Here is a 206,332-nt window from a genome sequence, read left to right as displayed (position 1 = left end):
GCCCCAGCCTCGGCGAAGATACCGACCGTGTCCTGAAACAATATCTCGGCTTCGACGATGCCAAAATCCAATACCTCAGACAAATCGGCGCTATATAGAAGGTTTTTCGAAGAAGACCACGCCATATCGTACAATAGATGGACAAAAAGCGGCCCCGGGAGGGTGCCGCTTTTTGTTCGTTCGCGCAGGTTGTGGCTGCCTGCTATATGGCCTTGAACCGCGGGATATAAACGCCGTCACCAATGTCATCCCACCAAAGCCGGACTTGCATGCCGATATGAATTGAATCAGTCTCGGTTACGTTGCTGATAAAGCGGATACCCGGCAGTTCAGGAAAAGTCACAATGGCGACGATATAGGGCAGTTGATCGCTGACAGCCGGATGGCTGGCATGATGGATACGTGTGAAGCTGAATATTTCGCCAATTTCAGGCGCCTCCTGCCAGTGAACATGCGTTGAGCGGCATTTAGGGCAAACGGGGGTTGGTGGGTGCCGCAGGGTGTGACAGTCGTTGCAGGACTGGAATGCCAGACGGCGGTTCGAACATGCCTCCCAGAATCCGGCATCGTCCATATTTGGTTCCGGTCTTGGCATGGTTTCAGGAAATAAAGACATTACACCCTCCCTAAGATAAGTCCGCCCGACGGGGCCACGCCGAGCCCGCCGGTTACAAGGCAGGTCTGGGCATCTTTTACCTGTGATGTTGATTGACCACGCAGTTGACGCACCCCTTCATTGATGAGATTGACGCCATGGACATAAGCTTCCGAGAGCTGGCCGCCGGACGTGTTGATCGGCAGTTTGCCGCCTTCCCAGCGGATATTGCCCTCTTCGACGAAGGCGCCGCTTTCCCCTTGTCCGCAAAAGCCGAAATCTTCGAGTGCCATCAGCACCAGCCCGGAAAAGTGATCATAGAATTGCGCAACGTCGATATCGCCCGGTGTGAGGCCTGCCTTTGCAAAAAGTGTGCGGGCATTCTGTTTATTGTTTGTAGAACAGTAATCTTCATCGGGCATGTTGTGTGAACCGAGAGGGCCGGTCCCCCAACCCGGGCCGCTGCCATGGGCGGATGCCAGAACCTCAACCACTGGGCCGGGGAGGTCCCGCGCGCGTTCCCGGGTTGTAATCACAACAGCGGCGGCGCCGTCGGTTTCAAGGCAACAGTCATAAAGGCGCAAGGGCTCGGCGATCCAGCGAGAGGATAAATACTGGTCGAGATTGAGCTCTCTCCCTCCCATCACTGCGCGGGGGTTGCGGTTTGCATTTGCCCGTCCGGACAAGGCAATCTCCGCCAGATGCAATTCTGTAATCGGATAGTCATGCATGAACCGCTGAATGAGGGGGGCGAGCATCTGGGCGGGGGCAAAAAAGCCAAACGGGCTGACAAAATTTCCATGCGTCCGCCCCTGGCCAAACTTTCCAAATCGTCGCGTTTGCCCCTGACAGAGGCCGCGATAAACAACGATGGTTTCGGCATGACCCGCCTCTATCGCGGCGCAGGCCTGAGCAACGGCGCCGGTCGAGCCGCCGCCACCGCCGCCCCATACCATGGATGTCCAGCGTACCACCGGAACGCCGAGAGCCACCTGCATCAGCATTGCTTCGTTTGAATCATTTGAAAAAGAAGCAAAGCCATCAATGTCTTCTGGATCGAGATTGGCATCGCGCACCGCGGCAAGGATGGCTTCGGCGGTTACCTGAAACTGGCTGCAGTCCGTTATCCCGCCCCATCGTGTGAACTCGCTCTCGCCGATCCCGACGATACAAGGTTTTTTCGTCGCGCTGGTCATGAATTGCAAACTCCTCCCGGATATTATTCTTATCAATTATTTATAATATAGACATATTAGATATCTCAAATCAACAAATTTTGTAAATCCAGTGAGTGTCTGCATCCGGGCGCTGTAACGGGATTGTGTCATTGGAGTTGGTACGGGTAGGCCTCATTGATGCAGTCGGCAGGAGCCTGGATACGCCGTCGATCATATTGCCCGGGGTGAATTGCCGTTTTGCGTTCGCTATGTGCTAAATTTGCTTGTTGTTCTTGAACTCTGTCACGCTAATCTGGAGTTGGATGTGACTGCGCCATGAGGCGTCAGATAGAGAATATCATTAATTCAGCAAAAGGAACCCGCGTTGATTATGTCAACAGTCGCTGACTATTTATGGCGGAATATCAGTAATCTGGGCGTCAAGACGGTGTTCGGATTGCCGGGGATTACAACCTTGCCGGCGATGGAGGCCATGAGACGGATCGGCGCGCCGGAATTCGTCGTGACGCGGCATGAACAATGTGCAGGCCATATGGCGGATGCCGCGGCCAGGCTCGGTACGAAGCCGGGCGTTTTACTTGTCGACCTTGGTCCCGGACTTGCCAATACGCTGACGGCCGCGCTCGCGGCAATGCGGGATTCGTCGCCCTTGCTGATCATTGCCGGACAGGAACATCAGTCGCTGATTGGCCGGGAAGTCTGGCATGAAATGCCGGAAATTGCCGTGTTTTCGCCGATGTTGAAATATTGCGAGCGAGTTGAGAGCGCCGATGCATTTCCGCGCCTTCTTGACCGGGCTCTGCGTTTTGCGCTGTCGGGACGGCCGGGGCCGGTCCTGTTGAGTGTGCCAAAAAATCTTTGGGATCAGGATATCCGCGCGCCTTTGAAACCCTTTGCCGAAGCCTTCCTGCCGGAACCGGCGGAGGCTGCTATCGACGCCGTTATCGGGCGATTGATGGAATGCGCGCGGCCTGTTGTCGTTGTGGGCGGCGGCGGCCGGCGCCCGGATGCCCGGGAGGCCATCCGGCAGATGTGTGAGCGGTGGGAGATGCCGGTCGTAACCTCGCCAAACGGGCGGGGCGTTCTGCCGGAAGACCATTCGCTTTGTCTGGGGCATGCGGGCCGGTTCGGGCAAACCCATGCGAGTGAGACATTACGCGAGGCCGATCTTGTCCTGTCGCTCGGTTGCCGGCTGGATGATCTGACGACACATGACTGGTCCCTGCTGAGCCTACAGCAGACGATCATTCAAGTGGATGTCGAAGCGGCGATGATTGCCCAGAACTGGCAGGTAGATCTGGCGATCGTAAGTGATGCCGGGGCCTTCTCGCGAAAGATGACAGAGAAGTATCAAAAGCCCTCCTCCGTCTTCTGGGATCTCCGTTCGCGAGCGCGCGACAGGCTCGATAAACGGAATGAATTTTATGCCATTCATGACACAGAGGCGGTCAAGCCGCAGGCGGTGATGAAGGCGCTTGAAACTACGGCATCGGATCATCACACCATTGTTATGGGGGGCGGACGGTTCCAGCAGTTTGCGGGAGAATGGCTGGTGCGGCAGCCGGAGAATTTCTTTTATGCGGCGAACTCCGGCACGGTCGGGTTTGCCCTTTCCGCGGCGATCGGTGCCGCAACGACATCGCCGGACCGGCAGGTTATTTGCATTCTCGGGGATGGGGATTTCACCATGCATTGCCAGGAACTGGAAACCGCGGTTCGTATCGGGGCGAATGTTAAGGTGGTCATTCTCAACGATTTTGCCTTCGGCGCCATGAAAGCCCGTCAGAAAGTCAGCTATGGAACGGAATATGGCAACGCGGATTTTGCGGCGCTTGCAAAATCATTCGGCGCGGAGGGGTGGCGAATTACAAAAGGGACGGAAATTGATGAAACAGTCGGTCGGTTGCTTGAGGCGACAGGTCCGGCGGTGATTGACGTTCATATTGATCTTGAGGAAAACAGATCTCTGCTATTCGGCCATGACATTGGCCAGAAAGAAAAGACGGCGATCCGTTAGATCGAATACGCGCCGGTTAATTTTTCTTCCGCGAGGGTCAGGAACTCCTTGGCTGCGACCGGAAGCAATCTTTCAGAGAGAACGCAGAGGTCAATCGTGCCCCCCGTCAGGGCGGCGGATCGTATCGGCCGGGCGATCAGCTCGCCATTTTCGAGTTCCTTTCTGACAGCGTAAGTATGAAGCAGCGAGATTCCATCCCTGTTTTTTGCGAAAGCACGTAAAGCCTCGATTGAGTTGGTTTCGAGCGTCGGCACCATGGGAACCTTGGATTCCCTGCATGCCTGATCAATCAGATTGCGAATGCCGAACGTTGTGACGGGAATGGCGATGGGACATTTTGCAATCTCTCTCAACTCAAACTGTTCGACCGTGCTGAGTTTATATGACGGGGCCATAATTGCCATGACCGGATCTTTAATTCGCAGCCGATATTCTATTTTATCGAGGGCGGGCGCATTAAATGCCAGTCCGATATCCGCCGTCCCGGACAGGAGCTGTGTCGTCACATCCGCTGCGCTGGCAACAAGCAGTTGAAAGTTGATTTCGGGATATTCCTGCCGAAAGGCGGACACGAGCGGCGATAAAAAAGAACCGATCATGCCTTCGATGGCGGCAATTCTCACGGTACCACGCTTCATGTTGCGGAGTTGCTGTATTTCCGATCCAAGCCGGCGCAGGGCCAGCAGGCTGTCGACAACATATTCGCTGTATATCTCACCCGCCGCCGTCAGCTTCATGCCCCGTGGCAGGCGCTCAAAAAGAACTTCGCCAACCTCTGCCTCCAGCTTTGAAATCTGCCGACTGATGGCCGATGAGGCGACATTCAGATTGTCACCCGCTTCCCGGATTGATCCGGTCCGGGCGACTTCGTGAAAATACCGCAGGACGGTAAGATGCTGCGCATCTCTCGCCTTCGGCATCAGTGACGGGAGGTCTCGATCCATGGGAGTTTATTTACATCCATTCTGTATCGACCGGATTCAGGCATATCGTTGCCAAATTGGCAATAGATTGTTCCATATTATGTACTTGTTGGCAATGATATAAATATGGTTGACTATTTTCAATGTTAATCAAGGCGCTTCAAGCTCGGGGCAGGGTATATGCAATCTTCATCGGACTTTTTGATATTCGACAAGGTAACGAAAGTTTTCGAAAGTCCGGATGGAGGATCGGTCACCGCGCTTGATAATTTTTCTCTAAATGTCGCTGACGGAGAGTTCGTTACGGTCGTTGGGCCCTCCGGATGCGGGAAATCCACATTGCTTAATCTTGTTGTCGGCCTGGATAAGCCGTCGTCGGGTCAGATTCTGATTAATGGCAAACCTGCATGGCAACAGCTTCTGAATATCGGCTATGTCACGCAGGAAGATAACCTGTATCCGTGGCGCACCTTGCGGGAGAATGTCGAATTCCCTCTTGAAATAAGGGGAATGGCGAAATCAGAACGCAGAAAACGAAGCGAAGAACTGCTGCAAAGAGTTGGGCTTGCCGGGTTTGAAAACCGCTATGCGCATCAGCTTTCGGGCGGGATGCGTCAGCGCGGCAATATCGTCCGTGCGTTGTCGTTCGATCCGGGGTTGATCATCATGGATGAGCCTTTTGGTCCTCTTGATGCGCAAACGCGGATTGTGCTGCAGCAACAGCTGCTGGATTTGTGGTTGCAGGACAAGAAGACCGTGATCTTCATTACCCATGATTTGCAGGAAGCCATCGCGCTTGGGGACAGGGTTGTTGTCATGACCGCGCGTCCGGGCAGGATACGCTCCGTCTATGACATCAAGCTGTCCCGGCCCAGAGATCTGCATCACCTTCATGATGATCCTGAATTTCGCACGGCGCTGTCGGATTTATGGGATGAACTGGCGGATGAGGTTTCGGCTGCCAATGCGATGGGGAGATAAGGTTATGTTGGATGCCGGAAAATCCGAACAGCAAATTAAATCCGCAGCCAAAGGCAAGCGGGCATTCGACACGACCCTGATCTGGCAATTGGCCATTCTGGTGGTTTTGCTCGGCTCTTGGGAAATTCTATCGGGACGCCTGTTTGATTCCTTCTGGGTATCCAAGCCAAGCCTGATCATCGGCTATATATACAACTGGTTCGTCAATGGTGACTTCTTCCGGCATCTGAATGCCACGATGACGGAGATAATCGTCGGCTATTCAATCGGGGCGGCCCTTGGCCTTGCTCTGGGGCTGCCAATCGGGCGGATGGAGAAAACGGCAAAAATACTCGATCCCTTCCTGCTCGCCCTGAACGGGATTCCGCGCGTTGCGTTGGCGCCCCTGTTCGTGATCTGGTTCGGCATTGGGATTACGCCGAAAATTGTCCTGGTTTTCACCCTGGTGTTTTTCGTTGTCTTTTATAATTCCTATGCCGGTGTGCGTTCTGTCGAACGACGTTATGTTGACCTTGCATGGGTGATGGGCGCAAGATCTTTCAGCCTTTTTACAAAGGTCATTTTACCGGCGGCCATGCCCTATATCATTCTCGGCCTCAAACTCTCCATTCCCTATGCCGTCATCGGGGCGATCATTGGGGAGTTTATTGCTTCAAGTGAAGGGCTTGGCCACAAAATCCAATTGGAAACAAGCGTTTACAATACAACAGGGACGATGGGCGGCATTGTTGTCCTGATGATCCTGGTTGTCTTTTTGAATTCCCTACTGGCATGGATTGAACGTCGCGCCCTGGCATGGCGGCCGCCGTCGCGTTCAGGGGATGCCGGGGGTCAGGGACTCTGATCCGACATCCGGGCAATCGTACGTAAGCGCAGAAATTGAAATCTGGACCCGACCACAGCTTGAACAGGAGACGAATATGGCGAAGATACAGGGCATTCCCCGCAGATCATTTTTGACAGGAACCGCCGCCACACTGGCGCTGGCGGGAACCATGAGATTTAACCGCACGGCTTTTGCGGCGACCACCCTGCAAAAAATCACGGTGACGCAGGCCGTTACCTCTCTCGCGTTTATCCAGAATTATCTGGCGCGGGAACTGGGCTATTTCAAAGATGAAGGTCTGGATGTCGAAATTGTCGTGACGAACGGCGGCGGCCCGGATGTGCAGGCCGTTATCTCCGGCGATGCGGCCTTTACGATTAATGACGGCGCGCAGGTGCTGCCGGCATTCGTGCGGGGGCTGGACATGAGATGTATCATGGCGACGCTTGACAAAAATCTCATCAATGTCTCCATGGAGAAAGAAACCGCTGAGCGTTTGGGACTAACGCCCGATAGTCCGATCGAGGATAAGCTCGCCGGTCTGAAAGGGCTTAAAATCGGTATTACCCGGCCGGGGTCGTTGACCTGGCAGCTTGCGCGCTTCAATCTGGCGAAGGCGGGGCTCAATCCGGATACGGATGCGACGATTGTCGGCCTTGGCGGCGGCCCGGCTGTCGCTGCGGCGCTTGAGAATAAAGATGTGGACGCCATTTATATTTCCGTTCCGCTCGGCGAGCGTGTCGTCCATGCCGGGAAGGCAATCACCCTGATAGACAACTCCAGCGGTCAGGACCCGAACCTGCCGTCTTTCATGATGGAAGGTTTGTGGACAACGCCGGAATATATGAAGGGAAACCCGGAAACCTGTCAGGCGATGGTGAATGCCCTGCGCAAGGCGTCCCGCTTTGTGCTTGAAAATGATCCGAAGACAATCAGCGAGCCATTGAAACCCGTGTTCGGTGCGTTGGGAGACGAGGTTCTGGAAATCGGCGCCGGGATGGTGAAGGAGGCGGTTTCCGCATCAGGACAGTTTTCAGAGGAAACCCTCGACGTGACGCAAAATGTGCTTCTGCTGAATAAGTCGATTGCGGGCAGTGTGGCATTGGACGATGTGTTCGACGGACAGTTTCTGAAATCATGAGACACCCTCGACGGATCGGCCTGATTGGATTTGGGGCAATAGCGAAAGTTGTCATGGATGTTGTTGACCAACATTCACGCAATACAATTATTGCTGCCGTTCTGGTCAGGCCGGGCGCAGCTTCCATAAACAGCCTGCCGACTGGTTGCCAGGTCGTGGACAAGGTCGAAGACCTTATCGCGCTGGCGCCTGACGGCATTTATGAATGTGCGGGGCATGACGCCGTTCGGCAGTATGGGGCGATGGTTCTCACTGCCGGGGTGGCTTTCTCCATTGTCTCCGTCGGTGTTCTTGCCGATGCCCATTTGAGGGCGTCTTTATATGAAAAAGCCGCCAAAAGCGGTGCCAGAATCTCCATCATTACGGGCGCGATAGCAGGGGTTGAGGCCCTGTCGGCCGCGCGTTTTTCGGGGCTTCAGAGTGTCGAACATACGGTCATCAAACCTCCGGAGGCATGGAAAGGCACACCGGGCGAGCTATTCCTTAAGACCGCCCGACATGGGGAGCCCACGGTTCTGTATGATGGATCTGCGGAAGGGGCGGTCAAGCGATATCCGAAGAATGCCAATGTTATCGCAACGATTGCCCTGGCCGGTCTTGGCTTTGAAAACACGCGGGCGATCCTGATTTCAGATCCGACAACCTCCTCAAATGTGCACTCTCTGAAGGCATTGGGTGATTTTGGCAACCTGTCTGTCGAGATTGCGGGCAACTCATTGCCCGATAATCCAAAAACGTCGATGCTGGCCGCCTATAGCGTGGCCCGGTCCATCATTCTCCGTAGCGGCGAAATCATCATCTGACCGCATCGGCAACTCCCGTAAAGCTGCCAATACTGTTTCTGCCTTTCAAAACAATCCCCCGATGGACCGCCACCGCCAATTCATTTTATATTACGGCCTGAAATAACCGGATTGAGGAAGGGGGAGCCTATGGGCCCGACATCGAACAGCTATATCTCGCAGCGTATAAAGCTTCATTATGCGGACTGGGGGAACCCGGATGCGCCGCCGCTGCTGCTTATACATGGCGGGCGGGATCATTGCCGGAACTGGGACTGGGTGGCGGAAGAGCTGCGGCATGACTGGCATGTCATTGCGCCGGATTTGCGCGGGCATGGTGATAGTGGCTGGTCAACGGATGGCAATTACAGTGTCCAAAGTTATGTGTATGACATTGCACAGCTTATCCATCAAAAGGAGCTGAGCCCGGTAACGATTGTCTCGCATTCCATGGGGGGAAATGTGGCGATCCGGTATACTGGGCTTTACCCAGATAATGTCAGGAAGCTTGTGGCGATTGAAGGTCTCGGGGCGTCTCCAAAAATGATCATCGAAGCGCAGGCGCAACCGGTCGCCAAGCGCTGGCGCGACTGGATTGACCAGAAACGCGCCGCCAGCGCCCGGACGCATCGCCGCTATGCCACGTTTGAAGACGCGCTGGCGCGCATGAAGGCGGAAAACAAGCACCTGTCTGACGCGCAGGCTCTGCATCTCACAACGCATGCGGTCAATCAGAATGAAGACGGTACGTTCAGCTGGAAGTTCGATAATTACATGCGCGTCTGGAGCCCCTTCGATATCAGCCCCGAAGAAGCTCATCAATTGTGGGGGGATATCACCTGCCCGACAATGCTGTGTTATGGCAAGGATAGCTGGGCGTCAAACCCGATGGATGACGGGCGTATAAAATATTTTAAAAATGCGATTGTGAAAAATTATGAAAATGCGGGCCATTGGCTGCACCATGACCAATTTGACAGATTTATCGCAGATTTGAGAGAGTTTTTGTAAATTTTAAAAATGGTGCCCAGGGGCGGTGACGAACCACCGATCGCGGATTTGCAGCCTGGGCGGTGTTTAGGGTCAGGACCCATTACGTTGCACAATTCTGTCTCCGAAAACGGCGAAGCGCAGAATGAAGCAAAGTAATGGGTCTGGCCCTGTATCCTGTTTGACGGTAGCCACATCATAATGCCCGAGATCTGTTTTGTGGCTTCCTGCCCGCTCAGGAAAAGATCTAAGCCGCCTGAATGTCTCTGAGGAAAGTTTCAATGTCTTTCTTTAAGTCATGAGATAAGCGATCCAGAGATTCCGAGGCGGAAAGAACCTGCCCCGCCGCGGCCCCGGTTTCCTGAGATTTCTTGGAAACCAGTTCGATTTTTTCAGAAACTTCATTCGTTCCCACAGAAGCTTCCTGAACATTCCTGGAGATTTCATTGGTTGCAGCCGATTGTTCTTCCACGGCGGAAGAAATCCCCGCAGTCGTGGTCCGTATTGACTGGATAACTTTTCCGATTTTTTCAATCGCACTTACAGTTCCATCGGTGGAAGATTGCATTTCACTGATTTGCAGCGAAATTTCTTCTGTAGCTTTCGCCGTCTGGTTGGCGAGGCTCTTTACTTCACTCGCAACGACCGCAAACCCTTTTCCTGCTTCGCCTGCGCGGGCGGCCTCAATTGTTGCGTTCAGCGCCAGTAGATTTGTTTGTCCGGCGATATCATTGATGAGACTTATTACTTCGCCAATTTTCTTGGCGGAAATGGCTAATTCGTTGACTGTTTGACTGGTGCTCTCCGCCTCTCTAACTGCACTTTCAGAAATTTCGGCCGCTTGCGTGGTTTGTCTGCCAATCTCACCTATAGATGATGTTAGTTCTTCTGCGGCAGAGGCGACAGTTTGTGTATTGGTCGAAGCTTGATTCGCCGCTGCGGCGACTGCGGTTGATAAGGTGTTTGTTCCGTCCGCATTATCCACCAGGCTGTTGGCGGTTGTCTGCAATTCAGTGGCGGCACCAGTTAGTGTCGCTAAAAGCTCAGTGATTTTTGTTTCAAAAGAATTCGTAAGAGCGGAGATCTGTTCAGTCTTTCGCTTTTGCGCCTCGGCCTCTGTCCGTTCTCTATCTCGCTCTTTTTCAAGACGAGCTTCTTCCTCTTTTTGCCGCTCAATAGTGCGCTGATGTTCTAATTCTTGGGCCTTTGCCTGCTCCGCTCTCAGCTTGTCACTCTCGATCAACTTCAATCTGAAGTCTTCCAAAGCCCGGTTCATTTTGCCGACTTCATCGGATTTATCGAGGCCGGGGATCTCCAAATCCAGATTTCCATTGGCAATTTCAAGCATGCATTTCTGCAGTTGCGTAAGCGGAGACAAAACCCGTCTGACAATCAGCCAGCCGGCAACCATCAGTGTGATGACGAGGAGCCCCAGCACGGAGTATGTAATAAGGTTCCAGAAACTTGTGGCGTCTTCGGCCTTTCTGATCACCGATTCCGTACGATTTCCGAGAGCGACAAAAAAGTCGTCAATGGGTTTCATGATCTGAGATTTATATTCGTGGTAATCTTTTGAATGTAACAGTATAGCTGCGCGATCCAGATCTTCTTCCGTCGGGGGTCTCTTAACGGTATATTCCCCGTTTTCTCCCTTGAATACTCCTTCAACGGCATTCATGGCTTCAACTTCAAGGCCAACGAGGCCATCTGATTTGGCGTTGGCCTGTTCAAGCAACTTGAACTCATTTTCCGTGAAACCGGCGTCTTTCATAAGTTGCATCAGAGAAATTGTCTGTCCGGAACCACGGGGTTGAGTATTCCCGCCAGCAACAAAATCCCAATAAATTCTGTGGTAATCGAGGGGACGTGGCTTTTCACCGTTGCGGATACTAACAATATCCTGATATTGCTGTTTGAAGGACGGTTCGCCCGTTACCACAAACACCCGTCCCAGACGCGTTAGATCATCAGAGCTTTGCCGCATCTCATCAGCCAGCAAATAGCTGTCATACTGACTTTTATAACTTTCCGAGATGTCTTTTCCTTTTAAGGAAAGTTGCGTAAAAGCGGCAACCAGCATTGCCATAACGACAACACTGAGACCTGCTATTAATAAAAAAGTGTTCTTTATGGATATGTTCATAATATTTTTGCTCTTTAAAAATCGATTTTTAATATACAAATAGAGCTAATATTCGTTAACATATTGTATATGGAGTTTCATTTTTTGGGGCGCGGCGCGTTTGTTCGGCCAGATGATAGCCTTGGGGTAATATGGATCGCGGGAATGGAAATAGATACATTTCCATATACCGCCAATCCGTGAGTTTGGGTCGCAAAGCAAATACTAGAGTCGGCCTTACAGCAGCCAGGTGTTATCGAACCAACCTCATACCCAATGCACAATTGTTTTCAGATATTGCAATAACAAAGCAAATGCTGGTGTGGGTGGAAGATTAAGCCTCTATATAACTCCGCTATTTCTTAATTCTGTAATCCGACTTTCGCTTAGCCCGAGGGATTTATAAACTTCGTGAGTGTCCTGTCCATGCCGCGGTCCGGTGCTGGATACAGAGCCGGGCATATTGGCATATTTCGGGGTGACGGCTTGCATGGCAACGGGCCCGAGTTCCGGATCTTCGACCTTGATAATGGCATCACGGGCCTTGAACTGCTCGGAATTGAAGATGTCCTCTATCGAGAATACGGGACCGCCCGCAACGCCGCCCGCCTTCATTTCTTCCAGCGCTTCGTTCTGCGTACGATCCGCAAACCAAGCGGCGACGATTTTATCGAGTTCTTCTGAATGCACCACTCTGTTGCGGTTCGTTGAAAACCTGGGGTCGGTAATCAGTTCAGGCCGCCCCATTGTCCGGGCGAAATTTTCAAAAATCGATTGGGCCGAGGCGCTTAAGGATATCCATTTGCCATCTTTGGAGCGGTAAATGTTGCTCGGGCCGGCATACTGGCTGCGGTTGCCGGATCTTTCCCGGATCTCGCCAAGCTGATCATATTCGATCGGCAGGAATTCCAGCAGCCGAAACATGGATTCCACGAGGGACAAATCGATAATTTCACCGGGTGCGTCCGGATTTTTCGCCTTATGCCAACAGGCAATAATGATCCCAAGGGCACCAAAAATGCCAGTCGTCGCATCAGCGATGGGAAAGCCGATATGCATGGGCCCGCTTTCCGGGTAGCCGCAGAGATAGGTGAAGCCGGAGAAAGCTTCTGCAACGCGTGCAAAGCCGGGGTCTGTCGCATTGGGGCCTGTTTGTCCGTATCCGGATACACGAAGAATAATAAGGCCTGGATGGCGCGCCTGAAGAATCTCCGGGGAGAGACCATATTTTTCCAATGTGCCGGGCCTGAAATTTTCTACCAGCACATCAAAATTACCAATGACGTCGAGAAGCAACTCCCGGCCCTGAGGCTTGCGAATGTCGAGCGTTATGCCCTTCTTATTCCGGTTTGTGACCTTCCACCAAAGCGGCTTGCCGTCCTTGTGCGGTGGCAGGTCGCGCAAGGGGTCCTCCTGATCCGGCAGCTCGACCTTGATAACATCGGCACCGAAGTCGGCCAAAAGGCTTGACGCCATCGGTGCGGCCAGCATGGTGGCAAGGTCCAGTATTTTTAGGCCGGAAAGGAGTTGTGGCTTTTCGTTCACTTTTTTTCCTATCTGTTGATGGAGTCATATTCTTCGCCGATGAGTTTCGCGGCCTTTAATGCAGCGGGCGCGCATTTGTGCCGGTAGCTTTTGTTGTACCTGCTGCGAGGCATTGCGATTGCAATTGCTGCTATTACTTCACCTTCTCTGTCGTATACGGGCGCGGCAACACCAGAGGCTTCTTCCGCCCATTCTCCTTGTGCGGTGCCCCATCCGTTTTCTTTGATGTGTTCCAGCCGGCCTAGAAGCACGTCTTTTGTCAGGCTATATTTCCTGGCTATTGGATCGGTCTCAATGAATTCAAAGAGTGACTCTCGTTCCTCCTCAGTCATGCCTGAAACGAGGCAGGCCCCTGATCCGCTCAGATAGACGCGATTGCGTCGCCCAACTTCCATGACATATCGAACCGGCTGCAGGCTGGCCTCTGTTGCGATAACAACACGATCCCACCCTTCCCGGACGAGGATGGTTGCTGTTTCGCCGGTTTCCTCCCGCGCGACACGCAGATGCTTCCTGGAGATTTCTGCAAGGCCATCCCGATTGAGCATTGCATCGACCAGCGCCAGGCAACCAAAGGAAAGGGAATAGCGATCACTCGCTGGATCCTGAACGAGCAATCCTTCATATGCCAGAGTTCTGGCGAGGCGGAATGTGGTGACCTTGTTGAGTTTCAGCTCCTCGGTCAACTCCTTGAGAGACATGTCTCTGCTGCCACCTTTAAAGGCCCTTAGAACAGTGACTGCACGGCTGACCGTTTGCAGATACTGTGTCGGATATGTCTTTGCCGCTTTCACAGCGATGCCTCCCGCATTTTTTAAAACCCGTTGACGTCGTCCGATAACGTCATTGGTCATGTTGACCAATGTTTCTTGACTATACTACCCATTTCAAGATATTGTTTCAATATAAGATATTTCATTACATATAATGAAACAACAAGGCAAGACAACTTTCGTCTAAGCTTTTGTTTTGGGAGGAGGAGATATGAATATTTTTAGTAAAATACTGTCTGGCGCTGTGCTGTTGCTGGCTCTTAATGCGCCGGTAGTGCATGCAGATGATGCACCGATCAACATTCCATCCGGTCCATTCGGAACAGGTAGTAATGCGTTGAGCGGCGCGATGGAGCAGATTTCCAAAAGCACAGATGCAAAGATCAAGCTCGTTGCAGCGGAAAGCCCGGGGCTGGTTTTCAATCTGAAACAGTTGAAAGCGGATCCGGGTACCAAGCCGGAGACAGTTACGCCCTATACGTCCGGACTTGCCTATCTTGCAGAGAACGGTCTTAAACCATTCAACGAAGAAACACCGGCGCCAAAGTTGCTGGCAACTTATCTGCTGGGATCTGTCTGGCTGGCAACATTGGATGAGAATATCAAAGAACCAAAAGATTTGATTGGGAAGCGTGTTGGCCTTGGCCGCCCGCCGCAAATTCTCTGGACAATTGAACCCGAGCTGATCATCAAGCATGGCTGGGGCCTGGAAGGGCAGATCGATATTGAATATCTTGGAACCAAGCAAGCTGCACAAGCCTTGCTGGACGGGACCGTGGATGCGGCGATTATCGGCGGATATGCAGATCCGATTAACAAGACTTTCAGCGCGAGCCCGCAAACCCTGACTGTTATTGGCAGCGGAAAAGCCCTTTATCACATTCCTTGGGGAGAAGAGGCTATCGAGAAAACCATTGCGGCAGGTGTCGGTATTAACAAGATAACAATCCCGAAGGATGCAATCGCTGGCATTACATCAGATATGCCGAGTTTCTTTGATGCGATCGCCTGGGGGGCCTATCCGGAAATGCCGGAAGAAACCGCCTATGAAATCACAAAGATGATTATCGAGAATGTCAGTGCGTTTAAGGAGTATCATGCCTTGGGGAAACTGATGTCAAAGGAATCGCTTGTCTATGGTGTCGATCCTTCCACGATTCATCCGGGCGCGCTGCGCGCATATAAAGAAGCCGGTCTGAAATAAACTAACAGGAAACAATACCTCCCCGTCGCTACTTGTCGACGGGGAGGGCTAGCGCAATCTGGGGGAATCCTTCATGGATAAAGGGTTTGATCGTGTGATCAGTGTTACGGTCTATGTTGTTGCCTTGGCAATGGTTGCCTATCATATGCTGAGTGCCTATGGCATTCTGCTGGGAAGCATTGAGCATCAGACGGTTCATCTGGCCTTTATCTTTGGATTGACCTTTCTTGTTGTTGTCCGGTCTGCGGCCAGTCCGATCAAACGCCTGGTTTATCTGGGCTTTCTGGCATGCGGTCTGCTCGTGACGGCATATGTCTATATTAATCTGGACACTTTGGAGCAGAATGTAGGGTTCCCTACACCGACGGACATTGCCGTTGGTATTCTCATGATCGTTCTCGCGTTTGAGGGGACACGTCAGGCCTGGGGATGGATTCTGCCTATCGTTGCCTTTGTATTTGTTGCCTATTTCCTTTTCGGGCACTATCTCGGCGGTCCGCTTTATCACCGGCAATTCTCCTTGGGATTTGTCATCTCTTATCTGTCGATCGGCTTTTCCGGGATATATGGGACATTTCTGTCGATCTCGGCGAACCAGATTTTTCTTTTCGTTGTTTTTGGCAGCATGATGGGGCTGCTGCGTATCAATGATTTTCTCTATGAACTCGGCAAGCTCGTTGGGCGTCGCGTAGCGGGTGGACCGGGGCAGACTGCGGTTGTCTCGAGTTCTCTGATTGGCATGGTTTCCGGCGCCGCGGTTGCGAATGTTGCGATTACCGGCGCCTTTACGATCCCCTATATGAAGCGGGCTGGATATTCCGCTCCCCTGGCCGGCGCGATCGAGGCGACGGCCTCAACAGGTGGTCAGCTTATGCCCCCCGTTATGGGGGCGGCGGCGTTCCTGATGGCATTCTTTGTTGGAGTCCCATACACGGATATCATGATCGCAGGTCTCATTCCGGCGATCCTGTTCTATGTTGGGGTGATGCTTTCGGTGCAATTTGCCTCCAGAGCGGCGGGTATCAAGGCGCCGCTTGAGACACCGGACTGGTCTGTCGTCCGGCGTGGCATTCCGATGTTCGTTATTCCGGTCGGTGTCCTCACCGGGTTGCTGCTGCTCCGTTTCAGCCCATCGCATGCGGCATTCTGGGCAATTTGCACCGTCGTTGTGTTGAGTTTCTTCCGCTCTGGCGGACGCCCCAAAGCCTCCGAATTTCTTGAGGCGATTACAGAGGGTGCCATTGTTGGTGCGCAGATAGGCGTTTCACTATGTCTTGTCGGCCTTATTTCACAGACGCTGATTACCACTGGCCTTGGCGGTAAGATAGCAGGTCTTGTTGAACTATTCAGTGCAGGAAACATTGTGATAGGACTGCTGCTGACCATGATTGTTTCTCTCATTCTTGGATGTGGCGTTCCCCCTGTGGCAGCCTATAGCCTGGTCGCACTTGTTGCCATTCCCACCATTGTGAAGATGGGTGTACCGGTTATGGCGGCGCATTTCTTCTGCTTTTATTTCGCAATCATTTCTGCCGTAACTCCGCCGGTCGCTATGGGTGCTCTTGCGGCCTCGGCTATCGCCCGCGCCAACTATTTTTCAACCGCAATGAAGGCATTCAGGCTTTCTCTTGCGGGCTTTATTATTCCATTCTTTATCGTCTTCAATCCGGCCATGATGATGCAAAGCACCGATCTGGTTAACGGTGCAATGTCGATCATTGCCATACTGATCATTCTGTCCGTTGGGGCGGCCCTGCTTTATGGCGTAGGTGCTATTCGGTTTAGTGCAAGAGACTGGTTATTTGGAATTATCGCAGTCGGAGCGAGTATCGCCTATGCCCTCTGCCGGAGCATTTTTTCGACAGAGATTGAATTTGCACTGTTCTTAACCGGGGTGCTATTTGCCGTACTTTTGACTTTCTCACAGCTCCGACAAAAGCGTGAAGCTGAATCCAGCCTTATCACAGAGTAGGTGATATTCATTTGTGAAGGCGATCGCTCTGAGTTCGTGTGAGCAATTTCAATCAGGCCAACAGCAGACAGCTCTGCCGTTAATTTTTCGTAGTCTTAAAGAAATGGTGCCCAGGGGCGGATTCGAACCACCGACACGCGGATTTTCAGTCCGCTGCTCTACCAACTGAGCTACCTGGGCATCCTGCGCATTTCGCGCCGCCAATCGGGCGAGGAAGCTGGGTTATAAAAGAAATATTCCGGGCTGTCCAGAGGCTGTTGACGCAAAAATGCAGAAAAGCATCAAGCCTCTGATCCTGAGTGATTTTTCGTCATAAACAGAGGCCTTTCCAGCTCAGTTCCGGCTCAGCCCATATCCTCCTCATCGGCAGGAGAGGCCGTCTCGCCGGGGATCACATACGCCTCGTTAAACCATTTTCCAAGGTCCACCTGCTTGCATCTGGCCGAGCAGAAGGGGCGGTATTTTAGAACGGCGGGTTTTCCGCACTGGGGGCAGGATTTTGCCGGGATATCAATTTCTGTCACGGGTTCAACCTAGCTGATAATCAAAGGCTGCCATCGTCCCGTTTGTCTCAATGACAAGGGGGCGGGCCAGTTCTGTTTCAAAGCGAGTCTGCTGTTTTTGCAGTAACAATGCAAGGCCGGTCCCCGCCCGCACTTTCAATTCAGCGCATCGCGTGTAGCGAGCCTCCCGTTCAAGGGCGCGGAACAACTCCGCCAGCCGGGCACTATCGGATTTGCGCAGGCCATTCCCGTCACAAGCCGGACAGGGAACATACAGCAGGTCACGAAGAGGGGGCCGTTCCCGCTGGCGGGTGATCTGCATGAGACCCAGCTCAGTCATCCCGATCACCCGGCTTGCCACAGGATCGGCGTCCAGTCGGGATTGTAGGGATGCGGTCAGTTTTGCGACATCGCCTTTACCGCTCATCTGAATAAAATCAATGATAAGGATGCCACTGATATTGCGAAGCCTGATCTGGCGACAGATTTCTTCCGCAGCCTCTAGATTAACCGCAAGGGCGGCGGAATGCGTGCCCGAGGCCATTGTCTGCGCGGCCGAATTGACATCAATCACCGTCAGCGCCTCTGTTGGTTCAATGACGATATTTGCACCGGAGGGAAGGGAAATTCGGGTCTGCTGGGCCTTCTCAATCTCGGCCTCGACGCCCATGGCCTCGAACAGCGGGGCCTGATCCTGCCAGAGAGAAACAATGCCGTCAAAATCCGCTGCGTGGCGCGTTAGGAAGCGCCTGACGCCTGCCAGCGCAGAGACATTGTTGACGATGATCTGGCAGCCGGGCAATAGATTTTTTTGCAGCAGAACGGAAAGTGGGGAGGGCAGCGGGCCGACCGGACCGGGCTTTTTCATGCCATGGCTGGCGGTCCTGACCGTTTTCCAATCGGACTGAAGGCGCGTCAGCTCCGCTAATATCTGACTATCCGCCGCATGAGCGGCTGCCGTGCGGACAGTCAGCCCCACGCCTTGCGCCGCCTCTGACAGCAGCTTTGACAGATGCGCCTGCCATTCTGGATTGCGCAATTGTTTCGCGAAAGTAAGGCCATGCCCTTCAGGCCGCAGAACCAGATATCTGCCGGTAAGTTCAAACCGGTTACCCAGCTGAACGCCTTTATCGCCTTTCGGGTCTTTCCGTATCTGAAGAAGCAGTCTTTCCCCTTCCTGAACGGTCGCCGCAATTCCGGATGCCTTTTTAGTCAGGTCGGCAAGTTGAAGAAAGCCGCTCTCCCCGCCGCCGATGTCAACAAAGGCGATATTCATGTCCGGCAGGATCTTGGCAATGCGGCCAAGATAAAAGGCGCCTGTACGGGAAACATTGCCCGGCCGTTCAATATGTATTTCCAGAAGGGTTTCGTCTTGCAGAAGGGCGGCCCGTGTCTCAATCGGCCCTTCTTCAATCAGCAGGGAAAGGCTCATGCCCGAAGGTCCGTCCACAACGGAAAGCCGTTCCCTTTCAGCATATTGGCGACTTCGAAGAGCGGCAGCCCGACGACATTGCTGTAGGAGCCCTGTATCTGCCGGACAAAGGCGGCGGCAAGGCCCTGTATGGCGTATCCGCCCGCTTTCCCCTGCCATTCACCGGAGTTGAGGTAAAGACGAATTTCCGACTGATCGAGCGGTTTGAAAATCACCGCCGTTGAGATCGTGCGGGAGATAACCTTGCCAGTCGGGGTGATCAGGGTGACGCCGGTATGCACCTGATGGCGGCGGCCGGACAGCAGGGAGAGAAAGCGGGCGGCGTCGTCTTCACTTGCCGCCTTGCCAAGGGCGCGCCGACCAACGGCAACCACAGTATCGGCGGACAGTAGAAAATGCCCTACATGCCGTGAGGCAACCGCCATCGCTTTCTGGCGTGCAAGCCGACCAGCCAGATCGCGCGGCAATTCAATTTTCAGCGGGGTCTCGTCAATATCAGCCGGATCAACCGCATCCGGTCGGATGCCGATTTGGGCGAGCAGGTCCAGCCGCCGGGGAGAGGCCGACGCCAGAATAAACAGGGGATTGGAATAAAGGGGCAGGGTGATGCTGGTATTCTCGGTCGCGGATGTGGCCGCAGCCTTCCTATAAGTGGCGTGATCACCCATGGGCGATGGCCTTATTTGTAGCGGAAGGTGATGCGGCCTTTGGTCAGGTCATAAGGAGTCATTTCGACAGTGACCTTGTCACCTGCCAAAACGCGAATGCGGTGTTTGCGCATTTTGCCGGCTGTGTGCGCCAACACCTCGTGGTCGTTTTCAAGGACGACGCGAAACATGGCATTCGGCAGCAGTTCCGTTACAGTTCCTTCAAATTCAAGCAGTTCTTCTTTTGCCATAAAATCCTGTTCCAATTATTGCGGATGCTGCAAAATAAAGGCCAGCATTGGGAAAAAGCAAGTGTTTCCTTTAGAAAAAGTGAAAGAAAAAGGAAAAGAGGGACGAATTCTGGCGAAGACGCCACAAATTTGTGTCTTCTTGACTTAAACTCTCGGCGCCGGTGCCGTTCTAAACCTTGCCTTTATTTTCTCATAAAGGTCGTCACGCACGTGACGATAGGCATTCAGCCGCATTTCCCGGTTTCCCTCCGTCCCCGATGGATCAATTATATTCCATAGTTCCGTATCCGTCGCGGTCGCGCGTGTCATATCCTCGGCTTTATGATGAGCTTCGACGGAGAGAGAGATAATCATGTCAAAAGAGTTGTCCGCCAGATCGTCAAAATTTTTGGCAACATGTTTGGAGGCATCAAGGCCGATTTCATCCAGAACCTCAACCGCAAAAGGATCCACATCCTTCGCCATGACACCGGCGCTGTCCACATAGACGGCATGGCCATAGAGGCTTTTCATGATATTTTCCGCCATGACGGACCGGATACTGTTATGCGTACAGGCAAAAAGAACGCTTCCCGGCAGTTTATCGCTGTAGGGAAGTTCGCTCATCGGCGCCCGATATCTGTGGCTTGGCGATGGATATGAATGTCTCGCGCGGACGGCACATTCAGCCCCTTATGTGGAGGATGCACATCAGGGTGAACAGGCGGCGGGCCGTATCGAAATCGGTTTCCACCTTGTCTTTCAGCCGTTCCTTCAGAAGTTCAGAGCCCTCATTGTGGAGCCCGCGGCGGCCCATGTCGATAGCTTCGATCTTGGAGGGCGAGCCGGTCTTGATGGCGTCGAAATAGCTTTCACAGACGTGGAAATAATCTTTGATAATACGCCGAAAGGAAATGACGGGAAGCGGCACACGGGCAAGGCCGGTTTCGTCATTCTCGCTGCGAATATCAAAAATCAGCCGATTATCCTCAATGCTGAGGTGAAGCGAATAGGGGCCGCCATTCTCATGGCCATTTACGGCAAAATGGTTCTGCTCCAATATATCGAAAATGGCGACTTTCCGCTCATGCTCGATATCCGCATTGCGGCGAACGACGGATTTCTCATCCAGCGCGATTTTCGCGATATATTGTGTGCCCGCCATCCTTTCGGCTCCTTCACACTGTCGTCATTTAATTCATCCGTATGGAAACGGAAAGCGCATGGGCATCCAAACCTTCGGATTCAGCAAGCGCAAGGGCCGCCGGTCCCACCCGCCGCAGGCTCTCCGCATTCAGCTTCATCAGCGACGTCCGCTTGACAAAGTCGAGGGTTGAAAGGCCCGATGAAAAGCGTGCTGTCCGCGATGTTGGCAGAACATGGTTGGGCCCGGCCACATAATCGCCAATCGCCTCGGGGCTATACCGGCCAAGGAAGATGGCCCCGGCGTGGCGGATGTCGGCCGCAAGCGCCTCCGGATCATCGACGCAGAGCTCCAGATGCTCGGGCGCGATGCGGTCGACGAGATGGGGCGCGTCCGCCATATCCTGCACAATAATGACCGCGCCATATGTCTCCCAGCTTGTCCGGGCGATTTCGGCACGTTTGAGGGTTTTGAGATGGGTCTCGATTGCGGCTTCCACATTGCGGGCGAAGGCGGCGTCATCGGTAATCAGAATGCTTTGCGCGACCGGGTCATGTTCCGCCTGGCTCAACAGATCGGCGGCGATCCAGGCTGGATCATTGCGATTGTCGGCGACGACCAGAATTTCGGAAGGGCCCGCGATCATGTCGATGCCGACGGTGCCGAACACCTGCTTTTTTGCGCTGGCGACAAAGGCGTTTCCGGGCCCGACGATCTTGTCGACGGGGGCAATGGTTTCGGTGCCGAACGCGAGGGCGGCAATCGCCTGCGCCCCGCCGATGCGATAGATCTCATCAACGCCGCAAAGATCGGCGGCGGCGAGCACCAGCGGATTAAAGGCGCCGTCCGGCATCGGAACGACCATCACGAGGCGGGAGGCGCCCGCGACCTTCGCCGGGATTGCATTCATCAGGACGGACGACGGATAGGTCGCCCGGCCCCCCGGCACATATAGGCCGACATTCTCGATAGCCGTCCAGCGATAGCCCAGCGATACGCCATCCGCATCTTCATAAAAGGCATCTTCGGGAAACTGTTTGCGGTGATAATCCTCGATCCGCCGGGCGGCGATTTTCAGCGCGTCCAATGTATCCGGCTCGCACGTTTTGATCGCCGCCTGAATTTCATCATCCGTCAGGCGCAGCTTGTCCGCGCTGTCCAGCGTCAGGCGATCAAACTTCGCTGTATAATCAAGGAGGGCCGCATCGCCATTTTTGCGGACATTCTCCAGAATATCGGCAGCGATGGCATCGACATTCCTGTCTTCCTCGCGCTTCTGATCGAGCAGGGCGTCAAAGGCGGCGGCGAAGGCGGCATCACGGTTATCGAGCCTAAGCGGCATTGACCACCCCCCGGAATTTCTCGATCCAGCCGTTCAGCTCGACAGAGCGGGTTTTGAGCGCCGCCCGGTTGACAACAAGACGGGAGGTGATATCGAGGATTTTCTCCACCTCGACCAGGCCATTGGCTTCCAATGTCGCCCCGGTCGAGACAAGATCGACGATGCGGCGGCACAGGCCAAGGCCCGGCGCGAGCTCCATCGCGCCGGAGAGCTTGATGCATTCCGCCTGAATGCCCGCTTCGGCAAAGAATTTATGCGTCAGGTTCGGATATTTGGTGGCGATCCGGATATGGCTCCACCGGCTGGGATCGCGATCTTCCTCCAGATCCTTCGGCTGGGCGACCGCGATATGGCAGTGCCCGATATCCAGATCCACCGGGGCGTATATCTCCGGATAATTGAATTCCAGCAGAACATCATTTCCGGCAACGCCGAGCTGGGCAGCGCCAAAGGCGACAAAGGTGGCCACATCGAAGGAGCGGACGCGGATGATGGAAATATGCGGGTGGTTGGTCCGGAATTGCAGCAGGCGGCTCGCCGGATCGTCAAACGCGGGTTCGGGCTCAATGCCGACGGCGCGGATCAAGGGCATCACTTCCTTCAGAATCCGGCCTTTCGGCAGGGCTATGACCAACTCTTCACTCGATGGCACGCGGTAGCTCCATTCTCTATCTATTCTGCGGCGCGGTGGGGGTATCGTCATGCGACGGCTTCTTGTCCGTCTCCCACGCCTCCCCCGTGTCCGTCAGGGTTACATTGACACATTCCGCCGAAATCCGCAGCGTACCGCCACCCGCGAAGTTAAGGGTTATTTCCGTTTCCAGATCATTTCCGACATGCGTTGACAGGCTCAGCAATTCAAGAACTTCTGTCGGCTTTTGCCGGGAAATCCCCGTAGTCCGTACACTCGTCACATCCCCGATATAAAGTCCGGACCGGATGCGGTGCCACGGTCCGCCGCTCCTGTCCGCCGCGGTGGCATCTTCCCATTTGAAACGCGAGCCGATAAGGGCGAAGGCGCGAGCGGATTTCAGGTAGCTCATCTCTCCGGCGCTGGTAATCAGCCCCTCCGTCGCGGCGGAGAGGATTTCAACTTCATCGGCTTCGACTGCTATCAGCTTCAATGGATCGGGCATCGGCTGTCCTGTTGTTCGTTTCCTCAGCTTGTGTGAATGCGTTCTATATCCGCCCCACAGGCTGCCAGTTTTTCCTCGAGACGCTCATAACCGCGATCAAGGTGATAGACACGATTGATAATGGTTTCTCCCTCGGCTGCCAAGCCCGCAAGCACAAGAGAGACCGATGCGCGCAAATCTGTTGCCATAACCGGCGCACCAACCAGCCGCTTCACCCCCCGCACCAGGGCGGAGTGTCCATGGACGGTGATATTGGCGCCAAGCCGGGCGAGTTCGGGCACATGCATGAACCGATTTTCGAAGATGGTTTCGGTAATCATCGCCGCGCCATCGGCCAGCGTCATCAGGGCCATGAACTGGGCCTGCATATCCGTGGGATAGCCGGGGTAGGGCAAGGTCATGATATCAACGCCGTGAACGGTTGGGCCGTCGCGGGAGATGATAAAGCCGTTTTCCGTTTCCTCGATGTCCGCGCCCGCTTCTTCAAGGGCATCAAGAACGGAGCGGATGAGGCTCGCGTGGGTGTTGGTGAGCTCGATTTTCCCGCCCGTAATCACGGCGGCAATGGCATAGGTGCCGGTTTCAATCCGGTCCGGCATCACGCGATAGCTAGTCCCGTGCAGACGATCAACGCCGTTGATGACAAGGCGGCTGGTGCCTTCGCCGGTGATGTCGGCCCCCATGGCGCGCAGAAGGTGAACCAGATCGGTGATCTCCGGCTCTTTCGCGGCATTTTCCAGCACAGTTGTGCCTTTGGCGAGAGAGGCGGCCATGAGCAGATTTTCCGTTGCCCCAACGGAAACGGTTTCAAAACGGATGTCCGCGCCGGTCAGGCCATCGGGTGCCTCGGCCTCCATATAGCCACCGGTGATGGTGATTTTTGCCCCCATCTCTTCCAGGGCGCTGATATGCAGGTTCATCGGCCGGGTGCCAATGGCGCAGCCGCCGGGGAGGGACACCCGCGCCTTGCCGATGCGCGCCAGCAACGGGCCCATGACAAGGGCGCCCGCGCGCATCTTGCGGACGATGTCATAGGGGGCTTCGGTGTTGGTGATATTCTTTGCGTTGATGGAGAGGGAGCGGCCGTCGCAGCCACCGCCGTTGGCGCTTTCCCCATTCATCACGGCAATCGCCCCGTGATGACAGAGAAGGGTAATCAGCGTCGAGATATCGGCCACATGCGGCAGGTTTGAGAGGGTAAGGGTGTCTTCCGTAAGCAGGCTGGCAACCATGAGCGGCAGGGCCGAATTTTTCGCGCCGCTGATCTCGATTTTACCGTTAAGCGGTTTGCCGCCCTTGATGCGAATGCTGTCCATATCGAATACTCTGTCTCAGTCTGGCTGATAGCGGATAATAACCGGGGAGGGTCCCCCATGATATCCGGCCATGAAATTTTGTCGAAAGAGCGGCTTTTATCCCATTTTGCCTGAGAAGGGAAAGCTTTTGGCGCATCTCTGTCATATTGGTCGTGCTTTGGGCCGTGAACGGTTCGACATGTATTTACAGTCTTGGCAGCGTCACCCCTTCCTGCCTCATATACTTCCCTGCCCGGTCCTTGTAAGACACCTCGCATGGCTCGTTCCCTTTCAGAAACAGGAACTGGCAGGCCCCTTCATTGGCATAGATTTTTGCAGGTAGCGGAGTTGTATTGGAAAATTCCAGTGTGACGTGGCCTTCCCATTCGGGCTCCAGTGGTGTGACATTGACAATGATGCCGCAACGCGCATAGGTGGATTTGCCAAGGCAAATCACGAGAACATCGCGGGGGATGCGGAAATATTCGACCGTCCGGGCCAGCACGAAAGAGTTCGGCGGAATGACGCAGACATCGGTCTTGCGGTCAACAAAGCTGGTGCTGGAGAAGGCTTTCGGGTCGACAGTCGCCGAATCGATATTGGTGAAAATCTTGAATTCATCGGAAACCCGGGCGTCATAGCCATAGGACGACAGACCATAGGAGATGATGCCCTCCCGCTTTTGGCTCTCGACAAAGGGTTCTATCATACCCGTGTCACGGGCCGTCTGCCTGATCCATTTATCGGACAATATTGCCATAAATCGTTATCTCCGCTCAAACCACTGATTTTGACCGGCATACTACAGTTTGTGGCGGAGAGGGCCAAGGCCAAAAGACGATTTATCCACCCCCGAGCCGGTCACGGTTCTTGATGGGCGCNGGCGCGGCTTCNCCGCGNNTGCGTTGCAGNNCCTTNCGCTTGNGNAAATTGGCGCGCAACTCGGCCGCNAGCCGTTCCGNNTTTTCAGCCTGCTGCNGTTTCTTTGTGTCTTTATCCGTCATCCTNTCCAGCCGNCCGNNGGNCTATTCACATCCTGAATGTCATTATGCCACGTTTNNCAGAAAGACAATGAATATAAAAAGAGGGGCATGNCGCCCCTCTTTTCATGCCGNCTGTTTACGGATCTTTTAGCTGATGACAGCTCCGTCCTTTCGGGTNACGGCAATNACGGCGGACCGGGGAACGGATTGTCCGCCTTCGGGGAAGTGGCTATCGCCNTTTTCGCCGGGATGCTGNACGCCNATGAAAACCGTGCGGTTATCCGGGCTCCAGGTNATNCCGGTGATTTCNCATTCCTTCGGGCCAACCAGGAANCGNNTGATTTCNCCNGTTGACGGNTNGCCGANCAGCATCTGGTTGTTGCCCATCCCGGCGAAATCATCNTTGTTGGAGTAGCTGCCGTCNGTCTGGATCCAGAGNTTGCCGCGTTTATCNAAGGCNAGCCCGTCCGGTGAATTGAACATATTGTCNNNNGTNANATTNGCNGANCCGGCATAGGCATCGNCNTGNACTGTCGGNTTNCCGGCGACGACGAACAGATCCCAGNTNAAANNTTCAGCCGTATGATCNTCATTNGCCGGNCGCCAGCGGACAATCTGGCCATAGTTGTTCTTGGCGCGNGGNTTGGGNCCATCNACCGGCATGGCNTCNCCGCCNGCNTTGGTTTTGTCGATGCCGCGGTTCTTGTTATTGGTGAGGGCNAGATAGGCTTCGGCCCGGTTCGGGTTGACGNCNACCCATTCCGGACGGTCCATCGTGGTTGCGCCAACCGCNGANGCCGCCTGACGGGTCAGGATACTGATTTCCGCCTGCGACGCCATCCCCGTTGTTTCGGGCGTCAGCGGAACCCATTTNCCGGTGCNNTNATCGCTGAATTTTGCGACATAAAGCGTGCCGTCATCCAGCAGGTCGCGATTATTGCCCCCTTCGACATATTTGCCNGNNCTGACAAAGCGNTAGAGAAATTCGCCGCGCTCGTCATCGCCGAGATAAACAACCACATGGCCGTTATTCGCCACGNCAAGNTCCGCATTTTCATGCTTGAAACGNCCGAGCGCGGTGCGTTTCTTNGGCGTGGANTTCGGATCGGCCGGGTCAATTTCNACGATATAGCCGAATCGGTTGGGNTCGGTCGGGTGNTTGCTGATGTCGAAGCGTTCATCGGCGCGTATCCAGGCATAGCCCCAGTCCTTGTTNCCGACGCCATAGCGTTTCAGCTCGGCGGAGNGGGNGTAATTCTCATCGCTGCNGGAGAANTAGCCGTTGAAATTTTCCTCGCAGGTCAGATAGGTGCCCCAGGGAGTATGACCNTTGCCGCAGTTGTTCCAGGTNCCGAGGGCGAGNANGCCNTCNGGNTCNGCCGCNGTTTTCATCAAAGCATGNCCNCGGGCCGGACCGGTGATTTCCATCGGGCTGCTGGCNGTCAGGCGGCGGTTNTANGGGCTGTCCCTGACAATCTGCCACTTNCCGTTTTCCTGCCGGAGTTCGGAAACGGTGANGCCATGCGCGGCCATGCCCTTGCGCACNTCATCGTCGGTTTCCGGAGCCTTGCTGTCGCGNTTGCCATANATGATTTTGAGATTCACATATTCNTTNTTGGCGACGAGGACCGTTTTGCCGTCAATATCGAACAGGGTCATGCCNTCCGTATTGTCNCCNACCGCCAGNANNTGGCTGGCNTCNGTGCCGCGCGTNGCCTGATCNAATGCCTGGCTGTTGGACCAGAGCGGATCGCCCCACATGGTCACCACATGCCAGTCGAAGCCNTCCGGCACGGTGATGGTATCNAGGGCATTGGCGGCAACCGGCTTGAAATCGACGCCGGTTGCGGCGGCGCTGGGCAGGCTGCGCAGCGACGTGGTNCCGAGAAGCAGGGCGGCGGCGCCGAACTTNGCNCTCTGGCCGAGGAAGCGGCGGCGGGAGAGNANGGTNTCGGATATTCTCTGGAAGTCGGTCGCTTCCGGACGCGGGTTGTTCATTTCGTCGAATTCATCNAAGGACGGGCGGTCAAATTCTTTTGCGGACATGTAGGGGCTCCTGCAATTGCTGTGTTTCGCTCGGTTCCATTTCAAGAACCAAGTGTGAGCACCGTCTTACGGGCCGGGCATTGCAGTTTTTGGTCAGTTTGATGACGGGATGGATAAACCCCGTCAAGATACCGGCCCCGTCCGGTCCCGTCTGTGTTCGCAATAGAGTGTGACAGAGAATTTCCGGAAGGAAACAGGTAAAATCAGGGCTGGCAATAAACGGAGATATAGAGGGGATATTGTGCCGTTAATTTTTTGTCGCCTGCCGTCCTGTGTCGTGCCGGTTTGTCGCGTCAATAATTTCAACAAACTCTTTGACATGGCAGCAAATCCCTATATATTCCGCCGCGCATCGACCCATATTGCCGCCGTAGCTCAGGGGTAGAGCACTCCCTTGGTAAGGGAGAGGCCGGTGGTTCAAATCCACCCGGCGGCACCATTTCCCCTAAAATGCAGTATGATTTTTTCGCCAGCTCCCCAGGAAGCTTGCGCATTTTTGCATCTCGCGTCATGTTAGCGCAAAGGCCCTTTTCCGGTGAGACCTAATGAGAAAATATATCGTTCCGTTGCTGTTTTTGGCGGGTGCCGGGCTGATCGGCTGGGTTGCTTATGATTATTCGGCCAGCGGATCAGAGGTTGCCCGCTTTGAACTGCATGGAACCGAAGGCAGCGGCCGTCTGGTTACGCTGGATCCGTCCATGAACCCGATGCGCGCGGTGTTGACGGTTTCCTATGACATCGAACTGATGGAAGAGAACAACCGGGCCTTTGACTACAGCGTGATCATGGTCGGGCCGGGCGGAATGCAGACATTCACAGCCGAAGGGCAGCAGCGCGACAAACGCGAAGACAGAACGCCCGAATATGCATCAAAAACATCGGAACAGGTCATCAAGACATTTGATATTCCGGCGCCCGGCGACTATCTGCTGGATTGGCGGATCATGCCGGAAAAAGCACAGGTAACGGCGCAGGCGATCTCGCTTCGCCGGAATGTCACGCCGCTGCGGGTTCCTTTTCTGATCGCGGGCGGGGCCTGTATCCTTCTCGCCTTTCTATTTCTACTGCGCAGCCGGAAACGGCGAAGCTGACGGTTCACTATGAATGAGGCATTGTGATGAGTGATGAAAAACCCGGATACCGGCTTCTGACCGGGGAGGATACCCATGAATTTTGCGTGCGGGTGAGCAAGGCGCTGGCGGAAGGCTATGTGCTGTATGGCTCTCCGGCGGCAACATTCGATCCCAATACCAACCGCATGCTGGTGGCGCAGGCCGTTGTCCGGCCGGACTTTCCAAAAGGAAACTGACCGATGCTGATCGAGGCGGGACCCCTCGGGCTTTTCGTGCTCTCGGCGCTGGCGCTTAACCTGACGCCGGGGCCGGACATGCTGTTCACGACGGCAAGCGGCCTCAAGCAGGGGCCGCGGGCGGGAATTGTCGCGGCGCTCGGCATCTCGACCGGGTCGATGGTGCATATCCTGCTGGCGATCATCGGCGTCACGGCAATTTTCAAGACGTCGGAGCTGGCCTTTGATGTCCTCCGCTTTGCCGGGGCGGGCTATCTGCTGTGGATCGGCATCCGCAGTTTTTCGGAGCGGGCGGGCGATCTCAGCCGCCCGCATGTAAAACCCGCGTCGATGCTGACCGTGTTCCGCCGGGGGATGCTGACCAATATTTTCAATCCGAAAGTGGCGCTCTTCTTCATTGCCTTCCTGCCGCAGTTTGTGTCGGTCAATTCCGGCTCCATCGCGTTGCAGATCCTGATCCTCGGCCTGCTGTTCAATCTGACGGGCCTTTTGTGCAACGGCGCGGTCGGGCTGTTTTCGGGTGGCGCGGGGCGGCTCTTGTTGCAGCGGCCGACGGCGGCGAAATGGATTTCGCGCATCTCCGGCACGATCTTTATCGGCCTGGCCATCCGGCTGGCCCTGACGGAACGGGCCTGAGGGGCACTCGGCGGCGGGGAACTTGCGAGCCAAAAGAAACCGCCCCCGGCGATGACCGGAGGCGGCGGATGGAACAGCGCGTCGGATCGCTCAGGCGGGTACGTCCGGGTTCATGCTGTAGGTGCCGACATAGACCCCCGTTGCCAGGACATGCCCCTCCATGGCGGCAAGGGCTTCGCCGCCGCCAAATTTACCGGAAAGGCCGAGGCTTTCCACATCCAGCGCATACACCGTGAAATGATAGTGATGGACGATGCTGTCATTCCAGGGCGGGCAGGGGCCGTCATACTGGCCATATTCGCCGCCCATATCCGCATCGCCTGCGAACCAGTCCGTATAGTTGTTGAGGCCGGAGACGCCGAAGTCATTCTTGCCGATGGGCTTGCCTTTCGCGGTTATCCCGTCGCTCGCCGCGCCTTCCGCAAGGCTGGTGACGCTCGCGGGGATATCCACCTGAACCCAGTGGTAGAAATCAACACGCGGCAGGCTGGCGGGGACCGTCTTGCCCTCCTGATTGACATCTTCCCCGCTGGAGGGCACATCCGGATCATGGCAGATGATGGCAAATGACTTGGTGCCAGCGGGGGCGCCGGACCAGCTCATCGCCGGGCTCTTGTTATCGCTGAGCGCAACATGCCCTTCGCTTGCGGGAACGCCGAAGGCGAATTTTCCCGGTATCTTGCCGCCGTTTTCCCAACCGTCGATCTTAATTTTCAATGTGGCTGTCATATGATCCTTCCCGTTATCATTTTATCTGGCGGGCGATCTTAACAAAGCCCTTGCGGCAGGTAAATGGCTGTGACCCCGGAGGCCGGGCTAGGGGCGAAAAGAAAAACTGACCGGACCTCTCAGGCCTTCAAGCTGCGGTTCGATCCAGTTGATCCAGTGGCAGAGGGCCGGGCGGGTCTCACGCGGGTCGATGATGTCATGGACGCTGAAGCTTTCGGCACGGGGCAGGGGCGATTGCTGCGCCGCCAGCTTTTCTTCCAGCTCCGCACGGAGTTTTTCAGGCTCCTCCGCCGCCTCGATCTGCCGCCGGTAGGCGACGGCAACACCGCCTTCCACCGGAAGCGGGCCCATCTCGGCGCTTGGCCAGGCGAGGACATAACCGTTCTCGCTGTAATGGGCGGCGGCGGCGACGCCGAATGATTTCTTCACAACCACCGTCGCCCAGGGCACGACGGACATGACGGCGGCGGCCACGGCGGAGGTGCCGTATTTGATCGTCCCCTCCTTTTCTGATTCCGGGCCGATCATGAAGCCCGGCTCATCGGTGAAATTGACGATGGGCAGGTGAAAGGTATCGCACAGCTCGATAAAGCGCCGGACTTTCTGGGCCGCCTTCGCGCCCATGGCGCCCGCATAATATTTGCTGTCATTGGCGATGACGCCGATACTACGCCCGTCCAGCCGGGCAAAGGCGGTGATCAGGCCGGGGCCGAAATGACGCCCCATCTCGAAAACGCTGCCCTGATCGACGACCAGCCCCACCAGCTTGCGCATGTCGAAAATCTGGCGGCGGTTTTTGGGCACGATATGGATCAGCTCCTCCGCCATCTGGTCGGTCGGGTCATCGCTGGCGGCGCGCGGCGCCAATTCCCAGACATTGCCGGGAAGATAGCTCAGAAACTGGCGGATCTGGCGGAAGGCATCCGCCTCATCCGTCGCGATATTGGCGGCGACGGCGTTGCGGCTGTGGACCGCCGCGCCGCCCAGCTCCTCCTTGGTGATTTTGATATTGAGCGCGCGCTCCACCAGCGCCGGTCCGGCAATCAGTAGCTGCGCCGTATCGCGGGTCATGACGGAAAAATGCGAGGCCGCGAAACGTGCGGCGGGAAACCCGGCGACGGGCCCCAGCGCCGCGGAGGCAACGGGCACTTCCCCCAGCAGCCGGGCAATGGACAGAAAGCGCGGCTTTTCATAGGCCGGATTGCCGACGGTGCCGCTGCCCTTGCCCTTCGCGACACTGCCGCCGCCGCCCTCCAGCATCCTGACGAGGGGGACTTTATATTGCGACGCCAGCTCCTCCGCGAAGATGCTCTTGCGCAGCCCCGCCGCATTGGGAGAGCCGCCCTTCAGGGTAAAATCCTCCCCGCCCACCGCGACACGGCGGCCATTGATGAGGCCAAGGCCGGTGATGTAGTTGGCGGGGGAAAAGCTTGTCAGCCTGCCGCTTTCATCCCGTTCCGCCGCACCGGCAATGCGCCCCTGCTCCTGAAAACTGCCGGGATCGAGAAGACCGTCAATGCGTTCGCGGATGGTCAGGCGGCCTTTGTCATGCTGGGCGCGGATCGCCTCGGCGCCGCCCTGGGCGCGGGCGGCCTTGCGCATTTCCTGTATTTCCTGAACTTCCTTTTCCCAGCTCATGCTTTTCTCTCCAGCGATTTTCATTGGCCGGAGTATAGCGGCTGGATAGGCGGGGAGATAGGGCGGATCGCCGGAAAATGGCCGTCCGATGCAGCCGGGCGGGAAGTTCGGGACAGGCGGGTTGCGCGAGGGGATTGGACGGTTGACCAGGGAGCTTTCGCGGGTGATCAGGTGGTTGACTAGGAAACTATTGTCAGTATTCCAGTAGTTGACCAGGAAACTTTCCCTGCATCCGGATAGTTGACTAGTAAACTATCCTCAACATCCAAGTAGTTGACTAGTAAACTTTCTTCAGAGGTCGGATAGTTGACTAGTAAACTTTCTAAAGGGTCATGTTGGGGGTGATGTGGGGGCGCTCAACATCCGCCTCAGGAGCCTTGCGCGCAGGATCGTGCGGCTTCATGCCATCCATAATCTGCTTGTTGACGGTGACCAGCGGGCTGACCTCCGCTTCGCCTTTCATGGCCTTGAGGCTGTAACGTCCAACCCAGAGTGCAATGGAAAGAAGCCGACCCCGCAAGTCATCAGGGAGCTTGTTATCCTCGGAGAGAAGATCCGTCTGCAAGGTCAGCCAGAGTCGCCGGTTGTTGGCGACGGCGCGGATCCTTGCCATGGTATCTTCATCCCTGTCGGCCTCTTCCATAGCGCGAGTGAATATTGCGAAAGCCCGATATTCCGTCAGCCGGGGGGATTCCGTATTCTGGTTGGCTTTTTGGTAGGCAGCTACAGACATCGTTATCTCATTCGACTTTTATAGCAGAGTTTCTTATCACCGAATTGTCCTATGATACTCTTACTAAATCCCTAACAGGTGATTATTTAAACAACTGCAGGATGGACTGCGGACGGGCGTTGGCGATGGACAGGGACTGAATGCCGAGCTGTTCCTTCGTTTGCAGGGCCTGCATTTCGGCGCTGGCTTCCGCAAGGTTGGCGTCCACAAGAATGCCGAGGCCTTCCTTCAGCTTGTCCGTCAGAAGCTGGCTGAATTCCGCCTGACGATCCAGACGGTTGGCGGCCGTACCAAGGGTGGTCAGAACGTTGCCAACCATTGTTTCCGCCGCTTCGAGAGCGGTGAGAGAGGCCGCCGGGTCCGTCAGGTCAAGCGTGCCAAGACCCAGTGTCGCCAGGCGGAGATCCTGAATGTTGATCGTCTGCGAGACTCCGCCAAGGCCGGTCAGAACTTCAAGATCCGGGCTGACGCCGTCAATCAGGTTCACGCCGTTGAAGACTGTGGAGTTCACGGTCGTTGTGATATCGGCCAGCAGGGAATCAACTTCTTCCTGCAGGACGGCGGTGTCCAGACCATCATTGAAGGCCTGTGTGACTTTCTGGTTGATGTCGATCAGGATGTTGGAAATCTTGAGGGCGCCGGCATTGGCCATGGCAACCGTGGCCTGGCCGAAGGTGAGCGCCTCTTCAATGGCGTCCATGGCGGCAATATCGCCACGCATCGCCTGTGAAATGGTGAAGGATGCCGGATTGTCTTTCGGTTCGGCGACCTTGAGGCCGGTCTCCACCTGACGCTGCGTCTGGCCGAGGGCAGACTGGGTGGTGGTCAGGGTGCGTAATGCCGCCATCGCCGTTGCGTTGGTGTTGATAGAAAAAGCAGCCATTTTGTTTCTCCTGTAGATTTGCGCGTTACCGTTGAACGCAATTCACTCACCGCTACAGAAGCAAAAGGCATGCCAATTCGTATAAACGCCGGAAAACTGCGATTTTCCGCGTAAGGGATATGGAAAGGGAGGGTCGGGAGAGGGGCGCCGCAAAGCGGCAGTAGGAAATTTTTTCTTGAACGGGACACTTATTTCCCCGTAAGGGGCAATATTAACCGGGTATGGTTAATCTGTCAGACGAACAGGTCAACCTGAATCGGCTGGGGGCCAACAAAACCGCCGTCGGTGGAAATCGGCTGGAACAGCGACAGGATGGGATTGGCCGCCGGATCCGTATTGTTCATTTCCGTATAGACGAGGAACCGCTGGATCATCTTCTCGATCTTTTCCGGATCCTTGAAGTCGTCGATATTGATCTGTTTTTCGAGGCGATCACGCTGCTGCGAAAATTCGAGCGACTGGAAGCTCTCCGGCAGGCCGAGCCCGACACGGACGACATGCATCAGCGTCTTGTCGGCCATGATCTGGCCCAGGGATTCAACATTGCCCGCCATGCGTTTGAAATAGAGCGCCTCGCGCACCCCATCGGCTTTTTCCCCTTCGAATTTCTCGAACTCGTTGGTTTTGTACCCGGCCAGGATGGCGTTGACATTCGCTTCCTTCTGGAAGAAGTCCGGATCGGAATTGAGGCCATGGAGCGCATTCGCCAGCTTGGTCCAGCGGGGTTCCACCAGCCGGTTGACCAGGCTGTCCTTATCCGTCGGGTCTTCGGTCAGGATTTTTTTGACCATCGCCGGTTTGTCAATTTCACTTTCAAGCTGGAAAGCGGAGAGCACCATGTTAAGCACGGTGCGGTTCTTCATCAGGTCATCGACGGATTTGATCTCGCCGATTTTTTCCTTGAAGGTGGCAAGATCGCGCGACACCGTAGGCTGTGCCTCGAATGACTTCATATGCGCATCCTTCTGGTTGTTGGCCAGCTTGTACCAGAGGAGCGAACTGTTGGACGATACCTGCATCACATTTCCCGGTGAAAAGTAATTCCGTCCATATTAGTACAGAATTGATGAACAGGAGGTTAACGGAAAAGACGGCCCCGAAAGGCCGTCTCTCCAATAGGGTACTGATCTTAGCGGAACAGGGCCAGGATCGACTGCGGTGCCGCGTTGGCAATGCTGAGCGACTGGATGTTGAGCTGTTCCTTGGTCTGGATGGCCTGCAGTTCAGCCGCTACTTCCGCCATGTCGGCATCGACGAGAACGCCAAGGCCTTCCTTCATGGTGTCGGTCAGCAGCGTGGTGAATTCCGCCTGGTCATCAAGACGGCTGGAGAAGGTACCAATGCTGGTCAGAGCCGCGCCAACTGTCGTGATGGCGGCATCGATCGTGGCGATGTGCGTATCGAGGTTGGCGGTATCCGTGGCATCGACCGTGTTAAGCGCAAGGCCCGTGGTGGAGGTCAGGTCAACATTCGTGAAGGAAACCTGATCCGTTGCGCCAAGGCCTGTCGGAACGTTGAGCGTTGCGGCCGTTGCCGTCAGCAGATTAACGCCGTTAAAGGCGGATGTGCTGGTGATCGTGTCGATCTGGGCGAGAGTCGCGTCGATCTGACCCTGGATAACGGCACCGTCGAGACCTTCGTTCTTGGCCTGGGTTGCCAGCTGCTTCAAAGAGGTCAGCTGATTGGAGATTTCCGTTGCCGCAGCCATTGCCATGCCGATGGTAGCCTGACCGAAGGCAATGCCTTCAGACACAGAGTTCAGAGCGCCGATGTCGGCACGCATACCCTGGGCGATAACGAAAGTGGCAGGGGCGTCCTTTGCGCTGTTGACGCGCAGGCCTGTTTCAAGCTGGGACTGGACACTGGCAAGATTCTTCTGCGTAGATGTGAGAGTACGCAGAGCAGCCATGGAACTGGAGTTCGTGTTAATAGAAGCCATAATCTTATTCCTCATTTCTAGAGTTGTCGCCTCCGCGACGGTGCAGCTCGTTTTGAGCCCCGGTCTACTTCGAAACCGTGAGACGACTATCGCTGTCATTTCCTAATAAAAGCTTAATGGAAGGCCGCTTTGCGGGGGGAGAATGGATTTTATTTTACAAAAGACGGGGTAGGGTTTCGTAAGCTACCGAAAAATAAGGAATATTTTTTCAAAGGCTGCGTCAGAAAAAATTTATCTGCGGGCCATAAAAAGCGGCGGGCCGGCAAATTGCCGGCCCTCACCTGGATTTGAGTGAACGGAATCATGACGGCAGATGCCTGCGCCGGCGGGATTATTCCGCAGATTCGGCGTTTGTTGTTTTAAAATATTTCTGCAACAGCTTGAGGGCGGCGTAATAGTTCCGTTCACCGACCAGCCCGACCAGTTCGAAAACCAGATTACGCTCCGTGATATCGGCGGTGGACAGAAAGGCAATCTGGGCCGCGTTCTGAAAGCTTTTATAATGGGCATCGTGACTATCCGGTTCGATATACATGAGCTGGATAAACAGATATACATTTTGCAGGGGGTTTTTGGCATCTTCGGGCAGCAGGATATCCCGCTCCCGCATGACGGATGCGTCATTTTCCAGGGAAAAATGCATCGCCTTGGGGCTGGTATTGGTAATAACTGCGCCGTTGATCACAATTTTCTCGCCAGCGGGAATACGAAACTTTAACGCCATCACCCGTCTCCATGTTGGGTCTTTCGGCACACTATAGCAACTGTTTGCCGATGTGCAAAAGCATTGTCCCGCAAAGGGGCGGCATCGGCCTTCAGGATGTTTTTTGCCGGGAAATAAACTCTGGTCATGGTAGGGGCCGGGACGATATGATATGTGCATTCCGGGGGCGACCATGCGCCCACCTGATCATTGTTGAGGGTACCAATGCCAAAAAATATCGGCTCGCTGATTGTAAAGCTTCTGCTGGCGTCGTTTCTTGTTGGCTGGGGGCTGACTTTTTTTGACATCACGCCGCTCGACCTGCTGAAAGACCTGACCGGGACAATCGGGCAGATTTATTCCATGGCGCTGGAAACCTTCCGCTGGGCGGCGGATTATATCCTGCTCGGTGCGGTGATTGTCGTTCCGATCGCGGCGATTGTCGGGGGGCTCAATTATCTGCAGCGCAAAGGCCGCCGCAAAATGTCCTCCTCCTCCTCCTCTACCTCCTCAAAATCGGAAGAGTAGCGTCACCGACGAATGCGCGACCATAAAAAAAGCCGACCCTTAAGGTCGGCTTTTCCGTTTCGATATTGCGGTTACGCCTGCCAGGTATGTCCCTGACGGAGCAGGGCGTCCAGCGAGGGAGCTTCCGCGCCTCTCAAGGAGGTGATTTTGCTTTCAATCCCTTCTTCATAGGTCGGGGCCGGATCGCAATAGATAACGCCGAGAGCGACCGGCAACTCGTGCCCGTCCATTTCCGCGAGCAGCGTGGCGAGGCTGCGGTTCGTCTCATCATGGACGAGAATATCTTCTTCCGTGACGCCATTTTCGCCAACCGTGACAGCTTCCAAGGTCAGCGTTTTGACATTCAGCCGGATGCCCTTGTTCTTGTCCGCCCCGAACAGCAGCGGTTTGCCATGTTCCACATGGATTTGCTTTTCCGAGGCAACATCCCGGGCCAGAACATCATCGAACACACCATCGTTATAGACGATGCAATTTTGCAGGATTTCGATGAGCGAGGTGCCCTTGTGGGCATGGGCGCGTTTGAAAATCTCGGGCAGGGTCTTTTGCGTGTCAAATCCCCGCGCGGCAAAACGGGCGCCCGCGCCAAGAGTGAAGACAAGCGGCTTGAGCGGCGCATCCACAGACCCGTCCGGAGAAGACGGTGTGCGCAGGCCAACGGCGGATGTCGGCGAATATTGCCCCTTGGTCAGGCCGTAAATCTCGTTATTGCAGAGCAGGATTTGCATATTCACGTTGCGCCGCAGCACATGAAGCATGTGATTGCCGCCGATGCTGAACCCGTCGCCATCGCCGGTCACCAGCCAGACATCCAGCTCCGGATTGGCGATCTTGATGCCGGTTGCAAATGCCGGGGCCCGGCCATGGATCGTATGAAAGCCATAGGTCGACATGTAATAGGGGAAACGGGACGAGCAGCCGATGCCCGACACGAACACATATTTTTCCTTCGGGGTGTCAAGATCGGGAAGCGTCCGCTGCACGGCCTTCAGAATGGCGTAGTCACCACAGCCGGGGCACCAGCGCACTTCCTGATCGGAGGCGAAGTCGGTCGGTTTCAGCTTGTCTTTCGTTACGGCAACATTCATGTCAATTCTCCAGCGCCGCGTCGATGGCGCGTTCAATTTCCGCAATCTTGAACGGTTGACCGGTCACTTTGGTCAGGGGTTGCACATCAATCAGATACTGATCGCGCAGCAGGGTTTTGAGCTGGCCATCATTCATTTCAGGAACAATGACCTTTTTGAAACCACGCAACAGATCACCAAAATTGCGGGGCAGCGGCCAGATATGACGCAGATGGATATGCGAAACCTTCTTGCCTTCCTGCAGCTTGTTGTCCACGGCCCGGCTGATCGGGCCATAGGTTGATCCCCAGCCGACAATGGCCAGATCGCCGCCTTCTTCGCCATTCTCCACCCGCTGTTCAGGGATGTCATTGGCGATATTGAGGATCTTGTTCCGCCGGAAATCGGTCATTCGCTGGTGATTGGCCGGTTCATAGGAAATATTTCCCGACCCATCCTGCTTTTCAATACCGCCGATACGATGCTCAAGCCCCGGCGTTCCGGGAATTGCCCAGGACCGGGCCAGCGTCTCCGGATCGCGATTGAACGGTGCGAAACCTTCGGCGTTGTCGGCAAACTTCACGGGGAATTTTTCCCGGTCCGCAACGGTCGGAATGAGCCAGGGTTCGGCCGCATTGCCGATATAGCCATCGGTCAGCAGCATGACCGGCGTCATATATTTCGTGGCAAGGCGGCAGGCCTCTATCGCGACATCGAAACAGTCGGAGGGGCCGTGCGCCGCGAGAACGACCAGCGGGGCATCGCCATTGCGGCCATAGACCGCCTGATAGAGGTCGGACTGTTCGGTTTTTGTCGGCATACCCGTTGAGGGGCCTGCCCGCTGCGAATTGACAATCACGAGGGGCAGCTCGGTCGAGATGGCAAGGCCGATAGCTTCGCCTTTCAGGGCAATCCCCGGACCGGACGACGACGTGATACCGAGCGCCCCGGCGTAGGACGCCCCGATGGCGGAGCAGACAGCGGCAATTTCATCTTCGGCCTGGAATGTTTTCACGCCGAACTGTTTCATTTTCGCCAGCGCATGCAGCACGGGGGAGGCCGGCGTAATCGGGTAAGAGCCGAAGAAAATCTTCAGATTGGCCAGCTCAGCCCCGGCGACGAGACCCCAGGCGAGCGCCTCTCCGCCGGTGACCGTGCGATAGAGACCATGCGGCATCTGGGCGGCGGGAATGGCATAAAGATGGCTGATGCCACTGATTTCCGACGCTTCGCCATAGACATGCCCGGCATTCAGCGCGGCAATATTGGCATCGGCGATTTCAGGGCGCTTGGCGAACTTCCGGCGTAGCCAGTCAATGGTGTCGCCGCGGTCGCGGCCATAAATCCAGTAGACAAGTCCCAGAACCCAGAAGTTTTTGCACCGCAGGCCTTCTTTCTGGGACAGGCCAAATTCCTTGACCGATTCGAGCGTCAGCTTCGTGATGTCGATATCGACAACGCTATAGGCTTCAAGCGAGCTGTCTTCCAGCGGATTGCTGAGATATCCGGCTTTCTTGAGATTGCGATCATTGAATGTGCCGCCATCGACGATGATCATCCCGCCGGTTTTGAGGCGGGCAAGATTGACCATCAGGGCTGCGGGATTGAGCGCGACAAGCACATCGGGATCATCCCCGGCGGTTTCGATCCGGCGGGACCCGAAGTTGATCTGGAAGGCGGAGACACCGAAAGTGGTGCCGACCGGCGCCCGGATTTCTGCGGGAAAGTCGGGGAAGGTGGCCAGATCGTTTCCGGCGAGGGCCGTCGTATCGGTAAAGCGGCTGCCGGTAATCTGGATGCCATCCCCGGAATCACCGGCAAAACGGATGACTACAGAAGAAACCTCTTGCCGGGCGACGGTTGAGACTTCGGTCTTGAGCTTTGGTTCGTTCAACTTTCCTACTCGCCTTGCGCTGTCGGGGAATGGCACAGTCGCGATCCCCGCGGACAGATATTAGTTTAGCCTTATTTTACAACAGCAATCAACGGAGGACATTCCCGATTATCCTGCCGGATGCTGTTTTTTTGTGCGATCCATAAATCACGGCATTGCGCAGAGCCTGTCCTGATTGCGATCACAATATCTGATGTAGATATAGTTTTTTTTCGATGAAACGCAATATAATTTTCTGTGAAATGGTGTAAAATATTTTATTAACAGAAATTATATGTGAATTAGTCGGGGTGGATTGGCGGCATCAGGCCATCCTTCATGATGCGGACAAAAAAGGCGCCGATCTGGGCGGGGGTCTGTCCGCCGGGGCGGTACCAGCTGCTGGACCAGTTGAGCGACCCCAGCAGGCTGAGCCGCAGCAGCCCCTTGTCGATATCCTGTTCAAGCGGCAGATCTTCGATGAGATCCATGAACAGCTTGTCATAACGGTCACGAATTTCGATCAGTCGGCTGCGCAGCGTCGGGGCGGTGCGGGAAATATCGGCGCACAGCAAAATGGAAAAATTATTGCCGCTGAACAGGGTGTTCATATGCGCGACGGCCGCTGCGGTCAGCCTCTCCCACGGGTCCTCGACATGTTCGATGGCCTCCAGAACCGCGTTGCTGATCAACCGCCTGCCTTCTTCATAGGTGGCGATGATCAATTCATCCTTGGAGGAAAAATGATAATACATGGACCCGGCAAGCATGCCGGCTTCCTTGGCAATATCGCGCATGGAGGTGGCGTCATACCCCCGTTGATTGAAAAGATGAGCCGCCGCCGCCATAAGTTCCTGACGGCGGTTGTCACTGCGATGAAGGTTTTCTTCGCGTGAGGGTGGATTTTCTGCCACGGCCCGATCCTGACAAACGGTTGCAATGGCCTCTGTTATGCCTCCTCAAAGCGGGGGCGGCAACTTTATTTTTCCAGCAGCTTGCGCAGGCGTTCAATCATTTCACCGGTTTCGTCACTGGCGCCGCGGATGAGATTGATCACTTGTTCCGTCAACGGCAGATCGGTGGACAGCGCCGCGATGGTTGTGGCCTGGACGACGGGTGTGTATATCCTGCGGATCAGGGCGGCGGGGAGAAGGCCGTTTTCCTCCCGGCCGATATCCTGCAAATGGATATCTTCCAGCAGCGCCGTTGATCGGTGGCCGGTCAGCGTTTCCGCCTCGACAATGACGACGCCTTTGTTGATATAAAGATCATTGATGATGAACTTTGCGGTCGGTCCTGTCATTTCCGGGGCGAAAGTTCCGCCCTGTTCGGCGGTGACAGCCTGCTCGATCCGGTGACGCAGAGCCCGGAGATTGTCGCCATTTTGCAGGATTTCATAGGTGATTTCCGGCGACTTGATCTCCATCCGCTTGATGACAATAACCTCCGTGCTGATGGTTTGCGGGTCGATCAGCATCTCAATATACGGAGCGAGAAAGGCGGGTTCCGCCTTGAACTCCGGCGGGCTGCTGACGGACAGGCCGAGCAGAATGGTTTCGCCGCTGGAGGATGAATAATCGGCTTCTTCGAGAGTTACCGCCGTGCCGGTTATTGCGGTGCCATATTTCTCAATGCTGCCGGTGATAACGGAGCCAATTGACAGATATACCGTCGCGATAGCAATGCATATAATCGCGACAATCCCGATTATGATGAATGAGAAAACGCGTCTCATCAGGAGATAACCCTTTCCAAACCCAGAACCGGCGCACAATACGATGCGCCCCGACAGCTCGCAAGGCTATTGTCGCGCGGCATGTTAAGCGGGAGCGAAGAAAAACGCCCGCCTTTCCGGGCGGGCGTTTCGGTGTAACCGATGGGGCATCACGCGGGCGCGATTGCTTTCCATCGTTTTTGATAATAGAGCGCCAGCAGGATGCCGCCGCCCGCCGTGATGAGGCCAAAGAGCGCCAATTGCCAGTCGCTGAACGGGATGAGATCACTCCCGCCCGGTGTGGCGAAGGCCAGGCCGCCAATCAGGATCAGCGCCCGCGCCAGCCACCCCATGACCGGATGACGGTGCAGGTTGCCAACCCAGACGAGGTAACCCTGCAACGCACTCGCGATCAGGAGGACGCCGACCAGCGCATTGGCGAGAACGACAGCCGTCCGGCTCAGCTCCCCATGGAAGATAAACGCCGGATCCAGCACAAAGAAGAAGGGGATGAAGTAAATAATTGATCCCAGCCGCATTGCTTCAAACCCCGTGCGCATGGGGCTGGCGCCGGCAATGGATGCCGCCGCAAAGGCGCCAAGGGCAACCGGCGGCGTGATGAAGGATACCATCCCCCAGTAGAGAATGAAGAGATGCACCGACATCGGATCCAGCCCGCCTTGAACGAGCGCGGGCGCAAGAACAATGGCGAGAAAGATATAGGCGGCCGTCACGGTCATGCCGATGCCCATGATGAAGCTGGTAATCGCGCCCATCAGGAGGAGGAGCAGGATATCGCCCCCGGCAAGGTAAACCAGGTCATTGACCAATGTGCCCGCCATGCCCGTAATGGACAGGGCCCCGACGATCAGGCCAACACCGACAAGAATGGCGGCAATTTCTGCCAGAAGTTTGCCGGAGGCAACAACGAATTCCCAGAACTCCTTCATTCCCCAACGGGTTTTCGAGAAAATCTGGTTGATCGCGATCAGCAGCGCCGTTGCATAGAAAGGCGCCAGAACCTCCTGCTGGAGATAGACCAGCATGACAATCAGCAGAATAAAGACGGCGATGAAATGCCATCCTTCTTTCAGGGTGTCGGAAAGCTTCGGCAACTGCTCCCGCGGGATGCCCGGCATGTTGTTGCGCGCCGCATATGAATCGATCTGGATAAACAGCGCCAGATAATAAAGGACAGACGGAATAATCGCCGCCACGGCGATGGTGATATAGGGCGTACTCAGGAAGACCGCCATGATAAAGGCGGTCGAACCCATGATCGGCGGCATCAGAACCCCGCCGGTCGAGGCGCAGGCTTCCACCCCCGCCGCGTAGGATGGCCGGAAGCCGGTTTTCCGCATGGCCGGAATGGTCATGACGCCGGTTGTGATAACGTTGGAAATCACGCTGCCGCTCATCGAGCCCATGAGGCCGGATGAAAAGATGGCCACCTTTGCCGGTCCGCCCCGGACATGGCCGAGTGCGGCAAACGCCAGATCAATGAAAAACTTGCCGCCGCCGGTCTGGGTCAGGGCAACGCCGAAGATCAGGAAGCCGATCACGAGATTGGCGAGGGCCCGCAGGGGAATGCCCAGCATGCTTTCCGCACTGAAGACATGATAGGCGATGGTATCAGACAGCGAACTGCTGAGGCCGGAGATCGGGCCCGGCATCACGGAGGCATATAGCGGATAGAGGGAAATCAGGACGACAATGACGAACAGCGCCGTCCCCCCGGCTCTGCGTGTTGCTTCCAGCACGAGCAGCCACAGCAGAAAGCCAAGAATGACCATGTAATCGGGCGCGCCCATTTCCCAGCCATTATCAATGATCTGTTCCGCATTGCCGAAAAAGTAAAGTGCAAGGCAGAACATGGCCAGGGCCAGCAACATATCATACCACGGCACCTTATCCAGTGACGCTTTTGACGATGCCGGGAAGATCAGAAAAACAAGCGGGACTAGCAGCCCGACAAGCGCATATTGATACTCCGTATCGAGCCAGGCATAGCCAACAAAAAATCTCAGATTGAAGAGATGATTGATGGCCAGCAACACAACAAGAATTGTGACGATGATCATTAACCATCGCCACAATGTGGAAAGGTGACGGTGGCGGGCCAGTTGTGGCGCCGCCGTTGCCGTTTCTTCCGTTTTTATGTCATTCATGAAAGTGATCTTTTATCGGAATGTCGGGTCCATCCCCGCCGCTTCCAATGCGGCCGCCCGCACTTTCATCCATTCCGCCTGGTAGGCATCGCCTTCCAGATCCTTGCCTTTCATGGTTGCCCAGGCATCCGCAAGGATGTCCTGACGCTTCAGCAGCATGTTGTTATGCTCTTCCATTTCATCGGTCCAGATGCCTTCATCTTTCCAGAATTTGACAGCCGCCGCATGATAGGGCACTGCCCATTTGAAGGTCTGCCGTTCAAGGGCCCAGCCCTTCATGGCGGGAAGCGCATCTTTATAGGAATCGTAATTCGTGAAGATCGCCTTGACCATTGAATAGACCAGATCCGGATCCTGATCATTCTGGGTTATCAGGATCGGATAGGGATATGCCCCGCCTTCCATCGGCGTTTCCTTGGTGATGTTTCCGGTGCCGAGAGTGACGTTATGCGGGACGATATAGGGGGCGACCTTTTGCAGCCGTTCCCAGCCTTCCTTGTCATCCGCCGGGGTGGGCAACCAGTAAATGCCGCGCGGAGACGCCTCGATCTTTTTTGCGGGGCCCGTTACGGTTGAGCCGAAAGCGGCAACCACCTGACCGGTTTCCAGCCCTTGCCATGCGGCGTTGTATCCGCCGTATTCCACAACCTCCACATCATCAAAGGTGAGATCAGCGAACGCAAGATAGGCTTTCATGGCGATGGTCACCGCCGGCGCCCCCCGGACAACGGCAACAGGTTTGCCCTTCAGATCCTTGAGTTGCTTGATACCCGACTCAACCGTTGTCGCGACGTTAAGGCCGGCATCCGCCGTCGAGGAGATCAATACCTGAACCCGTTGCGGGCCCCAATTCGGATTGGCGAATTCAAAAACCCCTTCGGACGCATAGAATGTGCCGGCGCCATTGGCGACGAACTGAACCTTGCCGGAGCGGAGCGGCTCCATCCTGGAAATATCATTCTTTCCCGGAATAACACGGATATCGACGCCATACTTGTCTTTCAGCGCCTTGCCGATGGCGACCGACTGGTTGTAGCCGGTTGTCCCGGTATTATAGGCTGTCCAGGCAAGGACATCCGGAAGTTTTACATCTTCGGCAAGTGCAGAAGATGACATTGCCATCGCGGCAGCGAATGCTGCCGTGCAGAGTTTTAAGCCCATTCTCATAGTTTCCTCCCTTTGAGAACCCGGTATGGTTTATTATTTAGTTATTTATGTAATCCATTGTGAAGGCCGGGTTTTCGTTCTGCAAGTTTTTTTCTGGAAAATCTAATAATATTCTGAATTGTGGGAAGGCGAAATTTTATCATTTATTGCGTGTCCGCACATAATTTTGATGCCCTGTTTCCTGGCGGGCGCGCCGTGTCGGCATCCGGCGGAAAGATTTCATTTCCTGCAATTGCGGCGGCATTGCATATCTGATAACAGAAGTTGTATTTAGAGAAAATGCAAGGCGTTCAACCGCCCCGGCCCGGCAGAAAGTGATCCGATACACTGGCTTTCATCGGGGCGAGAGATTATCTAGTTGATACAAAACACAATATAAGGAAAGAAGATGGCTCTGGATAATGAGACCTTTGAACTGATGAAAGATTCTGTCACGCGCTTTGTGCGTGACCGGTTGGTGCCAGCCGAAGATACGGTTGAGCAGACCAATGAGGTGCCGGAAGAAATTATTCAGGAAATGCGCGACCTGGGCCTGTTTGGCCTGTCGATCCCGGAAGAATATGGCGGGCTTGGTCTCAACATGGAGCAGGAATGCGAGGTTATCCATGAACTCTGCAAGGCGTCGCTGACGTTCCGCTCCGTCATCGGTACGACTGTCGGTATCGGCAGCCAGGGGCTTGTCATGACGGGCACCGAAGAACAGAAGAAGCAGTATCTGCCGCGTCTTGCATCGGGTGAGATCATGTCCTCCTTCTGCCTGACGGAGCCGGATGCCGGATCTGATGCCGCGTCCTTGCGCACCGTCGCCATCAAGGACGGCGATGACTATGTTCTGAATGGCACCAAGCGCTTTATCACGAATGCGCTGCGCGCCGGGATGCTGACGGTAATGGCGCGCACCAATCCGGATAAAAAAGGGGCGTCCGGGATTTCCGCTTTCCTCGTCGATCCGAAGACGCCGGGAGTGACCATCGCCAAGGCGGACGAGAAAATGGGTCAGCGCGGCACCAAGACCAGCGACATTATCTTTGAGGATGCCCGTGTTCCGGCGTCGGCCTTGCTGGGCGGGGCCGAGGGACAGGGCTTTTATACGGCCATGAAAGTGCTGGACCGCGGCCGGTTGCATCTCAGCTCCGTTTCCACCGGCATTTCCGAACGCATCATCGCGGAGGCTCTCTCCTATGCGGCAGAGCGGAAACAGTTCGGGACGCCGATCGGGGAATTCCAGCTCGTCCAGGCCATGCTGGCTGACAGTCAGGCCGAATTATTCGCCGGACAGGCTATGACGTTGGATGCGGCGAAGAAATATGATAGAAAAGAAGAGATTGCGATGCTCGCCGCCTGTTGCAAGATGTTCACGACAGAGGCGGCTGGCCGAATTGCTGATCGCGCCGTGCAGATTCATGGCGGATCGGGTTACATGGCGGAATATAAGGTCGAGCGGTTCTATCGCGATGTCCGGCTGCTCCGTCTTTATGAAGGAACAACCCAGATTCAGCAGCTGGTTATTGCCCGCAATATGCTGAAATCGCTGGCAAACTAAACGATAAAGGAAGAAAAGGGAGGTTGATATGGGTGTAGACATGCTGGTGCCGAGCCTGAAGGGCAAGGTCAGTGACGAAGAATGGGAAATGCGGGTCAATCTGGCGGCCTGNTACCAGCTCGTTGCGCATTATGGAATGAGCGATCTGATCTTCACTCATATCTCCGCCCGCGTNCCGGGGACGGAGAATCACTTCCTGATCAACCCNTACGGCCTGTTCTTTGANGANATTACGGCGTCAAGCCTGATNAAGGTCGATATTGATGGCAATATCCAGCAGGAGACGCCCTTCAAGATCAATCCGGCCGGTTACACCATNCACAGCGCCATTCATGCCGCGCGCCATGATCTGCATTGTGTGCTGCATACGCATACAACGGCCGGNATGGCGGTNGCGGCGCAGAAGCATGGCCTGCTNCCNATCAGCCAGCATTCCATGATGTTTTACGGGCGTCTTGCCTATCATGGCTATGAAGGCATNGCCCTTGATCTGGACGAGCGGGAACGNCTGGTCCGTGATATGGGGGANAACATTGCCATGATCCTGCGCAANCANGGGCTTCTGACGGTCGGCACGACAGTGCCGGANGCGTTCCGCCGGATTTTCTATCTTGAAAAATCATGCGAGTCGCAAGTCAAGGCCATGGCNGGNGATGCGGAGCTGATCATCCCGTCCCGCGAAGTCTGTGANCATGCGGCNTCCCAATTCAAGATCAGCGCGTCGCAATCGGGGCTGGAATGGCCGGGCCTGCTGCGTATTCTGGATCGCAAGGGAAGCCATTATCGCGACTGATCCNTGATCNTTCANCTCGNTGAANGATNTNAGCGCCGGAANCCCTCACGCGGTTTCCGGCGNTTTTTCTTTGGTGGTCTTGGATTCGCTTGCCCGGCTGTAGACCAGCAAGGCGACGATAATNATCACNGCCAGNGTGATATAGAGAACACGGTAGGCTTCCATTGGNGCGGTTCCATCTTCTTTCACAAAATGGCCGACNATAAAGCCGCCAAGTGACTGCAGCATGAAAACCCCGAGCATCACCGCCGTATTCAGCGTCGCAACGCCGCGNCCCAGCANATGTTCGGGGAAGATGGANCGGCCATGGGACATGATCAGCACCCCATAGCTGCCGAAAAAGCAAAANAGGAATAACAGGGTTGCAACCTGCCAGACGGGCAGAACCGGCAGGGTNCCGAGAGCGATCAGGAGCAGGATGGTNGTGCCNGCCGCCAGAATAACCAGCGGCTTGCGGCGCCGGACAANCCCGTCGAGGCAGCCATAGAAGAAATTCCCGAATATCACGCCAAGGGTCATCCACAGCAGNATATTGCCGCGCGCGGTCAGGTCGAGCCCNTAAATNTCCCGCAGNTAATTNCTGCCCCACANNCCGANNATNGCCATGATCACGCCATAGATCACCAGATTGAGGGAAAANAGNTACTGGAACTGCCGGTTNCGGACAATTTCNAGNACACCGCCNANGGCTTCGCGCAGGGTTTCGGCNTTGCGGTCATGAAANGCATGCCCCTTNGGCGCATCGCGGATGATCAGATAGCCGAACAGCAGGGAAATGACGCTGATCAGGCTGGCGATCCAGAATACATCNCGCCAGCCNATCATATCNGTNAGGATGGCGGTTGGCGTTGTCGCNAGGATGTTGCCGACGCCGCCCATGGCCACNATNAGCGAGACNTAAAAGGCAAAGCGTTCCGCCGACAGCCACCGCGATATAATGACGAGGGAGCCCATCAGGACAGGCGCNCAGCCCGCGCCGATAATGAANCGACTGCCGGCNAGTTCCATGAAANCTNGTGGCGAGNGCAAANCCGNCCGCTCCGANATTGGCGACCAGCATCAGCGNAAAGATGGTTTTCCGCGGNCCGTAGCGATCCAGAAANATNCCGACCGGCACCTGCATNAGGGCNAAGGCNATAAAGAAGCTNCCGCCGATAAGACCAAGTTCTTCGGGGGTCAGNCCCATCTCGTCCATCATATTGGGNGCNATGACGGCAATGGCCGAACGGAAGAAATTNCTNGCCACATAGACGATCGACAGGGTGAAGATGATCCTGAGCGCGTTCGAGGTTTCGCTTGTCATCGGGGGAGCCATTCATTTTGTTTTNCAACACTGCTAACAGCTTCTGTATCTTCCGTCAATTAAGCTGGAGAGAGGGCTTTGCACGCGCGATGCTTGCGGTTATGCTTATGCAAAACAAAAACTGCGGGAGGCAAGCATGACAAGATGGGTGAACCGGCCGGAAGGCTCGAACTGGGGGGATTTTGGCGCGGATGACCAGATCGGCCGTCTCAATCTGATTACGCCGGAAAAGATCCGCGCGGCGGCAGCAGAGGTGAAGACGGGGGAACGGTTCTGCCTCAGCCTGCCGCTTGATCTGCCGGGCGGCAATCTGCTGAACCCACGGCGGTTTCCCCCCGAACTTGTGCCGACAAAACGGTCAGGCGGCCGGGCGAATATGAATTACAAGGTGTCACAGGACGATCCCAACTTTGTCGATGTGATCTGTGACGATCTGGTGATCCTGCATACGCAATATTCCTCGCAATGGGACAGTCTGGCACATGTCGGGCAGGAGTTTGATGCCGATGGCGATGGCAAGGCGGAAATCGTCTATTACAACGGATATCGCGGCGGAGAACATGTGTGCGGTCCCGAAGATGCGGGTGGAAGCCGCGCGAACGCGCTTGGAATCGAGAATATGGCCGCTGCCGGAGTGCAGGGGCGCGGTGTCATGATTGATCTGGAGGGCGCTTTCGGGCGAGAGAAAACAATCGTCGGCTATGATGATCTGATGAAAGTCATGGAAAAGGACGGGGTGATCGTCGAAGAAGGAGATATGGTCTGTCTGCATACCGGTTTTGCGCAGATGATCATGGAAATGGCCGGAAACCCTGATGAGAAAGCATTGCATAATTCCTGCGCGGCGCTGGATGGGCGCGATGGGAAACTGCTCAACTGGATCACCGACAGCGGGCTGTCCCTGCTGATTGCGGATAACTATGCGGTTGAGGCCTATCCGTCCCGCCCGGGGGATGGCTGCTGCGCCTTTCTGCCCCTCCATGAACATTGCCTGTTCAAACTCGGCATTCATCTGGGCGAACTCTGGCATCTGACGCCGCTGAATAGCTGGCTTAAAAAGCAGGGACGGTCCCGTTTTCTGCTGACGGCACCGCCGATGCGTCTGCCGGGTGCGGTCGGCTCTCCGGCAAATGCAGTTGCCACTGTCTGAGAGGATATCCGGCAGGCTATTGCATCGCGCGTTCGATACCATATGTTATCATTGAGCCTTGTCGGGCAGCGGGTTTTCTGCTAGCTGACGGTGATCTTTTCAATGCCCTTTTGCGGAGGGGCGGGAGCGTGTAGATGTTCATCCAGACCCTGCCACATGAGAATGAAGACAGGATGAAGTTCATGCCGGGACGTCAGGTGCTGGCGTCGGGTTCCGTTCTGCTTGACGATGCGGAGGAGGCGCGCGTTCGCTCGCCGCTGGCCAAACGTCTGTTTGACATTCCGGGGATCAGGGCCGTTGAACTGGGCGAGGATTACGTCACGATCATCAAGCAGCCGGATGCGGAACAGAAAATCCTTTGGATACAGTTGAAGCCGATGGTTCTGGCTGCCATCATGGATCATTACATGAGCGGGATGCCGGTGCTGAACGGTGATACGCCGAAGACCAGCGGCAGCTATTCCGAGGATGATCAGAAGATTGTCGATGCCATTGTCGAGCTTGTCTCAACCCGCGTGCAGCCGCAGCTTGCCCAAGATGGCGGCGATGTCGCCTTTAAATCCTATGACCCGTCGGAAGGGCTTGTCACCCTTGAAATGGATAGCAGGGGGCTGTCAACCCCGGCGTTTGGCACCCAGATCAAGATTGAGAATACCCTCAAACACCACGTTCCGGAAGTAAAGCGCGTCCGGTTTGAACGGATGATTGACGAGGCGGCGGCAGAGACGACGGACCGGCCGGGGCTGCAAACGGATGAAGCCGAACGGATCCAGGTTCTTCTGGAAACCCGGATCAATCCGGCAATTGCGGCCCATGGCGGTTATATCAGCCTGATTGATGTACAGGGGGATACCGCCTATGTGGAAATGGCCGGTGGATGCCAGGGCTGCGGCATGGCGGATGCAACATTGAAACAGGGGATCGAGGTGGAAATCAAATCCGCGGTTCCAACGATTGAACGCGTCCTGGATGTCACCGATCATGCCGGTGGTACAAATCCTTATTATTCAGGATATTGAATAACGTCAATCGATGGCTTCAATCGCCTTGATGACAAAACCGCGATCGGCGCTGTATTTGCGACGCATCTTTTCCCATGCCTGTTCTATACTGACAGCATAAACATCGAAATAGTGCGTATCGGCCCAGCTGTCGGAAAGGTCCTTGTGATGTTCCCCTTCCTGGAGGGCGGCCAGTACTTCCTCATTGTAAATGGCCGCTTCAAATTTCAGTTGCATTTTTTATCTCGAAATATGGTTATTTATGGCGGCATATTTGCACAGCTATCCTTAAAAAAAGGTTATCTGGCATAGCTGACCGTCGGTTCATTCTGCACCGGAAAATTGACTGAGTTGGCAATGAAGCATTCCTGATGCGCCTCATGATGCAGCCTTGTTGCCCGCTCCAGGTCGCTGCCCTCACGGATTATCACGACCGGCTTCAGAAGAACTTCCGTAAACCGCATGACGCCATCGACAAAATCCATCTTGCCATAGGCATTATCAAAATACCCGGTAACGACGATATTCTTACGGGCGCAGAGAGCGAGGTAACTCAGCATATGACAGGCCGCGAGGGAGGCGATAAGCATATCTTCGGGGTTAAATCGGGTATCCGTGCCGAGAAAAGCGGTCGCTGCGGTTCCGGCAAGCACCGGGCGACCGGGAATAGAAACTTCATAATCGCGGGAATAGCTTCTGTAATCCGTCGTCGGGCCGTCGCTTGCACCGGTCCAGTCGAGACGGGCGATAAATTCATGGGGGTGTCGCATCTTCTCTCCCTCCGGATCCCCTTCACATTATCGGCATGCGGGGCAGAGCGCATTGCCTTGCCCGGCTCTGGCGAGTATGTCATTTTTCAAGACAATCTCATTCACGGCCAGCGCAGGCAAGAAGGTATTTCGTAAATCCGATGTTTGATGCAGCAATCCGGCAGATTATTGATCCGCCCCTGAATGCCACGGGCCGGAAAATGGCGAAGCTGGGCATTCCGGCGAATGCCGTCACGCTGACCGGCTTTGGAATTGGGCTGCTGGTCATTCCGCTTCTCGCATCGGAATATTACCTGTCGGCCCTTTTTATCATTCTGGTCAATCGCCTTGGTGACGGGCTGGACGGCGCCGTTGCGCGGCAGTCCCGGCTGACTGATTTTGGCGGCTATCTGGATATCATCTGCGATTTTATCTTTTACGCGGCCGTTGTCTTTGGCTTTGCTCTTGCCCAGCCGGAAAAAGCACTGGCGGCCGCATTTCTCATCTTCAGCTTTATGGGAACGGGGTCGACGTTCCTGGCTTACGCCATTCTGGCGGAACGGCACGGCATTTCAACAGCGATCCGCGGCCGCAAATCGCTTTACTATCTTGGTGGCCTGACGGAGGGAACGGAGACCATCGCCGCCTTCTGCCTGATGTGCGTCCTGCCGGAATATTTTGTGGAAATTGCAGTTATTTTCGGGGTTCTTTGCTGGGTCACGACGCTCACACGCATCTATGCCGCATGGGCAGCTTTTGGCAAGGGGCGCTGATCGGCTATTGTCCGTCGGGCCCGGGCCGTTATACTGTGTCGATATAAGAATGAAAAAGGGGGAGGCCGGAATGAACAGATGGCAGATCGGAGATGTCACGATCACCCGCGTCGTCGAGGTGGAGGCAACCGGCGGTACGCGTTTTATCCTGCCGCAGGCGACGCCGGAAGCGGTTGCGCCGCTGGACTGGATGGTACCGCATTTCGCAACCGCGGAAGGCCGCCTGATCATGAGCATTCATGCCCTGATCATTGACACGGGTTCGCGGAGGATCATCGTCGATACCTGCCTCGGCAATGACAAGGAGCGGAAAATCCCCGCCTGGAACATGTTGCAGACGAGTTTTCTCGCGGATCTGGAAGCGGCCGGTTATCCACGCGAAACTATTGATACGGTGTTGTGCACCCATCTGCATGTGGACCATGTTGGTTGGAACACGATGTTGGTGGATGGTGAATGGGTGCCGACTTTCCCCAACGCACGCTACTATTTCGGGGAGACCGAATGGAATCACTGGCGCGCGGTTCCGCAAGAGGAGTTTGGCGATGTCGTTGGCGATTCCGTGCAGCCGATTGTCGATGCAGGGCTTGCCGATCTTGTCGCCATGGATCACAAGGTTTGTGATGAAGTCAGCCTTTTCCCATCCCCCGGTCACACGCCCGGCCATGTCTGTGTGCGCATTCTATCAAAGGGGGAGGAAGCGGTCATTACCGGCGATAGCATGCATCACCCCTGCCAGATTGCGCATCCGGAATGGTCCAGTTCGGCCGATACGGACAAGGAGGCATCACGCCGCACGCGGGAGGATTTCCTCGCAAAATATGGCGATAGCGAAACATTGATCATCGGGACCCATTTCGCTGCTCCGACAGCGGGTCACCTGAAAAAAGACGAACAGGGGGCCTACTGGCTGAAAATCTGACGGTGCAGATCTGATCCGGGGCGCAAAACTGGATAAGGAAAAAAACACATGAAACTATATGACTTCCCCGGGCCGCCCAGCCCACGCCGCGTCCGTATTTTTCTTGCGGAAAAAGGTGTTGAGCTGGAAACAGTGAACGTCAATATCCGTGAAGGCGCCCAGTTCGCAGATGATTTCAAGAAGATGAACCCGCATTGCACCGTCCCGGTTCTGGAACTGGACGACGGTAGTTATATTTCTTCTATTGATGCCATCAACCGTTATCTGGAAGAAAAATTTCCTGAACCGCCTCTGTTCGGCCGGAACATGGAAGAGCGCGCGCATATCAATGACTGGTGTCATTACATCAATGTGAACGGTTTTATGGCGGTGGCGGAGTCGCTGCGTAATTCGGCGCCGTTCATGGTTGGCCGCGCCATTACAGGCCCGCGCAATATTGAACAGATACCGGCGCTGGCAGAACGGGGCCGCGAGCGGGTTCTCTATTTCTTCGAAGATTTGAACGCGCATCTTGAAGGCCGCGACTTCATGGTTGGTGACAGCTATTCCGTCGCGGATATCGGCGCGCTGGTCGTTGTCGATTTTGCAACCGGGATGGGCCGCATTGCCATGCCGGACGGGCTGGATCATCTGAAAAAATGGCACGCGGCTGTTTCCGCAAGACCAAGTGCAGCGGCCGGGAAATAATCCTCTTTATCAATACAGCATCAGGGGGCCGAATCTAGTCTCTATTTCCTGATGGGTGGGCGGTCGCTTCGGGCAATAGCCTTGAAGCGCATCGCCCATCGCTTTTATGTGCGCTGGCGTTGTCCCGCAGCATCCGCCGATAATCCGCGCACCGGCATCGGCGGCAAGTCGTGCATAGTCTCCCATCATATCCGGAGTTGTCGGGTATGAAAGCATGCTTTTCTTTATTTCCGGCAGGCCGCAATTCGCCTTGATCGTGAGGGTATCTCCCGTATTCGACTGCTTGCCGAATTCCAGCAGATGCAGAAGCGCCTCCCCGGGTCCGTTGCCGCAATTGCTGCCCCAGGCGGTGGGAGGAGGGGTTGCCGCGTGACAGATGGGCGGCAGGTCGGCCGGAATGAGGGGTTCACGGCCTTTCCCGCCGCCATGAAAGGACAGAGTGGCGATAACCGGAAGGCCCGTCGATTGCGCGGCGGCAAGGGCGGCTTGCAGCTCCACCCTGTCGGAGAAGGTTTCGAGCCAGAGAAGATCGACGCCTCCTTCCGCCAGCGCCTCCGCCTGCTGCCTGAAAAGACGTACCGCTTCATCAGGCTGCATTGCGCCGGTTGGGGTTATCTCGCATCCAAGCGGGCCGATGCTGCCCGCAACGATCATCTCTCTTTGCGCTGTCTTCGCAACGGATCTGGCAAGATGGGCCGCGGCGATGTTAAGAGTGCGCACATCCCCCGCCTTGTTGTGCCGTTGCAGGCGGCAGGCATTGGCGCCGAAACTGTTCGTCAGCAGGATGTCCGCGCCCGCCTCCACAAATTGCTGATGCAGATCGGTAATTTTCCGAGGCGCGCTTAAATTCCAGAATTCCGCCGCGTCCCCCGGTTTCAGGCCAACGGGAAACAGATTGGTCGCCATCGCCCCGTCCGCCAGCAGGATCGATTTCCGATCCAGCAGGCTCTGCAGCCTGTTTGTCATCGCTCACTCATTTAAGATGGTAGAGGGCATATGGTCTCCACTCTACCACAAGAACAGGTCTCAGCCAGAGGCGGCGGATGTATCAGTATCCGTATCGTCTGTCGGCTTTTTGCGGGTCGCGGGTTTTTTGCGTGGCGCCGGTTTGCTCTCCGGTTTTTCTTCCGGTGTCTCGGCGACAATGATTACATCATCTGCCGGTGTTGTCCCATCGGGACGGGGTGTTTCCGGCGGCCATGGTCCGACCGGGAAAGGTTTTTCGTCGCTGTGGTAGGACATATAGGCGACAATCTGCCGGTTATACTCGGCGAAGGAACTGCCAAACGCCTGCAATTGCCCGAACGGCTCGCCGCTCAGCAGCGTCTTGATAAATTGTACGACGGAAATTGCGAAGAGGACAAAATTGGCGAACCAATATATGACCCCGTAAAGGATCAGATAAATTAATCTTGTCCAAGTCGTATTTGATTTGACGTGGTTTTTGACATCGTCTGTCATATGTCGCACCCCTTGCAAGTTGTCTGTGCTTCACAGGCAACAATCCGCCCGCCGCTTCGTTAAAGCCAGCGTCGAACCTCAGCCTTCTAATCTAGATATTCCTTACCGGGGTTATCTTCAAGATGGGCTTCTTCTTTCATGATCACGTAAAAGTGTATGACAGGGCCAGGAATGCACGCATCGGCATACTCGGATTTTAACATCTATCCGCTTTCATATTCCGGCGAACGGCCCTTCGTCTTCACACTCCCATCAGTGTGGGACATTGTCTGCCAGAAAACCGATGGCCGCCTGCACGCCACCCTCTCCATGCGGAACACCAAGCGCGCGGAAGCTCATTTCAAGCGTTCCCAATGTTCCCAGCATCATGGGAGCGTTCAGATGCCCCATATGGGCGATGCGCAAGGCCTTGCCGCTCAGGACCGCGATCCCGAGCCCGATCACCAAGCCGCATTTTTCAAGACAATAATCATGAATGGCGGGAATCAGATCGCCATTGCGAAGGAGTACGGTGGTAACGGAGTTTGCCCGCTGCTCCGGTGCGGGAATGTTGAAAGACAGCTCCCCGGCTTCCGACCATTTGCTGACGGCGGCGCGGGTAGCGCCCGCCAGTAGCCGATGACGTTCGAATATGGCTTCGAGGCCTTCGCTACGGATCATATCGAATGATTTCTGCAGCCCGAACAGGTGGTGCACAGGCGGCGTCCCGGCATAGCTGCGGTAATGTTCGCTTGCCTGACGGGCGGTCCAGTCCCAGTAGGCTGTACGCAGATTGGCCGACTTGTGACATTCGAGCGCTTTGTCGCCGGCGACAACGAAGCTGACGCCGGGAGACATCATCAGGCCTTTCTGGCAGGCGGCAACGGTCACATCAACGCCCCAGTCATCCATGCGATAATCCATCGTGCCGAGAGAGGCGATGGTGTCCACCATGAAGAGAGCCCCGTGACCCGCATTGTCAATGGCCCGCCGCAGGGCGGAGATATCATTCATCACGCTGGAAGCGGTATCGACCTGCACCACCAGAACCGCTTTTATCTCGCCCTTGGTATCCGCCCTGAGACGGGCTTCGAGCAGGGCCGGATCAACCGCCTCATGATAGGTGCCGGGCAACACTTCGATATTAAGGCCAAGCATATTCCCGGCATCCCCCCAGCCTACGGCGAAGGAACCGCTTTCCAGCACGAGAACCTTGTCTCCCCGGCTCAGGACATTCGTAAGCGCCGCTTCCCAGGCGCCATGGCCATTGGCGATATATATAAAGGGCGTGCCAGAGGACCGGGTGATCATTTTCAGATCTTCCTTCAGCCGGTTTGTGATGTCGACCAGTTCACCTTTGCGGATGTCCACTGCGGGGCGATGCATGGCGGACAGCACTGCGTCCGGGACGGTGGTGGGACCCGGAATGCTCAAAAACTGGCGGCCGTTGCTGACACTCATGGCGTTACTTTCCTGATCTGAATTCCCAATTAAGGGGTAAGTTTATTCGCTTTTAATCGGCGGGCAATGGCAAATTTTCAGGGCCCCAGACATTCAGTTTATCCGGCTGCCTTGCCGTTCCCTGCCGGTCCGCTCCGTCCAGACCATAACGAGGATCGCGAGCAGCCCGAGAAGTGAAAGACTGACGGTCATGGGGATCAGCGTGCCGTTGAAAAGTTGCGCAATCACGGTGCCAAGACCCATCGACATGAAGGTCGTAAGCGATCCAATAACCGCGGCGGCAACTCCGGCAATATGGCCGAGGGGTTCCATCGCCAGCGCGTTGAAATTGCCAAACAGAATGCCGAAGCAAAAAAAGACGCCGGTCAGAAACACTACCAGGGACCAGAAGGGCGGGATCCCACCCCAGTAAAGGGTGAAGAGGGTGTACAGAATGGAAAAGGCCGTCAGCCCGGTAAGGGAGATCGAGGAAAGCCGGTACATTCCAAAGCGGACGACAAGGCGGGCGTTCAGAAAGGAGGAAATGCCGAGCGCAAGGGCAAGCGCACCAAAATAAACCGCAAACATATCGCCGACCTTGTAGACATCCTGAAAGATCTGCTGCGATATGGTGAGATATCCGAGAAAGGCGCTGAAAATCAGACCGGCAACAAGCGTGTAGCCGAAGGCGCTGCGGGTTTTGAAAACCTCTTGAACGGCGCGCCAGATGCGGCTGAGCGAAAGCGGAACACGCCGTTCGGGCGGCAATGTTTCCTGTTGCCGCAATCCGAACCAGACCAGCGTGGCGACCCCGAGAAGGAACAGCGCGAGAAAAATGATCCGCCAGTCGGCAACGAACAGGATAAGCTGGCCGAGCGATGGCGCCAGAACAGGCACCAGAATGAAAACCGTCATTACCAGCGAGACGAACCGCGCCATCTGGCGCCCTTCATACTGGTCGCGGATCAGGGCGAGAGAGACAATTCTCGGGGAGGCAACGCCAATTCCCTGCAAAAACCGGCCGATCAGCATCATGGTAAAATTGCTGGCAAAGACGGACAGCAGGCAGCCGGCAAGAAACAGGCCGAAACCGAAATATATAACAGGCTTTCGCCCGGTACTGTCGGAGATGGGGCCATAGAAAAGCTGCCCGATGGCAAGGCCGAGAAACAGTGCGGCGATAATATACTGACGATCATTCGGATTGGCCGCCCGCAAATCCGTACTGATTTCGGAAAGGGCCGGAAGCATGACGTCAATGGACAACGCGACCATTGATATCATGAGGGCGAGCAGGACGACCTGCTCGGCAAATCCGGGCTTTCCGGAGGGCGCGCTGTTTTCGTTACTCATCATTCCGGCTTTATGGTTTTTCAGGATCGCGGGGAACATGGCTTTCGGCCTGCGCGGCAGGCGGATCGCTCAATATGACGCGTATTATAGCCGACTTTTCCTAAGTCTGAATAGACTGTTTTTCATCAAACAGAATCTGGGATTTGGAAAATAAGCTGCCTTCGGGTAACCGGTGTGTTTTTCCATTTCCTAATACACGAATAGTAGTTAATCTCTTTCCATGCTGGTGGGAGTTTCCGGTTCAATATAACCAATAACAGGGAAGCGGCATGACTGGGGAAAATCAAATGCGGCCGCAAAGCGGCCTGAATGCGCTTCTGGCGCGCACGCCTTTCTTTTACGGCTGGGCTGTTGTGGCCATCATCTTCATTACAATGGGCATTGGCGTCAATGTACGAACGGCCTACTCATTGTTGTTTCCGGCTATTCTCAATGAATTCGGCTGGGACCGGGCGACAACGGCGGCGGCATTTTCCATTGGCTTTGTCGTTGGCGCGCTGCTCGCGCCCGTCATTGGCAAACTCCTTGAATTTATTGCGCCGCGTTTCATGATTTCGGCGTCGGCCATTCTGGTCAGTCTCGGGCTGGTGCTGTCCACGTTTGCAACCGAACCCTGGCATCTCTATCTGACACTGGGGATCCTTGTGGTCGGATCGGGGATCGTCATGACCTATGTTGGGCATTCCATGTTCCTGCCGAACTGGTTCCAGCGACGACGCGGACTCGCCGTCGGCATTGCTTTCTCGGGCGTTGGCATCGGCGCCATCATTCTGATGCCGATCATACAGGAGACGATCAGCGCCAATGGCTGGCGGGAAGCCTGCTGGCTGATGGCGGGTCTGCTGATGATCATCGTGCTGCCGCTCAATTTCTTTTTGCAGCGCAAGCAGCCATCCGATATCGGATTGCATCCTGACGGCGATTCCGCTCCCGGCGAGGCACAGACCGCCGCACAGCAGGCCGCCGCAGATCCGGTTGTTGATCATGGTTGGGTCAATACCGACTGGACATTGCCCAAAGCCGTGAAAACCGGCTGTTTCTGGTGGCTGGCGCTGGCCTGTGCCAGCGGTCTCTATGTCTGGTACGCTGTCCAGATTCACCAGACAAAATATCTGATTGAAATCGGTTTTTCGGATATTGCGGCGGCATCCGCCCTCGGACTTGTCGGGCTTGCCGGTGTGATCGGCCAGATCTATCTCGGCAATCTTTCTGACAAGGTCGGCCGGGAATGGGTCTGGACACTCTCCATGGCGGGATTTATTTTAAGTTGCATCCTGTTACTGGTCATGGAAAATGTACCGAGCGCCGTCATGATGTATGCCATGGTGATCCTGCAAGGTGGCTTGGGATATGGCGTGGCAACCGTTTTCGGCGCGATGCCGGCCGATCTGTTCCAGGGCCGGGGCTATGGCCTGATATTCGGGGTGGTCAGTACGCTGGCTCTTTTCGGTGGGGCAATCGGCCCATGGCTGACAGGCTTCTTTTATGATCAGGCAGGCAATTATCATCTGGCCTTTTATGTCATACTAGGCATGTCTGTGCTGTCGATTTTGTCCGTCTGGCTGGCGGCGCCGCGCAAGAAACGTCTCGTTGCCGGACAGGCCAGAAAACGGGCGATGATGCTTATGGCGGCGGAAAACAGGTAATGATGCGGTTAGGGTAGGGAATGGTTGAAAAGAGAAAGATTGCCGTTGTCACTGGCGCGGGCGCGGGCATTGGCCGGGCCGTTACGCTGAAACTTCTGAAAAGCGGATACAAAGTCGCACTCGCCGGGCGAAACCGCAAAACGCTTCAGGAAACGCTGGACCTCGCCGGGCCCGGCGCCGATCATGGTCTCGTGGTGCCGACGGATGTCTCAGATTCGAAGGCGGTCGATGCTCTGTTCAACATGGTGAAGGAGAAATTCGGTCGGCTCGATCTCTTGTTCAATAATGCCGGAGTTGGCGCCCCGCCAGTACCCGTGGATGAGCTTGCCATTGACGTTTGGCAGAATGTTGTGAATACCAATCTGAATGGCGCCTTCTATTGCGCGCGGGCAGCCTTCGGGATGATGCGACACCAGTCGCCCATGGGCGGGCGGATCATCAATAACGGTTCCATTTCAGCGCATGTTCCGCGGCCCTTCAGTATTGCATATACGGCCACCAAACACGCAGTCACCGGTATTACCCGGACCTTGTCACTGGACGGACGAGCCTATAACATTGCCGTTGGCCAGATTGATATCGGCAATGCGGCGACCCCCATGACAAAGGCCATGCAGCAGGGGGTGTTGCAGGCCAATCTGTCGGTTGCCGCTGAGCCGGTGATGGATGTGGAGAATGTCGCCTCTGCCGTTCTTTACATGGATGGCCTGTCACTGGACGCGAATGTTCAGTTCATGACCATCATGGCGACAAATATGCCCTATATCGGCAGGGGATGAGCGGGGTTTGAAATTTGCAAAAGAGTACCTATATCTGGAACAATCGTTCCAAAATAGCGTATGAAAGGTTAGTCCAATGTCCAGGATTCGTGAAGTCAGCCGTGTTATCCTCTCGCAGGTAGCCTCCGACGGTGCTGGCGTAAAGCTGCGCCGTTCCATCGGCGGCAGTCAGATAGCGGATCTGGACCCTTTTCTGCTGCTGGATAATTTCGGTACTGAAAACCCGGACGAATATATCGCCGGCTTTCCCTGGCATCCGCACCGCGGGTTTGAAACCGTGACCTATATGATCGATGGCCTGATGCGCCATAAGGATTCAATGGGTTCGGAAGGTGTTCTTGGCCCCGGCAGCGTGCAATGGATGACCGCCGGTCACGGCATCATCCATTCGGAAATGCCGGAGCAGGAGGAAGGCCGTATGAGCGGGTTTCAGCTCTGGGTCAATCTGCCGGCGAAAGACAAGATGTGCGCTCCCCGGTATCAGAATATCGATCCGGAGAATGTACCGTCGGTCAAACTCGATGGTGTCGATCTTCGCATTATTGCCGGGTCTGTCGAAGGACCTGACGGTGTTGTTTCGGGGCCGGTGACCGGTGTTGCGACGGATCCCGTCTATCTTGACGTGACCCTTGCGCCGGGTGGCAGCTTTGAACATGCCATCCCCGAAGGACATACGGCTTTCGTCTATGTTTTTGACGGAACCGTCGCGGTCAGCGGCAAGGAAGTGGAACAGCATCATCTGGCCATTCTTTCCGACGGCAATCATGTGAGGCTGACCAGCGACAAGGGTGGGCGCGCCATTCTGGTTGCCGGGAGACCGCTTGGTGAACCGGTTGCCCGTTATGGCCCGTTCGTCATGAATACGCCTGCGGAAATCCAGAAGGCTGTCCGTGACTTTCAGACAGGCAACTTTTTGATGCACTGACAATATGAACCGGGGATGGCATGCGCTTTCCCCGGTTTTGTTGTCATAACGAAAAATAACAAACAGGGATAACAGTATGACCGTTGAAATTTCTTCCCCAATCCGGCTCGCCTGTGGCGTGTCGGTCAAAAACCGTATTGCAAAAGCGCCGATGACAGAGGGGCTGGCCGACCCAATGAACCGGGCGACGGATCGGCATGTTCGCCTTTATCGCAAATGGGCGGAAGGGGGCGCCGGTATTCTGGTGACCGGAAATGTTCAGGTGGATCGCCGGTATCTGGAGCGGCCGGGCAATGTTGTGGTTGACCGGAATGGGGGCCTTGAAGAGCTTCGTGCTTTTGCGGCGGCGGGGACCGTCAACAATACGCTTCTTTTTATGCAGATCAGCCATGCCGGAAGACAAACGCCGGTGCGGGTGAACCCGCATCCCGTGGCGCCCTCCGATATTGGCCTGGCGTTGCCGGGTAACGCCTTTGGCGTGCCGCGCGCCCTGGAGCATGAGGAGATTGAGGATATCATCCGCCGCTTTATCCATGTGGCGGAAGTTGCAAAGGAAACCGGCTTTTCCGGTGTGCAGCTACATGCGGCGCATGGTTATCTGATCTCGGAATTTCTGTCGCCGCTTGCCAATCGGCGGACGGATCAATGGGGTGGAAGCCTTGAAAACCGGGCGCGGCTGTTGCGCCGGATTGTGCAGGGTGTCCGTGCGGCCATGGGACCCGCGTATCCGATTTCGGTAAAGCTCAATTCATCTGATTTCCAGAAGGGCGGGTTTGATCTGGAAGACTGTTTGCAGGTGGTCAAATGGCTGGAGGAGGACAGCGTTGATCTGCTTGAAGTTTCCGGCGGCAATTATGAAAACCCGGCCATGATGATCGGTACGCGGGGAAAAGATGAAATTCGCGACAGCACCATCGCGCGGGAGGCCTATTTCCTTGAATATGCCAAAAGCATCCGAGCAGCGACGACGATCCCGCTGATGGTGACGGGCGGGTTTCGCAGTCGGGCCGTCATGGATGCAGCCTTGCAGAGTGGGGCGGTGGATATTATCGGCATTGGCCGACCTATGTGTGTCGATCCCGATGCGCCGAACCATCTGCTCTCTTCAGCGGAGGCGAGTGCGGTTGCCTATGAGCAGAATATCTCTCCTTCCAAGGCGGCACTGGGATGGTTTTGCCTGAATATCATTCGCCTTGCCGATGGGAAAGAACCAGACCGGGAGATGAGCGGGATGGACGCGATCACGGCCTATCTCGCAAATGAGGAGGCAACGGCGGCAGCGCTTGAGGATTATAATATAAATTAACCGGTTAATTTATATTGCTTGGATATCCTAAATTACCACCTGATGACATCATGCGGCGTCCCCTTTTACGGGGACGTCGCGTCATTGATTTGCAGTGACCTATTTTCGCCGCATGATTTCCCGCTCAACCGCTTCAAGACGGTCCTTGCCGAAATACATTTCATCGCCAACGAAAAAAGTTGGTGCGCCGAAGCAGCCCCGTTCGGCGGAGCTGCTGGTGTTGGCGATCAGCTTGTCTTTCACCGACTGTTCCTGTATCCGCTCCAGTATATGCGCGCCGTTGAGCCCCGCCGCATCGAGGGTTTCAATGATGACGGCGGGGTTGTCCATCTTTTTGCCGTCTTCCCACATGGCGGTCAGCATGGCGTCCACATATGCAGGCGCATAGCCTTCTTCCTCCGCCACGATGGCGCCGCGCATCATCTGCACGGTATTGACAGGGAAATGCGGGTTCATCCGGAATTTTGCGAGGCCGTGCTCCTTTATGAAGCGCTGCATTTCAAGGCGCATATATGCCATCTTGTGCGGAATGTCCGCGAACTGCTGGATCGGCGAGATATTGTTGGTCAGCTTAAAAACGCCGCCCAGAAGAATCGGGAAATAGGTGAATGAAACGCCAGTGCGCTTTTCAATGCCGGGAATGACCTTGTGCGCCAGATAACAGTTGGGGCTTCCAAAATCGTAGTGATATTCAACTTTCAACGTTCCCTCCCTCATATGTCAGCTATGCGTCTCTCGCGCTCCAATCGGCTGCGTCTCAACTCCCTGTGAGATATATAGGTAGCCGATCCAATAATCACAGCGCCGCCGATCAGAACGAAAGGATCGAGCGGATCTCCAAACAACAGAATGCCGAGGATCGTGGCCCAGATCAATTGCAGGAAATTGAGCGGCTGGGTCAGCGTGATGGGGGCCGCCTGAAGGGCCCGTGTCATTGTATAATGGCCAAGCGTGGCGACCACTGCCGCGAGCGCGAGCCACAGGAACTGTTCCAAAGTCGGTGTTTGCCATTGAATAATGGTGGCCGGGATGAGCGTGATCGTGCAACCGACAGACAGCATTCCAACGATGATGGTCGAGCTTTGCGTTTCCGTCAGCTTTTTGGCGATGACAAAGGACGCGGCAAAAAGCGGCGCCGCACAAAGCTGAGCGATCTGGCCCAGATTAATGTCCTGAAAACCGGGCCGGAGAATGATCAAAGTTCCAAGAATGCCGCAGAGCACGCCAAGTATACGCGGTAGCTGTAGCCGTTCCCCGAGGAAAAGCGCGGCGCCGATGGTGATAAAAATAGGAGAGACGTAACCGATAGCCGTCACCTCGGCCATGGGTATATGCGCCATGGCGTAAAACCACAGGGCAACGCCAATGCCGTGAAACAGCCCCCGCAGCAGGAACAATCCGGTATCTTTTCGACTGACATATCCTGGCCAATTTTTGATAACCATTGGCAGGATAATCAGGGTGCCAAGGAAATAGCGTAGAAACGCGGACTCCGCTGCGGGGAGCGCCCCGCCGAGATAGCGAACAATCCCGTTCATGGCGACGAACAGGAAAGTCGTCAGAATCATCCAGGATATCCCCTGCAGGGTCGTGCTGTTCTTAAGGGAATCAGAAATTGTCACCTGCGTGCCTTTTCTTATCATTATTAGGACGCCATGTTGACGACCCTGGCCCGATTTCAACTGTATTATTTCAAAGCATTCTAAATCGCGCCTCCGGCTTTGACCACATTATTTAATGTTGTTGAGAATTTACACGGATTTGTCCCCTTCCGGAGACTTGATTTATGGAGCGGAATAGGCGCGGTCAGATCAATTCATCAATATTCCCCGGTGCGCCTCCTTCCCCCAGAGCTCTTCAACTCGTGCGTCCCGGCCACAGCTAAAGCGGTAGTATTTATAACGGATAGGGTTTTTGTTGTAATAGTCCTGATGGTAATCTTCAGCCGGGTAGAATGTCGTCGCGTGCCGGATTGCTGTTACGACAGTGTGGGGGAGCTTCCCGGACTGTTCCAGCGTCACTTTCGATTGGGTTGCAATGTCATTTTGTGCATCGGATATTGTGAAAATAGCTGTTTTATAGCTTTCACCCCGGTCGCAGAACTGGCCGCCGTCATCAGTGGGATCGACGCTTCGCCAGAATATGTCCAGCAGCTTGTCATAAGAAATGGTGGCGGGATCAAAAGTGATTTTTACCGCTTCAATATATCCGGTCCCGCCTGCGGATACTTGCTTGTAGGTGGGGTTGGGCGTCTCTCCGCCGATATATCCGGATACCGTTGATACAACGCCTGGGACATGATCGAAGTCAGATTCCACACACCAGAAACACCCACCTGCGAGGATGGCTGTTTCCTCCGCCGCGTAGCTTTGTGAAGACGGCAGGAAAGCCGCCAAAAGAAACAGCATTGCCGTGAATGTGGTTGATAAAGCGGGAAATAATGCCTGTCGCATAGAGGGGATCCATCTAAATGTTGCAGATATAGGGAATTGTGGTGCAGCGGAGACGGAAAGGCCAGCCGATAAAATCGAAATTCCATCACAATGCCGTAGAAGCCCTCCCCGTTGCTCGTGACGGGAGAGGGACCTCCCCCCGGATGTATTTGGTTTTTATAACCTCTTGTTAATTTTTCTTCGCTAATAGTCGGTTATGAAGACAACCATCGGGAGTTTCGGTTACTATGTTCGGGATAATAAAAAAACAGTGGTTCAAGGGTTTAAAGGCGTCCGCCTCCGGCAAAAAACCGGTTTCCGGTGACGCGAAATTTGGCATCGGTCCCCGTCTGATCGCCTCATTCTCGATCGTTGCCGTCCTGACGGTTGCCATCTCCGTTGTGAGTTGGTTCAGCCTTGACAGGCTGACGGCGGCAGAGAAAGATCTGATAGAACAGAAGCTCCCGGCAATCACGCTGGCCCTCAATCTCGCCAATGAAACCACAGCGCTTACTGCTGCAACGCCGCAGCTTAGTGGCGCGATGAGCGAGGCGGAACGCCTCCAGAGCTATAAGCGTATTACAGTCGCCGCCAACCAGGCGACTGAACGGCTTGATGCGCTGCGTCAGTATATGGATGACAACACCTCTTTGCAGGAAATCAGCAACGGGCTGGTTCAGATTCAGGACAGCCTGACCCGGTTGAATGATCAGGTGGATACGCGCCTTAAGCTTGCCGCGCGTCTTGAGACGGTTACACCGAAGCTGGAAGAAGCCCGTGAAGTTCTCGATACAGGGCTGACTCCATTTTTGCTTCCGCTGCGGTTGCGGATGATCCAGAATTCCGACCAGTGGAGCGATACGCTGACTACGGCGCTCGAACAGGCCGCCAATGGCGTTAAGCCTGAATATAATACGTCCAGCCTGTCGACAGAAGCAATGAGTGTTCTGTCCTTGCAGGAAGATGTTTTCACATTCAAGAGCAGCGGGTTCCAGATGCTCAATCTGCTGGCCGCAGGCGCACAGGCGACGACGATAGAGGGGGTGCGTGATTTCGAAGCCGTTTTCCTTGCCTCCATCTCCACCATGGGTGGGCCGCTAAGTTCCATTGAAGAACAGACCGGTGCCGACAAATCCAAACAACTGTCCAGCCTGTTTCAGGAGTTTCTTGAAATGGGTGTGAAGGATAACAGCGATACATCCGTCAATGTTTTCCAGACACGTGTGCAGGAGCTTGAGGCGGCGCTGGCGGCCGATAAGATCGTCGATGAAAGCCAGTTTCTGGCTGGCGCCCTTGTGCAGAATGTTCATACCTTCACATCGGAAGTACAGGGGTCATTTGCCACCGCGACGGCTGCTAATCAGCAGTTGGCCGATACGACGAAAATTACGCTTATCATCTGTGCAGTGAGCGCCTTGCTGGTGACCATTCTCATCGGGTTGTTCTATATACGCCGGAATATCATCCGGAGGCTGCTATTGCTCGTCGCGTCTGCGGATCGCCTGTCACAGGGGGATCTGAATGCCGAAATTTATCGGGACGGCAGGGACGAGATTGCCCGGATGGGTCGCGCGCTGGTCGGCTTCCGGGATACGGCGCGGGATGCTGAAAAGGCACGCAACGAAGCCGAAGAAGAACGGCGCAAGCGCGAAGAGGAAAAGAGCCGCAGTGAAGCGGAACAGCGGGAAACGGAGCGGGCGGCCCGGGAAGAGCGCGAGCGTCTGGCCCGTGAAGCGAATGAAACCAAGGAGCAGGAGCGTAACCAGCTGGCGGATACCTTTGAAGGCAGCGTCAAGCATCTCGTCGAGAAATTTGCCGCCGCGGCTGCGGAAATGTCAAAAATGTCGAAATCCATGTCCGTATCGGCGGATGACACGGCCGGGCGCACCACGACGGTTGCCTCCGCCTCGGATCTTGCGACTTCCAGTGTGAATGCCGTTGCAACCGCGACGGAAGAGCTGACGGCTTCTATTAGTGAAATCAGCCGTCAGGTCAGCGATGCCGCCTCCATTGCCGGCGAGGCCGTGTCGGAAGCCGAGAGGACAAATATGATGGTGACGTCGCTGAACGAGGCGGCGTCCCGGATTGGCGCAGTGGTTGATCTGATCAACAACATTGCCGGACAGACCAATCTCCTCGCTCTGAACGCCACGATCGAGGCCGCCCGGGCGGGTGATGCCGGCAAGGGCTTTGCGGTTGTCGCCAGCGAGGTTAAGAATCTTGCTGCCCAGACGGCGCGGGCAACGGAAGAAATTTCCGAACAGATCAAGGCCGTTCAGGAAGAGACGGGCAATGCGGTTGGCGCGATTGGCGGAATTACCCAGACTATCGGCAAAATCAACAGCATCGCGACCATGATCTCCGCGGCGGTGGAAGAGCAGGGGGCAGCGACCGACGAGATTTCACGTAGCGTCCGTCAGGCGGCGGACGGCGCGCAGGAAGTGTCGCAGAATATCAATCTGGTGAAAGATGCCGCTGTGTCCACCGGGGAAACCGCCCAGGAAGTACAAGGTGTCTCCAATGAACTCGCAAAAGAGGTAATGGATCTTGATCGGGAGGTTGAAGGCTTCCTGAAAAAGATACGCGCAAAATAAGTAATCAGGTAATTTATATTATTACTTGTTTATGCTTATATAAGTTTAATGGGCCGCTTTACTATTTGATATGCGAATATTTCTTAGTAAAGCGGCCCATTGTAAATGATTGAAAATCAAACGGTTTAAAGCCGGGGCGATAAATTTTCCTCTAGCCAAACAAAAAAATATCAGGCACAGTTACCCGCAAATAACGAATAAAGAACGTTTTTAACTGGGAGGGTGGACGCCTAGGCGTCCGGAAGCGTTTCATATGTCGTGTGATATGCATCTGGAAGCGTATGCATCCATAAGCTGTGATTGGAAAAAAATTTAAACCTTGAAACATCTGCGGATGTTTCGGCGTCAAATGCCCTTATGAGTGTCCGGGATGTCAGTGTGCATTTCGGCGGCATTGTCGCCCTTGATGGCGTCTCATTTGATATTGCTCCAGGCCAGATCGTCGGATTGATCGGGCCGAATGGGGCGGGAAAGACGACGCTTTTCAACTGTATCAGCCGACTTTATAACGTCAATTTCGGGGATATCCTGTTCTGCGGGGAATCAATCCTGAAAAGTCCGGTCCATAAAATGAGCTCAATCGGGATTGGCCGGACGTTTCAGAATCTTGCCCTGTTTTCCAACCTGAGCGTTCTCGACAATATCATGATTGGCGGGCATTCAACGGCAAAGTCGGACTATCTCAGCAATGCCCTGCATCTACCCTGGACCCGGCGGGAAGAGCGGGAGTTGCGGCGCCGGGCATTGGAAATGCTGCGTTTCATGGAGTTGGAAGATACCGCGCTTCATCGCATCGGGGATCTGTCCTTTGGTATCCAGAAACGGCTGGAGGTTGCCCGGGCGTTGCTCGGGCGGCCGAAACTCCTGCTGATGGACGAACCGGCGGGCGGCCTCAACCACAATGAACTTTCCCTGCTTGTCGATACGATCCGCCGGATCCGGGATGAATTCGGCACCACGGTCCTGCTGGTGGAACATCATATGGGGCTGGTGATGGAAGTGTCCGAAAAGGTCATCGCCCTCAATTTCGGACGAAAGCTTGCCGAAGGGGCGCCAGCGGACATTCAGCGTCATCCCGATGTGATTGAGGCTTATCTGGGGACGGGCAAAAAATGAGTCATTTACTTGAGGTAAAAGGGCTGCATGCCTCCTATGGGCCGACAAATGTACTAAACGGGCTGGATTTCAGCCTGGAAAAAGGCGGCGTGACGACCATTCTGGGCGCCAATGGCGCCGGCAAAACCACAACTTTGCGGGCGATCAGCGGCATGGTGACCCGGAGCGGGGAAATCAAGCTGGAAGAAACAGATATCGGCGCTATGGCGACAGCGGATATTACCCGGCAGGGGATAGCGCATGTACCGGAGGGGCGCGGCACCTTCGTCCGCATGTCGACGGAGGATAATCTCAATCTTGGCGCCTATAGCCGGAATGACAAGGCTGGAATTGCTGAAGATATCGAGCGGGTATACAGCTATTTTCCGATTTTGAAGCAACGGCGGACCCAGCAGGCGGGAACGCTGAGCGGCGGGGAAGCGCAGATGCTGGCCGTTGGTCGGGCGCTGATGCTGCGGCCGCGGCTGTTGCTGCTGGACGAGCCCTCTTTCGGCCTGGCGCCGCTGATTGTCCAGGAACTGTTCGCCATCCTCAAACGGATCAATGTCGAGGAAGGGGTGAGCATGCTGCTGGTCGAGCAGAACGCGGCGCTGGCGCTTGAGATGGCGGATCATGCCTATCTTCTGGAAACCGGAAATATTGTCATTTCGGGAACCTCGCAGTCCATTCTGGAAAATGAGACCGTTCGCCGGTCCTACTTAGGATATTAGGAAACATTCCCATGGATCTATTTCTGCAACAGATACTGACCGGGATTGCGAATGGCGCAATTTATGCCTGCCTGGCGCTCGCGGTTGTGATGATCTATCAGGCAATCGATCATTTCAACTTCGCGCAGGGCGAAATGGCAATGTTCAGCACCTATATCTGCTGGTCATTGATTGCGGCGGGTGTCCCATACTGGGCCGCCTTTTTTATTACGATTATTGTCTCGTTCCTGGGCGGTTTGGCGATTGAGCGGATTATCATCAAACCGCTGCATCATGCGCCGGTGCTGAGCCATATCGTTGTCTTCATCGGGCTTATCGCGATTTTTAACAGTACGGCGGGCGCCATCTGGGATCATACCATCAAGACGTTCCCCTCGCCCTTTCCAAGTGGTTCTTTCGGGGGTCTGATCGGGCTGCATGAAGTCGGGATGTTTTTTGTGACGCTGATCCTGCTGCTGGCAATCTTCAGCTTTTTCAAATTCACGCGGGTCGGCATGGCGATGCAGGCGGCGGCGGCCAACCCGGTATCGGCGGAGCTGGTGGGCATCCGTGTCGCGTGGATGCTGGCGCTGGGATGGGGGCTGGCGGCGGCCATCGGGGCTGTCGCGGGCATGATGATTGCGCCGATTGTCTTTCTTGATCCCAACATGATGCTCGGCATTTTGCTCTATGGCTTCGCGGCGGCAATTGTCGGCGGCATTTCAAGCCCGGGCGGCGCCGTTGCAGGCGGCTTTCTGGTTGGCATCATCGAAAATCTGGCGGGCACCTATATTCCGGCGATTGGCAGCGAACTGAAGCTGACGGTTGCGCTGGTCCTGATCGTGACCGTCCTTTTGTTCAAGCCCAATGGCTTGTTCGGTAAAACCATTGTGACAAGGGTGTAATGACATGGCTGATGATGCAGAGGTGAAAATGGATCCGCGGCTGACTGTCGGCGCCAGAATACCGATCAAATGGGTTACGCTTTTCGTCGTGATCGGCGTGATTTTGCCATTTTTTATGGACGGCTATACAACCTTTCAGGCCACCTTGGTCATGATTTATGCGATTGCGATTCTGGGTCTCAACCTGCTGACCGGCTTTAACGGACAGTTTTCGCTGGGCCATAGCGCCTTTTACGCCATCGGGGCCTATACGGCGGCCATTTTGTATTTTCATTATGGCTGGCCGGTGTATGCGACCATTCCAGTTGGCGGTATTGTCTGCTTCGTGGCGGGGTTCCTATTCGGACTGCCGGCGCTGCGTCTTGAAGGGCTTTATCTGGCGCTTGCCACCTTCGCGCTCGGGATTGCCATTCCGCAGATTTTGAAATCCTCGCATCTGGAGGAATTGACTGGTGGTGTGCAGGGGCTTGACGTCTTTCGTCCTGCGGTTCCGGAAATGCTGCCACTGACCATGGATCAGTGGTGGTATCTGATTGTCTTTGTGATCATGCTGTTCATGTTCTGGGTTGCCTGGAACCTGATTAACAGCCGCACTGGCCGGGCGATGATGGCCATTCGCGACAATTCAATCGCCGCGAAATCCATGGGAGTGAGCACCTCTCTCTATAAATCGCTCACCTTCGGGGTCAGTGCCTTTTATACAGGGGTTGCCGGGTCCCTGTCGGCAATTATCATAGAATTTGTTGCGCCGGACAGCTTTACCTTCCAGCTTTCCATCCTGCTGTTTATCGGCATGGTGGTTGGCGGCACGGGATCCATCTGGGGGGCCCTGTTCGGCGGCCTCTTTATTCTGATCATTCCGAATTTTGCGGAAGAAATTTCTACGGGTCTTTCCTACGCGATTTTCGGCATTATCCTTATTCTCATTATATATGTCATGCCCTCGGGATTTACCGGACTGGTCAATCTCATAAGAACAAAAATAAGGGGCAGGATCGGGACAACGGGTTGAGTGATTTGTGTAGCCCTCGTCTTCCACAAGGGATCAATACTAACAGGAGGAACAATATGAATACCGGGAGAAAAATAGCGATTACTTTCGCTGCCGTTGCCGCAATGGGCATGGCAGCGACCACGGCAATGGCCGAAAAGATGTATGGACCGGGCGTCACCGATACCAGCATCAAGATTGGTAACACCATGCCCTATAGCGGCCCTGCGGCGGCCTATAGCCAGATTGGCAAATCAATCAACGCCTATTTCAACAAGATCAACAAGGAGAATGGCGGCGTCAATGGTCGCAAGATCGAATTTATTTCGCTCGATGACGGCTACAGCCCGCCAAAAACAAAGGAACAGACCCGTAAGCTGGTCGAGCAGGACGAAGTTCTTCTCGTCTTTCAGGGGCTGGGAACGCCAACTCAGTCTGCGGTTCATGCCTATATGAACCAGAAAAAGGTTCCGCAGCTTTTTGTCGCAACGGGCGCGACGAAGTGGGGCGATCCCGAAAACTATCCCTGGACCATGGGGTGGCAGCCCAGCTACCAGACGGAAGGGCAGCTATTTGGTACCTATGTTCTCAAAAATGTGAAGGATCCGAAAATCGCGATTCTGTATCAGAATGATGACTATGGCAAAGACTATGTAAAGGGCATGAAGGATGTTCTTGGGGACAAGGCATCTGAACTGATTGTCGCGGAAGAAAGCTACGAAGTGACCGACCCGACGATCAATTCCCAGATTATCAAGCTGAAAGACAGCGGGGCGAATGTTTTCTTCAATGTTGCCACGCCGAAGTTTGCCGCTCAGGCAATCAAGAAGATTTACGAACTGAACTGGAAGCCGGTGCATTTGAACAATTCGGTTTCGAACTCCGTCGGTGCCGTTTACAAGCCCGCAGGTCTTGAAGAATCAAAGGGAATTATTTCCTTGCAGTACTTCCAGGATGTCACGGATCCCAGCATCTATGATACGGAGCCTTACAAGAAATGGAAGAAGTTCATGGAGGAATATTATCCGGATGGCGATCAGTCCAGCTCCTTCACGGCCTATGGCTATCTTGTCGCCCAGACGATGGAGCAGGTGCTGAAGCAGGCCGGTGATAACCTGACCCGCGAGAATGTCATGAAGGAAGCCGCCAATCTGGACCTGGAACTGGATATGATGCTGCCCGGCGTCAAGATTCAGACAGGCCCTGACGATTACTTCCCGATTGAGGCGATGATGCCAATTGCCTTCGACGGTGAGAAGTTCGTTCCGGTCGGAGAAGTTGTCTCAGTCAACTAATTAGTTGTACTTTTACAACAAAGCCGGGAGTTTCAGGCTCCCGGCTTTTTTTATGTTGTTATCTCAGGCGCGCGGGTTGAGGACAACACGCCCCTTCACTTTACCGGCCTTCAGATCGTTCAGGGCGCTGTTTGCGGCGTCCAGCGGCCTCACTTCATAGGGAATGGGGGCAATCTTTCCGGACTGAACCAGCGCCATCAGTTCATGCATTTCCTCAAGGGTTCCGACATAGGAGCCCTGAATAGTGCGCATCATCAGGGGCAGCATGGCAGTGGAAAGCGGCATCGAGTCCCCATAAAGCCCAACCGTGATCATATGGCCGCCCTTGCGCAGGCTGTTGAAACCGAAGAGAGCGGTTGTCGGCGCACCGACGAAATCTATGGCGCCTGCCGCGCCGCCGCCGGTCATTTCCTGAAGCTCGGCAAGGGCCGCTTGTGGATCGCTGTTATCAAGCGTGGCATGGGCGCCGGACTGCCGGGCAATGGCGCGTTTCGTCGCATCGACATCGGCGACGATAATTTTCGCCTTGACGACGCTGGATGCGAAATGCACGGCCGACAGGCCAACGCCGCCCGCGCCGATCAGCAGCAGGTGATCCTCTGCCTTCAGATGGGACAGCTTTTTGAGGGCGCTATAGGCCGTCAGGCCGGAGCAGGCATAGGTGCAGGCAAGCTCGGTCGGGATGCCGTCATAGGGGATCAGATATTTCGGATGCGGGGCAATGACTTCATCCGCATAGCCGCCGTTATATCGGGTGCCGACGGTCTGCGGGGACATGCAGAGCAGTTCGTCCCCCGCCTTGCAGACAGCGCATTTTCGGCATCCAATCCAGGGAAAAACAATGCGTTTATCGCCAATTTCGACACCGGTTGCCTCGGGGCCGAGGGCGGCGACTTCGCCAACGACTTCATGCCCCAGTGTGAAGGGAAGCGACATGCGTTGCAAAAGGTCCATTTTCTGACCTTGCCCGAGATCAAAATACCCTTCCCAGATATGCAGATCACTATGGCAGACGCCACAGGCCGTGACCTTCAGCAGGACTTCTGTGCCCTTTGGTTCCGGCGTTGGATAATCCCGCCCCTCCAGCGGTTCGCCAAAATGGATAATTTGTTGGCAATGCATGTTTTTTCCTCCCTTGTTATCATGAATTGACGCAAGGGACATGCTATCCTGATTAGGGGATTTCGGCTACAAATTCGACTGCCGGGTATATAATTATTTTGGCATGTGCCGTATTTTGGATTCAGGATTGCAAACGTGGTGAGAAGATGTAGTGCCCGTCCTCGATGCCGGTAAAAAAATCCTTTACCGCCGGATGCGAGACGGGTATGCCGCTGTCATCGAGCAGAAGGTTTTGTTCCGAAACATAGGCTTCATAGGTGGTTTGCGCGTTTTCGGCAAACAGATGGTAAAAGGGCTGATCCTTTTTCGGTCGCACTTCTTCGGGAATGGATTCCCACCATTCCTCACTGTTGTTAAAGGTCGGGTCAACGTCAAAAATCACGCCCCGGAAGGGATAAATCCGGTGCTTGACGATTTGCCCGATGGCGAATTTTGCGGCTCTGACCTGTGAAACTTTGTCCATAAGTCTTGATAATAATGCAGATTACGCCGTGGGCAAGCCCCGATCAGCGTAATCCGGCCAGGTTCCCGCTGCAGAAGAAGCCAATCAGACGATGCGGCTGGTTTTATTTCCCCAATAACGGTCGCGGAGCAGGCGTTTATACAGCTTGCCCGTCGGCAATCGCGGAAGCTGTTCTTCAAAGTCAAAGGATCGCGGGCATTTCTGCGGTGACAGATGCGACCGGCAGAAAGCATCAAGCTCAGCCGCCAGCTCTGCATCGGGGGAATGTGCCGGCATTGGCTGGATAACGGCTTTGACCTCTTCCCCAAAATCCTCGTTGGGCACCCCGAAAACAGCGGCGTCAGCCACTTTCGGATGGGTGATCAGGAGATTTTCACATTCCTGCGGATAAATATTGACGCCGCCCGAGACAATCATGAAGGTCGCCCGGTCGGTGAGATAGAGGTAGCCATCTTCATCAATATAGCCCATGTCGCCAACCGTGCTCATGGTGCCATCTGGGGAAAGCGCTTCTTTCGTCCGTTCCGGATCATTGAAATATTCAAATTCCGTCGCCGTCTTGAACCAGACAGTGCCCGATACGCCGAGCGGGCAGGGGTTCATTTCCTCATCCAGAATATGCAAATCGCCCAGCAGGACCTTGCCGACCGAACCGGGATGGGCGAGCCATTCCTCACTGTTGCTGGCGGTGAAGCCGAGCCCTTCCGTCGCGCCGTAATATTCATGAATGATGGGGCCCCACCAGTTGATCATGTCATGCTTTACCTGAACCGGGCAGGGCGCCGCCGCGTGGATTGCAACCTCGAGAGAGGATATATCGGCCTGCTTGCGAATTTCCTCGGGGAGTTTGAGCATGCGCGAAAACATGGTCGGGACGAGTTGGCTATGGGTCACCCGGTATTTCTCGACGAGGCGTAGATATTCCTCCGGGTCGAAACGCTCCATGATAATCACAGTGCCACCAAAACGAATGACAAAGTTGACGGCGGCCTGCGGGGCGGAATGATAAAGCGGCGCGGGAGAGAGATAGATCATATCCTCCCGATACAGCCACAGTTTTTGCAGGAAGGTATAGAGGGGGATCTGATCCAGCGGATGCGCATCGGGCATGGGGCGCAGAATACCCTTTGGCTTGCCCGTCGTGCCCGAAGAATACAGCATTGAGAGGCCCAGCCGTTCATTTTCAAGCGGGGTTGACGGGCAGTCACGGGTTGCGTCCTGAAGGCTGGTGAAGCGATCATCACTGTCATCATCAACGACAATCGCCAGCTTCACATCAGGACATTGTTTCAGGGCGTCGCGAGCCACATTTTTCTTGGCCCTGGAGGTAATCAGAATCTTGGATTCGCTATTGTTGAGGATATAGGCAAGCTCGTCGGCCGTCAGGTAGGAGTTAATACAGGTATAATAGAGTCCTGCCCGTTCTCCGGCGGCGCAGCTTTCCATATACCAGGCGTTATTTTCCATGAAGATGGCATAATGATCCCGCTGTTTCAGTCCTTCACGTTGCAGCAGATGGGCCAGCCTGTTCACTCGCGCTTCATAGTCGCGGTAGGTGACAGCTTCTCCCGTTGAGGCCATGATAAAGGCCGGCCGATCGGGATTTTCTGTTGCATATTTCCCTGGATACATTCTGATTTCCTCCCATTACCCTTCCTTTTATTAGGAAGTTGTTTAATGAGGATAGGGGGCGGAAAATGTAACTGCAACAATTTTTGTGGCGGCTTTTTTATCGCAAACAGGGCGAAAGGATAAAACCGGCCCGGCGTCGGAGACGGACCGGGCGCGAGGTGGTTTTTGGTGGATCAGCGTTTAGCCGAATTTCGCCGCTGATCTGCTTGTGAAGTGCAAAAAATCCTGCAAGAGCTTGTCATCCGGAATAAGCGCTACATCGGGATGACAGGGGATATTCACCAGCCGGGCAAAAATATCCGCGCATACGGGTGTCGGTGCAAGCGGCTGATAATATTTGGAAAAAGTCAGATACTTGGTCGTATGTACCTTTTCTTCGGGAATGGTGTCCGCGCTGCAAAAGGGCAGGCTTGTCGCCGGAATCTTGATGTTAAAATCATACAGGGGTTTGAGACCGGCCTGTGCCGCAATTCCTATGATCCGTTCTGTCTGTTCCTGATAGCCCGGTTTCCAGATATGGCAATGGTCAAGCCGTTCAATCTGGAAGGCGCAGGCAATGTCGGAAACCTTGCCATTGTTGATCCATTGTGGCCGCTCCGCCTCGGTCAGCGGACTGTAGCTCAGCAGATTGTAAACCGCTTCTGCTTCGTCCTTCGGGCTTAAAATAAGCCCTCCTTCACCTGAGCCATAGGGCTTGGTGTGATGCAGGCTGAAGCTCTGGTAAGGCCAGTCGGGCAACCGCTCACTCAATCCGGCGGCATTGTCAATCAACATGAATTTGCCCGATTTTGTGGCAAAGTCGATAAAGGGGCTGAAATCGGGCCAGGCGCCGAACGGGTTTGTCACAACAAAGCCGTCGAAACTGTCCGGATCGAGAGCGGCGAGGATGCCTACATCGAGAATTCCCTGCTCGGTGCAATCAATAAATTGCATGCCAGAGAAATAGCCGCGCCCCAGATTGCTGAAGCTGAAGGAACTGCCGATCCAGCGAATGGGCCTGCCGAACTTGATGTCAAGAAGGCGGGCGAGGGCCTCAAGCCCGATACCGCCATTGGCGCAGGGCTGAAGACTGCGGGACGCAGGAACATTCATATGATCCTGATATTTCTCCGCGAGCATGTGATAAAGCGGACCCCGATTGGCCCACATGTTGGACTCAATGCAATGTTCCAGCAATGCGGCGATATAAGTCATATCGGGGCGCTTGCTTTCCACAAAAGGCATCTTGCCCTTATTGCTGGACTGTCTCTCCGTCATCATTGTTTCAAGCGTTAATGCTTCCATCTGGGACCGTTATAGATGCAGTGAAAATAACGAAAAAGTCTGAATATTTACTTAGCAACTCACCAAGATCAGAGCAAAAAGTGATAATTTTTATACAAATTACCGCTTTTTACGCGGCACATACAACTTGAGCGGGGATTTTCGCGTTCAATCAGCGTAATACTGGTAAAAAATACGCAATGAGCAGAAATATCATCGTCCTGAAGCGCCCTTATAGCCTATCCTCTCACGAAAGGAGTCGTCAATATGGAAATCGCGGGTGGTCAGGGCGGGAAGCCAGAAATGTCGCCTGGAAGCGGATTGGACAAGGGAAGGGGCGTGGGTGCGGGGGATCTGTTCCTGCTCGGCGCGGTCTTTGCCTGGGGCATAAATTTTCCGCTTGCGAAGATTGCGCTGGATTATATGGACCCCTTCGTCTTTTCCGCCACCCGCTATCTGATTGCGCCGCTGGCATTGTTTTCCCTGCTGTGGTTTCGCAACATGCCCATTGCCATAACAAGGCGCGAAGCCTTAATGCTTGCCTGGATCGGCTTGCTCGGCATCACTCTGTTTCAGGGCGGCTGGGCCTATGGCCTCAACCTTACCTCGGCCTCGAAAGCCTCTGTTCTGGTCTCGACATCGCCGATATTCGGGGCGTTGATTTCGGCTATGCTCGGCAACAGACCCGGATGGAAAGGCTGGCTTGGCATTCTACTGGCTTTTGTCGGTGTCGTACTCGTGATTAACAACAGCCTGACGGAACTCACCATTGGGGCCGGGTCATTTACGGGCGATCTTATGATCATGGGAGGCGCTTGTGCCTGGGCAGTTTATACCATTGTCTCCGGCCCGATGATCATGAGGCGCGGACCGTTGCTGGTGACGGCCTGGGCGATGCTGTTCGGCGCCGGCATTCTGACTGTCATCGGCCTGCCCAGCATTATGGCGCAGGACTGGCGTGCTATCACCGGTGTTGGCTGGGCGGCCTGGGCTTCAACAACAGTCTTCGGCGCGGCCCTTGCCTTTGTCTGGTACTGCGCCGGTATCCTGCGCCTCGGTGTGACCAAAGGGATGGTTTACAGCTTTTTCGTGCCCGTTATAGCAATCTTGTGTTCGGTCCTGATCTTGGGGGAAAGCATCTCACTGGTGCAGATCATCGGGGCGGTGGTGATTCTGCTCGGCGTGCTTCTGACGCGGGCGGATTGAACGGGACATTGATCTTAATCCAGCGTTCGAGCGCCTGAACTCTCTCCGGCGTCTGGCCGATCCCAAGTTTGCTGCGCCGCCAGAGGATATCCTCCGCTGTCCGCGCCCATTCATGAGAGATCAGGTAACGCACCTCGATCTCGCGCAGGCCGTTTCCGAAATCTTCACCGAGATCGGCATCAGCCGCAGCATTGCCGAGGAGGTCATAAAGGCGTGTGCCATAGGCGCGGGCAAGGCGATGCAGTTGGGCGGCTGCGATGAACGGATAGCGTGCTTGCAGCCGATCCACGAGTTGTTGAAATCCCTGCATCGGGAAATCGCCGCCCGGCAGCGGCGCATCAATGGTCCAGGTGTCACCTTTTTGCCCGAGCCTTTCCTGGGCCTTTTCCATGACCGCTTCGGCGAGGCGGCGATAGGTTGTGATTTTACCGCCGAAGATATTGAGAAAGGCCAGGTCGTCTTCACCGCCATGCCAGTGCAGCAGATAATCCCGTGTTGCCTCCTGTGCTTTACTCGCGCCGTCATCGACAAGCGGGCGCACTGCCGCGTAATCCCATATGACATCGCTTTCCTGGACAGGAGTTTTCAGATATTCGCTCGCTGCCCGGCAGAGATAGGCAATTTCCTCTGGTGTGATTTTCACCTTGCCAGGATCGCCGTCATAGTCCCTGTCCGTTGTGCCAATCAGCGTATATTCTCCTTCATACGGAATGACAAAGACGATCCGGTCATCGGCATTCTGGAACATATAGCATCGGTCATGGTCATAAAGCTTCTGGACAACGATATGGCTGCCCTGCACAAGACGGATATTGTGAGAAGCAGCCGTATGGGTCGCCATGTTGATGATCTGATCGACCCACGGTCCGGCGGCATTGATGACCATCCGGGCCGTCCGGACCCGGGTTGTATGGCGGACCATATCCTGAAGCGTGATCCGCCAAACCTTGCCTGACTGCTCTATGCCGATACATTTCATGCGTGGTTCAATCAGGGCGCCCCGCCCTGCCGCATCCATGGCGTTCAGAACCACCAGCCGGGAATCATTCACCCAACAGTCGGAATATTCAAAGGCTTTTCGATAGGTTTCCTTAAGGGACGTTCCTGGCAAGGCCTGCCGTAGATTAAGGGTAGTGGTCGACGGGAGTTTTCGTCGCCCGCCCATATGATCATATAGGAACAGGCCAAGACGCAGCAGCCAAGCGGGGCGCAGCCCCTTGTGATGGGGCAGAACAAAGCGGAGCGGCCAGATGATATGCGGCGCATTGGCCCAGAGAATTTCCCGCTCTTTGAGGGCCTTGCGGACCAGCAGAAAATCGAAATGCTCAAGATAGCGCAAGCCACCATGGATAAGCTTTGTCGAGCCTGAGGATGTACCGCTGGCAATATCTCCCATTTCGCAGAGAGCGACTGTATAGCCACGCCCGACCGCATCACGCGCTATGCCGCAGCCGTTTATTCCGCCGCCGATAATATACAGGTCGAAATCTGCGCTCAAAATTTCCTCTTTCATGAATTGATCATGTTTTCTGATCGTCCCCAGAATATTAAATTCTATATGAAACTTTCATTGTTGTTATTCGCCATGATCGCGGCTGAGCGTCCGGCGCACGGCGTCCTGCCAACTGGCGTAGGCCCCGTCCCGTTCAGGGCCGGAAAGGGCGGGGGTAAATCGCTTGTCGCATTGCCAGCTTTTGGCAAAGTCCTCAATCGGGGGATAGAACCCCGTCTGCATTCCAGCAAGATAGGCAGCGCCGAGCGCGGTGGTTTCGCTTGAAGCCGGTCGGTCGACCGGGGCTCCCAATAAATCCGCGAGGCGCTGCATGGTCCATTCGGAGGTGGCCATACCGCCATCCACCCGCAGCACGGTTTCATAGCTTTTGTTAAAATCGGCCCGCATGGCGTTCAACAGATCGCGTGTCTGGAAGCAGACGCTTTCCAGGGCCGCGCGGGCGAGTTCTCTCGGGCCTGTCGCGCGGGTCAGGCCATAGATGGCCCCCCGGCAATCAGCATCCCAATAGGGCGCGCCAATGCCAACGAAGGCGGGCACCATGATAACATGCTGTTCCGGGTCGGCATCTTTTGCAAGCTCGCCCGATTGCGCCGCATTGTCGATAATGCCAAGCCCGTCGCGCAGCCACTGCACCGCGGCTCCTGCTACAAAAATTGAGCCTTCCAATGCATATACCGGTTTGCCGTTCAGCTGATAGGCGATTGTCGTCAGCAGTTTGTTATTGGAGATAACCGGCTCATCGCCCGTATTCAGCAGGGCGAAGCAGCCGGTGCCATAGGTCGATTTCATCATGCCGGGGGACAAACAGGCCTGCCCCACTGTCGCGGCCTGCTGATCTCCGGCAATGGCGGCAATGCGGGCGGTGCCACCGAAAAGGTGGGGGGCTGTCTCGCCGAAATCCGCCGCGCAATCGCGCACTTCCGGAAGCAGGGATCTGGGAATATTGAGGATTTCCAGAAGTTCATCGGACCATTCCCCGCGATGAATATCATAGACCAGCGTCCGGCTTGCATTCGTTGCGTCTGTTGCATGTATGTTGCCGCCAGTCAAACGCCAGAGGAGGAAGCTGTCAATGGTTCCGAAGGCAAGTTTTCCGGCCTCCGCCTTTGCCCGCGCACCCTCCACATTATTCAGGATCCAGTTTATTTTCGTACCGGAGAAATAGGGATCGAGCAGTAACCCGGTCCGTTTGGTGAACAGCTTTTCAAGACCGGTTTCCTTCAGCTTGTTGCAAAAACCGGCCGTTCTCCGGTCCTGCCAGACAATAGCATTGTAAATCGGTTTGCCGCCCTCCCGGTCCCAGATGACGGTTGTCTCACGTTGATTTGTAATTCCAATTCCGGCGATGTCACGGATGCCGATGCCCGCTTTCTTGAGGGCTTCCTTTGCAGTTGAGAGGCTGGTTGCCCAAATTTCCTCAGGGTCATGCTCGACCCAGCCGGAGGAGGGGAAATACTGCCTGAACTCCTGCTGCCCGATGGCGACAGGTCGGTATTCCCTGTCAAAAACGATTGCCCGGCTTGATGTCGTCCCCTGATCAAGGGCGAGAATATATCCGCTCATCCTGTTCCCTGCCCATCATGATTGGCTTGCCTCTGTCCGGAAGTTTGGCATGCATGGGTCGGATGCGCCAGTCCGATTTCCGGGCCGATCAGGGCAATAGGGTTTCAAACAAAACGACCCCGGCGGCCGTATTTGAGATGGGAATATGATAATTGCGGGAAAGTTCCCGGATGTTGTCACCCAGCGCGCCGCGCATGATCAGCCACATGATCATTTCCACACCCTGCGAACCGACCTTTTCGGCCAGCTCGTAGTTGGTGAATTGCAACAGCCATTCCGGATCATCTTTCAGGCGGCCCAGGAATTCCATGTCAAATTCTCTGTTGATATGCCCGGCTCGTTCCCCATCCAGCTGATGCGACAGCCCGCCGGTACCAAGGATCACCACATCCAGATCTTCCTCATAACTTGCAACGGCGCGACCGATCGCCTCTCCAAGACGCAGGCAGCGTCTTGCGGTGGGGAAGGGGTATTGCACAACATTGACACAGAGCGGGATGACTTTCACCTGATCGCGGAGCGCCTGTTGCGGCCACATCAGGGACATCGGCACGGTAAAGCCGTGATCGACCTGCATTTCCTGGCACATGGTGATGTCAAATTCATCATGCACAAGGCTGTCGATCAGGTGCCAGGAGAAGTCAGGGTCGCCCTTGAAGGGATCAAGTGGTTTAAGCCCCCATCCCTCATCAGCATTCTGATATTCGGCGGCGGCGCCAATGGCGAACGTCGGCATGGCGTCGAGAAAGAAATTGAGCCCGTGATCATTATAGACGAGGATTGCAACATCTGGTTTTTTCTCCTCCATCCATTGCCAGACCGGTTCATACCCTTTGAAAAAAGGCTTCCAGTAGGGCTCGCCCTGAAGTTTTTGCTCGATCGCATTGCCGATGGCGGGAACATGGGAGCTGCCCACCCCGCCAATTAATCTTGCCATGTCATTTCTCCCCGGCGGCCAGCAGCTTCGCGCGGAATTCTTCCAGAGTCACACCAGCCTGTTGTGCGCCAATATCTTGCATGTTCAGGCCAAAAATACCGGTCAGCTTGGCGAGGTAATAAATATTTCCGCCAAGATTGAGAAGCTTCAGGACGTCACGCTCCCTGACCGCTGCCCGCTGATCATCTGTCAGCCCATAGCGTTTGCAATAGGCTTCTTCGTCCTGCAAGAAGGCTTCCCTGTTCGCAGCCTCATTAAAAGAGAAGCACATCTTGTTCAGCTGATAGCCTTTGACAGCCTGATGGCCATCGAAAATGATGGTTCCCGGTATGGGTTTCCTGCCTTTCAGGCTTTGCATCGGATATCCCTCCCTTTATGAAATCTGTTCTTCCGGCCAGTATAGCCGCATCGGGTTATCGATGAGTAATTTCTGTTGTGCCGCCGCGGTTACTGCGATGCGGGGAATGACATCCACCAGAATGCCTTCATCCGGGACATGGGATTTCATATTCGGATGCGGCCAGTCGGTGCCCCAGAGGACACGGTCCGGAAAGTGTTCCACCAGCGTCCGGCCAAAGGCAATCACATCGTCATAGGGTGGGCCCGCCACCGTCAGGCGTTCCGGGCAACTGACCTTGGTCCATATATTTTCATTCTCTGACAGCAGGCTGAGGAACCGTTGGAAATCGGGATGATCGACGCCCTTTGTGACATCCGGCCGCCCCATATGATCCACCACAACGGTTGTCGGAAGCTGTTTTAGAAAAGGTGTGAGGTCTTCAAGGTCCGGCGCTTCAAAATAAACAACGATATGCCAGCCGAGTTTGGCGATACGTTCGGAAATTCCAAGGAATATTTCCTTGGGGGTGGCATCTACCAGCCTTTTCACAAAATTAAAGCGCACGGCGCGCACTCCGGCCGCATCCATTGCGGCAAGCGCCTCGTCCGTGACGTCAGCCCCGACCACCGCAACGCCGCGCGCGAGGCCATGCGATGATTTCAGCGCATCGACAAGCGCGTCATTATTCCGGCCATGGCAGGAGGCCTGAACAATGACATTACGCGAAAAACCGAGATAGTCACGGAGGGCGAATAGCTTCTCTTTTGGGGCATCGCAAGGAGTGTATTTTCGTTCCGGCGCATAAGGAAACATGTCGGCAGGGCCAAAAACATGGCAATGGGCATCGACCGCGCCGGCTGGCGCCTTGAACTTAGGCTTTGACGGGTTCGGGTGAAAGGGAAGGTAATCAGGATCCATTGTATTCTCTCGTTCTTTATCGGCCGAAAACCACGCCGTCAAAAAGTTTGCGGGCCGTCCGCAGGATGGCGGCACTCATCACCTCTCCCTTGTCATTCATGTCGAGGACGACGGTTGTCTCCCCAATCGGATGTTCGATTTGCAGGGATTTTTGACGACCTTCGGGAATGACGGCGAGGTCCGAGGCGGGGGAGCCTTCAAGTGCGGCAGCGGTCGCCACCGTCACCGCGCCCAGCACGCCGATGGAGGCGTGGCAACGATGTGGGATAAAGGTCCGGGTGGAAATGGCGCCACCGTTCATCGGGCCGCTTACCATGCACATTTTGGGCACTGTCTTGTTCGTGACATCGCCCAGATTCATCATTGGCCCGGCTTGCAGGCGGATGGATTCCAGGCGCTTTTTTAAGGGCTCATTCGCCTCCAGCTCTTCGCGTGTTTCACGGCCCGTAATCCCCATATCCGTGGCGCGCATGATCACTGAAGGCATCCCGTTATCGATCATTGTTACCTCAACGCCATCAATCACATCGCAAGCGTTTCCGGTTGGCAGAAGCGCGCCGCAGGTGGAGCCAGCGGTTTCCGTAAAGGTAATCGGGATGGGCGCGGCGGCCCCCGGAACGCCGTCTATCGTTGCCTCACCTCTATAGGATACGGCTCCGTTCGGTGTCGGGACACGGGCAATGGCGGTCTGGCCTGTATTCTCCATATAGATCGTTACGTCGGTCTCCTCTCCCTTGATGGGAACCAGGCCGCGCTCGATTGCGAAGGGCCCAATACCGGCCAGGATATTGCCGCAATTTTGCGAATCCGAGACAATGGCCTGATCGACGACGACCTGAAGAAAAAGGTAATCCACATCAACACCCTCGCGGGCCGAGGGGCGGATCACTGCAACTTTGGAGGTGAGCGGATCGGCGCCGCCCATGCCGTCGATCTGTCGCGGATCGGGTGAACCCATGACCTGCAACAGAAAGGCGTCCCGCGTCGCCTTGTCCGGGGGCAGGTCACTTTCCAGGAAATATCCACCTTTCGAGGTGCCGCCCCGCATCCACATGCAGGGCGCGCTAGACATATTTGAGGCCCTTTTCCTTGAGACGCTCCCGCATTTTGTACATGTCGAGGCCAAGCTCTCCGGCGGCAAGCCGTTTACGCTTTTCCTCTTCATTCTTGAGACGCGCTTCCGCCTTATCGGCGATGTCGGCCGCTTCCTCTCGGCGGACGACGCAGACCCCGTCATCATCCGCGACGATCACGTCACCGGGATTGACAAGTTCGCCGGCGCAGACGACGGGGATATTGACCGAACCGAGAGTTTCCTTCACGGTTCCCTGTGCAGATATGGCTTTTGACCAGACGGGAAATTTCATCGCGGTCAGATTGCGGATATCACGCACGCCCGCATCAATCACCAGACCGACACCGCCACGCGCCTGCATGGAAGTGGCCAGCAGATCGCCGAAATAACCGGCGTCGGAGGGGGATGTCGGCGCAAGAACGAGAATGTCGCCGGGTTTCACCTGCTCGATTGCGACATGGACCATCCAGTTGTCAGCAGGCGGAGCGGAGATGGTAACGGCAGAAGCGGCAACTGATGCGCCAGAATAAATCGGCCGCATGTAGGCCGCGAGTAGGCCCTTGCGCCCCTGCGCCTCATGAACGGTAGCTACGCCGCAGGCCGCAAGACGTTTTATAATCGTGGCATCCGCCCGCTCGATATTCTGGACAACGATACCCATCAGAGTTCATCCACGGTGCGCGGATAGATGGACTGGAACCCTTCCGCATAGCGCGCCGGGCGACCGCCGGCCTGCCCGCCGGAATTGCGACGGAAATGATTGCCCCGGTTTTCCGCAACATTGGTGTAGTAATCCCACAGATGCTCCTGCCCCTGCATGCATTCGATGGCGGCGCGCTTTTTATCCCAGACCGAAGTGATATCCAGAAAAACATCCGGCTTCCATCCCATCTGCTCCGTTTGGTGTGGCTCGAACAGGTAAAGCTGCGGCGCTCCTAAAACCTTCTGCCCCGGATTATGGCCCCAGGCCTGCGCGATCATCCGGCATTCCATGGCCAGCGTGGTGGCGAAGCTGTGATCCGTATTGTAAGGATCATACTGCGAATGGCTCAGCATGAAGTTTGGCTGTACCTTGCGGATCAGATCGACCAGTTTAAACTTGTCATCGCGGGTTACTTCCAACGGGTAATCCCCGAGATCGAAAAACACGATGTCATGTGCATCAAGCGCTTTTGCAGCATTTTCCGCCTCAATCCGGCGGGCCTTTTTTACTGCTTCAAGCGTCATACCGCCTTCCTGCTTCCAGAGTTTGGCGCTTTCCCCACGCTCCCCGAATGAGAGGCAGGCAATCGTCACGTCATAGCCTTTTTCCTCATGCAGGGCGATGGCCCCGGCGCAGCGCCAGACAAAATCGGCGGCATGGGCGCTGATGACAAGGGCGGTTTTTTGATCAGACATTCAGGACTCCTCGCTGCCGGATAGCCTGTTGAAATCGACTAATTCCCAATTTTACCATGTTCCGTCACCGCTGATTTTGCTATTTCAAATTGACATTTGTGATATAACTTTTTTCTATAGTCCAGAAAGTTTTCAGCAAGAAGTAATGTGTTTTTATGATCAATATGGCTCCCAATCTGCGGCATTTGCGCGCCTTTTGTGTCGTCGCGGCGCATCAGAGCATCAGCCGCGCATCGGAGGAGGTGTTCCTTTCTCAACCTGCGATCACGCAGGCGATTGCCAAGTTGGAGCAGTCTCTGGATGTAGAGCTCTTTACCCGGCGAACAGATGGCGTTTTTATCACGGATGCGGGGCAGCTTTATCTGACACGGGTTGAACGGGCGCAGGAATTTATCCGGACCGGGATTGATGAAGCGCGCAAAATGGCGCAGGTCAGGAATGGCAGGAGCTTTGCAAATCTGGATCAGCTTGTCTCCGGTGTGCAGCTTCGGGCCTTGATTGCCATTGCAAAAACGGGAAATTTCAGTCTTGCGGCGCGCCTTGTCGGAATCTCTCAACCATCTCTTTACCGGGCCGCGCGGGATCTGGAACGATTGTCGACACTCATGCTTTTTCGCAAGACAGGGCAGGGGATTGAATTGACGCCCGGCGCCGAAATCTGGGCCCGCTATGCCCAGCTTGCCTTTGCTGAACTGCAGCAGGGGCAGATGGAAATCAGGTCATATAAAGGCGTTGACAGCAGCCGGATCGTTATCGGGACAATGCCGCTTGCGCGCACTTACATTCTTCCCTCCGCCATTACCCATATTACCCGCTTGCGCCCGAATGTGGAAATCAGTGTGATTGACGGGCGTTATGAAGATCTTCTGCATGGCCTTCGCTATAGCGAGATTGACATCCTTATCGGAGCTTTGCGTAACCCGCCTCCAATCGATGATGTGCAGGAGGAGGCCATATTCGATGATGAGCTGGCGCTTATTGTCCGGGCCGACCATCCGTTGACCCGGAAGGAGAAGGTCAGCATGGAGGATTTAACACGCTATCCTTGGATCACGCCGCGGGAGGGCTCCCCCACCCGGACTATATTTGAAGGGCTTTTTACGAACAGGCATTCCGCTCGCCCGAAAAGCATTGTTGAGGCAAGTTCGCTTGTCCTGATCCGCAGATTGCTGATGGATAGTGACCGGATCACGCTTATCTCCAGCCATCAAACACGTCATGAACAGGAGATGGGCCTGCTTGTGCCCCTGCCATTCGATCTTGGCGATACGCGGCGGCCCATTGGCCTGACAACACGGCGGGACTGGCATCCGACGGCAACGCAGCTTGAATTTCTGGAGGCGTTGCGTGTTGCAGGCCGGAGCCTGATGTAAGTACTTTAGGGAAGGCGTCTTATTCAATATTTGAATAAGCAGACGGGGTTTTTTAATTTCCCGCCCCCCGCACAGACGGTTAGGTAAGGTTGGGGTGATACAGCTACAGGCAGGAGAGAATGACACAGCCCGGAAACATTGCTTTTGTCGGATTTGGTGAGGCCGCCATGGCTTTCGTTCGAGGCTGGCGCAAGGCAGGCAATCCCCCGGCGGCAATGCAGATAACTGCATATGACCTAAAAACCGCACATGACGATCCGGTAGTCAGGCAGTCAAAGCTGGATGACTATGCCTCTCTTGCAGTAGACGGCACGAAGAGTTTGCAGGCGGCCCTGAAGGCGGCGGATATCATCTTTTCCCTCGTCACGGCGGATCAGGCCGCCGCCGCAGCGAAGGCGGTCTCGATGCATCTGGAGCGGGGCAGCCTTTATCTGGATTGCAATTCCTGTGCGCCGGGAACGAAACGCCGGTCGGCTGTCAGGATTGAGGCGGCAGGTGGGCGTTATGTGGATGTTGCCGTGATGGCGCCGGTCTATCCGAAAATGCATGAGACTCCCTTGCTGATTTCCGGCCCGCATGTGGCGGCGGCCCTTGAGGTGTTTAACCAGCTTGGCATGAGCGCGCAAATTTATGAAGGGGATGTGGGCGGCGCGTCTTCTGTCAAGATGATCCGCAGTATCATGATGAAAGGGATGGAGGCGCTGTTCGCCGAATGCGTTCTTGCCGGTCGCAGGGCGGGCGTTGACGAGACGGTGCTTGCCTCCCTCGATGTCACCTATCCGGGGTTCGATTTTCCGTTTCGCGCCGCCTATAATTTCGAACGCATGATGAGACATGGCCGCCGGCGGGCGGAGGAGATGAAAGAGGTGGCCCTGACTGTCGAGGAGTTGGGCTTGCCGAACGGCATGTCCGCAGCGACAGTCGAATGGCAGCAGCTGATCGGTAATCTACAACTGCAGGCGGGCGACGATAACTATCAAAGCCGGGCTGATGCATTGCTCGCCCGGATCAACGCGACAAGCAAAGAACAGGAGAGGTGAAATGCGGGTTTGTGTGGCAGGCGCGGCGGGCGCCTTCGGTCAAAAACATCTGGATGCTATCGCCAAAATAGAGGGGGTTGAAGTGACCTCCATCGTCGGGCGGGAAGCGGATAGCACCAAAGCGGCGGCAGAGGCGCGTGGTATCGGGCACTGGACGCTTGATCTGTCGGAAAGCCTATCCCGTCAGGATGTGGATTGCGTCATTCTTTCCACCCCGACGCAGATGCATGCCGCGCAGGCCATCCAGTCACTGGAAGCAGGCAAACATGTGCTTGTTGAGATCCCGATGGCGGATAATCTTGCGGATTCGCAGCGCCTGGTCGATGTGCAGAAGCAGACAGGGCTGATTGCCATGGCCGGGCATGTCCGCCGCTTCAACCCCAGCCACCAATGGATTCACAACCGGATCAAAGCCGGAGAACTCAATCTGCAACAGCTTGATGTGCAGACCTACTTTTTCCGGCGCACCAATACGAATGCGCTTGGTAAGCCACGGAGCTGGACCGACCATCTGCTGTGGCATCATGCCTGCCATACTGTGGATCTGTTTCAGTATCAGACAGGAGCCGCAGCCACGCAGGTTTACGGGCTGGAAGGCCCGATCCATCCGGAGCTTGGCATTGCACTTGACATGAGCATCGGCATGAAATCCCCGGGTGGCGCGCTCTGTACCCTGTCGCTTTCTTTCAATAATGACGGGCCGCTCGGCACCTTTTTCCGCTATATTTGCGATAACGGAACCTATATCGCTCGCTATGACGATCTTGTCGATGGTTATGACAACCCGATCGATCTTTCCGGTGTTGCCGTGTCCAGCAATGGCATTGAGCTGATTGACCGCGAATTTTTTGCGGCCATTCGCGACGGGCGTGAACCGAACTCTTCCGTCGCACAGTGCCTGCCCGCCATGGAAACGCTGGACCGGATTGAAAAAAGCTTTATCGCCTGATGGATATTCGCCGGGGCCAACTTGACTCGGGGAAATACATATGACGCAATGGCCAGCGTTTTTATCTGCTGGTTAGTATCATGTTGCATTTTCAGGGAACCCTGTTGTTTGTCCGTCAGGAATGGCGGTTTCTGCTGTTTGGCTTTCTACTCGCCTTCTGGTCCGGGCCCGGCCAGACCTATGTGATCTCGGTTATTGGCGGCGAAATACGCGCGGCATTCCTTCTGACAAACAGTGAATTTGGCCTGATCTACACGCTCGCCACACTGGTGTGCGCCGCGCTCCTCTGGAAAGCAGGGCCGCTTGTTGATTATTTGCCTCTCAAAAGTATCACAATGAAGATCGGCCTGATGATGGTGGCCGCGCTGCTGGCGTTCGGGTTTGTAGAGGGGCCGATTTCGCTTTTTTTCGGGATCATTGCCATCAGATTTCTGGGGCAGGGAATGATGACGCATATTGCGCTTACTTCCATGGCGCGGCGTTATGAAGCCGAGCGGGGCAGGGCCGTTGCGATTGCGGCGCTGGGTATTCCGTTGGGGCTGGCGGTCTATCCGCCTCTTATTGCTGTGGCGCTCGGGTTTGTTGATTGGCGGTTTATCTGGCCTGGAATGGCAGTGCTGCTGGCCATTACCCTGTTGCCCGCTATCCCGTTTCTTGTTCGTGCGTCCTCAAGGCAGGAAGAGGGGCGGGTAGAAGCGGACGATATCGAAATAAATGATATAAAACACTGGACGCGGCGGGAAGTTCTGCGCGATGTCAGGTTATATTTATTGGCGCCGTCGATCATGATTCCGGCGGCTGTGATTACCGGGTTTTTCTTTCATCAGGTCTATCTGGTGGAAACCAAAGGCTGGAATTTTGACGTGTGGGCGCTTTCTTTTTCAGCCTTTGCTCTGGCACATATTGCGGGTAGCGTCAGCCTCGGTTTTCTTGTGGATATGGTGGGGGCAAGGCGGCTCGCCCCTTTCATTCTGATGCCCATGGCTATTGGCATTATGCTTTTCGCCTATGTCCCGTCAGTGACATTTGCCGGGGTCATTATGTTTTGTCTCGGGTTTGGGTCTGGCGCGGTTGGCCCGGTTCTCTCTACTCTCTGGGCTGAAATCTATGGTACCCGGCATTTGGGAAGTATCCGCTCCGTCGTCGAGGTGGCCACGGTATTCGGATCGGCATTGGGACCTGTTTTTATGGGTCTGGCGCTTGATCAAGGTCTGTCCGTGTACTTTATCGCCAGTGTTTCGGCCGGCATCGCGGTGATGGCAGCCATTCTGGCGAAAACTGCGTTGATCGCCCGTTGACGAATTGTTGTGTGATGCTGGGGGAATAGAAATCTGCCCCTCATGGATATCACTCAACCTTTCATCATGGGCGGTATCCTGCATTCAGGTGATCGGGGGCATGGGAAAATATTTAAAATTTTACTAATTTTTTCAGATTATACCCCGTTTAGGGGATGTGAGGCAGGGCGCGCGCAAGTACTGTTCATTTAAATTGGATAATTTTACAGACAAAATAATTGAATTTGGCTATTTTTTTGCGGGTTAGGTGCGAAGGCCGGGCCGCAGTAATAGTAATTTCAGTGGAGTATGGCAAAAATGGCGACGTCAAACGGTAACAAAGTCATGGGCGCGGAAAAGGCGGCCAATGCAGAAATTATTGTTGAGGTTACTCCCGGAAAAACAATCAGGCTGCCGGTTGAGTCCCTTGATGGCGTTCAGTTTGTCCAGGAAGCAGGAAATCTTCTGGTTATCCCGGCCGATGGCGGCGAACCAATCCTGTTGCAGGATTTTTTGACACTGGCGCAGACGGAAAATCCGCCAAAAATTGAACTTGAAAATGGCGATATTGTCGAGATCGGTGAAATTACGCCGCTGGTGCAGGGTTATGCGCTGAGCGATATTGAACCGGAAGCGGGCAATGAAATCAGCGACGGTGGCGGCGCCAGTTTTCGCAGCTATCAAGAGGGAGGCATCGGCGATCCGCTTGGAATTAATGGTTTGCTGCCGCCGACCGACCTTGCGTTTTCGCGGGATCAGGTCGAAGAGATTATCGGTGTAAATCAAACGGCGCCGGGCTTTGGTGCGCCTTTTCCGCCGGGACCTGACCCGGATCCCGACCCGACGCCGCCGGGCGGCAGCACGACAGTTTCCTATGTGACGGATATGGGTGCGGCCGGTATGCGCGCCGGTGGCTTTGAAGATTGGCAGCCTGCGCAGAATACCGGTGACACGACGGTCCGTCCGATGCAGATGACCGTCAATTTTACCCCCGAGAATGACGAGCAGGTCACGGATATTGAAATTTCCGGGTTTCCCCCGGGCACGCGCTTCTTTGTTGGCGGGACAGCGCCCGGCAATGAAGTGGATGTGACGGGGGGGAGTACGACGGTTGCGGCCCCTGGTGGCAGCCTGCCCCCGATGTATGTCTTGCCACCTGCTGACAGCGACGGCGATATATCCCTGACCGTTGTAACCAATTTTGCCAACGGAGACGGCGATACCGGTTCGACGACGACAACGGAAACAGCCGTTATTGATGCGGTTGCCGATCTGCCGACGATCAGCGGTGGCGATGCCAGCGGACTGGAAGATACGCCGATCACAATTCCGCCAATCACTGTCGGTGCGACAGATACAGATGGTTCGGAGGCATTGACAGTGATGCTGAGCGGTGTTCCGGCGGGCGCAATTCTGACCGATGGCGTCAATCTGTTCAATGGTGATGGCACGGATGTGGATATCAGTGACTGGGATCTTTCTACTCTCACCATCACGCCGCCCGCCGATGATGATACGGATTTTACGCTGACAGTGACGGCGACCTCGACGGAGGCCGCGACGGTTGCGGGCGGCGGCGAAATCACGGACGATAATAACAGCGCGACCTCGACCCTCACGATTGATATCATCGTTGATCCGGTTTCGGATACGCCGAGTGTTACCGTGTCCGACGCGGCGGGCAAGGAAGATCTGGGCGTTGCCGCAGACCAGATCGATGCGGTGGGCGCGCCCCCGACTGGCGATATTCCGCTCACCATCAATCTGACGACGGGCGAAGGCGGAACCGAAGATGGCTGGGTCATTCTGAGCGGGTATCCGGCGGGTATTACTTTCTCAGTCGGAAGCGCCGATGCTGATGGCTGGCGCGTAGAGCGGGCGGACCTTGCGTCTCTTGCGATCACGGGCCTGCCCGAAGATAGCGATGAGGATTTCACGATCACCGTTACACCCTATTCGCAGGACGGGCCGGCAACCCCGGCCGCAGGAAGTGCGGGTACAATCAATGTTGTCATTGACGCAGTTGCAGATCTGCCCACGCTGACGTTGAACGGAGGCGCAGGCAATGCCGCTGTCAGCGGCGATGAGAATACAGCGATTGACCTGCCGGACATCGCGGCGACCTTGCAGGATGCGGACGGCTCGGAAACCCTTGGTATCTCGATCAGCGGCCTGCCGTCCGGCGCGACACTTTCCGACGGGGTCAACAGCTTTATCGGCGATGGCAACGACGTGGATATTACCGGCTGGGATCTTGCCAACCTCACAGTAACATCCGCCACGGATGATGACAGCGACTTCACCCTGACCGTAACGACAACGGCAACGGAGGGGGCGACAGTTGCGGGTGGCGGCGAAGTGACAGAGGCCGATAACAGCGCCAGCACCAGCTTCACCATTGATGTCACTGTCAATGATGTGACGATCCCGGTTGATGATGGTCCGACTGCAGTGGATGACGGCCCGGTTTTGATTGCCGAGCCGGCGGATACTCATGCGGTTTTTGTCATTGATACCTCTGCCAGCCTCAGCCAGGAGGATATCGCCCTGATGGAGGAGGCGCTTAAGAATCTGGCGACAACCCTGTTTGAGCGCAACCCGACCGGGACGGTAATCACCCTGATCGATTTTGATTCAGCGGCGCGATTTATTGGCGATGGCACTTTCTACACTTTGGATTCAGTTCTGGAGGCGCTGGATACGCTCGATACCCTGGAAGGCGGCGGCACCAACTATAAAGCAGCGCTCGACCTCACCCGCACGGTAGAGTTCGAGCCGGGCTTTGATCAGGAAATCTATTTCATTTCCGATGGCGTGCCGACACAAGGCAACACCCAGGGCGGTATTGATGATTTCAACAACTGGGTGACGAATGATTTGAATGACGCCAAAGTTTATGCCGTTGGGATCGGTACCGATGCGCAGAACAGCACGCATCTCGGCCAGATCGATAATACGCCGGACGACAACAACAACGATCCCGACCCGGGCGATCCCTATCTTTATGTCGATAGCCCGGCCGACCTTGAGGGAAGCCTGACACCGGATGCGAATAGTGTTTCGGGCAATGTTCTGGCGAATGATGTGTGGGGGACAGATCCGCAGGCGATCATACCGATCACCTCCATTACCTATAAAGGGATCGAATATGACCTTTCCGACGGAGCGGAATCTAACGTGACCGTCAATGGTAATATTCTGACGCTGGAGACGGACTTCGGCATTCTGGAAATGAACTTTGAAACGGGCGATTACAGCTATATCGCCAATACGGATGTGGCGAATTTCGAGACTGAAGAGTTTGGCTATACCATCAGCGATGATGACGGTTCGACCAGCTCGGCGGTTCTGAGTATTACAATCACGCCGGATGATACTTATATCGGTACCGGCGCATCCGAAGCCATTACCGGCAGCGGCGGAAATGATTATATCGCCGGTATGGGCGGGGATGACACCCTGTTCGGCGGCGATGGCGATGACCGTTTCGTCTATATGAACGCGAATACGGATGGCAATGACGTCATTCAGGATTTCGGCGCCAATGGCGATGCGGATGTTATTGATCTGACAGCGCTGTTCGATGATCTGGGCGTTGCTCCGGCGGACCGGGCGGATCATGTCGTCTTTTCCGAAGGCGGCGGAAACACGACCATTACCGTGACGGATGGCTCAGACACGCAGGTTTCCGGCTTCTCGATTGTCGTGGAGAATGCGTCGCTCGGCGCCTCGGATATTACGAATGGCAAGATTGTCGTCGACGAAAGCTGAACTCGTTGCTGACAGGAAGTGGNAAAAGGCCGCATNANTATTGCGGCCTTTTTCTTGTTCCGGCGCTGCTATATAGTCGTTATCATGGATTGCGATTTTCCATAAGCTTGTGGAATNACGGGTTTTCTACTGCATCAGGGGGTTAATTTGCGCAGCATTAAAAGTTTTATGATCGNCATTCTGGCGGNTCTNTTGATNGGCCCTGTGGATACGATGGCGGAGGATCTGAAAATCACCGCATTCAAGGGGAACTGGCGCGGCAATGCCGTCTCGGAAAGCGACNCAAGTGTCAACTTTCCCATNACCAGCCGGGATATCGATGTGCGTATTACGCCAAAAGACGGAGGGGATTTCGAAATCACCTGGCGGACGTTGCTGCGACAGAAAGGAACCCCTGNTAATCCNGANGAAACNTTGAAAGAGACGACATTGCTGTTTACCGGGGAAGAGGGNCGATCCAANTTCTGGCGTGCGGCNGNNNCNNGCGATGTTTTTGCGGGTGACCCNATTTCCTGGGCGNNACTTTCGAAGCAGACNCTGACNGTNTANATCNTGGCNATNAGTGACGCAGGNGANTANGANATGCAGGTGTACAAGCGGACGCTGAATGGCGTGAATATGGANCTTGAATTTACCGCCCTGCGNGACGGCGCGGTTCGCAGAACTGCAAANGGCCGACTGGTTCTGGACAGNTACTGAANCCTGNCTNTTAGAAATCNCCTATGCCNGGCGAGATATTGCGNCGCTGCGCCGGNGGCTGCCGNATTTGNGAGGGNGGCGGAGCCGCNCGATGGGCGCAGTTTTCCCGCTCGCATAACCGGCAGGTNATGCCCACCGGCATAACCGTTTTCGGNGANGATAAGTTNAGGCCNTCGGCGTAGATCAGNCGNTGTGCCTCGGCAATGTCGCATCCGATGCTGATGGCGTAATGCCGTTTCGGNTGGCCATANCCAAGACTGGGTTTCGTTACNGTGCGGGCGATGGNAAAATAACGGCTGCCATCCGGCATTTCGGATATCTGNGGNCANAGNAGGCCGGGCGTCAGAAAGGCCGAATGCAGAACCCAGCGNGGGCAGGAATTGCCGTANCGCGGGATATGCAGGCCCGANGCNCTGAANCGCTTCGAGATNTTTCCGGCAAGGTCNCTNCGNATAAGATGGAAGGGNACGCCGCTTCTGCCGGGGCGCATCANGGTGGTCAGGCGGTGGCAGATTTGTTCAAAACTGGCATCGAATTGCTGNTGCAGCAACTCGATATCNTANCGATGATCCTCTGCCGCGCGNTAAAAGAGATCATAGGGAAGCAGGACGGCCCCGGCGAAGTAGTTGGCGAGGGCNGCNGCNNCCTTTTGCCGGGCGGCATCCGTCGGCAATTCCGGGGCGNGGGCAANTTCTGCGAACAGGTCGGNGCAGACAAGNTGACCGCAGAGAAGCGCGAGGTGAAAATTCACACTCGATTGNGGCAATGACTTNGAAAGAATNNCCTGTCGGCTTTTCTCATCGAACAGGGNTGCTTCCGTATTATGTATATCGCGNGTNGCNAAATCGACCCGGACATCGTGAGTTTTCTGAAGATAGTCAATNAATTGCGNNGTGGAAAGCAGGTCNTGNCCGTNCAGCGTNTGACGGAAATCGGCGGCGGCNGATTCGATAGGAGCAAAGTAGTTGTTGCGGGCCTGAATGAAATCGGACACCGCTTCATTGGGGGACGGCATCCATGTNTTCCCGGTCAGGCCNCCCTCGTCGGTGGCCCCCANCATTTCATTGACCGTATCATTGAGNGCCGTGCTGTCTTTCAGCGCGATTTGCAGAAATTCCTTTCTCTCCCGCGCCCCGAGATCGTCGTTNTCATGCAGGATTTCGGTTGAAGAGACGATTGAGGTTACCAGNGTNCGCAGGCGAAAGGACGCNCTGGCGAAATGGACATCNTGCGACAGNCGTTCGCTCATCAGGCGTAATTCGGCCTGTGAATTTTTGAAGGCATCATAGGTCTTTTTAAACAGNGCGCTCAAAGNNGGGGATTCNGCCGCCATTTCNGCGATATCTTCNGGGGCAAATTCGTCATCGGCNTACAGCGGATCCTTGAGTGCATCCGATATTTCGCCGATCAGGTGCCCNTCTTCCTGGGGGGAGAANACGAGNGGGTCAACTTTCAAAATNCGGCTGACCTGTAATAAGAGAGAAACCGTNATATTGCGCCGGTTATTTTCCAGAAGNTTGAGGTAGCTGGCNGAAATCCCNAGNCTGTCGGCAAGCTCNGCCTGTGTCAGATTNCGCTCCTTNCGNAANTTTCTGAGGCGACTTCCGAACAGNGGATGCTTNGCCATNNNGATCCTGNTATTTACAAAATATTACATANTTACAAAATTTATTAGTAAANATTTACATAAAAAATGGCNGTTTTGCAACGACTTATTAGNAAAAANGNCAAAATTGTGAAANTTTTACAAACAGCAGGTATNGGCTCGTGAAAACAGGCGCGGGCTTCCTGTCCGGGGAGATCCAACATAATTATGGGAGACATTTCATGAGCGATTTCACGAAATCAGGCATGTCGCGCCGTGGTTTGCTGAAAGCGGGCGCCGTGGGCGGCCTGGTTGCGGCAACGCCGAGCTTTTTTATCCGGAATGCATGGGCAGAAGAGTTTCGCAACAACCCTGAAAAATCCGGTGAGTTGAAGCTCGGTTTCAACGTGCCGCAAACCGGCCCGTATGCCGATGAAGGAAACGATGAATTGCGAGCCTACATGCTGGCGGTCAAGCATCTGAATGGTGAAGGGGATGGCGGTATGCTGAATACTTTCAAGCCGTCCAACCTGACCGGCAAGGGCGTACTTGGCAAGAAGGTGACCTATTCAACTGGCGACACGCAGACCAAATCCGATGCGGCGCGGGCCTCGGCAAAGCGGATGATCGAAAAGGACGGTGTATTGATGATTACCGGGGGGTCGTCCTCGGGTGTGGCTGTGGCCGTGCAATCGCTCTGTCAGGAGCAGGGCATTATCTTCATGGCGGGGCTGACCCATTCCAATGATACGACAGGCAAGGACAAGCGGCGGTATGGGTTCCGTCACTTTTTCAATGCCTATATGTCGGGCAAGGCGCTGGCGCCGGTGCTGGAGAAGGAATATGGGAAGGATCGCCGCGCCTATCATCTGACGGCTGACTATACTTGGGGCTGGACGCAGGAAGAATCGATCAAAAATTCGACCGAAGCAATCGGCTGGGAAACCGTCGAGACGGTCAAGACGCCAGTTGGGGCCGGGGATTTCTCGCAATATATCACGCCGGTTCTGAATTCCGGGGCGGATGTTCTTATCCTGAATCATTATGGCAAGGATATGGTCAATTCGCTGACCCAGGCGGTTCAGTTCGGTCTGCGGGACAAACAAGCCAACGGCAAGAATTTCGAAATTGTCGTGCCGCTTTTCTCGCGTCTTATGGCGCGCGGCGCCGGTGATGCGGTGAAGGGCATCCTTGGAACGGCAAACTGGAACTGGTCGTTGCAGGATGAAGGCTCCAAGGCTTTTGTGCAGTCCTTCGGCGCCGAATATGGCGAGCCGCCGTCAATGGCCGCCCATACCTGCTACGTGCAGACACTGCTGTATGCAAATGCCTGTGAAATGGCGGGCACTTTCTATCCTCCGGAAGTTATCAAGGCGCTTGAAGGCTTCAATTTCGACGGCATGGGCAATGGCCCGACGCTTTATCGTGCGGAAGATCATCAATGCTTCAAGGACGTACTGGTCGTGCGCGGAAACGAGAACCCGAGCAGCCAGTTCGATATCCTGAAGGTGGTCGATATCACTCCACGTGCCCAGGTGGAGTATGATGCCTCCATCTTCGGTGGAGAGCTTGGGCCCTATGAAGTGAAGATGTAGTTTCTGTACATTTGAGTGCGGGTTGGCGGTTCAGGGAGGGCGTCAACCCGCCTTTTTTCCCGGCGGTAACTCCGGGATGCGTTCGATGGGGATTACGGGGTAGATTTCATGGATGCCATTTTTATTCAAATCCTGAACGGACTGGACAAAGGGGCGGCCTATGCGCTGATTGCGCTGGGCCTGACGTTGGTCTTTGGCACGCTCGGGATTGTGAACTTCGCCCATGGCGCGCTGTTCATGCTCGGCGCATTTTGTGCCGTCACCTTTCAGAAGCTGGTTACCCTCTCCGCCAAGGTGCGGGATGAAAGTATTACGGCCTTTGCGGCCTATAAGGAACAGCCCTATCTGGAAACATGGTTCGGGGAGGCTGGGCATGTCATCATCGACTATTCGGTGCCGCTATCAATTCTGTTAGCTATTCCTGTGATGTTGCTGATTGGCTATGTTATGGAACGCGGCCTTATCAAGCATTTCTATAAACGGCCACATGCCGAACAGATTCTGGTAACTTTCGGTCTTGCCATCGTTCTTCAGGAAATCATCAAGGCCTATTTCGGGGCTAATCCCATCCCGCAGCCCGCGCCTGAAATTTTGTCGGGCAGCGCCAATGTCGGTGCCTGGCTGGGGCTTGGCGACAATCTTGTTTATCCCTGGTGGCGGCTGATCTATTTCTGCTTTTCCGCGGTTGTTATTTTTTCGGTATTCGCCTTTTTGCAATTCACGACTTACGGCATGGTGGTGCGGGCCGGGATGCGGGATCGTGAAACAGTCGGCCTGCTCGGCATCAATATCGAGCGGCGCTTTACTGTCGTCTTCGCCATTGCGGCCATTGTCGCCGGTGTCGCGGGGGTAATGTATACGCCCATTCTGCCGCCCGACTATCATCTTGGCATGGATTTCCTCGTCCTCTCATTTGTGGTCGTGGTCGTGGGGGGAATGGGATCGCTGGGCGGTGCCGTGCTGGCCGGGTTCCTGCTTGGCGTGGTGCAGTCCTTCGCGTCAATGAATGAAGTGAAAGATATCTTCCCCGGCATTGACCAGATCATTCTCTACCTCGTTGCCGTTATTATTCTGCTGGTATTACCGCGTGGTCTGATGGGCCGGACAGGAGTTATGGATGACTGATATGATCAAGCCGTCCCTCAACGACACCCTTCTTGTCATCGTCTTTGCGGCCGCAATCCTGCTGATGCCGCTCTGGCTTGATCCGATCGGGGGCAATTATCCGGATTTGCTTCAGAAATTTGCCATCTATGGCATCTTCGCAATCGGTTTTAACATTCTCTTTGGCCTGACCGGCTATCTCTCTTTCGGTCACGCCGCCTTTCTCGGGGTTGGCTCCTACGCAGCGGTCTGGTCGTTCAAGCTATTGACCATGAATGTTATTCCGGCCGTGATATTCGGGGTCCTGTTCGCCGGCATACTGGCCGCGATCATCGGTTTTCTGAGCCTGCGGCGGTCGGGTATTTACTTCTCAATCCTGACGCTTGCCTTTGCGCAGATGTCCTACAATCTTGCCTATTCGGTTCTGACACCGATCACAAATGGCGAGACGGGATTGCAGCTCGCGGCGTCCGATCCGCGTATTCTGGACAGCATGTTTGCCAACGGACAGCCAAGTCTGGGACTGCCGAGCACGGATCTGTTCGGTGAAACCATGAGCGGTTATCCCGGTTTCTACTTCTGCGCGGTTCTTTTGATTATCTGCTTCTATGTGTCGCTACGGATTTTCCGCTCGCCATTCGGCCTCATGCTGAAAGGCATCAAGTCGAACCAGAACCGGATGAAATATACCGGCCTCAATACCCGGCCTTATATGCTGACCGCCTTTATCATTTCGGGCATGTATGCGGGACTCGCCGGAAGCCTGCTGGCGGTCACAGACCCGCTTGCCGGAGCGGAACGGATGCAATGGACAGCCTCGGGGGAAGTGGTGCTGATGACCATTCTTGGCGGGGCGGGCACGCTGGTCGGGCCGATGTTGGGGGCGGGACTGATCAAATATTTCGAAAATATATTCTCTTCCTTTGATAACAATGTGTTGCAGCAAGCCTTCTCCTTTCTCCCGGACAGTGTGACCGACATTCTCGTGCCGGTCGTCGGGCTGTTCGTCGGCAGTGGTTGGCATCTGACGCTTGGTCTGCTGTTTATGGTGATTGTGATTTTCCTGCCAGGTGGCCTGGTGGAAGGGTTCCGTCGCACTTATCGTTATTTCATATCTCGCGGCGCAAGATCGGACCGACAGTCGGTCGAGGCCCATAATCAGGCCGGGGAGTGAGAGGATACGTCATGAATGGTCTTGTTCTTCATCTGGATAACATCAACAAAAGTTTTGGCGGGCTAAGCGCACTTTCCGACATCAATCTGAATGTGGAGGAGGGGACGACACATGCGATTATCGGCCCAAACGGCGCAGGCAAATCAACACTTCTCAATGTCTGCATCGGCCGATTGAAGCCCGACACGGGTAAGGTCACATTCGCCGGTGAAGAGTTGACGGGGCGTGCGCCGCATGAGATTGCCCAGCTTGGCGTGGCGCGGGTATTCCAGACGCCCGAGATTTTTCAGGAAATGACCCTGCTTGAGAATGTCATGATCCCCGCCCTTTCACACCGCGATGGAGCTTTTCGTCTGAATGCGGGAAAACTGCTGTCCCGACAGACGGCAATCCGCGAGGAAGCGGAGCATATCCTTGAAGATGTTGGCCTCAAGGATATGATGCTGACAGAGGCGGGGAGCCTCAGCCGGGGGGATAAGCGACGGCTCGAACTCGGCATGTGCCTGATTTTGCAGCCGCGCCTGCTGCTGCTGGATGAGCCGACAGCCGGCATGTCCCGCCACGATACCAATCAGACCATTGAACTTCTGAAAAAAATCAAATCCCGGGGGATGACCAAGGTGATTATCGAGCATGACATGCATGTGGTGTTCAGCCTGGCCGATAAGGTCAGCGTGCTGGCTCGCGGTCAGGTTATTGCGGATGGCGACCCGCAAACGGTTCGCGAAAATCCGAAGGTCAAGGAAGCGTATCTGGGAGGTGCCCATTAATGTCCGAGACGATTGAAGAAAGAATCTCTGAAACCGCGGTGAAGAAACCTTATTTCAGTGTCAAAGACGTTCACGCCTATTATGGGGAATCCTATATTGTCCAGGGAGTGTCGTTCGATGTTGAGGAAGGGGACATCGTTGCCTTGCTCGGTCGTAACGGTGCGGGCAAGACATCCACCTTGCGGGCACTGGCCCGCGTTGACAGCCCCGCACTCAGGAAAGGGGAAATCTATCTCGGCGGAAAGCCGATCCACCCTCTCAAAGCCTATGAAGCGGCGCGCGAAGGTATTCAGCTTGTGCCGGAAGACCGGCGTATCATTGGTGGACTGACAGTTGAGGAAAACCTGATGCTATCACAGGTGGCGGAGCCGAAAGGATGGGAGATCGAACGGATTTACGATCACTTTCCAAGGCTTGGCGAGCGGCGCAATCAGGATGCGGTCACCATGTCCGGCGGGGAGCAGCAGATGCTGGCTGTTGCCCGGGCCCTTGCCCGGGAGGTGAAGCTGTTGTTTCTCGATGAACCCTATGAAGGGTTGGCGCCGGTCATTGTGCAGGAAATCGAAAAAATCCTGCTGGAGGTTAAAAAGCTCGGCATTACGACGATCATCGTCGAACAGAATGCCGTTGCGGCGCTTCAGCTTGCTGACAAAGCGCTGATCCTTGATATGGGGCAGATCGCCTTTCGCGGCACCGCGCAACAGGTGTTGGACGATCAGGAACTGCGGCATGAGTATCTGGCAATCTGACGCGAGATGAAAGCCCCACGGGCACAGCCCTCTTGTGTTTTGCATCATGGTGAGCTAGCAAATATCCTGATGATGTTGACTTCATAATAAGAATCAAATTGCTATCAGGGTGAAAGGACGGAGAGTATGTCTGCGAAGGATCTGTATCCGGTACCGGAAGAATTGGCGAAAACGGCCTGGGCCGACAAGGCGAGCTATCAGGCCATGTACCGCGCCTCGATCGAGGACCCTGCCGCCTTCTGGGGAGAGCATGGCAAGCGCATCGACTGGATCAAACCCTACACGCAGGTCAAGGATGTCTCCTACAATCAGGACGATCTGCATATCCGCTGGTATTACGACGGGACGCTGAATGTCAGCTATAACTGTCTGGACCGGCATCTTGAGACGCGCGGTGACAGCACGGCGATCATCTGGGAGGGCGACGATCCGAAAGATGATAAAAAGCTGACCTATCGGGAGCTGCATGCCGAGGTGTGCAAATTCGCCAATGTGCTGAAGGCGCAAGGGGTTAAGAAAGGCGATCGCGTTACCCTTTATATGCCGATGATTGTTGAGGCCGCCGTGGCGATGCTCGCCTGTGCCCGGATCGGCGCCGTTCATTCCGTTGTCTTCGGCGGCTTCTCGCCCGATGCGCTCGCGGGCCGTATTCAGGATTGCAAGTCCAATTGTGTGATCACGGCCGACGAAGGCATTCGCGGCGGCCGCGCCATTCCGCTCAAAGCCAATACGGATGAGGCGCTGGAGGATTGCCCCGACTGCACAACCTGTATTGTTGTGAAACGAACGGGCAACAAAGTGGGCTGGGTCGAGGGGCGCGATGTCTGGTATCACGAGGAAATGGCGAAGGTTGATGCGGATTGCCCGCCGGAGGAAATGAAAGCCGAAGACCCGCTGTTCATCCTATACACCTCCGGCTCGACAGGGCAGCCGAAGGGGGTTCTTCATACATCGGGTGGCTATATCGTTTATGCGGCCATGACGCATCGTTATGTGTTCGACTATCATGATGGAGACATATACTGGTGCACGGCCGATGTCGGCTGGGTGACGGGCCACAGCTATATTCTTTATGGTCCGCTCGCCAATGGCGCGACCACATTGATGTTCGAAGGCGTGCCGAACTATCCGACCGTCTCCCGTTTCTGGGAGGTGTGCGACAAGCATCAGGTCAATATTTTCTACACCGCGCCGACGGCGATCCGCGCGCTGATGCGCGAAGGGGATGAGCCGGTCAAAAAGACATCCCGTAAATCCATTCGTCTTCTGGGCTCTGTGGGGGAGCCAATCAATCCCGAAGCCTGGCGCTGGTATTATGATGTGGTGGGCGAGGGACGTTCCCCCATTGTCGATACCTGGTGGCAGACGGAAACAGGCGGCATTCTCATTTCCCCGTTGCCGGGCGCGACGGATCTGAAGCCGGGTTCTGCGACCCTTCCCTTCTTCGGGATTGAACCCTTGATGGTTGATAATGAGGGGAACGTGCTGGAGGGCGCCTGCGAGGGCATTCTCTGTATCAAGGATAGCTGGCCGGGCCAGATGCGGACGGTTTATGGTGATCATGAACGCTTTATCCAAACCTATTTTTCAAGTTTTCCGGGCCGTTATTTCACCGGTGATGGCGCGCGGCGGGATGAGGATGGCTATTATTGGATCACGGGCCGTGTGGATGACGTGATCAACGTGTCCGGACATCGCATGGGTACGGCGGAAGTTGAAAGCGCACTTGTCGCGCACGAAATGGTCGCGGAAGCGGCGGTAGTCGGGTATCCCCATGATATCAAGGGGCAGGGGATCTATGCCTATGTCACATTGACGGCCGGTGTGGAGGCAACGGAAGAGCTGCGCATAGAACTCGTTAAATGGGTTCGCCACGAAATCGGTCCGATTGCAACGCCGGATCTGATTCAGTGGGCGCCGGGGCTGCCGAAAACCCGTTCCGGCAAAATCATGCGCCGCATTCTCCGCAAAGTTGCCGAAAATGACTTCGGTAGTCTTGGTGACACCTCGACACTGGCGGAGCCGGCGGTGGTCGATGATTTGATCGCTAACCGCATGAACAAGTAACGATTGGAATGAGGCAGCCTGTCACGATGAGTCATGACATAATCCCCGTAAATGGGGTATGATCGGAGTGACAGGACGCCGAACAGGGAAGATGTCCGACGAAAAGAGCTTTTAAAAGCCGGATTACGCGCCAGTCATCGGCAGCTTCCCGTTCATATGGAAGGGAGCATATGACAAGATGACACCGACGGTGCTGGTGGTGGAGGACGAGCCCAATATTGTCCTGTCCCTGCAATTTATTCTGAAGCAGGCGGGATTTACGGTCAGGGTTGCGCGGGACGGGGAACAGGCGCTGCGGGCGATTGACGACTATGTGCCTGATCTGGTTCTCCTCGATATCATGTTGCCCAGACAGAACGGGTTTTCGGTTTGCGAGCAGATTCGCGTCAATCCGGCCTGCCGTAATGTCAAGATCATCATGCTGTCCGCCAAAAGCCGGGAGGCCGACAAGGAGCGGGCTCTCGCCCTGGGGGCGGATGAATTTGTCACCAAACCTTTTTCGACCCGCGAACTTGGCCGGATGGTCCGGGAAATAATATCCCCGGTAAAACCGGCCCGATCAGTCAATCCGAACTAAATTTTCAGGATAGAAAGGATAGGCGATGATCAGGACGGGACGGAAAAAGGAATGGTCGATCCTTCTGTTCGTTGTTTTTCTGATCGCTCTTCTCCCGCCTGTCATCATGATTTTTGATACTCCCCGGCGCCTGTTAGGAATCCCGATTATCTTTCTGTATCTCTTTACCGTCTGGGGCGCGGCGATTGCCTTGACGGCGCTCGGTGCGAAGCGCGGCAAAGGGAGAGAGACGGACACTCCTTTATCCGAGCAGGTCGCGGGAGAGCCGTCCCCGCCGCCAATACATGAGACAAGGTGATGTCGGGCGGGCTTGTCCTTACGGTTTCTATTCTTTACCTCGGGCTTTTGTTCGCGATTGCGCAATTTGTTGATCATCGGGCGGACAAGGGGCGGCCTTTTACCCGCAATCCATATGTCTATACCCTGTCGATTGCCGTCTTTTGTACGTCCTGGACCTTTTACGGAAGTGTCGGCCTCGCAGCGACGCGGGGCTTTGATTTCCTGCCCATCTATCTTGGGCCGACCCTGGTATTCGTGCTTTGGTCGGTCATCTGGATCAAGATCATCCGTATCTGTAAGCTGCACCGCATTACATCAATCGCCGATTTCATTGCCTCCCGCTATGGAAAGCGGGCGCGCCTTGGCGGCCTTGTCACCATCATCACGGTTGTCGGTACGACGCCCTACATATCACTGCAGCTTAAATCCATTGCCACAAGCTTTCGCATCCTGATCAGCTCCGCCGACGGGCAGCTTTTGCATGCAGCCAGTGATCCGATTTATTTTATTGATACGACACTGATCGTTGCGCTTACGCTTGCGCTCTTCGCCATTCTTTTCGGCACGCGTCACATTGACGCCAGCGAGCATCATGAAGGGCTGGTGGCGGCAATTGCCTTTGAATCCGTTGTGAAAATGGTGGCATTTCTGACAGTCGGATTTTTTGTAACCTATGGGCTGTATGGTGGTTTTACCGACCTTTTCGCGAAAGCTGCCGAAAACGGCCTCGACACGCTGTTCGCGGTGAATGCGGATGGAGACTACAGCCGGTGGATGACAATGACCATCCTGTCCATGGCCGCCATTATCTGTCTGCCGCGCCAGTTTTACATAACGGCCGTTGAAAATCCTGAAGAATCCTATCTGCGCAAGGCGACATGGCTGTTCCCGCTTTATCTGCTGGTGATCAATATCTTTGTGTTGCCGATTGCACTTGCGGGGCGGATCGCCTTTGATGGCGTCACGGCGGACGCGGATATGTTCATGCTGACATTGCCGTTGATCAATGATCAGGAGATGCTGGCGCTGATTGCTTTCGTGGGAGGGCTGTCCGCCGCCACTTCCATGGTGATCGTGGCGGCGATCGCGCTCAGTACCATGATCTGCAACGACCTGATCATGCCGCTTCTGCTGCGGGCGCGCTGGTTCAATATCAACAAGAATGACGACCTGACCGGTCTGCTTTTGACGATCCGCCGCATCAGTATTCTGGTGATCCTGTTTTTGGGGTATGTCTATTATTTATTCGCGAGCGAGAGCTATTCCCTCGTTACCATCGGGCTTGTGTCCTTTGCTGCGGCCGCCCAATTTGCCCCGGCGATTATCATCGGCATTTTCTGGAAAGGCGCATCCTATCATGGCGCGATGACCGGTTTGGCGCTTGGTTTCCTGATCTGGATATACACATTGCTGCTGCCCTCCTTTGCCCAGTCGGGCTGGTTACCCCTCAGTTTTATTGCAGAAGGCCCCTTTGGGATTGATTTTCTCAAACCCTATGCCCTGTTCGGTCTGGAGGGGTTTGACCGGCTGACCCATGCGCTGTTCTGGAGTATGCTGTTCAATATCGGGGCCCTGTGGCTGGTTTCCCTGCTGTCGCAGCAGACCGCGATCGAGCGTATTCAGGGGACGTTGTTTGTTGATGTCTTCGGCCATACGGATGATGAGCGTGACAGTCGCTATTGGCGAGGGTCGGCCACTGTTTCTGATTTGCAGCAGCTTGTCGGGCGGTTCGTCGGTGGCCAGCGCGCGGCCAAGGCTTTTGCCGAGTTTGCCGAAGAACGCAATCTCAACCTGAAACGCAATCAGTCCGCCGATGCCGCGCTACTTGATTTTGCCGAGAAGCTGCTGGCGGGCGCCATTGGCTCGGCAACGGCGCGGGTCATGGTGGGAACTGTCGTGAAGGGAGAGATTGTCGGTCTGGACGAAGTGTATCGAATTCTCGATGAGACCAGCCAGGTGATCGAATACAGCCATCGTCTGGAACAGAAATCGGCGGAATTGGAACAGGCGACGGCGCAGCTTCGCAATGCCAATGAACGGTTAAAGGAACTCGATTCTCTGAAAGATCATTTTCTTTCCATGGTCAGCCATGAATTGAGAACACCGTTGACGTCCTTGAGGGCGTTTGGCGAAATTCTCGTCGATAATCCGGAAGTTTCACGAGAGGAACGCGAACGCTTCCTGAATGTCATTGTCAAGGAAAGCTCCCGTCTGACCCGGCTTATCGACCAGCTTCTCGATCTCGCCCGGATGGAGGCGGGTGAGATGGATTGGTCCCTCGATGAGGTGGATGTGCGGTCAACGTTGCAGGAGGCTATGGCGGCGCTTGACGGGCTGGTACAGGAAAATGGCGTGGCTGTGCAGGTTGATATCCCGGACCATCTGCCCTGTGTCCGCGCCGATCGGGATCAGCTCATGCAGGTCATCATCAATCTGGTTTCCAATGCCATCAAATTCTGTGACAAATCGGAAGGGCGGATCGAGGTTTCGGTGAATGTCGCCGACAGCGAGTTGCAAATCAGTGTTGCCGATAATGGCCGGGGCATTCCCGATGATATGGAAGAACGGGTCTTTGAAAAATTTCACCAGTCTACCGGGCGGGGCGGAGACAAGCCGCAGGGATCGGGGCTTGGCCTTGCCATCTGCCGGGAAATCGTCACCTTCTTCGGAGGGCGGATCTGGGTTTCAAACAAAACGGAAGGCGGCGCTCTCTTTACCTTTACCTTACCGCATGCCGGTCTTGCAGAAATCTCATTATCCGCTGAATGATCTTAAGTGAGCGCGCGGTAGATCATGGTGACGCCGATCATGGCGACCATTATCAGGACGAATTTTCTGAAGGTCGTCTGATTGATGAGATGCCTGACTTTGGTGCCGGCCCACATACTGAGAAACAGCGGGCCAAGCCCAATAATACTGTAGGCAAGCTCAGTCAGGCCGAGGATATCCATGCTTTGCAGGCTCAACATGAGAAAAATGCTGCCGCTGAACAGCATGACGCTGACGGCGGCGACAAATTTTTCTTTTTCAAGGCCGATGGCAATAAAAAAGAATACGGGCAGGGTGGCGTAAAGCGTCGTGATGCCGCCAATGATGCCGGAGATAAAGCCGATAACGGGCCCCGATATTTTCTCCTGACGGCCGAGAAAGCCGAAAGAGAAAACCGAAAGCTCGAGCAGGGCAATAACAATCAGCATGACACCGATGCCGATCAGCAGATTATCGGTATTGAGGGCGGAGAGCATATAAACGCCGATGGGCAGCCCCAGAAAAAGGCCAAGATACAGTCGCCAATGGCGGAGGATGGATGATTTTATCTGGCCGGTCACCAGCATCTGGATGAAATTCGTCACCATCATGGGCAGGATCATGATGGCGACCGCTGTGGGGAGAGGAACAAAAAAGACCATGATCGGAACGGCGACTGTCGGCAAACCGAACGCGGAGATACCCTTGACAAAACCTCCCAGAGTGAAGGCCAGACAGACAATCAGGAGATGGAAAAGATTGAACTCGGGAAAATATTGGGCAATCATGGCTTTGTATTCACTATAAAAATAATCAGGCCCGCGTTCTGGGGATCCCCATAGGCCGAGAAATGATGGATCAGCATTATGTACCGACACCGACTCTATCCGTTTTTCCTGACTGATGGCATTGTTTTCATGGAAGGTGAGCGATGAAAATATGGGTAATTGAAGGTGAGGGGGGAGTAGACAACCTCAGGCAGGTTGAACGGGATGTTCCAAAGCCCGGACCGGGGGAGATCCTTGTCCGGATGAAGGCGAATGCGATCAATTACCGCGATCTGTCGACCATTATGAACCCTGCTGCTCGCGGTATTGCGGGGCCGCGCATCCCGAATTCCGACGGGGCCGGAATTGTCGAGGATGTCGGCGCAGGCGTGACTGCCTTCAAGGCGGGCGACCGGGTGGTGGGTACTTTCTTTCAGGACTGGCCGGCCGGTCCCATTCATGCGGGCGTGATGCCGAGTGCGCTGGGCGGGCCGATTGACGGGATGCTTGCGGAATATGTGCTGCTGAAAGAAGGCGGCGCGCTCCCCATCCCGGACCATCTTTCCTTTGCGGAGGCGGCGACCCTCCCTTGTGCCGGGCTGACCGCCTGGAACTGCCTGTTTGAAGCCGGAAAGGCGCGCGCGGGCCAGACCGTGTTGCTGCTCGGCACGGGCGGCGTGTCGATATTTGCGCAGCAGTTTGCCAAAATGGCGGGCATCCGCACCATTCTTACCTCCAGCAGTGAAGAAAAGCTGGCGCGGGCAAAGACGCTGGGTGCCAATGATCTTGTGAATTACCGTCAGCATCCGGACTGGGAAAAGAATGTAATGAACCTCACCGATGGCCGGGGGGTTGATCTTGTTATTGAAGTGGGCGGGGCGGGGACGCTTGAAAAATCCGCCCTGTCGGTGCGTATCGGGGGACGGATATCCCTGATCGGGATTCTTTCAGGCGGCCAGATCGACCCGACCGTTTTCATGCGCAAATCCATCACGCTGAAAGGCGTTTATGTCGGCCCGCGCGATATGTTCAGGGCCATGAATGCGGCGCTGGTGAATAATGACATTCATCCAGTGATTGACGCGACCGTCGATTTCGCAAATGCGCAGGAGGCCTACCGCATGATGGAAAAGGCCACGCATTTCGGGAAAATTGTCATAAACATATAGAACACAGCAGTAATAGGAAAATGTAATGAAACTTTTGAGATTTGGCCCCGCCGGAGCCGAAAAGCCGGGCATTCTGGATATGAACGGAGATATCCGCGATCTTTCAGGGGTGATTGATGATTTCGCGGGCGAAGCGTTTACGGACGAAAATCTGCAGAAAATTCGCGCGCTCGATCCGGCGTCCCTGCCGAAAGCGGCGGGTAATCCGCGGATTGGCGCCTGCGTCGGCAATGTGCGCAATGCGATTTGCATCGGGCTCAATTATTCCGATCACGCCGCCGAAGCAGGCGCGGCGGTGCCGAAAGAGCCGATTGTCTTTCAGAAATCGTCCTCTGCCATCTGCGGGCCGAACGATAATGTCGAGATTCCGCGTGGCTCCCAAAAGACGGACTGGGAAGTGGAGCTGTGCGTGGTTATTGGCAAGCGGGCTAAATATGTGACGGAAGCAGAGGCCCTCGACCATGTGGCGGGATATTGCGTTGCCAACGATGTGTCGGAACGGGAATTTCAGTCCGAACGCGGCGGGCAGTGGACCAAAGGCAAAAGCCATGAAACATTCGGCCCCATCGGTCCCTGGCTTGTCACCCGCGACGAGGTGCCAGACCCGCAGGCGCTCGACCTCTGGCTGGAACTTGATGGCGTGCGCAGACAGGATGGCAATACGAAAAACATGATTTTCAGCGTCAAGACGATTATTTCCTATCTCAGCCAGTTCATGACGCTGACACCGGGGGATATCATCATGACGGGGACACCGGCCGGGGTCGGCCTTGGCCAGAAGCCGGCGCCTTTCTTTCTGAAGCCCGGGCAGGAAATGAAGCTTGGGGTTGTCGGGTTGGGCGTTCAGACGCAAACTACCGTACAGGCATAATCAGGGATGCAGCGCTGATAAAGGGAGGGAATGGCATGTTGAAACCCGTGCAGAAGCCGGAAAGTCTGGGATTCAGTCCGGACCGCCTGCAATATATCACGGACTGGATGCAGCGGTATGTGGATGACGGCAAGCTGGCGGGGACGCAAACGGTCATCGCTCGCAGCGGCAAAATTGCCTATTCCAAATCCATTGGCCTTCGGGATATCGACAGCGCCTCTCCCTGGACCGACGATACGATGGCGCGCTTCTACTCCATGTCGAAGCCCGTCACCTCCGTTGCCCTGATGATGCTCTATGAAAAAGGGTTGTTCCATCTTGATGATCCGGTGGATGAGTTCATTCCTGCTTTCAAGGATATGCAGGTGCTTCGTCCACAGGCCCGGAATATTGAGGACACCGAGCCCGCCAAAGTCCGCATGACCGTTCATAATCTTCTGACACATATGTCGGGAATGACCTATGGCTTCAATCTGGGCGTGCTCGGCGATTATTATGAGAAGGAGAAGATGGATTTCGGTCCGAGGCGCGGGACGCTGGAGAAAGAGGTCAATCGTCTCGCGGCAATGCCGCTTCTGTTTGAGCCCGGTGCGCGCTGGAATTATGGCGTTTCGACCGATGTGGTCGGGCGGCTTGTCGAAGTGATCTCGGGTCAGGACCTCAAATCCTTCTTTCATGAAAATATTTTCGATCCGTTGCGTATGACGGATACGGATTTCGGGGTGCCGGAAGAAAAACTCGGCCGTTATGCTTCTGCCTATATGTCAGACGGCAAGGGCGGCATGGCCCTTCTCGATCCTGCCCGTAAGAGTGCATTTGCAGAGGAGAAGGTGAGCTGTTATTCCGGCGGTGGCGGGCTTGTCTCGACGGCGGCGGACTATCTCAAATTCGCCGAGATGATCCGCTGTCGCGGGGCGGTGGAAGGGGGGCGGCTGCTTGGCCCCCGGACGGTCGATTTCATGACCAGCAACCATCTAAAGGGTGATCTGGCGGCTAACGGACAACCGGTCTTCTCAGAAGTTTCCTTCGTTGGCGTCGGCTTCGGTCTTGGCGGCTGGGTCATGCTGGAACCGGCGCTGTCGCAGATGATGGGTTCTCCTGGTGATTTTGGCTGGGGCGGCATGGCCAGCACGGTCTTCTGGGTGGACCCGGTGGAGGATATGACGGTGCTCTTCCTCACTCAGTTTGTGCCGAGCAGTTTCTACCCCTTGCGCAAGGAACTCCGCACCCTTGTGCATCAGGCTCTTATCGACTGATGATGGTGAAACGACTGTCATGTCTCTGCCATGAAAGTGACATCGGCGGGTAACATGAAACCGGGATATTTCCTGCAAGTTCATACAAGAGTTTGCAGGAGCGTATATTGGACGCGTTACGATTTAACAATCTTGAGCTTCGGCTCGCGGAAACCACTGCTGATGTCGATGCGGCGCAGGCCCTCCGGTTCCGGATTTTCTATGAGGAAATGGGGGCGAAACCCGGTGATATCGCACTTGCCAGAAGCCGCGATATCGACCGGTTTGATACCATTTGTGATCATCTGCTGGTGATTGATCTGGAGCGGGGCAGTGATGCCGCCCCCTGTGTGGTTGGCACATACCGCTTTCTCCGTAGCAGCATTGCGTCCGTGCATGGCGGGTTCTATTCTGAAAACGAGTTTGATCTCGGTCATCTCAAGTTTTTCCCGGGCGAAATCATGGAGCTCGGCCGGTCCTGCATTGATGCGGATTATCGCCGCCGCGGGGCCATGCAGCTTCTCTGGCGCGGCATCGCCGAATATATCCGTCGCCATGATGTGCAGGTGATGTTCGGTTGCGGCAGCATTCACGGTACCGATCTGAAAGAGCACGCGCGTGTGCTCTCCTATCTGCATCATTATCATAAGGCGCCAGGGCACCTCCGGCCGCGGGCGCTCGAAGAACATTACATTCCCATGAAGATGATGAAACGCAAGGAAGTGGATGTCGAATTGGCGCAACGGGAGCTGCCGCCGCTTCTGAAAGGTTATCTGCGGCTAGGCGGGCATATCGGCGATGGGGCCGTGATCGATCACCAATTCAATACGATTGATGTCTGTGTGGTGGTGGAAACGGAGAATGTCACGGATAAATATATCCGCCATTTCTCGCGCGATCGTCGGGAACCGACGGAGGCGCGCGTCGCAACCGGCAACCCGGCGCCGCTTTATTCCTGATCTCAATCCGTTATCGCCGCCCCTTGTGATATCCACCAGCCGAGGATCTTGCGTTCCTCCTCGGTCATCTTCGTGATATTGCCGAGCGGCATGGTATGGGTGTCGACCGTCTGCTGACGGATACGGGTTTTTTCCCTTGCCATCTGTTCGGGTGTCTCAAGGCGAACCCCCTTCGGTGGGCTCGGATAATCCGCATTGGACGGCTTCGCGGCATGACAGCTTGTACAGCGGTCATGGATGATTTTCTCAACATCGCTGAAAGAAACCTTTTCGGCCGGTACCTCATTGGATTTGGGGGAGGCAAGCCAGGCAATGGCGCAGAACAGCACAAAGGCAGCGGGAAGAAGGAAAAAACCCTGTTTCGCCCGGCCCTGATTTTTCATGTTGAAGTAATGACGGACCATCACGCCAACCAGCGCCAGCCCCGCCAGCAACAACCAGTTGAGCGAATTACCGAAGGTCATGGGATAGTGGTTACTGATCATAATGAACAGAACCGGCAGGGTGAAATAATTGTTGTGCAGCGAGCGCTGCTTGGCGCGCAGACCATAGATCGGGTCTGGCGCCTCGCCTTTCTTGGTGGCGGTGACGAGGGCAATCTGTCCTGGAATGATCACTTTCAGCACATTCGCCGCCATGATCGTGCCCATCAGCGCCCCAATATGGATGTAGGCACCGCGCCCGCTGAATATCTGCGAGAGGAGGAAAGCCGCAAGGGTCAGCAGGAGGAAGAGTACAAGCCCGAACCAGCCCTGATGATTTATCAGCGGGGATTTGCACAGCAGGTCATAGATGATCCAGCTGCCAAAGATGGTGCCAAGACCGATCAGGATGGCGGCATCTGCGGAAATATCGGCCCTGCTTCTATCGAGAAGATAGATATCTGCCCCGAAGTAATAAAGAATGACTAGCAGGATAAATCCGCTGATCCAGGTGAAATAGGCCTCATATTTGAACCAGTGAAGTGTCGATGGAATTTCCGGCGGCGCGAGGCGGTATTTCTGCACCTCATAGAAGCCGCCGCCATGAATGGCCCAAAGCTCGCCGCCCACTCCGGCCTTGTCCTTGGCCCCCTCCTTGACGGGCGGTGTCAGATTCATATCCAGCCAGACGAAATAGAATGAAGCGCCAATCCAGGCAATGCCGGTTATTACATGTATCCAGCGGATTGCCAGTTGCACCCACTCCATTATTTCCATGCGGTGCTACTCCCTTTTGCGTTCTTTCTGCGGCAAGGCCAATCTGCGGCAGACATCGACAAGCTGCGCGGCAGCATAATTCACCTCTGTAAGTCCGGTCGGCCGTCCGAGGCCGAGGCGGACTGTACTGGCGGTGTTATTCGCGCTTCTGCCCATGGCGAGTAAGACATGGGAGGGCGTTGCCTCCTCCGAATGACAGGCCGAACCGGTGCTGAGGGCGAGATCGGGCAGCTCATGTAGCAGTTCTTCCGCGTCCACGCCATCAAATGTGATACTGAGGCATCCCGGGATCGAGGGCGCGCCATCTCCATTGATACGAACGGCATCGCCAAGACCGGCGCGAAGCTGCTCGATCAATGTATGGCGTAGCAGGGTGAGGCGCCGCGCCTCCGTTCTCCGGCTTTCGGACAGGATACGACACGCCTCTCCAAATCCGACACAAAGGGCCGTCGGCAGAGTTCCTGAACGGATTGCCCGCTGTTGAGAACCGCCATACATCAATGGATTGATATGCGTTCCTTCGCGGATATAAAGCGCGCCGATTCCCATGGGGCCGTAAATCTTGTGGGCAGACAGGCTCATCATGGTCAGATTGGTTGTTTCCACATCTATCGACTCACTGGCGAGCGCTTGTACGGCGTCACTGTGAAAGGCGACATTCTGCCATTCGCATATCCGGCCAATGGCTTCGATATCCTGCTTGACGCCGGTTTCATTATTGGCCGCCATGATGGAAACCAGAATGGTGTCATCGCGAAAGGCGTCAATTAGCCGGTTTAGATTGATCAAGCCTCTGCTGTCCACGTCAAGGAAGGTGACATCGACGCCCTCGGCCCGGGCCAGGTGATAAAGCGGCTGGCGTATGGCATCATGTTCCGTAGCTACTGAGATGATATGACGCGGCCCCTTGCGTGCGCGGGCATAGCCCATGAGGGCAAGATTGTTGGCTTCCGTCCCGCCGGATGTGAAAATTATCTCATTCGGCTGCGCGTTTATGAGCGCCGCAATGTTGCGGCGGGCTGTTTCAATTGCATGCCTGGCACGATGACCAAAAACATGCGTCTTGCTGTGTGGATTGCCGACAGAGGCGCCAAGCCATGGGGCCATGGCGGTTTCCACTCTTGTATCCAGCGGCGTTGACGCCTGATAGTCCATGTAAAGTGGAAGGGAAATCTGCTTCCCTTCAAAGAATATCTCCCGTCTGGTTTCAAACCGATTGACCATGTTCACGCGCCTCCCAATTCGCGTCCGATCCTGACCATATGCGTGTTGTTGATTATTGCTTTCTTTCGCGTCGATCCGCCTCAAGGTGCATGTGACAAAAGCTGAATGCCCGTCGGCTTTTGACATGCCGACGGGATAAGTGATCGTGGCAGCTTACTTCGGGAGCTGCCCTTCAACGCCTTCGACATACCAGTCCATGCCGAGGAGTACATCATCGCCAAGAGTTTCCCCTTCGGCCGCACCAACGGAGCCATCCTGTTTTTTAAAGGGGCCGGTGAAAGGATGGATGGAGCCGTCAATGATCCCCTTGCGGGCTTCTTCCGCGAGGGCGACGACATCTTCCGGAATTGCTTCATTATAGGGCGACAGCTCTACCATGCCGGTATCCAGTCCGCCCCAGATGTCCTGCGATTTCCAGGTGCCATCCAACACGGCCTTGGTCCGTTCCACATAATATTTGTCCCAGTTGTCTATGATAGCCGTCAACTGAGCCTTGGGCGCGAATTTGGACATATCTGACGCCTGTCCCACGGCCCAGACGCCACGGCTTTCCGCAACCTGCAACGGGGCGGGGCTGTCGGTATGCTGCAAGATGATATCGGCGCCCTGATCAATCAGGATCTTGGCGGCGTCCCCTTCCTTGCCCGGATCATACCAGCTATTGATCCAGGCCACCTTGACCGTCACATTCGGATTGACGCTGCGGGCGGCAAGGGTCATGGCGTTGATGCCGCGCACCACTTCCGGAATGGCGACAGAACCGACATAGCCAATGACATTGGTCTTCGTCATCTTGCCCGCAATCTTGCCAACCACGTAACGGCCCTCATAGAAGCGGGCGGAATATGTGCTGACATTGTCCGCGCGTTTATAGCCGGTCGCATGTTCAAATTTTACATCCGGAAACTGCTTCGCCACTTTCAGGGTCGGGTTCATGAAACCGAAAGAGGTTGTGAAGATCAGCTTATGGCCTTCAGACGCCAGTTTGCGGATAACCCGTTCGCTGTCCGGGCCTTCCTTCACATTTTCCACGGCGGATGTTTTGACCTTGCCGTCAAAGGCTTCCTCGATTGCCTTGCGGCCGACGTCATGACGATAGGTCCAGCCGTGGTCACCGACCGGACCGACATAAACGAATCCGACCTTGTCTTCTGCGTGGGCCGTTCCGGCAAGCATCCCCGCCGCGAGAGCCACCGCGCCGATCAGGCTTGAGATATGTTTCAGTTTCATTGCTTTCTCCTTTGTCTTTTTGATGGTAAAATATTTCCTTATGCCGCCGGATGGAACACCCTGCCGATACAAGCCGGGGCATGTTTGCGAATGCGCGACTGATCCTTCGATATCAGAACAAGAACAACGATGGTTGCCACATATGGCAGCATCGACAGGAATTGCGAGGGAACGTCGAGACCGGCGGCCTGCGCGTGCAGTTGCAAAATGGTGATGCCGCCAAACATATAGGCGCCGAGCAGAACCAGGCCGGGCTTCCATGTGGCAAAAACGATCAGCGCGAGGGCGATCCAGCCACGACCTGCTGTCATATTTTCAGCCCACATCGGAGTGTAGGCAAGCGATAGATAGGCGCCACCAATACCGGACATGGCGCCGCCGAATAGAACAGCAAGATATCGGATGGCGATAACCGGATACCCGATGGCATGGGCGGCGTCATGGGAATCGCCCACCGCCCGCAGGATAAGCCCCGCTTTGGTTTTATAGAGAAACCAGCCCACAACTCCGACCATAATAATGGAAAGATAGACCAGGGCGTCCTGGGCAAACAGGATCGGGCCAAGGAAGGGAATGTCGGAAAGGCCGGGAATGTTGAGCTTGGTCAGGGCGTCCACCGGTACTCCGACAAAATCCTGTCCCATCAGGGCGCTGAGGCCAACCCCGAAAAGTGTCAGGGCGAGACCCGTTGCGACCTGATTGGCCATAAGAGAGAGCGTCAGGATGCCAAAAAGCAACGCCATCGCGGCGCCGGCGAAGGCGGCGGCGGCAACGCCCAGGAAATAGCTGCCGGTCACGGTTACGGCAATGAAACCGGTCGCCGCGCCGACCAGCATCATTCCCTCCACCCCAAGATTGAGCACGCCTGACTTTTCCGAGACAAGCTCGCCTATTGCGGCGAAGACAAGCGGTGTTGCGGCCGTAATGACTGTCAGAAACACGGGTACGATCCAGTCAAATCCACTCATCAGGACACCGCCTTTGTGGAGAAATTCCACCGGAACCGGTAATGGATAAGTACATCGCTGGCGAGCAGGAAGAACAGTACCATGCCCTGAAAGACACCGGTCACTGCGAGCGGCAGGCCGAGGTTGATTTGCGCCGTTTCTCCGCCGAGGTAGGTCAACGCCATAAGCAGCCCGGCGAAGAAAATGCCCGCAGGATGCAGCCGCCCGAGGAAGGCAACGATGATGGCCGTAAAGCCATAGCCCGGTGAAATCACCGGCACGACCTGATCAATGGGGCCGCTGACTTCCGATATGCCCGCGATTCCGGCGAGCGCGCCGCTGAAAAGCAGGGAGAACCAGATGATTTTTTTCTGGCTGAACCCGGCATAGCCGCCAGCGCGCGGGGCTTCGCCGATCACCTTGACCTGAAACCCGATCAGCGTCCTCGCCATCATGATCCAGGTGCCGAGGACAGCCAGCAGGGCGAGCAGGGTGCCAAGGTGCATGCGGGTCCCCGCAATCAGGATCGGCATGTCCGCGCTGTCGCTGAAAGTCTGGGATTCGGGGAAGTTGAAGCCCGCCGGGTCGCGCCACGACCCGTGGATAAGAAACGACAGGATAAGGCCCGCCACATAGACCAGCATCAGGCTGGTCAAAATCTCGTTGGCATTGAAGCGTGTTTTCAATACCGCCGGAATGGCCGCCCAGGCCGCGCCGCCGACTGCGCCCATCAGGATCATGACAGGCAACAGGAAAACGCTTTCCGTTTCAGGGTAATAGATAAACAGGCTGCTGCCGAAGATCGCGCCCATGAGGAGCTGTCCTTCCGCACCGATATTCCAGACATTGGCGCGAAACCCGACGGACAAGCCGATCGCACAGAGGATTAGCGGGGTCGCCTTTACAAACAGTTCGGAGAAGCCATAGGTGGAATCAAGCGGAGCGACAAAAAACTGGTAGAGCGCCTCCATCGGATTGACGCCGAGCACTTCGAACAAAATGATGCTGGAGAGGACGGTAAGCAGCAGCGCAATCAGGGGCGTTGCATATACCATTCCCTTTGAGTATTCGGGGCGCTTTTCGATCTTAAGCCACATGAGATGCCTCCTTTGGCGCGCCCGTGCCATGGGTGCCGCCCATGAGGAGGCCGATTTCCTCGACTGTAATCTCCTTTAATGACTTGGCGGCTGACAGACGTCCCTCGGAGATTACGGCGATCCGGTTGCTGATGGCGAAAAGTTCGTCGAGATCTTGACTGATCACAAGGACCGCGGCGCCTTTCTCTGCAAGATCGATCAGCGTCTGATGAATGAAGGCCGCCGCACCGGCATCGACGCCCCATGTGGGGTGAGCGACGATAATGACGTCGGGTTTTTGCAGGATTTCGCGTCCGACAATGAATTTCTGTAGATTGCCGCCGGAAAGTGAGTTGGCCGTATGGAAAATGCCAGGTGTGCGGACATCGAATTTTCTGACGATATCAGTCGCATAACGGGCAGAAGAGATGTTGTTGATAAACCCTGCACTTATCAGTTTCATGCGGTTGTAACCGCTTAGGAACGCGTTTTCGGAAAGCGTCATTTCCGGCACGGACCCGTGGCCCAGCCGGTCTTCGGGCACGAAGGCAAGGCCAAGGTCGCGCCGTTCGTTCGGCGAAAGCCAGCCGATATATTCACCATCAAGTGTAACGGCATCCGCCGCCTGGCTGCGGGTTTCGCCGCTCAGCGCGGATAACAGCTCGATCTGGCCATTTCCGGCAACTCCGGCAATACCAAAGACTTCACCGCTTTTCACATTGAAGCTGATGTCCTTAAGGCTGATGCCAAATTCCGTCGTCGCAGGGACAGTCAAGTTCCGGACCTTGAGGCGAACATCACCTCCTTTGACGGCCTTGTGATGCGCAGGCGCGCGCAGGCTGCTACCGATCATCATCTCGGCAAGAGTTTTTGCGGTTTCCTTTGTCGGATCACATTCATTGATGAATTTGCCCCCGCGCAGGATTGTCGCCTTGTGACAGAGCGCCCTTATCTCGTCGAGTTTATGGCTGATATAGAGGATCGAGACCCCTTCGGTGGCAAGGCGGCGCAGGGTTTCGAACATTTTTTCCGCTTCCTGCGGCGTGAGAACGGATGTCGGTTCATCCATGATCAGCAGTTTCGGATTCTGCAACAGGCAGCGGACAATTTCGATCCGCTGTTTCTCGCCGACGGACAGGGTATGGACCTGACGTTGCGGATCAAGCGGCAGGCCATAGTTTTTCGATACGTCAATGATCTGCTTTTCGAGAGATCGCATATTTTGCCGTCCGGGCAGGCCAAGGGCGATATTCTCGCTTACCGTCATAGCCTCGAACAGCGAGAAATGCTGAAACACCATGCCAATGCCGATCTTGCGGGCACCGTGCGGATTAGGGATGGTAACGGGAACTCCTTCCCAGAGGATATCCCCTTCATCGGCGGCCAGAACGCCGTAGATGATCTTGACGAGCGTACTTTTCCCCGCCCCATTTTCGCCGAGCAGCGCATGGATTTCACCCGGCATGATTTTCAGATCGATATGATCATTGGCAAGGCATCCCGGGTAGGCCTTGGTGATCCCCCTCAATTCAAGCTGGGGCGCGCCGCCCCCCGTTTCACTCATTCCGCCACCCTTGAAATCGCATATATAACCCCCTTATCCGATCCCGCGTGCCTTATTTTCCAATCAGGCCATACCTTCTTTCGTCGCAGTTTTCCGCGTTATTCTTTATGTCCGCCTGATGGCGTCTCAACAAATCTGCGGCAACGCCAAGAGCAATTTCCGCAGGCCGCTTTCCTTCAAGCTCCGCCAGTCCGATGGGGCAGGTTATCCGGGAAATCTCATTGGCCTGGAACCCTCTGACGGCAAGCCGCTTTTCAAATCTGCTTCTTTTCGTCTGCGACCCGATCAGTCCGATGAAGTTTGCCTCCGGCCGCGATGCGAGCAGCATTTCACAGATTTCCAGATCAAGTTGATGGCTATGCGTCATAATAAGAAAGTAACCGCGCGCCGGGCTTTTCGCAATCACACTTTCCGGGCTGTCGGTGATAAATCTGGTAACGTTGGGCGGGAGCCTGGCGGGAAATTCCGATGCCCTCTGATCGACCCAGTTAATTTTACAAGAGAGCGGAGAAAGGGCGGAGATGAGCGCCTTGCCCACATGTCCGGCGCCAAACAGGGTGACGTGAAATTCAGCATCGGAAAGGGACTGCAGAAGGGTGAAGCCGTCCGTATCAGGCACCCCATCTCCGGCGGGCCGGATAATTTCTGCTCCGGTGTTTATTAAACGACGCGTTGCGGCTAGACGCAGAGGGGCATCAAGAAGTGCCAGGCTGTCCGCGACATCAATAATACGGCGCGAGACTTTGCGGCCGTCCCATTGCGATAATAAAACGCATTCCGTATTATTTTTATTAAACCGGTTAAAAATATTAAATAGGAAATCGTCAGTCGGGCGATCCATCAGAAGCTCTACATATCCGCCGCAGCACTGCCCCAGCTCCGGCCCGAGAGGGAGGCGCAGCAGCATCGTCTCATCCGGGCTTTGTAGCAATTTGCGCGCCTTGCTGATGGCGCGGTACTCCAGATTGCCGCCGCCGATGGTACCAAAGCAATGGGTTTGCGTGACCAGCATGGTGGCGCCTGTCTCGCGCGGGGTTGATCCGCGAACGGTGCCAACGGTGATCAGGACGGCAGGCCCATGTTGTTGGGGGTCATACCGCCCGGCGATCTCGGCCCAATTGCTCATTTCGCCCCCGCCTTGCTGGCATGTGCTCTTTGGCGTAAACGGTCAACTGCCAGCAGGACGCGTTCCGGGGTCGCGGGAGCGTCAAGATCGGGGTATGCTTTATAATCAGTAACGCTGGATATGGCATCGGCTATGGCGTTGAAGGCGGAGATGGCGAGCATGAAGGGCGGCTCCCCCACCGCTTTGGAGCGGAAAATCGTTTCCTCCGCATTTTTGCCGCGTGCAAAAATCTGCATGTTGAAATGCTCGGGACGGTCGCTGCAGGCGGGGATCTTGTAAGTGGACGGCGCGTGAGTTTTGAGGATGCCCTTGCCGTCGAAAAAAAGTTCCTCTGTTGTCAGCCAGCCGAGCCCCTGAATATATCCACCTTCGATCTGCCCAAGGTCGATGGCCGGGTTCAGACTCTGTCCCGCATCATGCAGGATATCGACGGCAATGACTTTGTTTTCTCCCGTCAACGTGTCAATGATGACTTCCGAAACCGCCGCTCCGTAGGCGAAGTAATAGAAGGGCCGCCCGCTGTAGCTTTGCGGATCATAATGGATTTTCGGAGTGCGGTAAAAACCGGTGGCGGAGAGGGAGATACGGGCCATATAGGCCTGTTGCACAAGATCGCGGAAAGCGATGGTGCGCTTGCCGACACGGATGCGATTGGGCAGGAAATGAACTTCTGACGGATCAACCACATAATGCGTGGCGGCAAAATCGGTCAGGCGGCGTTTAAGCGTCAGCGCCGCCGCCTCTGCCGCCTTGCCATTCAGATCCGCGCCGGAGGAGGCAGCGGTGGGAGAGGTGTTGGGAACTTTATCCGTTCGTGTCGCGGTGATTTTTACCCGTTCAATATCAATCTGGAGAACTTCAGCAACAACCTGCGCCACTTTGATGTAAAGCCCTTGGCCCATCTCTGTGCCGCCGTGATTGATCATCACACTGCCATCGGTATAGATATGCAGCAGGGCTCCCGCCTGGTTCATATGTGTCGCGGTGAAGGAAATGCCAAATTTGACGGGTGTCAGGGCAATCCCCTTTTTTAAATATGGGCTGCCCTGGTTGAAGGCGCGAATGGCCGCGCGGCGGTTTGCATAATTTGCGCTTTTTTCCAGGTCGGCAATGATCTCCGGCGCGATATTGTCGCTCACCTCCATCTGATAGGGGGTAATGTTGCGGCGATCCTTGCCATAGAGATTGATTTTCCGCACCGCGAGCGGATCCTTGTCAAGATAGCAGGCGATGGCATCCATCATACGTTCAGGGGCGAGCATTCCCTGCGGCCCGCCAAACCCCCGGAAGGCGGTGTTGGACACCGTGTGTGTCTTGCAGCGGTGGGAAATGATGGTGACATTTTCAAAGTAATAGCAGTTGTCCGCGTGAAACATTGCCCGGTCGTTGATGGACGCGGATAAATCCACGGACCGCCCGCAGCGGGAAGCGAAAGTGAATTCCGCGCCGCTTACCCGGCCGTCATCGTCAAACCCCATTTCGACCGTGACGGTGAAGTCATGGCGCTTGCCGGTCATGATCATATCGTCATCCCGGTCAAGACGCAGCTTGGCGGGACGGCCGGTCAGCCGCGTCGCGAGCGCGGCAATGCAGGCGAACCACGCGCCCTGCGTTTCCTTGCCGCCAAACCCGCCGCCCATACGCCGCACTTCCACCGTTATGGCGTGATCGGGCAGGTTGAGGAATTTCGCAACATTATGCTGCACTTCCGTTGGATGCTGGGTGGAGGAATGGAGAAAAATGTCGCCGTCTTCCCCCGGCAGCGCGAGGGCGATCTGCCCTTCCAGATAAAAATGATCCTGCCCGCCGATTGCAAAATGCTGTTTCAGCCTGTGCTTCGCCTTGCGAATGGCCTTTGCGGCATTGCCGCGGCGCATTTCCCGGCTCGGCAGGACAAAGCTTTCGGCGGCAAGCGCCTCGTCAATTGTGACGATTGCGGGGAGTGCCTCATACTCAACGATGGCCAGCTTTGCGGCGGTGCGGGCTTGCGCAAGGCTGTCGGCGGCGACGGCGAAAAGCGATTGTCCCGCATATTCGACGATATCTTCCGCAAAGACGGGATCATCCCCAGCAATGGGGGAGGCGTCATTCTCCCCCGGCACATCGCGGGCGGTCAGCACAGTAACCACGCCCGGCGCGGCGCGGACGGCATCGAGATTCATTCTGACGATGCGGGCGTGGGCCTTCTCACTCTGGGCGACGTATAGATGCAGAAGGTTTTTCGCCTCTGCGATATCGTCAATATAAAGTGCGTCGCCGGCCGCCTGTCGGGCGGCGCTGTCATGGGGGCGGGGGCTATGAACCGCCCCGCGAATAACAGTCTGACTGAGCGGCGGGTTACGCATGGGCAATCCCTTTCACGCCGACAATGCGGGTGGCGGTGCCGGAGTCTGTCGTTTCAATCAGGAACTTGCGCAGCAGATTTTTTGCCGCCAAAAGGCGATATTCCCGGCTCGCCCGCATGTCGCTCAAGGGGGCATAATCCTCCCCCATCCGGTTGAGAGCGATATCGAGAGTGGCCGTGTCCCATGACTTGCCGATCAGCGCGGTTTCAACGGTTGTCGCGCGCTTCGGCGTGCCCGCCATCCCGCCGAAGCAGATGCGGATATCCGCCACAATGCTTTTCTCCAGATAGAGCGACATGGCGCCGCAGAGGGCGGAGATGTCCTGATCGAAGCGTTTGGATATCTTGTAGGTGGCGAAATGCGCGCCCACAGCAGGGACAGGGATGAAAACAGTTTCGACAAACTCTCCCTCCCGTAAATCCTGTTTACCGTAGTCGATAAAGAATTCCTCCAGCGGGATTTCCCGCACCCCGGCCTTTGATCGCACGCGCAGCCGGGAATTGAGGGCGATGAGGGCGGGCGGCATATCGCCGATGGGGGAACCGTTTGCAATATTCCCGCCAATGGTGCCGCAATTGCGGATCTGGGTAGAAGCAATACGCCGGACCAACTCCCCAAGATCGGGGTGAAAATCGCTGAGGGTAGGCCATGCGGCGCTATACGTGACGCCCGCGCCGATGAGCAGCCCTTCGGCAGTTTGTGTGATCTTCTGCAGCGCGGTGACTTTGCCAAGATAGACAACTACGGGCAGTGTGCGGTGCTGTTTGGTTATCCAAAGCCCGACATCGGTCGCCCCGGCGACAAGGGTTGCATCCGGGTGCCGGTCCAGGATATCTGCGAGTTCTTCGACTGTATCCGGGGCATAATAATGCCGGCCCTGCCAGGTGAAATGCAGCGTATCTTCCGCCGCGAGCCTCTTCAGGAGAGAAAGAGTCTCTCCCTCCCGTTCGTGGAAGTGATCCTTTGTCCCCGCTCCTGCGATGTTTCTGGCCGCTTCGACAATCGGGCCGTAACCGGTGCAGCGACAGAGATTGCCCGCCAGCACGTCATCAATATGCTGCCGGTCGGTGGTCGCGCCGTTATGCATATCCGCGAAGATCGACATAACAAACCCCGGCGTACAGAAGCCGCATTGCGTCGCGTTTGCCTCCACCATCGCCTGCTGTACGGGATGAAGCGCGCCATCCTCATCCTTCAGATCCTCAACCGTGATCAGTTCCTTACCATCGATAGTCGGCAGGAACTGGATGCAGGCATTGACGGCCTGATAGCGAATGCCGTCTTCCCCGGCCTCCCCGAGCACAACGGTGCAGGCACCGCAATCGCCCTCCGCGCAGCCCTCTTTGGTGCCGGTAAGCGCCTTTTCATATCGCAGATAGTTGAGCAATGTCATGGTCGGATCAACGGCGCCGAGCTCGACAATCCGGCCGTGATGAATGTATTTGATGCGCTGGCGGTAGGATGTCATGGGAGGGGGATCTCTTTCATGCCTGCCTGCCCTTGCCTCAACTGCCGCGATAGGTCGAATAGCCGTAAGGGGAAATCAGCAGTGGCACATGATAATGTTGATCCTTATCTGCGATGCCGAAACGAATAACAACCTCGTCCAAGAATTTCGGATCGGGAAGGGAAAGACCCGTCCTGTCAAAATAGGGTCCGACGTGAAAAACCAGCTCAAAAGTCCCGGTATTAAATGCCGCGCCTTCCAGCAGCGGCGCATCGGTGCGGCCATCGGGATTGGTTGTGTTGTGGGTGATCAGCTTTTTATTGCTGTCGGTAAGGCGAAAAAGCTCAATGCGAATATTGGCGCCCGGCTTTCCGGTAGAAGTATCCAGAATATGCGTTGTCAGCTTTCCCATGCGTATCCTTGGAAGGACAGTGCCATATGCCTGCCGGTATCAGGTCAGGGGGTAAACTCTGCATGAGGCAAGGCGTATTGTCCACATAATTTATTTATTTTGTATACAATTATATATGATATTGTATTATCCAAAAAGGGAAGCAATTAAGGTTGAAGGATACAGATGAACCGGACTGCCCCAACAGCCGCGGTTAACCGGACTGAAGCCCCATCCCGCAAGGTCTCGCAAATTGACCTTATTTATGCGGAAGTGCTGGCTGCGATTTTTGAACAGCGACTGGCCCCCGGAACCAAGCTTGCCGAAGATGCGCTGGGTGAGATTTTTGGCGTCAGCCGGACCATGATCCGCTCAGTTTTGCAACGGCTGGCCCATGAAAGGATAGTGCAGATCCATCCGAACCGCGGGGCTTTCGTGGCGGAACCGACGCCGGATGAGGCCCGCGAGGTTTTGCAGGCCCGGCGCCTGATTGAGGAAGGCATCATCCGTGAGGTTATCCGCAAGCCCTCGCCGGAGGATATAAAAGCCTTGCGCCTGTCCGTCGCGGCGGAGCGGGCCAGCCTCGATAAGGGCGATCACCCGGGATGGGTCCGGCTATCTGGCGACTTTCATTTGCGGCTGGCGGCCATCGCGGGGAATGAGACCCTTGCCGTCTATTTGAGGGAGCTGGTAACCCGCACTTCCCTTATTATTTTACAGTATCAAAAAGGCAATGCGTCGTCCTGCGGCTGCGATGAGCATATGGAAATTATCCGTGCCATTGATGCGGGAGACGAACCCGCGGCCGTTGCTTTGATGCGGGACCATCTCCAGACCTGTGAGGACCAGCTTCATCTTGAAGACAGGGAGGCGGCGGCCGATCTCTACGCCATATTCGCAAAACCGGGCCGAACGGTCGGAAAAGGCGGAAGGGAGACGAGGAAATGAACGGTTATCCGCGCGACATGATCGGCTATGGCGGAATGCCGCCCGATCCAGAATGGCCGGGTAATGCCCGTATCGCGATGCAGTTTGTCCTTAATTACGAAGAGGGGGGCGAGAATAATATCCTGCATGGTGATGACGCGTCGGAGGCGTTTCTCTCTGAAATCACCAATGCGGTGCCGCTTCCCGGTGTGCGCCATATCAGCATGGAATCCCTCTATGGATATGGGTCCCGTGCAGGTGTTTGGCGGATTCTGAAGCTGTTTGAAAGTTACGATATTCCACTGACCATCTTCGCCGTTGCCATGGCGCTGGAACGGCATCCGGATATCGCCCGGGTTTTCGTCGATCTCGGCCACGAAATATGCAGCCATGGCTATCGCTGGATCAATTATCAATATGTGCCGGAGGCAGTGGAACGCGCCCATATGCAGAAAGCCATCGAGATAATCGAACGGCTGTCAGGCTCCCATCCGCTCGGCTGGTATACCGGACGGACCAGCCCCAACACCCGGCGCCTGGTGGCGGAAGAAGGGGGCTTTCTATATGACGCGGATGCCTATGATGATGACCTGCCTTACTGGCATTATGAAACGGGCAGGCCGCAGCTGGTTATCCCCTATACCCTCGATGCCAATGACATGCGCTTTGCCGCCGTGCAGGGGTTTAACAGTGGCGATCAGTTCTTCACCTACCTGAAGGACAGCTTCGATACCCTGTATGAGGAAGGGCAAACCAGTCCGAAAATGATGTCGATCGGGTTGCATTGTCGCCTGGTTGGCAGGCCGGGTCGCCTTGCTGCCCTGAAACGCTTTATCGAATATGCGCGGGGGCATGATCGGGTCTGGTTCTGCCGCCGCATAGATATCGCCCGGCATTGGCATGAAAAGCATCCGCCAAAGTTGGATGGTGTGCGCTGATGCCGAGATTTAAAATGCTGCCTAGTAAAATGAACAAGGTTCAGTTTGCGGCGCGATTCGGAAGTATTTATGAGCATTCCCCCTGGGTGGCGGAACGGGCGTGGGCTGCCGGAATTACCGAGGCGCATGATGAGATTGAGACAATGGCGGAGATGATGGTGCGAATTGTCGATCAGGCCAGTCTCAGCGAGAAGCAGGCGCTTGTGGCAGCGCATCCCGATCTTGCGGGCAAGGCGGCCATCAGTGGGGAACTGACGCCTGCGTCAACATCGGAGCAGGCGGGCGCGGGCCTTGATCAATGCACGGAGGAAGAGTTCCATCAGTTTCAGGCCTATAATCGGGCTTATCGCGATAAATTCGGTTTCCCCTTCATCATGGCCGTCAAGAACAGCAATCGCCATGAAATACTGGCGGGTTTTGCCGCCCGGCTGCATAATGACAGGGAAACTGAATTTGCCCGGGCGCTTACTGAAATTAACCGGATTGCGCGGTTCCGGCTTGCTGCCCTTGCGGCATAGCCGCGTATCATGGAAAGGTTGGAGAATATAGTTATGGTTGAAGCTGCCGCGTTTGCCGCAAAATATACTGATCTTGCTTCGCCGCGTCTGGGGGCAGAGGTTACCTTTGCGACGGATGATTTTTTCGCGGATAAATCACGGCTGATTGATCCGGCGTCGCCTGTCTTTATCGCGGGCAAATATGATGATAACGGGAAATGGATGGACGGCTGGGAAAGCCGCCGCCGTCGCAATGGAGGGTATGATTACTGCATCATCCGCCTGGCGTTGCCGGGTATCCTGCATGGGGTCGATATCGATACCAGCCATTTCACCGGTAATTTCCCGCCTGCCGCCTCCATTGACGCCTGCCTTGTGGATGGGGAGCCGGATGCGGAGACCGTCTGGACGGAAATTCTCCCCTCCGTTAGTTTACTAGGAAACAATCACCATCTGCATGCCATAGCAAATGGCGGAACGTGGAGCCATTTGCGTCTTAATATCTATCCCGATGGCGGCGTTGCCCGCCTGCGGGTCTATGGGGAGGTGCAATGTAACTGGCAGCAGCGCGATAGCACAGAGGTGATTGATCTGGCGGCGCTGTTGAACGGCGGCCGCGGCATTGCGGCCAGTGATCAGCATTATGGAAGCCCGTCGCAAATCCTGATGCCCGGTCGGGGCGTGAACATGGGCGATGGATGGGAGACGCGGCGACGGCGGGAACCTGGGAATGACTGGGCGATCATCGCCCTCGGTCATGCCGGCGTGATTTCGAAAGTCGAAGTGGATACGGCCCATTTCAAGGGGAACTACCCGGATAGGTGTTCCATTCAGGGGGCGCTTGTCACCGGTGGGACGGAGCAATCGTTGGTCACCCAGAGCATGTTCTGGAAAACCCTGTTGCCGGAGCAGCCGCTGTCCATGGACGCCATTCATGCCTTCGAGAAGGAAGTCGTCGATATCGGCCCTGTCAGTCATGTCCGCCTGAATATCATTCCTGACGGCGGGGTGAGCCGCCTGCGCCTGTTCGGGCGGATCGCGAGGTAATCCATGCCGATCCCCATTGAACCGCTGACCAGAGAGGCTTTCGCACCCTTTGGCGATGTGATCGAGACGGCGGGCGCGCAGAATTTCCTTATCAATAACGGATCGACAACGCGCTTTCATGATCTCGCGCGTGTTGAAACAGATGCCGAGGGGCGCGTTCTCGTCAATATCTTCCGCGCCGAGCCGTTGCAATATCCACTTGTCATCAGGCTGGTGGAGCGGCATCCGAAAGGCAGTCAGGCCTTTATCCCGTTGCAGGGGCGGCCCTATCTCGTTCTTGTCGCACCAAAGGGAGAGACCGTTGACAGAAAGGCGCTCCGCGCCTTTCGGGCAGGCGGTCATCAGGGCGTCAACTATCACGCCGGGACCTGGCATCATCCCGTACTGGCATTGGAGGCGACGAGTGATTTTCTGGTGATAGACCGCGGCGGTCCGGGGGAGAATTGCGACGAAATCTTCTTTGACGATCCGTCGCTCACCCTCGCCCTATAGCCTTGTCCGGTAATGATAGCGATACAGCACGTCAACAAAGCCCATCTCGGCCCAGAAATCCTGCCCCAGCCGATTTTCGGCGACGACCTGGAGATAGGCGGCTTTCGCGCCTGATTCCTGGGCCTCTGCCTGCATATGTCTCGCGATACGCCCGGCGAACCCACGGCGGCGGAATTTCCTGTGCGTGGCGAATTCGAACAGGCCGAGGTATGAGCCCGCGCTGACCCCCATACCGCAGGCGACAATCTGCTTGCCGCAGAGAATGCCAATGGCATGGATCCGCATGTCGATGAGGGAGAGCATCTCGCGAAAGACCTGCTGCTTTGATTTATCCTGCCCGGTCAGGGCGGCAATGCCTTTCAGCCAGAATTCCGACGCGGGGTCATAGCTGACAAGATCCTTGCCCGGATCAAGGGTGAGATCACCGGCAAGTTCCTGTATCCGCACTTCCGTCTCACCGAAATAACCATATTCCCGCGCCTCCAGGCAGGCATCCAGCTCCGGATTGGCAAGGGGAGTCAGGCGGAAATGGCATGTTTGCCGTTCGGCCGCATAGGCTGTTTCACAATGTGCAATCTTTTCCGGAAGGGGCAAGACGCCATGCGTGACGACATTGACCGAATTGGCCCGCCGTGTATGGTTGCGGGCAAAGCGCAAGTGCCAGCCGTCATAAACTTCCGTCCTGAGGGCGGGAATGGCGGTGAGGGAATGGGCTTCTATTTCGGCAATCTGTTGTAGCATGATGCGGCGTAAGAGGTTATTGAATCTTGAATTTTTGCAATGCGCGGGGATGGCCGTTTGCATAATGCCACATGAATGACAGGCTGCCTATGGCTTCTTTGGTCACATTATCGCAAGGGGCGGAGAGCGTCCGCAGCAGTCGCGGCCCCTTTGCCCTGTTGGCGTGGCGGCGACTTGCGGGCATATAAAGGCGCATGAAACCCGACTTTGCAAATACCGGCCTGCCCGTTGTGGACGCGTTGACGCCCTTGTCTTCGGCTTTTGGGGCGGCCAATACGGTAATACTGGAGGCGGCACCCGGCGCCGGAAAGACCACCCTTGTGCCGCTGTTCCTTCTGCAATCTGTTATCGCCGCGGATCAGAAGATCATCATGCTGGAGCCGCGCCGTCTCGCCGCCCGGGCGGCGGCGCACCGCATGGCCTCCCTCCTCGGGGAAACGGTGGGGGAAACGGTCGGCTATCGCGTCCGGCTTGAAAACAAGGTCGGGAAAAAGACGCGCATTGAAGTGGTGACCGAGGCAATCCTGACCCGCCGCCTGCAGTCGGATCCCGAACTTGCCGGGGTCGGTCTCGTCATCTTTGATGAATTTCATGAACGCAGCCTGCAAACCGATCTCGGCCTCGCCCTCACCCGGCAGGTGCAGGAGGTGTTCCGCGATGATCTGAAGCTGCTGATCATGTCCGCGACCATTGACACTGACCGTCTTTCCCGGCGGCTTGGGGACGCGCCGGTTATCCGCAGTAACGGGCGACAATATCCGGTTGAAACGCGCTTCCTGCCGCGCAAGCCCGCCAAACGGATTGAGGCCGTCACGGCGGAGACGGTGCAGCAGGCCCTTCGGGAGGAGGCGGGGGATATCCTTGTTTTTCTTCCCGGCGTCGGAGAAATCCAGAGGACGGTCAGCCTGTTGGAAGACACCGCACGGATACACAGCGTTCTATTGACGCCGCTCTATGGCAATCTTTCCCTGCGCGATCAGGAAAAAGCGATCCAGCCCGATGTGGAGGGACGGCGGAAAGTCGTCCTTGCGACCGATATTGCGGAGACCAGCCTGACCATTGAAGGGGTGCGCATTGTGGTTGATGCGGGTCTATCCCGCGCTCCCGTATTTGATCCCGGCAGCGGTATGAGCGCGCTGGTCACGCGCCGCGTCTCCCGCGCCTCCGCCGATCAGCGGCGCGGCCGGGCGGGCCGTCTTGGTCCGGGTGTTTGCTATCGCCTTTGGACAGCGGCGGAAGATCGCGGCCTGATTGACTTTACGCCGCCGGAAATCATGACGGCGGATCTTTGCGGCTTTGTATTGGAACTCGCCAACTGGGGCGCCGACGGGGCGGAAGAACTTTTCTGGATGGATGCGCCACCGCCGGGTCCGATTGCACAAGGGCGGGAGTTGTTACAGGCGCTCGGCGCGCTGGATAGGGACGGGCGTATCACGCCGCTCGGCCGGGAAATCCTGCGCCTGCCATTGCATCCCCGCCTTGCCGGCATGATGCTGAAGGCTCGGGCGCTGAAGGTGGTTCCGCTCGCCGCTGATATAGCCGCGTTGCTCTCTGAACGGGATATCCTGCGCCGGGATGCGGATTTTTCCAATGCCGATATCCGCGCCCGGCTGGAGATCCTCACGGCTGCGCGGACGCGAAAAGGCGGTGGGTTGGCGGCGCAGGTGCTGAAAGTCAGTGAGGATTTACTCCGGCGGATGTCAGAACCGGGCGCGACAGGGACAGGCACGGCAAGCGCGGGCCTGCTGCTCGCCTTTGCCTATCCCGACCGGATCGGGGAACTCCGGTCCGGCAGTCAGGTCCAATACCGGCTGTCCGGCGGGCGTGGGGCGCGGCTGAATGAGAATGACCGTCTGACGGGGGAGCCTTATCTTGTCGCGGCCGCGCTGGATGGCAAGGGGCGGGATGCACGCATCGATCTTGCGGCCCCGATTACCGCCGCGGAGATAGAGGAATTTTTCGCAGCGGATATCCGGGAGGAGCGCCGCGTTTATTGGGACGACAAAAAAGCGCGCGTCGTCGCGGTCACGGAGCGCAGACTGGGCGCGCTCATACTTGAAAGTCGGCGTCTCAAATCACCGCTGCCCGATGAAATTGCTCATGCCCTGCTGGGCGCGATCCGGGGCAAGGACCTTCGAAGCCTGCCGTGGGATGAGGAAAGCCGCGCCTTTGTCGAACGGGTGAAATTTGCGCGGCTGCATGATGCGGACGGCGGCTGGCCGGATTTCTCATTATCCGCACTGGAGGCGGGGCTGGAAGACTGGTTGCTGCCCTATCTGGCGGGGCTTTCCTCGCTTGCCGATATTCAAAAGCTCGATCTGCTCGAGATCCTGAAAGCAACGCTGGGGTATGACAAGCTCGCCCGCTTTGAAAAATTCGCCCCCCGCGCCATTTCGGTGCCGAGCGGATCAAACATCCGCCTTGATTATTCAACGCCGGAGGCGCCGGTTCTCGCTGTCCGTCTTCAGGAAATCTTTGGCCTTGAAGAGGTGCCGAAGCTGGCTGAAGGGCAGGTGACAGTTTCAGTTCATCTTCTCTCCCCGGCGCGGCGACCGGTGCAGATCACGCAGGATCTCGCGAGCTTTTGGCGAACCACTTATGCGGATGTCAAAAAGGATTTAAAGGGTCGATATCCGAAACATTACTGGCCCGATGATCCGATGCAGGCGGAACCGACGGCGCGCGTAAAGCCCCGTAAAAACAGCTCCTGAATTTTCCGCAAATGGCAAAATAATTGACCAGGTCAACAAACCTATTGACTGAGTCAACTATTATGGCGTTCTGGCCGGTTTCAGAAAGCCGCTATTCTTGATTTTTGCGAGACCCGGGCAGTGTCCGGGTGAACCAGTCGAGTTCGGGGCTGAGCGCAACCGTTTCCCCGACGACGATCAGCGCGGGCGGCTTGAGGCCGCTTTTTTCAACGTCGCCCGCAACCTGTTCCAAAGTGCTGGTGACCACCGCCTGATCCTTCAGCGTGGCGCGGAAGATGACGGCGACCGGCTCGTCTTTTGAGCGGCCGTATTCAATCAGCCGCTCGGCAATGGTGGCGATATGCTTCATGCCCATATAGATGACGATCACGGGGGAGCCTTTGGCGATATGCTCCCATTTCACGCTGGGAACCTCCCCGCTGGCATCATGGCCGGTCAGGAAGGTGACGGCGGAGTTGGTTTCCCGGTGGGTAAGGGGAATGCCCGCATAGGCAAGCCCGCCGACGCCGGAGGAAATCCCCGGTATGACCCGGAAGGGAATGCCGTGCGCGGCGAGGGTCAATGCCTCCTCCCCGCCGCGGCCAAAGATATAGGGATCGCCGCCTTTCAGCCGCAGGACTTTCTTCCCCTCCCGCGCGAGGGCGATGAGCCGTTCGGTAATGTCTTTCTGCTTGGCGGAGGGCTTGCCGCCGCGCTTGCCGGCATATTCCAGAATTGTGTCCGGTCCGGTCAGCGAGAGGATTTCCTGATCGACCAGCGCGTCATAGACCAGCACATCGGCCTGGCGGAGGGCGGCAACCGCATATANGGTGAGCAGACCGGCATCGCCGGGGCCNGCGCCAACCAGCCAGACGGAGCCCGGCTCGAACGCCGGAATTTTATTCAGTATTTCTTCCATGACCTCNTTTTATACCTCTTGCGCAAGGTCGCCTAGACATCTTCACATNGCGGGCGNCATATCTTGCAGAATGCAGTTTGTTTTTGCGTNCTTATCCTGTAGTTTCGNNCCATGGTGAAGTCTGCGGAAAATAAGATTGTCGTCCGGGATCTCTATAAGAGCTTTGACGGGGTNCCCGTCCTCAANGGGATCAATCTGGAGGTAAAGAGCGGAGAGATTCTCACGCTGATCGGCCCGTCCGGGTCCGGCAAGACNTTGACGCTCAAATGCATTCTCGGNCTTGTCAAGCCGGACAGCGGNTCCGTCCTCCTCGANGGGGAAGAGGTGACGGACCTGCCCGAGAAGGANCGCATGGATTTTTTCCGCAACTTNGGCATCCTGTTCCAGCGCTCNGGCCTGTTNGATNGCATGCGNGTGTGGGAGAATATCGGCTTTCGNCTGGCGCAGCAGCCCGGCATGACGAAGGCCAAGGTCAAGGCGCTGGCCATTGAGAAGCTNCGCTCTGTCGGGCTGTCGGCGGATGTGGCNGATCTNTATCCGGCGGANCTNTCNGGCGGCATGCAGAAGCGGGTCGGCTTTGCCCGTGCCATTGCCGGAAACCCGCCGATTTTATTTCTGGATGANCCGACGGCGGGCCTCGANCCGATTATGAGCAATGTCATCAANGACCAGATCTTCAACAANGTGCGGGANCTGGACAGTACGGTGATTGCCATCACNAGNAANNTGCTGACGGCGCGNATCATCTCNGATCGCATTGCGATGCTGCATGAAGGCCGTGTTGTCTGGACCGGCGATGTGCAGGAGGCTGTNCGNACGGATGACCCTTACGTGTCGCAGTTCTGGAACAAGCGCAAAGACGGCCCCATCAAGATGAGCGTTTCNACCATTTCCGCCTGAAAACGGCCGCTGGATCATCACGGATACNCTTCGCCGCGCGTCAGGGCAGTCATATGTGACATTCTGATGGCGGGTACCGATGACGGATGACGANACGGATGCTCTCGCATCCTCCAATCTTCTGAAGCCCCGGAGTNGNCTGCCNTGGAAAGCAGGCAAACGCCGCATTGGCGGCTGGCCTGTCTCCGCTTTCATTAACTGCCCNGCGGCNCGCGAACATCAGGAAANNNTTCTGCGCGAGGAANGGGCCGTGCGCGCGGCGCTGCGGGACAGCATCGAAGGGGAGCTGGCGAGCCTTCCNGCGGTGCAGGCGCGTTTCTGGTTCGGGGAGTACCGGTTNATTGAGAAGCGGCTATCCTTTCATCAACTGACNTTNTATGCCCCGGCCTTTNTATGCCTGGCNCGGTTGATGCCGCGCAAGATGGTGGTGTGCCGNCGCCTGGTGGTGCGCAAATATCTTGAGCAGGGCAANCTGCCGCAAAGCCGGTTTATNGCCCGTCTCTGTCGCCAGTTTGTNCGGTNGAGCGTCCTGATCCATCCCGATGAGCGGCTTTTCGCGGCGGCCGACCAGTTCATAGGCATGGCGCGGCGGTCCGCCGACCAGACCCGNGCNGGCAACCGGTTCCGTCTTGCGATGCTGCTGCGCACCCTGCATCTGATGAGTGATCAGGAAATCTGCGCCCGCTATCAGACCGAGGATGACTATCTNCGGGAGCTNTCCCTGCTGGGCGCGCTTGTCCGTTATTANCGTCTGACAGCCGAGGATGTGTTCCGGCTTTCGGCGGCGGANATCCGTTCCTTCTGGAAAAAGACNTGAATAACCGCTTCCCCGTCTTGTCAGGCCCGGCTGCCGCCTATAAGTTTCCCCANGAAGATAACGCAANGCCNGCATCCGGCGNCCCGAATNTGTAGAGGAGACTGTCATGGACCGCGTTCAGGAAATTCTCGACTTCTGGTTTCTGCCCGAAGACGANAAGGANTANGGCACGCCGCGCCGGGCATGGTTCGAAAAAAACNCNGNGTTTGATGCCGAAATCACNNCCCGNTTNCTGGATGATTTTGAAAAGGCGGAGGCAGGNGAGCGGCTTGACTGGGCCGAAACGGCGAAAGGCTCGCTCGCNCTCATCNTGCTGTTTGACCAGTTCACCCGCAATATGTTCCGTGATACGGCGCGGGCCTTTTCCGCCGATNGCAAGGCGCGGGAAATTGCACGGCATATGATTGAACGTGGTTTTTATGGGGAGTTGAACAAGTTCCAGAAACAGTTCGCGGCCCTGCCGTTTGAGCATAGCGAGGATCTGGAAGACCAGAAGCTGTCGGTGGAGCTTTTCAAGGCGCTTGGCGATGCGGAGTTGCTGGATTATGCCGAGAAGCACTATGTCATTATCGAACGCTTTGGTCGTTTTCCCCATCGCAACAAGCAGCTCGGCCGGGAAAGTACGCCGGAAGAAAAAGAGTTTCTGACACAGCCGAATTCCTCATTCTGAGATATTAATACGGAGCCAAACCATGCAGTCACTGAAAGATCAGGCCATTATCGTCACCGGGGCAAGCCGGGGCATTGGTGCGGCGGCGGCTCTGGCCCTTGCGGACAGCGGCGCGAAACTCTGCCTGAGTGCCCGCTCTGCCGCCTCCTGCAGCGGCGTGATGGAGGAAATCAAGAACAGAAGCGGTGAGGCCTTCGCCGCCAGCTGCGATGTGGCCGATTATGCCGCGGTGGAGCGGCTGGTCGCTGAAACGCTGGACCGGTATGGCCGCCTTGATGCCATCATCAACAATGCGGGGATTGTGGACCCCATCGGGGCCATTGCCACCAGCGACCCGGAAGACTGGGCACGCAATATTTCCGTCAATCTCCTGGGTGTCTATCATGGCACCCGCGCCGTCCTGCCGCGGTTTCTGGAACAGAAACAGGGTGTGATCGTCAACATCAGCTCCGGTGCCGCGCATAACCCGATGGAAGGATGGAGCGCCTATTGTTCCGGCAAGGCAGGCGTATTCATGCTGACCCGCGCAACCGCACTTGAGGCGGCGGACAAGGGCGTGCGCGTTTATGGCTTTGCACCGGGCGTCGTCGATACGGACATGCAGGGGTTGATCCGTGCCTCCGGCATTAACGAGGTCAGCAAACTGCCGCGTTCCTCACTCGCCCCCGCCGCGGATCCGGCAACCGTGATAGCCTGGCTGTGCAGCGAGGCGGCAAGTGATCTCGCCGGGCAGGAACTCACCATCCGGGATGAGGAACTGCGCCGCCGGGCGGGCCTCTCGGGCTAAAACGGCGGAAAGAAAGCCATGCGTCTTTTGCATTATTCCCCGAAGGCGCTGGCGATCATCATAGGTTTTCTGGCATTTGCTGTCCTGCTGCAGCCCTCAGCACTGCAAGCCGACATGTCAGTTTCGGGCAAGGCATTGCAGGCGCCGGGCATCAAGGGGGATGATAATCGGGTGCGGGTGAATGTCGCCGATTATCCCTGGCGGACGATTGGCCGCCTCAATCGCAACGGCAGCCATTGCACGGCGGTTCTCATTGGTCCGTCCACCATTTTGACGGCGGCGCATTGTTTCTGGGACAAGCGGCAGCGGAAATGGGCGGTGCCGAGTGCCTATCATTTCGTTCTCGGCTATGAGAAGGGGGCTTATCGCGCCCATTCGAAGATTGACAGCTATACGCTGGCGAGCGGCAAATCATTTCCGGATATGGACCCGGAAAGCCCGCGTGTGGAAGAGGACTGGGCCATTGCCAGATTGCGCGAACCACTCGGAGAAAAGCACGGATTTCTGAGTTTCAGCGGTATCACCCGCGAGGATGTCAGAGCCGGGCTCGCGACTGGGTTCACGGTTATACAGGCGGGTTACAGCCGGGATATTGCGCATATGCTGACGGCGGATGAAAACTGCCGCATCGACGCGATCCGGCGGGGACCTGTTGGGACAATGCTGCTGCATCAGTGCGATGCGACGGAGGGGGATTCCGGTTCTCCCCTGCTGCTGCGGGAGGGGGAGGCGTATCGTATCATGGGCCTGCATGTGGCGACAATCCTCCGCCAGGAGAACACATCCGAGGGGGTCGCCCTCTTCGCCGATGGCTTCCGGGATCGCATTCCCGCCCTGTCAAAGTGACGTAAACCATAAAATTTTATGAAAAAACAGCGAAATTTGTTGTATTCTACCTCATATGAGGGATGAGGGGCGCCTGTTTGCCGGATAGGNTAACGAAGAATTAACCAGTCCGTATCCTTNCCGTAACGGGTAAGTGGAGGTAAGCGTTGTCATGAGTAATGGCCAGCAAGATGATATTGGTCCAGACGTGGAAGANNTNGCCACGGNGGANGAGACGGTAAAAGCCGAGCTTGCCTTTCTTGATCTGGATAGCAACGGAACGGTCGATCTTGATGCCCTGTTTGACGCGCTGAATATNGCCGCGAGCGAGGGGAATGCCCCNATCGACTTTATNGAGGCCGGGGAGNGCGGCGGTGGGCGTTTGATCATCTCCGGCACGGATTTACAGATCGGNGGCGGNNCGGAGGATGTCTCCGGCGTTGCGGATATGCTCACCAAAAGCAATATNGTGTCCGACGAATCCTGATCAGCCCCGTTTCGCNTCNATTTCCGCCTTGAAGGCGGCCCCTTCCGNCGTTTCGAAAAATTTCANCAAGGCGTCNACAATCTGCGGATCGTATTTTTCGGGATTGTTGCGGAACACCCGCATGGCTTCGTCTACGCCGATGGCCTCGCGATAGGAACGGGGCGAGATTCGNGCAATNAGGATATCGGCCATCCCCAGAATGCGTGCCGGAATNTCAATTTCGTCNGCNCTGAGCCCCTTNGGATACCCACTGCCGTCCAGATGTTCATTGATCTGTGTGACNGCATCCACGATNTCCTTTTCGACTTCCGCATTGAGGAGGATTTTTTCGGCGGTCTGGACATGGCCCTGCATGATNCGCTGTTCTTTTTCGGTCAACCGCGTTTCCTTCTGGCGGATTTCGCGCGGAATTGAAATCTTNCCGATTTGCGANAGATGCGCGCCGGTGTCGATNATGCGGGCAACATCGGNAGANAGGCCGAGCTCATTGGAAATATNGCGNGCAAGNTGNGCCATACGGTTGGAATGATCNCGCAAGTAGGGATCGTTNGCCTCCAGCATCTGCGAAAGNACCGTGATGGTCTTGCGATCCATGGCCTCCTTGCGNCGNTGATGCTCGACATAATCGGTGATNTCGCTGGCGACCGTCACGATGCCGAGAAAAACACCTTCTTCATTCAGGAAGCGGGATTTGGCGATACGCAGCGTNCGNACCCCGTCCCGCGTGTCAATTTCAACGAAGGCGTTGACCGTCTGTTCGGTNGCAATNGCCTTGCGGTCNTGTTCNGCGAAGTCGCGGGCNGCNTTTTCNCCAAACAGGTCNCGGTCCGTNTTTCCGGGAATGGACCGGATCGGGCANTCNGCCAGNCGGGCGAGGGACGGGTTGGCATAAATGTAGCGNCCTTCGGGATCCGTCAGGCTGATCAANTCGTCAATTGTATTNTTNATGCTGCCGAGCAGGCGGCGCTGGACATTNATCTGGCCGGCAAACTCCCGGTACTGATGCGCGAGGGCGCGGACATTCTGTCCTTTCAGGAGAAGCCAAATCACGATCAGNATGGNAAAGATNATCACCAGGAAACTGGCGGCAAGGCCGATGATGAACAGCGCATAGGTCTTGACGGGAGCAAGCGCTTCGTCTGCNTCGATCTGCTGGAANACAGTCAATCCGGTTCCCNNCACNGTNGCGCCGGAGGCAAAAATCCGTTTGCCATCTTTGCNCGTCAGCTCCTGAAAGCCCGTATTGCCGGGTGTGAGGCTGTCATCCTCGATCAGGACGGTATAGGGCATGCGTGTCGCCATNANTTCNAANTATTTNCCGTCNCTTTCCTGAAAGAGGCGGGTCGTTTCNCTTTCATGGCCNAGGGAGTTCGGCTTCANAAGNCTGNCCAGNGCCNCGGACGCCGGGGANGTCAGAAGCAGAACNCCGNCTGTTTGNNGCNNNCCGTCGGCGGTATTTTGNGCCGCATGAATGGGCAAAAGATAATCAAAAACGAGTTCGGANGNCCCNGTCCGNAANGGCAGGAANGTAACGCCGGAACTTTCGGNNAGNNCNCGGGCCGCCTCNCGCTGNGNATCGGTCAGNGTCGGCGCCCCGCCTGAGGCAAGATAGGCGCGGCCGTCNCGGCCCAGCAGATAGGCGCCAATCAATCCTTCCTGACGGGCAAAGCTGGTGAAGGCGTTCTGCATATAGGGAAGCTGTTCNCCGAGNGCCTTTGGCAGCTTNCCGTCTTTTGCCAGGCTGATTTCCGTTGCAAAGAGGCGGAACAGGTCGTTTTTNGCAATTCTGTCCGTTGCGGCNATGCGGGAATNCAGCCAGGTTTCGATCACTTGCGCCTTGCCGGACGCGGAAATATCAAGNCGCTTCTGAACNTCCCGCGTNAGTTCCTGCTGGCGGGACTGAATGGCGTAATCACACAGNAAATAGGCGAGAATGNCCAGCACCAGAAAGCACAGNCCGACAAATTTCCANGGNGCCTTGCGGATCAGGCTGCTGTCNTCCGGCGATTGTCCGGTGAGAAANGAGTTNAGNTCGAGCTTCAGCGTNGCGTCAGTCATTTTTCTCGCTCCCCGAGGGCTCGCNGGCGATNAGNAAATCCTGCGGTATATGCGCCCATCGCGTCTTTTCATTGACCGAATAGAGAGGCAGGTAGTAATTGACCAGCCGCTCTTCCAGAATNGTGTCNTTCAGGCTGTCCAGAATATACTGNTTGCCGCGGTANTGGACGCTCAGCACCGCATGCGNNTTGTTGCGCAGCACATCATTCGCAATGACAATCCGCATGGCATCGGGATCAAACCCCAACTCTTTNAGGCTGACATATTTCATCACGGCAAAATCCCGCGATCCGCCGCCATGGGANAGAAACTGNAGNGGGGNNGNCCAGCGATTGCNGATGCCGCCGTCCTCTTCNGGCAGATGCTTCCAGTCATTGAGAAAGCGATTGATTTCCAGCATCTGGATGCGTTCTGCCGAACGNTGCAANTCGGCGATTTTCGTCCGCCACAGGGTCATCTGCTGNGTNTCGCATTTCTCGATATGCAGATCGCACTCCTTTGCCGCATCGGCAAGGGCGGGAAAGCTGGCCATNACATGTTGCCACATGGGNAGCGCNGACAGATCATCGGAGGAAATNTCCATCAGTCCGAACANNCCGTTTTCCGTNNTCTCCGCNCTGNCCGNCGCGACGATCAGCGGCCGCNGNNATNCNGANGCCGACAAGCAACGGAGCAAACAGTCGTNTGTTNCGATAGAAAGCCGTCTGNATGCGCATNATCTCTCTCTCAACGCCGTGTCCCGGGTTTTCAGGATCGGTTTCAGAATGTAGTCGAGCACTGTTTTCTGGCCGGTGAGNATGTCAACNGAGGCGACCATGCCGGGAATGATGGGNTAGCTGTTCTCGCCCCGTTGCAGGAAGTTCTGNTCGGTCCGGACAATAATCTGATAATAGCTCTCGCCGGTTTTNTCATCGAGAATGGTATCGGCGCTNATGCGTTCCAGCTTTGCGGGCAGNCCGCCNTANATGGAATAATCATAGGCCGTGATCTTGACGGTTGCNGCCTGTCCGGGNCNNAGAAATGCGATGTCNGANGGNCGNATATTCGCCTCCACCAGCAGCGTNTCGTCAATGGGAACGATTTCNANGATATCNTCNCCGGGTTTGACGACCCCGCCGATGGTNCGGACCTTGACAGCCTTGACTTCGCCGGTCACCGGGGAGCGGACATTGGTGCGTGTGACGCGGTCCTGAACNCCGAGAATGGCNTGCCGCGAGGCTTCATATTCTGCCCGCGCCGTGCTCAGCTCCTGTGCNGCCTGACTTTTGAAGCTGAGAATTTTTTCCTCGATCCGCTGATTGGCTTCTTTCAGCGCCCCTTCAACGCGGGGAAGGGAGAGTTCGGACACGGAAATCTGCCCTCTTAGCGTATTGATCTCACGGCGAAGTTTCAGTGCCTCTACCTTGGAGACAATCCCGCGCTGCGCCAGCGGTTCGGTGATCGCCCACTCTTCATTGGCGAGACTAAGGCTGGTACGGAGCTGTTTGAGCTGTCCGTTGATCTCGGCAATTTCCTGCTGCCGCTGCTGTGCCTGTTGCCGCAGGATGGCAATCTGAGACTGCAACTCCGCCTGGCGGGCGTTATAGAGATTCTGTTCACGTACGGAGATATCCTTCCGTTCCGCCAGCAATTCTGCGGGAAAGACCAGGGGTTCATCCTTAGCTTCGGCCTCAAGCCGGGCAATACGTCCCATCAGATTGAGATAATTTGACTCAATTTCTCCGGCGCGGGACGTATAGCCGGTCGCGTCAATCCGCAGCAGGATCTGCCCCTTCTCGACAATATCACCCTCATGCACCATCAATTCTTCGAGGATGCCGCCCTCCAGATTCTGGATGATCTGTACCTGGCTGGACGGGATCACCTTGCCATCGCCGCGCGTCACCTCATCGAGCACCGCATTGCTGGCCCAGAGATAGGCGACAACAAAGAAGGCGATAATCCCGAACAGCAGCAGGAAAGCACGTGGGTGCGGGCCTTGCAGTTTGGCCGCGACGACATCCGAGGCGAAATCTGAATCTTCCCATTTAAGCGGCGCGGACATGACTATTCCCCCCCGTCCCGAAGGGCCGGACGGCCGATTGAGGCGCTGACATTCCGGCTGCCGTTCCCTGTCTGACCAAGCTTCAGAATCTTGTCGCGCGGCCCGTCCGCGGCGATCTTGCCATTGCCGAGTACGATGATGCGGTCCACCAGCGAGAAAAGAGAGGTGCGGTGCGTCACTAGAATGACCGTCTTGTCGGCGATATGCTCCTCAAGTCGGGCGATCAGGCGGCGTTCTGAATTGAGGTCCATGGCGCTGGTTGGCTCGTCCAGCATCAGGATGGGCGGATTGGGCAGGAAGGCCCGCGCAAGGCCGATGGCCTGGCGCTGCCCGCCGGACATGGTGGCGCCTTTCTCCCCCACTTGAAGATCATATCCATGGGGATGTTTGCTGATGAAATCATGCACCCCGGACAGGCGGGCGGCGTTCAAGATCATTTCATCATCGGCCTGCGGGTGGCCGAGGGTGATGTTCTGCCGCACCGTCGCCTGAAAGAGGGTGATGTCCTGCATAACGCTACCGATGCTGCGGCGGATGTCGGACGGGTCAATCTGGCGGATGTCCGTCCCGTCGATCAGGACCGCGCCCTCATTGGGTTCATAAAGATTGATCAGCAGGCGGGAGATGGTTGTCTTGCCCGATCCGACGGGGCCGATGATGCCGACCTTTTCCCCCGCACTGATGCGGAAGGAAACATTATTGAGGGCGGGCAGATCGCTGCCGGGGTATTTGAAGGTGACATCCTTGAATTCGATATCCCCCTGAATATTGGGGCGGCTGAGCTGGCGTTTTTCGGCGCCGCGCTCCACCGGTAGGGACATGATGTTGTTCAGCCCTTTAAGCGCGACCATTGCCTGATTGAGACGGGTGAGTAACCCGGCAATCTGGCCAAGCGGGGCCATTGTCCGGCCGGTCAGGATCGTGCTGGCGATCAGGGCGCCGACAGTCATGGTGGAATTGGGTTCGCCCATCAGATGCACGCCATAGACGACGACGGCCACGGTCACAAGCTGCATGGCGGCGGCGGACAGATTGATGCCGAGCCCGGCGAAGAAACGGGCGGCAACGCTTGTCTCGGCCGTTTTGCCCACGAAGCGTTCCCATTCCTTCTGCATATGCCCTTCGATTCCCATGCTTTTGACAGTGTCGAGGGCGGAAATGGTTTCAATGATCACGCCGTGCTTCTGCGCCGCCTCTTCCGACGTTCTGGCAACCGCGCGCTGCATCGGCCATTGCAGCAGCAGACCGATGACAAGAACGACCGGCACGGCAATGGCCGGAATCATGAACAGCGGCCCACCGATCAGATAGATGATAAAGAGAAAGATGCCGAGGAAAGGAAGATCCACCAGCGCCGTCACCGTAACAGAGGTGAAGAAGTCCCGCAGGGTTTCAAACTCCCGGAGGTGATTGGCAAAAGCCCCGGCGGAGGCAGGGCGCGCCTTCACCTGAAGATTCAGCACCTGCTCGAATATCCGGCTGGAAAGCAGCACATCGGCGCGCTTGCCCGCATTGTCGACGAAATACGCCCGCAGGGTTTTCAGCAACAGATCAAAGCCGATCACGGTGATCACGCCAATGGCCAGAACCCACAGGGTTTCCATGGCGCGGTTCGGGACAACGCGGTCATAGACATTCATGATGAACAACGGGCTGGCGAGCGCAAAGCTGTTGATCAGGAAGGCCGCGATGATGACCTGAAGATAGGTCGGCCAGAACTGCCACATGGTCCCCCAGAACCAGGACCCCTTGCGGTCCATCAGCCGTTCGTCCTTCTCGACCCGGTATTTGAAGTTCGGGCGGGTCAGGATGGCATAGCCGGCGTAGAGCTCTTTCAGATTTTCAAGCGGTATCCGGTCTGTCCCTTCACCGGTTTCGGGAAAGACGACACTGGCATATCCATCCGCAACCGAGAGGAGAATGCAGGCGCGGCGTTCCTTGAGCAGAAGAACGCAAGGCAGCACCATGTCCGGAATGTCGGCAAGTTTTCGGTTCGAGATGCGGGCGCTTAAACCCACCCGTTCCGCTGCCCGGACGAAAAGCGCGGGCGTCAGCCGGTTATTTTCCAGCGGCAGGCCATAGATCAGAGCGTCCGGTGTGCGCGGATCATCAAACAGCTTGGTAAGAGCGGCGAGGCAGCCTAGCAGCGAATCCTGATCGGCGCGCGTCACTTCGGACAGATTTACGGTCCAGTCACCATGTTGTGTTGTAACGGGCAAGGTTGCCTTTGTCTGTTCGTCGGCCTTGAAGGCGGCGGCGACATGCGCCAACTCCTCCGCCGTCTGCGCCTTCTGGCGGTCATCGGCAGGCTGCGGTTCTTTTGCGGAATCCGTATTCGGCGCCTTTGTTCTGTGCGACGTTTCGCTCACCCCATTATCCCCGCGCTTTACAAGCCTTGGCCGTCACGTCGATTGTCCCGGATGGCAACTTCCGTGGCGTTCACGGCTTTTCTTTCCAAACATCATACCCCATTCAACGCTTATTTGGTGAAGAAGCGGTTAACATGTGGGCACCAGACGGGCCTAGTCCGTCTTTAATCAGTAATCCGGAACGGCGTAGCAAGCTTTGCGGAGATTACGCAAACATTTTTAATAACAAAGCGTTTCGCCATATATATAAGGATAATTGCGAGCTTTTGATCTGTTTTTCAACAAAAATTAACCGTTAACGGCGAATATTGGGAAAATCTTCGGGGGACTTGCAGAAGACCCTTCGCGGGATTACAGCGGAAACATTGATTATCTCCTGTTTCATTCGCGAGGGCTTTGTTGTATTTATGTTACAGTGGGGTCGCCGCCTTTGAAATATGTGAACATTCAGGGGATATTAGAGTTGATTACGGATGGTAAGAATGAGTAGATTGCCTGCTGATATATCTGTGCGGATCCGGCGGCTTGCAATTTCTGGCAGCTTTGAGTGGGGCGACGCGTTTGGACGGCTCGCATATGAAACCAATGGGAGAGGGGCATGAAGCTTGGCAGCGGTGCGGGAAAGAGTGTTGATATTCTTTCCGCAAGTATTCTGGCGGCTGTAGTCGGTAGTTTTCTCACGGTTGGAATCGCAAGATCCGAGACACTGGGTGAAGCTGTTCAGCAAACGGTTTCAACATATCCCGAAATTGGTGAGGCATCGGCCAACCGCCGGGCCATTGATCAGGAACTCAATCAGGCTGAAGGGTTGTATCTTCCAACCCTCGATCTGGACGCGGGTATCGGATATGAATGGACGGATACCGTTACCATCGACAATGAAGATTTGCGGCGGACCGAATCCAGCCTTATGCTGATCCAGACCCTGTATGATGGCGGCTTCCGCAGCGCGGAAGTTGATCGTCAGGGCAACCGGGTGGAAAGCGCCGCCTATCGGGTCAGAGAGCGGGCTGAAGCCATCGCGCTTGATGCCGTTCGGGCCTATCTCGATACGCTGCGTAGCCTGGAAATTGTTGAACTGGCGCGCGAGAATGTTGAAAAACACCGCCGTACTCTCGGGGAAATTCAGGAACGCGTCCGCGCCGGACAGAGCGGCATTGGCGATGATCAGCAGGCGCTCGCACGGGTTGCTGCGGCTGAAGATACGCTGGTGGAAACGCAACGGGCGCTGGATGACGCGGAAATCTCCTATCAGCGTGTTGTCGGAGCGCCCCCCGCAAATTTGCAGCAGCCGACCTTTAATGACAGCGTTATCCCCGCCCGGGTTGAAGATATTATCGCGCTGGCACTTCAGCATAACCCTGATATTCTTTTTGCCTCCTCCGACATCAAAACATCCGAAGCGGAAATCCGTGCCAGTCAGGCGGGTTATTACCCGACGGTCAATCTGGAAGTCAGTGCCTCGGCCGATAACAATATCGACGGGGTGAGAGGGCATAATGACGATATGCTGGCGATGCTGCGGTTGCGGTATAATCTTTATCGCGGCGGTATTGACGAAGGACGGGAAAAGGAAGCCATTGCCCGGAAATCCGAAACCGAACAGCGTAAGCGCCGTTTTGAACGGCTGGTAGAAGAGGAAGTGCGCAAAAGCTGGAGTGCGCTGGCCCGCTCGCAGGCACGCTCCACTGTGCTTGCCGCGGCAGTGGCCGCAAACCGTGAAGTTGCCGCGACGTACCGGGAGGAATTCTCCATCGGACAGCGGGATCTGCTGGATCTTCTCTATGCGGATAACGAACTTTTCAATTCGCAGACATCGCTGGTGACCGTGGATTATTCGGTTCGTTTCGCAAAATACCGTCTGCTTGCGACCATGGGCATGCTGAACAGCACCCTTGGCGTTACCCTGCCCGAGGAGGCGACGCTGCCTGAAAAAGGCTGATCGCGCCGCGACAAACGGAATAAATCGAAAGAGTGAAGGCCGTGCCTGGAGCGCGGCCTTTTCTTATGATCATATGGATTTTCGTCTCGGGTGGGAAAGCTCGGCCGGCTTTATGGCTCAGTTTTGCGCCGTTCCCGGCTTGTGACGCCACCAGCCCGTTTCATTGACGGAATAAATCGGCTTGTAGTGGCGGATGCGGCTTGCCTCGACCACCTGGCCGATCTGGTTATCGAGAACGAGCTGTTTGTTGTCAAAGGCGACGACAAGAACAGCATGGGCGACGCCAAGGTTCATATCCTGCAAAATGACGATTTTCATGTCATTTTCGGACCAGCCAAGTGCCCTGAGAGTAAAATATTTCACAATGGCGTAATCTTCGCAATCGCCGAAACGGGCAAAGAATTCCTTCGGAATCTCCCAGTAGTCCTTCACTCCCCAGTTGACCGGATCAGTGATATAGCGGAAGAGATTCATNTGCCGATTGACCNTTGCAAGCTGTTCGTCTTTTGGCAGAAGNCGCCATTCCTCGATNANCTCGNNCCATTTCTGATAGGCNCAGCGNTTATACTTGCCNGGGGTNCATTCNCCCGGTTCTTGCCTGTGGTTTTCAAGAACNCTNCGCCATTTGGGAAACGGCTTGAGGTCGGAATAGGGGGTTTCCTGATAGCCGAACAGGCTACGAGANGCGGCGNCTGCGGACGGGAGGTTCCATGNGCCAGCAAGGATCAGTCCTGCTGTCAGGGCCGTCAGGAATTTATGCTNTTTTGCAGATGCCACNGTNCACCCTCCGCCCGTCAGGCCGGGCGATTTTTCCANGGGTGACATTATGGCCAGGCAATGGTTAACAAAACCTTACCTGATCCGCCAATACCGTTGCGCANTCAGGCATTTTTTGCATAGGGTAAGGGGCGGAATTTACCCATCCTTAAAGAGTTTCGGGGCATTCTGCAGTTTTATGAGTATTGTNTCGGGGTATCCATGTCCGGNATCGAGATCGAGACGACNGANCGCAAGAAAACGAACAGGACGCTGGGACTTGGCGTNGTGCTGCTTCTTGCCNTNGTGATTGCCGGNGTNTGGGCGACTTTCAGATTTGTTGATGAGCAGAGANAGCGGGATATCCGCAACTGGGAAATCCGGCTCGGTATNGTGGCGGACAGTNGGGCGGCCAATGTGGANGATTGGCTACGCAAACAGGANCAGGCCATTGGTACNCTGGCCACCAATGCCTCNTTGCAGGTNTATCTGACCCANCTTGTCATCGAGTCNGGNGAAAATGGCATTGCCATCAATGAAATTCCCGAAGCGGGATATCTGATCAATCTNCTCAATAATCAGGCGGTGATCAGCGGGTTCTGGGAACCGGAGGANCCGCAGATCCGGGCCAATGTGTCGCGGCCGGGCCGGGCCGGGATCGGCCTTGCNGANGCGACNGGCCGTCTNCTGGTCTCCAGCGGCAATATGCCGCCGATGAANCCGACAATCCGCGCCGCCCTTGCCAAGGCGGGAGAGGGGCAGTCNGCTCTTGTCGATATCTATGAAGGGATTAATGGTGATCCGACACTNGGCTTTGTCTGGCCGGTTTTTGCGGTCCAGGACGAGGGCAGCGTNAAGGATATTATCGGGTATGTGATCGGNCTNNGNACNGTTGAAACATCNCTTTTCCCGCTTTTGTTTCAGCCCGGCGANACGTTGCAGACGGCGGAAAACTATCTGGTGCGNAAGGACGGGACGCTNGTTCANTATATNTCNCCNNTNGCGGACGGAACGCTTCCTCTCNCCCGTAAACTCAGCAGCAAGGGAGACCTCGCGGCCGCNTTNGTGNTGGATAATCCGGGNGATTTCACNCTTGCCTCCAACTATCTGGGNAGTCGGGTGCTGGTCACAGGNCGGGCGCTTTCTGCCGCGCCCTGGTATCTGGTGCGCACGGTCACCGAACAGGAGGCCCTTGCCGAAACCAANCAGCGGCTTTCCACNATGCTNGGTATTTTCNTGCTGCTNATTTTCGCGGTTGCGGGGACGGTCATTGCCGTCTGGCGGCATGGTTCNTCCATNCGCGCGGCGGAGCTGGCCGTGCGCTACAAGGANATGGCGGAACGGCTNAAGGAACGGAGTGAGTTTCTGAAAATTGTGACGGATCAGCAGCCGACGGCNATCGCCGTTTTTGATGTGGAGGATAAATATACCTTCGCCAATANNGGCGCGGCCAGCGGCGTCGATATTTCGCAGGAAGAGATGATCGGTAAGAAGGTGGCGAGTGTNCTGGGCCCGGAACAGGCGCGGGAAATCATCGAAATGACCAATCTTGTCCGCACGGATTACGAACCNCGNTCTCTGGTCAGCCGNATGAAAGGAAGCGGGGAGGCGACGACGGANCGGGTTGTCAANGCGGANTTCGTGCCGCTNCGNTCCTCGCGCGTAAACAGNAAGGAAGTGCTGACGGTATTTCAGGATATTTCCGATGTCATGATGGCGCAGGAGCGNCGCGAAGCNGTNNTGCGCAATCTTGTTTCGACACTGGTCGGTTTNGTTGATCGTCGCGATCCCTATTCGGCGGATCAGTCGCGCCGNGTCGCCCGGGTGGCNGTNGCCATTGCCGGGGANATGGGNGCGACCGATGATCTGATCCGCACTGTCGATATCGCNGGGAACCTTCTCAATATNGGCAAGATACTGGTNCCGGCCGAGTTGCTGACCAAAACNAAAGATNTGACCAAAAAGGAANTGGAGACAATCCGCAACAGCCTGATCGCCAGTGCGGATCTGCTGGAGGAGGTGGAGTTCGACCTGCCTGTCGCCGCCACCTTNCGCCAGTTGCAGGAGCATTATGACGGCAGTGGCCAGCCGAATGGCCTCGTCGGCACCGAAATCACGGAGGCTGCNCGTATCATTGCCGTCGCCAATGCCTTCGTCGGGATGGTCAGCCCGCGCGCTTATCGCGGGGCNTTAAGTTTCAGCGATGCGGTCAAAATNCTGCTCGATGATGCNGACNGGCGGTTTGANCGCCGGGTNGTCAGCGCNCTGACCAACTATCTCGAAAANCGNGGCGGACGGGANNTCTGGAAATATTTCTCTGAAAATCCGGATGCGAATGCAACAAAGGATGAAACCTGAGATCANGGGCAGGNGGNGTTTTCCGCTCNCTCANTCATAGNNGCGTTTCCACTGTCCGATCCTGCAATAGTTTGAGNNGGATCACCCGCGNGGCGTGGCCTGNAAGGCGGCCGGACCGGTCANGATCAGCTTCACAACCTCGCTTTGACGGCTGGTATCCGTTTTCCTGAAAATTTGCCGCAGTTGTGAACGAACCGTATGCATGCTGACGCCCCATTCNTCGGCGAGATCGTCCAGCTTGTGCCCGTTGGTGAGGCCGAGGGCGAGNCGCCCCTCCGCCGGGGTGAGGCCATANAGGCGGCAGATGGTGTCAATGGANANCTCAACCGGTTCCGCCGGATCGGAAACAAAGAGGACCGCGCCTTTNCCGGCCATGCCCGTACCGATGGGCGCNACCATGACATTCAGCGGATGGTCGCTTTCCATGCGGGTCAGGGAAATGGCGAANTCCCCTTCGGANCGGGTGTCGTCGCCGGGGGNCAGCGTNTCGNTCAGCAGCTTGGCCAGCGCCCGGCTCTCCCCCGGAAGGGTCGCGCGGCAGATGCGNTCGGCGCCGACAGTNAGACCATCGCCCTTTTCCAGATAGCGTTTCGCNTTGCCATTGAAGAATAGAATTTTCGAATCCGCCGTTACCAGTATCACGCCNAACGGCAGNCGGTTCAGAACGGCGGTTGCGGAATCAAGNAGCGGNGCCGTTTCTGCACGGCGCCCGTGCCCCTGATGCCGCTGGATNGCATTCAGGATACTGCGGGCCATGCCNTCGGTGGTNAGNTGGCTTTTGATCAGATAATCCTGTGCGCCNTTGCGAATGGCGTCNCGNCCGACNGTTTCATCTTCGCCGGTNAGCACGATNATNGGNGATTGNGGGATTTTCTGGCCNAGCTGGCTNACCGCTTCCAGNCGGCTTCCGGAATTTTCCGTCATATCNAGAATGATNACGTCGCCCTCATTGGCCGTNCCGGTNTTNATAAAGCTNTCGAGGCCGGTCACATGTTCNAACGAGAAATTTGCATTCGCNGCATTGGCGAGAAGCCAGCCAAGCTGCTGGGCATCCTCCTCCTTTTGTCCGATAAAACGGATGGTCGCGGTTGAAATATCTTCCATTNCAGATGTTGATCCGGTTTGGCATTTTTGACTATTCTGGCGATGGTGCCAGAAATTCGTCTTTTACCATCGCTAAAATTACCTAAAAATTTGATAACTTTGATGTAAAACAATTTTCAATTGGCCATCACAAGAAGCGGCCGATTTCCGACCTTACTGATAGTCCCTGACCATGCCAAGATATATTGCCTTTCATAAACCGTACGGTGTCCTCAGCCAGTTCACAGGAGAAGCGGGGCAGCGGACGCTGGCAGAATTTTCCCTGCCGCCCAATGTTTATGCGGCTGGGCGGCTGGATAAGGACAGCGAGGGGCTGTTGCTGCTGAGTGATGACGGGCCGTTCATCAAACGGCTGCTGGACCCGGAAAACGGCCATGAGCGGACCTATTGGGCCGAAGTGGAGGGAATACCGGGAAAAGCCGACATGGCTAAACTGTCGAAGGGCGTGATGTTTGGCGGTTATCAGTCGAAACCCTGCCGGGCGGAGCTGATCACGCCGCAGCCGGAGATGCCGCCGCGCGATCCGCCGGTCCGGTTTCGCAAATCAATCCCGACCTGCTGGATAACGCTTACCCTGACGGAGGGGAAAAACCGACAGGTGCGCCGCATGACGGCGGCGACAGGGTTTCCGACATTGCGACTGATCCGTCAGCGCATAGGTCGGCTGGAGCTTGGTGATCTGCCAATGGGCGCATGGCGGGACGTGCGAAAAAGCGATATTTTCTGACGTCCCGCTGACTGTATGATTAATGGGAGAGCAGCGTCGGCGCCGTCATATGCGACAGAATGCTTTTCGTTGCGCCGCCCAGAATCATTTCGCGGATGCGGCTGTGGCCATAGGCGCCCATCACCAGCATATCGGCGCTATAATCGACCAGCGCGCCCAGCATGGCATCGCCGACATCGAGGTCCGGCCAGTGCCCCGATTTGAATTCCGCCTTAATACCATGTCGTTCAAGATGCGCCATGATCTGCTTGGTCTCGAAATTTTCATCTTCCGTTGCGTTAACCCGCAGCAGCGTCACCTTGTCCGCCTTTTTCAGGAAGGGCAAGGCTTCATGCAGGGCGCGGGAGGATTCCCGCGTATTGTTCCACGCGACCATGACGTGATTGCCAAAATCGTGAAATTTACCGGCAGATGGAATAATCAGGACCGGCCTTGGCGAGCTGACCACAATTTCCTCGGCAATATAGCGAACTTGCGCATTATTCTCCGCCTCCGGATCGCCCTGGCCGATCACGACAAGATCGACAGCAAGGGCGTGGGCATTCAGCAGGTCCGGCGCATATCCCTGTTCGATGAAGACGTCAACGCCGCAGTCAACTTTAGCGGCCAGCTCCTCCAGACGCTTTTTTGCCGCCGCTGCTTTTTTCTCTTCCGCCTGGTGGGACTGTTCGATCAATTCCGGCGGGACATAGCCCATATAGGTTGCCGGAACAACAACCTGTGCAATTGTGTACAGGCCGATCAGATGTGCTTTATGCTCGACCGCAAGGCCAAGGGCCGCTTCGATATTGGTGTCGAGATGGGCTTCGTCATTCAAATGTAGCAGGATAGTTTTTATGGACATGATGGTTTCCTCATTTCTCCCCCCGGGGATGGCGATTGCATACTCCTCTATTTTGTGACCGCTGACATTGATTTCAGACAAAATATGTCGCCGGTTTGATAATGGATTGTCTTCTCCCCCGTCCCTTTAATACTGTAGGGACAGAATGTGGCGATAACAACCACCTTGATGCAACGCGTTGGCCAGTCGGCAGATTCTCTGCTATTGCTGCCATGAAACCGGCGCCTTTAAAAAAGGAAACATCAGTCTAATGGATGCCATTGAAGCCCTGATCACGCGTAAATCATCGGCGCGGTTGACAGAACCCGCCCCCAATGCCGAAGAGGTGAAGATAATCATGCAGGCCGCGGGTCGCGCGCCCGATCATGGTCGCCTCCGGCCCTGGCGGTTTCTGGTTGTTGAAGGGGAGGCGCGGCAAAAACTTGGCGGAATATTCCGCGATGCGCTGCAAAAGCGCGACCCTGAGGCCAGCGATGCCGCGCTTGAAAAGGAAAGCCAGAAGCCACTCCGGGCGCCCATGATGATCATTGTCATTGCCAGGGTGACGGACAGCCCCAAGGTGCCGCCGATCGAACAGTATCTTTCCGCCGGCGCCGCCGCCGAAAATATTATGCTGGCCATTCATGCGCTTGGTTATGCCGGGATATGGCGTACCGGTGCGCCCTGTTTTGATGCGCATGTGAAAGCCGCCCTTGGCGCGCGGGACGAAGATATGATCGTCGGCTTTCTTTATATAGGCACCGCCGAGCGGCCGCCCATTCTGCCGCTTGAAGCGGCGACGGAATGTGTGGAAATCTGGAACGGGTAGATTCTCTCAAAAGGGCTGCATTCCGGTTTTGAGGGACCGCCGCAATGCAACGTCCAAATTTCACTGTTTTGCCTTTTTTGCTAGCTATTTCGGGGATAACAGGCTGAGAATGACGCAATGAGGGTTCTGGATTTATTAATCCGGTGATGTTATGTAGCTCTGTAACACCTCGGCAATCCCCAAACTCCGGAGAGACAATTGACAAAAAAGATTCAGTATCTGCTCATTGGATTGTTTGTGACAGCCGTCACAACCACGCTTTCCCTGCCGGGGGGGGCGGGTGCGCAGGCACAATCAAAGCTGCCGGAAGCCGTTGTCGCTGTTATTGATATCAACTATATTTTGCAGGAATCGGCGCCGGTAAAAAAAGCGGAAGAGGAAGTCAAAGCGCTTCTCAAAAGCAAAGTTGATGAGCTGAACAAGCGCGGGGATGCGCTTTTGAAGGAAAAGGAAGCGCTCGATAAACAGCGCGCCATCCTGGCCCCCGATGCCTATCAGCAGAAACTGGCTGAGCTGAATCAGCAGCGACAAGGTCTACAACGCGATTTTCAGGTCATCAATGGCAAGATGAATGAAGTGCTTGTGGGTGTCCGCCTCAAATTTCGCGAATTCATCATCCGTGTTGCCGCCGATGTCAGCAAGGAAAAAGGGGTTAATATTGGCATTGATCGCGAGAGAACCGTATTCTTCAATCCGACCATGAATATCACGGAAGAGGTCATGAAGCGTTTCAACGATGCCAATCCAAAGGTTGATATCAAGATCGAAGAAACTGTTGAAAGCGCCCCGAAAAAGCAGAACTGACGTTCCGACGGGCGCGACCTGGCGATGCGTTCTGCGTCTGGGAAGGTGTATCAGACAGGATGCCTAGTTTTTTCCGCCGTTATCCGCTGGCGTACCGGTAATGGAATTGCCGGACAGTCATCCGTGATGGTGATTGCTTGCAAAAGGCGCGTCTCGGCCTGATCGGCATCTGCCTCGGTGCGGGCATAAAGCGTGGCGACAGGCGCCCGCGGCCCGACCTTTGCACCAATACCAGCAATATTTACAAGCCCCACCCCGTGATCGATCATATCTGTCGCCTGCCGACGACCGCCGCCCAGTTCCATGACGGCAAGGCCGTATTCTCGGACATTGATCCGGTTGATGAAGCCGCGCCGTGGGGCAATGATGTTCCGGCGCACCGGGGCGAGGGGGAGATGCGCGTTCATGTTTGTCATGAGATCGGCGGGTCCGCCAAGGGCCGCCACCATCTGGGCAAATCGTTCGGCCGCCGTCCCGCTGGCGAGTGCGCCTTTTGCCGCGTGAAGTGCCGTAGTTTCATCCGCTATTCCGGCGAGAATGAGCATCTCACTCGCCAGGGCCATCACCACATCAAACAGGCGCGGATCCATATGGCGCCCCATCAGGAAATCAATGACTTCTCTGACTTCGACGGCATTGCCCGCCGTATGGCCCAAAACCTCATCCATGTCGGTCAGCAGCGCAGTGGTCGGCAGGCCGCTGGCATTGGCAACGGATACGATGCTGCGGGCAAGTTCCTCCGCTTCCCCCGGATCTGGCTTGAAGGCGCCGGAGCCGAACTTGACATCCATGACAAGGGCGTCGAGACCGGCGGCCAGCTTCTTTGAGAGGATCGAGGCGGTGATCAGCGGAATGGATTCAACCGTCGCCGTCACATCGCGAATGGCATAGAAGCGGCCATCCGCCGGGGCGAGGGCGTCGCTCTGTCCGATAATCGCGCAGCCAACGTGGCGAACGGTTTTAACGAACAGATCCATCGCCGGATTTATCCGGTATCCGGCGATACTTTCCAGCTTGTCAATCGTGCCGCCGGTATGACCAAGGCCGCGTCCGGCAATCATGGGTACCGCTCCGCCGCAGGCGGCAATCAGGGGCGCCAGGATCAGGCTGACCTTATCTCCGACGCCGCCCGTTGAATGTTTGTCGACAATGGGGCGGGAAACACCTTCCTTTTGCCAGTCTATGACGGTGCCGGACCGCAGCATGGCCTGGGTCAGGGCCGTGCGTTCCAACATGCTCATTCCCTGAAAATAAACCGCCATGGCAAAGGCGGCGATCTGTCCTTCGCTGATCCGGCCGTCTGTAAGGCCGCGGACCATGTAGGTGATTTCAGCCTCATCGAGCGTTTTGCCGTCGCGTTTTTTGCGGATGATTTCCTGAGGAAAAAAACTGCGTTCAGGCTGGCTTTCAGCCATTATGTCCCTCCGTGCTGCGGATATGGGCTTTCAGCAACTCCCGTTTCAGGGTTTCCAGAAACACAATGACGAGCTTTTCCAGATCGCCCGCCGCGATTTTCGCCTGTTCAAGCGTCTGCTCATGGCTGAGCGGCGTTTTGTTCGTCCCGGCGACGGGGTTGGTGATGCTGGAAATGGCGAGAACGCGCATGCCCGCATGACGGGCGGTGAGCACCTCCGGCGTTGTTGACATGCCGATGGCATCGGGACTGAGGAGGCGAAAGGCGCGAATTTCCGCCGGGGTTTCGAAATTGGGGCCGAGATAATGCAGATAAACCCCCTCATGCAGCGTGATGCCAAGCTCTTTTGCGACCGCCGCGAGATGTTTTCTAAGCACCGGATCATAGGCGTCTTCCATGGAAAAGAAGCGCGGCCCGAAGACGTCGTCATTGGGTCCAACCAGCGGGTTGAGGCCGGAAAGATTGATGTGATCGCGGATCATCATCAGGCTTCCGGGTTTCATCTTCGGACGAAAGCTGCCCGCGGCATTGGTTAGCAGCAAAATATCGACGCCGAGCAATTTAAGCATGCGTATGGGGATCGCAAGATCGCGGGGGGTGACGCCCTCATAATAATGGACGCGGCCCCGAAGGCAGGCGACCGCCATGCCGCCCAATCGGCCGAGTATGAGTTTTCCAGTATGGCCTTCGACGGAGGAGCGGGGAAAGTCCGGGATCTCGCCATAATCGATGCTGACGAGGGTTTCGATCTTGTCAGCAAGTCCGCCAAGGCCGGATCCCAGAACGATACCGACACGGGGCGAAAAGCCGGGGGCAACCTGTTTGACATAGTCGGCGGCGATATGTGGATTCAGGGTCATTCTTATTCCCGATGATTGGCGGAACAGGATCGTCTTTCGATGTTGAGTGCAGTATAGGGGTGACTTTTATCATACCAAACAGCGATTTGCAGAAAATTGGCCGGAAAGGTTATAAATATTTGTTATCGGCCCTGCGCGGTGTCCAGCTGCCATGAAATAGCGGATCATGCTCAACAGTGGTGGATTAACCCGTAAACTCGTCTAAATTTAAGATACCCGTACTCTGAGGACCAGAACGCCTAGCCATAAAGAAACGATGCCTATGACCCGCGATCCGCGTTTTCCCAACCTGCATATCCTCGATCACCCGTTGATTGTTCACAAGCTGACGCATATGCGACGCAAGGAGACGTCGACCCGCAGCTTTCGCCAGCTGCTGCGGGAAATTGCCCTGCTGATGGGATATGAAATCACACGCAATTTGCCCGTAACCGGCAGCGCCATCGAAACGCCGGTCTGCAAGATGGAGGGGCCGGTTCTCGCCGGGAAGAAGGCGGCAGTTGTGCCTATCCTGCGGGCCGGTCTCGGCATGGCCGACGGGTTGCTTGACCTCATGCCCTCGGCCCGCGTCGGGCATATCGGGATGTATCGGGATCATGAGACGAAACGCCCCGTGGAATATCTCCGCAGTCTCCCCTCGGCGGAAGGGCGGCTGTTCATTCTGGTGGACCCGATGCTGGCGACGGGATATTCCGCGGCGGCGGCGGTCGATGTGCTGCTCGATCACCGGGTTGCTCCTGAAGATATCCGCTTTATGGCGCTGGTCGCCGCTCCCGAAGGAGTGGAGGTGATGCGGCGCCAGCATCCAAAGGTCGCAATCTATGTGGCGGCTCTTGATGAGCGGCTGAATGAAAAGGCATATATCGTTCCGGGGCTCGGCGATGCAGGGGACCGGCTCTATGGCACGCATTGAGGATGTAAATAACGATTTATTTACCATTAAATTGTGCAGCGCCGAAATAATTGGTAACAATGTTTGATTTGTTTGTACCGAGGCTGTTTCGTACATTCAGGCTACAAAATTTGTACATGGTCAACAGAAGTGGCGGAAAATGTTTGTTAATCAAAAGACATTGCGGAACAGCATCAGCTGCACCGGCGTAGGTCTGCATGGCGGGGAGCTGATCAATATGAAGCTGGTTCCCGCTCCGGCGAACAGCGGCATTATTTTCAGACGCACCGATGTTGACGCGGCCATTGCCGATATTCCGGCGCGCTATGACAGCGCGTCCGATCTTGTCATGTGCACGACGGTCCGCAATGACGCGGGCGTGAAGGTGGCAACGGTTGAGCATCTGATGGCGGCCCTTTCCGGTTCCGGAATTGATAATCTTGTTATCGAGCTGGACGGACCGGAAGTGCCGGTTATGGATGGATCCGCCGCGCCTTTTATTTTTCTGATTGAATGTGCTGATATCCAGGAGCAGGACGCGCCGCGTCGTTATATCAAGGTGTTGAAGGAAATCGAGGTGGCGGACGGTGCCGCCCGGGCGATTCTCTCCCCGGCTGACAATATCTCCGTTGCTTTTGATATTGATTTCGACAATCCCCGGATCGGCAAGCAGAATTGCAGCTATAACCTGCGCAACGGGATATTCAAGAAGGAAATCTCCCGCGCCCGGACGTTCGGCTTCCTTAGCGATTTTGAGCAGCTTAAAAAACTCGGGCTGGCCAAGGGCGGGTCGCTTGAAAACGCCATCGTGCTCAGCGGCTCGGACATCCTGAATGAAGAAGGGCTGCGCTATGACGATGAATTTGTACGGCACAAGGCGCTGGACGCCATCGGAGATCTCTATCTCGCCGGGGCGCCGATCATCGGGGAATTTTATGGCTTCCGTTCCGGACATGCGTTGAATAACAAGCTGTTGCACGCTTTCCTGTCGGACCGGGATGCCTGGTGCTACACCACCGAGGCACCGCTGCGCAGCGGCAATGTCGGCGGGGCGAGTTGGCCCGCGCAGAAGGCCGCCGCGCCAGCTCGGGATTAACCGAAATTCTTGTGTACAATCTGGCGCTGTTTTAGAAATCAACAGCAAAAAACATAACAGGCGCGGAGTGATTTCCGCGCCTGTTCATTCTGTGAAATCTCTGTCGGGTGGAATTTATGCGGACTTGCGCCGCCGCTCCTTGCCAGCCAGACTTTTGATCAGGCCGCTGACCGCGGAGCGCACAGCAGGCTCTTCAATTTCGCTGTAATTGCGGACAAGCTCAATCGTGGAGCGGTTTTTTCCGCCATGTTCCAAGGGAATGCTGGCTGTTGATGGTTCAAGATGTTCAAAGAAATAGGCAACATCGACTTCAAGCCGTTTTGCTATTTCATATAATCTGCCAGCACTTACGCGGTTGGCGCCGGTTTCATACTTCTGAACCTGCTGATAGGAAATATCGAGTGCCTTCGCCAGATGCTCCTGTGTCAGACCCATCATTGTGCGTCTTTCACGAATCCGCTCACCGACGTGGTCGTCGACTCTTTTCGCGACTTTGCCCATTGTAGTTTGGTACCTTTCTTAAAACCTGAATTTATTTTTGGTTGTTTTACTGTCAAGGGCGTTGTCGACGATTCGAGAAAAACGATATATTATCGTGGGAGAAAATCGAACGGCGCCTTCACCCTTATAGGTAATATAACACACACGGGTAGAAAAACGAAATATCTAAATTCTAACAATAATTAGATAAAATTTTTTTATCGCTTCTCCCGGAGCTCTAACGCCGGGTTATCGCGATAGAGTTTTCCGCAATCGCGCCGGTCATCATTTGAGGACAATGCCGCCTTGCGGATCATTTTTTCCCGAACACGAAGAAAACTTAATCGAAAACTTCCCCTTGCTCCATTGATTGGATAAAATGCCGCAGCTTCTGTAGTTTGATGGTCACGGGCCGAGAGGAACAAGTTGTTTCACCAAATATTTTCCAAACAGGCAAAGGTGCTGTGCGCCTTTTCAATTGTCATGGTGCTGTCGGCCTGTAGCGGCACATCGGAGCCCGACGCCTATGTCGAACGGCCGGTCGAGGATCTGTATAATCAGGCACTGGCCGATCTGAATAGCGAAAATTATGGTCAGGCGGCGCGCGGGTTTGATGAGGTAGAGCGTCAGTATCCCTATTCCGTCTGGTCGACCAAAGCGCAGATCATGTCCGCCTTCGCCTATTACCAGAGTAATGAATATGACCAGGCCATTCTGGCGGCGGAACGGTTCATCGAGCTGCATCCGGGTAACAAGGATGTCGCCTATGCCTATTATCTGGTGGCGATTTCCTATTATGAACAGATCACGGGTGTTGAGCGGGATCAGAAGGTGACGCGACAGGCCCTCGATGCCCTGCAAAATCTGGTGCGCCGTTTTCCAAATACGGAATATGCCCAGGATGCGCGCCTCAAGATTGATCTGACACGGGACCATCTGGCGGGTAAGGAAATGGCCATCGGGCGGTATTACCTGAACCAGAAGCATATTGTCGGCGCCATCAATCGGTTCCGCACGGTGGTTGAGGAATATCAGACGACTACGCATGCGCCGGAGGCGCTGCACCGCCTGACGGAAGCCTATCTGATCCTCGGTATTCGGGATGAGGCGCAGACGGCGGCGGCGGTTCTCGGCTACAACTTCCCGGGCAGCGAATGGTATGAAGATTCATATGCACTTCTGGACAAGAATTATCTCAAGCCGGAAATCCACGAAGATTCATGGATCGTCAAGGCCTGGAAAACCGTCTTTTAGCGCCCGCCGGACATGCTGGAAAAACTCGCCATCCGCAATATTGTCCTGATCGACCGGCTGGATATTGCCTTTGAAAAAGGGCTGTGCGTTCTGACGGGGGAGACAGGCGCCGGAAAATCCATCCTGCTGGACAGCCTCGCACTGGCGCTTGGGGTGCGGGCCGATGCGGGCCTTGTTCGCGCCGGAACGGAGCAGGGAACTGTCACGGCGGAATTTAACCTGCCCCCCGATCATCCGGCGTTCGATCTGCTGTCCGAGATCGAGGTTGATCGCGGGGAGCCGTTGATCCTCCGCCGCACCCTCACTGCGGATGGCCGCAGCCGCGCCAGCATCAATGATCAGGGGGTGAGCGCGGGCCTGATGCGCAATGTCGGGGAAATGCTTGTGGAAATCCACGGACAGAATGCCGAACGGGGCCTGTTGGATGCGCGCGGTCATCGCCTGTTGCTGGATCAGTATGGCCGGTTGGAAGCAGACGTAATGGCTGTCGGACGTCTCTATGAGGGGATGCAGGAGACGGCGGAAAAGTTGGCAAGCGCCCTGCGTGAGATGGAGCAGGCGCGTATAGATGAAGAATATCTCCGGCATATGGTGGAAGAGCTTGGCGATCTCGCCCCGGAAGAGGGGGAGGAGGAAGCCCTCGCCGTGGAACGCTCCAACCTCATGCATGCCGAGAAAATTGCGGAGGCGCTCCGCGATGCGGAAAAGGCGCTCACCGATCATGGCGGCATTGAAAACCGTATCCGGACAGCGACGCGGGCAGTGGAACGGGTGATCGAGAAGGCGTCTGGCAAGCTTGATCCGGTGCTCGAAAGTCTGGAGCGGGCCGCCATTGAAATGGCTGAGGCGCAGACCGCCATCAATATGGTGGCGAGTGACCTGGATATGGATCCGGCGGGGCTGGAGCGGGTAGAAGAGCGTCTCTTTGCCCTCCGGGCGGCGGCGCGCAAGCATAAATGCGAGGTGGCGGAATTGCCGCGTTTGCTGGAGAACTTCATTTCCCGTCTGCGGGCGGTTGAGGAAGGCGACCGGCAGATCACCGCCCTTCGCGAGCAGGCAGAGGCGGCCCGGGAACAATACAGGCAGGCGGCCGCCGTGCTGGGGGAAAAGCGCCGGACCGTTGGGGCGGAGATGGACGAGGCCGTCATGGCGGAACTGGATCCACTGCGGCTTGGCGCCGCCCGGTTTACCACCGAGATCGCCGACGTGCCGGAAGAAAGCTGGGGCCCGGCTGGCATGAACAGGGTTGCCTTTCTGGTGGCGACCAATCCAGGCAGCCATGCAGGTCCGCTGATCAAGATCGCCTCGGGCGGGGAGCTGTCGCGCTTCATGCTGGCCTTGAAGGTTGTGCTGGCGCGTGCCGGTTCGGCCCCGACACTGGTCTTTGATGAGGTGGACCGCGGTGTTGGCGGCGCAACCGCCGATGCGGTAGGGGAGCGGCTGCACCGTCTCGCCCATGATCTTCAGGTGCTGGTCATCACCCATTCCCCGCAGGTCGCCGCCGCCGGTCAGGCGCATTGGAATATACGCAAGGCGGAGGCGGAGGGCGTAACCATTACCTCTGTCACCCGTCTCACGGCGGAGGAACGGACGGAGGAGATCGCCCGGATGCTGTCCGGCGCAAGTGTGACGGCGGAGGCGCGCGCGGCGGCTCTCAGCCTGATTGAAGGATGACCATGACAGAGATCGCGAAGCTGACGGTGGAAGAGGCAAAGGCCGAGCATGAAAGGCTGGCGAAGATCATTCGCGATCATGACGAGGCCTATTACGCCGAAGATGCACCGGTCATTTCGGATGCGGAATATGATGCGCTGCGCAAAGATCTTCTCGCCATAGAAGCGCGCTTTCCCGAATTGATTACGGAGGAAAGCCCGTCGCAGAATGTCGGCATTGCGCCGTCGAAAGGGTTTCGCAAGGTAAAACATCGCGTGCCGATGCTGTCCCTCGATAATGCGTTTGATAATGAGGAACTGCGGGAGTTCGAAGGGCGCGTGCGGCGGTTTCTTGGCCTTGCGCCGACGGAAGAAGTCGCCTTCTTCGCCGAGCCGAAAATCGACGGATTGTCCGCGAGCCTGCGCTATGACAAGGGAAAGTTCGTTCAGGGCGCCACCCGTGGTGATGGTCAGGAGGGGGAAGATATTACCGCCAACCTGCGCGGGGTGACGGATTTGCCGCTAACCCTGAAGGGAGAGAAGGCTTCCCCCCCCGATGTTTTTGAAATTCGCGGCGAAGTCTATATGTCGAAGTCCGATTTCCTGGCGTTGAATGCGGCGCAGTCGGACAGCGGCGGCAAGATATTCGCCAATCCGCGCAACGCGGCGGCGGGCAGTCTGCGTCAGCTTGATGCCTCGATTACCGCATCGCGTAAGCTGCGGTTTTTCGCCTACGCCTGGGGGGAGGCGGCGGAGTTGCCCGGTGCCTCCCAATCGGAGGTGTTGGCCGCTTTCAGCGATTGGGGTTTTACGGTCAACCCGCTCTCCAAAGTCTGTGTGAACATGGAGGAGGCGATTGATGCCTATCGCAAGATCGAGGAACTGCGCGCCAGCCTCGACTATGACATTGACGGCGTGGTGTTCAAGGTCAACCGGCTGGACTGGCAGGAGCGTCTGGGTTTTGTGAGCCGCAGCCCGCGTTGGGCGATTGCGCATAAATTCCCGGCCGAACGGGCCAGTACGGTGATTGAGGATATCGAAATCCAGGTCGGGCGCACCGGCGCGCTGACGCCTGTTGCCCGGCTCCATCCCGTCACGGTTGGCGGCGTTGTTGTTTCCAACGCCACGCTCCATAATGAAGATGAAATCCTGCGCAAGGATATCCGTATTGGCGATACGGTAATTGTCCAGCGGGCGGGCGATGTGATCCCGCAGGTGGTGGAGGTGGTGCTGGACAAGCGCCCGGAGGGCAGCACGCCTTATGTTTTCCCCGATCACTGCCCGGTCTGTGGCAGCCATGCAGTGAAAGAGCTGAACGAGACGACGGGCAAGGAGGATGCGGTGCGTCGTTGCACCGGCGGGCTCATCTGCCGCGCGCAGGCGGTGGAGCGCTTAAAGCATTTCGTCTCCCGCAATGCCTTTGATATCGAAGGGCTGGGGACCAAATTGATCGAAGCCTTTTATGAGGACGGCCTGATCCGCGCGCCCGCGGATATTTTCACGCTGGAAAAGCGCGACAGTGCCCCCGGAAATCTGACGCGGATCAAGAATCGCGAGGGCTTTGGCGAGAAGGCGACGCAAAATCTGTTCGACGCCATTAACGAGCGGCGGGAGATCACGCTGGACCGGTTTATTTATGCGCTGGGCGTGCGACATATCGGGCAGGGGAATGCCCGGCTGCTGGCGCGGTCCTATCTCACGCTTGATGCGTTGCGCAGTAGTCTTGGCGCGACGGGAGAGGCGGGCGGTGCAGCCTATGCGGACCTGCTGGAGATTGACGGTATCGGTCCGGCGGTCGCCGATGCGATCACTGAATTTTTCCGGGAAGAGCTGAACCAGCAACTGCTCGATGACCTACTGTCGGAAATTACTGTGACGGATTTCACTCGCCCGGCGGAGGATAGCAGCGTTGCCGGGAAAACAGTCGTCTTTACCGGTACGCTTGAACTGATGACCCGACAGGAAATGAAGGCGAAAGCGGAAGGGCTGGGCGCGAAGGTCAGCGGTTCCATCTCCGCCAAGACGGATTATCTGGTGGCCGGTGCCAATGCGGGATCGAAACTCAAGAAAGCGTCGGAACTCGGCGTTACCGTGCTGAACGAACAGGAATGGCTTGACCTGATCGGCGGGGGATAACGGCGCCGCCGGTCAAAGGGGCGCCGTCGCCTGCTCCAGCCAGGTGAGCGTTTCGCTGTCCCCCGTCAGTAGCGGAGAGATTTTTGCCCGCACCGCGGCGTGATAGCTGTTGAGCCAGGCGATTTCCGTATCGCTCATCAGCCCCGTTTCCACAAGCGCCTTGTCAATCGGTGCGAATGTCAGGGTTTCAAAACCGTAAACAACCCGTTCCGCCCCGGCGGGAGGCGTCACCTCGGAGACAACAACCAGATTCTCGATGCGGATGCCATAGGCGTCTGTCTTGTAATATCCCGGCTCGTTGGACAGGACCATGCCCGGTTGCAGGGCGACCGCGCTCGGCGCTTTTGAAATCCGCTGCGGCCCTTCATGGACGCTGAGATAGCTGCCGACGCCATGCCCGGTGCCATGATCGAAATCGAGCCCGGCGGCCCAGAGTGGTGCGCGGGCCAGCGTATCGAGCTGGCTTCCCGATGTGCCTTTGGGGAAGATCGCGCGGGCAAGGGCAATATGCCCTTTCAGGACCAGTGTGAAGCGTTCCTTCATTTCCTGTGACGGCGTTCCGATGGCGATGGTACGGGTGATATCCGTGGTGCCGTCCAGATATTGTGCGCCGCTGTCCACCAGATAGAGATTGCCGCTTTCCAGCTTGCGGTTGCTGGCCGGTGTCGCCCGGTAATGGACGATGGCGCCATTCGGCCCGGCGCCGGAGATGGTGTTGAAGCTGAGGTCGCGGAAATTCTCGCCTATCTCGCGGAAGGAACGTAGCTTCGCCTCCGCCGTGAGCTCATCAATATCCCCGGACGTGGCATTGGCCGAGAGCCAGTGGAGGAATTTCGCCATCGCCGCCCCGTCGCGGATATGCGCGCGGCGCATCCCCTCCACCTCGACGGCATTTTTGGTTGCTTTCGGCAGCAGGCAGGGATCTTCCGCCCGGATGAGATTGGCTCCGCCCTCCGTCAGCCGGTCGAGTATGGCCTGGCTGGTGACCATCGGGTCAATCTGCACGGTTTTGCCGGTAAGCGCCGTGAGGGCGGCGGTAAATTCCTCCGGCGCCCAGACACGGACCATATTGCCGAGATGCTCCTTCAGGCCGGTTGCAAATTTCATTTCTTTCATAAAGAGGTCGACCGTCGCATCCTGATGCAAAATGGCGAAGCCAAGGGCAAAGGGCGTGCAGGGCAAGTCCGCGCCCCGGATGTTGAGCAGCCAGGCCACCACATCGGGCAGGGTATGCACGGTGGCATCGACTTTGCGCTCCGCCAGGTGGGCGGCCATGCGCTGACGCTTGCTGGCGGAGCTTTTCCCAGCAAATTTTTCCGTCTGCGGCTGCACCAGGGCAAGTGGTTGCGGCGGCCGGTCCGGCCAGACGGCATCTATGGGGTTTTTTGCGACAGAGGCGAGCGTCACGCCAATCTCTCCGGTCAGCCGTTTCAGATTGTTCATGCCGCTTTCGGTATGCAGCCAGGGATCAACGCCAAGGGTCTGGCCACTGGACATATGTTCTTTCAGCCAGTCGCTCATGGGCTCCTCGCTGACATGGCGGGGGGTGAAAAGCGTGGTATCCACCTCGCCCCGCACCTGCAGCGTATAGCGCCCGTCAATAAAGATTGCCGCCCTGTCTTTGAGGACAGCGGCAACGCCCGCCGATCCGGTAAAGCCGGTCAGCCATTTGAGCCGTTCCGCCGCCGCCGGGGCCGCCTCGCCATGAAATTCGTCATTAAGCGGGATGATAAAGCCGTCAAGCGTCTGCCGCGCCATTTCCGCCCGTAGCGCCGCAAGCCGTTCTACGGATGCCGCACGGTTGAGAACATCGGTCTGAATTTGCGCGCGCATTTCTTCTCGCGCGGCGCGGATTTTCGCCAGATTTTCCGCATCGAGACGGGGGAAAAGCCGGGTGAGCAGCAGATCCTCATCCCCGCGTGGCGGGGCAGCGGCAGCGGCCTTTAGGATCTGAACGGCCTCTTCCTCCTTCATACCATGGGGAAGGAACGGGGCGAGAGCGGGCAATGCGGCGGTTTCCATCGCGATATCCTGAAATGGGCTAACCCTATTGATAACATGATACTTCTGATGATGAATATGGCGCTTTTTCGTCATGAGTGCAACGTGAGCCATGCATTTTCTGCAAAGCACCATTTCGATCTTTGCGGGCAAAAACGCTTAGTAAGTTATTGTTTTTTAATGGATGCAGTGCAATATATTCGTCATTGAGAATGTCAGGCGGAAAGAGTGAAATGTTCGCAAGGAATGAAAGATATGCAGATGCAGGACAGCCCGGCTACGGCGCGGTCGGTCATTTGCGATATGAACCAGCTTTTACTGACCGGTCCTTCGGCCTGTCGGGGCTGATGCGATCCTTGCGCGCGCGCCTTTGTCTTGCCGATGTGGAAAAGACGATTGTCCTGGACCTGGGCCACGGCCCGCTTGTCAGGGCAGTTCGGTATGAAAATGAAATTCTGGGTGATGCCGCCAATGAAAATGGCTTCATCCCGGTTACGGAAAAAAATAATCGCTAATCTTCGCTCTACGGGAGCGATGACGGAATTGAAGGAGTAGGAAAATGACGAGTTATGTCGCGAAAGAACAGAACGGCTTTGTGCAGGGTGCGCCCGTCAATGCCAACAATGACTATATTGATGAATTTCAGCTGACGCAGCAGGCTTATGCACGTAGAAGCCGTTTCATCGCCGAGCAGCTTTCGGGCCTGGTCGCAAAGTTCAAGAAACAGCGGCAGGCGACTGCTGCCAAGGCCGCACTGTATGAAATGAGCGATCGTGAGCTGAAGGATATCGGCCTGACGCGGGCGGAGATTGATCAGGCCGTTGATGGCACCGTCAAATCCGCCTCCGTACGGGGTGAAGGTTTCTGGCGCAAGCTGGGCCGCAAATTCATTGAAGCCCAGCAGGCACGGGCGGCTTATGTTCAGCTTATGGCCATGAATAGCCGTGAACTGGCGGACATCGGCCTTTCCCGCGGGGAAATTGAAGCGGCCGTTAATGGCAAGCTACAGCTCCGGGCCAATGACAATGTTGCCCTGCCGGCAAATCTGAACGATCACCGCAAGGCGGTCTGATCGTTCGCAGCCGATCCGTTTCTTCCCCCCATTCGAGGCGGACCGGCTGCAACTTCTTCCCTGATACGCTATCGGCAGAGAACCAGCGTGTTCCACTCGCCGATAGCGTATCGGCGTTTCAGCTTCAGGCCCTGCTCTAAATAGGCCTTTCTCACCATCACCTCCTGTGTGCCAAGCAGCCCCGAAAGGATCAGGACCCCTGTCCGGTCAAGGGCGGCGGCAATGTCCGGCGCCATTTTCATGAGCGGCCAGGCGAGAATATTGGCGACAATCAGATCATAGGGCGCCTGTTCCCGCAGCAGCCGGTTTTGCAGGCCGATGGCCTCCACCACAGTCAGGAGGGGGGCAAGTCGGTTGCGCCGGGCATTTGCTTTTGTCACCTCGACGGCGGCGGGGTCAATATCGCTCGCAAGGACGGGGATGTTCCATGCTTTTGCAATGGCGAGAGCCAGGACGCCGGAGCCGCAGCCGAGATCCAGCGGATGGCGGACCCGCCGCCATTTATGCAGATCATCCAGCGCGGTCAGGCATCCGAATGTCGTCTCATGCAGGCCGGTGCCGAATGCCGCGCCCGCGTCTATCAGCAGATTATGGCGCGAGGCGGCCGGATGCGGCGCATCATGCGAGCCGTGGATATAAAAACGTCCGGCATCGACGGGCGGCAGCATCTTCTGGCTTTCGCTGACCCAGTCCTTCTGGATGAGAGGGGCGAGATCGAACTCTGTCTCCGGTGGCAGGCGGTGCAGCAACTCGGCGCCGGGCTGCTGTTCGAACAGGATATCCAGCCGCCAGAGCGATCCGTCCGGTACGGCCTCCTGCGTTGAGACGGTCAGCGCCTCCTCTTCATAAAGATCGGCGATCTGCATGGCCTGATCGAGGGGCAGGGTCAGGGTGAGCTGCCAAAAGGCGGGATCAGGCTGCCTGGACAAATTGTTCCATCACTTTCTTCATACCGGCCTTTTCAAAGGCGATTTCCAGTTTCGGGCCATCCTTGCGGAGGATGCGGCCATAGCCGAATTTCTGGTGAAATATGCGGCTGCCGACGGCAAGGCCCCCGTTCTCATTTGTTGCCGGTGTTCGGCTGACCGGTTTGGTGCTGTTGTCCACAAGCCGTTCATTCCTCTGAGCGTTCCGGTTGAGAATCTCCGCAAGATGGCTGGTTTCCCGGCTCCGCCAGGAGGAAAAGCTGCTCTCCCCCGTCTGGCGGGCGGTGGTGCTGTACAGTCCCTGTTCAGACTGATCGGCGATATGTTCTTTCGGCAGTTCGTCGACAAACCGGCTGGGGAGGGAGGATTGCCATTGCCCATGGATGCGGCGGTTGCTCGCATGGCTGATGAAGCAGCGTTTCTTGGCGCGCGTGATGCCGACATAGGCGAGACGGCGTTCCTCTTCCAGGGCCTTGACGCCATTTTCATCGAGAGCGCGCTGATGCGGGAACAGACCTTCCTCCCATCCGGGCAGGAAAATCACATCATATTCAAGGCCTTTTGCGGCATGCAGTGTCATCAGGCTGACCATGTCATCGCCCTTGTCGGCGTTGTTCTCCATCACCAGCGAGACATGTTCGAGAAATTGCGACAGGCTTTCATATTCGCCGACGGCGCGGATCAGCTCCTTCAGGTTTTCCCGCTTGCCTTCCGCCTCGGTTGACGTGTCCTGCTGCCACATGTCGAAATATCCGCTGTCCTCCAGCACGGTTTCCACCAGTTCGTCGGTCGCTACAAGGTCCTGCTGCGCCCGCCAGTTATGAAAATTTTCCGAGAGCTCCTTCAGGGAGCTATGGGCTTTGCCCTTGAAAAAGCCCTGTTCGACGGCAAAATCGGCGGCGCGGGACAGCGACAGCCCGGCCCCGCGGCCAATCTCCCGAAGCTTTTCGAGCGCCCTTTCACCCAGCCCGCGTTTGGGCAGGTTATAAATGCGTTCAAAGGCGAGATCGTCGTCAGGCTGGTTGATGACGCGGAGATAGGCGAGGACATCGCGGATTTCCCGCCGCTCGTAAAAGCGCAGCCCCCCGATCACCCGGTATTTGATGCCAAGACTTAAGAAGCATTCTTCGAAATCGCGGGTCTGGAAGCTGGCGCGGACAAGGATCGCCATATCCTTTGTGCGCGTTCCCTTGCGCTCCAGCGCTTCGATCTCTTCGGCGACCCAGCGGGCTTCGCTCTGGCCGTCCCAATGGCTTTTGAGGGTAACGGGCGCGCCCTCGTTATCCTCCGTATAAAGGGTTTTGCCGAGCCGACCCTCATTCTGTGCAATCAGGCCGGAGGCGGCCCCCAGAATATGCGAGGTGGAGCGATAGTTGCGTTCCAGCCGGATGACACGGGCGCCGGGGAAGTCGTCTTCGAATTTCAGGATATTGCCGACCTCCGCCCCGCGCCAGCCGTAAATGGACTGGTCATCATCGCCGACGCAGCAGATATTGCGATGCCGCTGCGCCAGCAGCCGGAGGAGGAGATATTGCGCGACGTTGGTATCCTGATACTCATCCACCAGGATATATTTGAAACGCTGCTGATAGAGGCTGAGAATATCTGGGTGCTTCTGGAACAGGGTCAGGACATGCAGCAGCAGGTCACCGAAATCGCAGGCATTCTGCTCTGCCAGCCGTTGCTGATAGCGTTTGTAGAAGGCGATGCCTTTGCCATCTGCAAATTCGCTGCCGCCGGTGCCCGACACCTGATCAGGCCGCAGCCCCTTGTCTTTCCAGCGATCAATAATGGCGGCCATGGCTCGCGGCGGCCATTTTTTGGTATCAACGCCGCCTTCGCTCATGATCTGTTTCAGCAGGCGGAGCTGGTCATCGGTGTCCAGAATGGTGAAGCTGGTGGACAGATCTAGCAGCTCCGCATGACGGCGCAGCAGCCACACGCCGATAGCGTGAAAGGTGCCGAGTTTGATTTCGATCGCCTGCGGGCCGACGAGGTCCGCCGTGCGTTCCTGCATCTCGGCGGCGGCCTTGTTGGTGAAGGTGACAGCGAGAATTTCCCACGGCCGGACATCGCGCATATTGAGGATATGGGCAAGGCGGGAGACCAGCACCCGCGTCTTGCCGGTGCCCGCGCCAGCGAGCACCAGGACGGGCCCGTCAAGGGCCTCCACCGCCGCGCGCTGCCCTTCGTTGAGAGCGTCAAGATAGCTGAAATCCGGGGCTTTCGGCGCGCCGGTATTGCCTGCAAAGCTGGCTATGTCGAAGCTGTCATCCATAGGGACAAGATATAGCCCAAGCGGTGCCGCGAGGCTACCGCAGATCGGTTGTTTATTTGAAAACCCGGTCGCGGGTATCGTCCTGGGCGGAGAGAAGCGCGGCGTTATAGGCGCGCAGCAGATCCTTCTGATGCAGGATGCCGATCAGGCGCCGTTCATTGGCCCGGTTGATGACGGGAATATTCTCGGTATCGGACTTGCCGATAATTTCCAGGGCGTTTTTCAGGCTGGTATCGGGGAACAGCACAGGGCCGTCATCATGCATCAGATCCTGCGCCGTCATATGATCAAGCGGCTCGTCCCCGAACAGTCCCGCTTTCAGGTCGCTGTAATCAATGCATCCGATGAATTCGTGAGTCTCCGGCTCCACCACCACGAATTTGTCATGATTCGTATTGCGGATGATCTTGCGCAGTTCCTTCATGTCAGTGTGCTTGGGAATTTCGATGAATTCACGATCCATGATGCCCCGCACCTGGCGGAAGCTGAGCAGGCGGAGCGCCCGGCTCTCGTTCACATCCACATTGCGATTGAGAAGCTGGGTCTGGAAAATGCTGCGCCCGTAAATATTCTTGGAAATGAGCGTTGCAACCGAAACGGCCACCATCACGGCAATGGAAATCTTGTAATCGCCCGTCAGCTCGAAAACGATCAGGATGGTCGAAATCGGCGCGCCAAGGACAGAGGCGGCAACGGCCGACATGCCGATAATGGCATAAAGACCATGGCTGGCCGCCATTTCGGGGAAGGCGGCGGCGGCGATCAGGCCGAAAGCGCCCCCCGTCATGGCGCCGATAAAGAGGGAGGGGGAGAAAAACCCGCCGCCGAAACGCGAGCCGAAGGTAATCCCGACCGCAATGGTTTTCACCACGATCAGCATCAGCAGGATAATCAGCGGATACTGGCCTTTCAACGCGCTGTCCGTCGCCTCATAGCCGACGCCGATGATCTGCGGCACAAAAACAGCAATGATGCCGAGAACCGCCCCGCCCGCGACAGGGCGCAATACTTCGGGTAGGCGGAAGCGGTCGATGGTCCGCTCCGTGAAGCCGATGCTCCAGATAAAGATCAGCGAGACAATGGCGGAGACAACGCCGAGCAGAGCAATCGCAGGAAATTCCCATAAGGAAACGATTTCATAATTCGGGATGATAAAGGCAGGGTAGTCGCCGAGATAGACACGGCTGACAACGGTGCCGATGACGGATGCGATGACAATGGGCGCAAAGGCCTGTGTCGCCAGCGATCCGACAACCACTTCAAGGGCGAAGAACATTCCCGCAATCGGCGCGTTGAAGGAGGCGGCCACGCCCGAGGAGACACCGCAGGCAATCAGCGTCATATAATATCTGGATGGCATCCGCAGCCATTGCCCGATCTGGCTGGCGATCAGGGCGCTGAAATGGACAACGGGGCCTTCCCGTCCGCTGGACCCGCCACAGCCGAGTGTGAGCGCATTAATAAAGAGCCCGCCAAGCCCGGGAATGAGTTTCATCTTGCCGCGGTTGACGATCACCGCTTCGATTACGTCGGCGACGCCCTGGCTGCGATGGCGGGGCAGGATATATTTCCAGAACAGGCCGACAATGAGACCGCCGATCATGGGTGCGGCGACAATCTGCCACCATGGCAACTCGATTGCCTGCGCGACAACGCCGTGGCTGTCCGCGCCATAAAAAAGCTGCTGTATTTCGCTGATGGCGATGCGGAAGCCCACGGCCCCGTATCCGGCAAGCAGACCAATGGCGATGGCGCAGGCCATCAGTTTTACCGGCGTACTGCTTGTGGCAGACATTATGGGGTTGATAAATCTTTCCCCTGCCTTGGAATTTTCAAAGAGGGCCATTGCCCGTCATGTACCCGCTATCTTTATTATTTGCCCGGTTTTTTCTTATTGCTTACTTGTATCCCGGTTGTCTTAAATTTTCAATAATTCCCGGCCTTTTATATTTCTCTCGAAAGATATGGCCGCGCCCAGCCGAGTGTCTCTCGTGTTCCGCGCGAAGGCTTGTATTCACAGCCGATCCAGCCGCTGTAGCCCGCCTGTTCAAGAATGCCGAAAATATAGGGGTAATTGATCTCGCCATTGCCCGGTTCATGCCGGTCCGGCGGGTTGGCGATCTGGATATGGGAGACGAGCGGGGCAAGTTTTCGATACTGGTGGACGAGATCGCCGGCGAGGCGCTGCGCATGATAGAAATCGAATTGCAGGCCGAGGTTGGGATGATCTATTTCCCTGATCAGGGTGGCGGCCATATCAAAATCATTCAGAAAATATCCCGGCATGTCGATGGGATTGATCGGCTCGATCAGGATACGGATGCCCTTGGCTTCTCCCATACGGGCGGCGAATGCCAGATTTTCCCGATAGGTGGCGTATTGCGCCTCATAGGGCTGCGCCGGATCACGCAGCCCCGCCATCAGATGCAGGCTGTCGCAGTCCAGGGCGGCGGCATATAAAAACCCCTGTTCCAGGCTCGCCCGGAATTCTCTCTGGTGGCGCGCAAGGCTGGCGTAACCCCGCTCCCCTTTTGCCATGTCGCCGGGCCAGAAGTTGAACAGAACCTGCGTCAATCCCTGCTGGTCAAGGGCGCGGCGGATATCTGCCGGATCAAATTCATAGGGGAACAGGCATTCCACGCCGGTAAATCCGTCATCCGCCGCGGCGGCGAACCGGTCCAGAAAGGGAAGCTCCTGATAGAGAAAACTGAGATTGGCGGCGAATTTGAGGGTCACAGGAGTTGCTTCCGGTCATCGGGGCGGCTGGGGATTTTCAACAATCGGCTTCACGAAGGACGGCGCCTGATCCCAGGGGAAGAGAATCCAGGTATCCTGGCTGACTTCGGTAATGAAGGTATCCACCTGTTCCAGCCCCTTGGGTTTACCATAGATGGTAGCGAAATGCGCTTTTGGCACCATCTGGCGGACATGGCGGGCGGTCACGCCGCTATCGACCAGATCATCAACGATGACCCAGCCGTCACCCCGATCGGGAATATGCTCCAACCCTTTGATGATCTTCACCTCGCCGACCGTCTTGTCATTGCGATAGGCGGCGATGCAGACTGTATCAATATGCCGGATATCCAGTTCCCGCGCGACGATGGCGGCGGGAACAAGGCCGCCGCGGGTGACGGCAATCACGCCCTTGAACGGCGCCTTTTCCATCAGCCGCCAGGCGAGTGCCCGGCCATTGCGATGAAGCTCTTCCCAGGATACCGGAAAATATTTTGTATAGCCTGTCTCGATCGCCATGGACGTCCCCCGCCTGAATTTTCTGCTGTTGAAGTTTTTTTAAACCTCCTGCGGTAATAAAAAAAGCCTCCTTTTAACGAAATGCGGCCGGTTGTCTTTTATCGGGCGATGAATTGGACTAGGTTCGACAGATGGCATCACGACCCCCGACAGCCTCACAGCTTAAATATCTCCGGCTCGGGCGTTACCAGCCGGGGGGCAAGCTGCCGCTGTTTGATTCGGATGGGCAGCAGATCAGCAACTCAATCATCAGGAGTTGCCTGAAGAAAGGCTGGGTTGAAACATGGTTTGATAACCCGATCAAGCCCGACTGGCTCGTCTGCAAGCTGACGGAGGAGGGGCGGCGGATGATTGAAAAATACGGGGATCGCTTCTGAATCCGCTGCATCCGGTGTGACGGCCCTCGCATTCACGCCACTTTCAGGGTCAGTGCGCTTTCGTGCGGCGCCGTTTGATGGCACACTTACCCATCCGGTTTTCATGAGGTGGAGCAGAAAATGACAGGAACAATGGGCGGGCTGTTGCTCGCAGCGGGGGCCTTTCTGGCCATTCATATCATCCCGTCGAGTGTATTACGGATCAGGATCGTCGCGGCGATCGGGGAAAAAGCCTATCTCGCGGGATTCAGTCTTCTTTCTATTGCCGCACTGGTGTGGATGGTGTTCGCCTTTAACGCGGCGCCGGTGGGGGACACACTCTGGTATGCGGGCAATGCGGGGCGGCATATCGGCATGCTGCTGATGCTGATTGCCAGCATCCTGTTTATCAGCGCCCTGACCAGCCCGAACCCGACCGCCGTCGGCGCGGGCGGGCTGATTGACAAGGAAAGCGCCTACAGCGGCATCAATGCCATCACGCGCCACCCGATGATGTGGAGTTTCGTTCTCTGGTCGATCACCCATATTATCAACAATGGCGAGACGTCGGCGCTGATTTTCTTCGGGACATTCGGCGCGCTGGCGCTGGCCGGGACGTTTCTCATTGATGCGAAGAAAGCCCGGCAGCTTGGCGATAGCTGGGCGCAATACAGCGCGCGCACCTCGAATATTCCCTTCGCCGCCGTGCTGGCGGGGCGGGCGAAACTCTCGTTTCGTCGTCTCTGGTGGCGGATTTTACTGGGCGTTATCTTCTGTACGCTGCTGATTTTTCTGCATGAACCGGTGTTTGGCGTGTCGCCGCATCCGGTCTGAGGTATCACCCGCGCACGTCAGATAAAGTTTCAGATTATGGCGCAGGTGGTATTGCCGGTCGCATACAGCTTGCCATCCTCGCCAACCACACGGGCTTCCGCCGTGGCGATGCGGCGGCCCTTGTGCACGACTTCCCCGGTCACCGTCACCTTGCCCATGCCGGGCATCATGGCGCGGAGATATTTCACGTTGAGATCGACGGTGGTATATCGCTCCCCCGGCTCCAGAACCGTATGAATTGAACAGCCGAGGGCCGAATCGAGCAAGGTGGCCGCATAGCCGCCATGCACGGTGCCGATGGGGTTGAGATGCTTCTCATTGGGCTCGCCCACGAAGACCGCCCTGCCGGGGGAGACTTCTGTCAGGTTGAAATCCAGGGTTTCGGAAATCGGCGGGCGTTGTCCGCCGCTGATGACCGCCTGCAACTGTTCCAGTCCCGTCATGGCCTTGCGGGATTCTTCGAGTTTCTTTTTCTTCTCGGTTGCGTTCATGGAGAACATCCTTCTATATCTGACCGCTCGTTCCAGAATAACCGTTTTTGACGGAAGGCAAAGCATCAAATTCAACTTTATCGGTTTATGATAAAGTTTCCGGGAAAATCTGTCGATGATGTGATTGCGGTTACGTCAGGCGCCGAAATACTGGATGATCCAGAAAATGACGGCGGCCATCAGCGCCGCACAGGGAACGGTGATGATCCAGGCCGCGACGATGGTCATGAGCTGAGACCGGCGCACCAGCTTCTTGCGTTTGTTATTGGAGGTCTCCGCCTGATCGCAGATGGGCAGGTTGCTGTCAGGATGGATTTTCTGCTCCCGCAGGCTTTCCCGCAGCAGCCGCGCCCGCCGTTCCGTATCCCATTCACGGAAAAAGCCGACGCCGAAGATCGCGCCGACGGCGATATGGGTCGAGCTGACCGGCAGGCCGAGGGCGGAGGCGATCAGCACGGTGATCCCGGCGGACAGCGCCACGCAATAGGCGCGCATCGGGTTCATCTTGGTGATCTGTTCGCCCACCGTACGGATCAGCTTGGGCCCGAACAGGAACAGTCCGGCGCTGAGGCCTGCCGCGCCGATCAGCATGACCCAGAGCGGAATACCGACTTTCGCGTCAATGGCGCCAGAGGTGGAGACGCCGACAATCGCAGCGAGCGGGCCGACAGCGTTGGCGACGTCATTGGCGCCATGGGCGAAGGAAAGCAGCGCGGCGGAGCAGATCAGCGGAATGGTGAACAGAGCGCGGACGGATTTATTGCGGTTTTCCATGCCCTGCGAGGCGCGATGAATGATCGGCCGAACAATGGCGAAAGTGCCGATGAAAAACAGCAGCGACAGGGTCAGGATCATCAATGGGCCGGGCTTCCAGATTTTGCCGAGCCCCTTCATGACAAGATAGGCCGAGAAAACACCGGCCATAATCGCGACCAGCAGCGGCACCCAGCGCCGCGCCGCCGCCACCTTGTCTTCCTTGTAGATGACATTGTATTTGATGAAGGCGAGAAAGATGGCGGCAATCCCGCCACCGAGCACGGGGGAAATCACCCAGCTTGCGGCGATGGCGCCCATGGTGCCCCAGCTCACGACGCTAAAACCGGCGGCGGCGATCCCGGCGCCCATGACCCCGCCGACAACGGCATGGGTGGTGGAGACCGGCGCGCCGACCCAGGTGGCGACATTGACCCACAGCGCCGCGGCAAACAGCGCGGACAGCATGGCCCAGACGAACACTTCGCTGGTCGGCATTCCGGCCGGATTAATGATGCCTTTCTGGATGGTGTTGACAACATCACCACCGGCGAGAATCGCGCCTGCGGCTTCGAAAATCGCCGCGATGACAATCGCCCCGAACATAGTGAGGGCACGCGAGCCAACGGCGGGCCCGACGTTATTCGCCACATCATTGGCGCCGATATTCAGCGCCATGTAGCCGCCGATGATGGCGGCAATGATGATCAGGGTAGAATGTTCGCCGCTGGTGGTGACGCTGGCCGCTACCGCCCAGACAATCATCAGAAACAGAACGGCGAGCGCCAGCGGCTTGAGGCCTTTGCCAGCCTGCGAAGCCTGCGTTTCAAGCGTCTCGATACGGCCAAGGTCCTTATCGAGCGTTTTCTTTACCATCTACCCATCCCGTGCGTTTTTTGCAGGCAACAAACTGTTTCCGTTCGTCCTGTTTTCTAGTCCAGACGGGGCCGGATGAAAAGAGGGTTTCGGAACGGATTGCCCGATTGCGGCGTTCAGACCATGATAAAACGTCTTTTATCAGCCTTTTCTGTTGTGATAGGCTTTTTTCAAGACGCGTCACAGACAGCCATAAAATGGTGCAAAAAATGAAAATACTTCCTGACATCGAGACCATGCATGCCGAACTGACCGAATGGCGGCATAGGATTCACATGCATCCCGAAACCGCCTTTGAAGAATTTCAAACCTCCGACTTTGTTGCCGAAAAGCTGGAAAGCTTCGGGATCGAGGTGCACCGCGGCCTCGCCAAAACGGGGGTGGTCGGGACGCTGAAAAGCGGCAGCGGCAATCGCGCCATCGGCTTGCGGGCGGATATGGACGCGCTCGATCTTCAGGAACTCAACGACTTTGATCATCGTTCGCGCATTGACGGCAAGATGCATGGCTGCGGGCATGATGGCCATACGGTCATGCTGCTGGGGGCGGCGAAGCATCTGGCCCGCACCCGGAATTTCGACGGCACCGTGCAATTCATCTTTCAGCCGGCGGAGGAAAATGTCGCCGGTGGCCGGGTCATGATCCAGGATGGCCTGTTCGAGAAATTCCCCGTCGACAGCGTTTACGGCATGCATAACATGCCGGGACATGAGGTTGGCAGTTTCGCGGTGCGTAAGGGGCCGATCATGGCGTCCGCCGATTTTTTCGAAGCCCGCATCATCGGCAATGGCGGTCATGGCGCCTTTCCGCATCTGGCCACCGATCCGATCGTCATTGCGTCCGAGATTGTGCTGGCGTGGCAGAATATTGTCAGCCGCAATACGGACCCGTTGCAGGCGGCGGTGGTGACCGTCGCGCAGATCAACGGCGGCCATACGGGCAATGTTATTCCGGCCGATGTGGTGCTGAAAGGAACGACGCGGGCGTTTGATCCGGGCGTGCAGGACATGATTGAACATCGCATGCGGCAGATTGCGACCGGCATAGCCGCCGCCCATGGGGCAAAGGCGGAATTTACCTATGACCGCCGCTATGCCCCGACCATCAATACGCCCGAGGAAACGGAGGAGGCCATCGCCGCCGCCGTCGAACTGGTGGGCAGTGCAAAGGTGAACCGCAATGTCACGCCGGTGATGGGGGCGGAGGATTTTTCCTGGATGCTGCGCGAGCGCCCCGGCTGCTACATCATGATCGCCAATGGCGCGGGGGAGGGAAGCTGCCATGTCCATAACCCCAATTATGATTTTAACGACGAGATCCTGCCGCTCGGCGCCAGCTACTGGGTGCGGTTGACGGAGCGGATTCTGGGTCCGGAGGCGAATTAACGGTCCGTCTGCCTGCTTTTCCCCCGAATCTTCCCCGAAATTCGTGATCGCCATTACAAAAACGGCGGAAAGCAGGTGATTTCATCATTTGGCAATATCACATTTGTAAATATTAGATGTAGCCACAAGTGAAGGTGATATTGAACTTTATGACGATGCGGGTGAAATTCTGGGGTGTTCGGGGGTCAATCGCGACCCCGTCTGCCGATCATATGAAATATGGCGGCAATACTTCCTGCGTTGAAATTGTCATCAACGACCGCATTATCATCCTGGATGCGGGAACGGGTGTGCGGCTGCTGGGCGACTGCCTGATGCGCCGCGGCATAAAAGATTTTCTTTTCCTGCAATCCCATACCCATTGGGATCATATCAACGGATTCCCCTTCTTTGCCCCGATTTATAATGCGGATGTGAATATCAAGGTCATGGCCGGGCATCTGTGCGAACTTGGCGGGATCAAAAAGGTCCTTTCCTCGCAAATGTGCCAGCCAACTTTCCCCGTGCCCTTTGCGGAACTGGCGGCCAAGCTCAGCTTTGAAGATTTCAAGGCGGGGGCTTCCTTCTCCCTTGGCGACGGCATTCATGTACGTACGGCCCCGCTGAAGCATCCCGACGGAGGCACCGGCTATCGGATTGAGCATGAGGGCGTATCCGTCTGCTATGTGACCGATACGGAGCATGTTATCGGCCATCCGGATCAGGATATCCTCGATCTTATCGAGGGGGCGGATCTTGTCATCTATGATTCCACCTATACCGACGCTGAATATCCGTCCTACAAGGGATGGGGCCATTCGACCTGGCAGGAAGGCGTGCGTCTCTGCCGCGCCGCCGGAGTTGGTCAACTGGCCATATTCCATCACGATCCGTCCCATGATGACGTGTTTATGGATGGCGTGGCGCTGGCCGCGCATGATATGTGGCCGAATGCCTTCGTCGCGCGGGAAGGCATGACGATTGAGCTGGATGCGGTCGGTCAGACCGACAGGGTTTCCATGGCGCTCTGAGCCCCGCGCCGGTTAATCTTCGCCGGGATTATGCCCCGTCAGTTCCAAAAAGGACGACACAAGCCGCGTATGCCGTTCGCCCTTGAGCCCCAGGACATAGGTGGCTTCCTTCAGGCTGTGATCCTCAATCTCGATACTGTGAATACGCGAATCCCATTGGATTTCGGTTTCGGTCAGGAAAGTAATGCCAAGATCATTTGCAACCGCCTCGCGCCCGATTTCCTTGCTTTGCAGGGGAATGATCTTGTCGGCATCATGTTGCAGCAGCCTTGACCAGTGATCCTTTGCCTCGCTGCGGCTGGCAGGTGTAAAAGGTAGGATTAGAATCTGGTCCTGCAGATCGCGGAGGGGGACCGATTTCTTCGTTGACCAGGGATGTTTGTGTGACACGGCGATTTTAAGGGGCTCTTCCTCTATCTTGACGCCGAACAGGCGGCTGTCTGAAGGTGGCGCATGATGAACGGCGAGATGGGCGCGAAAATCGAGGAGCTGCGTCTCGATCATCTCAGCGGAGGCCGTCGTGAAGGAGAGACGCACGCCGGGATATTGCGCTTGAAAGGCGGCGACAAGCGGCAGGGAGGTGAGGGATGAACTCGCCACCACATTGAGCCGCCCGCTGTCGAGCGTGCCGATGGAGGACAGCAGCCTGTGCGCTTCCTCTTCAAGACGCAGCATCTTGCGGGCGATCTCAAGCAGCAGCTTGCCCGAAGCTGTGATTTCCGTCTTGCGGCCGCGGCGCTGGAACAGCTTGGTGTCATAGGCCTGTTCAAGCGCCTGGATCTGTAATGTGACGGCCGGTTGAGTAAGCCCGAGGGTTTTGGCGGCGGCTGAAAAGCCCCCGGTTTCTGCCACGGCATGAAATGCCTTTAACTGCGCGTGATTCATCTCATATACCCGGTTTACATCAGGCGGCGGCGCTAAACGTCCCCCTGTCTCTCTTACATTGCATAGTATTAACGTTAATAACGCTTAAGTTATGTTTTAACGCCTGTCAATTGAGATGTTTTTATTTAATACACCAATACAGGGTATACTTTTAATAGTAATTATTTAGTCTTTTCCGTTGTTATTTGAATTTCCCGTTTATGATGTGAATATTTGCTTTATAACCTGATAACCGGCCATTGGAACAGGGGCCGGAAAAAGGAGTGGAAGTGTGAGTATAACAATCTATCTTGTCCGCCACGGGGAGGCGGCTTCGTCATGGGATCAGTCGCTGGATCCGGGCTTGAGCGCGCGCGGGGAGCGTCAGGCCATTGATATCGCATCGCAAATTCATCAGGAAATACCGCCGGTTGCGCTCTTCTCAAGCCCCCTTTTGCGGACGCGTGAAACCTCAAGGCCGCTGGCCGATCTCTGGCAGCAGGAACCGCTGGTCGCGCCGGAACTGTCGGAGGTGCCCTCGGCCGGGCTGGACCTCGGCGGGCGGCGGGCATGGCTTGACAAGGTTCTCGCGGGGCGCTGGTCGGAACAGTCTGACCACCTGCAACACTGGCGTTCAACCATCCTGGAGTTTACCGGACGCCAGACACAGGACGCGGTGTTTTTCACCCATTTTGTTGTCATCAACGCTATTGTCAGCGCCCTTGAAGGAAGCGATAATGTGATTGTGTTCCGTCCCGATCACTGTTCGGTCACCAAGATTCGCCTGTCCGGCGATGGGATGGAGTTGATTGAAAAGGGAAGGGAAGCGGTTACCGTCGTAAAATAACCTTCCGCGCCGCCTGTCGCTTGCCTGTGGCGGCCTCGTTAATGAGATGATGCCTGTTATGACCCATGTACTCCCGCTAAAACCGGAACAACCGGAACAATCGGTCGGCCGTTCCATTGACGACTATCATGTTGAGGTTCATATCGGACATCTGCTCCGCCGCGCCCATCAGCGAGCCAGCGCCATTTTCCAGTCTCATATGGGTTATGAGCAGATTACGCCAACGCAATTCGCGGCGCTCACCAAGCTGCGCGACGAAGGGGAGCTGTCACAGAATCATCTGGGCCGTCTGACTGCGATGGACCCGGCGACCATTCAGGGGGTGATCCGCCGCCTGATCGACCGCGGGCTGATCGAAACCCGCCCCGATGAAAGTGACCGGCGGCGCATGCTGTTGCGGCTGACCGAGGAAGGGCAGCGCATGACGGCGCAGTTGATCCCGCATGGTTTCGATATCACGGACGATACCCTTGAACCGCTGACGGAAGACGAAAAAGAAGAGATCGTCAGATTGCTGCGGAAGATAAGCTGATCCATCTGCCGCCCCGGGGGAGGGGGCCATCATGATGGTGTGGCTTACTGGATGCCATTGGCCTTTTGCATCTCGCGGATATAGGCGACAAGGCTGCGGATTTCTTCCTCTGCGAGGTCGGGTTCGGCGGGCATATCGCCGAACGGCCATTTATCGGCCTTGACCCCTTTCCGAATGGACAGGGCCAGCCTGGCATCATCCGTGGCGCCGGGCGCATACATCAGATGCACAAGCGGCGGGCCGACGCCATCGCGGCCGGCGGCATTCAGCCCATGGCAATAGGCGCATTTCGTATCGAATACAGCCTGCCCGTCCTCCGCCAGCGGGGTGAGGGCGGCCTCGGTCACTTCGACGATCGGTGCGCCGGCCAGGCTGTCCCGCTGTTCCGATTCCTGGAGCAGGATATAGCTGATGCCAAGGAACAATAGAATCAGGACAATAAAGGTGATATTTTTGAGCAGGCTACTCATCATTCCACCATCACTATTTCTCTTTCTCCAGAATATCGGGGTTTTTTGCTGCCGTACAGGGGGAAAGCGGGCGGGCGTCATGTCCGATGGCAAAAATGACGGCCGGGGATTCCTGTCGGCGGCGAAACGCGCTATAAGCGACATATAAGGTAACGGGTAAGGAATTTCTGGGCGATGCACTGGGTCCTTGAGCGAATAATTGTCGGGCGGGCAGACCGTCAGACGATTGCGAAATATGCGGTCGGGCCGGACCGGTTTCTTGGCGTTGGGCTGATGCTCTGCGCGGCGCTGCTGGGGCTTGGCGTGACGCAGCCGTTGGTCACGTCGGGCGGTTTTATGGGGCTGCAGGGACAATATTCCCTGCTCGCCCTGATGGCGGAGTTTTTTAAAAGCGGGCGCGGCGGGCTGGCCCTGTCGCTGGCGGTACTGCTTGTTCTGCTGCCTGTGGTTCTTCTCTCGACCGCCTTTGACATCTGGTACAAATATGAGCTTGCAAGCGATAAATTCCTGCGAAAGTCCGCGCTGCTGCGGCATCTGGCGCGCGCCATCCTGCTTGTGCTGGCGCTGTTGATCGGTGCACTGGTTTTTGTCGGCCAGCAGGCGGCGATCACCCTGCATCTGGCCGCTTATTATCTGGTGATAACGCTCGCGCTGCAGAGGCTGGCGGCGGCACGCCTGCAACCTCTTCTGAATGCCGTCCAGTTCGTGGAGGAGGATAAAAGTTAACAGAAAATTAAGATTTTAACCGGAAAGTTGACGGGCTGCCGCCCGCATTTCTTCTTTTCGGCAGTCCTATTATTTGTCCAAGGATAATATGTTGTTTAAATTTGTTTTCACAAAGACCGCCCGGTATCCAGGGCTTGAGGTCGAACATAACCAGTTTCTGCGGAACCTCCGCACGCTTGCCGTCAATATCAAATACCGGGGGCTGAAGCGTACCCTTCTCGGGCTATTGGCCGCCCTGTTCGCCAAAACAAGATTTCATATCCTCGAAGAATACCGGTTTTTCCGCCAGAATATGCGCGAAATCGGTCTTGATATTGCGGGGGTGGTCGAGACGGACATGCTGGATATTCCGGAGGAGCGGAAGGAATCGGCAAAACGCTATGAAGCATCCTCGGATTATGAATTCCGCTATGTTGTGGAAAAGCTGCATCTCGATTACGAGAAATATCATTTCATTGATTTCGGCTCGGGCAAGGGGGCGGTACTCGCCTCGGCGTCCCGCTATCCGTTCAAATCGGTAACCGGGGTGGAGCTCAGCCAGGCCCTGCATGAAACCGCGACCCGCAATATCGCCGAGCTGTACCGTCGCAAGCGGGTGACGGCGCGCGCGCTTCGCTCCGTTCACGGGGATGTCACGGAGCATAGCCTGCCGCCGGAGCCGCATGTGATTTATGTCTTCAATGCCTTCGGCGCCGATATACTGGCGGAGGTGATTGACCATATCCTGCGTGATTTGGCAGCGGTGCGGGAACCGATCTATTTCCTCTATAACAACCCCATGCACCACAAGCTTCTGGAGGACAATCCGGCGTTTGAGAAGCCGAAAAAGACCTTTGGCGGCAAATGGGAAGTGTTCGTTCGTCCGGGACGGGACGACTAAAGACGCCGGAACGCCCGGTAACGGGTGTTACCGGCTCAGTTCCTTCATGGCATTTTCAAGGCCACCGATGGTGAGCGGATACATCCGGTCGGTCATGAGCTGCTTTAGAAGCTGCACGGACGGGGTGTATTCCCAGTATTTTTCCGGCACCGGGTTGAGCCAGACAGCCTTGTGGTAGATATTCAGCATCCGCTCCATCCAGGCCTGGCCGGATTCCTCGTTCCAATGCTCCACGCTGCCGCCCGGATAGGCGATTTCATAGGGGCTCATGGTCGCATCGCCGACAAAGATCAGCTTGTAATCCGCCGGGTATTTATGCAGCACATCCCATGTCGGGGTGAAGGAGGTGTGGCGGCGGCTGTTTTCCTTCCACAGCTTTTCATAAACGCAGTTGTGGAAGTAATAGAACTCCAGATGCTTGAACTCTGTGCGGGCCGCCGAAAACAGCTCCTCGCAGGCCTTGATATGGTCATCCATCGACCCGCCGATATCGAACAGGATCAGGACCTTGACCGTATTGTGCCGCTCGGGCCGCATCTTGAGATCGAGAAAGCCCGCATTGCGCGCCGTTGAGCGGATGGTATCGTCAAGGTCCAGCTCCTCCGCCGCGCCTTCGCGGGCGAACTGACGCAGCCGCTTCATGGCGACCTTGATGTTGCGCGTGCCGAGTTCCACGCTATCATCGAGATTCTTGTATTCGCGCTTGTCCCAGACCTTGACCGCCTTGCGGTGGCGGCTTTCCTTCTGGCCGATGCGCACCCCTTCCGGGTTGTAGCCATAGGCGCCGAAGGGCGAACGGCCGGCGGTGCCGATCCATTTGTTGCCGCCCTGATGGCGCTTTTCCTGCTCTTTCAGGCGCTGTTGCAGGGTTTCCATCAGCTTTTCCCAGCCGCCCATGGCCTCGACCTGGGCCTTTTCCTCGTCGGTCAGCGCCAGCTCGGCCAGCTTTTTGAGCCATTCTTCGGGGATTTCCGCCTCGGCCGCATCGGAAATAAACTCGATGCCATTGAAGCAGTGGGCGAAAACCTGATCGAACTTGTCGAGATTCTTCTCATCCTTCACCAGGGTGGCGCGGGCCAGATAATAGAAATCATTGACCGAATATTCCGCGCAACCGGCCTTCAGCGCCTCGATCAGCGTCAGATATTCCCGCAAGGTGACGGGGAGCGCGGCGTCTTTCAGGGTGAAGAAGAATTTCGTGAACATGGCTGTATCCTAGCGCTGTTCGCGGCGGGACAGAAAGGCGAGCCGTTCAAACAGATGCACATCCTGCTCATTCTTCAGCAGCGCGCCATGCAGCGGCGGGATGATCTTGCCCGGATCCCGCGATTGCAGAACGTCTTCGGGCAGGTCCTCGCTCATCAGCAGTTTCAGCCAGTCGATCAGCTCGCTGGTGGACGGCTTTTTCTTGAGGCCCGGCGTCTCGCGCACATCGAAGAAAACGCGCAGCGCATCGCGCACCAGCTCCTGCTTCGCATCGGGGTGATGCACATCGACGATTTTTTCCATCGTTTCCGCATCGGGGAAGCTGATGTAATGGAAGAAGCAGCGGCGCAGGAAGGCGTCCGGCAGTTCCTTTTCGTTATTCGACGTGATGATCACCAGCGGGCGGTGCTGCGCCTTGATGGTCTGCTGCGTCTCATAGACGTAGAATTCCATGCGGTCGAGCTCCTGCAGCAGATCGTTCGGAAACTCGATATCCGCCTTGTCGATCTCATCGATCAGCAGCACGGGGCTGACGTCGGCGGTGAAGGCCTCCCACATCTTGCCGGGGCGGATATAGTTGGAGATGTCATGCACCTTGTCATCGCCGAGCTGGGAATCGCGCAGGCGCGAGACGGCATCATATTCATACAGCCCCTGCTGCGCCTTCGTGGTGGATTTGATGTTCCACTCGATAAAGGGTTTGCCGAGGGCCTTCGCCACTTCCTGCGCCAGCACGGTCTTGCCGGTGCCGGGTTCGCCCTTGATCAGCAGCGGGCGCTGGAGCGTCATGGCGGCATTGACGGCGATCATCAGATCTTCCGTCGCAACATAGTTTTCAGTACCTTTAAATTTCATGCCGTATTCTCGATTTCTTTATTTTTTTTACGTGTTATCTGAGGCGCCGTTCCTTGGAAAATAAGCCCGCGCGCCGTTCAGATCAAGCGATTTGACAAAAAGTCATTCCAGCCGGAACTGGTTGAAGCGCTGGAATTGTTGATCCCTTGCCTCAAGGGATTTGGGAAAATCCTCACCATGGGTGACCTTGCTGCCGATTTCGCAATGGATGAGGTCTTTCAAAAGGCCGTCGGCGACCGAGTAGATAATGCCGTGAACGGCGAATTTCTGCCCGCGATCCCAGGCGTCCTGCACAATGGTGGTGGCGCAGACATTCTGCACCTGTTCAATCACATTCAGTTCGCACAACAGATCCGTCTTTTCCTTCTCGCTGGTCGTCTTTTCGATCAGGTCATTATAGATCCGCGCGGTTGTCCGGATATGCCGGAGCCAGTTGTCGATCATGCCGTTCTTGCGCGTTGACATGGCGGCCGCGATACCGCCGCAGCCATAATGGCCACAGATGATGATATGCCGCACCTTCAGAACCTCGACCGCATATTGCAGGACGGAGAGGCAGTTGAGATCGGACGGCACGACGATATTCGCGATATTGCGATGCACGAACACCTCGCCGGGCGGCAGGTCCATGATCTGGTTGGCGGGGACACGGCTGTCGGCGCAGCCAATCCACAAATGCTCGGGCGATTGCTGATGCGCTAGTCGTGAGAAAAAGTCCGGATCCTCGGCGACTGTGCTGGCGGCCCATGCCTTATTCTTCTCGAACACCTTTTTGAATTCGTCCATCAACTTCTTCCTTGTGTCTTTTGTATAAAAAGCGCATTTCTAGACTATCTATCGTCGCGACTTTTAGCATAATTTCCCAATGGGGAAACTGTTTATTGGCGGTTTTCGCCTGTGGGGCAGAGGGCTGAAACAGGCAACACCCGGTCGCTTCCGGCGGCGCGTTATGGCAATTAAAGATAAAAAAAGATAAGAGAATGTCGTCTGAACCCCGTGATGCGCTGATCAGAAACCGCGCGGTCTATATCTTCCTGATCTGTGCGATCCTGTTCGGGCTCGGGCAATTTCACCGGAGCGCCGGGGCCGTCATCATGCCGCCGATTGCCGTCGATATCGGCGTGCCGGTCTCCAGTCTCGGTATCGCGGCGGCAGCGCTGTTTTTCGCTTCTGCCATCGTGCAGGTCCCCATGGGGATTGCGCTGGACCGCTTCGGCTCGCGCCTGGTGCTGTCCACGGTCACGCTGTTCGGGGCGCTCGGCGCCCTGCTGCTGGCCTCTGCCGACAGCCTGAATGATGTGATCATCGCCCGGGTGATGATCGGATTAGGCTATTCCGCGGTGATGATGGCCTCCTATGTCCTGTTCGCAAAATGGTTTCCGCCAGAAAAATTTGCCACCATTGCCTCCTGGCTGATGGCCTTTTCCAGTTTCGGCGCCATCATGTCCTCGGCGCCGCTTGCCTATGCCATTGAAGTTTACGGCTGGCGCATCCCCTGCATCGCCGCCGCCGTCCTGACCGTGGTCATGATCGGTATCGGCAGTATCGTCATTCGCGATACGCCGCCGGGCTATCAGGAAAGCGCGGAAAAGCCCGCCACTTTCCTGCATAGCCTGCGTGGCTATTGGGCGGTGTTGACTTACCCGCGGTTTCTAAACCTGCTCGGCATGGGCTTTGTCTCCTATGGCCCCTCGACGGCGCTGATGGGGATGTGGGGTGGGCCCTATCTGGAATTCACCTATGACATGGATGCGCTTTCACGGGGGAATGTCATCCTGCTGATGGCGGTGACGATGCCGCTCGGCGCCCTGTTTTTCGGCTTTATCGATCGCAAGGTCCGCAGCCGCAAAAAAATTGTCATCACGGCCTCCTCTTCCGTGCTGGTCACCTTTCTCATCCTTGGTTTCACCACGAACATGCCCGTCTGGCTGACGATGATCCTATTCGCCTATATCAGCTTCACGCAGCAATATTACGTGGTGCTGGCGGCCCATTGCCGCACCCTTTTCCCCGACTATATGGTCGGGCGGGCCAATTCGACCCTGAATCTGATTGCGATTCTGGGGGTTGGCTTCATGCAGTCGCTCTATGGCTGGATTCTGGCGGCAAGCCCGGACAACGGTTTTACAATTTCCTTTTTCGTGGTGGCGGGCATTCTGACGGTTACGCTTCTCATCTATTCGGGATCGGTGGAGAAAACCCCGACCGTCCCGCGCAAGGTTTGAAGCCGAAGCATTCGCCTTCCCGTTTTCTGTCATATTTTTGGCACTGTTGCAGGTTATTCTCATATATAATTTGCGCATACGGGATGGATCACAATTGCGTCAGAACACGTCTGGGGCATTGCGTCTTTCCGGGTTCGGTATTAAATTAGAACCATTATAATGTGCGTTCGTTTCCACGGCGTCGTCATTTCGGCTTCAACAGGTGGGAGGAAGATCACATGACCAAGCATGAGACGGCTAACAGTCATAAGCGTAACCGTGCTTTTGTCTCCGCGGCAATGTCCGTCCCGCTGCTGACGCGGGAGCGGGAGTTCGAGCTGGCGTATCGCTGGCGCGAAAAGGGCGATGAAAAGGCGCTGCACGAGCTGGTGTCCGCCTATATGCGCCTTGTTGTTTCGGTGGCGTCCAAATTCCGTAATTACGGCCTGTCCATGAGCGATCTGGTGCAGGAGGGCAATATCGGCCTGATGCAGGCGGCCTTCAAATTCGAGCCGGAGCGTGAAATCCGTTTTTCGACCTATGCCACCTGGTGGATCAAGTCGGCGATGCAGGATTATGTCCTGCGCAACTGGTCGATTGTCCGCTCGGGGACCAGCGCGTCGCAGAAATCCCTGTTTTTCAATCTGCGCTGGCTGCGGGCGAAAATCCAGAATATGGATGAGACGGCCTTCAGCTCTGATACGCTGATGGAAATTTCCCGCAAACTCAAAATCGGGATCGAGGATGTGGAGAAGATGGCCAACCGTCTGTCCAGCCGGGATCAGTCGCTGAATGCGCCGGTGGGCGAGGAGGGCGACGACAGCGTGGAGGATTTCCTCCGCGATACCGGCCCAACCCCGGAAGAGAGCACCATGCACAGCCTGGATGGCGCCGTTCGTTCCAAATGGCTGGAATCGGCGCTTCAGGAGTTGAGCGAGCGGGAGCAGATCATCATCCGCGAGCGTCGGTTGCTCGATGACAAAACCACGCTGGAGGTGCTGGGCGAACGGCTCGGCATCACCAAGGAGCGGGTGCGCCAGATCGAACATAAGGCATTTGAGAAGCTGCGCAGTTCCGTCGTCCGCATCAGTCGGGAAGCGGTGCGCAACCCTGTGCTGTCCGGCCCGGCAGGGGATAATTCTCAGAACAAGCTGGTCTGAGTGGGCAGGGCCTGCGCGGGCGCCAACAGGTCGGCATCGTCCTGATGGACATTGCCGACGCGCTGGGATACCCGGTGGCGGGTGATCTCCGCGTCGGGAAGGGCGGTCAGTATCTCTTCCCCGGCGGATCCGTCGAGCCAGCGTCCGTAATTCTCTTCTTGTAAAATGACCGGCATCCGGGGGTGGATGAAGGCAATGCTCATCGCCGCCGCCACGGTCAGGATTGTGCAGCTTTCGATGACCTCCCCCTCCGGTGATGTCCAGCTTTCCCAGAGACCGGCGAAGGCGATGAGGGGCCGCCCCCGTACATGGATGAACCAGGGCTGGCGCGTTCGGCTGTCCGCTTTTTCCCATTCGTAAAATCCGTTTGCCGGGATCAGGCAGCGGCGGCTTTCGAATGCCGCACGAAAGGCGGGCTTCTCGCGCACCGTTTCGCTGCGTGCGTTGAACATATGCGTGCTGATATCGGGCGCGGACGCCCAGGACGGAATCAGCCCCCAGCGGGCGGTGAACAGATGCGGGCCGCCCTTCTCCCCCCGGCGGATGGCCGCAATGTCCGTTGTCGGAGCGATATTGTAGCGCGGCGCGAGGTTGGGCATTTCGGGAAAGCCGAAAATCTCCTGCATCTCATCGACGGGGCTACTCAGGACAAATCGTCCGCACATTTCCTGCTTCTCCCGGATGGGCCCGTGTGGGGCCGCTATCTTATCCTGATGTGATCGCGGCTACAAAGCCGGATCATTTCCTTGCCGTTGCGCGCATATGTGATCCGCCTCCCCTTGACCGGCGCGGCGCGGGCTATATGTGAAGGCGCATCAAGGCAGACTACGGGAATAAATGCAGGCGGCAAAGCCTTAACCCGGAACGGCCTTTCAATCTCAGGAAAAAGACGATGCGCGATCAAATCAAAGCGACCTGGTTCCTCGCCCTGCTGCTGTTGTGTTTGCTGGGCCTTTCGGCGCTGGTTGTGTAGGGCTATCCCAGCGTGGCGAGACCCGGGAAGGTATCGAGAAACCAGTAGGCGAGAATCTGGAACTGGCCGGTGAAGATGAGCAGGCCCGTCGCGATCAGGATCAGCCCGGTGACCACTTCCAGCAGCTTGAAATAGCGCCGGAAGCGCCGCGAAAAGGACAGGAAGCTGTCCAGCGCGAAAGCCGCGAGAATAAAGGGAATCCCGAGACCGAGGGAATAGACGGCCAGCAGGCTGACGCCATAGCCGAGCGAGCTGTCACTGGCCGCGAAGGCGAGAATGGTGCCGAGGATGGGCCCGATGCAGGGCGTCCAGCCGAAACCGAACGCCAGCCCGATGACATAGGGACCGAGCCAGTTCTGCGGTTTGTCGATGCTGTTGAAGCGGGCTTCCCGATAGAGGAAGGGGATGCGCACCAGCCCGGTCATATGAATGCCGAACAGGATGATCACGCCGCCCGCGATCTTGGAGAGCACATCCAGATGCCCGACGATCAGCCGGTTGATATAGGTCGCCGACGCGCCGAGCAGGATAAACACCGTCGAGAATCCAAGCACGAAAATAACGGCGGTCAGCACGACCGGCCAGTTGATGCCGCGCGGCCCCTCGCTCTCGCCGCTCGTGGTGATGTCATCCAGCGACTTGCCCGCGACAAGGCAAAGATAGGCTGGCACCAGCGGCAGGACGCAGGGGCTCAGGAAACTGATCAGCCCGCCGCCCGCCGCCGCCAGATAGGTGATTTCCACTGCCGCCATGCCTCTAACCTCATCTCGTCCGTCGCGCCAGAGTTACCCCGTTTCCCCCCGCCGATCCAGTCACAAGATTGTAAATTCTGCTGGATATCCGCCGCAATAATGGGCTAGCAAGGAAAGAACAGGGAAAAAGAACATACTCAATGACTGACACATATACCACCCGGACCATTTGTCGCAGCCTGGAAGGGCCCGGTGCCGTCACGCTGGAGCAGGTGCCGCTCGCACCGCTTGCGCCGGGGCAGGTGCGGGTGCGGCTGAAGGCGGCGGCACTCAATTTCCCCGATCTGCTGATGACCTATGGCAAATATCAGTTCCGCCCGGAGCTGCCTTTCATCCCCGGGATGGAGGCCGCCGGCATTGTCGAGGAGACGAACGCCCTCGACGCGCCGTTTCAGGTGGGCGATGCGGTGCTGTATAAATCCAAGACGGGGGCCTTCGCCGAACATGCAACGGCGAGCCCGGCGCAGCTCACCCCCATGCCCGCGCATCTCAGCTTCGAAGAGGCCGCGGCCTTCTCCGTTACCTTTCTGACGGCCTATGTCTCACTCATTGAAAGAGGGGGATTGCAGCGCGGGGAGACGCTGCTGGTGCTTGGCGCGGGCGGCGGCGTCGGGCAGGCGACGGTGGCGGTGGGCAAGGCGCTGGGCGCACGGGTCATCGCCGGGGCCAGCTCGGCCGAGAAGCTGGCCATCGCCGCGGAGAGCGGGGCTGACGAACTCGTCAACTATGCTGAGGAGGATTTCGCCGCGCGGGTGATGGAATTAACGGAGGGGCAGGGCGCCGATGTCATTTCCGATCCCGTGGGCGGCGCGCTGTTCGAACGCAGCCTGGACTGTATCGCCTGGGGCGGGCGGCTGCTGGTGGTCGGCTTTGCGGGCGGGGAATTCGGCATTCTGCGGCCCGACCGGGCGCAAGGCCGGGGCTGCGCCGTGATCGGCGTGCGGGCCGGGGAATTCGGGCGGCGCGATCCGGTGGCCGGAAAGCGCGTCGCCGTCGGCCTGCAACGCTTTGCCGAAGCCGCGAAGCTGCGGCCGGTCATCGGCAAAAGCTGGCCGCTGTCAGACATAACAAACGCCCTTCGGGCAATGGAAGGGCGGGACGTGACCGGCAAACAGGTTGTGGTGATTGGGGGCGGGGAATAATGCCCCGGTCAGAATGGCGGGACGGGGCGGAGGCCGCCCCGTTCCCCTGCGCGATCAGGCGACGCGTGCGAGTTTCGCGGTATCTTCTGCGAAAATGGTTTCCAGCAGACGGAGAACATCGACAACATTCTCGTCCTGAAGGGAATAATAGATTGTCTGGGCTTCCCGGCGGGTTTTCACAACCCCTTCCTTGCGCAGGCGGGCAAGATGCTGCGACAGCGCGGACTGGCTGAGACCGACAATTTTCTCCAACTCGCCGACGGACAATTCGGCATCAACCAGATTGCATAGAATAAGCAGGCGATGCTTGTTCGAAATGGCCTTGAGAAATCGGCTGGCGTTCTGGGCATTGTTTTGCAGAGACGTTATATTCATAAATAAAACCATACATTTGTTGTTGTTCTGTGAAAATTTCTGTTAGCTGATATATCAATTGAATCTCTGGATGCAAGCAAAACAATTGGTAAAAACAAAAAATTTTTGTGAAATTCTAATTTATGAGCACAAAGATTACTTTTTGTGCAGATAATGCCTTCTTTTTGTTAAGGCGGACCGCCCGAAAATTACCCGGACACCGGGCGATGACCGCAGATTCACGGGCTGTTGGCGGCTCCCGCGCCACAAATTCTTGTCTAATTGCGTCATCTCTGATAGGAACACAGCAGCTCCGGGACAATCCTGAAGCGGCCGGACCGGGCCATCGGTGAGTAACCGGGACGCCGGGGCGGGGCAAAAGGGCCATACCTCATTTGGGGGATAAGCCCGCAAAGATGCTGTCCCGAGAGGCATGTCCATGTACGTGTTGCGTCAAATGTCTGATTTTAAAGGGTTTAAATTTCGTGAATCTGAAAAGTCAGACATCGTTCGATAAGGTTTCATTAACCATTAATCGCCGTCCATAGTTAACAGAAGGTAAAAAAAACACAGGCCCGTCCCGTGTAAGGGGGATGAAGGCCGGATGTACGTCTTGATATAATCATGGCAACAGCGGGGAAATCCCCGGCGTCGCTTTCGATTAGAAATGATGGATAACGATAATGCAAAGCCCGTGGAACAAGCTTCTCTCAAAATTGACCCCTCGCTCCCATGAAGCGGGGATGATTTTTGGGGCGATCAGTATTCTCGCGGTGTCGGCGGTCAGCCTGACGCTGCTGTTTCAGATCGGCGCATCGGCGCGGCCCATTGACCAGTATGTTTATTCCGGTGCGCTTAAACAGGCGTCGCTCGCCCGTCTTGACAGAAAGTTTTCAGAATTGTCGGCCCTGCCGGGCAAAATGAGGGAGATTCCCAACCTTGATATGCCAAGCGGCGATTCCCTGGATACCTCTCTGCAATCCGTTGATCTGTTCGGTCGGCCGTTCACCCGTCAGGAAATGTGCATCGCCCAGGCGGTGTATTTCGAGGCCCGCAGTGAACCGCTGGTGGGCCAGATCGCCATTGCGGAGGTGATTCTCAACCGCATTGCCGATACGCGTTATCCGGATACCGCCTGTGATGTTGTCTTCCAGAATCAGGAACGCAAGCACAGATGCCAGTTTTCCTTTGCCTGTGACGGGCTACCGGATCGCCCGACCAATACGGCGGCGTGGGAGAAATCCCTGAAAGTGGTGGCGCTGGTCATGAAGGGGGAACGCAGCGGGGTTGCCAAGCGGGCGACCCATTATCACGCGACCTATGTCTCGCCGGGATGGAGCGTCCGGCTCAGCAAGCTCGGTCAGGTGGGCAGCCACATCTTTTATCGCGAAGAGACAATCTAACCATCCGTTCAGATCGCCTGACGGGCGAGGCGGCGGTTCCGCCGCAGCGTCAGGGCGGTGTGGATGATCAGGGTGGAAATGACGATGATGCCGCCGAAAACGGTTTCCTGCGTCGGCAGTTCATCGAGCGCCAGCCAGGCCCAGAAGGGGCCGAGAATGCTTTCCAGCAGGATCAGCAGGCTGACTTCCGGGGCGGAGATATAGCGCGGGCCGATGGTGATCAGGGCCAGCGCGAGGGGCAGTACCACCAGGCCAAGCAGGGCGAGATAGGCGAAGCTTTCGCCGGAGACCGCGAGCGGGGTTGCAAAGGGCAGGGCGAAGGCCGCCATGAACAGCCCGGCAATACCGAGCGAGGGCACCATGTCGAGATCCTTCGCATGGCGCACCGTGGTGAACTGTCCGGAAATCATGCAGGCCGCGCCCAGCGCGCAGAAATCGCCGAAGCGGCTGCCGCCGCCCAGGCTGCCCATGAATATCAGGCTGATCCCGCCGATACAGACAAGGATGGCAATCCAGGTATGCAACGCAACCGATTCTTTGAGAAACAGCCAGGAGAAAACCGCAGCGAAAAGGGGAGCGGTGGCAATGATGACGAGCGCATTGGCAATGGAGGTATGGGTAATCGCAAGTACGAAAAAGACACTGCTGAGACTATAGAACAGGGCGGCAATCACGCCCCGCCTGCCCATGTTTGTGAGCAGGCTTACAACTTTACCGGCGCCATAGCGCAGGAGATAGAAGGCAAAGATCGCCGCTGAGAAAAACAGCCCGCGCCAGAACAGAAGGCTGGCGCTGTCGGTGGCGATCAGACGGACCAGCAGCCCGTCCGGCGACAGGACGATGACGCCGGCGGCGGTCACAAGCAGGCCGAACAGATGCGGGGACATCCGGGTATTCATGACGGAGTTCTCCCCGGGCGGGTGATGTTCTGCGCACCGAGGCTGTCGGCGGTATCAAACAGCGACTGGACCATGGAACGCGGCTGCCAGTCAAGCCGGGTTCGCGCGGCGCGGGTGTCGAAGGCCGTCGCCGGGCCGAGCCGGGTGGCGACCAGTTTGAAGGTCGGGCTGAACAGGGCGAGAAAATGCACCAGCCAGTCCGGCACCGGCCGCGTTGGGATTTTATAGCCTTGCGGGGCGAGATAATCGGCGAGATGGCGGGCGATTTCGCGAAAACTCATGCTTTCGGCAACGCAGATGAAGCGGCTCCCGGGCGCTGCGTCATGAATGAGGGCGGTGACATGGGCGGCGGCGACATCGCGCACATCGACAAGGGAAAAGCCGATATTGGGCACGCCCGGCACCTCCCGCGCCATCAGCCGGCGGACAATTTCGAGGGAGGCGCTGGCCTGGCCGCCGATCACGGGGCCGAGCACGAATCCGGGATTGATCACGGCAAATTCGGGGCGGCTTTCAACGGGCAGGGCAGCGATATAATCCCAGGCTGCTTTTTCCGCGAGGGTCTTGCTTTTCTGATAGGCGCCGATGTCCTTTGTCACATCGCTCCAGCAGCCCTCGTCGAGCTGTTGTGATTTGTCATGCCCGCCCGATATCGCCGCGATGGAGGAGGTCATGACAATGCGCTTCACGCCCGCGTCACAGGCGGCGCGGAGCGCACGGAGGGCGCCGTCCCGCGCCGGGGTAATCAGGTCGTTTTCATCTTTCGGTGCCTCCGCCGGGACGGGGGAGGCCATATGGATGAGATAATCCGCGCCCTCAAGCGCGGCGTCCCAGCCGTCATCGGCGGTGAGATCGGCGCGGGCGAAACTCAAATGCGACACATCCCCCCGGGCGGCGAGGGCGCGGGCAATGCCGTCGGCCTTGTCCATGGACCGCAGCGTGCCGCGCACGGCATAACCTGCGGCCAGAAGCTGCCGGATTGTATGCAGCGCGATAAAGCCGCTGGCGCCGGTTACCGTCACCAGATCTTGCCTCGTCATTTCTTTCTTCTCCTGAAGCCGCCGGGTTTGCGAAAAGTTACGACAGCATAGTAATTTTCACCGCTTGCGGCAAAAAAATCCTGTGAAAATTGCCGAAAATGCCGCCCGGCGCATATACGGGCCGCAAATCGGTTGTTTTACCCCTGAAGGACGGTTAGAAACAGGGGGCGCGGCGCGGGCCGCCCGCCGCCCATTGCGGCCGTTTGGGGAAAATTTCGAGGTATCCATGCCGACAGACAAAGCCGATCCGATTGTTGAATTTCAGCAGGAAGTGACGGAGACGATCCGCTCCTATCAGCAGGAAACGGCGTGGAAGAAGCTGTCCCACGACTGGCTGAAAGAGGCGCTCGCGAAGCGTTATGTGTATAATTTTTCGTCCCTCGGCCGGCCGATCATCCAGCTTCCGACGGATATTGTCGCCTTTCAGGAGATTGTCTGGGAGGTCAAGCCGGATTTGATTATTGAGACGGGCATCGCCCATGGCGGCTCCCTTATCCAGAGCGCGGCGATGCTGTCCCTGCTGGAATATTGCGAGGCGGTGGAAAGCGGCACGATGCTGGACCCCGCGAAACCGAAGCGCCGCGTGCTTGGCATTGATATCGACATCCGCGCCCATAACCGCGCGGCGATTGAGGCGCATCCCATGGCCGGGCGGATCGACATGTTCGAAGGCTCCTCCATCGCGGCGGAAATGGTGGCCAAGGTCAAGGACTATGCGAAAGGCTATTCCCGCATCCTCATCAGCCTCGACAGCAATCATACCCATGATCATGTGCTGGCGGAGCTGGAGGCCTATGCCCCGCTGACGAGCCCCGGCAGCTATTGCCTTGTCTTTGATACCATCGTTGAGGACATGCCGGAGGATTTCTATCCCGATCGCCCATGGCACCCCGGCAACAGCCCGAAAAGCGCCGTGTTCGAATATCAGAAACAGCTTGAAACCGGCAAGATACTGGCGGCAGACGGCGCGCCGCTGCGTTTTGAGAATAACCAGGCGCTGGAAGACAAGCTGATGTTTTCCGTCACGCCGGACGGCTTCCTGAAACGGGTGTGACGGGCGCGTTTTGATGGGCAATGACCCCCTGAAAATCAGTATTGTGGTGCCGACCCGTAACCGTGCGGAATTCCTGAAATACTGTCTTGAGACCTGCCTTGCCTCCCCCGATCCGGATATCGAGGTGGTGGTCAGCGACAACAACAGCGTTGATGACACCGGCGATGTGGTGGCCGCAATCAGCGATGCGCGCCTTCGCTATGTGCATCCGGGGCGCGATATCAGCATGCGGCAGAATTTCGAATTCGCGCTGTCCCATGCGTCCGGGGATTACGTCATTTTCATCGGCGATGATGATGGGGTCGTCCCGAACGGGATTGCGACCCTGCGTCATCTTCTCCATAAACAGGCGCCCGATGTGGTGATCTGGCGGCATATCACCTATATCTGGCCGCATAAGGAAAATGGCCCGAAGGATGGCCTGCTCAAATTCCGCTACCGGGATTTCTGTGGGCCGCTGAAACGGCTTGATCCGCAGCAGGTTTTTGAGGATTTCTGCGCCGCCCGCCTGATCAACTATCGCGACGGGGCGAATATCTATCATGGCTGCGTTTCGCGCCGGGTGATTGATGCGGTGAAGGCAACGGGCGGGGAATATTTTCAGGGCCAGATCCCCGATGTGAACACGGCGCTGACCAACCTGACGGTGGCGAAATCGCTTTTGTGGATCCGTAATCCGGTGACCATCGCCGGCGCGGGGGAGAAGAGTAACGGCTCCGCCATGAATGCGCCGACAAAGCATACGGACCAGCAGACCAAAATCGCCGAGAATTTCACGGAACTGGCCGAGGCGGACCGCATCGCGCCGGAAATTGATCTCCGCATCCGCTCCATCCCTGCCTATGTCTATGCCAATCTGATGCGGATCAATCAGGATCATCTGGCGGGCCGCGCGGTGATTGACCATGCCCGCTGGCGCGAGGTGGTGATTGCCGACATGCGCAAATTTCCGAAGCAGAACCGCTGCTGGAACGTGCTGGAGGATTTTTTTCTGAAGATGGACCCCGCCTACAGCCGCGTCCCTCTTGCGGATCCGGCGGATCTGACAGAGCGGGAGAAAACTGCCGCCGATGGTGAAATACCATCCAAAAAACGCAAATCCCTGATCGGAAAGAAGGACTTGCAGACGGTCGCGTCGGTTGTCGCCTGGATACAGACGGTGACGGGAAAGCCCTATTCCCCGTCCGCCAACAAGCTGATCGCAACGTTCAAACAACTTGTGAAAGGCCTCGAAATGCGGCGCAATGTCAGCAGGCTGAGGAAATAGGGCATGGAATTTCAGACGTTATGAGGATGCGGTTATGAAAGAGAAAAGGGCTAACCGGCTGCTTAACGGGGCCTATCTGGCGGTGGACGGGGTGACGGGCCGCCTGCTGCCGCCGAAACGTCCGCATATCGTGATCGCCTGCATGCCGAAGACGGCCTCGACCTTTCTGGCGACGGCGCTTGCCGAGCTGCCGGGGATGGAGCAGGCAACCCTCGTCCCCGCATGGGAACAGCGCGAGCAGGAACTCTGCCCCATTCAGCTATCCCATTACAACCGGCGGAAATATGTCGCGCAATGCCATCTGCGCCATAGCCGGGCGACGGAATTTTACGGGCGCAAATATGGCGTCACCTTTGCCGTCCTGATCCGCAACCTGGCGGATTGCGCCATCAGCCTGCGCGATCACCTGCGCGCCGATCCGGAACCGGTGCCTTACGCTTTCTTCAGCGATTTGCAGAAAAACATGCCCGATGACGAGTTTGAGGAGGCGATTGTTCGCCTCGCCCTGCCGTGGTATCTCAATTTTTATGCGGGATGGCGCACCGCGGGCATCGGGGAGCTGTATGATTTCGATGACCTGACGGCGGATACGGCCAGCGTGATGCGCGATGTGCTGCAGCGCGCGAACTGCCCGGCGGAGGATGCGGAGATCAACGCCGCGCTGGAACGGGCCATGGAAAGCACGAAAACCCGCTTCAATGTGGGCAAGGTCGGGCGCGGGCGGAACCTTTCCCGCCGGGGGAAAGAGGCGCTTTCCCGAATGCTCGATTTTTATCCTGAATTTGCCGGTGATCCGCTGTTTATCAAGACACGGGAAAGCCTTGCGGCTTCGGACTAGGCGGTTGGGTCAGACTTTCAGATAGCTTTTAAGCCCATCCACAAGGGAGAGCATCGGCGCGCCCTCCCAGACGGACATTAACCGGCGGTTATCGCCATAAAGGGCGGTGCTCAGCGATGTCTCTTCCACCAATTCGGTGAGCGGCGGGACCAGCGCCTCCTTGCCGAGGAGTTTCGCGGCTTCCAGTGCAATTTCAGGGGGCAGCACGGCCCGGCCGCTGCTGATGTTGACGGTGCCGGTAAGGTCGGAGACGGCCAGCCGTTCCAGCGCGCGGGCCACATCCGTCACATGGATCAGATCAATGCCGTTGCCGGGCGTCTGGAAGGTGGGCAGGCGATCGGCGCAGAGTTCCCGGAAGATGTAGGAGGTGAGCTTGCTGGCGTCCTCGTCGGGGCCATAGGGGAAGAACAGCCGCGCCCAGACAAGGTCAATCTCCTGGCCGATGGTGTGGGCAAGCCGCCGGAAGGCGAGCTTCGAGGCGGCGTAAAGGCTGTCCCCCTCCGCCGTTGAACGATCCTCAACCAGCGCGTCCGGCTGCCATTGATATTCGGCGCAGGACCCGGCCAGCACTGCCCGTTTTCCGCCGGTTTTCACAAAAGCATCCAGCAGATAGGCGCTGGTTGAAACCCAGTGGAAATTCTCGGTCGAGTGCCAGAATTTGCCGGGCGTCGCCTCCCACGCGAGATGGATGAGGTGGCTCGCCGCCGCCTCCTTGATCACCATTTCCATTGAGGGGATGTCATGAAGATCAACGGCGATATGCCGATGCGCCCCGGCGAGCGGAAGCTCTTCATGGCGGGAGAGAGAAATCACCTCCCAGCCGCAATCCAGCATGCGGCGCACCACATGCGGGCCGATAAAACCGGTCGCGCCGGTGACAAGACAGCGCCTCATGGAGACACCTCCCGCAGGAGGGGCAGGGCGGCGTCGCGGTCCGATATCACGGCGGGCGTACCAGGCCAGTCGATGCCGATGTCCGGATCATCCCAGCGAAAGCCGCGCTCATAGCCCGGCGTGAAATGCGGGCTCATCTGGTAGAAGACGTCGGTGTCCGGCTCCAGCGTCAGGAAGCCATGGGCGCAGCCCGCCGGAATGAACAGGGCGGAGCCGTTGTCGCGGCTGAGTTCCGCGCCGACCCAGCGGCCGTAGCTGGGCGAGCCGTCGCGGATATCGACGATCACATCAAACAGGCGACCGGCCGTGCAGCGCACCAGCTTCGTCTCCGCATAAGGCGCCGCATGAAAGTGCATTCCACGTAATGTATATGCCGCTTTATTGTGGGAGAGATTACTCTGCACGGGCAGGAAGCTGATCCCGGCGGCGGCGAATTCGCGGCTGCAAAAGCTGCGGGTGAAATGCCCGCGGTTATCCTCAAGCCGTTCAGGTTCGATCAGATAGGCGCCAGTGATTTTCGTTTCGATAAAGATCATGGCAGGATCGTGAGCGTGGGGATGGGAATGGCGAATTGCCCGCCCCAGGCGCGGATATCCGCCATATCGCGGGAGATTTCATCGGCCAGGTTCCACGGCAGGATCAGCACGTAATCGGGCTTTTCGGCGCGGATTTTCGCGGGATCGAACACGGGGATATGGCTGCCGGGCAGGAAGGTTCCCTGCTTTTCCGGATTGCGGTCAACGACATATTCGATCAGCTCGGGCCCGATATGGCAGAAATTCAGCAATGTATTCCCTTTCGCCGCCGCGCCGTAAGCAGCGACTTTCTTGCCCGCCGCCTTCGCCTGTTGCAGAAAGGCGAGCAGTTGGTCCCGCACATGTTCCACCTTCGGCGTGAAGCCCTCATAGGCCGCGAGGGTTCCCATTCCGGCGGCGGCCTCCTTCACCCGCAGCGCCGTTAGCCGATCCGTCTCTAAATGTTTTTTGGAAGCCTGATGGCAGGCATGGATGCGCAGCGAGCCGCCATGGGTTGCAAGTTCCTCCACATCAAAGACGCGCAGGCCGTGGGCGGCGAGAATTTTCTCCACCGTCAGCAGGGAGAGATAGGAATAATGCTCATGATAGATGGTGTCGAACTGCACCTTCTCAATCAGGTTGAGAAGATGCGGAAATTCGATGGTGAAGACGCCCTCCTCATTCAGCAGGATCGGCACCCCGCCGATAAAATCATTGATATCCGGCACATGCGCCATGACATTGTTGGCAGCCATCAGATCGGCGCGGGGCCCGCTGGCGGTGAGGCGTTTAGCCGTCTCCACCCCGAAGAAGGCGACATCGGTCCTGACGCCCGCGTCCTCCGCCACTTTGGCGACATTGGCGGCCGGTTCAATCCCGAGCACGGGGATGCCTTTTTCAACGAAATGGCGCAGCAGATAGCCGTCATTGCTGGCAATCTCTGCCACCAGCGAGGCGGGGCCGAGATCAAGGGCGGTGATCATCTTCTCCGCATAGCGGCGCGCATGTTCCACCCAACTGCTGGAGTAGGAGGAAAAATAGGCGTAATCGGAGAAGATTTCGGTGGCCGGGACCACATCCTCCACCTGTACCAGAAAGCAGCCGTCGCAGACGCGGGCATGCAGCGGATAGGATTTCTCCCGCGCGATATCCCGCTCTTCGCGCAGATAGCTATTGGCGAGCGGCGTTCTGCCGAGATCGACAAATGTATGGGTCAGTTCCCGATGACAGAAACGGCAACTCAAGGGGCGGGTCATGAACGGGCCTCATAGGCGGTAATCTGGGACAGGGTAAAGTCATACATATCTGCGCCTTCGTTAAATGCCTTGTACCAGTCCACGGTTCGGGCAAGGGCGGTTTCGGCCGTCCAGTTGGCCCGCCAGCCGATGGTCTTGCGAGCGAGGGAGGCGTCGAGGGCGAGATGGGTTTTCTCCGGCGGCTGCGCGGCCTTTTCCAGTGACCAGTCATCAGGGATGCCAAAGGCCGCCTGCACATCGCGGGCAATTTCCCCGACGGTGAGATTTTCGATTTTCTCCGGCCCGAAGTTGAGCGCCTTCGGCACCCCTGCGCCTTTATCCATGGCCAGGGCCTGAAGATAGAGGAGATAGCCGGAGACGGATTCCAGCACATGCTGCCAGGGGCGGGTGGCGCCGGGATATCGCAAAGTGACGCTTTCCCCGTCACGGGCGGCGCGCCAGATATCGGGGATCAGCCGGTCTTCCGAAAAATCACCGCCGCCGATGACATTGCCGGCGCGCGCAGTGGCGACGGGCACATTGTTGTCATAAAAGAAGCTTTTGGCGTAGGAGGCGACGGCAATCTCGCACGCCGCCTTGGAGGCGGAATAGGGATCATCCCCACCGAGTGGGTCGCTTTCCACAAAGGCGCGGCCGCTGTCGTCATTGCGATAGACTTTATCACTGGTGATCATCAGCGCCGCTTTGAGCCCTTCCAGATCGCGTAATGCCTCCATCAGATTTATGCTGCCGGTGACATTGACGGCGAAGGTTTCCTCCGGCTCCCGGTAGGAACGGCGGACAAGCGCCTGCGCCGCCATATGCAGGACAATCTCCGGATTTGCCTCCGTCACGGCATTGGCAAGGGCGCCTTTATCGCGGATGTCGAGAAGATGGGAGGTAAGGGAAAGGCGGGGCTGTAGTATGCCAAACAGGGAAAACTCCCCGTCCGGGGCGAGGGAAATGCCGGTGACATCTGCGCCCATCTTGGCGAGCCAGAGCGCGGCCCACGCCCCCTTGAAGCCCGTATGGCCGGTCAGCAGAACCCGGCGGCCGTTCCAGAAATCGGGATTGACGGCGGCGGCGGTCATGACATGATCCCCGCCGTCAACGCCAGACCCGCCACGGCGCCTTGCCACTCTTCCAGAGCTGGTCGAGAAGGTTCTTCTCGCGCAAGGTATCCATCGGCTGCCAGAAGCCGCGGTGGTGATAGGCGGCAAGCTGCCCATCGGCGGCAAGGCCGGTCAGCGGGTCATTCTCCCACGGCATGTCATCGCCGGAAATACGTGTGAGCACCGACGGCTCCAGCACGAAGAAGCCGCCGTTGATCAGGCCATTATCGCCCGCCGGTTTTTCGGTAAACTGCCGGACCTTGTTATTCTCGATGATGGCGGCGCCGAAGCGGCCGGGCGGGGCGACGGCGGTCAGGGTCGCCTCGCGCCCCTGTTCCTTGTGAAAGGCAATAAGGGCGGCGATATCCACATCGGCCACGCCATCGCCATAGGTCATGCAGAAGGTCTCATCAGGATCGAGATATCCGGCAACGCGCTTCAGGCGCCCGCCGGTCATGGTCGCCTCCCCCGTATCGACGAGGGTGACGCGCCACGGCTCCGCCTTGGCGGTATGATAGGTGATCTCGTTATTTTCCAGATCGAAGGTGACGTCGGAGCGGTGCAGGAAATAGTTGGCGAAATATTCCTTGATGACATAGCTGCGATAGCCGAGGCAGATGATGAAATCATTGATCCCGTAATGGGAATAGATCTTCATGATATGCCACAGGATCGGATATTCGCCGATTTCAATCATGGGCTTCGGCCGGAGATGGGATTCTTCCGATATCCGGGTGCCGAGCCCGCCGGCCAGAATAACTGCTTTCACCGATTTCCCCTTACTGCCCGGAGCCGCCTGTGCCGCGACGGCACATTCCATTGATATGCTTATTTCAATATCGGCGGGCGGTGTCAAGATTGCGCGCCTTTGGCGGAACCGAAGATAATAAGCAGCCGTTTATTAAAACGGACAGTTTCCCGTTGTCAGGGCGGCGGCATTTTCCCTATGCTGCGGATTGGTCAATAATAATAAAAATGTAGCGCTATGGTAACGGGAAGAAGCGGTCTCGATCAGCTCGAAGGCCAGATCAGGCGGGATTTCCGCTACCTTAACTATCCGCCGGATAACTGGGTGAAGCCGATGTCGGGGCCGGATGGCGCCAGTGTCGCCGATGTGGTGATCATCGGCGGCGGCATGTGCGGCATGGCCGCGGCGTTTGGCCTGCGGCGCGAGGGGATCCAGAATTTTCGCATATTTGATGCGCGGGACGCCGGGGCAGAAGGGCCGTGGGTGACGACAGCGCGCATGCGCACCCTGCGCTCGCCGAAACGGCTTGCCGGGCCCAATCTCAACCTGCCGAACCTCACCTTCCGCATGTGGTGCGTGGCAAAATATGGCCGCGAGATGTGGGAAAGCTTCGAGTATATCCCGCGTGAAATGTGGATGGAGTATCTGATCTGGTACCGCCATATCCTGGACATCCCGACAGAGAATAATCATCGGCTGGAGCGGATTGAGCCGGAAGGAGACCTCCTCCGGCTGCACCTTCAAGGGCCGGACGGGCCCGTCACTCTGCTCGCCCGTCATCTCGTGCTGGCGACCGGGCGCGCCGCCTTTGGCGGATGCCGCATCCCGGCGGTTTTCGAGGATATTCCGCCGTCTCTCATCGCCCATACGGAGGAGGCGATTGATTTCTCTGCAATGGCGGGGAAACGGGTGCTGGTGATCGGCGGGGCAGCCTCGGCGGTGGATAGTGCCGCGGTGGCGCTGGAACAGGGCGCAGGGGAGGTGCATCTGCTGATGCGCGCTACCGAGATTCCCCGCGTCAACAAGTTCAAGAATACAGCCTATCCCGGCTTTTTCCGCGGAACCCTCGCCCTCGATGACGCACGGCGCTGGCGGTTTCTTCATTACAGCCTGGCAAGCCGTATCGCGCCGCCCCGTCTCTCCATGCTGCGGCTGAAGGAATATGACAATTTCCATATCCACAAGGGCGTCTCTGTCCGCCAGGCGGCGGTGACAGATGGCGCGGTGCAGCTTGACAGCGGGGACAGGAAATTCACGGGCGATTTTGTCATCCTCGGTACCGGCTATGCCATTGACATGACGCGGCAGCCGGAGCTGGCCGCACATGCAGGCGATATCCGGCTGTGGCGCGATCATTTCATGCCGCCCGCCGGGCTGGAGAGTGACGAGCTCGGCCGCTTCCCCTATCTCGGCCCCGGTTTCGAGTTTCTGGAAAAGGAGCCGGGCGCGGCGCCGCATCTGGCGCGCATCCATCTGTTCAACGCGGCCAGCATGCTCAGCCATTCCGGCATCAGCGCCGATATTCCGGGCGTCAATGTGGGAGTGGAGCGGCTGGTGAATGCGCTGGCGAGCGCCTTTTTCACGGAGGATGCCGACCGGCATCTCGCGGATCTCTACGCCTATGCCGAGCCGGAGCTGCTGGGTGATGAATGGCGGGAAGACTGAACCGGACGGCTTCGCAAACAGATAAGCCCTCAAAGACAGGGTGTCTTCAAGGGCTTATGTGGTGCCGCCACCAGGAATCGAACCCGGGACCTGATGATTACAAATCAACTGCTCTACCAGCTGAGCTATAGCGGCGTAAGGCTGGCTGGAAAATAGTCAGCTTAGCCCCCTTCGACAAGTAAAAAATACACAAAATTTCCGCCCCCGCCAATGGCGCGAAATCCGGGTCATTTTTTGCCGGTGAGGCGGCCCGGCCGATCGAGCTCATAGAAGGCGATGGCCGCCGCGTTCGAGACATTGAGGCTTTCGATTTGCGGGCCGATGGGCAGCTTCGCCAGCAGATCGCATTTCTCGGCGGTCAGGTGACGCAGGCCCTTGCCTTCGGAGCCGAGAATGAGCGCAACCTTCTGAAGACCCTGCGCGGCCTGCTCCAGCGTCTTGTCGGCCTTGCCATCCATCCCGATTCGCCAGTAGCCACGATCGGCGAGCTGATCAAGGGCGCGGGACAGGTTGCCGACGCGGATGACCGGCACAGTCTCGAGTGCGCCTGAGGCGGCCTTCGCCAGCACGCCGGTGACCGGCGGGGAATGCCGGTCCGGCACGATCAGCGCCTTGACATTGAAAGCGGCGGCGGAGCGCAGGATCGCGCCGACATTCTGCGGGTCCGTCACCTGGTCGAGCACGGCGACAACGGCCGGTTCCGTCTCCTCCGCGCCGGGCAGATCCTCAATCGCAGGCTCGGCCAGCGGGGCGGGCAGCAGGGCGATGCCCTGATGGATGGCATTTTCGGGCAGCAGGGCGGCGAGGGCGTCCTTGTCGAAAAATTCCGGCGCGATGAGGGACTGGATATGCCCCTGCAGATCGGGATCAAAGGCGTCGAATTTCGCGCGGGTCACGACGAGGCGGCGCAGCTTGCGGCGCGGGTTGGCAAGGGCGGCGAGCACGGCATGATCGCCATAAAGCCAGCTTTCCTGCCCCTGCGGCGCCTTGCCGCCGTGCGGCGCGCGTGCGCCGGGGCGACCGGCGGTGCCGGCGGCGGCTCTGCTTTTCTTCATGCGCGGGTTTGCTGGCTTGCTTCTTGACATGGCGTTGCTTATATTGCGCTTCACATGTTGCAACAAGCCAGCATTTTCCGGCGGGCCGAAAAAAATTGCCTTATCGTTAAAAAAACTTTCTTTTTCGGTTGACTTTATTCGTGAATTTTCGATAGTGCCGGTCACCTTCGGCGTATACCGGAGGAGATGCTTGTGCGGAGGGATGCCTGAGTGGTTAAAAGGGACGGACTGTAAATCCGTTGGCACTGCCTACGTTGGTTCAAATCCAACTCCCTCCACCACCTGCATGAGATGGATTGATGTCGTGGAGCTGGCATCACTGATGCGAAACAGGGCGGGTGTAGCTCAATGGTAGAGCAGCAGCCTTCCAAGCTGAATACGAGGGTTCGATTCCCTTCACCCGCTCCAAGCGCTGACCGGCGCTCTAAATACGGTCAACGAAATTTTGATGCCGGAATAGGGAATATCCGGTGTTTTGGGCTGAGTAACTTTTGCTTCGGGACGACGGAAAATGGCCAAAGAGAAATTTGATCGCAGTAAACCGCATGTAAACATTGGGACGATTGGTCACGTTGACCATGGCAAGACGACGCTGACGGCGGCGATT

185 protein-coding genes, 5 tRNA genes and 2 pseudogenes are annotated in these 206,332 nt (G+C 56.3%); 90 read left to right on the top strand and 102 right to left on the bottom strand.

Annotated features, from left to right (window positions below):
- Positions 1-202 precede the first annotated feature (202 nt).
- Positions 203-574 (bottom strand): Zn-ribbon domain-containing OB-fold protein, encoded by a 372-nt coding sequence (locus CMN55_RS15825; RefSeq protein ID WP_293951057.1) that lies wholly within the window; start codon positions 572-574, stop codon positions 203-205.
- 41 nt (positions 575-615) lie between these two features.
- Positions 616-1,791 (bottom strand): thiolase C-terminal domain-containing protein, encoded by a 1,176-nt coding sequence (locus tag CMN55_RS15820; protein ID WP_293951055.1) that lies wholly within the window; start codon positions 1,789-1,791, stop codon positions 616-618.
- A 352-nt stretch (positions 1,792-2,143) separates the two neighbouring features.
- On the opposite strand from CMN55_RS15820, the gene CMN55_RS15815 reads away from it, so the two are divergent.
- Positions 2,144-3,790, top strand: a complete 1,647-nt coding sequence (locus CMN55_RS15815; protein WP_293951053.1) for a thiamine pyrophosphate-binding protein — start codon at positions 2,144-2,146, stop codon at positions 3,788-3,790.
- Here CMN55_RS15815 and CMN55_RS15810 read toward each other — a convergent pair.
- Entirely contained in the window at positions 3,787-4,734 is a 948-nt protein-coding gene (locus tag CMN55_RS15810) for a LysR family transcriptional regulator (RefSeq protein WP_293951051.1), read from the bottom strand. The genes CMN55_RS15815 and CMN55_RS15810 overlap by 4 nt on opposite strands.
- 159 nt (positions 4,735-4,893) lie before the next feature.
- Here CMN55_RS15810 and CMN55_RS15805 point away from each other — a divergent pair, with 159 nt between their 5' ends.
- From CMN55_RS15805 to CMN55_RS15785, 5 genes are all read left to right on the top strand, one after another.
- On the top strand, positions 4,894-5,694 hold the full coding sequence (locus CMN55_RS15805) for an ABC transporter ATP-binding protein (RefSeq protein WP_293951049.1): 801 nt from the start codon (positions 4,894-4,896) through the stop codon (positions 5,692-5,694).
- 4 nt (positions 5,695-5,698) lie between these two features.
- Positions 5,699-6,538, top strand: a complete 840-nt coding sequence (locus CMN55_RS15800) for an ABC transporter permease (RefSeq protein ID WP_293951047.1) — start codon at positions 5,699-5,701, stop codon at positions 6,536-6,538.
- A 76-nt stretch (positions 6,539-6,614) separates the two neighbouring features.
- Positions 6,615-7,661 (top strand): ABC transporter substrate-binding protein, encoded by a 1,047-nt coding sequence (locus CMN55_RS15795; protein WP_293951045.1) that lies wholly within the window; start codon positions 6,615-6,617, stop codon positions 7,659-7,661.
- On the top strand, positions 7,658-8,464 hold the full coding sequence (locus CMN55_RS15790; protein ID WP_293951043.1) for an aspartate dehydrogenase: 807 nt from the start codon (positions 7,658-7,660) through the stop codon (positions 8,462-8,464). Before CMN55_RS15795 ends, CMN55_RS15790 begins: the two co-directional genes overlap by 4 nt.
- Before the next feature lie 129 nt (positions 8,465-8,593).
- Positions 8,594-9,454, top strand: a complete 861-nt coding sequence (locus tag CMN55_RS15785) for an alpha/beta fold hydrolase (RefSeq protein ID WP_293951041.1) — start codon at positions 8,594-8,596, stop codon at positions 9,452-9,454.
- A gap of 226 nt (positions 9,455-9,680) precedes the next feature.
- On the opposite strand, the gene CMN55_RS15780 is transcribed toward CMN55_RS15785, so the two are convergent.
- From CMN55_RS15780 to CMN55_RS15770, 3 genes are all read right to left on the bottom strand, one after another.
- Positions 9,681-11,576, bottom strand: coding sequence for a methyl-accepting chemotaxis protein (locus CMN55_RS15780; RefSeq protein WP_293951039.1), 1,896 nt, complete (start codon positions 11,574-11,576; stop codon positions 9,681-9,683).
- A 321-nt stretch (positions 11,577-11,897) separates the two neighbouring features.
- On the bottom strand, positions 11,898-13,100 hold the full coding sequence (locus CMN55_RS15775) for a CaiB/BaiF CoA transferase family protein (protein ID WP_293951037.1): 1,203 nt from the start codon (positions 13,098-13,100) through the stop codon (positions 11,898-11,900).
- Positions 13,101-13,108: 8 nt separating this feature from the next.
- A complete protein-coding gene (locus CMN55_RS15770; protein WP_293951035.1) occupies positions 13,109-13,954 on the bottom strand; it encodes an IclR family transcriptional regulator in 846 nt (281 codons plus the stop codon).
- Between the two features lie 130 nt (positions 13,955-14,084).
- Between CMN55_RS15770 and CMN55_RS15765 the strand changes: the two genes are divergently transcribed.
- Together CMN55_RS15765 and CMN55_RS15760 are read left to right on the top strand one after the other, a co-directional pair.
- Positions 14,085-15,077 carry a TAXI family TRAP transporter solute-binding subunit gene (locus CMN55_RS15765; RefSeq protein ID WP_293951033.1) on the top strand — a complete coding sequence of 331 codons (993 nt, stop codon included), beginning with the start codon at positions 14,085-14,087 and terminating at the stop codon, positions 15,075-15,077.
- Positions 15,078-15,150: 73 nt separating this feature from the next.
- Positions 15,151-17,049: a TRAP transporter permease gene (locus CMN55_RS15760; RefSeq protein ID WP_293951031.1), complete on the top strand. Its 1,899-nt coding sequence runs from the start codon at positions 15,151-15,153 to the stop codon at positions 17,047-17,049.
- Positions 17,050-17,153: 104 nt separating this feature from the next.
- Here CMN55_RS15760 and CMN55_RS15755 read toward each other — a convergent pair.
- The 13 genes from CMN55_RS15755 to CMN55_RS17355 all read right to left on the bottom strand — a co-directional run bounded on the left by CMN55_RS15755 (position 17,154) and on the right by CMN55_RS17355 (position 27,759).
- Positions 17,154-17,229: transfer RNA gene (locus CMN55_RS15755), tRNA-Phe, on the bottom strand.
- Between the two features lie 164 nt (positions 17,230-17,393).
- Positions 17,394-17,573: a DNA gyrase inhibitor YacG gene (locus CMN55_RS15750; RefSeq protein WP_293951029.1), complete on the bottom strand. Its 180-nt coding sequence runs from the start codon at positions 17,571-17,573 to the stop codon at positions 17,394-17,396.
- Positions 17,574-17,577: 4 nt separating this feature from the next.
- Positions 17,578-18,984 (bottom strand): ribonuclease E/G, encoded by a 1,407-nt coding sequence (locus CMN55_RS15745; RefSeq protein ID WP_293951027.1) that lies wholly within the window; start codon positions 18,982-18,984, stop codon positions 17,578-17,580.
- Positions 18,981-19,652 (bottom strand): Maf family protein, encoded by a 672-nt coding sequence (locus CMN55_RS15740; protein WP_293951025.1) that lies wholly within the window; start codon positions 19,650-19,652, stop codon positions 18,981-18,983. The genes CMN55_RS15745 and CMN55_RS15740 overlap by 4 nt, the downstream gene beginning before the upstream one ends.
- A gap of 11 nt (positions 19,653-19,663) precedes the next feature.
- Positions 19,664-19,882: a translation initiation factor IF-1 gene (infA, locus tag CMN55_RS15735; RefSeq protein WP_161315948.1), complete on the bottom strand. Its 219-nt coding sequence runs from the start codon at positions 19,880-19,882 to the stop codon at positions 19,664-19,666.
- Positions 19,883-20,026: 144 nt separating this feature from the next.
- Positions 20,027-20,488 carry an arsenate reductase ArsC gene (locus CMN55_RS15730; RefSeq protein ID WP_293951021.1) on the bottom strand — a complete coding sequence of 154 codons (462 nt, stop codon included), beginning with the start codon at positions 20,486-20,488 and terminating at the stop codon, positions 20,027-20,029.
- Between the two features lie 58 nt (positions 20,489-20,546).
- Positions 20,547-21,026: a UPF0262 family protein gene (locus CMN55_RS15725; protein ID WP_293951019.1), complete on the bottom strand. Its 480-nt coding sequence runs from the start codon at positions 21,024-21,026 to the stop codon at positions 20,547-20,549.
- Between the two features lie 28 nt (positions 21,027-21,054).
- A complete protein-coding gene (gene hisD, locus CMN55_RS15720; protein ID WP_293951017.1) occupies positions 21,055-22,347 on the bottom strand; it encodes a histidinol dehydrogenase in 1,293 nt (430 codons plus the stop codon).
- Positions 22,337-23,050, bottom strand: a complete 714-nt coding sequence (gene hisG / locus CMN55_RS15715) for an ATP phosphoribosyltransferase (RefSeq protein WP_293951015.1) — start codon at positions 23,048-23,050, stop codon at positions 22,337-22,339. Before hisG ends, hisD begins: the two co-directional genes overlap by 11 nt.
- Complete coding sequence (locus CMN55_RS15710; protein WP_293951013.1) at positions 23,016-23,483, bottom strand: DUF2948 family protein; 468 nt, start codon at positions 23,481-23,483, stop codon at positions 23,016-23,018. The genes hisG and CMN55_RS15710 overlap by 35 nt, the downstream gene beginning before the upstream one ends.
- Before the next feature lie 23 nt (positions 23,484-23,506).
- The gene (murA, locus tag CMN55_RS15705) at positions 23,507-24,799 is read right to left on the bottom strand and encodes a UDP-N-acetylglucosamine 1-carboxyvinyltransferase (RefSeq protein ID WP_293951012.1); all 1,293 of its coding nucleotides are present in this window, start codon (positions 24,797-24,799) and stop codon (positions 23,507-23,509) included.
- Between the two features lie 184 nt (positions 24,800-24,983).
- Positions 24,984-25,538, bottom strand: coding sequence for a dCTP deaminase (gene dcd, locus CMN55_RS15700; RefSeq protein WP_293951010.1), 555 nt, complete (start codon positions 25,536-25,538; stop codon positions 24,984-24,986).
- A 370-nt stretch (positions 25,539-25,908) separates the two neighbouring features.
- A complete protein-coding gene (locus tag CMN55_RS17355; protein ID WP_366932094.1) occupies positions 25,909-27,759 on the bottom strand; it encodes a PhoX family protein in 1,851 nt (616 codons plus the stop codon).
- 412 nt (positions 27,760-28,171) lie between these two features.
- Here CMN55_RS17355 and CMN55_RS15695 point away from each other — a divergent pair.
- The 4 genes from CMN55_RS15695 to CMN55_RS15680 all read left to right on the top strand — a co-directional run bounded on the left by CMN55_RS15695 (position 28,172) and on the right by CMN55_RS15680 (position 29,752).
- Positions 28,172-28,246, top strand: a tRNA-Thr gene (locus CMN55_RS15695).
- A gap of 106 nt (positions 28,247-28,352) precedes the next feature.
- The gene (locus CMN55_RS15690; protein WP_293951009.1) at positions 28,353-28,898 is read left to right on the top strand and encodes a hypothetical protein; all 546 of its coding nucleotides are present in this window, start codon (positions 28,353-28,355) and stop codon (positions 28,896-28,898) included.
- A 26-nt stretch (positions 28,899-28,924) separates the two neighbouring features.
- Positions 28,925-29,116: a DUF1737 domain-containing protein gene (locus tag CMN55_RS15685; protein WP_293951007.1), complete on the top strand. Its 192-nt coding sequence runs from the start codon at positions 28,925-28,927 to the stop codon at positions 29,114-29,116.
- A gap of 3 nt (positions 29,117-29,119) precedes the next feature.
- The gene (locus tag CMN55_RS15680; protein WP_293951005.1) at positions 29,120-29,752 is read left to right on the top strand and encodes a LysE family translocator; all 633 of its coding nucleotides are present in this window, start codon (positions 29,120-29,122) and stop codon (positions 29,750-29,752) included.
- Positions 29,753-29,842: 90 nt separating this feature from the next.
- Here CMN55_RS15680 and CMN55_RS15675 read toward each other — a convergent pair whose 3' ends face one another.
- The 7 genes from CMN55_RS15675 to CMN55_RS15645 form a co-directional block, all read right to left on the bottom strand.
- The gene (locus CMN55_RS15675) at positions 29,843-30,481 is read right to left on the bottom strand and encodes a YbhB/YbcL family Raf kinase inhibitor-like protein (RefSeq protein ID WP_293951003.1); all 639 of its coding nucleotides are present in this window, start codon (positions 30,479-30,481) and stop codon (positions 29,843-29,845) included.
- Positions 30,482-30,568: 87 nt separating this feature from the next.
- Positions 30,569-32,119: an acyl-CoA carboxylase subunit beta gene (locus CMN55_RS15670; RefSeq protein WP_293951001.1), complete on the bottom strand. Its 1,551-nt coding sequence runs from the start codon at positions 32,117-32,119 to the stop codon at positions 30,569-30,571.
- Positions 32,120-32,441: 322 nt separating this feature from the next.
- Positions 32,442-32,852: a flagellar biosynthesis regulator FlaF gene (gene flaF / locus CMN55_RS15665; RefSeq protein ID WP_293950999.1), complete on the bottom strand. Its 411-nt coding sequence runs from the start codon at positions 32,850-32,852 to the stop codon at positions 32,442-32,444.
- Positions 32,853-32,934: 82 nt separating this feature from the next.
- Positions 32,935-33,735 carry a flagellin gene (locus CMN55_RS15660; protein ID WP_293950997.1) on the bottom strand — a complete coding sequence of 267 codons (801 nt, stop codon included), beginning with the start codon at positions 33,733-33,735 and terminating at the stop codon, positions 32,935-32,937.
- A 233-nt stretch (positions 33,736-33,968) separates the two neighbouring features.
- The gene (locus CMN55_RS15655; RefSeq protein ID WP_293950995.1) at positions 33,969-34,754 is read right to left on the bottom strand and encodes a DUF1217 domain-containing protein; all 786 of its coding nucleotides are present in this window, start codon (positions 34,752-34,754) and stop codon (positions 33,969-33,971) included.
- Positions 34,755-34,864: 110 nt separating this feature from the next.
- Complete coding sequence (locus CMN55_RS15650) at positions 34,865-35,674, bottom strand: flagellin (protein ID WP_293950993.1); 810 nt, start codon at positions 35,672-35,674, stop codon at positions 34,865-34,867.
- Positions 35,675-36,005: 331 nt separating this feature from the next.
- Positions 36,006-36,398: a flagellar biosynthesis repressor FlbT gene (locus CMN55_RS15645; RefSeq protein WP_293950991.1), complete on the bottom strand. Its 393-nt coding sequence runs from the start codon at positions 36,396-36,398 to the stop codon at positions 36,006-36,008.
- A 204-nt stretch (positions 36,399-36,602) separates the two neighbouring features.
- Between CMN55_RS15645 and CMN55_RS15640 the strand changes: the two genes are divergently transcribed.
- The gene (locus CMN55_RS15640; RefSeq protein ID WP_293950989.1) at positions 36,603-36,905 is read left to right on the top strand and encodes a DUF6460 domain-containing protein; all 303 of its coding nucleotides are present in this window, start codon (positions 36,603-36,605) and stop codon (positions 36,903-36,905) included.
- 71 nt (positions 36,906-36,976) lie between these two features.
- Here CMN55_RS15640 and CMN55_RS15635 read toward each other — a convergent pair whose 3' ends face one another.
- From CMN55_RS15635 to CMN55_RS15610, 6 genes are all read right to left on the bottom strand, one after another.
- Entirely contained in the window at positions 36,977-37,993 is a 1,017-nt protein-coding gene (locus CMN55_RS15635) for a 2-oxoacid:ferredoxin oxidoreductase subunit beta (protein WP_293950987.1), read from the bottom strand.
- Position 37,994: 1 nt separating this feature from the next.
- On the bottom strand, positions 37,995-39,866 hold the full coding sequence (locus CMN55_RS15630; RefSeq protein ID WP_293950985.1) for a 2-oxoacid:acceptor oxidoreductase subunit alpha: 1,872 nt from the start codon (positions 39,864-39,866) through the stop codon (positions 37,995-37,997).
- Between the two features lie 281 nt (positions 39,867-40,147).
- Positions 40,148-40,759 (bottom strand): TetR/AcrR family transcriptional regulator, encoded by a 612-nt coding sequence (locus CMN55_RS15625; RefSeq protein ID WP_293950983.1) that lies wholly within the window; start codon positions 40,757-40,759, stop codon positions 40,148-40,150.
- A 65-nt stretch (positions 40,760-40,824) separates the two neighbouring features.
- Positions 40,825-41,580, bottom strand: a complete 756-nt coding sequence (locus tag CMN55_RS15620; protein ID WP_293950981.1) for a hypothetical protein — start codon at positions 41,578-41,580, stop codon at positions 40,825-40,827.
- 149 nt (positions 41,581-41,729) lie between these two features.
- Positions 41,730-43,727, bottom strand: coding sequence for a TRAP transporter permease (locus tag CMN55_RS15615; RefSeq protein WP_293950979.1), 1,998 nt, complete (start codon positions 43,725-43,727; stop codon positions 41,730-41,732).
- Between the two features lie 12 nt (positions 43,728-43,739).
- Positions 43,740-44,894, bottom strand: coding sequence for a TAXI family TRAP transporter solute-binding subunit (locus tag CMN55_RS15610; protein ID WP_293950977.1), 1,155 nt, complete (start codon positions 44,892-44,894; stop codon positions 43,740-43,742).
- A gap of 388 nt (positions 44,895-45,282) precedes the next feature.
- On the opposite strand from CMN55_RS15610, the gene CMN55_RS15605 reads away from it, so the two are divergent.
- Both CMN55_RS15605 and CMN55_RS15600 read left to right on the top strand, forming a co-directional pair.
- Positions 45,283-46,437, top strand: a complete 1,155-nt coding sequence (locus CMN55_RS15605) for an acyl-CoA dehydrogenase family protein (protein ID WP_293950975.1) — start codon at positions 45,283-45,285, stop codon at positions 46,435-46,437.
- Between the two features lie 28 nt (positions 46,438-46,465).
- Complete coding sequence (locus CMN55_RS15600; RefSeq protein ID WP_293950973.1) at positions 46,466-47,230, top strand: class II aldolase/adducin family protein; 765 nt, start codon at positions 46,466-46,468, stop codon at positions 47,228-47,230.
- A 45-nt stretch (positions 47,231-47,275) separates the two neighbouring features.
- Here the strand turns inward: CMN55_RS15600 and CMN55_RS17475 are convergent, their stop codons facing one another.
- Both CMN55_RS17475 and CMN55_RS17345 read right to left on the bottom strand, forming a co-directional pair.
- Entirely contained in the window at positions 47,276-48,238 is a 963-nt protein-coding gene (locus tag CMN55_RS17475) for an MFS transporter (RefSeq protein ID WP_293950972.1), read from the bottom strand.
- Positions 48,239-48,278: 40 nt separating this feature from the next.
- A pseudogene (locus tag CMN55_RS17345) lies at positions 48,279-48,533 on the bottom strand (MFS transporter); the annotation flags it as partial.
- Between the two features lie 136 nt (positions 48,534-48,669).
- On the opposite strand from CMN55_RS17345, the gene CMN55_RS15590 reads away from it, so the two are divergent.
- Together CMN55_RS15590 and CMN55_RS15585 are read left to right on the top strand one after the other, a co-directional pair.
- Positions 48,670-49,683 carry a cyclase family protein gene (locus CMN55_RS15590; RefSeq protein ID WP_293950970.1) on the top strand — a complete coding sequence of 338 codons (1,014 nt, stop codon included), beginning with the start codon at positions 48,670-48,672 and terminating at the stop codon, positions 49,681-49,683.
- Between the two features lie 134 nt (positions 49,684-49,817).
- Positions 49,818-50,702, top strand: coding sequence for a NifU family protein (locus tag CMN55_RS15585; protein WP_293950968.1), 885 nt, complete (start codon positions 49,818-49,820; stop codon positions 50,700-50,702).
- A gap of 6 nt (positions 50,703-50,708) precedes the next feature.
- Here CMN55_RS15585 and CMN55_RS15580 read toward each other — a convergent pair whose 3' ends face one another.
- Complete coding sequence (locus CMN55_RS15580; protein ID WP_293950966.1) at positions 50,709-50,921, bottom strand: hypothetical protein; 213 nt, start codon at positions 50,919-50,921, stop codon at positions 50,709-50,711.
- 62 nt (positions 50,922-50,983) lie between these two features.
- Entirely contained in the window at positions 50,984-51,454 is a 471-nt protein-coding gene (locus CMN55_RS15575) for an OsmC family protein (protein ID WP_293950965.1), read from the bottom strand.
- 140 nt (positions 51,455-51,594) lie between these two features.
- Between CMN55_RS15575 and CMN55_RS15570 the strand changes: the two genes are divergently transcribed.
- From CMN55_RS15570 to CMN55_RS15560, 3 genes are all read left to right on the top strand, one after another.
- Positions 51,595-52,206, top strand: coding sequence for a CDP-alcohol phosphatidyltransferase family protein (locus CMN55_RS15570; protein ID WP_293950963.1), 612 nt, complete (start codon positions 51,595-51,597; stop codon positions 52,204-52,206).
- 70 nt (positions 52,207-52,276) lie between these two features.
- Positions 52,277-53,128 carry an MBL fold metallo-hydrolase gene (locus CMN55_RS15565; protein WP_293950961.1) on the top strand — a complete coding sequence of 284 codons (852 nt, stop codon included), beginning with the start codon at positions 52,277-52,279 and terminating at the stop codon, positions 53,126-53,128.
- Positions 53,129-53,176: 48 nt separating this feature from the next.
- Positions 53,177-53,815, top strand: coding sequence for a glutathione S-transferase family protein (locus CMN55_RS15560; RefSeq protein ID WP_293950960.1), 639 nt, complete (start codon positions 53,177-53,179; stop codon positions 53,813-53,815).
- Positions 53,816-53,824: 9 nt separating this feature from the next.
- Here CMN55_RS15560 and bmt read toward each other — a convergent pair whose 3' ends face one another.
- From bmt to CMN55_RS15540, 4 genes are all read right to left on the bottom strand, one after another.
- Positions 53,825-54,781, bottom strand: coding sequence for a betaine--homocysteine S-methyltransferase (gene bmt / locus CMN55_RS15555; protein ID WP_293950958.1), 957 nt, complete (start codon positions 54,779-54,781; stop codon positions 53,825-53,827).
- A gap of 60 nt (positions 54,782-54,841) precedes the next feature.
- On the bottom strand, positions 54,842-55,276 hold the full coding sequence (locus CMN55_RS15550; RefSeq protein ID WP_293950957.1) for a DUF4389 domain-containing protein: 435 nt from the start codon (positions 55,274-55,276) through the stop codon (positions 54,842-54,844).
- A 252-nt stretch (positions 55,277-55,528) separates the two neighbouring features.
- Positions 55,529-56,716 carry a pyridoxal-phosphate-dependent aminotransferase family protein gene (locus tag CMN55_RS15545; RefSeq protein ID WP_293950955.1) on the bottom strand — a complete coding sequence of 396 codons (1,188 nt, stop codon included), beginning with the start codon at positions 56,714-56,716 and terminating at the stop codon, positions 55,529-55,531.
- A 93-nt stretch (positions 56,717-56,809) separates the two neighbouring features.
- Complete coding sequence (locus tag CMN55_RS15540) at positions 56,810-58,051, bottom strand: multidrug effflux MFS transporter (protein ID WP_293950953.1); 1,242 nt, start codon at positions 58,049-58,051, stop codon at positions 56,810-56,812.
- A 266-nt stretch (positions 58,052-58,317) separates the two neighbouring features.
- Here CMN55_RS15540 and CMN55_RS15535 point away from each other — a divergent pair, with 266 nt between their 5' ends.
- From CMN55_RS15535 to CMN55_RS15520, 4 genes are all read left to right on the top strand, one after another.
- A complete protein-coding gene (locus CMN55_RS15535; RefSeq protein WP_293950951.1) occupies positions 58,318-59,694 on the top strand; it encodes an MFS transporter in 1,377 nt (458 codons plus the stop codon).
- Positions 59,695-59,714: 20 nt separating this feature from the next.
- The gene (locus tag CMN55_RS15530) at positions 59,715-60,473 is read left to right on the top strand and encodes an SDR family oxidoreductase (RefSeq protein ID WP_293950949.1); all 759 of its coding nucleotides are present in this window, start codon (positions 59,715-59,717) and stop codon (positions 60,471-60,473) included.
- Between the two features lie 76 nt (positions 60,474-60,549).
- A complete protein-coding gene (locus CMN55_RS15525) occupies positions 60,550-61,398 on the top strand; it encodes a pirin family protein (protein ID WP_293950947.1) in 849 nt (282 codons plus the stop codon).
- A gap of 76 nt (positions 61,399-61,474) precedes the next feature.
- Entirely contained in the window at positions 61,475-62,704 is a 1,230-nt protein-coding gene (locus CMN55_RS15520; RefSeq protein ID WP_293950945.1) for an NADH:flavin oxidoreductase/NADH oxidase family protein, read from the top strand.
- Between the two features lie 99 nt (positions 62,705-62,803).
- Here CMN55_RS15520 and CMN55_RS15515 read toward each other — a convergent pair whose 3' ends face one another.
- The 3 genes from CMN55_RS15515 to msrA form a co-directional block, all read right to left on the bottom strand.
- Positions 62,804-63,421 carry a 2-hydroxychromene-2-carboxylate isomerase gene (locus CMN55_RS15515; protein WP_366932090.1) on the bottom strand — a complete coding sequence of 206 codons (618 nt, stop codon included), beginning with the start codon at positions 63,419-63,421 and terminating at the stop codon, positions 62,804-62,806.
- On the bottom strand, positions 63,418-64,272 hold the full coding sequence (locus tag CMN55_RS15510) for a DMT family transporter (protein ID WP_293950941.1): 855 nt from the start codon (positions 64,270-64,272) through the stop codon (positions 63,418-63,420). The genes CMN55_RS15515 and CMN55_RS15510 overlap by 4 nt, the downstream gene beginning before the upstream one ends.
- A 243-nt stretch (positions 64,273-64,515) precedes the next feature.
- Positions 64,516-65,157: a peptide-methionine (S)-S-oxide reductase MsrA gene (gene msrA, locus CMN55_RS15505; protein WP_293950939.1), complete on the bottom strand. Its 642-nt coding sequence runs from the start codon at positions 65,155-65,157 to the stop codon at positions 64,516-64,518.
- 227 nt (positions 65,158-65,384) lie between these two features.
- On the opposite strand from msrA, the gene CMN55_RS15500 reads away from it, so the two are divergent.
- The 6 genes from CMN55_RS15500 (at position 65,385) to CMN55_RS15475 (ending at position 72,726) form a co-directional block, all read left to right on the top strand.
- The gene (locus CMN55_RS15500) at positions 65,385-67,730 is read left to right on the top strand and encodes a methyl-accepting chemotaxis protein (protein ID WP_293950937.1); all 2,346 of its coding nucleotides are present in this window, start codon (positions 65,385-65,387) and stop codon (positions 67,728-67,730) included.
- A 357-nt stretch (positions 67,731-68,087) separates the two neighbouring features.
- On the top strand, positions 68,088-68,846 hold the full coding sequence (locus CMN55_RS15495) for an ABC transporter ATP-binding protein (protein ID WP_293950935.1): 759 nt from the start codon (positions 68,088-68,090) through the stop codon (positions 68,844-68,846).
- Positions 68,843-69,556, top strand: coding sequence for an ABC transporter ATP-binding protein (locus CMN55_RS15490; RefSeq protein WP_293950933.1), 714 nt, complete (start codon positions 68,843-68,845; stop codon positions 69,554-69,556). The genes CMN55_RS15495 and CMN55_RS15490 overlap by 4 nt, the downstream gene beginning before the upstream one ends.
- An 11-nt stretch (positions 69,557-69,567) precedes the next feature.
- Positions 69,568-70,440 (top strand): branched-chain amino acid ABC transporter permease, encoded by an 873-nt coding sequence (locus CMN55_RS15485; RefSeq protein WP_293950931.1) that lies wholly within the window; start codon positions 69,568-69,570, stop codon positions 70,438-70,440.
- A 4-nt stretch (positions 70,441-70,444) separates the two neighbouring features.
- Positions 70,445-71,452, top strand: coding sequence for a branched-chain amino acid ABC transporter permease (locus CMN55_RS15480; protein WP_293950929.1), 1,008 nt, complete (start codon positions 70,445-70,447; stop codon positions 71,450-71,452).
- 56 nt (positions 71,453-71,508) lie between these two features.
- Positions 71,509-72,726, top strand: a complete 1,218-nt coding sequence (locus tag CMN55_RS15475) for an ABC transporter substrate-binding protein (protein ID WP_293950927.1) — start codon at positions 71,509-71,511, stop codon at positions 72,724-72,726.
- Between the two features lie 63 nt (positions 72,727-72,789).
- Here CMN55_RS15475 and CMN55_RS15470 read toward each other — a convergent pair whose 3' ends face one another.
- From CMN55_RS15470 to CMN55_RS15455, 4 genes are all read right to left on the bottom strand, one after another.
- Entirely contained in the window at positions 72,790-73,848 is a 1,059-nt protein-coding gene (locus CMN55_RS15470; protein ID WP_293950925.1) for an alcohol dehydrogenase, read from the bottom strand.
- Positions 73,849-73,969: 121 nt separating this feature from the next.
- Positions 73,970-74,311, bottom strand: coding sequence for a heat shock protein HspQ (hspQ, locus tag CMN55_RS15465; RefSeq protein ID WP_293950923.1), 342 nt, complete (start codon positions 74,309-74,311; stop codon positions 73,970-73,972).
- A gap of 84 nt (positions 74,312-74,395) precedes the next feature.
- Positions 74,396-75,943 carry an AMP-binding protein gene (locus CMN55_RS15460; RefSeq protein ID WP_293950921.1) on the bottom strand — a complete coding sequence of 516 codons (1,548 nt, stop codon included), beginning with the start codon at positions 75,941-75,943 and terminating at the stop codon, positions 74,396-74,398.
- 180 nt (positions 75,944-76,123) lie between these two features.
- On the bottom strand, positions 76,124-77,227 hold the full coding sequence (locus tag CMN55_RS15455) for a PLP-dependent aminotransferase family protein (protein ID WP_293950919.1): 1,104 nt from the start codon (positions 77,225-77,227) through the stop codon (positions 76,124-76,126).
- Positions 77,228-77,509: 282 nt separating this feature from the next.
- Between CMN55_RS15455 and CMN55_RS15450 the strand changes: the two genes are divergently transcribed.
- Positions 77,510-78,412, top strand: a complete 903-nt coding sequence (locus CMN55_RS15450; RefSeq protein WP_293950917.1) for a DMT family transporter — start codon at positions 77,510-77,512, stop codon at positions 78,410-78,412.
- Here the strand turns inward: CMN55_RS15450 and glpD are convergent.
- From glpD to CMN55_RS15410, 8 genes are all read right to left on the bottom strand, one after another.
- On the bottom strand, positions 78,360-79,925 hold the full coding sequence (gene glpD / locus CMN55_RS15445) for a glycerol-3-phosphate dehydrogenase (protein ID WP_293950916.1): 1,566 nt from the start codon (positions 79,923-79,925) through the stop codon (positions 78,360-78,362). The two genes, CMN55_RS15450 and glpD, sit on opposite strands and share 53 nt — an antisense overlap.
- Before the next feature lie 63 nt (positions 79,926-79,988).
- Positions 79,989-81,488, bottom strand: coding sequence for a glycerol kinase GlpK (gene glpK, locus CMN55_RS15440; protein WP_293950914.1), 1,500 nt, complete (start codon positions 81,486-81,488; stop codon positions 79,989-79,991).
- Between the two features lie 88 nt (positions 81,489-81,576).
- Positions 81,577-82,425 (bottom strand): class III extradiol dioxygenase family protein, encoded by an 849-nt coding sequence (locus CMN55_RS15435; RefSeq protein ID WP_293950912.1) that lies wholly within the window; start codon positions 82,423-82,425, stop codon positions 81,577-81,579.
- A 1-nt stretch (position 82,426) separates the two neighbouring features.
- Complete coding sequence (locus CMN55_RS15430; protein ID WP_293950910.1) at positions 82,427-82,783, bottom strand: protocatechuate 4,5-dioxygenase subunit alpha; 357 nt, start codon at positions 82,781-82,783, stop codon at positions 82,427-82,429.
- A 15-nt stretch (positions 82,784-82,798) separates the two neighbouring features.
- A complete protein-coding gene (locus CMN55_RS15425) occupies positions 82,799-83,683 on the bottom strand; it encodes an amidohydrolase family protein (protein ID WP_293950908.1) in 885 nt (294 codons plus the stop codon).
- Positions 83,684-83,699: 16 nt separating this feature from the next.
- Positions 83,700-84,755, bottom strand: coding sequence for a 4-oxalomesaconate tautomerase (locus tag CMN55_RS15420; protein ID WP_293950906.1), 1,056 nt, complete (start codon positions 84,753-84,755; stop codon positions 83,700-83,702).
- Positions 84,748-85,419 (bottom strand): 4-carboxy-4-hydroxy-2-oxoadipate aldolase/oxaloacetate decarboxylase, encoded by a 672-nt coding sequence (locus CMN55_RS15415; protein ID WP_293950904.1) that lies wholly within the window; start codon positions 85,417-85,419, stop codon positions 84,748-84,750. Before CMN55_RS15415 ends, CMN55_RS15420 begins: the two co-directional genes overlap by 8 nt.
- Positions 85,419-86,156 carry a PIG-L deacetylase family protein gene (locus CMN55_RS15410; protein WP_293950902.1) on the bottom strand — a complete coding sequence of 246 codons (738 nt, stop codon included), beginning with the start codon at positions 86,154-86,156 and terminating at the stop codon, positions 85,419-85,421. The genes CMN55_RS15415 and CMN55_RS15410 overlap by 1 nt, the downstream gene beginning before the upstream one ends.
- A gap of 155 nt (positions 86,157-86,311) precedes the next feature.
- Between CMN55_RS15410 and CMN55_RS15405 the strand changes: the two genes are divergently transcribed.
- The 5 genes from CMN55_RS15405 (at position 86,312) to CMN55_RS15385 (ending at position 94,566) form a co-directional block, all read left to right on the top strand.
- On the top strand, positions 86,312-87,529 hold the full coding sequence (locus tag CMN55_RS15405; protein ID WP_293950900.1) for a LysR family transcriptional regulator: 1,218 nt from the start codon (positions 86,312-86,314) through the stop codon (positions 87,527-87,529).
- 119 nt (positions 87,530-87,648) lie between these two features.
- Positions 87,649-88,569 (top strand): NAD(P)-dependent oxidoreductase, encoded by a 921-nt coding sequence (locus CMN55_RS15400; protein WP_293950898.1) that lies wholly within the window; start codon positions 87,649-87,651, stop codon positions 88,567-88,569.
- A 1-nt stretch (position 88,570) separates the two neighbouring features.
- Positions 88,571-89,518: a Gfo/Idh/MocA family oxidoreductase gene (locus CMN55_RS15395; RefSeq protein ID WP_293950896.1), complete on the top strand. Its 948-nt coding sequence runs from the start codon at positions 88,571-88,573 to the stop codon at positions 89,516-89,518.
- 80 nt (positions 89,519-89,598) lie between these two features.
- Positions 89,599-90,816, top strand: coding sequence for an MFS transporter (locus CMN55_RS15390; RefSeq protein ID WP_293950894.1), 1,218 nt, complete (start codon positions 89,599-89,601; stop codon positions 90,814-90,816).
- 297 nt (positions 90,817-91,113) lie between these two features.
- The gene (locus CMN55_RS15385; protein WP_293950892.1) at positions 91,114-94,566 is read left to right on the top strand and encodes a VWA domain-containing protein; all 3,453 of its coding nucleotides are present in this window, start codon (positions 91,114-91,116) and stop codon (positions 94,564-94,566) included.
- A 709-nt stretch (positions 94,567-95,275) separates the two neighbouring features.
- Here the strand turns inward: CMN55_RS15385 and CMN55_RS17340 are convergent.
- On the bottom strand, positions 95,276-96,892 hold the full coding sequence (locus CMN55_RS17340) for a helix-turn-helix domain-containing protein (RefSeq protein WP_366932093.1): 1,617 nt from the start codon (positions 96,890-96,892) through the stop codon (positions 95,276-95,278).
- Between the two features lie 200 nt (positions 96,893-97,092).
- Here CMN55_RS17340 and CMN55_RS15380 point away from each other — a divergent pair, with 200 nt between their 5' ends.
- The 9 genes from CMN55_RS15380 (at position 97,093) to CMN55_RS15340 (ending at position 107,934) form a co-directional block, all read left to right on the top strand.
- The gene (locus CMN55_RS15380; protein WP_293950890.1) at positions 97,093-98,445 is read left to right on the top strand and encodes an ABC transporter substrate-binding protein; all 1,353 of its coding nucleotides are present in this window, start codon (positions 97,093-97,095) and stop codon (positions 98,443-98,445) included.
- 108 nt (positions 98,446-98,553) lie between these two features.
- Positions 98,554-99,570 carry a branched-chain amino acid ABC transporter permease gene (locus tag CMN55_RS15375; protein WP_293950888.1) on the top strand — a complete coding sequence of 339 codons (1,017 nt, stop codon included), beginning with the start codon at positions 98,554-98,556 and terminating at the stop codon, positions 99,568-99,570.
- Positions 99,563-100,723 carry a branched-chain amino acid ABC transporter permease gene (locus tag CMN55_RS15370; protein WP_293950886.1) on the top strand — a complete coding sequence of 387 codons (1,161 nt, stop codon included), beginning with the start codon at positions 99,563-99,565 and terminating at the stop codon, positions 100,721-100,723. Before CMN55_RS15375 ends, CMN55_RS15370 begins: the two co-directional genes overlap by 8 nt.
- Before the next feature lie 11 nt (positions 100,724-100,734).
- Positions 100,735-101,493, top strand: a complete 759-nt coding sequence (locus tag CMN55_RS15365; RefSeq protein WP_293950884.1) for an ABC transporter ATP-binding protein — start codon at positions 100,735-100,737, stop codon at positions 101,491-101,493.
- Positions 101,493-102,242, top strand: a complete 750-nt coding sequence (locus CMN55_RS15360) for an ABC transporter ATP-binding protein (protein ID WP_293950882.1) — start codon at positions 101,493-101,495, stop codon at positions 102,240-102,242. The genes CMN55_RS15365 and CMN55_RS15360 overlap by 1 nt, the downstream gene beginning before the upstream one ends.
- 126 nt (positions 102,243-102,368) lie before the next feature.
- Positions 102,369-104,309 carry an acetate--CoA ligase gene (acs, locus tag CMN55_RS15355; protein ID WP_293950880.1) on the top strand — a complete coding sequence of 647 codons (1,941 nt, stop codon included), beginning with the start codon at positions 102,369-102,371 and terminating at the stop codon, positions 104,307-104,309.
- 178 nt (positions 104,310-104,487) lie between these two features.
- Positions 104,488-104,886, top strand: a complete 399-nt coding sequence (locus tag CMN55_RS15350; RefSeq protein WP_293950878.1) for a response regulator transcription factor — start codon at positions 104,488-104,490, stop codon at positions 104,884-104,886.
- Positions 104,887-104,911: 25 nt separating this feature from the next.
- Positions 104,912-105,184, top strand: coding sequence for a hypothetical protein (locus tag CMN55_RS15345; RefSeq protein WP_293950876.1), 273 nt, complete (start codon positions 104,912-104,914; stop codon positions 105,182-105,184).
- The gene (locus CMN55_RS15340) at positions 105,184-107,934 is read left to right on the top strand and encodes a sensor histidine kinase (RefSeq protein WP_293950874.1); all 2,751 of its coding nucleotides are present in this window, start codon (positions 105,184-105,186) and stop codon (positions 107,932-107,934) included. The genes CMN55_RS15345 and CMN55_RS15340 overlap by 1 nt, the downstream gene beginning before the upstream one ends.
- 2 nt (positions 107,935-107,936) lie before the next feature.
- Here CMN55_RS15340 and CMN55_RS15335 read toward each other — a convergent pair whose 3' ends face one another.
- Positions 107,937-108,701, bottom strand: a complete 765-nt coding sequence (locus CMN55_RS15335; RefSeq protein ID WP_293950872.1) for a sulfite exporter TauE/SafE family protein — start codon at positions 108,699-108,701, stop codon at positions 107,937-107,939.
- Positions 108,702-108,844: 143 nt separating this feature from the next.
- Between CMN55_RS15335 and CMN55_RS15330 the strand changes: the two genes are divergently transcribed.
- The 4 genes from CMN55_RS15330 (at position 108,845) to CMN55_RS15315 (ending at position 112,914) form a co-directional block, all read left to right on the top strand.
- Positions 108,845-109,849 carry a zinc-dependent alcohol dehydrogenase family protein gene (locus tag CMN55_RS15330; protein WP_293950871.1) on the top strand — a complete coding sequence of 335 codons (1,005 nt, stop codon included), beginning with the start codon at positions 108,845-108,847 and terminating at the stop codon, positions 109,847-109,849.
- Between the two features lie 25 nt (positions 109,850-109,874).
- Positions 109,875-110,720, top strand: coding sequence for a fumarylacetoacetate hydrolase family protein (locus tag CMN55_RS15325; RefSeq protein ID WP_293950869.1), 846 nt, complete (start codon positions 109,875-109,877; stop codon positions 110,718-110,720).
- Between the two features lie 35 nt (positions 110,721-110,755).
- Positions 110,756-111,976, top strand: a complete 1,221-nt coding sequence (locus CMN55_RS15320; protein WP_293950867.1) for a serine hydrolase domain-containing protein — start codon at positions 110,756-110,758, stop codon at positions 111,974-111,976.
- A 107-nt stretch (positions 111,977-112,083) separates the two neighbouring features.
- Positions 112,084-112,914, top strand: coding sequence for a GNAT family N-acetyltransferase (locus CMN55_RS15315; protein WP_293950865.1), 831 nt, complete (start codon positions 112,084-112,086; stop codon positions 112,912-112,914).
- Positions 112,915-112,916: 2 nt separating this feature from the next.
- Here the strand turns inward: CMN55_RS15315 and CMN55_RS15310 are convergent, their stop codons facing one another.
- The 10 genes from CMN55_RS15310 to uraH all read right to left on the bottom strand — a co-directional run bounded on the left by CMN55_RS15310 (position 112,917) and on the right by uraH (position 125,484).
- A complete protein-coding gene (locus tag CMN55_RS15310; RefSeq protein ID WP_293950863.1) occupies positions 112,917-114,113 on the bottom strand; it encodes a urate hydroxylase PuuD in 1,197 nt (398 codons plus the stop codon).
- A 6-nt stretch (positions 114,114-114,119) separates the two neighbouring features.
- Positions 114,120-115,337, bottom strand: coding sequence for a cysteine desulfurase family protein (locus tag CMN55_RS15305; protein WP_293950861.1), 1,218 nt, complete (start codon positions 115,335-115,337; stop codon positions 114,120-114,122).
- Between the two features lie 153 nt (positions 115,338-115,490).
- Positions 115,491-116,567 carry a BMP family ABC transporter substrate-binding protein gene (locus tag CMN55_RS15300; RefSeq protein WP_293950859.1) on the bottom strand — a complete coding sequence of 359 codons (1,077 nt, stop codon included), beginning with the start codon at positions 116,565-116,567 and terminating at the stop codon, positions 115,491-115,493.
- 38 nt (positions 116,568-116,605) lie between these two features.
- A complete protein-coding gene (locus tag CMN55_RS15295; RefSeq protein WP_293950857.1) occupies positions 116,606-117,535 on the bottom strand; it encodes an ABC transporter permease in 930 nt (309 codons plus the stop codon).
- Complete coding sequence (locus tag CMN55_RS15290) at positions 117,535-118,611, bottom strand: ABC transporter permease (RefSeq protein WP_293950855.1); 1,077 nt, start codon at positions 118,609-118,611, stop codon at positions 117,535-117,537. The genes CMN55_RS15295 and CMN55_RS15290 overlap by 1 nt, the downstream gene beginning before the upstream one ends.
- Positions 118,601-120,154 (bottom strand): ABC transporter ATP-binding protein, encoded by a 1,554-nt coding sequence (locus CMN55_RS15285; RefSeq protein ID WP_293950853.1) that lies wholly within the window; start codon positions 120,152-120,154, stop codon positions 118,601-118,603. Before CMN55_RS15285 ends, CMN55_RS15290 begins: the two co-directional genes overlap by 11 nt.
- Before the next feature lie 52 nt (positions 120,155-120,206).
- Positions 120,207-121,280 (bottom strand): xanthine dehydrogenase accessory protein XdhC, encoded by a 1,074-nt coding sequence (xdhC, locus tag CMN55_RS15280; RefSeq protein WP_293950851.1) that lies wholly within the window; start codon positions 121,278-121,280, stop codon positions 120,207-120,209.
- Positions 121,277-123,625 carry a xanthine dehydrogenase molybdopterin binding subunit gene (gene xdhB, locus CMN55_RS15275; protein ID WP_293950849.1) on the bottom strand — a complete coding sequence of 783 codons (2,349 nt, stop codon included), beginning with the start codon at positions 123,623-123,625 and terminating at the stop codon, positions 121,277-121,279. The genes xdhC and xdhB overlap by 4 nt, the downstream gene beginning before the upstream one ends.
- Entirely contained in the window at positions 123,618-125,093 is a 1,476-nt protein-coding gene (gene xdhA / locus CMN55_RS15270) for a xanthine dehydrogenase small subunit (protein ID WP_293950847.1), read from the bottom strand. Before xdhA ends, xdhB begins: the two co-directional genes overlap by 8 nt.
- Before the next feature lie 37 nt (positions 125,094-125,130).
- Positions 125,131-125,484 carry a hydroxyisourate hydrolase gene (gene uraH, locus CMN55_RS15265; protein ID WP_293950845.1) on the bottom strand — a complete coding sequence of 118 codons (354 nt, stop codon included), beginning with the start codon at positions 125,482-125,484 and terminating at the stop codon, positions 125,131-125,133.
- A gap of 165 nt (positions 125,485-125,649) precedes the next feature.
- Here uraH and CMN55_RS15260 point away from each other — a divergent pair, with 165 nt between their 5' ends.
- From CMN55_RS15260 to CMN55_RS15240, 5 genes are read left to right on the top strand one after another with little or no spacing between them, the layout of a single operon-like run.
- Positions 125,650-126,411, top strand: a complete 762-nt coding sequence (locus CMN55_RS15260) for a GntR family transcriptional regulator (protein WP_293950843.1) — start codon at positions 125,650-125,652, stop codon at positions 126,409-126,411.
- On the top strand, positions 126,408-127,328 hold the full coding sequence (puuE, locus tag CMN55_RS15255; protein ID WP_293950841.1) for an allantoinase PuuE: 921 nt from the start codon (positions 126,408-126,410) through the stop codon (positions 127,326-127,328). The genes CMN55_RS15260 and puuE overlap by 4 nt, the downstream gene beginning before the upstream one ends.
- Positions 127,328-127,846: a 2-oxo-4-hydroxy-4-carboxy-5-ureidoimidazoline decarboxylase gene (uraD, locus tag CMN55_RS15250; RefSeq protein ID WP_366932088.1), complete on the top strand. Its 519-nt coding sequence runs from the start codon at positions 127,328-127,330 to the stop codon at positions 127,844-127,846. Before puuE ends, uraD begins: the two co-directional genes overlap by 1 nt.
- A gap of 33 nt (positions 127,847-127,879) precedes the next feature.
- Positions 127,880-128,872, top strand: a complete 993-nt coding sequence (gene alc, locus CMN55_RS15245; protein ID WP_293950837.1) for an allantoicase — start codon at positions 127,880-127,882, stop codon at positions 128,870-128,872.
- A 3-nt stretch (positions 128,873-128,875) separates the two neighbouring features.
- Positions 128,876-129,364 carry an ureidoglycolate lyase gene (locus tag CMN55_RS15240; RefSeq protein WP_293950835.1) on the top strand — a complete coding sequence of 163 codons (489 nt, stop codon included), beginning with the start codon at positions 128,876-128,878 and terminating at the stop codon, positions 129,362-129,364.
- On the opposite strand, the gene CMN55_RS15235 is transcribed toward CMN55_RS15240, so the two are convergent.
- Positions 129,359-130,105, bottom strand: a complete 747-nt coding sequence (locus CMN55_RS15235) for a GNAT family N-acetyltransferase (RefSeq protein WP_293950833.1) — start codon at positions 130,103-130,105, stop codon at positions 129,359-129,361. The two genes, CMN55_RS15240 and CMN55_RS15235, sit on opposite strands and share 6 nt — an antisense overlap.
- Before the next feature lie 194 nt (positions 130,106-130,299).
- Here CMN55_RS15235 and hrpB point away from each other — a divergent pair, with 194 nt between their 5' ends.
- The gene (gene hrpB / locus CMN55_RS15230; protein ID WP_293950831.1) at positions 130,300-132,816 is read left to right on the top strand and encodes an ATP-dependent helicase HrpB; all 2,517 of its coding nucleotides are present in this window, start codon (positions 130,300-130,302) and stop codon (positions 132,814-132,816) included.
- 133 nt (positions 132,817-132,949) lie between these two features.
- Here the strand turns inward: hrpB and cobA are convergent.
- Positions 132,950-133,714 (bottom strand): annotated as a pseudogene (gene cobA, locus CMN55_RS15225) (uroporphyrinogen-III C-methyltransferase); the annotation flags it as partial.
- Positions 133,715-133,825: 111 nt separating this feature from the next.
- Between cobA and CMN55_RS15220 the strand changes: the two are divergent.
- The 4 genes from CMN55_RS15220 to CMN55_RS15205 all read left to right on the top strand — a co-directional run bounded on the left by CMN55_RS15220 (position 133,826) and on the right by CMN55_RS15205 (position 137,734).
- Positions 133,826-134,614 carry an ABC transporter ATP-binding protein gene (locus CMN55_RS15220; RefSeq protein WP_293950828.1) on the top strand — a complete coding sequence of 263 codons (789 nt, stop codon included), beginning with the start codon at positions 133,826-133,828 and terminating at the stop codon, positions 134,612-134,614.
- A gap of 923 nt (positions 134,615-135,537) precedes the next feature.
- Positions 135,538-136,101 carry a DUF924 family protein gene (locus CMN55_RS15215; RefSeq protein ID WP_293950826.1) on the top strand — a complete coding sequence of 188 codons (564 nt, stop codon included), beginning with the start codon at positions 135,538-135,540 and terminating at the stop codon, positions 136,099-136,101.
- Between the two features lie 22 nt (positions 136,102-136,123).
- Complete coding sequence (locus CMN55_RS15210) at positions 136,124-136,888, top strand: SDR family NAD(P)-dependent oxidoreductase (protein WP_293950824.1); 765 nt, start codon at positions 136,124-136,126, stop codon at positions 136,886-136,888.
- Positions 136,889-136,906: 18 nt separating this feature from the next.
- Positions 136,907-137,734 (top strand): trypsin-like serine peptidase, encoded by an 828-nt coding sequence (locus tag CMN55_RS15205; RefSeq protein WP_293950822.1) that lies wholly within the window; start codon positions 136,907-136,909, stop codon positions 137,732-137,734.
- Between the two features lie 466 nt (positions 137,735-138,200).
- Here CMN55_RS15205 and CMN55_RS15200 read toward each other — a convergent pair whose 3' ends face one another.
- The 3 genes from CMN55_RS15200 to CMN55_RS15190 form a co-directional block, all read right to left on the bottom strand.
- The gene (locus tag CMN55_RS15200; protein WP_293950820.1) at positions 138,201-139,490 is read right to left on the bottom strand and encodes an HD-GYP domain-containing protein; all 1,290 of its coding nucleotides are present in this window, start codon (positions 139,488-139,490) and stop codon (positions 138,201-138,203) included.
- A gap of 760 nt (positions 139,491-140,250) precedes the next feature.
- Complete coding sequence (locus CMN55_RS15195; protein WP_293950818.1) at positions 140,251-142,302, bottom strand: HlyD family type I secretion periplasmic adaptor subunit; 2,052 nt, start codon at positions 142,300-142,302, stop codon at positions 140,251-140,253.
- A gap of 2 nt (positions 142,303-142,304) precedes the next feature.
- Positions 142,305-144,671, bottom strand: a complete 2,367-nt coding sequence (locus CMN55_RS15190; RefSeq protein ID WP_293950816.1) for a type I secretion system permease/ATPase — start codon at positions 144,669-144,671, stop codon at positions 142,305-142,307.
- Positions 144,672-145,269: 598 nt separating this feature from the next.
- Between CMN55_RS15190 and CMN55_RS15185 the strand changes: the two genes are divergently transcribed.
- Positions 145,270-146,613 (top strand): TolC family outer membrane protein, encoded by a 1,344-nt coding sequence (locus CMN55_RS15185; protein WP_293950814.1) that lies wholly within the window; start codon positions 145,270-145,272, stop codon positions 146,611-146,613.
- A gap of 117 nt (positions 146,614-146,730) precedes the next feature.
- Here CMN55_RS15185 and CMN55_RS15180 read toward each other — a convergent pair whose 3' ends face one another.
- Positions 146,731-147,438 (bottom strand): transglutaminase-like cysteine peptidase, encoded by a 708-nt coding sequence (locus tag CMN55_RS15180; protein WP_293950812.1) that lies wholly within the window; start codon positions 147,436-147,438, stop codon positions 146,731-146,733.
- Positions 147,439-147,591: 153 nt separating this feature from the next.
- On the opposite strand from CMN55_RS15180, the gene CMN55_RS17470 reads away from it, so the two are divergent.
- Positions 147,592-149,727: an HD domain-containing phosphohydrolase gene (locus tag CMN55_RS17470; protein ID WP_459253675.1), complete on the top strand. Its 2,136-nt coding sequence runs from the start codon at positions 147,592-147,594 to the stop codon at positions 149,725-149,727.
- A gap of 1,276 nt (positions 149,728-151,003) precedes the next feature.
- Entirely contained in the window at positions 151,004-151,558 is a 555-nt protein-coding gene (locus CMN55_RS15170) for a pseudouridine synthase (protein WP_293950808.1), read from the top strand.
- Positions 151,559-151,577: 19 nt separating this feature from the next.
- On the opposite strand, the gene CMN55_RS15165 is transcribed toward CMN55_RS15170, so the two are convergent.
- Positions 151,578-152,402, bottom strand: coding sequence for a universal stress protein (locus tag CMN55_RS15165; RefSeq protein WP_293950806.1), 825 nt, complete (start codon positions 152,400-152,402; stop codon positions 151,578-151,580).
- Between the two features lie 250 nt (positions 152,403-152,652).
- Between CMN55_RS15165 and CMN55_RS15160 the strand changes: the two genes are divergently transcribed.
- The gene (locus CMN55_RS15160; protein ID WP_293950804.1) at positions 152,653-153,210 is read left to right on the top strand and encodes a nitroreductase family protein; all 558 of its coding nucleotides are present in this window, start codon (positions 152,653-152,655) and stop codon (positions 153,208-153,210) included.
- 198 nt (positions 153,211-153,408) lie between these two features.
- On the top strand, positions 153,409-154,014 hold the full coding sequence (locus tag CMN55_RS15155) for an OmpH/Skp family outer membrane protein (RefSeq protein WP_293950802.1): 606 nt from the start codon (positions 153,409-153,411) through the stop codon (positions 154,012-154,014).
- Positions 154,015-154,064: 50 nt separating this feature from the next.
- Here the strand turns inward: CMN55_RS15155 and deoA are convergent, their stop codons facing one another.
- Together deoA and CMN55_RS15145 are read right to left on the bottom strand one after the other, a co-directional pair.
- Complete coding sequence (gene deoA / locus CMN55_RS15150; protein ID WP_293950800.1) at positions 154,065-155,429, bottom strand: thymidine phosphorylase; 1,365 nt, start codon at positions 155,427-155,429, stop codon at positions 154,065-154,067.
- Complete coding sequence (locus CMN55_RS15145) at positions 155,422-156,288, bottom strand: purine-nucleoside phosphorylase (protein WP_293950798.1); 867 nt, start codon at positions 156,286-156,288, stop codon at positions 155,422-155,424. The genes deoA and CMN55_RS15145 overlap by 8 nt, the downstream gene beginning before the upstream one ends.
- A 262-nt stretch (positions 156,289-156,550) precedes the next feature.
- Between CMN55_RS15145 and upp the strand changes: the two genes are divergently transcribed.
- On the top strand, positions 156,551-157,201 hold the full coding sequence (gene upp / locus CMN55_RS15140) for a uracil phosphoribosyltransferase (protein WP_293950796.1): 651 nt from the start codon (positions 156,551-156,553) through the stop codon (positions 157,199-157,201).
- Between the two features lie 139 nt (positions 157,202-157,340).
- Positions 157,341-158,276 (top strand): UDP-3-O-acyl-N-acetylglucosamine deacetylase, encoded by a 936-nt coding sequence (gene lpxC, locus CMN55_RS15135; protein ID WP_293950794.1) that lies wholly within the window; start codon positions 157,341-157,343, stop codon positions 158,274-158,276.
- Positions 158,277-158,390: 114 nt separating this feature from the next.
- On the opposite strand, the gene CMN55_RS15130 is transcribed toward lpxC, so the two are convergent.
- Positions 158,391-158,777, bottom strand: coding sequence for a helix-turn-helix domain-containing protein (locus tag CMN55_RS15130; RefSeq protein ID WP_293950792.1), 387 nt, complete (start codon positions 158,775-158,777; stop codon positions 158,391-158,393).
- A 405-nt stretch (positions 158,778-159,182) separates the two neighbouring features.
- Between CMN55_RS15130 and CMN55_RS15125 the strand changes: the two genes are divergently transcribed.
- Genes CMN55_RS15125 through ligA form a run of 3 tightly spaced genes read left to right on the top strand, consistent with a single transcriptional unit; the run spans position 159,183 to position 163,798 of the window.
- Positions 159,183-160,010, top strand: a complete 828-nt coding sequence (locus CMN55_RS15125; protein ID WP_293950790.1) for an outer membrane protein assembly factor BamD — start codon at positions 159,183-159,185, stop codon at positions 160,008-160,010.
- A gap of 12 nt (positions 160,011-160,022) precedes the next feature.
- Positions 160,023-161,684 carry a DNA repair protein RecN gene (recN, locus tag CMN55_RS15120; protein WP_293950788.1) on the top strand — a complete coding sequence of 554 codons (1,662 nt, stop codon included), beginning with the start codon at positions 160,023-160,025 and terminating at the stop codon, positions 161,682-161,684.
- Positions 161,681-163,798 (top strand): NAD-dependent DNA ligase LigA, encoded by a 2,118-nt coding sequence (ligA, locus tag CMN55_RS15115; protein WP_459253674.1) that lies wholly within the window; start codon positions 161,681-161,683, stop codon positions 163,796-163,798. The genes recN and ligA overlap by 4 nt, the downstream gene beginning before the upstream one ends.
- 12 nt (positions 163,799-163,810) lie before the next feature.
- Here the strand turns inward: ligA and CMN55_RS15110 are convergent, their stop codons facing one another.
- Positions 163,811-165,820, bottom strand: coding sequence for an aminopeptidase P family protein (locus tag CMN55_RS15110; RefSeq protein WP_293950784.1), 2,010 nt, complete (start codon positions 165,818-165,820; stop codon positions 163,811-163,813).
- Positions 165,821-166,032: 212 nt separating this feature from the next.
- Between CMN55_RS15110 and CMN55_RS15105 the strand changes: the two genes are divergently transcribed.
- On the top strand, positions 166,033-166,314 hold the full coding sequence (locus CMN55_RS15105) for a hypothetical protein (protein WP_293950782.1): 282 nt from the start codon (positions 166,033-166,035) through the stop codon (positions 166,312-166,314).
- Positions 166,315-166,358: 44 nt separating this feature from the next.
- A complete protein-coding gene (locus tag CMN55_RS15100) occupies positions 166,359-166,871 on the top strand; it encodes a DUF1127 domain-containing protein (RefSeq protein WP_293950780.1) in 513 nt (170 codons plus the stop codon).
- A 68-nt stretch (positions 166,872-166,939) separates the two neighbouring features.
- Here CMN55_RS15100 and CMN55_RS15095 read toward each other — a convergent pair whose 3' ends face one another.
- From CMN55_RS15095 to gpt, 5 genes are all read right to left on the bottom strand, one after another.
- A complete protein-coding gene (locus CMN55_RS15095; protein WP_293950778.1) occupies positions 166,940-167,800 on the bottom strand; it encodes a 50S ribosomal protein L11 methyltransferase in 861 nt (286 codons plus the stop codon).
- On the bottom strand, positions 167,784-170,075 hold the full coding sequence (locus CMN55_RS15090) for an ATP-dependent helicase (RefSeq protein WP_293950776.1): 2,292 nt from the start codon (positions 170,073-170,075) through the stop codon (positions 167,784-167,786). The genes CMN55_RS15095 and CMN55_RS15090 overlap by 17 nt, the downstream gene beginning before the upstream one ends.
- Positions 170,076-170,127: 52 nt before the next feature.
- On the bottom strand, positions 170,128-171,870 hold the full coding sequence (locus tag CMN55_RS15085; protein ID WP_293950774.1) for a chloride channel protein: 1,743 nt from the start codon (positions 171,868-171,870) through the stop codon (positions 170,128-170,130).
- Positions 171,871-172,019: 149 nt separating this feature from the next.
- Positions 172,020-172,811, bottom strand: coding sequence for a 2-oxo-tetronate isomerase (otnI, locus tag CMN55_RS15080; protein WP_293950771.1), 792 nt, complete (start codon positions 172,809-172,811; stop codon positions 172,020-172,022).
- A 15-nt stretch (positions 172,812-172,826) separates the two neighbouring features.
- A complete protein-coding gene (gene gpt / locus CMN55_RS15075) occupies positions 172,827-173,330 on the bottom strand; it encodes a xanthine phosphoribosyltransferase (RefSeq protein WP_293950769.1) in 504 nt (167 codons plus the stop codon).
- A 131-nt stretch (positions 173,331-173,461) separates the two neighbouring features.
- On the opposite strand from gpt, the gene CMN55_RS15070 reads away from it, so the two are divergent.
- Together CMN55_RS15070 and CMN55_RS15065 are read left to right on the top strand one after the other, a co-directional pair.
- Positions 173,462-173,707, top strand: coding sequence for a hypothetical protein (locus CMN55_RS15070; protein ID WP_293950767.1), 246 nt, complete (start codon positions 173,462-173,464; stop codon positions 173,705-173,707).
- Positions 173,708-173,827: 120 nt separating this feature from the next.
- The gene (locus tag CMN55_RS15065) at positions 173,828-174,520 is read left to right on the top strand and encodes an NnrU family protein (protein WP_293950765.1); all 693 of its coding nucleotides are present in this window, start codon (positions 173,828-173,830) and stop codon (positions 174,518-174,520) included.
- A gap of 29 nt (positions 174,521-174,549) precedes the next feature.
- Here the strand turns inward: CMN55_RS15065 and CMN55_RS15060 are convergent, their stop codons facing one another.
- Both CMN55_RS15060 and CMN55_RS15055 read right to left on the bottom strand, forming a co-directional pair.
- Positions 174,550-175,011, bottom strand: a complete 462-nt coding sequence (locus CMN55_RS15060) for a PaaI family thioesterase (protein ID WP_293950763.1) — start codon at positions 175,009-175,011, stop codon at positions 174,550-174,552.
- A gap of 135 nt (positions 175,012-175,146) precedes the next feature.
- Positions 175,147-176,640, bottom strand: a complete 1,494-nt coding sequence (locus CMN55_RS15055; protein WP_293950761.1) for an inorganic phosphate transporter — start codon at positions 176,638-176,640, stop codon at positions 175,147-175,149.
- 209 nt (positions 176,641-176,849) lie between these two features.
- On the opposite strand from CMN55_RS15055, the gene CMN55_RS15050 reads away from it, so the two are divergent.
- Together CMN55_RS15050 and CMN55_RS15045 are read left to right on the top strand one after the other, a co-directional pair.
- Positions 176,850-178,025 (top strand): M20 aminoacylase family protein, encoded by a 1,176-nt coding sequence (locus CMN55_RS15050; protein ID WP_293950760.1) that lies wholly within the window; start codon positions 176,850-176,852, stop codon positions 178,023-178,025.
- A gap of 149 nt (positions 178,026-178,174) precedes the next feature.
- A complete protein-coding gene (locus CMN55_RS15045) occupies positions 178,175-179,035 on the top strand; it encodes an MBL fold metallo-hydrolase (RefSeq protein ID WP_293950757.1) in 861 nt (286 codons plus the stop codon).
- Between the two features lie 12 nt (positions 179,036-179,047).
- Here CMN55_RS15045 and CMN55_RS15040 read toward each other — a convergent pair whose 3' ends face one another.
- The gene (locus CMN55_RS15040) at positions 179,048-179,920 is read right to left on the bottom strand and encodes a LysR substrate-binding domain-containing protein (RefSeq protein WP_293950755.1); all 873 of its coding nucleotides are present in this window, start codon (positions 179,918-179,920) and stop codon (positions 179,048-179,050) included.
- Positions 179,921-180,191: 271 nt separating this feature from the next.
- Here CMN55_RS15040 and CMN55_RS15035 point away from each other — a divergent pair, with 271 nt between their 5' ends.
- A complete protein-coding gene (locus tag CMN55_RS15035; protein ID WP_293950753.1) occupies positions 180,192-180,746 on the top strand; it encodes a histidine phosphatase family protein in 555 nt (184 codons plus the stop codon).
- 58 nt (positions 180,747-180,804) lie between these two features.
- Complete coding sequence (locus CMN55_RS15030) at positions 180,805-181,278, top strand: MarR family winged helix-turn-helix transcriptional regulator (RefSeq protein WP_293950751.1); 474 nt, start codon at positions 180,805-180,807, stop codon at positions 181,276-181,278.
- Positions 181,279-181,322: 44 nt separating this feature from the next.
- Here CMN55_RS15030 and CMN55_RS15025 read toward each other — a convergent pair whose 3' ends face one another.
- Positions 181,323-181,751: a c-type cytochrome gene (locus CMN55_RS15025; RefSeq protein ID WP_293950749.1), complete on the bottom strand. Its 429-nt coding sequence runs from the start codon at positions 181,749-181,751 to the stop codon at positions 181,323-181,325.
- A gap of 171 nt (positions 181,752-181,922) precedes the next feature.
- Between CMN55_RS15025 and CMN55_RS15020 the strand changes: the two genes are divergently transcribed.
- Complete coding sequence (locus CMN55_RS15020) at positions 181,923-182,474, top strand: hypothetical protein (protein WP_293950747.1); 552 nt, start codon at positions 181,923-181,925, stop codon at positions 182,472-182,474.
- Between the two features lie 88 nt (positions 182,475-182,562).
- Positions 182,563-183,354 carry a class I SAM-dependent methyltransferase gene (locus tag CMN55_RS15015; RefSeq protein ID WP_293950745.1) on the top strand — a complete coding sequence of 264 codons (792 nt, stop codon included), beginning with the start codon at positions 182,563-182,565 and terminating at the stop codon, positions 183,352-183,354.
- A gap of 27 nt (positions 183,355-183,381) precedes the next feature.
- Here CMN55_RS15015 and CMN55_RS15010 read toward each other — a convergent pair whose 3' ends face one another.
- From CMN55_RS15010 to can, 3 genes are all read right to left on the bottom strand, one after another.
- Positions 183,382-184,560, bottom strand: coding sequence for a vWA domain-containing protein (locus CMN55_RS15010; protein WP_293950743.1), 1,179 nt, complete (start codon positions 184,558-184,560; stop codon positions 183,382-183,384).
- Positions 184,561-184,569: 9 nt separating this feature from the next.
- Positions 184,570-185,415, bottom strand: a complete 846-nt coding sequence (locus tag CMN55_RS15005; RefSeq protein WP_293950741.1) for an AAA family ATPase — start codon at positions 185,413-185,415, stop codon at positions 184,570-184,572.
- Between the two features lie 102 nt (positions 185,416-185,517).
- Positions 185,518-186,201 (bottom strand): carbonate dehydratase, encoded by a 684-nt coding sequence (gene can, locus CMN55_RS15000; protein ID WP_293950739.1) that lies wholly within the window; start codon positions 186,199-186,201, stop codon positions 185,518-185,520.
- Positions 186,202-186,395: 194 nt separating this feature from the next.
- On the opposite strand from can, the gene CMN55_RS14995 reads away from it, so the two are divergent.
- Together CMN55_RS14995 and CMN55_RS14990 are read left to right on the top strand one after the other, a co-directional pair.
- The gene (locus CMN55_RS14995; RefSeq protein ID WP_293950737.1) at positions 186,396-187,640 is read left to right on the top strand and encodes an MFS transporter; all 1,245 of its coding nucleotides are present in this window, start codon (positions 186,396-186,398) and stop codon (positions 187,638-187,640) included.
- A gap of 218 nt (positions 187,641-187,858) precedes the next feature.
- Positions 187,859-188,779, top strand: a complete 921-nt coding sequence (locus tag CMN55_RS14990; protein ID WP_293950735.1) for an RNA polymerase factor sigma-32 — start codon at positions 187,859-187,861, stop codon at positions 188,777-188,779.
- Here the strand turns inward: CMN55_RS14990 and CMN55_RS14985 are convergent.
- Together CMN55_RS14985 and CMN55_RS14980 are read right to left on the bottom strand one after the other, a co-directional pair.
- Positions 188,761-189,444: an SOS response-associated peptidase gene (locus tag CMN55_RS14985; protein ID WP_293950734.1), complete on the bottom strand. Its 684-nt coding sequence runs from the start codon at positions 189,442-189,444 to the stop codon at positions 188,761-188,763. The genes CMN55_RS14990 and CMN55_RS14985 overlap by 19 nt on opposite strands.
- 310 nt (positions 189,445-189,754) lie before the next feature.
- Positions 189,755-190,504 carry a cytochrome c biogenesis CcdA family protein gene (locus tag CMN55_RS14980; protein WP_293950732.1) on the bottom strand — a complete coding sequence of 250 codons (750 nt, stop codon included), beginning with the start codon at positions 190,502-190,504 and terminating at the stop codon, positions 189,755-189,757.
- Positions 190,505-190,644: 140 nt separating this feature from the next.
- On the opposite strand from CMN55_RS14980, the gene CMN55_RS14975 reads away from it, so the two are divergent.
- Positions 190,645-191,646: an NADPH:quinone oxidoreductase family protein gene (locus tag CMN55_RS14975; protein ID WP_293950730.1), complete on the top strand. Its 1,002-nt coding sequence runs from the start codon at positions 190,645-190,647 to the stop codon at positions 191,644-191,646.
- Between the two features lie 54 nt (positions 191,647-191,700).
- Here the strand turns inward: CMN55_RS14975 and CMN55_RS14970 are convergent, their stop codons facing one another.
- Complete coding sequence (locus CMN55_RS14970) at positions 191,701-192,021, bottom strand: ArsR/SmtB family transcription factor (RefSeq protein WP_293950728.1); 321 nt, start codon at positions 192,019-192,021, stop codon at positions 191,701-191,703.
- A gap of 662 nt (positions 192,022-192,683) precedes the next feature.
- On the opposite strand from CMN55_RS14970, the gene CMN55_RS14965 reads away from it, so the two are divergent.
- Entirely contained in the window at positions 192,684-193,403 is a 720-nt protein-coding gene (locus CMN55_RS14965) for a cell wall hydrolase (RefSeq protein WP_293950726.1), read from the top strand.
- Between the two features lie 8 nt (positions 193,404-193,411).
- Here CMN55_RS14965 and CMN55_RS14960 read toward each other — a convergent pair whose 3' ends face one another.
- Positions 193,412-194,302, bottom strand: coding sequence for a DMT family transporter (locus CMN55_RS14960; protein ID WP_293950724.1), 891 nt, complete (start codon positions 194,300-194,302; stop codon positions 193,412-193,414).
- Entirely contained in the window at positions 194,299-195,342 is a 1,044-nt protein-coding gene (locus CMN55_RS14955) for an SDR family oxidoreductase (protein WP_293950722.1), read from the bottom strand. Before CMN55_RS14955 ends, CMN55_RS14960 begins: the two co-directional genes overlap by 4 nt.
- A 226-nt stretch (positions 195,343-195,568) precedes the next feature.
- On the opposite strand from CMN55_RS14955, the gene CMN55_RS14950 reads away from it, so the two are divergent.
- The 3 genes from CMN55_RS14950 to CMN55_RS14940 are packed head-to-tail and all read left to right on the top strand — an operon-like array spanning position 195,569 to position 198,501.
- Positions 195,569-196,396: a cephalosporin hydroxylase family protein gene (locus CMN55_RS14950; protein WP_293950720.1), complete on the top strand. Its 828-nt coding sequence runs from the start codon at positions 195,569-195,571 to the stop codon at positions 196,394-196,396.
- A gap of 13 nt (positions 196,397-196,409) precedes the next feature.
- The gene (locus tag CMN55_RS14945; protein ID WP_293950718.1) at positions 196,410-197,663 is read left to right on the top strand and encodes a glycosyltransferase family 2 protein; all 1,254 of its coding nucleotides are present in this window, start codon (positions 196,410-196,412) and stop codon (positions 197,661-197,663) included.
- Between the two features lie 34 nt (positions 197,664-197,697).
- Positions 197,698-198,501, top strand: coding sequence for a hypothetical protein (locus CMN55_RS14940; protein WP_293950716.1), 804 nt, complete (start codon positions 197,698-197,700; stop codon positions 198,499-198,501).
- Positions 198,502-198,510: 9 nt separating this feature from the next.
- Here CMN55_RS14940 and CMN55_RS14935 read toward each other — a convergent pair whose 3' ends face one another.
- From CMN55_RS14935 to rfbF, 5 genes are read right to left on the bottom strand one after another with little or no spacing between them, the layout of a single operon-like run.
- Positions 198,511-199,395 carry an NAD-dependent epimerase/dehydratase family protein gene (locus CMN55_RS14935; protein ID WP_293950714.1) on the bottom strand — a complete coding sequence of 295 codons (885 nt, stop codon included), beginning with the start codon at positions 199,393-199,395 and terminating at the stop codon, positions 198,511-198,513.
- Positions 199,392-199,931 carry a dTDP-4-dehydrorhamnose 3,5-epimerase gene (gene rfbC, locus CMN55_RS14930; RefSeq protein WP_293950712.1) on the bottom strand — a complete coding sequence of 180 codons (540 nt, stop codon included), beginning with the start codon at positions 199,929-199,931 and terminating at the stop codon, positions 199,392-199,394. Before rfbC ends, CMN55_RS14935 begins: the two co-directional genes overlap by 4 nt.
- Positions 199,928-201,166 (bottom strand): class I SAM-dependent methyltransferase, encoded by a 1,239-nt coding sequence (locus CMN55_RS14925; RefSeq protein ID WP_293950710.1) that lies wholly within the window; start codon positions 201,164-201,166, stop codon positions 199,928-199,930. The genes rfbC and CMN55_RS14925 overlap by 4 nt, the downstream gene beginning before the upstream one ends.
- The gene (gene rfbG, locus CMN55_RS14920; RefSeq protein ID WP_293950708.1) at positions 201,163-202,236 is read right to left on the bottom strand and encodes a CDP-glucose 4,6-dehydratase; all 1,074 of its coding nucleotides are present in this window, start codon (positions 202,234-202,236) and stop codon (positions 201,163-201,165) included. The genes CMN55_RS14925 and rfbG overlap by 4 nt, the downstream gene beginning before the upstream one ends.
- Positions 202,237-202,252: 16 nt before the next feature.
- On the bottom strand, positions 202,253-203,026 hold the full coding sequence (rfbF, locus tag CMN55_RS14915) for a glucose-1-phosphate cytidylyltransferase (protein WP_293950706.1): 774 nt from the start codon (positions 203,024-203,026) through the stop codon (positions 202,253-202,255).
- A 216-nt stretch (positions 203,027-203,242) separates the two neighbouring features.
- Here rfbF and CMN55_RS14910 point away from each other — a divergent pair, with 216 nt between their 5' ends.
- Positions 203,243-204,670 (top strand): flavin-containing monooxygenase, encoded by a 1,428-nt coding sequence (locus CMN55_RS14910; RefSeq protein WP_293950704.1) that lies wholly within the window; start codon positions 203,243-203,245, stop codon positions 204,668-204,670.
- Between the two features lie 59 nt (positions 204,671-204,729).
- On the opposite strand, the gene CMN55_RS14905 is transcribed toward CMN55_RS14910, so the two are convergent.
- Positions 204,730-204,805 (bottom strand) — tRNA-Thr (locus CMN55_RS14905).
- A gap of 92 nt (positions 204,806-204,897) precedes the next feature.
- Entirely contained in the window at positions 204,898-205,725 is an 828-nt protein-coding gene (rlmB, locus tag CMN55_RS14900) for a 23S rRNA (guanosine(2251)-2'-O)-methyltransferase RlmB (RefSeq protein ID WP_293950702.1), read from the bottom strand.
- 196 nt (positions 205,726-205,921) lie between these two features.
- Here rlmB and CMN55_RS14895 point away from each other — a divergent pair.
- The 3 genes from CMN55_RS14895 to CMN55_RS14885 form a co-directional block, all read left to right on the top strand.
- Positions 205,922-206,006 (top strand) — tRNA-Tyr (locus CMN55_RS14895).
- Between the two features lie 53 nt (positions 206,007-206,059).
- Positions 206,060-206,133 (top strand) — tRNA-Gly (locus CMN55_RS14890).
- Positions 206,134-206,236: 103 nt separating this feature from the next.
- Positions 206,237-206,332 (top strand): GTP-binding protein (locus CMN55_RS14885; protein ID WP_148791578.1); only part of this gene is annotated, 96 nt, incomplete at its 3' end.

The organism is Sneathiella sp. (assembly GCF_002694385.1).
GTDB lineage: Bacteria > Pseudomonadota > Alphaproteobacteria > Sneathiellales > Sneathiellaceae > Sneathiella.
The sequence above is the reverse complement of the archived record's forward strand: the minus strand, read 5'-3'. Positions and strand labels throughout refer to the sequence as shown.

Excerpts from the sequence above, each read along its gene's own strand:
- CMN55_RS15825 (WP_293951057.1), bottom strand. The coding sequence starts at position 574 with ATGGACGATGCCGGATTCTGGGAGGCATGTTCGAACCGCCGTCTGGCA.
- CMN55_RS15820 (WP_293951055.1), bottom strand. The coding sequence starts at position 1,791 with ATGACCAGCGCGACGAAAAAACCTTGTATCGTCGGGATCGGCGAGAGC.
- CMN55_RS15815 (WP_293951053.1), top strand. The coding sequence starts at position 2,144 with ATGTCAACAGTCGCTGACTATTTATGGCGGAATATCAGTAATCTGGGC.
- CMN55_RS15810 (WP_293951051.1), bottom strand. The coding sequence starts at position 4,734 with ATGGATCGAGACCTCCCGTCACTGATGCCGAAGGCGAGAGATGCGCAG.
- CMN55_RS15805 (WP_293951049.1), top strand. The coding sequence starts at position 4,894 with ATGCAATCTTCATCGGACTTTTTGATATTCGACAAGGTAACGAAAGTT.
- CMN55_RS15800 (WP_293951047.1), top strand. The coding sequence starts at position 5,699 with ATGTTGGATGCCGGAAAATCCGAACAGCAAATTAAATCCGCAGCCAAA.
- CMN55_RS15795 (WP_293951045.1), top strand. The coding sequence starts at position 6,615 with ATGGCGAAGATACAGGGCATTCCCCGCAGATCATTTTTGACAGGAACC.
- CMN55_RS15790 (WP_293951043.1), top strand. The coding sequence starts at position 7,658 with ATGAGACACCCTCGACGGATCGGCCTGATTGGATTTGGGGCAATAGCG.
- CMN55_RS15785 (WP_293951041.1), top strand. The coding sequence starts at position 8,594 with ATGGGCCCGACATCGAACAGCTATATCTCGCAGCGTATAAAGCTTCAT.
- CMN55_RS15780 (WP_293951039.1), bottom strand. The coding sequence starts at position 11,576 with ATGAACATATCCATAAAGAACACTTTTTTATTAATAGCAGGTCTCAGT.
- CMN55_RS15770 (WP_293951035.1), bottom strand. The coding sequence starts at position 13,954 with ATGACCAATGACGTTATCGGACGACGTCAACGGGTTTTAAAAAATGCG.
- CMN55_RS15765 (WP_293951033.1), top strand. The coding sequence starts at position 14,085 with ATGAATATTTTTAGTAAAATACTGTCTGGCGCTGTGCTGTTGCTGGCT.
- CMN55_RS15760 (WP_293951031.1), top strand. The coding sequence starts at position 15,151 with ATGGATAAAGGGTTTGATCGTGTGATCAGTGTTACGGTCTATGTTGTT.
- CMN55_RS15745 (WP_293951027.1), bottom strand. The coding sequence starts at position 18,984 with ATGAGCCTTTCCCTGCTGATTGAAGAAGGGCCGATTGAGACACGGGCC.
- CMN55_RS15740 (WP_293951025.1), bottom strand. The coding sequence starts at position 19,652 with ATGGGTGATCACGCCACTTATAGGAAGGCTGCGGCCACATCCGCGACC.
- infA (WP_161315948.1), bottom strand. The coding sequence starts at position 19,882 with ATGGCAAAAGAAGAACTGCTTGAATTTGAAGGAACTGTAACGGAACTG.
- CMN55_RS15730 (WP_293951021.1), bottom strand. The coding sequence starts at position 20,488 with ATGAGCGAACTTCCCTACAGCGATAAACTGCCGGGAAGCGTTCTTTTT.
- CMN55_RS15725 (WP_293951019.1), bottom strand. The coding sequence starts at position 21,026 with ATGGCGGGCACACAATATATCGCGAAAATCGCGCTGGATGAGAAATCC.
- hisD (WP_293951017.1), bottom strand. The coding sequence starts at position 22,347 with ATGCCGCTTAGGCTCGATAACCGTGATGCCGCCTTCGCCGCCGCCTTT.
- hisG (WP_293951015.1), bottom strand. The coding sequence starts at position 23,050 with ATGACGATACCCCCACCGCGCCGCAGAATAGATAGAGAATGGAGCTAC.
- CMN55_RS15710 (WP_293951013.1), bottom strand. The coding sequence starts at position 23,483 with ATGCCCGATCCATTGAAGCTGATAGCAGTCGAAGCCGATGAAGTTGAA.
- murA (WP_293951012.1), bottom strand. The coding sequence starts at position 24,799 with ATGGACAGCATTCGCATCAAGGGCGGCAAACCGCTTAACGGTAAAATC.
- dcd (WP_293951010.1), bottom strand. The coding sequence starts at position 25,538 with ATGGCAATATTGTCCGATAAATGGATCAGGCAGACGGCCCGTGACACG.
- CMN55_RS15690 (WP_293951009.1), top strand. The coding sequence starts at position 28,353 with ATGAGAAAATATATCGTTCCGTTGCTGTTTTTGGCGGGTGCCGGGCTG.
- CMN55_RS15685 (WP_293951007.1), top strand. The coding sequence starts at position 28,925 with ATGAGTGATGAAAAACCCGGATACCGGCTTCTGACCGGGGAGGATACC.
- CMN55_RS15680 (WP_293951005.1), top strand. The coding sequence starts at position 29,120 with ATGCTGATCGAGGCGGGACCCCTCGGGCTTTTCGTGCTCTCGGCGCTG.
- CMN55_RS15675 (WP_293951003.1), bottom strand. The coding sequence starts at position 30,481 with ATGACAGCCACATTGAAAATTAAGATCGACGGTTGGGAAAACGGCGGC.
- CMN55_RS15670 (WP_293951001.1), bottom strand. The coding sequence starts at position 32,119 with ATGAGCTGGGAAAAGGAAGTTCAGGAAATACAGGAAATGCGCAAGGCC.
- flaF (WP_293950999.1), bottom strand. The coding sequence starts at position 32,852 with ATGTCTGTAGCTGCCTACCAAAAAGCCAACCAGAATACGGAATCCCCC.
- CMN55_RS15660 (WP_293950997.1), bottom strand. The coding sequence starts at position 33,735 with ATGGCTGCTTTTTCTATCAACACCAACGCAACGGCGATGGCGGCATTA.
- CMN55_RS15655 (WP_293950995.1), bottom strand. The coding sequence starts at position 34,754 with ATGCAGGTATCGTCCAACAGTTCGCTCCTCTGGTACAAGCTGGCCAAC.
- CMN55_RS15650 (WP_293950993.1), bottom strand. The coding sequence starts at position 35,674 with ATGGCTTCTATTAACACGAACTCCAGTTCCATGGCTGCTCTGCGTACT.
- CMN55_RS15645 (WP_293950991.1), bottom strand. The coding sequence starts at position 36,398 with ATGGCGTTAAAGTTTCGTATTCCCGCTGGCGAGAAAATTGTGATCAAC.
- CMN55_RS15640 (WP_293950989.1), top strand. The coding sequence starts at position 36,603 with ATGCCAAAAAATATCGGCTCGCTGATTGTAAAGCTTCTGCTGGCGTCG.
- CMN55_RS15635 (WP_293950987.1), bottom strand. The coding sequence starts at position 37,993 with ATGAATGTTGCCGTAACGAAAGACAAGCTGAAACCGACCGACTTCGCC.
- CMN55_RS15620 (WP_293950981.1), bottom strand. The coding sequence starts at position 41,580 with ATGAGACGCGTTTTCTCATTCATCATAATCGGGATTGTCGCGATTATA.
- CMN55_RS15615 (WP_293950979.1), bottom strand. The coding sequence starts at position 43,727 with ATGAATGACATAAAAACGGAAGAAACGGCAACGGCGGCGCCACAACTG.
- CMN55_RS15610 (WP_293950977.1), bottom strand. The coding sequence starts at position 44,894 with ATGAGAATGGGCTTAAAACTCTGCACGGCAGCATTCGCTGCCGCGATG.
- CMN55_RS15605 (WP_293950975.1), top strand. The coding sequence starts at position 45,283 with ATGGCTCTGGATAATGAGACCTTTGAACTGATGAAAGATTCTGTCACG.
- CMN55_RS15590 (WP_293950970.1), top strand. The coding sequence starts at position 48,670 with ATGACAAGATGGGTGAACCGGCCGGAAGGCTCGAACTGGGGGGATTTT.
- CMN55_RS15585 (WP_293950968.1), top strand. The coding sequence starts at position 49,818 with ATGTTCATCCAGACCCTGCCACATGAGAATGAAGACAGGATGAAGTTC.
- CMN55_RS15580 (WP_293950966.1), bottom strand. The coding sequence starts at position 50,921 with ATGCAACTGAAATTTGAAGCGGCCATTTACAATGAGGAAGTACTGGCC.
- CMN55_RS15575 (WP_293950965.1), bottom strand. The coding sequence starts at position 51,454 with ATGCGACACCCCCATGAATTTATCGCCCGTCTCGACTGGACCGGTGCA.
- CMN55_RS15570 (WP_293950963.1), top strand. The coding sequence starts at position 51,595 with ATGTTTGATGCAGCAATCCGGCAGATTATTGATCCGCCCCTGAATGCC.
- CMN55_RS15565 (WP_293950961.1), top strand. The coding sequence starts at position 52,277 with ATGAACAGATGGCAGATCGGAGATGTCACGATCACCCGCGTCGTCGAG.
- CMN55_RS15560 (WP_293950960.1), top strand. The coding sequence starts at position 53,177 with ATGAAACTATATGACTTCCCCGGGCCGCCCAGCCCACGCCGCGTCCGT.
- bmt (WP_293950958.1), bottom strand. The coding sequence starts at position 54,781 with ATGACAAACAGGCTGCAGAGCCTGCTGGATCGGAAATCGATCCTGCTG.
- CMN55_RS15550 (WP_293950957.1), bottom strand. The coding sequence starts at position 55,276 with ATGACAGACGATGTCAAAAACCACGTCAAATCAAATACGACTTGGACA.
- CMN55_RS15545 (WP_293950955.1), bottom strand. The coding sequence starts at position 56,716 with ATGAGTGTCAGCAACGGCCGCCAGTTTTTGAGCATTCCGGGTCCCACC.
- CMN55_RS15540 (WP_293950953.1), bottom strand. The coding sequence starts at position 58,051 with ATGATGAGTAACGAAAACAGCGCGCCCTCCGGAAAGCCCGGATTTGCC.
- CMN55_RS15535 (WP_293950951.1), top strand. The coding sequence starts at position 58,318 with ATGACTGGGGAAAATCAAATGCGGCCGCAAAGCGGCCTGAATGCGCTT.
- CMN55_RS15530 (WP_293950949.1), top strand. The coding sequence starts at position 59,715 with ATGGTTGAAAAGAGAAAGATTGCCGTTGTCACTGGCGCGGGCGCGGGC.
- CMN55_RS15525 (WP_293950947.1), top strand. The coding sequence starts at position 60,550 with ATGTCCAGGATTCGTGAAGTCAGCCGTGTTATCCTCTCGCAGGTAGCC.
- CMN55_RS15520 (WP_293950945.1), top strand. The coding sequence starts at position 61,475 with ATGACCGTTGAAATTTCTTCCCCAATCCGGCTCGCCTGTGGCGTGTCG.
- CMN55_RS15515 (WP_366932090.1), bottom strand. The coding sequence starts at position 63,421 with ATGAGGGAGGGAACGTTGAAAGTTGAATATCACTACGATTTTGGAAGC.
- CMN55_RS15510 (WP_293950941.1), bottom strand. The coding sequence starts at position 64,272 with ATGATTCTGACGACTTTCCTGTTCGTCGCCATGAACGGGATTGTTCGC.
- msrA (WP_293950939.1), bottom strand. The coding sequence starts at position 65,157 with ATGCGACAGGCATTATTTCCCGCTTTATCAACCACATTCACGGCAATG.
- CMN55_RS15500 (WP_293950937.1), top strand. The coding sequence starts at position 65,385 with ATGTTCGGGATAATAAAAAAACAGTGGTTCAAGGGTTTAAAGGCGTCC.
- CMN55_RS15495 (WP_293950935.1), top strand. The coding sequence starts at position 68,088 with ATGAGTGTCCGGGATGTCAGTGTGCATTTCGGCGGCATTGTCGCCCTT.
- CMN55_RS15490 (WP_293950933.1), top strand. The coding sequence starts at position 68,843 with ATGAGTCATTTACTTGAGGTAAAAGGGCTGCATGCCTCCTATGGGCCG.
- CMN55_RS15485 (WP_293950931.1), top strand. The coding sequence starts at position 69,568 with ATGGATCTATTTCTGCAACAGATACTGACCGGGATTGCGAATGGCGCA.
- CMN55_RS15480 (WP_293950929.1), top strand. The coding sequence starts at position 70,445 with ATGGCTGATGATGCAGAGGTGAAAATGGATCCGCGGCTGACTGTCGGC.
- CMN55_RS15475 (WP_293950927.1), top strand. The coding sequence starts at position 71,509 with ATGAATACCGGGAGAAAAATAGCGATTACTTTCGCTGCCGTTGCCGCA.
- CMN55_RS15470 (WP_293950925.1), bottom strand. The coding sequence starts at position 73,848 with ATGCATTGCCAACAAATTATCCATTTTGGCGAACCGCTGGAGGGGCGG.
- hspQ (WP_293950923.1), bottom strand. The coding sequence starts at position 74,311 with ATGGACAAAGTTTCACAGGTCAGAGCCGCAAAATTCGCCATCGGGCAA.
- CMN55_RS15460 (WP_293950921.1), bottom strand. The coding sequence starts at position 75,943 with ATGTATCCAGGGAAATATGCAACAGAAAATCCCGATCGGCCGGCCTTT.
- CMN55_RS15455 (WP_293950919.1), bottom strand. The coding sequence starts at position 77,227 with ATGGAAGCATTAACGCTTGAAACAATGATGACGGAGAGACAGTCCAGC.
- CMN55_RS15450 (WP_293950917.1), top strand. The coding sequence starts at position 77,510 with ATGTCGCCTGGAAGCGGATTGGACAAGGGAAGGGGCGTGGGTGCGGGG.
- glpD (WP_293950916.1), bottom strand. The coding sequence starts at position 79,925 with ATGAAAGAGGAAATTTTGAGCGCAGATTTCGACCTGTATATTATCGGC.
- glpK (WP_293950914.1), bottom strand. The coding sequence starts at position 81,488 with ATGAGCGGATATATTCTCGCCCTTGATCAGGGGACGACATCAAGCCGG.
- CMN55_RS15435 (WP_293950912.1), bottom strand. The coding sequence starts at position 82,425 with ATGGCAAGATTAATTGGCGGGGTGGGCAGCTCCCATGTTCCCGCCATC.
- CMN55_RS15430 (WP_293950910.1), bottom strand. The coding sequence starts at position 82,783 with ATGCAAAGCCTGAAAGGCAGGAAACCCATACCGGGAACCATCATTTTC.
- CMN55_RS15425 (WP_293950908.1), bottom strand. The coding sequence starts at position 83,683 with ATGGATCCTGATTACCTTCCCTTTCACCCGAACCCGTCAAAGCCTAAG.
- CMN55_RS15420 (WP_293950906.1), bottom strand. The coding sequence starts at position 84,755 with ATGTCTAGCGCGCCCTGCATGTGGATGCGGGGCGGCACCTCGAAAGGT.
- CMN55_RS15415 (WP_293950904.1), bottom strand. The coding sequence starts at position 85,419 with ATGGGTATCGTTGTCCAGAATATCGAGCGGGCGGATGCCACGATTATA.
- CMN55_RS15410 (WP_293950902.1), bottom strand. The coding sequence starts at position 86,156 with ATGTCTGATCAAAAAACCGCCCTTGTCATCAGCGCCCATGCCGCCGAT.
- CMN55_RS15405 (WP_293950900.1), top strand. The coding sequence starts at position 86,312 with ATGATCAATATGGCTCCCAATCTGCGGCATTTGCGCGCCTTTTGTGTC.
- CMN55_RS15400 (WP_293950898.1), top strand. The coding sequence starts at position 87,649 with ATGACACAGCCCGGAAACATTGCTTTTGTCGGATTTGGTGAGGCCGCC.
- CMN55_RS15395 (WP_293950896.1), top strand. The coding sequence starts at position 88,571 with ATGCGGGTTTGTGTGGCAGGCGCGGCGGGCGCCTTCGGTCAAAAACAT.
- CMN55_RS15390 (WP_293950894.1), top strand. The coding sequence starts at position 89,599 with ATGTTGCATTTTCAGGGAACCCTGTTGTTTGTCCGTCAGGAATGGCGG.
- CMN55_RS15385 (WP_293950892.1), top strand. The coding sequence starts at position 91,114 with ATGGCGACGTCAAACGGTAACAAAGTCATGGGCGCGGAAAAGGCGGCC.
- CMN55_RS15380 (WP_293950890.1), top strand. The coding sequence starts at position 97,093 with ATGAGCGATTTCACGAAATCAGGCATGTCGCGCCGTGGTTTGCTGAAA.
- CMN55_RS15375 (WP_293950888.1), top strand. The coding sequence starts at position 98,554 with ATGGATGCCATTTTTATTCAAATCCTGAACGGACTGGACAAAGGGGCG.
- CMN55_RS15370 (WP_293950886.1), top strand. The coding sequence starts at position 99,563 with ATGACTGATATGATCAAGCCGTCCCTCAACGACACCCTTCTTGTCATC.
- CMN55_RS15365 (WP_293950884.1), top strand. The coding sequence starts at position 100,735 with ATGAATGGTCTTGTTCTTCATCTGGATAACATCAACAAAAGTTTTGGC.
- CMN55_RS15360 (WP_293950882.1), top strand. The coding sequence starts at position 101,493 with ATGTCCGAGACGATTGAAGAAAGAATCTCTGAAACCGCGGTGAAGAAA.
- acs (WP_293950880.1), top strand. The coding sequence starts at position 102,369 with ATGTCTGCGAAGGATCTGTATCCGGTACCGGAAGAATTGGCGAAAACG.
- CMN55_RS15350 (WP_293950878.1), top strand. The coding sequence starts at position 104,488 with ATGACACCGACGGTGCTGGTGGTGGAGGACGAGCCCAATATTGTCCTG.
- CMN55_RS15345 (WP_293950876.1), top strand. The coding sequence starts at position 104,912 with ATGATCAGGACGGGACGGAAAAAGGAATGGTCGATCCTTCTGTTCGTT.
- CMN55_RS15340 (WP_293950874.1), top strand. The coding sequence starts at position 105,184 with ATGTCGGGCGGGCTTGTCCTTACGGTTTCTATTCTTTACCTCGGGCTT.
- CMN55_RS15335 (WP_293950872.1), bottom strand. The coding sequence starts at position 108,701 with ATGATTGCCCAATATTTTCCCGAGTTCAATCTTTTCCATCTCCTGATT.
- CMN55_RS15330 (WP_293950871.1), top strand. The coding sequence starts at position 108,845 with ATGAAAATATGGGTAATTGAAGGTGAGGGGGGAGTAGACAACCTCAGG.
- CMN55_RS15325 (WP_293950869.1), top strand. The coding sequence starts at position 109,875 with ATGAAACTTTTGAGATTTGGCCCCGCCGGAGCCGAAAAGCCGGGCATT.
- CMN55_RS15320 (WP_293950867.1), top strand. The coding sequence starts at position 110,756 with ATGTTGAAACCCGTGCAGAAGCCGGAAAGTCTGGGATTCAGTCCGGAC.
- CMN55_RS15310 (WP_293950863.1), bottom strand. The coding sequence starts at position 114,113 with ATGGAAATAATGGAGTGGGTGCAACTGGCAATCCGCTGGATACATGTA.
- CMN55_RS15305 (WP_293950861.1), bottom strand. The coding sequence starts at position 115,337 with ATGGTCAATCGGTTTGAAACCAGACGGGAGATATTCTTTGAAGGGAAG.
- CMN55_RS15300 (WP_293950859.1), bottom strand. The coding sequence starts at position 116,567 with ATGAAACTGAAACATATCTCAAGCCTGATCGGCGCGGTGGCTCTCGCG.
- CMN55_RS15295 (WP_293950857.1), bottom strand. The coding sequence starts at position 117,535 with ATGAGTGGATTTGACTGGATCGTACCCGTGTTTCTGACAGTCATTACG.
- CMN55_RS15290 (WP_293950855.1), bottom strand. The coding sequence starts at position 118,611 with ATGTGGCTTAAGATCGAAAAGCGCCCCGAATACTCAAAGGGAATGGTA.
- CMN55_RS15285 (WP_293950853.1), bottom strand. The coding sequence starts at position 120,154 with ATGAGTGAAACGGGGGGCGGCGCGCCCCAGCTTGAATTGAGGGGGATC.
- xdhC (WP_293950851.1), bottom strand. The coding sequence starts at position 121,280 with ATGAGCAATTGGGCCGAGATCGCCGGGCGGTATGACCCCCAACAACAT.
- xdhB (WP_293950849.1), bottom strand. The coding sequence starts at position 123,625 with ATGCGTAACCCGCCGCTCAGTCAGACTGTTATTCGCGGGGCGGTTCAT.
- xdhA (WP_293950847.1), bottom strand. The coding sequence starts at position 125,093 with ATGACATCCTACCGCCAGCGCATCAAATACATTCATCACGGCCGGATT.
- uraH (WP_293950845.1), bottom strand. The coding sequence starts at position 125,484 with ATGGGAAAGCTGACAACGCATATTCTGGATACTTCTACCGGAAAGCCG.
- CMN55_RS15260 (WP_293950843.1), top strand. The coding sequence starts at position 125,650 with ATGAACCGGACTGCCCCAACAGCCGCGGTTAACCGGACTGAAGCCCCA.
- puuE (WP_293950841.1), top strand. The coding sequence starts at position 126,408 with ATGAACGGTTATCCGCGCGACATGATCGGCTATGGCGGAATGCCGCCC.
- uraD (WP_366932088.1), top strand. The coding sequence starts at position 127,328 with ATGCCGAGATTTAAAATGCTGCCTAGTAAAATGAACAAGGTTCAGTTT.
- alc (WP_293950837.1), top strand. The coding sequence starts at position 127,880 with ATGGTTGAAGCTGCCGCGTTTGCCGCAAAATATACTGATCTTGCTTCG.
- CMN55_RS15240 (WP_293950835.1), top strand. The coding sequence starts at position 128,876 with ATGCCGATCCCCATTGAACCGCTGACCAGAGAGGCTTTCGCACCCTTT.
- CMN55_RS15235 (WP_293950833.1), bottom strand. The coding sequence starts at position 130,105 with ATGCTACAACAGATTGCCGAAATAGAAGCCCATTCCCTCACCGCCATT.
- hrpB (WP_293950831.1), top strand. The coding sequence starts at position 130,300 with ATGAAACCCGACTTTGCAAATACCGGCCTGCCCGTTGTGGACGCGTTG.
- CMN55_RS15210 (WP_293950824.1), top strand. The coding sequence starts at position 136,124 with ATGCAGTCACTGAAAGATCAGGCCATTATCGTCACCGGGGCAAGCCGG.
- CMN55_RS15205 (WP_293950822.1), top strand. The coding sequence starts at position 136,907 with ATGCGTCTTTTGCATTATTCCCCGAAGGCGCTGGCGATCATCATAGGT.
- CMN55_RS15185 (WP_293950814.1), top strand. The coding sequence starts at position 145,270 with ATGAAGCTTGGCAGCGGTGCGGGAAAGAGTGTTGATATTCTTTCCGCA.
- CMN55_RS15170 (WP_293950808.1), top strand. The coding sequence starts at position 151,004 with ATGCCAAGATATATTGCCTTTCATAAACCGTACGGTGTCCTCAGCCAG.
- CMN55_RS15165 (WP_293950806.1), bottom strand. The coding sequence starts at position 152,402 with ATGTCCATAAAAACTATCCTGCTACATTTGAATGACGAAGCCCATCTC.
- CMN55_RS15160 (WP_293950804.1), top strand. The coding sequence starts at position 152,653 with ATGGATGCCATTGAAGCCCTGATCACGCGTAAATCATCGGCGCGGTTG.
- deoA (WP_293950800.1), bottom strand. The coding sequence starts at position 155,429 with ATGGCTGAAAGCCAGCCTGAACGCAGTTTTTTTCCTCAGGAAATCATC.
- CMN55_RS15145 (WP_293950798.1), bottom strand. The coding sequence starts at position 156,288 with ATGACCCTGAATCCACATATCGCCGCCGACTATGTCAAACAGGTTGCC.
- upp (WP_293950796.1), top strand. The coding sequence starts at position 156,551 with ATGACCCGCGATCCGCGTTTTCCCAACCTGCATATCCTCGATCACCCG.
- lpxC (WP_293950794.1), top strand. The coding sequence starts at position 157,341 with ATGTTTGTTAATCAAAAGACATTGCGGAACAGCATCAGCTGCACCGGC.
- CMN55_RS15130 (WP_293950792.1), bottom strand. The coding sequence starts at position 158,777 with ATGGGCAAAGTCGCGAAAAGAGTCGACGACCACGTCGGTGAGCGGATT.
- recN (WP_293950788.1), top strand. The coding sequence starts at position 160,023 with ATGCTGGAAAAACTCGCCATCCGCAATATTGTCCTGATCGACCGGCTG.
- ligA (WP_459253674.1), top strand. The coding sequence starts at position 161,681 with ATGACCATGACAGAGATCGCGAAGCTGACGGTGGAAGAGGCAAAGGCC.
- CMN55_RS15110 (WP_293950784.1), bottom strand. The coding sequence starts at position 165,820 with ATGGAAACCGCCGCATTGCCCGCTCTCGCCCCGTTCCTTCCCCATGGT.
- CMN55_RS15105 (WP_293950782.1), top strand. The coding sequence starts at position 166,033 with ATGTTCGCAAGGAATGAAAGATATGCAGATGCAGGACAGCCCGGCTAC.
- CMN55_RS15100 (WP_293950780.1), top strand. The coding sequence starts at position 166,359 with ATGACGAGTTATGTCGCGAAAGAACAGAACGGCTTTGTGCAGGGTGCG.
- CMN55_RS15090 (WP_293950776.1), bottom strand. The coding sequence starts at position 170,075 with ATGGATGACAGCTTCGACATAGCCAGCTTTGCAGGCAATACCGGCGCG.
- CMN55_RS15085 (WP_293950774.1), bottom strand. The coding sequence starts at position 171,870 with ATGTCTGCCACAAGCAGTACGCCGGTAAAACTGATGGCCTGCGCCATC.
- gpt (WP_293950769.1), bottom strand. The coding sequence starts at position 173,330 with ATGGCGATCGAGACAGGCTATACAAAATATTTTCCGGTATCCTGGGAA.
- CMN55_RS15070 (WP_293950767.1), top strand. The coding sequence starts at position 173,462 with ATGGCATCACGACCCCCGACAGCCTCACAGCTTAAATATCTCCGGCTC.
- CMN55_RS15065 (WP_293950765.1), top strand. The coding sequence starts at position 173,828 with ATGACAGGAACAATGGGCGGGCTGTTGCTCGCAGCGGGGGCCTTTCTG.
- CMN55_RS15060 (WP_293950763.1), bottom strand. The coding sequence starts at position 175,011 with ATGAACGCAACCGAGAAGAAAAAGAAACTCGAAGAATCCCGCAAGGCC.
- CMN55_RS15055 (WP_293950761.1), bottom strand. The coding sequence starts at position 176,640 with ATGGTAAAGAAAACGCTCGATAAGGACCTTGGCCGTATCGAGACGCTT.
- CMN55_RS15050 (WP_293950760.1), top strand. The coding sequence starts at position 176,850 with ATGAAAATACTTCCTGACATCGAGACCATGCATGCCGAACTGACCGAA.
- CMN55_RS15045 (WP_293950757.1), top strand. The coding sequence starts at position 178,175 with ATGACGATGCGGGTGAAATTCTGGGGTGTTCGGGGGTCAATCGCGACC.
- CMN55_RS15040 (WP_293950755.1), bottom strand. The coding sequence starts at position 179,920 with ATGAATCACGCGCAGTTAAAGGCATTTCATGCCGTGGCAGAAACCGGG.
- CMN55_RS15030 (WP_293950751.1), top strand. The coding sequence starts at position 180,805 with ATGACCCATGTACTCCCGCTAAAACCGGAACAACCGGAACAATCGGTC.
- CMN55_RS15025 (WP_293950749.1), bottom strand. The coding sequence starts at position 181,751 with ATGATGAGTAGCCTGCTCAAAAATATCACCTTTATTGTCCTGATTCTA.
- CMN55_RS15020 (WP_293950747.1), top strand. The coding sequence starts at position 181,923 with ATGCACTGGGTCCTTGAGCGAATAATTGTCGGGCGGGCAGACCGTCAG.
- CMN55_RS15015 (WP_293950745.1), top strand. The coding sequence starts at position 182,563 with ATGTTGTTTAAATTTGTTTTCACAAAGACCGCCCGGTATCCAGGGCTT.
- CMN55_RS15010 (WP_293950743.1), bottom strand. The coding sequence starts at position 184,560 with ATGTTCACGAAATTCTTCTTCACCCTGAAAGACGCCGCGCTCCCCGTC.
- CMN55_RS15005 (WP_293950741.1), bottom strand. The coding sequence starts at position 185,415 with ATGAAATTTAAAGGTACTGAAAACTATGTTGCGACGGAAGATCTGATG.
- can (WP_293950739.1), bottom strand. The coding sequence starts at position 186,201 with ATGGACGAATTCAAAAAGGTGTTCGAGAAGAATAAGGCATGGGCCGCC.
- CMN55_RS14995 (WP_293950737.1), top strand. The coding sequence starts at position 186,396 with ATGTCGTCTGAACCCCGTGATGCGCTGATCAGAAACCGCGCGGTCTAT.
- CMN55_RS14990 (WP_293950735.1), top strand. The coding sequence starts at position 187,859 with ATGACCAAGCATGAGACGGCTAACAGTCATAAGCGTAACCGTGCTTTT.
- CMN55_RS14985 (WP_293950734.1), bottom strand. The coding sequence starts at position 189,444 with ATGTGCGGACGATTTGTCCTGAGTAGCCCCGTCGATGAGATGCAGGAG.
- CMN55_RS14980 (WP_293950732.1), bottom strand. The coding sequence starts at position 190,504 with ATGGCGGCAGTGGAAATCACCTATCTGGCGGCGGCGGGCGGCGGGCTG.
- CMN55_RS14975 (WP_293950730.1), top strand. The coding sequence starts at position 190,645 with ATGACTGACACATATACCACCCGGACCATTTGTCGCAGCCTGGAAGGG.
- CMN55_RS14970 (WP_293950728.1), bottom strand. The coding sequence starts at position 192,021 with ATGAATATAACGTCTCTGCAAAACAATGCCCAGAACGCCAGCCGATTT.
- CMN55_RS14965 (WP_293950726.1), top strand. The coding sequence starts at position 192,684 with ATGCAAAGCCCGTGGAACAAGCTTCTCTCAAAATTGACCCCTCGCTCC.
- CMN55_RS14960 (WP_293950724.1), bottom strand. The coding sequence starts at position 194,302 with ATGAATACCCGGATGTCCCCGCATCTGTTCGGCCTGCTTGTGACCGCC.
- CMN55_RS14955 (WP_293950722.1), bottom strand. The coding sequence starts at position 195,342 with ATGACGAGGCAAGATCTGGTGACGGTAACCGGCGCCAGCGGCTTTATC.
- CMN55_RS14950 (WP_293950720.1), top strand. The coding sequence starts at position 195,569 with ATGCCGACAGACAAAGCCGATCCGATTGTTGAATTTCAGCAGGAAGTG.
- CMN55_RS14945 (WP_293950718.1), top strand. The coding sequence starts at position 196,410 with ATGGGCAATGACCCCCTGAAAATCAGTATTGTGGTGCCGACCCGTAAC.
- CMN55_RS14940 (WP_293950716.1), top strand. The coding sequence starts at position 197,698 with ATGAAAGAGAAAAGGGCTAACCGGCTGCTTAACGGGGCCTATCTGGCG.
- CMN55_RS14935 (WP_293950714.1), bottom strand. The coding sequence starts at position 199,395 with ATGAGGCGCTGTCTTGTCACCGGCGCGACCGGTTTTATCGGCCCGCAT.
- rfbC (WP_293950712.1), bottom strand. The coding sequence starts at position 199,931 with ATGATCTTTATCGAAACGAAAATCACTGGCGCCTATCTGATCGAACCT.
- CMN55_RS14925 (WP_293950710.1), bottom strand. The coding sequence starts at position 201,166 with ATGACCCGCCCCTTGAGTTGCCGTTTCTGTCATCGGGAACTGACCCAT.
- rfbG (WP_293950708.1), bottom strand. The coding sequence starts at position 202,236 with ATGACCGCCGCCGCCGTCAATCCCGATTTCTGGAACGGCCGCCGGGTT.
- CMN55_RS14910 (WP_293950704.1), top strand. The coding sequence starts at position 203,243 with ATGGTAACGGGAAGAAGCGGTCTCGATCAGCTCGAAGGCCAGATCAGG.
- rlmB (WP_293950702.1), bottom strand. The coding sequence starts at position 205,725 with ATGAAGAAAAGCAGAGCCGCCGCCGGCACCGCCGGTCGCCCCGGCGCA.